Here is a 187329-nt window from a genome sequence, read left to right on the forward strand (position 1 = left end):
ATGGATACCTTGAAGTGGAGACGCCGCTATTGCACTCTGTTGCTGGTGGAGCTGCTGCACGTCCTTTCCTTACTCACCATAATGCTTTGGATATGCCTTTGAATTTAAGGATCGCCATTGAACTGCATCTAAAACGCTTAATTGTTGGCGGATTGGAGAAAGTTTATGAAATTGGCCGGGTTTTCAGAAATGAAGGAGTGTCCACAAGGCACAATCCTGAATTCACTTTGATCGAATTGTACGAAGCTTATGCGGATTACCAAGATATCATGAGTTTAACGGAAAACCTGATTGCCCATATAGCTCAAGAAGTTCTTGGGACGACTACCATCCAGTATGGGGAGTATGAGATAGAGTTAAAACCGGAATGGAAACGACTTCACATGGTTGACGCTGTAAAAGAATATACTGGTGTGGACTTCTGGACTGAAATGAGTAAAGAAGAAGCCCAGCAGCTTGCTAAAGAAAATGGGATTGAAGTTAAGGAATCCATGGAGTTCGGCCATATCGTAAATGAATTCTTTGAACAAAAGGTCGAAGATAAGTTAATTCAGCCTACATTCATCTATGGGCATCCAGTGGAAATCTCTCCTTTAGCAAAGAAAAATCCGGAAGATTCCCGTTTCACAGATCGTTTTGAGTTATTCATTGTAGGCAGGGAGCACGCAAATGCCTTCACTGAACTTAATGATCCTATTGATCAACGTCAACGCTTTGAAGCTCAATTGAAAGAACGAGAGCAAGGTAATGATGAAGCTCATGAAATGGATGAAGATTTCTTGGAGGCGTTAGAATACGGAATGCCGCCGACTGGCGGACTGGGAATTGGTGTTGACCGTTTGGTTATGCTATTGACCAATTCTCCTTCTATACGAGACGTCCTGTTATTCCCTTTAATGAGACATCGCTAATATAAGCAAAATGAGTTTTGATTGCAGGGCCGGATTCGGATGGCTGGGATCAAGGGCGTAGCTCTTGATCCTGGTAAGTCCAATTCGGTTTTTGTTTTTTAATTATAATTTCATGCCTTTCAATAGAGTGGATTCTAGGGTTTAAAAGAAAAACAACATTATCTCAAAAAAACTTTATAAAAGGTATTGCGCAGTTAACGTAATGGTGTTATATTTATATCTGTCGTTACGAACGAGTTGCAAACAGATTACAAACTTTAAAAAGTTTTAAAAAAAGTTGTTGACTTGAAGTGATGAAAGTGTTATTATAAATAAGCTGTTCCGAAAGACATTGCTCTTTGAAAACTGAACAAAACAAAGCGCCAACGTTAAATTTTAAGTGAGCACACACTATCAAAAAAGCAAATGAGCAAGTCAAACATTTCTTCGGAGAGTTTGATCCTGGCTCAGGACGAACGCTGGCGGCGTGCCTAATACATGCAAGTCGAGCGAATCGATGGGAGCTTGCTCCCTGAGATTAGCGGCGGACGGGTGAGTAACACGTGGGCAACCTGCCTATAAGACTGGGATAACTTCGGGAAACCGGAGCTAATACCGGATACGTTCTTTTCTCGCATGAGAGAAGATGGAAAGACGGTTTACGCTGTCACTTATAGATGGGCCCGCGGCGCATTAGCTAGTTGGTGAGGTAATGGCTCACCAAGGCGACGATGCGTAGCCGACCTGAGAGGGTGATCGGCCACACTGGGACTGAGACACGGCCCAGACTCCTACGGGAGGCAGCAGTAGGGAATCTTCCGCAATGGACGAAAGTCTGACGGAGCAACGCCGCGTGAACGAAGAAGGCCTTCGGGTCGTAAAGTTCTGTTGTTAGGGAAGAACAAGTACCAGAGTAACTGCTGGTACCTTGACGGTACCTAACCAGAAAGCCACGGCTAACTACGTGCCAGCAGCCGCGGTAATACGTAGGTGGCAAGCGTTGTCCGGAATTATTGGGCGTAAAGCGCGCGCAGGTGGTTCCTTAAGTCTGATGTGAAAGCCCACGGCTCAACCGTGGAGGGTCATTGGAAACTGGGGAACTTGAGTGCAGAAGAGGAAAGTGGAATTCCAAGTGTAGCGGTGAAATGCGTAGAGATTTGGAGGAACACCAGTGGCGAAGGCGACTTTCTGGTCTGTAACTGACACTGAGGCGCGAAAGCGTGGGGAGCAAACAGGATTAGATACCCTGGTAGTCCACGCCGTAAACGATGAGTGCTAAGTGTTAGAGGGTTTCCGCCCTTTAGTGCTGCAGCTAACGCATTAAGCACTCCGCCTGGGGAGTACGGCCGCAAGGCTGAAACTCAAAGGAATTGACGGGGGCCCGCACAAGCGGTGGAGCATGTGGTTTAATTCGAAGCAACGCGAAGAACCTTACCAGGTCTTGACATCCTCTGACAACCCTAGAGATAGGGCTTTCCCCTTCGGGGGACAGAGTGACAGGTGGTGCATGGTTGTCGTCAGCTCGTGTCGTGAGATGTTGGGTTAAGTCCCGCAACGAGCGCAACCCTTGATCTTAGTTGCCAGCATTCAGTTGGGCACTCTAAGGTGACTGCCGGTGACAAACCGGAGGAAGGTGGGGATGACGTCAAATCATCATGCCCCTTATGACCTGGGCTACACACGTGCTACAATGGATGGTACAAAGGGCTGCAAACCTGCGAAGGTAAGCGAATCCCATAAAGCCATTCTCAGTTCGGATTGCAGGCTGCAACTCGCCTGCATGAAGCCGGAATCGCTAGTAATCGCGGATCAGCATGCCGCGGTGAATACGTTCCCGGGCCTTGTACACACCGCCCGTCACACCACGAGAGTTTGTAACACCCGAAGTCGGTGAGGTAACCTTCATGGAGCCAGCCGCCTAAGGTGGGACAGATGATTGGGGTGAAGTCGTAACAAGGTAGCCGTATCGGAAGGTGCGGCTGGATCACCTCCTTTCTAAGGATAATTACGAGAGCGCTTTTGTTTTGTTCAGTTTTGAATGAGTAATTCATTCAAATAGGAAAGACAGTCATCACGATGTGATGGATTCTTTCTGCTTTGTTCCTTGAAAACTAGATAATAGATAGAAGGCAATTAATTTTTTTCAAAGCATCTGTAAGATCTTTTTTAACGGTTAAGTTAGAAAGGGCGCACGGTGGATGCCTTGGCACTAGGAGCCGATGAAGGACGGGACTAACACCGATATGCTTCGGGGAGCTGTAAGTAAGCTTTGATCCGGAGATTTCCGAATGGGGAAACCCACTGTTCGTAATGGAACAGTATCTTTACCTGAATACATAGGGTACTGAAGGCAGACCCGGGGAACTGAAACATCTAAGTACCCGGAGGAAGAGAAAGCAAACGCGATTTCCTGAGTAGCGGCGAGCGAAACGGAATTAGCCCAAACCAAGAGGCTTGCCTCTTGGGGTTGTAGGACACTCAACATGGAGTTACAAAGGAACGGGGTAAATGAAGCGATCTGGAAAGATCCGTCGAAGAAGGTAAAAACCCTGTAGTTGAAACTTCGTTCCCTCCTGAGTGGATCCTGAGTACGGCGGGACACGAGAAATCCCGTCGGAAGCAGGGAGGACCATCTCCCAAGGCTAAATACTCCCTAGTGACCGATAGTGAACCAGTACCGTGAGGGAAAGGTGAAAAGCACCCCGGAAGGGGAGTGAAATAGATCCTGAAACCGTGTGCCTACAAGTAGTCAAAGCCCGTTAATGGGTAATGGCGTGCCTTTTGTAGAATGAACCGGCGAGTTACGATTTCATGCGAGGTTAAGTTGATGAGACGGAGCCGCAGCGAAAGCGAGTCTGAATAGGGCGAATGAGTATGAGGTCGTAGACCCGAAACCAGGTGATCTACCCATGTCCAGGGTGAAGTTCAGGTAACACTGAATGGAGGCCCGAACCCACGCACGTTGAAAAGTGCGGGGATGAGGTGTGGGTAGCGGAGAAATTCCAATCGAACCTGGAGATAGCTGGTTCTCTCCGAAATAGCTTTAGGGCTAGCCTCAAGATGAGAGTATTGGAGGTAGAGCACTGATTGGACTAGGGGCCCCCAACGGGTTACCGAATTCAGTCAAACTCCGAATGCCAAATACTTATTCTTGGGAGTCAGACTGCGAGTGATAAGATCCGTAGTCGAAAGGGAAACAGCCCAGACCACCAGCTAAGGTCCCAAAGTATACGTTAAGTGGAAAAGGATGTGGAGTTGCTTAGACAACCAGGATGTTGGCTTAGAAGCAGCCACCATTTAAAGAGTGCGTAATAGCTCACTGGTCGAGTGACTCCGCGCCGAAAATGTACCGGGGCTAAACGTATCACCGAAGCTGTGGATTGACACCGTATGGTGTCGATGGTAGGAGAGCGTTCTAAGGGCGTTGAAGTCAGACCGGAAGGACTGGTGGAGCGCTTAGAAGTGAGAATGCCGGTATGAGTAGCGAAAGAAGGGTGAGAATCCCTTCCACCGAATGCCTAAGGTTTCCTGAGGAAGGCTCGTCCGCTCAGGGTTAGTCGGGACCTAAGCCGAGGCCGAAAGGCGTAGGCGATGGACAACAGGTTGATATTCCTGTACCACCTATACATCGTTTGAACGATGGGGGGACGCAGAAGGATAGGGTAAGCGCGCTGTTGGATATGCGCGTCCAAGCAGTTAGGCCGGAAACGAGGCAAATCCCGTTTCCATTAAGGCGGAGCTGTGATGGCGAGGGAAATATAGTACCGAAGTTCCTGATTCCACGCTGCCAAGAAAAGCCTCTAGTGAGATGTAAGGTGCCCGTACCGCAAACCGACACAGGTAGGCGAGGAGAGAATCCTAAGGTGTGCGAGAGAACTCTCGTTAAGGAACTCGGCAAAATGACCCCGTAACTTCGGGAGAAGGGGTGCTTTTTAGGGTGAATAGCCCAGAAAAGCCGCAGTGAATAGGCCCAGGCGACTGTTTAGCAAAAACACAGGTCTCTGCGAAGCCGCAAGGCGAAGTATAGGGGCTGACACCTGCCCGGTGCTGGAAGGTTAAGGGGAGAGGTTAGCGCAAGCGAAGCTTTGAACCGAAGCCCCAGTAAACGGCGGCCGTAACTATAACGGTCCTAAGGTAGCGAAATTCCTTGTCGGGTAAGTTCCGACCCGCACGAAAGGTGTAACGATCTGGGCACTGTCTCAACGAGAGACTCGGTGAAATTATAGTACCTGTGAAGATGCAGGTTACCCGCGACAGGACGGAAAGACCCCGTGGAGCTTTACTGCAGCCTGATATTGAATTTTGGTACAGCTTGTACAGGATAGGTAGGAGCCTGAGAAGCCGGAGCGCCAGCTTCGGTGGAGGCGTTGGTGGGATACTACCCTGGCTGTATTGAAATTCTAACCCGCGCCCCTTATCGGGGTGGGAGACAGTGTCAGGTGGGCAGTTTGACTGGGGCGGTCGCCTCCTAAAGAGTAACGGAGGCGCCCAAAGGTTCCCTCAGAATGGTTGGAAATCATTCGTAGAGTGTAAAGGCACAAGGGAGCTTGACTGCGAGACCTACAAGTCGAGCAGGGACGAAAGTCGGGCTTAGTGATCCGGTGGTTCCGCATGGAAGGGCCATCGCTCAACGGATAAAAGCTACCCCGGGGATAACAGGCTTATCTCCCCCAAGAGTCCACATCGACGGGGAGGTTTGGCACCTCGATGTCGGCTCATCGCATCCTGGGGCTGTAGTCGGTCCCAAGGGTTGGGCTGTTCGCCCATTAAAGCGGTACGCGAGCTGGGTTCAGAACGTCGTGAGACAGTTCGGTCCCTATCCGTCGCGGGCGCAGGAAATTTGAGAGGAGCTGTCCTTAGTACGAGAGGACCGGGATGGACGCACCGCTGGTGTACCAGTTGTCTTGCCAAAGGCATAGCTGGGTAGCTACGTGCGGACGGGATAAGTGCTGAAAGCATCTAAGCATGAAGCCCCCCTCAAGATGAGATTTCCCATGGCGCAAGCTAGTAAGATCCCTGAAAGATGATCAGGTTGATAGGTCAGAGGTGGAAGCGTGGCGACATGTGGAGCTGACTGATACTAATAGATCGAGGACTTAACCAACGCTTTTAAAAAAATGAAATACCTTCTTATTATCTAGTTTTGAAGGAACAACGTTCCTTATATGTTTGGTGGCGATAGCGAAGAGGTCACACCCGTTCCCATTCCGAACACGGCAGTTAAGCTCTTCAGCGCCGATGGTAGTTGGGGGTTTCCCCCTGTGAGAGTAGGACGCCGCCAAGCAGTTATATATGGAGGATTAGCTCAGCTGGGAGAGCATCTGCCTTACAAGCAGAGGGTCGGCGGTTCGATCCCGTCATCCTCCACCATTTTTACACTTGCCGGTGTAGCTCAACTGGTAGAGCAACTGACTTGTAATCAGTAGGTTGGGGGTTCAAGTCCTCTTGCCGGCACCATTTTCATACAAGCTTGATATAGCATATATAAATAGTTTATATGAGCCATTAGCTCAGTTGGTAGAGCATCTGACTTTTAATCAGAGGGTCGAAGGTTCGAATCCTTCATGGCTCACCATTTTATTATGCGGGTGTGGCGGAATTGGCAGACGCACCAGACTTAGGATCTGGCGCCGCAAGGCGTGGGGGTTCAAGTCCCTTCACCCGCATGTTCGCGGAAGTAGTTCAGTGGTAGAATACAACCTTGCCAAGGTTGGGGTCGCGGGTTCGAATCCCGTCTTCCGCTCCACTATTTATTTATGCCGGGGTGGCGGAACTGGCAGACGCACAGGACTTAAAATCCTGCGGTAGGTGACTACCGTACCGGTTCGATTCCGGTCCTCGGCACCATCTTAATATGCGCCCGTAGCTCAATTGGATAGAGCATCTGACTACGAATCAGAAGGTTGTAGGTTCGACTCCCGCCGGGCGCACCATATTTTTTTTCGGGAAGTAGCTCAGCTTGGTAGAGCACTTGGTTTGGGACCAAGGGGTCGCAGGTTCGAATCCTGTCTTCCCGACCATTATTTTTTCGGGGCCTTAGCTCAGCTGGGAGAGCGCCTGCCTTGCACGCAGGAGGTCAGCGGTTCGATCCCGCTAGGCTCCACCAAAAAAACTTGACAAGCCGTTTTGGGTTTGTTATGATATGAAAGTTGATTCTTTAAGAAGAGTCAAATTGCTCTTTGAAAACTGAACAAAACAAAGCGCCAACGTTAAATTTTAAGTGAGCACACACTATCAAAAAAGCAAATGAGCAAGTCAAACATTTCTTCGGAGAGTTTGATCCTGGCTCAGGACGAACGCTGGCGGCGTGCCTAATACATGCAAGTCGAGCGAATCGATGGGAGCTTGCTCCCTGAGATTAGCGGCGGACGGGTGAGTAACACGTGGGCAACCTGCCTATAAGACTGGGATAACTTCGGGAAACCGGAGCTAATACCGGATACGTTCTTTTCTCGCATGAGAGAAGATGGAAAGACGGTTTACGCTGTCACTTATAGATGGGCCCGCGGCGCATTAGCTAGTTGGTGAGGTAATGGCTCACCAAGGCGACGATGCGTAGCCGACCTGAGAGGGTGATCGGCCACACTGGGACTGAGACACGGCCCAGACTCCTACGGGAGGCAGCAGTAGGGAATCTTCCGCAATGGACGAAAGTCTGACGGAGCAACGCCGCGTGAACGAAGAAGGCCTTCGGGTCGTAAAGTTCTGTTGTTAGGGAAGAACAAGTACCAGAGTAACTGCTGGTACCTTGACGGTACCTAACCAGAAAGCCACGGCTAACTACGTGCCAGCAGCCGCGGTAATACGTAGGTGGCAAGCGTTGTCCGGAATTATTGGGCGTAAAGCGCGCGCAGGTGGTTCCTTAAGTCTGATGTGAAAGCCCACGGCTCAACCGTGGAGGGTCATTGGAAACTGGGGAACTTGAGTGCAGAAGAGGAAAGTGGAATTCCAAGTGTAGCGGTGAAATGCGTAGAGATTTGGAGGAACACCAGTGGCGAAGGCGACTTTCTGGTCTGTAACTGACACTGAGGCGCGAAAGCGTGGGGAGCAAACAGGATTAGATACCCTGGTAGTCCACGCCGTAAACGATGAGTGCTAAGTGTTAGAGGGTTTCCGCCCTTTAGTGCTGCAGCTAACGCATTAAGCACTCCGCCTGGGGAGTACGGCCGCAAGGCTGAAACTCAAAGGAATTGACGGGGGCCCGCACAAGCGGTGGAGCATGTGGTTTAATTCGAAGCAACGCGAAGAACCTTACCAGGTCTTGACATCCTCTGACAACCCTAGAGATAGGGCTTTCCCCTTCGGGGGACAGAGTGACAGGTGGTGCATGGTTGTCGTCAGCTCGTGTCGTGAGATGTTGGGTTAAGTCCCGCAACGAGCGCAACCCTTGATCTTAGTTGCCAGCATTCAGTTGGGCACTCTAAGGTGACTGCCGGTGACAAACCGGAGGAAGGTGGGGATGACGTCAAATCATCATGCCCCTTATGACCTGGGCTACACACGTGCTACAATGGATGGTACAAAGGGCTGCAAACCTGCGAAGGTAAGCGAATCCCATAAAGCCATTCTCAGTTCGGATTGCAGGCTGCAACTCGCCTGCATGAAGCCGGAATCGCTAGTAATCGCGGATCAGCATGCCGCGGTGAATACGTTCCCGGGCCTTGTACACACCGCCCGTCACACCACGAGAGTTTGTAACACCCGAAGTCGGTGAGGTAACCTTCATGGAGCCAGCCGCCTAAGGTGGGACAGATGATTGGGGTGAAGTCGTAACAAGGTAGCCGTATCGGAAGGTGCGGCTGGATCACCTCCTTTCTAAGGATAATTACGAGAGCGCTTTTGTTTTGTTCAGTTTTGAATGAGTAATTCATTCAAATAGGAAAGACAGTCATCACGATGTGATGGATTCTTTCTGCTTTGTTCCTTGAAAACTAGATAATAGATAGAAGGCAATTAATTTTTTTCAAAGCATCTGTAAGATCTTTTTTAACGGTTAAGTTAGAAAGGGCGCACGGTGGATGCCTTGGCACTAGGAGCCGATGAAGGACGGGACTAACACCGATATGCTTCGGGGAGCTGTAAGTAAGCTTTGATCCGGAGATTTCCGAATGGGGAAACCCACTGTTCGTAATGGAACAGTATCTTTACCTGAATACATAGGGTACTGAAGGCAGACCCGGGGAACTGAAACATCTAAGTACCCGGAGGAAGAGAAAGCAAACGCGATTTCCTGAGTAGCGGCGAGCGAAACGGAATTAGCCCAAACCAAGAGGCTTGCCTCTTGGGGTTGTAGGACACTCAACATGGAGTTACAAAGGAACGGGGTAAATGAAGCGATCTGGAAAGATCCGTCGAAGAAGGTAAAAACCCTGTAGTTGAAACTTCGTTCCCTCCTGAGTGGATCCTGAGTACGGCGGGACACGAGAAATCCCGTCGGAAGCAGGGAGGACCATCTCCCAAGGCTAAATACTCCCTAGTGACCGATAGTGAACCAGTACCGTGAGGGAAAGGTGAAAAGCACCCCGGAAGGGGAGTGAAATAGATCCTGAAACCGTGTGCCTACAAGTAGTCAAAGCCCGTTAATGGGTAATGGCGTGCCTTTTGTAGAATGAACCGGCGAGTTACGATTTCATGCGAGGTTAAGTTGATGAGACGGAGCCGCAGCGAAAGCGAGTCTGAATAGGGCGAATGAGTATGAGGTCGTAGACCCGAAACCAGGTGATCTACCCATGTCCAGGGTGAAGTTCAGGTAACACTGAATGGAGGCCCGAACCCACGCACGTTGAAAAGTGCGGGGATGAGGTGTGGGTAGCGGAGAAATTCCAATCGAACCTGGAGATAGCTGGTTCTCTCCGAAATAGCTTTAGGGCTAGCCTCAAGATGAGAGTATTGGAGGTAGAGCACTGATTGGACTAGGGGCCCCCAACGGGTTACCGAATTCAGTCAAACTCCGAATGCCAAATACTTATTCTTGGGAGTCAGACTGCGAGTGATAAGATCCGTAGTCGAAAGGGAAACAGCCCAGACCACCAGCTAAGGTCCCAAAGTATACGTTAAGTGGAAAAGGATGTGGAGTTGCTTAGACAACCAGGATGTTGGCTTAGAAGCAGCCACCATTTAAAGAGTGCGTAATAGCTCACTGGTCGAGTGACTCCGCGCCGAAAATGTACCGGGGCTAAACGTATCACCGAAGCTGTGGATTGACACCGTATGGTGTCGATGGTAGGAGAGCGTTCTAAGGGCGTTGAAGTCAGACCGGAAGGACTGGTGGAGCGCTTAGAAGTGAGAATGCCGGTATGAGTAGCGAAAGAAGGGTGAGAATCCCTTCCACCGAATGCCTAAGGTTTCCTGAGGAAGGCTCGTCCGCTCAGGGTTAGTCGGGACCTAAGCCGAGGCCGAAAGGCGTAGGCGATGGACAACAGGTTGATATTCCTGTACCACCTATACATCGTTTGAACGATGGGGGGACGCAGAAGGATAGGGTAAGCGCGCTGTTGGATATGCGCGTCCAAGCAGTTAGGCCGGAAACGAGGCAAATCCCGTTTCCATTAAGGCGGAGCTGTGATGGCGAGGGAAATATAGTACCGAAGTTCCTGATTCCACGCTGCCAAGAAAAGCCTCTAGTGAGATGTAAGGTGCCCGTACCGCAAACCGACACAGGTAGGCGAGGAGAGAATCCTAAGGTGTGCGAGAGAACTCTCGTTAAGGAACTCGGCAAAATGACCCCGTAACTTCGGGAGAAGGGTTGCTTTTTAGGGTGAATAGCCCAGAAAAGCCGCAGTGAATAGGCCCAGGCGACTGTTTAGCAAAAACACAGGTCTCTGCGAAGCCGCAAGGCGAAGTATAGGGGCTGACACCTGCCCGGTGCTGGAAGGTTAAGGGGAGAGGTTAGCGCAAGCGAAGCTTTGAACCGAAGCCCCAGTAAACGGCGGCCGTAACTATAACGGTCCTAAGGTAGCGAAATTCCTTGTCGGGTAAGTTCCGACCCGCACGAAAGGTGTAACGATCTGGGCACTGTCTCAACGAGAGACTCGGTGAAATTATAGTACCTGTGAAGATGCAGGTTACCCGCGACAGGACGGAAAGACCCCGTGGAGCTTTACTGCAGCCTGATATTGAATTTTGGTACAGCTTGTACAGGATAGGTAGGAGCCTGAGAAGCCGGAGCGCCAGCTTCGGTGGAGGCGTTGGTGGGATACTACCCTGGCTGTATTGAAATTCTAACCCGCGCCCCTTATCGGGGTGGGAGACAGTGTCAGGTGGGCAGTTTGACTGGGGCGGTCGCCTCCTAAAGAGTAACGGAGGCGCCCAAAGGTTCCCTCAGAATGGTTGGAAATCATTCGTAGAGTGTAAAGGCACAAGGGAGCTTGACTGCGAGACCTACAAGTCGAGCAGGGACGAAAGTCGGGCTTAGTGATCCGGTGGTTCCGCATGGAAGGGCCATCGCTCAACGGATAAAAGCTACCCCGGGGATAACAGGCTTATCTCCCCCAAGAGTCCACATCGACGGGGAGGTTTGGCACCTCGATGTCGGCTCATCGCATCCTGGGGCTGTAGTCGGTCCCAAGGGTTGGGCTGTTCGCCCATTAAAGCGGTACGCGAGCTGGGTTCAGAACGTCGTGAGACAGTTCGGTCCCTATCCGTCGCGGGCGCAGGAAATTTGAGAGGAGCTGTCCTTAGTACGAGAGGACCGGGATGGACGCACCGCTGGTGTACCAGTTGTCTTGCCAAAGGCATAGCTGGGTAGCTACGTGCGGACGGGATAAGTGCTGAAAGCATCTAAGCATGAAGCCCCCCTCAAGATGAGATTTCCCATGGCGCAAGCTAGTAAGATCCCTGAAAGATGATCAGGTTGATAGGTCAGAGGTGGAAGCATGGTGACATGTGGAGCTGACTGATACTAATAGATCGAGGACTTAACCAACGCTTTTTAAAAAATGAAATACCTTCTTATTATCTAGTTTTGAAGGAACAACGTTCCTCATATGTTTGGTGGCGATAGCGAAGAGGTCACACCCGTTCCCATTCCGAACACGGCAGTTAAGCTCTTCAGCGCCGATGGTAGTTGGGGGTTTCCCCCTGTGAGAGTAGGACGCCGCCAAGCCATTTATTAAGATCAGCCATCCGGCTGGTCTTTTTTGATGTTCGTAATTAAAAAAGTTTTTTATTTCAGTGACAGCATGGGCTGGCCTTATTTTTGGTGAGCTGGGAATTGGGCAGAATTTAAGTTGTGAAACCTTAAGGAGAAGGAAAAAATAGCAGGTTTTGCATTTATCTTTTTAGGGTATTAATGTAAGATATTTCAACTTTAATGTTCAATGGGGTATGTAACTACATATAATTTGGAGAAAATGGATATTACAGAAAGAAAGTGCGTTTAAGTTGCAAAATGCATTTTTCCTTGTATAATAATAGTCAAATATAGTCAAAGTCAGAATGGAGGAGGCTGAGTGAGAAACATATCTGATGTTATCGAAACTTATTTGAAGCAAGTACTTGAAATAAGTCAAAAAGATATCTTGGAGATTAAAAGAAGTGAAATAGCAGATAAATTTCAGTGTGTTCCTTCTCAAATTAATTACGTAATCAATACCAGGTTTACCATCGAGAGAGGTTATGTTGTAGAGAGTAAGCGTGGGGGCGGCGGTTATATACGCATCATGAAGGTGGAATCACAGGATTCCGTGCAACTTATCAACCAATTATTATCGCTTATTGGTTCCAGGGTAACTCAATCGATGGCTGAAGGAGTAATTTCACGGCTGATGAATGAAGACGTCATTAATGAAAGAGAAGCAAAGATAATGATGAGCGTCATAGATAGATCGGTGATTTATATCGACCTACCTGACCGAGATGAACTTAGGGCAAGAATTTTAACTGCGATGCTTACGACTTTAAAATATAAATGAAACTGGCAGAGGTGATGAACGTTGATTTGCCAAGAATGTCATCAAAGGCCTGCTACCCTGCACTTCACCAAAATCATCAATGGAAAAAAGACTGAAGTCATGATTTGTGAGAAATGTGCTCAGGAAAAAGGCGAAATATTCATGGATGCAGGCGGACCTGGTTTTTCAATAAATAATTTATTAGCAGGATTGTTGAATATGGAGTCGAATATTCAACAGACGAAGGCAAATGCATTTCCTAAAACGGAAGAGAGGCGTTGTCCGCATTGTCATCGATCTTATAAAGAATTTGTCCATATTGGCAAGTTTGGCTGTGCCGAATGTTATAAAACGTTCAATGAACAGTTAAATCCCATTTTAAAGAGAGTTCATAGCGGCAATACAGCACATATAGGGAAAATTCCAAAAAGGATCGGTGGCACCATCTATCTTCGAAAGCAAATTTCAGATTTGAAAGAAGTTTTAAAGGCCCACATTGATCAAGAGGAATTCGAGAAAGCGGCAGAGGTAAGAGATAAGGTACGTTCCCTTGAAAAAAGGTATGAAGCCCAAGAGGGAGGCGAGGAATTATGAGCTTGGAAAAGTTTGTAGAAAACGCTTTGAGTTCCTGGATGAGTGCCGAAGGGCCGGAAATCGATATTGTATTGAGTTCGCGGATTCGGCTGGCCAGGAATTTCAAAGACTTTACCTTCCCAACCTCCTTTTCTAACGAAGAAGCTAAAAAAATAATTGAATTGGTCAAAAAAAGAAGTGAAGAGGAAGTGACTCCAGAGATTGGGAAACTGGAACTTTTAGAGATTGACCAATTGCAGCCACTGGAAAAGCGCGTTCTCGTTGAAAAACATTTAATCAGTCCTCATTTAGTCGAAGATTCAGCGAAAAGCGCATGTCTCCTTTCGGAAAATGAAGAAATAAGCATCATGATAAATGAAGAGGATCATCTCCGTATTCAATGTTTAATGTCGGGATTGCAGCTGAAGGAAACCTTAAAGATTGCAAATGTTCTTGACGATTGGATTGAAGAATCCATAGACTATGCATATGATGAAGAAAGAGGATACCTAACTAGTTGTCCGACTAATGTGGGAACAGGATTAAGGGCTTCAGTCATGATGCATCTTCCCGGCCTGGTCCTTACACAGCAGATGAATAATATCATACCGGCTATCAACCAATTGGGGTTGGTGGTTCGAGGGATTTATGGAGAGGGCAGTCAAGCTTTAGGGAATATTTTTCAAATCTCAAATCAAATTACTCTTGGAAAGTCGGAAAGGGATATCGTTGAAGACCTAACAAGTGTAGTGCAACAAATCATAGCCCAGGAACGGTCAGCGAGGGATGCATTAGCGAGGACTTCCCACATACAATTAGAAGATAGAATTTTCCGCTCATATGGAATTTTGTCCAATGCTCGAATCATCGAGACCAAGGAGGCAGCTACCTGTATCTCCGACGTTAGGTTAGGGATAGATCTTGGGTATATAAAAAATATTTCCAAAAGCATTTTAAATGAGTTGATGATTTTGACGCAGTCGGGATTTTTACAAAAGTACGCAGGCGGCCCTTTAAGAACCCATGAAAGGGATATTCGTAGAGCTGCACTCATCCGGGAACGCTTGAATTTCACGGAATCTTCCTCCACTTAGAGGTCATTGACCTCTTTAGGGAGTATCAAATTTCATGTAATAGATATGGAGCAAGAATAAGCTTCTGCCATTACTTAGAGAATTGCCAGCAACTTTATTCAAAACGAAAATTCTTAAGGAGGAATTCCCTATGATGTTTGGTCGTTTTACTGAAAGAGCCCAGAAAGTATTAGCATTAGCCCAAGAAGAGGCAATTCGTTTAGGTCATAATAATATTGGCACGGAACATATTTTACTGGGTCTTGTCCGAGAAGGTGATGGTATTGCAGCCAAAGCGTTATATGCTCTTGGATTGGGTCCGGAAAAGATTCAGAAAGAAGTGGAAAATTTAATTGGCCGTGGACAGGATACGGCTCAAACGATACATTATACCCCGAGAGCCAAGAAAGTCATTGAACTTTCCATGGATGAGGCAAGAAAATTAGGTCACTCATATGTTGGGACAGAGCATGTTCTTCTAGGTCTTATACGAGAAGGGGAAGGTGTAGCTGCTCGCGTATTGAATAATCTCGGTGTAAGTTTAAATAAAGCCAGGCAACAAGTATTACAGCTTTTGGGCAGCAATGAATCAGGTGGTCATCAAGGTTCTGCCGCTTCAAATGCGAGCACACCGACACTGGATGGCTTAGCCCGTGATTTAACGGCGATTGCCAGGGAGGGAAGCCTAGATCCCGTTATCGGAAGAAGTAAGGAAATACAGCGTGTCATTGAGGTATTAAGCCGTCGTACAAAAAATAACCCAGTATTGATCGGTGAACCTGGGGTAGGTAAAACAGCCATTGCTGAAGGGCTTGCCCAACAGATCATCAATAATGAGGTACCTGAAATTTTACGCGATAAACGCGTAATGACACTTGATATGGGTACTGTTGTGGCTGGTACTAAATACCGTGGTGAATTTGAGGACCGGTTGAAGAAAGTCATGGATGAAATACGTCAGGCGGGTAATATCATCCTATTCATCGATGAATTGCATACATTGATTGGTGCAGGTGGTGCAGAAGGTGCCATTGATGCCTCCAATATCCTAAAACCATCATTGGCCCGTGGTGAATTACAATGTATCGGTGCTACAACATTGGATGAATACCGTAAGTATATTGAAAAGGATGCTGCGCTTGAACGTCGCTTCCAGCCAATCCAAGTCGATGAGCCGACTATTTTGGAATCCATCCAAATTCTCAAGGGGCTGCGTGACCGTTATGAGGCACATCACCGCGTATCGATTACTGACGAAGCGATTGATGCCGCAGTCAAATTATCCGACCGTTATATTTCCGATCGCTTTTTACCGGATAAAGCAATTGACTTGATTGATGAAGCTGGCTCCAAGGTTAGACTGCGCTCATACACAACGCCACCTAACTTAAAGGAACTTGAAGTGAAGCTAGATGATGTTCGCAAGGAAAAGGATGCTTCCGTTCAGAGTCAGGAATTTGAAAAAGCTGCTTCGCTTCGCGATACGGAACAACGCTTAAGAGAACAATTGGAAGAAACGAAAAAAACTTGGAAAGAAAAACAAGGGCAGGAGAACAGTGAAGTCACTGTGGATGACATTGCACATGTCGTATCCAGCTGGACGGGAGTGCCAGTCACTAAATTGGCGCAAACAGAGTCAGATAAACTGCTTAATATGGAGTCAATCCTCCATGATCGTGTAATTGGGCAGGAAGAGGCCGTCATTGCGGTTTCTAAAGCAGTACGACGTGCCAGGGCAGGTTTGAAAGATCCTAAACGTCCAATTGGTTCATTCATCTTCTTGGGACCTACAGGGGTCGGTAAAACCGAGCTTGCCCGTGCTTTGGCTGAATCCATATTTGGTGATGAAGATGCCATGATTCGCATCGATATGTCCGAATATATGGAGAAACATTCGACTTCACGTCTTGTTGGATCCCCTCCAGGATATGTTGGATACGAAGAAGGCGGTCAGTTAACGGAAAAAGTGCGGAGGAAACCATACTCCGTCGTTCTGCTTGATGAAATAGAAAAGGCGCATCCGGATGTCTTCAATATCCTTCTTCAAGTATTGGAAGACGGAAGACTGACAGATTCCAAGGGGCGTACTGTCGATTTCAGGAATACCATTCTGATCATGACATCGAATGTAGGTGCGTCGGCCTTGAAAACCGATAAGTATGTCGGCTTTAACATCCAGGATACTGGCCAGGACTATAAAAATATGAAAGGGAAAGTGATGGAAGAACTCAAACGTGCATTCCGTCCGGAATTCCTGAATCGTATTGATGAAACCATCGTGTTCCACTCATTAGAGAAGGATCATTTGAAACAAATCGTTACATTAATGTCAAATCAGCTTACTACCCGTTTGAAAGAACAGGAGATATACTTGGAGCTGACAGATGCGGCTAGAGAAAAAATTGCTACGGAAGGTTTTGATCCGGAATATGGGGCAAGGCCAATCCGTAGGGCGCTTCAGAAGCATGTAGAAGATTATCTATCCGAAGAGTTGCTTAAGGGCAACGTGAAAAAAGGGCAAACGGTCGTAATGGATGTCGTTAATAATGAGTTTGCAATCCGGCAAGGCGAGCCTGTTAATGTAAGTGAATAACCTGATCCTAAACTTCGAGGTACACGCAGATTTTTTTGCAGTGTACCTCTGTTTTTTATCTATAGGTAGATATGAGTATAAACGGGACAAGCAAAGTGAATATTTTTTTAAAAAAACTTAGCCTTAAGAAGGTTTAAATAAAACAGAGATATAATATCCTTAATATAGATATTTTTTCCAAAGGAAGAGGAGTAATTTATGGCTGTAAAAAAGAAAACAAAATTTATGTGTCAGTCTTGTGGATATGAGTCCGCGAAATGGATGGGGAAATGCCCAGGCTGCGGTGAATGGAACAAAATGGTCGAGGAAACCGAAATTGTTAAACCTGCTAGAAAGGGCGCTTTTACCCATTCGGAGGTTAGAGGTTCCGGGGAACGGGAGAAGGCAGCACCCATAACGACCATTCAATCAGAAAAAGAACCACGGATTAAGACGGATTTAATGGAATTGAATCGTGCTCTTGGGGGCGGGATCGTACAGGGGTCACTTGTATTGATCGGAGGGGACCCGGGTATCGGTAAGTCCACCCTGCTTTTACAGGTATCATCCCAATTGGCGCATAAACAGAAAAAAGTGCTATATATATCAGGTGAAGAATCAGTCAAGCAGACCAAATTGAGAGCGGACCGGCTTGGGACCATGTCGGAACATCTATTCGTTTATGCTGAAACCGATATGGACTATATCCAACAGGCCATTACAGAGGTAAAACCGGATTTGGTCATTATTGACTCCATTCAAACGGTATATCATTCGGAGGTTACATCTGCCCCGGGAAGCGTTTCACAAGTGAGGGAATGCACAGCCTCACTCATGCGCATAGCTAAAACGAACGGGATCGCGATTTTTATCGTCGGTCACGTTACAAAGGAAGGGGCCATTGCAGGGCCGCGACTGCTTGAGCACATGGTTGACACCGTTTTATATTTTGAAGGAGAAAGACACCATACATATCGAATTATACGCGCGGTCAAAAATCGCTTTGGTTCGACGAATGAGATGGGTATTTTTGAAATGAAAGAACATGGATTGGAAGAGGTTGCGAATCCATCGGAAATTTTCCTTGAAGAACGGTCGCAAGGAGCTTCGGGTTCCACGGTCGTCGCATCCATGGAGGGCACAAGGCCGGTGCTTGTCGAAATTCAAGCATTGATTTCACCTACGAGTTTTGGAAACCCAAGGCGAATGGCCACGGGAATTGACCACAATCGAGTTTCGCTTTTAATGGCTGTTCTGGAAAAGAGAGTGGGCTTGCTGCTCCAAAACCAGGATGCGTATTTAAAGGTTGCTGGTGGGGTCAAGCTTGATGAACCGGCAATTGACCTCGCTGTCGCAATAAGCATTGCATCAAGCTTCCGTGATAAACCAACAAACCCTGCCGATTGCATCATTGGTGAAGTGGGGCTGACTGGGGAAGTCAGAAGGGTGTCACGGATAGAACAAAGGGTGCAGGAAGCAGCGAAGTTAGGGTTTGAGCGGGTTATCATACCGGCTAATAATATAGGGGGATGGACCGCCCCGAAAGGTATTAAGATCGTTGGTGTTTCATCGGTTTCGGAGGCTCTTAAACAAACGTTAGGGGGTTAAGTATGACAGATAAAAAAGGGTATGAGAAAACAAAATTGGAAATTCTGCAAATTGTAGCACCGGGTACCCCGCTTCGGGAGGGCATTGAAAATGTCCTGAGGGCAAATACAGGTGGTTTGATAGTTGTCGGATATAACGAGAAGGTGCGAACGATCGTGGATGGCGGCTTCGAAATCAACTGCAACTGTACCCCCAGCACATTATATGAGTTGGCGAAGATGGACGGGGCCATCATTTTAAATGAAACGGCCGATAAGATCATTTTTGCAAATGCCCAATTAGTGCCGGATAATAGCACACCTTCCACTGAAACGGGAATGCGGCATAGGACAGCGGAACGTGTGGCAAGGGAGACCAAGTCGTTGGTCGTCGCAATCTCACAACGCCGGAATGTCATCACTTTATATCAGGGCAATTTCCGGTATGCCCTTAAAGATATAGGTGTCATACTCGCCAAGGCTAATTTGGCCATCCAGACCCTGGAAAAATACAAGGTGGTCCTGCAGCAGAGCATATCGGTTTTAGGAGCGCTCGAGTTTGAGGAAATCGTGACCTATGCCGACCTTTTGCAGGAATTTCACCGTTATGTAATGGTGCTCAGAATCAAGGCCGAGCTACTAACGTACCTTAATGAGCTTGGTACGGAAGGAAGATTGATCCGTTTGCAAATGAATGAAATCCTGGCAGATATTGAAACGGAAGGAAAATGGCTTATCAAGGATTATACCTCCAGTAATGATGAAAATCCCGAGGAAATCATTTTTAGGCTTCAAGAGTTGGCCATGCAGGAAAAACTGGATGAAAGCATTCTTCTAAAGGTGCTGGGCTATCATGGATACATACATCTTGATGAGTCAGTACATCCCCGTGGTTACCGTATTCTTCATAAAATCCCACGCCTGCCGGGTTTGATCATCGAAAATTTAGTGAAACAGTTCGGAAGCTTTAGTGAAGTCAATAAAGCAACGGTTGAAAACCTTGACGATGTGGAGGGTATAGGCGAAGTCCGCGCCAATAAAATCAAAGAAGGACTCCGCATTTTAAAAAATCAGCTGGTCACAAATAGAAGGATGTAAGGAGCAGCTGGCCTTTTAACATTCACCTGAACCAGCTTGAAATTGATTGGTGTTTATTTTTGACACTCAAAACTCAGGGTGCTAGGCTAATATTACGAAAAAGAGAAGAAGTCGTATTTGTAAATCCACTAATTCCTTAAGTGAATTTAACGTATATAATGAAAACGAATTTTCGAAGGTTTCATTTTATTTTATTGGTCAATAATGAGTAGAGGGAGGTGAAAGGGATGTTAAAACGCATTATACAAGCATGCTTCTTAATAGTCGGCGGAACACTTGGTATGTTACTAATTCCTGAATTATTAATTGTTTTACATGCAGACGATATTGCTTTATTAAACAATCCTTATGTAAGTGTACTGTTGGGTGCCATTATCTTTTATCTTATAACTTTTTGGGCAGTAGATCATGTGATCTATTTTATGAAGTGGCTGGAGGAACAGCTTGTTAAGATACCGATTACGGATATAATCTTTGGCAGCGTCGGCCTTTTAGTGGGACTGCTTGCGGCGTTCTTGGTTGGCTCCGCCTTCAGTGCCATCAAGGTTCCTATTTTAAATACAGTGGTACCTATCATCCTTACGCTTTTATTTGGTTATCTTGGTTTTCAAGTGGGCTTTAAAAAACGTGATGAGCTATTGAGCTTATTCATGAAAAGCAATAAGAAAAAGAATACTGATGGTGATGCGAGCGAAGAGGATGAAGAGGGGTATAGCAAGCGGCTGAAGATTCTCGATACTAGCGTCATCATTGATGGTAGAATTGCGGATATCTGTCAGACGGGCTTTCTGGAGGGTACCATAGTCATTCCTCAATTCGTATTAAACGAACTGCAGCACATTGCCGATTCATCTGATGCATTGAAAAGGAATCGCGGAAGACGCGGTTTGGATATCTTGAATCGAATTCAAAAAGACCTACCGATTAAAGTGGAGATGTACGAGGGGGATTTTGAAGACATTCAGGAAGTGGACAGTAAACTAGTGAAGCTTGCCAAAATATCGGGCGGAATGGTCGTTACCAATGATTTCAATTTAAACAAAGTATGCGAGTTTCAAAATGTGGCGGTCCTTAATATCAATGACCTGGCCAATGCCGTAAAACCTGTGGTACTTCCTGGGGAAGAGATGAATGTTCAAGTCATCAAGGACGGGAAAGAGCAGAACCAAGGCATCGCTTATTTGGATGATGGCACCATGATTGTAGTCGAGGGTGGCCGTGATCATATCGGGAAACGGATCGATGTACTTGTCACAAGTGTATTGCAAACCTCTGCAGGCCGGATGATATTCGCTAAACCGAAACTATTAGAAAAAGCATTATAAAGAAGAGTAGGAGAAACCGTTATGTTTTATGAAGTAGTGATACCTGCAGCTGGACAAGGCAAAAGAATGAAGGCGGGCAAGAATAAACTTTTTATTGAACTATCGGGTATCCCGATCATTGTTTATACACTGCGTGTCTTCGAAGAAGATCCTGACTGTCGGGGGGTTATCCTTTCGATAAACCCGGCAGAAAAGGATTATTTCAATCAATTGATAGCAGCGTATGGGCTTAAAAAGGTCAAGAAACTGGTCATGGGCGGCAAGGAGCGCCAACAAAGCGTGTATAATGGACTGCAACATGCAGAAGAAGACATCATCCTGGTCCATGACGGTGCCCGCCCTTTTATCAATCTTGGGCAAATCAGTGAATTGACTACTTCCGCCTCCCTGCATGGAGGTGCCGTAATTGCAGTGCCCGTTAAGGATACGATTAAAAAAGCGGCAAACAAAGAGGTAGTGGAAACAGTGGAACGATCAAGCTTGTGGGCGGTACAAACTCCACAAGCTTTTCGTTTATCCATATTAAAAAATGCGTATGAACAGGCAGAAGCTGAAGCATTTTTAGGGACGGATGATGCAAGTTTGCTAGAGCGGATCAATGAACAGGTAGTTATTATTCAGGGCAATTATGATAATATTAAAATTACGACTCAGGAAGACCTTTATTTTGCAGAAGCGATTTTACATAAACAACAACATGGAAAAAGATGATTGGGGAGAATGATATGTTTAGAATAGGACAAGGATATGACGTTCATCAGCTTGTGGAAGGAAGACCTTTGATAATTGGCGGGATTACGATTCCGTATGAGAAAGGTCTGCTAGGTCATTCGGATGCGGATGTCCTTCTGCATACTGTTGCCGATGCTTGCTTGGGGGCAATTGGTGCAGGGGATATCGGTAAGCATTTTCCGGATACCGACCCTGAATTTAAAGATGCCGATTCGGCAAAACTGCTGCAGCATATTTGGGCGATCGTAAAAAAAGAAGGATATTCCCTAGGCAATGCGGACTGTACAATCATTGCACAAAGCCCAAAAATGGCACCGTATATCGAGGAAATGCGAGGCAGGATTGCTGAACTTTTAGATGCGTCGATAGACAGAATTAATGTAAAGGCGACCACTACCGAGAAACTTGGATTTACAGGCAGGAGCGAAGGAATCGCGGCACAGGCTGTAGTCTTATTGGTTAAATCAAACTAAATTCGTTTTTAGGGTGGATGCCTTTATCCCAATGTATTTAAATGATAATATATACAATAGAATTGAACGACTGGGAGGTCTATATATATCATGAGCAGCGATATTCGAGTTCGCTATGCACCGAGTCCGACTGGACATTTACATATTGGTAATGCACGGACTGCTTTATTTAATTATTTATACGCACGAAATAAAGGCGGGAAATTCATCATCCGTATTGAAGATACCGACCAAAAGAGAAATATTGAAGGCGGAGAGGAAAGTCAGCTTAAATATTTGAAATGGCTTGGCATGGATTGGGATGAAGGTGTTGATGTAGGCGGTGAATACGGGCCATATCGTCAATCCGAAAGGAACGACCTTTATCAGGAATTGTATCAAGAGCTTTTGGATAAGGGTTTAGCATATAAATGCTATTGTACGGAAGAAGAGCTTGAAGCAGAGCGTGAAGGACAGGTCGAACGCAATGAAACGCCAAAATATTCTGGGAAGTGCAAGCATTTAACTGAGGAAGAGCAAGCGGAACTAGTGGCACAAGGAAGAAAACCGAGCATTCGCTTTGCCGTTCCAGCTGGGAAGGTCCTTACTTTCAAAGATATGGTCAAGGATGAGGTTTCATTTGAAACAGATGGCTTTGGTGATTTTGTTATCGTTAAAAAAGATGGCATTCCAACTTATAACTTTGCAGTGGCCGTCGATGATCATTTGATGAAGATTTCCCATGTCCTTCGCGGTGATGATCATATCTCCAATACTCCAAAACAATTGATGATTTATGAAGCTTTCGGCTGGGAACCGCCGGTATTCGGACATATGACGCTGATTGTAAACGAAAGCAGGAAGAAACTGAGTAAACGTGATGAGTCGATCATTCAATTCATTGAGCAATATGAAGAGCTAGGTTATGTTCCTGAAGCGTTATTCAATTTCATTACATTACTAGGATGGTCTCCGGTCGGGGAGGAAGAGATTTTCACGAAGGAAGAATTCATTAATAATTTCGATGCTGACCGGCTGTCTAAATCACCTGCACTTTTCGATAAACAAAAGCTTACATGGATGAATAACCAATATGTGAAGCAATTGGACGTCAATCGTGCAGTGGACTTGTCAATGCCTCACTTAATTAAAGCGGGGAAGGTTTCAGAGACACTGACCGCCGAAGAAGAAGAGTGGGTACATGGGCTAGTTTCCCTTTTTCAAGAGCAGATGAGTTATGGAGCGGAAATAGTCGAGCTATCTGAACTGTTTTTCAAGGATGAGGTCGTGTTCGAGGAAGAAGCTAAGGAAGTGCTGGCTGAAGAACAGGTGCCGGAAGTCATGAAAGCTTTCCTTCAGGAGATTGAAGGGCTTGAAGAATTTAACGCGGATGAAATCAAGAAGTCGATTAAAGCCGTACAAAAAGGCACAGGTCATAAAGGGAAAAAATTATTCATGCCGATAAGGGCTGCCGTCACGGGCCAAACACATGGTCCTGACTTGCCTAAGGCGATTTCATTACTGGGCAAGGAAAAAATTAAACAGCGTATTCAGAGTATTTTATATTAACAATTTGTCGAAAATGTAATATAGTATTTAATAATCTTACAAAAGAACGCGTAGATGGGGAGAAGTAAGTAAACGAAGCTTTTTAGAGAGAACCATAACCTGCTGAAAGTGGTTCAAGCCTCTCGTTTTCTGAAATGCACCCTTGAGTCCTTTGCTGAACTAACTTATAGTAGGCACAGGCGGAATTTCCTCCGTTACAGGGATTAAAGTTGGGGATGAAAAAAACAGGAAAAAGCTTTATCTGGTTTTTACATTCCAAACAGAGTGGAACCGCGCTTCAAGCGTCTCTGTCTATTTGGACAGAGACGCTTTTTTATATGCTTTAAAAGCTTCAAAAGGGGATGTTGGAAAAGGACGGCACATAGGGGGGAATCATTTTGTTAAAGATGTTTAAAGAGGATATCGAAGTGGTTTTTGATCAAGATCCTGCTGCGCGCAGCTATTTGGAAGTCATATTGACGTACGCGGGTTTACATGCAATTTGGAGTCATAGGATGGCTCACGCACTATTCAAGAAGAAATTCTTTTTCCTGGCAAGAAGTATATCTCAAATCAGTCGGTTTTTTACCGGAATTGAAATTCATCCAGGGGCTACGATTGGCCGTCGTTTCTTCATTGACCATGGAATGGGGATCGTCATTGGCGAAACTTGTGAAATTGGCGACAATGTATCCGTCTTTCAAGGTGTAACCCTCGGGGGGACAGGAAAGGAAAAGGGAAAACGTCATCCTACGATAAAGGATAATGTCCTGATTGCTACAGGAGCAAAAGTGCTGGGTTCCATCACTGTTGGGGAAAACTCAAAAATCGGTGCAGGATCGGTTGTTTTAAAAGAGGTGCCGCCTAATTCTACAGTGGTTGGCATTCCAGGTAAAGTGGTCATTCAAGATGGTATCAAAATCAACAAAGACCTAAATCATTGTGATCTTCCTGATCCAATCGCTGATCGCTTTAAGGAATTGGATAGTGAACTCAGGGCCTTAAGAGAGAAGTTGGCTGAACAGAAGCAGGAAGAAAGGAGTCTATAATATGGCGATTAAAATATATAACACAGCAACAAGAAAAAAGGAAACCTTCGTCCCGATTGAAGAGGGAAAGGTGAAGATGTATGTATGCGGGCCCACTGTCTATAATTACATTCATATAGGTAATGCAAGACCGGCAATCGTATTCGATACCGTTCGTAGGTATTTGGATTACCGTGGATATGATGTGCAATTCGTTTCGAACTTTACGGATGTGGATGATAAGCTGATTCGCGCGGCAAAAGAATTGGGTGAAGATGTACCGACCATCTCAGAGCGTTTCATCAAGGCTTATTTTGAAGACGTGTCGGCATTGGGCTGCAAAAAAGCGGATGCTCACCCAACCGTAATGGAGAACATGGATGCAATCATTGAATTCATCTCGGCATTAATTGAAAAAGGATTCGCTTATGAATCTGAAGGGGATGTGTATTACCGCACTCGTAAGTTCGAGGGATATGGAAAGCTTTCACATCAGTCCATCGATGAGCTGCGAGTGGGGGCCCGTATTGAAATAGGGGAGAAAAAACAAGATGCCCTTGATTTTGCCCTTTGGAAAACGGCCAAGGATGATGAAATATCTTGGGAGAGCCCATGGGGTAAGGGGCGTCCTGGCTGGCATATAGAATGCTCCGCAATGGTCAAAAAGTATTTGGGCGATACGATCGATATTCATGCAGGGGGTCAAGATCTGGCTTTTCCGCATCATGAAAATGAAATTGCACAATCCGAGGCATTGACGGGTAAGACCTTTGCGAATTATTGGATGCATAACGGGTATATAAATATTGAGAATGAAAAAATGTCTAAGTCCTTAGGCAATTTCGTCCTTGTGCATGACATCATTCAGAAGCATGATCCACAAGTGTTACGCTTCTTCATGTTATCTGTACATTACCGTCATCCCATCAATTATAGCGAAGAAGTGCTTGAAAATGTAAAAGCGTCCCTTGAACGCTTAAGGACATCTTATCAAAACTTAAAGCATCGTCTTCAAGTAAGTGACGGATTGACTGAGAATAATGATGTTTGGTTGGAGAAGCTTAATGAATTACAGGAACAATTCATTAAGGAAATGGACGATGATTTCAACACAGCTAATGCAATATCCATGCTCTTTGAACTTTCCAAACAGGCGAATTATTACTTGATGGAGAAAAACACAGACAAGGAAGTGATTAACGCTTTCCTTGATAAATTCAACATCTTATTTTCTGTCCTGGGGTTATCCCTTGAAGAAGAGGGGCTTTTGGATGAAGAAATTGAAGGGTTGATACAGCAGAGAATTCAAGCGCGGAAAGACCGCAATTTTGGGTTATCTGATGAAATTCGTGATCGCTTGAAAAACATGAATATCATATTAGAGGATACCCCTCAAGGTACAAGATGGAAAAGAGGGTAATTAATGCTTCATTACGATAGTAAGGTAGATGCAAAAATGCTGAACAGTCTTGCTTTAGCATATATAGGTGATGCCGTATTCGAAACATATATACGGCATCACCTCATTCAAAAAGGATCGGTCAAGCCCAATCTACTTCATAAAAAAGCTACATCTTTTGTAGCGGCTAAGGCGCAAAATAAAGTCATCCACTTTTTCCTGGAGTCAGATTGTTTATCGGAAGAGGAATCCGCAGTCGTTAGGCGCGGGCGAAATGCAAAATCCGGTACGGTACCGAAGAATACAGATGTGCAAACGTATCGCTACAGTACAGCCTTCGAGGCACTTATGGGATTTTTGTATTTATCCGGCCGAATAGAAAGAATGGAAGAACTCATCAAAAAATCCATTGAATACATTGAAGAAGAAAAGGGGAGTAACCCATGAGCGAAGAATATATCATTGGCAGAAACCCCGTATTGGAAGCTCTTCGCTCCGAACGGGATATTAATAAAATTTGGATAGCCGAAGGCTCGCAAAAAGGCTCGATGCAACCACTCATCGGTCTGGCGAAGGAAAAGAAGGTATTCGTGCAAATCGTACCGAAGAAAAAAATTGACCAAATGGCAGAAGGCATCCATCAAGGCGTTGTCGCACAAGTTGCTGCATATGAATATGTGGAGCTGGATGATTTATTCGCAAAAGCGGCTGAACGGGACGAAGCACCTTTTTTCATGATTCTTGATGAAGTTGAAGATCCGCATAATTTAGGGTCGATCATGAGGACGGCTGATGCAGTCGGTGCCCATGGAATCATCATTCCAAAAAGGAGAGCGGTGGGCTTGACTGCAACAGTGGCAAAAGCCTCGACGGGTGCAATCGAGTATATTCCGGTAGCTCGCGTTACAAATTTGGCAAGAGCGGTTGAAGAGTTGAAAGAGCGTGGGGTATGGATAGTCGGTACCGATGCGAAAGGCAGCGATGATTACCGTAACATGGATGGAAAGATGCCTATCGGACTTGTTATCGGCAGCGAAGGAAAAGGCATGGCCCGGTTAATGAAGGATAAATGTGATTTTCTCGTCCGTCTCCCTATGGCAGGTCAAGTAACTTCGTTAAATGCATCGGTAGCAGCCGGTTTATTGATGTATGAGGTTTATAGAAAAAGAAATCCTCTAGGGCAATGATGAAATGAATATTCTGTTAGTGGACGGTTATAACATTATTGGAGCTTGGCCGGAACTGAGAGAATTAAAGGAACGGGATCTTGCTGCTGCAAGGGACCGGTTGATAGAAATGATGGCGGAATATCAAGCATTTACCGGATACCGTGTAATTGTCGTATTTGACGCTCAATATGTTCAGGGTATTGCCCGCATATTCAAAAATCACAAAGTTGACGTAATTTTTACAAAAGAAAATGAAACTGCGGATGAAAGAATTGAAAAGATGGCCATTGAACTGAATAATGTCAAAACGCAAATTCAAGTGGCAACCTCTGACTTCACGGAACAGTGGGTGATCTTCGGCCAAGGGGCCCTAAGGATATCCGCTCGTGAACTGCTTATTGAAATGGAAGAAATTCAAGGCGAAATCAAGAAAGATGTAAGAAAAACAACGACGATAAGACCCGTGGCTAAAATTCCTTTAAGTGAAGAAGTGGCAGAAATTTTCGAAAAATGGCGCCGGGGTAAAATATGAACCATTGACGGGTAAAATTTACCTGCTGTATAATATTTCTATCTGAGTCAGGTCAGGGGGATATAATGTGGGTCTCAAATTCGGAATGAAGCTTAACGAAAAGTATCTGCAGTTTGAGGATGATGAATTGATAGGGTTGGTGCACACTGGAGACAGTGAAGCGCTGGATTATTTGATCCAAAAGTATCGTAATTTTGTAAGAGCGAAGGCAAGGACTTATTTCTTGATTGGTGCCGATAAGGAAGACATCGTGCAAGAAGGTATGATTGGTTTATATAAGGCCGTCCGTGATTTTAAAGGGGATAAATTATCTTCTTTTAAAGCATTTGCAGAACTATGCATTACGAGGCAGATCATTACAGCTATCAAAACAGCAACACGTCAAAAACATATTCCGCTCAATTCCTATGTTTCCCTGGACAAGCCCATTTACGATGAGGAATCGGATCGAACTCTAATGGATATTATATCGGGTACGAAAGTTTTGGACCCGGAAGAACTGATCATCAACCAAGAAGAGTTTGACGATATCGAATTAAAGATGGCCGAGCTCCTGAGTGATCTTGAGAGAAAAGTGTTAGCTCTTTACCTGGATGGACAAACCTACCAAGAAATTTCGGAAGAGTTGAACCGGCATGTTAAGTCAATCGACAACGCCCTTCAGCGGGTGAAAAGAAAGCTCGAGCGCTATCTGGAAGTAAGGGAAATCAGTTTATAATCCCTCCGCTTTTTCCGCTTAATTTCATCTGTCCCTTCTCCACATGGAAGTTTATTATTCACAAAGATTTTTAATGGATGTCAAGTAAACCGATATTCTGATTTCCGGTGCCCATAATCGTCGAAACCCGCTTTGATATTGACAATAAAAAACAGCCGTGATAAGGTTTTATGGATATAGTAGATAGGATAGGTGTATCTAATGCGAAAAAAAATAGTTCTTGCCTGCACTGGTTGCGGTACAAGGAATTATAGTTATGAGAGCAAACAATCGACAAGCGGCGAACGACTGGAAATCAAGAAATTTTGCAGTACGTGCAACTCACACTCGATTCATAAGGAAACGAAATAACCGTTCTATAAATAGATTGACAGAAGCTTCTAATGCTTGGAGGTACATTCATGAAACGTTTTACCGAATTTTTCAGCGGAGTCGCCCGCGAAATGCAAAAAGTAAGCTGGCCGAAACGCAAGGAGCTTACCAAATATACAATCGTAGTGGTAACGACTGTAGTATTTATGGCTTTATTCTTTACAGTGGTGGATTTGGGCATTTCCGAATTAATTCGCTTAGTTATTGAATAAGAGATTCGAAAATAAGGTATAATAGTGATAGAATAATATGTGTCAGCAGAAAAGCCCGGAAACGGGTTTTTTAATTTGTCTTTTTTAATAAGTGAAGAAGTTCAAAATCGAGCACTGCTGTAATATGTTCATCACAATATATTCTAGTTAAGTCGGGATGACGCCGTATGGTTTTTTGGCTAAAACGTTCAAAGATAAAGATTAATAAAGAAAATGATTGATTGCAGGGAGGGAAGGACGTTAAAGTCCTAACACATGGAAAAGAATTGGTATGTAGTTCACACCTATTCAGGTTATGAGAACAAAGTTAAGGCTAACTTGGAAAAACGTGTTGAAACTATGGGGATGGAAGACAAGATCTTTCGCGTTGTAGTTCCAGAAGAAGAAGAAACAGAAGTGAAAGATGGCAAAAAGAAAGTGACCAAAAAGAAAGTATTTCCAGGATATGTGTTGGTTGAGATCATCATGACTGATGATTCATGGTATGTTGTCCGGAATACGCCTGGAGTAACAGGTTTCGTAGGTTCATCTGGAGCTGGTTCAAAACCGACTGCATTGCTGCCGGAAGAAATTGAAGTCGTTCTTAAGCGAATGGGCGTAGATGAAAGCAAAATCGAGGTTGATTTTGAAATCGGTGATACGGTTCAAGTTAAGGAAGGACCATTTGCAACATTTGCCGGCCCTATTGAAGAACTTGATAAAGACAAAGGTAAAGTAAGGGTTCTAGTCAATATGTTCGGCCGTGATACACCGGTTGAACTTGATTTTAATCAAGTGGAAAAATTATAAACGGAAAAAAACTTGAAATTGCCTTTTGAAAGTGGTAAAATTTCAAAGGTCAGTATGTTTCAATTTTTAGGCCTCAACGATACAAGCATTCTTTATTAATATATAAAGAATTCAAGATGAGTGGGAGGGTATTACCCTATTACCACATCACGGACTTATAAGGAGGTGTGTCTCGTGGCTAAAAAAGTAATTAAAATGGTTAAATTGCAAATTCCTGCTGGTAAAGCGAATCCGGCACCGCCAGTCGGTCCTGCATTAGGTCAAGCTGGTGTAAACATCATGGGATTCTGTAAGGAGTTCAACGCTCGTACAGCAGATCAAGCTGGTCTAATTATTCCTGTTGAAATCACGGTATTTGAAGACCGTTCATTTACATTCATTACAAAAACTCCACCGGCTGCAGTATTGCTTAAGAAAGTAGCTGGTATCGAGTCTGGTTCTGGTGAACCTAACCGTAATAAAGTTGCTACAGTCAAGCGTGATCAAGTGCGCGAGATTGCTGAAACTAAAATGCCTGACCTAAACGCTGCAAGCGTTGAAGCTGCAATGCGTATGGTTGAAGGTACTGCTCGCAGCATGGGTATTGTCATCGAAGACTAATCCATGTAATTGCTATTTGTTTCTACGGGGTTGCGATTGATACTCGCAACCTTTATTCGTGGGAGGTCATTCCGTTAAAACCACAATTTAGGAGGATTTATATCATGGCTAAAAAAGGTAAAAAGTATCTTGAAGCAGCTAAGCTTGTAGAAGTATCTAAGGCTTATGCTGTAACTGAAGCAATCGAAGTTGCTAAAAAAGCAAACTTCGCAAAATTCGATGCGACTGTTGAAGTTGCTTTCCGTTTAGGCGTAGACCCTAAGAAAGCCGACCAACAAATTCGTGGAGCTGTTGTTCTTCCGAATGGTACTGGTAAAACTCAACGCGTATTAGTATTCGCAAAAGGCGAAAAAGCAAAAGAAGCGGAAGCTGCTGGTGCTGACTACGTTGGCGAATCTGACTACATCAACAAAATCCAACAAGGATGGTTCGAATTCGATGTAATCGTTGCGACTCCAGACATGATGGGTGAAGTTGGTAAACTTGGCCGTGTATTAGGACCTAAAGGTTTAATGCCTAACCCTAAAACTGGCACAGTAACTTTCGATGTAACGAAAGCTGTTAATGAAATCAAAGCTGGTAAAGTTGAATACCGCGTAGATAAAGCTGGTAACATCCACGCTCCAATCGGTAAAGTATCTTTCGAAGATGCTAAACTAGTGGAAAACTTCACTACTATCTATGATACATTATTGAAAGTTAAACCTGCGGCTGCTAAAGGAACTTATATGAAAAACGTTTCTGTAACAACTACAATGGGCCCTGGTGTGAAAGTTGATCCTTCTTCTTTCAAATAAATAATTGACATACCAAAACTATTATTGTTATAATAAGTTTTGTTGTGAATAAATGAATACTATTTGTACCGTAGACAGTAGGTGCTCATTACGAGCTTAATTCCCTGCCGAGGTAATTCGATAATAATAGTCCTGGACTATGACTTTTGAAATTACTGCCTTCATGTCTGCAATAGAGATGAAGGCTTTTTCTTTGAAACGGTATAAATGTTTTCAAGCAAATCTACAGGAGGTGTAAGGATGAACGCAATTATTGAACAAAAGCAAAAAATCGTTGCTGAGATTTCTGAAAAGTTAACTTCAAGCCAATCAACAGTAGTTGTTGACTACCGTGGATTGACTGTTGCTGAAGTAACAGAACTTCGTAAGCAACTTCGTGAAGCTGGCGTTGAGTTTAAAGTTTACAAAAACTCTATGACTCGCCGTGCTGCTGAAAGTGCTGAACTTAGCGCTTTGAACGAATCATTAACAGGTCCAAACGCAATTGCATTCTCAACTGAAGATGTTATTGCGCCAGCAAAAATCCTTAACGATTTTGCGAAAAAACATGAAGCTTTAGAAATCAAAGCTGGAGTTATCGAAGGAAATGTTGCAACTGCTGAAGAAATTAAAGCTCTTGCAGAACTACCTTCACGCGAAGGCCTACTTTCAATGCTACTCAGCGTGCTACAAGCACCTATGCGCGGACTTGCTCTTGCTACAAAAGCTGTTGCAGAGCAAAAAGAAGAACAAGGCGCGTAAGCTGACCGCTTATTTAGCCTGCTGATTCAAAAAAAAACCAACCATTTCGAGGAGGAAATAAAAATGACTAAAGATCAAATCATTGAAGCAGTTAAAAATATGACTGTTTTAGAATTAAACGACCTTGTAAAAGCTATCGAAGAAGAATTCGGCGTAACTGCTGCTGCACCTGTAGCTGTAGCTGCTGCTGGTGGCGCTGCTGCTGAAGAAAAAACTGAGTTTGATGTAATCCTTACATCTGCTGGAGATCAAAAAATCAAAGTTATCAAAGCTGTACGTGAAGTTACAGGTCTTGGACTTAAAGAAGCAAAAGAACTTGTTGACAACACTCCAAAAGCAATCAAAGAAGCTGCTTCTAAAGAAGAAGCTGAAGAAATCAAAGCTAAACTTGAAGAAGTTGGAGCTGGCGTTGAAGTTAAGTAATCTTGCATAAACAAAAAGCTCGCTATCACTGGCGGGCTTTTTTTCTTCATTTTTAAAGAAATGACGGAAATTAGCCGTTAATGGTTTGATAACGAGGATTTCGTTATTACGACATTCCGGCATGCAAGCATCCATTCTTCAATTCTCTTCTCTCATTAAATCTTCAATATTCCTTTCTGATAGGGGGAGATGACTCTGACAGAGCATTACTACTCACAAAAACCGGATGTCGTAAGCAATCCGAAATTTTGGGATTTCACATTAAAGGGACGTACATTTCGCTTCAAAAGTGATAATGGTGTTTTTTCGAAAAAGGAAGTTGATTTCGGATCGCGTCTTTTGGTTGAGAGTTTTAACCTTAATGAGGCTGTGGAAGGAAATATTCTCGATGTTGGTTGCGGTTATGGACCAATTGGAATATCGATTGCGGCAGCTTATCCCAATAGAACGATAGAAATGATTGATATAAATAGCCGGGCAGTTGAATTGTCAAGAGAGAATGCTGCATCTAATGGGATCGCAAACGTGAAGATTTACGAAAGTGATCGTTTTGACAAAGTTGCCTCCAATCAATTCGCAGCGATTCTTACGAACCCTCCCATTCGCGCAGGTAAAAGTGTAGTCCACGAAATTTTAGAAGAAAGCTATCGCAGTTTGGTAGCTGGTGGAGAATTATGGGTTGTCATTCAAAAAAAACAAGGAGCTCCATCCGCAATGGATAAAATGGAGCAATTATTTGGAAATATTGAGGTGCCCGTTAAGAAAAAGGGTTACTATATACTATTATCCAAAAAGGTTTGACTCTAAATTTTCGCTATGTTAGTATTATAAAATGCATATATATAATTCCGTAACTATGCAATTTTTATACCATTGGTGTATAATCAATGGATAATATGGGAAAAATATATAAATAATAGTTCGTTTTATGAGAAATAGTGGTTTTTAAAATAAAAACCATTTTCTTTTTGTCTATGGAAATGATTCCTTTTCCGAGGCAAATGGATCCTTATAACGCTTGATTTAAGGGGTGAATCAGTTGACAGGTCAACTTGTTCAGTATGGACGACACCGCCAACGTAGAAGTTATGCAAGAATCAGTGAGGTTTTGGACCTTCCGAATCTGATTGAAATTCAAACAGCTTCTTATCAATGGTTTCTAGATGTAGGTTTAAAGGAAATGTTCCAGGATATTTCTCCTATTGAGGATTTTACAGGTAATTTATCGTTAGAATTCATCGATTACAGCTTAGCTGAGCCGAAGTATTCTGTGGAAGAAACAAAGGAACGCGATGTTACGTATTCTGCACCACTTCGTGTGAAAGTGCGCCTTGTTAACAAAGAAACAGGGGAAGTGAAAGACCAGGATGTATTTATGGGTGACTTCCCGCTGATGACTGAAACAGGTACATTTGTCATCAATGGTGCTGAACGGGTAATTGTATCCCAATTAGTGCGCTCACCGAGTGTTTACTATAATGGGAAAATGGATAAAAACGGTAAGCTTGGATTCTCTGCGACCGTTATTCCTAATCGTGGCGCATGGCTCGAATATGAAACAGACGCCAAGGATGTTGTGTATGTTCGAATCGACCGCACCAGGAAATTACCGATCACGGTATTAATGCGTGCTCTTGGATTCGGAACAGATCAAGAAATCATCGATTTGATCGGAGACAACGAATACCTTCGCAACACTCTTGAAAAGGATAACACCGAGAGTGTGGAAAAAGCATTACTGGAAATCTATGAGCGTCTACGCCCAGGTGAACCGCCTACTGTCGAAAACGCGAAAAGTCTTTTAGTATCACGCTTTTTTGATCCAAAACGTTATGATTTAGCTAATGTAGGCCGTTATAAAATAAACAAAAAACTGCATATCAAGAACCGTTTATTCGGACAACGTATTGCAGAGACTTTGATTGATCCTGAAACAGGTGAAATCATCGTTGAAAAAGGTACAATGCTTGATCGTCGGACTCTTGATAGGATCCTGCCTCATATCGAAGGTGGAATCGGATTCAAAACATTCCATCCATCAGGTGGTGTAGTGGAAGAAGAAACTCTTCTACAACCTATTAAAGTGTTTGCACCAAACGATGCCGAAGGCGAAAAAGTGATCAATATCATCGGTAATGCATATGTGACCGACCAGGTCAAAAACATTACACCGGCTGATATCATTTCTTCCATCAGTTATTTCTTTAACTTATTGCATGGTGTGGGAATCACGGATGACATTGACCATTTAGGTAACCGTCGTCTGCGTTCCGTTGGTGAATTGCTGCAAAACCAATTTAGAATTGGTTTATCCCGTATGGAGCGTGTTGTTCGTGAAAGAATGTCCATTCAGGATACGAATACAATCACTCCGCAGCAACTAATCAACATTCGCCCGGTCATTGCATCAATTAAAGAGTTCTTTGGAAGCTCACAGCTTTCCCAGTTCATGGATCAAACGAATCCGCTTGCTGAATTGACGCATAAACGTCGTCTATCTGCATTGGGACCTGGTGGTCTGACACGTGAGCGTGCTGGCTTTGAAGTACGTGACGTTCATTATTCCCACTATGGTCGCATGTGTCCGATTGAAACGCCTGAGGGACCGAATATTGGTTTGATTAACTCGTTATCCAGTTTTGCAAAGGTAAACCCATATGGCTTCATTGAAACACCATATCGTCGTGTGGACCCTGAAACAGGTAGAATTACAAGCCAAATCGATTACTTAACAGCTGATGAGGAAGATAATTATGTAGTTGCCCAAGCGAATGTACGACTGTCGGATGACGGCTCATTCCTTGATAATGATGTTGTTGCACGTTTCCGCGGTGAAAATACCGTTGTTCCGCGTGACCGCGTAGATTACATGGATGTATCTCCTAAACAAGTTGTATCTGCTGCGACTGCATGTATTCCTTTCTTGGAAAACGATGACTCCAACCGTGCCCTTATGGGAGCGAACATGCAACGTCAAGCAGTTCCTTTGCTTCAACCGGAAGCCCCTCGAGTCGGAACGGGTATGGAGTATGTTTCAGCGAAAGACTCCGGTGCTGCTGTAATCTGTAAACACCCTGGTATCGTAGAGCACGTTGAATCACGTGAAGTATGGGTACGTAGGGTAAGTGAAGTAGACGGACAGCAAGTAAAAGGAAATCTTGATAAATATCGTCTATTAAAATTCATTCGTTCCAACCAAGGAACGTGCTATAATCAACGCCCTATCGTCAGTGTTGGCGACAACGTCGTAAAAGGTGAAATTCTTGCTGATGGTCCTTCAATGGAAAAAGGTGAGTTGGCACTTGGACGTAACGTATTGGTTGCCTTCATGACATGGGATGGATATAACTATGAAGATGCCATCATCATGAGTGAACGATTGGTTAAAGATGATGTGTACACTTCTATTCATATTGAAGAATATGAATCTGAATCACGCGATACAAAATTAGGGCCTGAAGAAATCACCCGTGATATCCCTAACGTAGGGGAAGATGCGCTTCGTAATCTTGATGAGCGCGGAATTATCCGTGTGGGTGCTGAAGTGAAAGACGGAGACCTTCTCGTTGGTAAAGTAACGCCTAAAGGTGTAACGGAACTGACTGCCGAGGAACGTCTATTACATGCAATCTTCGGTGAAAAAGCACGTGAAGTAAGGGATACATCACTTCGTGTACCTCACGGCGGCGGAGGAATCGTTCTTGATGTTAAAGTATTCAACAGAGAAGACGGCGATGAACTGCCTCCTGGTGTAAACCAACTCGCACGTGTATATATCGTTCAAAAACGTAAAATCCATGAAGGCGATAAAATGGCTGGACGACATGGTAACAAAGGGGTAATCTCCAGGATTCTTCCTGAAGAAGATATGCCTTATTTACCGGATGGCACTCCAGTCGACATCATGTTAAACCCATTGGGTGTACCTTCACGTATGAACATCGGTCAGGTGCTGGAGCTTCACTTAGGTATGGCTGCACGCGCACTTGGCATCCATGTAGCATCTCCTGTATTCGATGGTGCCACAGAGGAAGATGTTTGGGGTACGATTGAAGAAGCCGGGATGTCCCGTGATGCAAAAACTGTCCTTTATGATGGCCGTTCAGGTGAAGCTTTCGATAACCGTGTATCAGTTGGTGTCATGTATATGATCAAACTGGCACATATGGTCGATGATAAACTTCATGCACGTTCAACTGGTCCTTACTCCCTTGTTACGCAGCAACCACTTGGTGGTAAAGCGCAATTTGGTGGACAGCGTTTCGGTGAGATGGAAGTATGGGCACTTGAAGCTTATGGTGCTGCTTATACATTACAAGAAATCCTAACCGTTAAATCAGATGATGTCGTCGGTCGTGTGAAAACGTACGAAGCGATTGTTAAAGGTGAAAATGTCCCTGAACCAGGCGTTCCTGAGTCATTCAAAGTATTGATTAAGGAGCTTCAAAGTTTAGGATTGGATGTTAAAATCCTCAATGCCGAAGATCGTGAAATCGAAATGCGTGATTTGGAAGATGAAGATGAAGCCAACCAAGCAGACAAATTAAGCCTTGATTCAGAAACTAAAGATATGGTTGCTTCCGAAGTAGGGGCACCTGTCAAAGAATAAAATTAAATATAAACATATCTAGTTATATATTACCCGCTCTGACTGGCAGCGAGATGTTCATTGGAAGATCATGCTGCCTTGTTAGAGCCTTATTGATTCAATCAACCATCATCCGGTGTAAGATTGCCTGATATTTGACGGCAATCAAGGGTTAAACCTGGAGATTAAAAGGGAGGTAGGCCCCTTGTTAGACGTTAATAATTTTGAGTATATGAAAATTGGTCTTGCTTCACCAGACAAGATTCGTTCTTGGTCCCATGGAGAAGTTAAAAAACCAGAAACAATCAACTATCGTACGCTAAAGCCAGAAAAAGACGGTTTATTCTGTGAGAGAATTTTTGGACCTCAAAAGGACTGGGAATGTCATTGCGGAAAATATAAACGTGTTCGTTATAAAGGCGTAGTCTGTGACCGTTGTGGCGTTGAAGTCACTCGTGCTAAGGTGCGTCGTGAGCGTATGGGTCATATTGAGCTGGCAGCTCCAGTTTCACACATATGGTATTTTAAAGGTATTCCTAGCCGTATGGGACTTGTACTTGACATGTCTCCACGGGCTTTGGAAGAAGTTATTTACTTTGCATCTTACGTCGTAACTGAAACGGGCGATACAACTTTAGAAAAGAAACAGCTTCTTTCTGAAAAAGAATATCGTACATACCGTGAAAAATACGGTAAGAAATTCCAAGCTGCCATGGGTGCGGAAGCTATTAAAAAACTTTTACAAGATATTGATACGGAAAAGGAAGTAGAGTCGTTGAAAGAGGAGCTTAAAACAGCTCAAGGACAACGCAGAACCCGTGCTATCAAACGCTTGGAAGTGCTTGAGGCATTCCGTAACTCCGGAAATGAGCCTTCATGGATGATCCTTGACGTGCTTCCGGTAATTCCACCGGAACTTCGTCCTATGGTTCAACTTGATGGAGGACGTTTTGCCACATCTGATCTAAATGATTTATATCGCCGTGTTATCAACCGTAATAATCGTTTGAAAAGATTACTGGATCTTGGAGCACCAAGCATTATCGTTCAAAATGAGAAGCGTATGCTGCAAGAAGCTGTCGATGCTCTTATCGATAATGGCCGTCGCGGCCGTCCGGTAACTGGACCTGGTAACCGTCCGTTAAAATCTTTATCTCACATGTTAAAAGGTAAACAAGGTCGTTTCCGTCAAAACCTTCTTGGTAAACGTGTTGATTACTCTGGCCGTTCCGTTATCGTAGTAGGACCAAACTTAAAGATGTACCAATGTGGTCTTCCTAAAGAAATGGCGATTGAATTATTCAAACCATTCGTTATGAAGGAGCTTGTTCAAAGAGGTCTAGCGCATAACATCAAATCCGCTAAGCGTAAAATTGAACGTTTATCTCCTGAAATATGGGATGTGCTTGAAGAAGTTATTAGAGAACACCCAGTACTATTGAACCGTGCACCGACTCTTCATAGACTTGGTATCCAAGCGTTTGAACCAACGTTGGTTGAAGGTCGCGCAATTCGTTTGCATCCGCTTGTATGTACAGCTTACAACGCTGACTTTGACGGTGACCAAATGGCGGTCCACGTTCCTCTATCTTCTGAAGCCCAAGCCGAAGCACGTATGCTTATGCTTGCAGCACAGAACATTTTGAACCCTAAAGATGGTAAACCTGTCGTTACACCTTCTCAAGATATGGTATTAGGTAACTATTACTTAACGTTGGAAAGAGAAGGCGCTATCGGCGAAGGTATGATCTTTAAAGATACAAGTGAAGCATTGCTTGCATACCAAAACGGATATGTACACTTACATTCCCGTTGTGCCGTACATGCATCATCACTGAATAATGAAACATTCACTGAAGAACAAAACCGCCAACTGCTTATTACCACTGTCGGTAAATTGATCTTCAATGAAATTTTACCAAAATCATTCCCGTATATTAACGAGCCGACACGATATAATTTGGAAACCAAAACTCCAGAGAAATATTTTGTGGAAAAAGGCGCTAATATCCCTGAATTGATTAAGGCTCAACCTGCTATCGATCCTTTCAAGAAAAAAATTCTTGGAAATATCATCGCGGAAGTCTTTAAACGCTTTAAAATTACCGAAACATCCAAAATGCTTGACCGGATGAAAGATCTTGGATTCAAATATTCGACAAAAGCCGGTATTACCGTTGGTGTGGCTGATATTGTCGTTTTAAAAGAAAAACAAGAAATCATTACTGAGGCTCAAACCAAAGTGGATAACGTCTTGAAACAGTTCAGACGTGGTCTAATTACAGAGGATGAGCGTTATGATCGCGTCATTTCCATCTGGAGTGCTGCCAAGGATACCATCCAGTCCAAACTTATGGACTCACTGGACCGACGCAACCCGATCTTCATGATGAGTGACTCCGGTGCCCGTGGTAATGCTTCCAACTTTACGCAGCTTGCGGGTATGCGTGGTTTGATGGCCAACCCGGCTGGACGTATCATTGAATTACCGATCAAATCAAGTTTCCGTGAAGGTTTAACAGTGTTGGAGTACTTCATCTCTACACATGGTGCGCGTAAAGGTCTTGCCGATACAGCCCTTAAAACAGCCGATTCCGGTTACCTTACCCGTCGACTTGTTGACGTTGCCCAAGATGTCATCATCCGTGATGACGATTGTGGAACGGACCGCGGCTTGAAAATTTCAGCCTTAAGAGAGGGTACTGAAATAATCGAGCATCTTGAAGAGCGCCTAGTGGGCCGTTATGCAAGAAAAGCGATCAGACATCCTGAAACAAATGAAGTAATCGTGGCTGAAAACGATCTTATTACTGAAGATCTTGCTAATTATATTGAATCACTTGGAATTGAAACAGCATGGATCCGTTCTGCCTTTACATGTAACACCAGCCATGGTGTATGTAAAAAATGTTATGGACGCAACTTGGCTACCGGTCAAGAAGTTGAAGTGGGCGAAGCAGTCGGTATTATTGCCGCTCAATCCATCGGAGAACCTGGTACACAGTTGACGATGCGTACATTCCATACAGGTGGGGTTGCCGGGGACGATATCACTCAAGGTCTTCCTCGTATCCAAGAAATATTTGAAGCGAGAAATCCTAAAGGTCAAGCTGTCATTTCTGAAATCGAAGGAACGATTGTTTCGATCAATGAAATTCGCGATAAACAACAGGAAATCGTCGTTCAGGGTGCTGTTGAATCACGCACGTATACTGCGCCGTACACAGCGCGTCTAAGAGTAACTGTTGATACACCTGTCCGTCGTGGGGAAGAGTTGACAGAGGGTTCCATCGATCCGAAAGAATTGCTGAAGGTTACAGACGTGCTTACTGTTCAGGAATACCTGCTTCATGAAGTTCAAAAAGTATACCGGATGCAAGGTGTTGAAATCGGTGATAAACATATCGAGGTAATGGTTAGACAAATGATGCGTAAAGTCCGTGTGCTTGATGCAGGTGAAACTGAAGTGCTTCCAGGAACATTATTGGATGTTAACCAGTTCACTACTGCAAACACAGATGCATTGCTGACCAACAAATTACCAGCTACAGGCCGCCCTGTATTGCTAGGTATCACAAAAGCATCTCTAGAAACGGATTCCTTCTTGTCCGCAGCGTCATTCCAAGAAACGACTAGAGTCTTGACTGATGCAGCAATAAAAGGAAAACGTGATGAATTGCTTGGTCTTAAAGAAAATGTCATCATCGGTAAACTTGTCCCAGCAGGAACGGGAATGCTTAGATACAGAAAAGCAAACCCTGTCGTCGTTGGTGACGAAAGTGCCGATACAGTAACAGTGGATTAAAGGAAAATGGACCAGCTCAATCATTTATACTGAAAACCGCTCTCCTGGTTACTATTGGAGCTGAAGGATCAGAATTTATTGAGCTGGTCTCTCTTATTACTCATGGCCGGCTGAAATGCCCTATGAGGATTTGATATATTCCGTTTAGGCAAATTAATAATCTTGATAGAATTATGTAAGGAAAACCTTTTGCTAGAATTATTTTTTTGAAAGAAGTTGACAGTATCCGACTAATAATGATACTATAGCAAAGGTGCTCCTATGTTACCCTGTAACTTTGGAGGATATGGACCATGTCTTATGAAAAAGTAATACAGGCAAAGTCAGTGATTATAGGGACGAAGCAAGCAGTTAGAGCTCTTAAAAACAATTTAATTCAAGAAGTTATCATCGCTGATGATGCAGATATATACTTGACTGGGCGTGTCGTTGAGACTGCCAAAGAATTGGATGTTCCTATCACATATGTTGATTCGATGAGAATGCTTGGCAAAGCATGTGGTATTGATGTCGGAGCAGCAACTGTTGCCATCAAAAAGTAAAGATGTTTTTGCAATAATATTTGCAAAGACTTTGTTTTTACCCATTTATGAACCACCTGGATGTGTGGTACTAGAAATGAAAACGTGAAGGGAGGAAAAATGTAATGCCTACTATTAATCAATTAGTGCGTAAAGGACGCGAGTCTAAAGAGGTTAATTCAAAATCTCCAGCACTTAACAAAGGCTACAACAGCTTTAAAAAAGCACAAACTAACGTATCATCTCCGCAAAAACGTGGTGTTTGCACTCGTGTGGGTACTATGACACCGAAAAAACCAAACTCCGCGTTACGTAAATATGCGCGTGTACGTTTAACAAACGGTATCGAGGTAACAGCTTATATCCCAGGTATCGGTCACAACCTACAAGAACACAGCGTGGTTCTTATCCGTGGCGGTCGTGTAAAAGATTTACCAGGGGTACGTTACCATATCGTACGTGGTGCTCTTGATACAGCTGGAGTTAACAATCGTATGCAAGGCCGTTCTAAATACGGTACTAAGCGTCCGAAAGCAGCAAAAAAATAATCTTAAACAAAAATTGAACTTTCTTGAAAGGAGGAAATACAATGCCTCGTAAAGGACCTGTAACGAAAAGAGACGTATTACCAGATCCAATATATAATTCAAAACTTGTGACTCGCTTAATCAACAAATTAATGGTTGATGGACAAAGAGGTAAATCACAAAAAATTCTTTACTCTGCATTTGATTTAATCAAAGAACGTACTGGCAATGAGCCGATCGAAGTTTTCGATCAAGCACTTAAAAACATCATGCCTGTACTAGAAGTAAAAGCACGCCGTGTGGGTGGAGCTAACTACCAAGTACCAGTTGAGGTGCGTCCAGATCGCAAATCGACTCTAGGACTTCGTTGGTTAGTAAACTACTCTCGCCTTCGTGGAGAAAAAACGATGGAAGAGCGTTTAGCTTATGAAATCATGGATGCTGCCAACAATACTGGAGCAGCAGTTAAGAAACGTGAAGATACACACAAAATGGCTGAAGCCAACAAAGCTTTCGCACATTATCGCTGGTAAGATCAATCACTATAAAATCCTTATAGAAGGAAGGAGAAAGACAAATGGCAAGAGAGTTCTCCTTAGCAAACACTCGTAATATCGGTATCATGGCTCACATCGATGCCGGTAAAACGACAACAACAGAACGTGTTCTATATTACACTGGTAAAATCCACAAAATTGGTGAAACGCACGAAGGTGCATCTCAAATGGACTGGATGGAACAGGAACAAGAACGCGGAATCACGATCACTTCTGCTGCAACAACTGCACAGTGGAAAGGTCACCGTGTAAACATCATCGATACACCAGGACACGTAGACTTCACAGTTGAAGTTGAACGCTCTTTGCGCGTACTTGATGGAGCTGTAGCTGTACTTGATGCCCAATCAGGTGTTGAGCCTCAAACTGAAACAGTTTGGCGCCAAGCTACAACTTACGGTGTACCACGTGTTGTATTCGTAAATAAAATGGACAAAATCGGTGCAGATTTCTTGTATTCAGTTGGAACAATCCACGATCGTTTACAAGCTAACGCTCACCCAGTTCAGTTACCAATCGGAGCAGAGGATCAATTCTCTGCAATCATCGACCTTATTGAAATGAAAACTCATTTCTATGGTAATGACCTAGGAACTGACATCACTGTCGGTGAAATTCCTGAAGAACACCGGGAATTAGCTGAAGAATACCGTGAAAAGTTAATTGAAGCAGTAGCGGAAGTAAATGAAGACTTAATGGAAAAATACCTTGGCGGCGAAGAAATCAGCATTGCTGAATTGAAAGCAGCTATTCGTACAGCAACCGTTAATGTTGAGTTCTTCCCTGTTATTTGTGGATCAGCTTTCAAAAACAAAGGTGTTCAATTAATGCTTGATAACGTTATCGACTTCCTTCCATCTCCATTGGATGTACCAGCTATCAAAGGTACATTACCGGATTCAGAAGAAGAAGTGGAACGTCATTCAGATGATTCTGAACCGTTCTCAGCTTTAGCGTTTAAAGTTATGACTGACCCTTACGTTGGTAAACTTACATTCTTCCGTGTGTACTCAGGTACATTAGAATCAGGATCTTATGTAATCAACTCAACTAAAGGAAAACGTGAACGTATTGGACGTATCCTTCAAATGCACGCTAACAGCCGTGAAGAAATCTCTACTGTATACGCAGGGGATATCGCAGCTGCAGTCGGATTGAAAGATACTACAACTGGAGATACTCTATGTGATGACAAGAACCAAGTAATTCTTGAATCCATGGTGTTCCCAGAGCCAGTTATCTCACTATCAGTTGAACCGAAATCAAAAGCAGACCAAGACAAAATGTCTCAAGCTTTACAAAAGCTACAAGATGAAGATCCAACATTCCGTGCGCATACTGACCAAGAAACTGGTCAAACAATCATCGCTGGTATGGGTGAACTTCACTTGGACATCCTTGTTGACCGTATGCGTCGTGAATTCAAAGTGGAAGCAAACGTTGGTGCTCCTCAAGTAGCATACCGTGAAACTTTCCGTGGTTCAGCCAAAGTTGAAGGTAAATTCGTTCGCCAATCTGGTGGTCGTGGACAATTCGGACACGTATGGATCGAATTCGGTCCAAACGAAGAAGGTAAAGGTTTCGAATTTGAAAATGCTATCGTCGGTGGTGTAGTACCACGTGAATACATCCCTGCTGTACAAGCTGGATTAGTTGATTCACTTGACCGTGGTGTACTTGCTGGTTACCCGCTAGTCGACATCAAAGCAAAATTATTCGACGGATCTTACCATGACGTTGACTCCAATGAAATGGCATTTAAAATCGCTGCATCAATGGCACTAAAAAATGCAGCATCTAAATGTAGTCCTGTCATCCTTGAACCTATCATGAAAGTGGAAGTAGTTATTCCAGAAGATTACCTAGGCGACATCATGGGAGATATCACATCTCGTCGTGGTCGTGTAGAAGGTATGGAAGCTCGCGGTAACACGCAAATGGTTAAAGCGATGGTTCCACTATCTGAAATGTTCGGATATGCTACATCCTTACGTTCTAACACTCAAGGACGCGGAACATTCTCTATGCACTTCGATCATTATGAAGAAGTACCTAAGAGCATTTCTGAAGAAATCATCAAAAAAAATAAAGGTGAATAATTGATTTTCATCTCTTATTAAAGTATAACTATCTTATGTAAGCTGTGATGGAAGAATTAGTCTTCTTTCACAGCCCTTATATACTTAATCTTTTATTTATAATTTTAAGGAGGAATTCCTAATGGGAAAAGCTAAATTTGATCGTTCAAAACCGCACGTTAACGTTGGAACAATTGGTCACGTTGACCATGGTAAAACAACTCTAACTGCTGCAATCACAACTGTACTTGCTAAATCTGGTGGCGCAGAAGCTCGCGCTTATGACCAAATCGATGGTGCTCCAGAAGAAAGAGAACGTGGTATCACAATCTCTACTGCACACGTTGAGTACGAAACAGCTACTCGTCACTATGCACACGTTGACTGCCCAGGACATGCTGACTATGTTAAAAACATGATCACTGGTGCTGCACAAATGGACGGCGGAATCTTAGTAGTATCTGCTGCTGATGGCCCAATGCCACAAACTCGTGAGCACATCCTTCTTTCTCGTCAAGTAGGTGTACCATACCTAGTAGTATTCATGAACAAATGCGACATGGTAGATGACGAAGAACTTCTTGAATTAGTAGAAATGGAAATCCGTGATCTTCTATCTGAATACGAATTCCCTGGCGATGACATTCCAGTTATCAAAGGATCTGCACTAAAAGCTCTTCAAGGAGAAGCAGCATGGGAAGAAAAAATTCATGAATTAATGACAGCTGTTGACGAGTATATCCCAGAACCAACTCGTGACACTGACAAACCATTCATGATGCCAGTTGAGGATGTATTCTCAATCACTGGTCGTGGAACAGTTGCTACTGGTCGTGTTGAGCGTGGACAAGTTAAAGTCGGTGACGTTGTTGACATCATCGGATTCAACGAAGAGTCTAAACCAACAACAGTAACTGGTGTTGAGATGTTCCGTAAACTTCTTGACTATGCTGAAGCTGGTGACAACATCGGTGCACTACTTCGTGGTGTATCCCGTGAAGATATCCAACGTGGACAAGTACTTGCTAAACCAAGCACTATCACTCCACACACAAAGTTCAAAGCTGAAGTTTATGTTCTTTCTAAAGAAGAAGGTGGACGTCATACTCCATTCTTTACAAACTACCGTCCTCAGTTCTACTTCCGTACAACTGACGTAACTGGTATTTGTAACCTTCCTGAAGGCGTAGAAATGGTTATGCCTGGAGACAACATTGAAATGACTGTAGAACTTATCGCTCCAATCGCTATCGAAGAAGGTACTAAATTCTCTATCCGTGAGGGTGGACGTACTGTAGGCGCTGGCGTAGTTGCTACAATCCAAGAATAATTGATTCGTAAAACAATATTGGAAGGGACGCCTTCCGGGAGAAGCAGATGGGACGCCATCTGCTTCTTTTCTTTTTCTAAAGAATATTGAATCTTTCTTCTATAATACCTGTAAAAGTGAAGTGTGTTTAATCGGTATCATGAGGATTATCGAATTGAAGAAAATGGATATGAAAGACCATATAGAATGTACTTGTAAATACTTGTGATAGTATGTATAATAATAAAAGTGTGCTGCACAAGAAAAATTCAAGTTTAACTTGCGTTCTGCTTGTGTTTTATGTATAATAGACAATGTTGGTCTTTGACTGCGATGATATGGAAGGTTGCTGACACACCCGGCCGCTTTGCCATGGCGAGTGTGTGGGAAATTTCCATTGAGAAGGTCTATTTCAAAATAGGCGAAAAGGAGGGAAAATTATGGCAAAACAAAAAATTCGTATCCGTTTAAAAGCATATGATCACAGAATTCTTGATCAATCTGCTGAGAAAATTGTTGAAACTGCAAAACGTTCTGGTGCGGCTGTATCTGGTCCAATTCCATTACCTACTGAAAGATCGGTATATACGATCCTACGTGCGGTTCATAAATACAAAGATTCTCGTGAACAATTCGAAATGCGTACGCATAAACGTCTAATCGACATCGTTAATCCAACTCCACAAACAGTTGACTCATTGATGCGTTTAGATTTACCATCAGGCGTTGACATTGAAATCAAATTATAATTCATATAAATATGAACAATTACTCTAGGAGGTGTGACTTATGACCAAAGGAATCTTAGGAAGAAAAATCGGTATGACTCAAGTTTTTGCTGAAAACGGTGAACTTATTCCGGTAACAGTTATCGAAGCTGCTAATAACGTGGTTCTTCAAAAGAAAACTGTTGAAACTGATGGCTATGAAGCAGTTCAAGTTGGTTTTGAAAACAAACGTGAAAAGCTTTCTAACAAACCTGAAAAGGGCCATGTTGAAAAAGCAAATACTACTCCTAAGCGCTTCATTCGCGAATTCCGCGGAACGGATCTTACTGAATATGAGATCGGTCAAGAAGTCAATGTAAGTATTTTCGCTGAAGGCGATTTAGTAGATGTATCAGGAATTTCAAAAGGTAAAGGATTCCAAGGCTCTATCAAGCGTCATGGACAATCTCGCGGACCTATGTCTCATGGTTCTCGTTACCACCGTCGCCCAGGTTCAATGGGTCCTGTAGCTCCAAACCGCGTATTCAAAGGTAAACTTTTACCAGGACGTATGGGTGGAGAGCAAATCACTGTTCAAAACTTAGCTATCGTTAAAGTTGATGTTGAACGTAACCTACTATTGATCAAAGGTAATGTACCTGGTGCTAGAAAAGCATTGATCAAAGTTAAAACTGCTGTTAAAGCAAAGTAATTTCTGAGAAAGGAGGAGCAATAGAATGCCAAAAGTTACATTGTTCAACCAAACAGGTTCACAAGTTGGCGACATCGAACTAAATGAATCCATCTTTGGTATCGAACCTAATAATCACGTATTATTTGAAGCAATCATCATGCAACGAGCTTCCTTACGTCAAGGAACTCATAAAGTTAAAAACCGTTCTGAAGTTGCAGGCGGTGGACGTAAACCTTGGAAACAAAAAGGAACAGGACGTGCGCGTCAAGGTTCTATCCGTTCTCCACAATGGCGTGGCGGTGGCGTTGTTTTTGGACCAACTCCAAGATCTTACGCTTACAAGCTACCTAAAAAGGTACGTCGTTTAGCTATTAAATCTGCATTGTCTGCAAAGGCATTGGAAGAGAACATTTTGGTACTTGAAAGCTTGTCTTTCGAAGCTCCAAAAACAAAAGAGTTTGTAGCTGTACTTAAAAACCTTTCTGTTGATACTAAAACGTTGGTAGTTACTGACGGTTTAGATGAGAAAGTTGCTCTTTCTGCACGTAACATCCCTGGTGTTACTGTAGTTGAAGCTGATGGTCTTAATGTTCTTGATGTTGTTTCACACAACAAATTGATCTTGACTAAATCAGCTGTCGAAAAAGTAGAGGAGGTGCTTGCATAATGGATGCACGCGATATCATTAAGCGCCCCGTAATCACTGAACGCTCTTCAGACATAATGGCTGAAAAGAAATATACTTTTGAAGTTGATGTTAGAGCTAATAAAACTCAAGTTAAAGATGCTGTTCAAGAAATTTTCGGCGTTAAAGTTGAGAAAGTAAACATCATGAACTACAAAGGTAAATTCAAACGCATGGGCAAACATGCAGGCTATACTAACAAGCGCCGTAAAGCTATTGTTAAATTAACTGCTGACAGCAAAGAAATCGAGCTATTCGAGGCTTAATTCATTAGAGAAGGAGGGAAATACAAATGGCGATTAAGAAGTATAAACCTACCTCTAACGGTCGACGTAATATGACAACTTCCGATTTTGCTGAGATCACTACAGACAAACCGGAAAAATCATTACTTGCTCCTTTACACAGCAAAGGCGGCCGTAATAACCAAGGTAAGTTAACAGTTCGTCATCAAGGTGGCGGCCACAAGCGTCAATACCGTATCATCGATTTCAAACGGAATAAAGATGGTATACCAGGACGCGTTGCTACTATTGAGTACGATCCAAATCGTTCTGCAAACATTGCATTAATTAATTACGTTGATGGAGAAAAACGTTATATCCTAGCTCCGAAAAACCTAGAAGTAGGTTTGGAAGTTATGTCAGGTCCAGAAGCTGACATCAAAGTGGGTAACGCACTTCCTCTTATTAACATCCCAGTTGGTACAGTAATTCATAACATCGAACTTAAACCAGGAAAAGGTGGACAATTAGTCCGTTCAGCAGGAACATCTGCTCAAGTACTTGGTAAAGAAGGTCGTTATGTACTTGTACGTTTAAACTCAGGTGAGGTTCGTATGATTCTTGCTACTTGCCGTGCATCAATCGGTCAAGTTGGTAATGAACAACATGAACTTATCAACATTGGTAAAGCTGGCCGTAACCGTTGGTTAGGTAAACGCCCAACAGTTCGTGGATCTGTAATGAACCCGAATGATCACCCACACGGTGGTGGTGAAGGTAAAGCGCCAATCGGACGTAAATCACCAATGTCTCCATGGGGTAAACCTACTCTTGGATTCAAAACTCGTAAGAAGAAAAACAAATCCGATAAATTTATCGTACGTCGTCGTAAAAAATAACGGGATTGAGCTACGGTTCATATATAGAACCGTAGAACAGTCACGAAGGGAGGTACTCGCATGGGTCGTAGCTTAAAAAAAGGGCCTTTTGTTGATGATCATTTATTGGTAAAAGTTGAAAAATTAAATGAAGCTGACAAGAAACAGGTAGTAAAAACTTGGTCTCGTCGCTCAACAATCTTCCCGCAATTCATCGGACACACAATCGCCGTTTATGACGGTCGTAAGCATGTGCCGGTTTATGTAACAGAAGATATGGTAGGTCACAAACTAGGCGAATTCGCGCCTACACGCACTTATAAAGGTCACGCAAGTGATGACAAGAAAACAAGACGTTAATGAGAGGAGGGCATCTCATGCAAGCTAAAGCTGTCGCTAAAACAGTTCGTATTGCTCCTCGTAAAGTGCGTTTAGTCGCAGATTTAATTCGAGGAAAACAAGTAGGTGAAGCAGTAGCGATTCTTCGCTTAACACCAAAATCTGCTTCTCCAGTCGTAGAAAAAATTCTGAAATCTGCTATCGCAAATGCAGAACACAACTACGAAATGGATATTAATAACCTAGTCGTTTCAGAGGCATACGTTAACGAAGGACCAACATTAAAACGTTTCCGTCCTCGCGCTCAAGGTCGTGCGAGTGCAATTAACAAACGTACTAGTCATATTACAATCGTTGTATCAGAAAAGAAGGAGGGGTAATCTGTGGGTCAAAAGGTAAATCCAATCGGTATGCGTATCGGGATAATCCGTGACTGGGAATCCAAATGGTACGCTGATAAAGACTACGCAGTTCTTTTGCATGAAGACATCAAAGTTCGTGAATATATCGCGAAACGTCTAAATGATGCTTCTGTTTCAAAAGTTGAAATCGAGCGTGCAGCTAACCGTATCAATGTATCTGTCCACACTGCTAAACCAGGAATGGTTATCGGTAAAGGCGGTACTGAGGTCGAAGCACTTCGTAAAGCTTTGAACCAGTTGACTGGCAAAAGAGTTCATATCAATATCATCGAAATTAAAAGAGCAGATCTTGATGCAAAATTGGTTGCAGAAAACATCGCTCGTCAATTAGAAAACCGTGTTTCATTCCGTCGCGCTCAAAAGCAAGCTATCCAACGTACTATGCGTTCTGGAGCAAAAGGAATCAAAACACAAGTTTCTGGTCGTCTTGGCGGTGCTGATATTGCTCGTGCTGAACATTACAGCGAAGGAACAGTTCCACTTCACACACTTCGTGCAGACATAGATTATGCTCATGCTGAAGCAGATACTACTTACGGTAAGCTAGGCGTGAAAGTTTGGATCTACCGTGGAGAAGTTCTTCCTACTAAGAAGAAATCTGAGGAAGGAGGAAAATAATATGTTATTGCCAAAACGCGTAAAATACCGTCGTGAACACCGCGGTAAGATGAGAGGGATGGCTAAAGGCGGCACTGAAGTTCATTTCGGAGAATTTGGACTTCAAGCTCAAGAAGCTTCCTGGATCACGAACCGTCAAATCGAAGCAGCTCGTATTGCGATGACTCGTTATATGAAACGTGGAGGGAAAGTTTGGATCAAAATCTTCCCAAGCAAACCTTACACAGCTAAGCCGCTTGAAGTACGGATGGGTTCCGGTAAAGGTGCTCCTGAAGGTTGGGTAGCAGTAGTTAAACCGGGCAAAGTTATGTTTGAAATCTCTGGTGTATCTGAAGAGGTGGCAAGAGAAGCATTGCGCCTTGCAGCACACAAACTTCCAATCAAATGCAAGTTTGTAAAAAGAGAGGAAATTGGTGGTGAAACAAATGAAAGCTAATGAAATCAAAGATCTAACCACTGCTGAAATTGAACAAAAACTAAAATCTCTTAAAGAAGAACTATTTAATCTTCGTTTCCAGTTAGCTACTGGACAACTTGAAAATACAGCTCGCATCCGTGAAGTTCGCAAATCGATTGCTCGTATGAAAACAGTTGTTCGTCAAAGAGAGATCGGTGTCACTAATCGATAATGAATGGAGGTTTGCAGAATGAGCGAACGCAACCAACGCAAAATCTACACTGGACGCGTAGTATCCGACAAAATGGATAAAACAGTTACAGTTGTTGTAGAAACCTATAAAAAGCATTCTTTATACGGTAAACGCGTGAAATACTCTAAAAAGTTTAAAGCTCATGACGAGCTAAACGAAGCTAAAGCAGGCGACGTAGTACGTATCATGGAAACTCGTCCACTTTCAGCTACAAAACGCTTCCGTCTTGTAGAAGTAGTAGAAAAAGCAGTAATCATTTAATATAGTTCGGATTAAGCTAATTCCGAAGGGAGGTACCGTACATGATTCAACAAGAATCTCGTTTAAAAGTCGCTGACAATTCTGGTGCTCGTGAAGTGCTAACAATTAAAGTCCTAGGTGGTTCTGGCCGTAAAACTGCAAACATCGGTGATATCATCGTTTGTACAGTCAACCAGGCAACACCAGGAGGCGTTGTTAAAAAAGGTGAAGTCGTTAAGGCTGTTGTTGTCCGTACAAAACGTGGTATGCGTCGTCCTGACGGTTCTTACATTCGTTTCGATGAAAACGCATGTGTAATTATCCGTGACGATAAGAGCCCACGTGGAACGCGTATTTTTGGACCTGTTGCTCGTGAATTACGTGACAATAGTTTCATGAAAATCGTTTCTCTTGCTCCAGAAGTTCTATAATATGTAAAATTTGTATAAAGCCTTTCAAGGAGGTGCCAAGCTAATGCATGTTAAAAAAGGTGACAAAGTCGTAGTCATCTCTGGTAAGGACAAAGGCAAACAAGGAACAATTCTTTCTGCATATCCGAAACAAAATCGTGTGCTTGTTGAAGGAATTAACATCGTGAAAAAGCATTCCAAGCCATCTCAACTTAATCCACAAGGTGGAATTATAAGCAAAGAAGCTGCTATTCACGTATCCAATGTAATGCCACTTGATCCTAAATCAGGTAAACCGACTCGTGTTGGATATAAGATCGAAAATGGTAAAAAAGTACGCGTAGCTAAAATATCAGGTGAATCTTTAGATAAATAAGTCATAAATGAAGGGAGGTACACTAAGCAATGAGCCGCCTTAAAGAAAAATTCAGAAGTGAAATTACACCGTCATTGATGGGTAAATTCAACTATCAATCAGTAATGCAAGTACCAAACATTGAGAAAATCGTTATTAACATGGGTGTGGGTGACGCAGTTTCTAACTCGAAAGCTTTAGATACAGCTGTTGAAGAACTTACATTGATCACTGGTCAAAAACCAGTTATAACAAAAGCAAAAAAATCAATCGCAGGTTTCCGTTTGCGTGAAGGTATGCCTATCGGAGCGAAAGTTACATTACGTGGAGAGCGTATGTATCAATTCCTTGATAAGCTAGTATCTGTATCTTTACCGCGTGTACGTGATTTCCGCGGCGTTTCAAAGAAATCCTTTGACGGACGTGGGAACTATACATTAGGCGTTAAAGAACAACTTATCTTCCCTGAGATTGATTACGATAAAGTGAGCAAAGTTCGTGGTATGGACATCGTTATCGTAACGACTGCCAACACTGACGAAGAAGCTCGTGAACTACTTACTCAAGTTGGAATGCCGTTCCAAAAGTAATCTCTAAATAAAGGGAGGCGAAATCGTGGCTAAAAAGTCTATGATCGTAAAGCAAAAACGCGAACAGAAGTTTAAAGTACAAGAATATACACGTTGCGAACGTTGCGGACGTCCACATTCAGTACTACGTAAATTTAAACTTTGTCGTATTTGTTTCCGCGAACTTGCATATAAAGGACAAATTCCTGGCGTTAAAAAAGCTAGCTGGTAAAACCCGAGTTTGGGAAGGAGGTAAAATATAATGGTCATGACAGATCCTATTGCAGATATGCTTACTCGCATCCGTAATGCGAATATGGTTCGTCACGAAAAACTGGAAGTTCCTGCTTCAAAGATCAAAAAGGAAATTGCTGAGATCTTAAAAAGTGAAGGCTTCGTACGTGACTTTGAATTAATCGAAGACAACAAACAAGGTATCATCCGTATCTTCTTAAAATACGGTGCAAACAACGAACGTGTTATCACTGGTCTAAAACGTATCAGCAAACCTGGTTTGCGTGTATATGCAAAAACTGGAGAGGTACCACGCGTTCTTAACGGTTTAGGTATCGCAATTGTTTCTACTTCTCACGGAGTTTTAACAGACAAGGAAGCTCGCTCTAAACAAGTTGGCGGAGAAGTTTTAGCATACGTTTGGTAATACATTTTCACAAGAATGGAGGTGCACATTATGTCTCGTATAGGTAAAAAACCTATTGAAATCCCTGCAGGCGTGACAGTTACTATTACTGGAAGTGAAGTAACTGTTAAAGGACCTAAAGGTGAATTAACTAGATCATTCAATCCTGACCTTTCAATCGTTGTTGAAGAGAACGTGTTAACTGTTACACGTCCGTCTGACGAGAAGGCTCACCGTTCTTTACACGGTACTACTCGCGCACTTATCTCTAACATGGTTGAAGGTGTATCAACAGGTTTCGTAAAATCACTTGAACTTATTGGGGTTGGGTACCGTGCACAAAAGCAAGGTAACAAGCTTGTCCTTAACGTAGGATATTCCCACCCTGTAGAAATAGAGCCAGAAGCTGGCGTTGAAGTCGAAGTTCCTTCTAATACAAAAGTAATCATCAAAGGTGCAAGCAAAGAACGTGTAGGAGCTCTAGCAGCTAATATCCGTGATGTTCGCCCGCCTGAGCCGTATAAAGGTAAAGGTATCCGTTACGAAGGCGAATTCGTTCGTCGTAAAGAAGGTAAAACTGGTAAGTAATGCCGCATAAGTAAACGAAAGGAGTGACGTAAATGATTACGAAGCTTGATAAAAATGCTACTCGTCAGAAAAGACATGCGCGTGTACGTGCTAAGCTTTCTGGAACAGAAGCTCGTCCTCGTTTAAATGTGTTTCGTTCAAACAAACACATTTACGCACAATTAATTGACGATGCAAAAGGCGTAACATTGGCAAGTGCTTCAACTCTTGATAAAGAGATCAATATCGAAGCAGGTAGCAATGCTGAAGCAGCTCAAAAAGTTGGCGAACTTATTGCGAAACGTGCTGTTGAAAAAGGTTTCAAAGCTGTGGTGTTTGACCGCGGTGGTTACCTCTTCCATGGTCGTGTAAAAGCATTGGCTGACGCTGCTCGTGAAAACGGCTTAGAATTTTAATGGATAAGGAGGGACATAACAGATGCGTAGCATTGATCCTAATAAATTAGAACTTGAAGAACGCGTAGTTACAGTTAATCGTGTAGCTAAAGTTGTTAAAGGCGGACGTCGTTTCCGTTTCACTGCACTAGTTGTTGTTGGTGATAAAAATGGTCATGTTGGATTTGGTACTGGTAAAGCTCAAGAAGTTCCGGATGCTATCCGTAAAGCTATTGAGGATGCTAAGAAAAATCTAATTACTGTACCGATGGTTGGTACTACTATTCCTCATCTTGTGAACGGTCGCTATGGCGCAGGTCACATTCTATTGAAACCAGCTTCTGAAGGTACAGGAGTAATTGCTGGTGGTCCTGTTCGTGCGGTACTTGAATTAGGCGGAGTTAGCGATATCTTGTCTAAATCACTAGGTACTAATACACCTATTAATATGGTTCGCGCAACAATTGAAGGATTGAAGCAATTGAAACGTGCTGAAGACGTAGCTAAGTTACGTGGAAAATCAGTACAAGAACTGTTAGGATAAGGAGGGAAATCGAATTATGGCTAATAAATTAGAAATCACCCTCACTCGCAGCTTGATTGGTCGTCCTGAAGATCAACGTGTTACAGTTAACACTTTGGGTTTACGCAAAATGCATCAAACGGTTGTTCAAGAAGATAACCCTGCGATTCGCGGTATGATTACCAAAGTTGCTCATCTTGTTACTGTAAAAGAACAATAAAATAATTTTTAACTTAACAAGGAGGTGCCAACATGAAACTTCATGAGTTAAAAGCTGCAGAAGGTTCTCGTAAAGAACGTAAACGTAAAGGTCGCGGTATTGGATCTGGTAACGGTAAAACAGCAGGTAAAGGACACAAAGGACAAAACGCTCGCTCCGGCGGCGGTGTGCGTCTTGGATTTGAAGGGGGTCAAACTCCTCTATTCAGACGTTTACCTAAACGTGGATTTACCAACATCAACCGTAAAGACTATGCTATCGTGAATCTTGATACGTTAAATCTTTTCGAAGACGGTACTGAAGTAACACCAGCTCTTTTACTTGAGACTGGGGTTGTAAGTAAAGAAAAAGCAGGAATCAAAATTCTTGCCAAAGGAAGCATTGAGAAAAAGCTTACTGTTAAAGCTCACAAATTCTCGTCTACTGCTAAAGAAGCTATCGAAGCTGCTGGCGGTAATACAGAGGTGATCTAATGTTTCGCACGATCTCCAATTTTATGCGCGTGGGTGAAATAAGGAATAAGATTATTTTTACCCTTCTAATGTTAATCGTCTATCGCATCGGTACATTTATACCTGTACCGCATGTGAATGCCGATTTTCTCGCTGAACAGGACCAGCTGAGCGTCATCGGTCTTTTAAATACCTTTGGCGGCGGAGCACTGCAAAACTTTTCGATATTAGCGATGGGTATCATGCCTTACATCACGGCATCCATCATCGTTCAGCTGTTACAGATGGATGTTGTTCCTAAGTTCACTGAATGGTCTAAACAAGGGGAAGCAGGGCGCCGTAAATTAGCACAATTCACTCGTTACTTCACTATTATCCTAGGATTTATCCAAGCAGTTGGTATGTCTTATGGGTTCAATAATATGTCAGGTGGACAGTTGATTGAAAATCCTGGAATTGCAACATACTTGCTTATTGCGACTGTCTTAACGGCAGGAACAGCTTTTCTTCTGTGGTTAGGGGAGCTGATCACTGCTAAGGGTGTGGGTAATGGGATCTCCATCATCATCTTTGCTGGTATCGTAGCTAGTTTGCCAACTACGGCAAATCAGATTTACGCCCAACAATTTGAAAATGCCGGTGATCAATTATTCTTACGAATCATAACGATTATCCTCATTGTTTTAGCAGTATTAGCAATCGTGGTTGCTGTTATCTTCATTCAGCAGGCATTACGTAAAATTCCTATTCAGTATGCGAAACGTGCTGCGGTAGGTCGTACACAAATGGGTGGCCAGTCTACTCATTTACCATTGAAAGTAAATGCTGCGGGGGTTATTCCGGTAATCTTTGCAATGGCATTTATCATTACTCCCACTACAATCGCTTCTTTCTTTGGAAAGAACAGCGTGACTAGTTGGATATCAACAAATCTTGATTATACCAAGCCAATTGGTATGATCATATATGTTGCTCTTATCATTGCTTTTGCGTATTTTTATGCATTCATTCAGGTTAACCCTGAACAAATGGCTGAGAATTTGAAAAAGCAAGGTGGCTATGTGCCTGGGATCCGTCCAGGTAAGAGTACACAAGAATATTTAACACGTGTTTTATACCGTCTGACGTTTGTAGGCTCTATATTTTTAGCCATCATTGCCGTTTTACCGGTATTTTTCATTAAGCTTGCTGATCTGCCTCAATCTGCACAGATTGGTGGAACCAGTTTGCTGATCGTAGTGGGGGTTGCCCTTGATACGATGAAGCAGCTGGAATCACAACTTGTGAAGAGACACTATAAAGGCTTTATAAAGTAATGAGTTTTGGGAACGGCTTGTTCCCTTTACCCATTATAGAGTTTGAGGGGGAAGAAAATTGAATCTAGTGTTAATGGGTCTGCCTGGTGCTGGTAAGGGCACTCAAGCTGAACAAATCGTAGAAAAATATAATATCCCTCATATCTCTACTGGAGATATGTTCCGAACAGCTATCAAAGATGGAACAGAATTAGGTCTAAAGGCGAAATCATTCATGGACAAAGGCGAGTTGGTACCTGATGAAGTTACCATTGGCATCGTACGTGAACGGTTAAGCAAGGAAGACTGCCTCAAAGGATTTTTGCTTGATGGATTTCCACGTACTGTGGCACAGGCGGAAGCACTTGAGGGCATTCTTGCTGATTTAGATCGCAAAATGAATTTTGTCATTAATATCGATGTTGATAAAAGCATCTTAATGGAAAGATTGACAGGACGTCGTATTTGCAAATCATGTGGTGCGACATACCATCTTGTTTTCAATCCTCCTGCTAAAGATGATGTATGCGACCGCTGCGGCGGAGAATTATATCAACGTGCCGACGATAATGCAGAAACGGTTCAAAATCGCTTAGATGTGAATTTGAAACAAACCAAGCCACTTCTTGATTTCTACGGAGATAAAGGATACTTGGTCAACATTAACGGACAGCAAGATATTAATAAGGTATTTGAAAATATCGATGTGTTGCTTGGTGCTTTACAAAATTAATCATTCGTATTGATTTATGAAATTCATACCATTTTTATAACTTACTAGTTAAACTTGGTGCATTCCTATAATACAAAGGGTATAATGGATTTCGCGAGAGCATTCGCACATTTATTAATCAGGTTCTTGTACTTGGTATTCCCTGAATTGGGCGATTACTTTTTAAGTGATCTTCATGGACATATCCGGTCGGCAAAATTGATGAAGAAATGCAGTGACTCTATTGGGATTCCTAAAGAGTCGTGATATAGAGGGTTGAAAGAAGCTATGTCAGGCGTGCGCCTTTCAAACATCTCCCATGCTATTCAAACCTATGTCGAGACTAATTGCTTCTCTATTTCGAGAGTATGTCGGTCACGGAATCGGTCAAGACTTACATGAGGGCCCATAAAATCCTCATTTCGGTCCAACTGATAAAGGTCCTCAGTTAAAGCCTGGTTCTACAAAATGGTGAATACTTGATGCAGAATTGTAAGACTTATGAGGATGATTGGACTGTAGTAATGTTGACGGAAAGATGTGTACCTTTAATAGGTTCACGCATAGAGAAGGGAGAATCACTTTAATGGCGAAAGATGATGTAATTGAAGTAGAAGGCACAGTACAAGAGACTTTGCCAAATGCAATGTTTAAGGTAGAATTAGAAAATGGTCATACTGTTTTAGCTCATGTATCCGGTAAAATTCGTATGCACTTTATTCGCATTTTGCCTGGAGATAAAGTTACGGTTGAGCTTTCCCCGTATGATCTAACTCGCGGCAGAATCACATACCGGTTCAAATAATCCGGTTTCGCTCCGATCTGTATAAGGAGGTTAGATAGCAATGAAAGTCAGACCATCAGTCAAACCAATCTGCGAAAAGTGTAAAGTTATCCGCAGAAAAGGTAAAGTTATGGTTATTTGCGAAAACCCTAAACATAAACAAAAACAAGGCTAAATAGAAGGAGGTGCACTCAAGCATGGCACGTATTGCTGGAGTAGATATTCCCCGTGACAAACGTATTGTTATCTCATTAACATATATATATGGTATTGGAAAACAAACAGCGATCAAGATTCTTGCAGAAGCAGGCGTTTCTGAAGAAACTCGCGTTCGTGACTTAACGGAAGACGAATTGAACAAAATTCGTGATATCATTGACAAGCTTAAAGTAGAAGGCGACCTTCGTCGTGAAATCTCCCTAAACATCAAACGTTTAATGGAAATCGGTTCATACCGTGGTTTACGTCACCGTCGTGGTCTTCCTGTTCGCGGTCAAAATACAAAAAACAATGCTCGTACGCGTAAAGGACCTCGTCGTACTGTAGCTAACAAGAAAAAATAATTAGTAAAGGAGGTTACTTTTCATGGCACGTAAAACTAATACACGTAAACGTCGTGTGAAAAAGAATATAGAAACTGGTATTGCACATATTCGTTCAACATTCAATAACACTATCGTTACGATCACTGACTCTCATGGTAATGCTATTTCTTGGTCAAGTGCTGGAGCTCTAGGATTCCGTGGATCTCGTAAATCCACTCCGTTTGCTGCACAAATGGCTGCTGAAACAGCTGCTAAAACATCAATTGAACATGGTATGAAAACTCTTGAAGTTACAGTTAAAGGACCTGGTGCTGGACGTGAGGCTGCTATTCGTGCACTTCAAGCTGCTGGCCTAGAAGTAACTGCAATTAAAGATGTAACTCCAGTTCCACATAACGGATGCCGTCCACCAAAACGTCGCCGTGTTTAATTTTTCTGTATAGATTTTGTATTCCTGTCAATAATGGGATATAATACTGAGTTTGCGTTCTTACAGAGGATTAATTTTCAGTTGTTGCGCACAGCGGGAACGTATACATGGGGAATTTCGGTTTAAGTGAATTCGTTTTACTTGCCGGGGTTTTGACGTTTTGAAGGAGGGTTTATTGATGATCGAAATAGAAAAACCAAAAATCGAAACGGTTGAAATCAACGACGATACCAAATACGGTAAATTCGTCGTAGAGCCACTAGAGCGTGGGTATGGTACTACATTGGGTAACTCCTTACGTCGTATCCTTTTATCCTCACTCCCAGGTGCTGCTGTCACAGCTATACAAATTGATGGAGTGCTACATGAGTTCTCAACAATTGAAGGCGTCGTGGAAGATGTAACATCTATCATTCTTAATGTGAAAAAACTAGCTCTTAAGATTTACTCTGATGAAGAGAAGACGCTGGAAATTGACGTTCAAGGTGACGGAGTCATCACGGCTGCTGATATCACTCATGATAGTGATGTAGAAATTCTTAATCCGGATTTATATATTGCTACAATTGGTAAAAACGGTCATATGCGTATGCGTTTATCTGCACGTCGCGGCCGCGGCTACACTCCTGCTGTTCAAAACAAGAGAGAAGACCAGCCAATTGGTGTAATTCCAATCGATGCTCTTTACACTCCAGTTTCACGCGTATCTTTCCAAGTTGAAAATACACGTGTTGGACAGTTGTCTAACTTTGACAAGTTAACGTTCGATGTTTGGACTGATGGCAGTACTGGTCCGCAAGAAGCGGTAGCACTTGGAGCTAAGATTTTAACAGAGCATTTAAATATCTTTGTTGGTTTAACCGATGAAGCTCAAAATGCTGAAATCATGGTTGAAAAAGAAGAAGATCAAAAAGAAAAAGTTCTTGAGATGACGATCGAAGAATTAGACCTTTCTGTTCGTTCTTACAACTGCTTGAAACGTGCTGGAATCAATACCGTTCAAGAGCTAGCTCATAAAACGGAAGAAGATATGATGAAAGTACGTAATCTAGGACGTAAATCACTTGAAGAAGTGAAAGCGAAACTAGAAGAATTAGGCTTAGGTCTTCGTAAAGACGACTGATAACATGGCGGAATCAATCCATTATGTTGTGAGCCTTGTTATAGACACACAATATAGAACTTCAACAAAGGAGGGAATCTCTAATGGGTTACAGAAAGTTAGGACGCACTAGCGCACAACGTAAAGCATTACTTCGTGATTTAGCTACGGATCTTATTATCCATGAGCGCATTGAAACTACTGAAGCACGTGCAAAGGAATTACGTTCTGTAGTAGATAAAATGATCACTCTTGGTAAACGTGGTGACTTGCATGCACGCCGTCAAGCTGCATCTTTCATCCGTAACGAAATCGCTGACGCTGAGAATGGCACAGATGCCCTTCAAAAACTATTCAGTGACGTGGCTCCACGTTATGAAGAACGTCAAGGTGGATACACTCGTATCATGAAAGTTGGTCCACGCCGCGGTGACGGTGCACCAGTCGTGGTTATTGAATTAGTTTAATAACAACGATGAAAAAGGGCGGGACAAATGAATATACTCACTTGTTCTATGCCCTTTTTCTTTTTTTAAAATAGAAATTCTGTACTTTAGAAATTCGCATTGAGTGTTACGATGGCTGGCGGAACCTGTATCATGCAGGGAGCCTTCACGTCTAGCTCAAGCATCCCTTCCCGCTTTTGATAAGCGATCATAAGATAACCTGTTTTTCGTAACAGGCCCGCTGTTAGCTGCTCTTAATTTACCGAAAATTCTTTCGGTGGAAGGGGTGCAGCGTTTTTTTATATTTTCAGAAGGAAAAACTACTATATTTATATTGAGTGAGCAGAGTTAGTTTAGACGAGTGCAGTCGAGAATGAGGAGGGCCACATGGTGAAGAAGCTGGTTTCTTTAAATAATATTGTTTTTAAATATGAGGGTCAGTCTCGAAACGCCTTGGATGATGTTTCTTTTGATATTCATCAGGGGGAGTGGCTTGCGATTGTCGGACATAATGGCTCTGGCAAGTCGACATTAGCGAAGTTACTGAATGGTCTTCAGTTCGCTAACTCAGGTACCATTACGATTAATGATCAACTTTTGACAGAAGAATCCGTTTGGGATGTACGCCAGAAAATTGGCATGGTTTTTCAAAACCCAGATAATCAATTTGTAGGCACTACAGTTCAGGATGATGTGGCTTTTGGTTTAGAAAACGCCGGTGTTTCTCAGCAGGTTATGGTGGAGCGTGTTCATGGTGCGTTAAATAAGGTTAAAATGAATGCCTTTCTTAATCAAGAGCCGCACCATCTATCCGGCGGTCAAAAGCAAAGAGTGGCCATAGCAGGTGTAATAGCCCTGCAGCCAGACATAATCATCTTAGATGAAGCAACCTCCATGCTTGACCCAAGAGGCCGTGAAGAAGTGCTTGAAACAGTTAGGGAATTAAAGCAGGAAAACGATATTACTGTCATATCAATCACCCATGATCTTGAGGAAGCTGCGAAAGCTGATCGAATGATAGTCATGAACCAAGGTCGGCTATATCGTGAAGGATCGCCTCAGGATATTTTTGAGTTAGAGGAAGAATTGATTGCTCTTGGTCTGGATATTCCCTTTTCAGTGAAACTAACCAAGGAGTTACAAAAAAATGGTGTTCGTGTAGTTGATGGGCATTTGACAGAGGAAGAGTTGGTGAAGGATTTATGCGAATTACACTCGATGATGTAGAATACCGCTATCAGGTGAATACTCCTTTTGAACATCTAGCCCTTCATGATGTCAATATTTCAATGGAGCCGGGAACCTATACCGCAATCATCGGGCATACAGGGTCCGGGAAATCCACGCTACTGCAGCATTTGAATGCTCTTTTAAAACCGACGAAGGGTCGGGTTTTCATTGGGGATCGGACGATTGAAGCCGGAAGAAAAGAAAAGGCTTTGCGGCCAATAAGACAAAAGGTCGGAATTGTTTTTCAGTTTCCGGAACATCAGTTATTTGATGAAACGGTTGAAAAGGATATATGTTTCGGTCCGATGAACTTTGGCGTTTCTGAAATCGATGCTAAGAAACTGGCCAGGAAAGCCATAGTGCAAGTCGGACTGAATGAGGAAGTTCTAGAAAAATCTCCATTCGACTTATCCGGCGGACAAATGCGACGGGTGGCCATCGCTGGGGTACTTGCCATGGAGCCGGAAGTATTGGTGCTTGATGAGCCTACAGCGGGTCTGGATCCGCGAGGACGCAAAGAAATCATGGATATGTTTTATGATCTGCATAAAGCAAGAGGCATTTCAACGATTCTGGTGACTCATAGCATGGAGGATGCAGCCAAGTACGCGGATGACATCATTATCATGCATAAGGGTACGGTGTTCAAAAAAGGAACCCCGCAGGAAATTTTCTCGGAGCCGGAACAATTAATGGAGCTTGGCCTGGATGTTCCTGATACGGTCCGCTTTCAGCTAAAGCTCCAGAAGGAACTTGGTGTTCGATTTGATCATCCATGTCTTAATATCGGTGATTTAGCGATAGAAATAGATAAAGCCATGAAACGGGGGAACCGCTGATGCTGGATAAAATGATTATCGGGCGTTATGTCCCTGCAAATTCACTGATGCACAAGATGGATCCAAGGGCTAAATTGCTCCTCGTGTTCCTGTTTGTTTGTGTCGTCTTTTTGGCGAATAATGTCGTTTCTTACGGTTTGCTTGCTGTATTCACCATCCTTTTGATCATTCTTTCCAAAATACCGCTTCGTTATCTTTATAATGGGTTAAAACCAATCTTTTTCTTGATTGTATTTACATTCCTTCTCCATATATTTTTTACGAAAGAAGGGGATTTGCTTTTTGAATACGGTTGGTTTGAAATCTATGAAGGCGGTCTGATTCAAGGTTTTTTCATATCAGTAAGATTTACTTTATTAATCCTTGTTACGTCACTTTTAACTTTGACGACATCCCCGATATCCATTACAGATGGGATGGAAGAGCTGTTGGGTCCCTTGAAAAAGTGGAAGATGCCTGTACATGAACTGGCATTGATGATGTCCATTGCCCTTCGTTTCATTCCAACGCTAATGGAGGAAACGGAAAAAATCATGAAGGCTCAAACTGCAAGGGGCGTTGACTTTTCATCTGGCCCGATAAAGGACAGGGTTAAATCGATTGTACCGCTGCTTGTTCCTTTATTTGTTAGTTCGTTCAAACGGGCTGAGGAATTGGCAACTGCCATGGAATCAAGAGGATACCGTGGCGGGGAAGGCCGCACGAAATATCGCCAATTGAACTGGAAGATGAGTGATAGTCTTTTGATGGTCTCAATCGGTGTTCTAACGGTCATGTTATTTTTATTACGTTCATAATAAGGAAGAGAACTATGCCAAAATATAAATGTGTGATCGCTTATGACGGCACGGATTTTGCTGGTTATCAGGTGCAGCCTGAGAAGCGCACCATACAAAGTGAATTCGAGGCAGTCTTGGCCCAAATGCATAAAGGCACAATTATAAAAGTGACTGCTTCAGGCAGGACAGATTCAGGGGTCCATGCAAAGGGGCAGGTGCTTCACTTTGAATCGCCCCTTACATTCCCTACGGAAAATTGGGTAAAGGCGTTCAGCGCCCTCCTTCCGACCGATATCATCGTTCTGGAAGTCGACATCGTGCCTGACGATTTTCATGCAAGGTTCCATACGACTGGGAAAGAGTACCGGTATATCATAGCCCGCTCGAAACTGCGGGATCCGTTCCAGCGAAATTACTCTTATCATTATCCCTACCCATTAGATGGGGAGGCGATGAAGGAAGCAATCTCCTACTTGATCGGGACACATGACTTTACAAGTTTTTGTTCGGCTAAAACGGAAGTGGTCGATAAAGTTCGAACGATACAAGTGATGGATTTTGAAGAGAGCGATGGTTTCATGATTTTCCGCTTCGTTGGCGAAGGTTTTTTGTATAACATGGTGCGTATCTTGGTTGGGACGCTCCTGGATGTCGGCAGCGGCAAGATGTCACCCCGTGATATGAGCGGGATTTTGGCCAAAAAGGACCGCAGTTTTGCAGGGAAAACAGCACCAGCCCAAGGCTTATATTTATGGAAAGTTTTTTACAAATAAAATTATTTTCGAAGTGATACCAGTTTTTTTACAACTGGGAAACGAGATGAACTCAGTAATGGAGCGGTTTGACGCTACACTGAACTTTTCATGGAGTTGCAGAGAGTGTTTTATAGACAACTTATCCTAGTGTAACATTCCCTTGACAATGAATCTGGGAGAAGTTAATATAATATGGTATGTATTTTAATCCCACGATAAGCCCCGGAAGTTTATTGTGATTGAAAATAAATATAAAAAATTAAAAAGTTTTTTAGGAGGTTAACCATGCGTACGACATTTATGGCGAAAGCTAATGAAGTAGAACGTAAATGGTATGTGATTGACGCTGAAGGCAAAACTTTGGGTCGCCTTTCTACTGAAGTAGCATCCATCTTACGTGGTAAACATAAACCAACTTTTACACCGAACATTGACACTGGTGATCATGTAATTCTAATCAATGTTGAAAAAATCCACTTGACTGGTAAAAAATTGACTGACAAAATTTATTACCGTCACACTATGCATCCAGGCGGTCTTAAAACTAGAACTGCTCTTGAAATGCGTACAAACTACCCTGAGAGAATGCTTGAACTTGCTATCAAAGGTATGCTTCCAAAGAATTCTCTTGGTCGTCAAATCTACAAAAAATTACACGTATACGCTGGAGCTGAGCACCCACACGCTGCTCAACAACCAGAAGTATACGAATTACGCGGATAATTACTAAGGAGGTTACTATCTTGGCACAAGTTCAATATTATGGTACTGGTCGCCGTAAGAGCTCAGTAGCTCGTGTACGTTTAGTACCAGGCGAAGGTCGCATCGTTATTAACGGTCGTGACATCAATGAATATATTCCTTTCGCAGCATTACGTGAAGTTGTAAACCAACCACTAGTTGCAACAGAAACTACTGGAAATTACGACGTTCTAGTAAACGTTAGCGGTGGTGGATACACTGGTCAAGCTGGAGCAATCCGTCACGGTATCGCTCGTGCATTGCTTCAAGTTGATCCAGAATACCGTCCATCTCTTAAAACTGCTGGTTTACTAACTCGTGACCCACGAATGAAAGAGCGTAAAAAATACGGTCTTAAAGGCGCACGTCGTGCACCTCAGTTCTCAAAACGTTAATTCCATTACCGTTTCAAAGACTCTCAACCATTTTGGTTGGGAGTCTTTTTTATGCCCGGAAAATGTGTGTAACTGAAATATTAAAAAGCATATCCGGGATCTCCCGGATATGCTTTATTTTAAATACTCATTTAATAATTTTAGTTATGAGATTCACCTTGGCTTTTTTTGATTGCGGCTTTTCCCGGCATGAAGCATGCAAAAATTAACGCCACAAAAGATAAGACTAACATGAAAACATAGGCATCACTTGAGCCGAAAATGGAGGCTAATGCCTCTAGTTGTATAGCTGTAATGTTTTCATTTTGCATTGATAGCTCAGAAGCATGTGAAGTTGCCTGCATTGTATATACTGTGATGACAACTGCTGTTCCGATGGCACCTGACAATTGGCGAATGGTATTATTTACAGCTGAACCATGGGAACCCAATTCTCTTGGTAAAGCATTCAACCCTGCTGTATTTAATGGCATGGTAATGAAGCTCAAGCCAATTCGTAATATTATGGTACGAACCATTATATAGCTATAGGTTGTGGATTCGCTTATATCTATGACTCCCCACATCGACACAATGATAAATACCAAACCTGTAATAAAGAGTGGTTTAGCACCATATTTATCAAACATTTTACCTGTGACAGGGGATAAGAAGGCATTAATCACAGCTCCGGGTAATAGCAGTAAACCTGCTTCAAATGCTGTAAAACCTCGTCCATTCTGCAAGTAGATTGGTAAAAGAATTAAATCCGCATACATGATCATCGTAATTAGTACATTGATGAAGGATGTAAGCGTGAAAACTTTATACTTGAATACAGATAAATTTAATAATGGATCGCTGGATTTCATTTGTCGTATACAGAATAGAGTCGACACGATCATTCCGACGAGTATTGCAGTGATGACAACGGGATCATTCCATCCCTTGCTTCCTGCGCTACTAAATCCAAATAATATACAGCCAAAACCAATCGTCGATAAAATGACACTTGTGATATCCAATTTTGCTTTTGTTGTCTCTGCAACATTCATTAAATATTTGAACGCTAGAACGATGACGATTATTAAGAATGGGATTAACCCAATGAATAGCCATCTCCATGAAACATATTCAATGATAAAACCAGATAATGTAGGGGCTATGGCCGGAGCAAAAATTATCGCAAAGCCGATTGTCCCCATAATGCTTCCACGCTTTTCGCTAGGATATAAATATAAAATAACCGTCATCATTAGAGGTATAATAATCCCGGCACCAATTGCTTGTATCATTCTGCCCGTTAACAGCACGCCAAAATTCCCCGCCCATGCACAAAGTACAGATCCGATTAACAAAAAGAACATCGAGCTAATAAAAAGCTGCCTTGTTGTAAACCGTTTCATTAAAAAGGCAGTGATGGGCACTAAAACACCGTTCACTAGCATAAAACCTGTTGATAACCATTGTACAGTTGCAGCCGTTACATGAAATACGTCCATTAAACCACTCAATGCAACATTTAATAAAGTTTGATTTAATGTTGATAAAAAACACCCGGCAATCAGTACAATTAATAAAACTTTTTTATTTCTTTCAGTTATGTCCATTCGTAAACCCCTTCATTTTTGACTTGCTTTATCAACACCGTGTCGATAAAATCGATAGTAACAAAAATATATGTTACTTACCATGAACAGTTTTCTTGAAAATGTTCACTAATCGACATAGAAATATATGCTGTTGAGAAAGTTAAAGAAAATCTATAAAGGAGATTAAAATGTCTATACCTAAAAAAGAAGATCCTCGTACAATTCGGTCAAGGGAAATGTTTGAAAACGCTGTCATTGCTCTCTTATGCGAGGACCCCATAATATCAAATTTAACAGTTCAGAAAATTGCAGCCAAAGCAGGGTTGAATCGGACAACATTTTACTTACATTATCAGGATATTCAAGATTTACTAACGCAAATCACCGATGAGATTTTAAATGAGCTTTCCAATAAAATTTTTGCCTTAATACATGCAAAAGATTTATCAGAAAAACAACAGCTAACACAATTACTTGATTATTTATATATCCATCGGAACTATTTACTTATTTTATTTAAAACGAATCAGTTTGAGGACCAGTTGTTTTCATTATTAAAGCAATTAGTAGAAATAAGAAGGAAGAATACCAAGGAGAATTTACCTGCTGATTATGTTGACATTGACATTAAAACAGCCTCATTGGTAGGCATTATAATATGGTGGATAAGAAAGGGGCTTCATTTTAGTTCAGATTATATTGCCAATCAAATTTATTTAATGTACAGGGTGCAATGATGTTGGGGTTGTTTTTTTAGGAAAAAGATTTGTTCCATTTTCAGCATCAGATCCAAGTGAAACGCCGCGGTGACGTTGGTGACAGGTGTGTTCCATTTGTTTACACATGAGTTTACTTATGTAATACAGAATTTTTTGTAAAATCCATATTTATTAAGTTCCTGTTTAGGAGTATGATAATACTTAAAAAAGAAAGAGGACTTCATATGAATTCAACATACTCACCGATTGAAACAACTAAAACAAAAGCCTTGGTCATCAATGCGCTATTCATTGCATTAACCCTTGTAGCGACAATGTTCATCAACATCAAGCTCCCAATAATGGGTAACGGCGGCCTGATCCATCTGGGTAACGTTCCGCTTTTTATAGCAGCTTTGGTTTATGGCAAAAAAACAGGGGCGATAGCAGGCGCCTTCGGAATGGCCTTCTTCGATCTTTTTTCCGGTTGGGCAGCATGGGCACCGTTTACATTCATCATCGTAGGAGCAATGGGCTTTCTAGCCGGCCTTATATCCGAAAAGGTACCGGGTAAAAGGGAACTTGTTTACACTATGGCCGTTGCCGTTGCTTTGATTATTAAAATCGTCGGCTACTATTTTGTCGAAGTTATTCTTTATGGTAACTGGATACAGCCATTTGGCTCCATCCCCGGAAACGTAATGCAGGTCGTAATAGCCGGTATAATTGTAGTGCCGCTTGCTGGCCGATTAAAGAAGAGAGCTGGACAGGTATAAAGGGAACAAATTAAGGAAACCATTTCAAACATTGCGTTGGGCATGGAAAATTGAACTGCGATCTTAATTTCGAACAGTTAAAAGAAATGTTGCCAAGTAAGCGGGTAATTAAATGACTTTATTATAAAATCATATATAATGTGAGAAAAGGACATCCATGTAAATGGATGTCCTTTTTATCTTAATTGATCTTAAAGCCAAGATTAGAGTTAATCGTTGAGTAAAAGTTAAATGTCCTTTTGTTAAAAACGACTTGTTCCTTTTTGGAAATGTACAGTTTTTGATAATCATTATACCGTACGAATACTTCATAGCTTGATGAGTTCAGCTGATTGAGTGACTCTAAATCAAATTTAGCTGTCGCCCGTCCGCTTTCATTGACCTCCAAGGGGAAAATATACTCCTGCGTTATATTTTTACGGTCTCTAAGGACGATATGTTGTACCTCATGTACATAATCACCATATATATCGAGTGTTAATGTATAACTATCTTGAATGAAAGATCCGCTATGGAAGATCGCCAGCATTGGTACACGGATATGTTTGTTTTTCTCACTTGAAAGTGGGCCACTCATATATGGTAAATTATTGAGAATCACATAATTTTTTATCTTTTCTTTTTTGTCCCATTTATATAATTTCTTTATATCATCATAATGGCCCTTAAGGAAAAGATCATAGGCAACCTTATTGATTGGATGGAAAAAGGATTCTGATATATCATAGTTCAAATCTTTGGTTGTATCGATGACCTCCTGGAATTTATTAAAGTATTCTTCATTATTTTCGCTTTTTAAGAAATGATATCGATTGAATAACCTTGTAATTGAATCAAATTCATAAAGCCTGTTTAAGATCATTTTTTCCTTCTCTGTATCCAGCTTTTTACTCTTTACATATTTGATCACTTTAATATTAGTATCCATTTTTTCCATGACATCAGTCTGTTTTGTTAAAGAAGCGTCATTGTCATCCAATCGGTTTAAATAATAGATGACTTGGGTTGTTGTAGAAATCGATTTACAATGTATAAGTACGTCAATAAAGAACTGCTTGTCCTCTGCAAATTTCATCTCAGGGTACTCAATATTATATTCTTTAAGCAATTTGAGCTTTATCATCCTTGCCCTTGGACCCAAGTGGTGAAAAATATGTGGAATGGAGAAAGGAGATACATTTCTCCTTTCTAAGCATGATTCATATTCGCCGACTATTTTCTTGCCCTTTGATCCCACTTCTATTGTTTTTCCGACTATATAATCATCATTGCTGCGCTTTATTATGGAATATAACGATTTCAAACCTTCCTTATCCAACCAATCATCGGCATCCAAAAAAGTTATATAATCGGATTTTGCCAACTTTATCCCAAGGTTGCGAGGCTGGGCTGGTGTCCCCGTATTATTTTTTAAAAAAACAACAATGATATTTTTATATGCTTCGGCGTATTCCAGCAAAATTTCACGGGAAGAATCAGTAGATCCGTCGTCGACGAGAATATATTCGATATTTTTAAAACCAATAGTTTGATTAATGACTGAATCTATGGTTTTTCTTAAAAACTTTTCTGCATTATATACGGGAGAAACAACTGTTACTTTACTTTTTTTAAAGATAGAGCTTTTATTTTTTATATAATATCCTTCTTCGTTATAAGTAATATTATTTTCAATTTCAAAGGATATTCTCTTATCCAATTGATCAGACATGTAGTTCACTCCATTTATTTTATAAGTTAAAAGATAGGGAAAATGACAGATTGAAATGATGAATCAAGGTGCTATAATAATTGTACTACTAATTCGATATTGATTTACAATATTTTCAAAAATAAATTTATTAGTTAGTCATTTGCTGTCGATTTTTTAGAACCTTATAATTAATAACATCTAGATTCAATCTGCTCCTGTTAGTAGTGGAATTTCTTGTTTACCTAACTCTTCCGGAATTATAACAAATTTTAATTCGCATAATGAAAGAATTTTACTTCCTGATTAACGAAAACACATATGGAAATGAATCCTAAAAAAAATAAAAAAGGATGTACTCCCGTTTGTGATACCACTACTTATCATTATTCGGCTTGTTTCTATCTGCCCTTCTAATCTGCTCTACCCCTTCGTGTCACATGGACGAACAAATCTTAGAGCTTCCTCTAATCCTTTTCTTTTTTCTATTGCTACACATATTTTCAGTTAGTCCTTATTCAGAACCTTAAGCTTTTAATACGTCTATTTACAAGCCTGAATTCTGAAAATCAGTGGATACACTAGCATAACACACTTTCGTGGGCGACTCCTTATTTCTAATACTCTTCCAGAATAAATAATTGAAACATAACCATCATTTTCAAGGATTTAATGAGCATAGTTATATTAACTTAATCAATGAACTTAAATAGCATCAGCTTTAGCAAGCTTGGTGGGATGAATTGTGTAAGAAATAAGGAAATACATAACGATGTTTTTTATTAAGAATGATAATTCCTACAGTCAATTGATAAATTCCTTACACGATTAGCATCCACTGTGTAAACGCGCCAAACGGAAAAGTAAGTCTAGAAAGAGTAATACAGCTTGGCTTAAAATTCAGGTTCAACAGGTCGAAAAACACGACATGGATATTCAGTGTAAGATTAAAGTCCAAAAGAGACATGTGCAGGCCGCTACCCGAGTCGGAAAGATCAGTCTCGGGTAGCGGCCTGAGTGGCAATTTAGGGGGGATAATTCCAATTTTCCCAGACCATTGACTCTTAGGAGAATTTTATCATCCGAGATGGGCAGGATGCATTTTAGCAGGTTTCTTATAGAAGATACCATATCGTATTTCGATATGCCTTTTTCAATTAACTCCGTTCACCCATAAAACCAAATCATCATCCTTCCCTGCCGAACCTATCCTCATTATTTTTTGCCAATGGAATAAATGAATGGTTCAAAATAGAACGCTAAAACTAAATTATGTCTTGGGAAATAATTTTGGGAAATGGGGAATTGCCCCGGAGGTGAAGTATGGCTGTGATATTAGGTTTACAGGAGCTGCAAAGGGAAAGGCAATTGAAGTTCGAACGCAGGCTGCTCAGGGAACTTTCCATTGAGGATATGAAGGGTAGGATTCAGCGTTACTTCGGACAGGATTTGATGGATGTTTTGGAGGAAGGCTATTTCGATGTTGCCATCGAGGCTTATTTATTAGGAGCGAACTATAGTAAGTTTGGCTATTATGGTGAGTCGGAAGAAGATGTAAGGTCCAGGTGCTGGAAGGAAGAGAAGTTTTTGGTCGATACTCTTTTTAACTTCATTTTGTATTGGCGGGAAGTTACAGCGAATAACGCTTTCGATGAAGGTTTGTTTTATTGCTGTGAAGGATTTGTGGGGGATTGGTGGCTGGACGGCTTTAAGACTGGTGAAAAACGATATAAAATGAAACTGCATTAGGAAGGTAAATTCCCATTCCTTGTTCTAATTCCATGGTTTGTCCCATACTTTTTAGTAGAGAGATCATGGAAGGGGAACGGTCATGCGCAGAAAGCTGAAATATACAGGAATCGCAATGGGATTGTTTGTCCTTTTTTTAATTGTGACTTTTAAATTTGTTGAAGATGATTCTTGGGACTCCTGGAACCTTCCGTTGGCAGGTAAGGTCATCATTCTGGATGCAGGTCACGGAGGAATGGACGGCGGGGCAAATGTACAAGAGATTATGGAAAAGGAAATTGCCCTTTCCGTTTCATTAAAGGTCAGGGACTATTTACAGGAACAAGGTGCCCTTGTCATCATGACCCGTGAGAAGGATGAGGATTTGGCACAGGGAAATACAAAGGGGATTCGCCAGCGAAAACAGGAGGACTTACGGAATCGGGTTAAAATGATCAATGATTCGGAAGCGGACTTATTCTTAAGCATTCATTTGAACTCTTTTCCATCAGCGTCATCGAAAGGTGCCCAGACCTTTTATACAAGCAGGTTTGAGGAAAATGAACAGGTGGCAAAATTCATTCAGACTGAAATCATTAGAAACCTTGAAAATACAAAGCGTGATGCAAAAACGATTAATAATGTGTATTTGATGAATTATGCTAAGAAGCCAGGAGCGCTTGTGGAAATTGGCTTTCTTTCCAATTCTGAGGAAAGGGAACGCCTTATCAGTGATAAGTATCAAGAAAAGGTTGCCAGTTCGATTTATATGGGGATTTTACGGTACTTTACAGAGGAAAAGCTATCGGATGAAGAGTGATGTCTGGGTCTTGTAAGGTACAAGGCCTTTTTATTATGGGAAAATAATCTGGATTCGCATGCAAGGTAGATAATAAGTTTTCTTTACGTAATATGTTATACTGAAAAATGGGAAAATAAAATTCAAAGGGGTGCTCGGCTTGTTAACAGAAGAGAAAGTACTGAATTTATTAAAGGATCTTAAAGACCCTTTTCTACATAAAAACCTTGAAGAGACAAATGGAATTATAGAAATCAAAATAAAACCTGAAAAGAATCATGTGAGCGTTAAACTGGCGATTGCGAAAACGGGGACTGCCGAACAAATGCAAATGCAATCGGAAGTTGTGGACTTGCTGAAAACGAACGGAGCGGAATCGGTAGGTATACGTTTTACGGAGCTTTCAGAAGAGGAGTTAGCCAAGCATCGTGAAAGTATTCCTCAGGATGAAGCGGATCAAGGTTTGCTTGGACCTAACAGCAAGACACAATTCATCGCGATCGCCAGTGGTAAAGGCGGGGTGGGAAAATCTACGATTTCAGTGAATTTCGCTACTTCACTTGCTCGTTTGGGTAAAAAGGTCGGACTGGTTGACGCCGATATTTATGGATTCAGCGTACCTGATATGATGGGGATAACAAAAAGACCGGTTGTTCGCGGGGAAAAAATCATTCCTGTAGAAAGGTTTGGCGTTCAAGTTATCTCAATGGGCTTTTTTGTAGAGGATAACGCGCCGATCATCTGGAGAGGACCGATGCTGGGTAAAATGCTTAACAGTTTCTTTAACGAAGTGGAATGGGGAGATTTGGACTATTTGGTCCTTGACTTACCGCCGGGTACAGGCGATGTTGCTTTGGACGTTCATACGATGCTCCCTTCATGTAAAGAAATCATCGTTACGACACCGCATCCGACTGCAGCCTTCGTTGCGGCAAGAGCTGGTGCCATGGCCATCAAGACAGAACACGAAGTCATTGGTGTCATAGAGAACATGTCATTCTTCGAAAGTAAAACGACGGGTGAAAAAGAATATGTCTTCGGAAAAGGCGGCGGAGAGAAGCTTGCAGAAGAGCTTCGTACAGAAGTTTTAGGTCAACTTCCCCTGCAACAGCCGGATTGGAACGAAGAGGACTTTGCTCCATCCATATACGCAGCGGACCATAGGCTTGGAAGAATTTACGAAGATATTGCTAAGAAAGTCATTGAAAAACTACAATAAAAAGAAGGCTGATTCCAATTGGAATCAGCCTTATTTCGTTCTTTTTACTTTTTCTCCTTCTCGGCCGCTTTAGTGGCTGCTTTATCCAATTTCTCTTGCATTTTAGCTTGGACGAGAGGACTCTCCATGGTTTCGATGATCAGCTCTTTATAGACCGACCGCATCTCCTTGGTTTTTAATAACTTATTCATTTCTTTTTCCATATCCGGTTCTTTCATTATTTCCATAAGCATTCCACGATACTGAGGATCAGCAGTTAAGTCCTTCAAAACCTTTTTATGTTCGTCTTCTAATGCTTTAGCATATGCGGAAGCGAATTCGGGATCATTAAATGTCTTTTTCCAAAATTCCTTCCCTTTATCTGAAGTGACCATATCTTCAATGGATTTCTTAATGTCATCCGAATCCATAATAAGTTCAGCTTTCGTTTTATCATCAGTAATGATATCCTGGATGGCTTTTTTTCCATCATCTGTCTTCAGGATATCGACGACCATCTTCTTTGTCTCTTCATATTCCATTTTTTCTGCGCCTGCTCCATTTTGAGCACAACCGGAACAAACGAGTAAGAATGACGTGAAAAGCAAAGCAACTCCCACTCTCATACGCAGGGCCCCTTTCATCCTTCTTACTGTTAATATGGTTCCAATCGGCGATATTATTCCTTGGTGGAATAAGTGGATTTTTCCAAATTTGGTTGGTACAATTAAGGAAATGAAATAGAAATGTATGGAGGAAAACAATGAACAGCCGTAATTTAGTTAAATTGTTTTTAACAACATTGCTTATAGGTGGTGTAACGGGCGGAGTTGTAGGTTTCTTGGCTCGGTGGAATGAGTTTAAGCCTTATTTCTCTTCTTTTGATGTCAGCGCCATCTTATCAACGTTTATTTGGTTATTCGGTGTTGGATTAATTTTCAGTGTCATAAGCCAAGCCGGCTTTTTTGCCTATTTAACGATACATCGTTTTGGTCTGGGAATATTTAAAAGCGCTTCCTTATGGAATGCCGTTCAACTTGTACTCATTCTTTTTGTTGTTTTCGATCTTGTTTACCTGCGATATCTTAGCTTTGGTTCAGGCGAAGGGATCAGTTCCTACATCGTGTTAGCATTGGTTGTATTGGCCTTAGGGCTTGTTACAGCTTATTTCAAAATGAAACAAACGAATAAACAGTCGTTCATACCGGCCTTGTTTTTCATGGTCGTGTTCACGGTTTTGGAGTGGATACCTGTCCTAAGTGCCAATGATGAAAGCTGGCTTTACTTCATGCTGTTTCCATTGCTGGTCTGCAATGCCTATCAATTATTGGTCCTGAGCAAATTGATTGAAATTTCACAAAAGGAATTGGCCAGTAAAAGAGGGCGTAAGCAAACTCCGGCAAAGGGAAAGATGAAAGCCGGTGAACTTGGTAAAGGCAGCTAACCTTTATGTAAGCAGGGGCATACATAAGGAAGTCAAACATAAAAACTGCGTACTAAAGGTTTTTGGAGACCATTAGTACGCATTTTTTTTAGTCAGCGAATTTCCTCACTGCTTGCTGATGAATTGGAAATCATCTCTGAAACGTTCACGAAGTTTAAATTTTTTGATCGAAGTTCACTTATTAACTCCGGTAAAGCCTTGTTCGTTTGTTTTGCTGAGTCTGAAGCATGTAATAAGATGATATCACCCTTTTGGGCCTTGGTGATGTTCTGTACGATTCGATCCACACCCGGATTGGTCCAATCCTTTGAATCGATGCTCCAATGGACAACAGTATATCCGAATTTCTCGCTGATCTTTAAGAGGCGTTTATCAAAGTGACCGGTGGGGGCGCGTAAAAGTTCTATATTCTTTATATTAAGTTTTTTAAATGCTTCCTGCGCTTTAGAAATATCCCGGATGATTTCCTGATCTTCCATTTCGGAATAATCCTTATAATCGTAACCAAGGATGCCAATTTCATATCCTTCTTTCACAATTTCCGCTACTATGTCCGGATGACGTTCAGCCCAGGATCCCGAGAGGAAAAATGTGGCGGATTTAATCTTTTCCCTTTTTAATGTCTCTATTATCGGAGCGGCTTTTTCATCACCCCAGCCGATATTGAACGTGATCGCAACATTCTTTTCCCCTTTATAAACCGCTTTCGGCCCATCTTCTGTAGAAAAAACGGGGGCATGAAGAATGTTTTGTACAAAAAGGAACCAAGCGGTAAAAAGTGCCGTAAGTAATATTAACGAATAATATTTGATCTTCTTGGCTTGAAGCACCATGAAAAATTTCATTAATCCATCCCCTTGTCCAAAGTACTCTTGTCTTCAAATTTATGCGCAAGGATTATTGTTATGCAAAAAAATCAGTTTAAAATTCATAAAAATGCTTGCGATGGGGAATGCTGTCTGGTGGAGGTGTGAACCATGCTCGGTTTATTGATTAATGACAAGGAAAAGATGGAATTGGAGTACCTTTTAAAAAGAGAGATGGATGAAATACTATTCGATCTGCAGGATGACAGAATCGATCACTTAGTCAAAAGGGCAATAAATGAGAAATATAACATCCTTTTCAGACTGTTTAAAAGGGTGAGCACCGAGGAGGAATGCCTAATGTATATGAGGGGAAAAAAGAATTTGTCCAAGTGGAATCAGTCATGAGATTCAAAAGTGAATTATATTAAAAAAATCTATTGACTATTGATTTATACGCTGGTATATTATAAAAGTTGCTGCAACGTAAAAGCTTTTGAAAAAGAATGAAAAAACTTTTTTGAAAAAAGTTATTGACGAAGTAGTAATAAGGTGTTAAGATATTAAAGTCGCTAAGAGATGCGGCAAACAAATTGCTCTTTGAAAACTGAACAAAACAAAGCGCCAACGTTAAATTTTAAGTGAGCACACACTATTAAAAAAGCAAATGAGCAAGTCAAACATTTCTTCGGAGAGTTTGATCCTGGCTCAGGACGAACGCTGGCGGCGTGCCTAATACATGCAAGTCGAGCGAATCGATGGGAGCTTGCTCCCTGAGATTAGCGGCGGACGGGTGAGTAACACGTGGGCAACCTGCCTATAAGACTGGGATAACTTCGGGAAACCGGAGCTAATACCGGATACGTTCTTTTCTCGCATGAGAGAAGATGGAAAGACGGTTTACGCTGTCACTTATAGATGGGCCCGCGGCGCATTAGCTAGTTGGTGAGGTAATGGCTCACCAAGGCGACGATGCGTAGCCGACCTGAGAGGGTGATCGGCCACACTGGGACTGAGACACGGCCCAGACTCCTACGGGAGGCAGCAGTAGGGAATCTTCCGCAATGGACGAAAGTCTGACGGAGCAACGCCGCGTGAACGAAGAAGGCCTTCGGGTCGTAAAGTTCTGTTGTTAGGGAAGAACAAGTACCAGAGTAACTGCTGGTACCTTGACGGTACCTAACCAGAAAGCCACGGCTAACTACGTGCCAGCAGCCGCGGTAATACGTAGGTGGCAAGCGTTGTCCGGAATTATTGGGCGTAAAGCGCGCGCAGGTGGTTCCTTAAGTCTGATGTGAAAGCCCACGGCTCAACCGTGGAGGGTCATTGGAAACTGGGGGACTTGAGTGCAGAAGAGGAAAGTGGAATTCCAAGTGTAGCGGTGAAATGCGTAGAGATTTGGAGGAACACCAGTGGCGAAGGCGACTTTCTGGTCTGTAACTGACACTGAGGCGCGAAAGCGTGGGGAGCAAACAGGATTAGATACCCTGGTAGTCCACGCCGTAAACGATGAGTGCTAAGTGTTAGAGGGTTTCCGCCCTTTAGTGCTGCAGCTAACGCATTAAGCACTCCGCCTGGGGAGTACGGCCGCAAGGCTGAAACTCAAAGGAATTGACGGGGGCCCGCACAAGCGGTGGAGCATGTGGTTTAATTCGAAGCAACGCGAAGAACCTTACCAGGTCTTGACATCCTCTGACAACCCTAGAGATAGGGCTTTCCCCTTCGGGGGACAGAGTGACAGGTGGTGCATGGTTGTCGTCAGCTCGTGTCGTGAGATGTTGGGTTAAGTCCCGCAACGAGCGCAACCCTTGATCTTAGTTGCCAGCATTCAGTTGGGCACTCTAAGGTGACTGCCGGTGACAAACCGGAGGAAGGTGGGGATGACGTCAAATCATCATGCCCCTTATGACCTGGGCTACACACGTGCTACAATGGATGGTACAAAGGGCTGCAAACCTGCGAAGGTAAGCGAATCCCATAAAGCCATTCTCAGTTCGGATTGCAGGCTGCAACTCGCCTGCATGAAGCCGGAATCGCTAGTAATCGCGGATCAGCATGCCGCGGTGAATACGTTCCCGGGCCTTGTACACACCGCCCGTCACACCACGAGAGTTTGTAACACCCGAAGTCGGTGAGGTAACCTTCATGGAGCCAGTCGCCTAAGGTGGGACAGATGATTGGGGTGAAGTCGTAACAAGGTAGCCGTATCGGAAGGTGCGGCTGGATCACCTCCTTTCTAAGGATAATTACGAGAGCGCTTTTGTTTTGTTCAGTTTTGAATGAGTAATTCATTCAAATAGGAAAGACAGTCATCACGATGTGATGGATTCTTTCTGCTTTGTTCCTTGAAAACTAGATAATAGATAGAAGGCAATTAATTTTTTTCAAAGCATCTGTAAGATCTTTTTAACGGTTAAGTTAGAAAGGGCGCACGGTGGATGCCTTGGCACTAGGAGCCGATGAAGGACGGGACTAACACCGATATGCTTCGGGGAGCTGTAAGTAAGCTTTGATCCGGAGATTTCCGAATGGGGAAACCCACTGTTCGTAATGGAACAGTATCTTTACCTGAATACATAGGGTACTGAAGGCAGACCCGGGGAACTGAAACATCTAAGTACCCGGAGGAAGAGAAAGCAAACGCGATTTCCTGAGTAGCGGCGAGCGAAACGGAATTAGCCCAAACCAAGAGGCTTGCCTCTTGGGGTTGTAGGACACTCAACATGGAGTTACAAAGGAACGGGGTAAATGAAGCGATCTGGAAAGATCCGTCGAAGAAGGTAAAAACCCTGTAGTTGAAACTTCGTTCCCTCCTGAGTGGATCCTGAGTACGGCGGGACACGAGAAATCCCGTCGGAAGCAGGGAGGACCATCTCCCAAGGCTAAATACTCCCTAGTGACCGATAGTGAACCAGTACCGTGAGGGAAAGGTGAAAAGCACCCCGGAAGGGGAGTGAAATAGATCCTGAAACCGTGTGCCTACAAGTAGTCAAAGCCCGTTAATGGGTAATGGCGTGCCTTTTGTAGAATGAACCGGCGAGTTACGATTTCATGCAAGGTTAAGTTGATAAGACGGAGCCGCAGCGAAAGCGAGTCTGAATAGGGCGAATGAGTATGAGGTCGTAGACCCGAAACCAGGTGATCTACCCATGTCCAGGGTGAAGTTCAGGTAACACTGAATGGAGGCCCGAACCCACGCACGTTGAAAAGTGCGGGGATGAGGTGTGGGTAGCGGAGAAATTCCAATCGAACCTGGAGATAGCTGGTTCTCTCCGAAATAGCTTTAGGGCTAGCCTCAAGATGAGAGTATTGGAGGTAGAGCACTGATTGGACTAGGGGCCCCCAACGGGTTACCGAATTCAGTCAAACTCCGAATGCCAAATACTTATTCTTGGGAGTCAGACTGCGAGTGATAAGATCCGTAGTCGAAAGGGAAACAGCCCAGACCACCAGCTAAGGTCCCAAAGTATACGTTAAGTGGAAAAGGATGTGGAGTTGCTTAGACAACCAGGATGTTGGCTTAGAAGCAGCCACCATTTAAAGAGTGCGTAATAGCTCACTGGTCGAGTGACTCCGCGCCGAAAATGTACCGGGGCTAAACGTATCACCGAAGCTGTGGATTGACACCGTATGGTGTCGATGGTAGGAGAGCGTTCTAAGGGCGTTGAAGTCAGACCGGAAGGACTGGTGGAGCGCTTAGAAGTGAGAATGCCGGTATGAGTAGCGAAAGAAGGGTGAGAATCCCTTCCACCGAATGCCTAAGGTTTCCTGAGGAAGGCTCGTCCGCTCAGGGTTAGTCGGGACCTAAGCCGAGGCCGAAAGGCGTAGGCGATGGACAACAGGTTGATATTCCTGTACCACCTATACATCGTTTGAACGATGGGGGGACGCAGAAGGATAGGGTAAGCGCGCTGTTGGATATGCGCGTCCAAGCAGTTAGGCCGGAAACGAGGCAAATCCCGTTTCCATTAAGGCGGAGCTGTGATGGCGAGGGAAATATAGTACCGAAGTTCCTGATTCCACGCTGCCAAGAAAAGCCTCTAGTGAGATGTAAGGTGCCCGTACCGCAAACCGACACAGGTAGGCGAGGAGAGAATCCTAAGGTGTGCGAGAGAACTCTCGTTAAGGAACTCGGCAAAATGACCCCGTAACTTCGGGAGAAGGGGTGCTTTTTAGGGTGAATAGCCCAGAAAAGCCGCAGTGAATAGGCCCAGGCGACTGTTTAGCAAAAACACAGGTCTCTGCGAAGCCGCAAGGCGAAGTATAGGGGCTGACACCTGCCCGGTGCTGGAAGGTTAAGGGGAGAGGTTAGCGCAAGCGAAGCTTTGAACCGAAGCCCCAGTAAACGGCGGCCGTAACTATAACGGTCCTAAGGTAGCGAAATTCCTTGTCGGGTAAGTTCCGACCCGCACGAAAGGTGTAACGATCTGGGCACTGTCTCAACGAGAGACTCGGTGAAATTATAGTACCTGTGAAGATGCAGGTTACCCGCGACAGGACGGAAAGACCCCGTGGAGCTTTACTGCAGCCTGATATTGAATTTTGGTACAGCTTGTACAGGATAGGTAGGAGCCTGAGAAGCCGGAGCGCCAGCTTCGGTGGAGGCGTTGGTGGGATACTACCCTGGCTGTATTGAAATTCTAACCCGCGCCCCTTATCGGGGTGGGAGACAGTGTCAGGTGGGCAGTTTGACTGGGGCGGTCGCCTCCTAAAGAGTAACGGAGGCGCCCAAAGGTTCCCTCAGAATGGTTGGAAATCATTCGTAGAGTGTAAAGGCACAAGGGAGCTTGACTGCGAGACCTACAAGTCGAGCAGGGACGAAAGTCGGGCTTAGTGATCCGGTGGTTCCGCATGGAAGGGCCATCGCTCAACGGATAAAAGCTACCCCGGGGATAACAGGCTTATCTCCCCCAAGAGTCCACATCGACGGGGAGGTTTGGCACCTCGATGTCGGCTCATCGCATCCTGGGGCTGTAGTCGGTCCCAAGGGTTGGGCTGTTCGCCCATTAAAGCGGTACGCGAGCTGGGTTCAGAACGTCGTGAGACAGTTCGGTCCCTATCCGTCGCGGGCGCAGGAAATTTGAGAGGAGCTGTCCTTAGTACGAGAGGACCGGGATGGACGCACCGCTGGTGTACCAGTTGTCTTGCCAAAGGCATAGCTGGGTAGCTACGTGCGGACGGGATAAGTGCTGAAAGCATCTAAGCATGAAGCCCCCCTCAAGATGAGATTTCCCATGGCGCAAGCTAGTAAGATCCCTGAAAGATGATCAGGTTGATAGGTCAGAGGTGGAAGCATGGTGACATGTGGAGCTGACTGATACTAATAGATCGAGGACTTAACCAACGCTTTTTAAAAAATGAAATACCTTCTTATTATCTAGTTTTGAAGGAATGAAAATTCTTCAAAAATGAATATAGTCTGGCAATGATGGCGAAGAGGTCACACCCGTACCCATTCCGAACACGGAAGTTAAGTTCTTCAGCGCCGATGGTAGTTGGGGGTTTCCCCCTGTGAGAGTAGGACGTTGCCAGGCTGTTCATTTAAATCTTTAAATGGGTTTTAGGAAACATTATATTATTCCGCAGTAGCTCAGTGGTAGAGCATTCGGCTGTTAACCGAACGGTCGTAGGTTCGAGTCCTACCTGCGGAGCCATATGCTTCCATAGCTCAGTAGGTAGAGCACTTCCATGGTAAGGAAGAGGTCAGCGGTTCGAATCCGCTTGGGAGCTTCCCAATCTATCTATGTACACAAACAGTTCGGCCCGTTGGTCAAGCGGTTAAGACACCGCCCTTTCACGGCGGTAACACGGGTTCGAATCCCGTACGGGTCACCATTTTAAATCATTAATCCGGAGGATTAGCTCAGCTGGGAGAGCATCTGCCTTACAAGCAGAGGGTCGGCGGTTCGATCCCGTCATCCTCCACCATTTTATTCTTTACTTGCCGGTGTAGCTCAACTGGTAGAGCAACTGACTTGTAATCAGTAGGTTGGGGGTTCAAGTCCTCTTGCCGGCACCATCTACAACCATATATTGCGGAGGGGTAGCGAAGTGGCTAAACGCGGCGGACTGTAAATCCGCTCCTTTGGGTTCGGCAGTTCGAATCTGCCCCCCTCCACCATTTTAATAAAATCCTGTGGATCAGTTATATATTCTCTTTATTGGGGAATTATATGATTACCACCTTTTTATTTTGTTGAATATTAATCATTGCATATCATATATTGGGCTATAGCCAAGCGGTAAGGCAACGGATTTTGATTCCGTCATGCGAAGGTTCGATCCCTTCTAGCCCAGCCATTTGCGGAAGTAGTTCAGTGGTAGAATACAACCTTGCCAAGGTTGGGGTCGCGGGTTCGAATCCCGTCTTCCGCTTAATATATTTCATATCCCTTAGGGGCCTTAGCTCAGCTGGGAGAGCGCCTGCCTTGCACGCAGGAGGTCAGCGGTTCGATCCCGCTAGGCTCCACCATCAACTACATACACCAAAACTTACGTCTTAAGCCAAAAATGGTTTAAGACTTTTTTTTGTTTAAGGCATAGTTGGGTATACTATTCGCAAGAAAGATCTTTTTTCACCAAAAACATATGTGATAGGAAAACGTGCATCTTTATACATGGAAATGTCGAGTTGAACCAACCGGCATATACGATATAAAATGGTGGAAAGGGGGAATTGTATGTCTATTCAGAAAATTTCCGTCATCGGGTTGCCTATGGACCTTGGTCAAGCAAGGCGAGGGGTTGATATGGGACCTAGTGCCATTCGCTGCGCAGAGATTGTCGAGCGGCTTGAAAGGTTGAAAATAGAAGTAGAGGATTTAGGGGATATAATTGTGGGGCGTCCTGAAAATGCAGATGAGCCTGGGACAAATCTAAAAAACTTACAGCTTGTAGCAAAGGGTAACACCCTGCTTGCCACAAAAGTTGATGAAATAATAGAAGGAGGCTCCTTTCCGCTTGTATTGGGAGGAGACCATTCGATAGCCATAGGTACATTGGCAGGAGTCGCAAAGCACTATGAAAAATTAGGTGTGATTTGGTACGACGCACACGGGGATTTAAATACGGAAGATACTTCACCATCCGGGAATATACACGGTATGCCCCTGGCTGTCAGTATCGGGCTTGGACATCCGGACCTAATCAATATCCATGGTTTTGCTCCAAAAGTGAAACCGGAAAACATCGTAATAATTGGGGCAAGGTCATTGGATGAAGGGGAAAAAGAACTTATTCGTGAGAAAGGGATTAAGGTATTCACGATGCATGAGATCGACCGTTTGGGAATGACACGGGTCATGGAAGAATGCATTGATTACCTAAGGGAAAGAACGGATGGCGTCCACCTTTCATTGGATTTGGATGGAGTTGACCCAGCAGATGCACCCGGAGTGGGGACACCGGTGATTGGTGGTATAAGCTATCGGGAAAGTCATTTGGCCATGGAAATGCTTGCGGAATCCAACTTGATTACATCAGCTGAATTCGTAGAGGTGAATCCCATTTTAGATGAGCGAAATAAGACGGCGATCGTTGCCGTGGCCCTAATGGGTTCGCTATTTGGAGAAAAATTATTATAACTGGAAAAATAAAAGAAACAGTAACCGGCTTGTAATGGGTTACTGTTTTTTATATGCTAGAAGACGTAGGTTTATTTTCCAGGGTGTATGTAACAGGAACAGAGTTATAGATAGATGGTTGCAATCGTATATCCGTATTCACTTGAGAGCACGTCTGTCTGTAAGATCTCCATTTTTAGTTAAATGGATGTATTGGATGATTAAAGAATCCAGTTTGCTGCTAACTTCAACAACCTCATTATCCACCATCGAAGAATGGGAAGCCAAAAACATCATCTTCTGTCTGTATTGTTCAATATGGTCTAAAATTTGTTCAGCAGTCATATAGAGAATCACTCCCTTGAATTTTACAATTTCTTACTATATAGCCCTGTTTTTTTTTTCTTAAACATAAAATGTAAAACTTTGTTAAAATTAATGTATTAAATTTTTGAAACCTTTTAGCTTACGATTCGTAGTAATCGTATAGCCGCATGAGCGGGGGTAATACCGGAAAATGGATGCACTCATTAAAGAGAGAATTAATCAAGTATTAAAGGGAGACCATAATGCATTTGGGGAAATTGTCGAAATTTACAAGGACAAAGTTTTCCAAATATGTTTCAGGATGCTCGGAAACAGGCAAGAAGCAGAAGATTTGGCACAAGAGGCCTTTGTAAGGGCCTACGTGAATATTCGGAGTTTCAATATAACTATGAAATTTTCTACATGGTTATATCGGATTGCGACCAATCTTTGTATTGACCGGCTTCGCAAGAAAAAACCGGACTACTATCTGGATGCAGAGGTGGCAGGAACAGAGGGATTGAATATGTATTCCCAAATTGCATCGGATATGGCGAAACCCGAGGAAGAAGTGGAATCTTTAGAACTGCAGGAAACGATTCAAGTGGAAATAATGAAATTGCCCGAGAAATACCGATCGGTAATCGTATTGAAGTATATTGAAGAGTTATCATTAAAGGAAATCAGTGAAATACTCGATTTGCCGGTCGGTACGGTTAAGACGAGGATACATCGCGGTCGGGAAGCCTTGCGTAAACAACTGCGCCATTTATAAAAAGAAGGTGAGAAAAATGAACTGCCATGAGGAAATCATTGAATATATGCATGATTATTTAGATGAGGACATCAAACCGGAGCATAAAGAAGTTTTACGGGAGCACTTGCATGACTGTGCTGAATGCCGGGATTACTTTCATGAAATGAAAAAGGCGGTCGCTCTTGTACAAAGCACTTCCCATATAAAGGCCCCGGATGACTTTACAGCAAAGGTTATGGCTCAATTGCCAAAAGAAACGAAAACAACAGGTGCCAAACGTTGGTTCAAAAGCCATCCCTTCATGACAGCGGCAGCGATGTTCATCATATTGATGACAGGATCTGTTTTTTCCACTTATAATCAGGACGAACATTTTTCAGTATCAAAGCAGCCTAACTTAGTGGTCGATGGTGAAACGGTGATTGTGCCTGAGGGTGAGACAATCAAGGGAAATGTGGTAGTTCAAAATGGTAACATTCAAATAGATGGTGAAGTAGAGGGAGATGTAACAGTCATAAATGGGCATAAATATATGTCTAAAGCAGGGAATGTGACTGGGAGCATCCATGTTATTGACCAAGCTTTTGAGTGGATGTGGTATAAAGTAAAGGACACTGCAACCTCGTTGGTTCCTGCTAAAGAGGAGAAAAAGGAATAAGGAATAGAAGCTGGGAGGGGGCACCGTTTTTCATTTACGGTGACTTCGCTCAGCTTTATTTTTTAAAGAAAAGGGGAACCATTTTTCATGATTCGTTTTTCCTATGTAAATTTCTCACACTAGTTTTTAGATGTATCATTTAAAAGATGGTATACTATTAAGGTTATTGTATAAAGATTGTAATTGGTATTTGGAGTAATACTGACTGGAGGAAACAACATGTCTTTAACCAATTTGACTGTTTGGGACTATGTAGTAAATTTCATTGATATTCTCCTTGTATGGTTTGTGATATATAAATTGTTAACTATTATTCGAGGCACGAAGGCTATTCAGCTGCTAAAAGGAATTTTTGTAATTGTCATTGTAAAAAGCTTAAGCAACCTGTTTGGTTTCAATACACTCGGATGGTTAATGGCACAAGTCATGAATTGGGGAGTATTGGCGATTCTCGTCATTTTTCAACCTGAACTGAGAAGGGCACTTGAACAATTAGGACGCGGGAAGCTCTTTGCAAGGGGCACCGTTCCAGAAGAGAATCAGCAAGAGCGTTTAGTTGAAGAAATCCTAAAGGCGTCCACCTATATGGCAAAAAGGCGTATTGGAGCCTTGATTACGATAGAAAAAGGTACGGAGCTTGGGGATTATGTTGAAACGGGGATACCCCTAAAATCATATATTTCTTCAGAATTGCTCATTAATATCTTCATCCCTAATACGCCGCTCCATGATGGCGCAGTTATTTTACAAAATAACCAGGTGGCGGCTGCAGCATGCTATTTGCCATTATCAGAGAGTCCATTTATTTCAAAGGAGCTTGGCACACGGCATAGGGCAGCCATAGGCATGAGTGAAGTTACGGATAGTCTTACGATTGTCGTTTCAGAAGAAACGGGAGGGATATCCGTCACTAAAAACGGGGAACTTTACCGGGATTTGAATCAAGAATCATTTAAGGCCATGCTTACAAGTGAACTGGTAGTGGAAAACATCAAATCAACTTCCTCAAGCATCTTTAACTGGAGGGGGAAAAAGAATGGATAAATTCACCAATAGCGCTTGGTTTATGAGAATCGTAGCTTTTGCATTGGCAGCACTTTTGTTCATTTCCATTAACTTTGAGATGGAGTCGGATAAAAAATCGCTTGGTTTATCGACAGCGCCTGAAATCAGTACGGAGACCATCGAAAATGTACCGGTTGAAGTTTACTATGACCGTGAAAATCTAGTGGTGAGCGGAGTGCCTGAGACGGTTGATGTTACGCTTAAGGGAGCAAAAAGCCTCTTGATAAATGCGAAAAACCAAAGGGACTTTAAAGTGTATGTAGACCTTTCTGATCCTGCAATCTCAATGGGGGACAGAACTGTCACATTTAAAATAAGTGAGTTGAATGAAAAGTTAGTGGCGACGATCGATCCGGAATATGCCGAAGTCAACGTTCAGGAACGGGTGACGAAGGAATTCTCTGTTGAAGCCGAGTATAATAGCTCATTACTTGAAGAGGGATATACTGCTGGTCAGCCAACAGTCAGCCCGAAAACTGTCAAAATAACGGGTGCTAAAGGTGCGATTGAACAAATTTCGTATGTAAAGGCAAACCTTGAAATAAGTAAGGGACTTAGCGAAACGGTGAACGCCAAGGCAACCGTTAAAGCCCTGGACAGGGACTTGAATAAGCTGGATGTCACGATCGAGCCATCTTCAGTTGCCGTTTCTTTAAAAGTGAGCATTCCTTCCAAGACGGTTTCGATAGAACCGAAGCAAACTGGCAAGGCAAAGGATGGCATCAGGATCACAAGTATGAGTGTCGACCCAGAAGAGGTCACCTTATTCGGTTCGGAATCGGACCTGGAGAAAATAGACGAAATAAATCTTCCTGTAAATATCTCGAAAATCGATGGTGATACAGAACTGGAACTCGATCTTAATAAACCGGAAAGTGTACAAAAAATGTCCTTGGGTAAGGCGAAGGTCAAGATTCGCACTGAGAAAGTTGATGTGGATGAAGAGAGTGCAGAGCCAGTCGTAGAAGAGGAAGAACCTGATACTGAACAAAAACAAGAAGAGCAAGTAGTCGAAGAAGAAGCAGAAAAAGAAAAAGATGAAACGGCTGCCATTGAGTCTAAAACTTTCAACAATATACAAATTGTGCCTGTGGGCATACAGGATGACCAAGATGCCGAATTGGAATCCGATGTAACTAGCATCACTTTGCTTGGTGAGGCGGATGATTTGAAGAAAATAACTAAAGACGACATTAATCTTACAGTAGATGTGAGTAATTTAGATGAAGGTACGCATGATGTGGATTTGGCGGTATCAGTGCCTAAGGGAATGGAATGGGAACTGGATTCTGAAACGATTTCGGTCACCATCACACAAAAAGACGAAGAGACATGACCTTGCTTTAACATCATCATTTAATTCAGTAACGATTTGAAGAAGGAGCGATAAAGATGGGTAAATATTTTGGAACAGACGGAGTAAGGGGTATAGCGAATAGCGAATTAACACCGGAGTTGGCATTTAAACTAGGCCGTTTTGGTGGTTATGTCCTTACTAGAAATACAGAAAAACCCAAAGTGCTGATAGGGCGCGATACTCGTATTTCAGGTGAAATGCTGGAAGGTGCGCTTGTTGCCGGTTTTTTATCCATTGGGGCTGAAGTGATGCGCCTTGGGGTCATTTCGACACCGGGAGTTGCCTATTTAACAAAGGCCTTAAGTGCTGAAGCAGGTGTCATGATTTCCGCTTCGCATAATCCGGTAGCGGATAATGGCATTAAATTCTTTGGACCGGATGGGTTTAAGTTATCCGATGATCAAGAAGCGGAAATTGAAGCACTATTAGATATGGAAAAGGATGAACTTCCACGCCCGGTTGGCGGAGATTTAGGCCATTTGAACGATTATTTCGAAGGAGGGCAAAAGTATCTCCAGTACTTGAAACAATCAGTGGATGAAGACTTTACAGGCATTCATGTTGCTCTTGATTGTGCACATGGGGCGACATCTGCCTTGGCCATGCATCTGTTTGCAGATCTTGATGCAGACATCTCTACAATGGGGGCATCACCCAATGGCTTGAACATTAATGATAAGGTAGGTTCCACCCACCCTGAAGCACTTGCTGAATTCTTAAAAGAAAAAGGTGCGGATGTTGGACTTGCTTTCGATGGTGACGGAGACCGTGTCATTGCCATAGATGAAAAAGGAAATATAGTGGACGGCGACCAAATCATGTATATCTGTGCGAAATACTTGAAGGAAAATAACCGTCTGAAACAGGGAACAGTGGTTTCTACGATCATGAGCAACCTTGGTTTTTATAAAGGTCTTGAAGAGCATGGCATACAAAGCGCCCAGACGGCAGTGGGGGACCGCTATGTGGTCGAGGAGATGCGAAAAGGCGGCTATAACCTTGGCGGTGAACAATCCGGACATATCATCTTCCTGGACTATAACACGACAGGTGATGGCTTATTGACGGGCTTACAGCTTGTGAACATCATGAGCGAAACCCAAAAAACCTTATCGGAGCTTGCTGGCGAGATGAAGAAATATCCACAAACGCTGATCAATGTCAGAGTTACCGATAAACACGCTGTAACCGATAATGAAAAGGTACAGGAAGTCATCAAGGCTGTTGAAGGGGAAATGAACGGAAATGGCCGTATTTTGGTGAGACCATCCGGTACTGAACCGCTAGTCCGTGTTATGGCTGAAGCACCGACAGTTGAGGAATGCACTAATTATGTGGATCGGATCGTCGCAGTTGTAAGAGCGGAAATGGGAATAAACGAATAACCAATCCTATGCATAAAAGGAACGAAATTTCCTTTTATGCATATTTTTATAAAGAAGTTCTTTTTCGCAGGTCTTGGTAATAAAGAATTGACCTATGTCCCTTGTTTAAGGTATGATTATCCTGATTTACAACTCATTTTCTAGAAAATGGTTGTTTTAAAAAGGAGGGTAGGCAAGGAGAAACAGATTCACAAAAGCGCCTGAACTAAGTCTGGACGAGAAATGGCTTAGTTGACGAGGAGGAGGTTTATCGAATGATCGGCGGATACCTCCCGGCTGAAGTGCACAGCCGCAATAATTCCAATCTTAAAACAGTAGGGCAACTTACTGCACAAAGGGTTGGAAATGCACAATGGGAAAAAGTGCTCTAGGGCATTTCCTTTATAAAAATATATATCAGAGATGAGGGGGCAGGGATGCCCCCGTGCATTCCTGTTCCCTCGAATCGGTTGGAGGAACAGAAATTATGTGTGGAATTGTTGGATATATTGGACTTAACGATGCAAAGGAAATTTTATTAAAAGGTCTTGAAAAACTTGAATATCGCGGTTATGACTCTTCAGGGATTGCTGTGAGAAATAAAGCAGGCGTGACAATCTTTAAGGAAAAGGGAAGGATCGCGGACTTACGAGCAGCCGTGGATGAAAATACTCTGGCACATACCGGAATTGGACATACGCGCTGGGCCACCCATGGTGTGCCAAGTCGTGAAAATGCCCATCCTCACCAAAGTAATTCAGGTCGATTGACTTTAGTTCATAATGGGGTCATTGAAAACTATGCGATTCTAAAACGTGAATATTTGAAGGATGTTGCCTTTAAAAGTGAAACGGATACGGAAGTCATCGTTCAACTGATAGAAAAGTTCGTGAACGAGGGCACGGAAGTGGAAGAGGCGTTCCGTCAAACACTCACACTATTAGAGGGTTCATATGCAATTGCCCTATTGGATGCTGAAAATGATGAAACCATCTTAGTCGCAAAAAATAAAAGCCCGCTGCTGATCGGCGTCGGAAAAGACTTTAACGTTGTCGCTTCGGATGCAATGGCTATGCTGCAAGTCACAGATCAATTCCTTGAACTGATGGATAAGGAAATGGTTATCGTGACAAATGAAAAGGTAACAATCAAGAACCTTTCCAACGAAGAAGTCATGCGTGCTCCATACACTGCTGAACTGGATGCAAGTGATATTGAAAAAGGTACGTATCCTCACTATATGCTCAAGGAAGTCGACGAGCAGCCAGCTGTCATACGTAAAATCATTCAAGCTTACCAAAATGAAGAAGGTAAACTTGCAATCGATTATAACATTACTGAAGCCGTAAGTGAGGCTGACCGTATTTATATCATTGCTTGCGGAACCAGCTATCATGCAGGGTTGATTGGTAAGCAATTCATCGAAAAAATGACTGAAATTCCGGTTGAGGTACATGTGGCATCGGAATTCACTTACAATATGCCGTTATTATCGAAAAAACCGTTATTCATCTTCATTTCACAAAGTGGTGAAACTGCAGATAGCCGTGCCGTATTAGTGTCCATCAAAGCGCTTGGTCATAAAGCCCTGACCATCACGAACGTACCTGGCTCTACATTGTCACGTGAAGCGGATTATACGCTCTTGCTGCATGCTGGCCCTGAAATTGCCGTTGCCTCTACAAAGGCCTACACAGCTCAAGTGGCAGTCTTATCAATCTTGGCAAATGTAACTGGCCAATTCCGCAACATGGAGTATGGTTTCGACCTTGTAAAAGAGCTTGGAATCGTAGCGACGGCAATGGAAGCCCTATGTGATTCGAAAGAAGAGATGGAAGAAATCGCCCGTGAATATTTGTCCGTTACGAGAAACTGTTTCTTCATCGGCCGTTCCCTTGACTACTATGTAGTGCTTGAAGGGGCCCTTAAGCTGAAGGAAATTTCATACATCCAGGCTGAAGGCTTTGCTGGCGGAGAGCTTAAACATGGAACGATCGCCTTGATTGAAGAAGGTACTCCTGTCATAGCTCTTGCTACGCAAGCAGGCGTCAACCTAAGCATCCGTGGTAATGTGAAGGAAGTGGTTGCCCGAGGCGCCAACCCTTGCATCATTTCCATGAAGGGGCTTGAAGAAGAGGATGACCGTTTCGTCATCCCGGAAGTGAATGAACTATTAACACCCCTTATCTCTGTTATCCCGCTGCAGCTCATTGCTTACTACGCAGCCTTGCATCGCGAATGTGACGTGGATAAACCGCGTAATCTTGCGAAAAGTGTAACGGTTGAGTAAGTTGGAATGAATGCAATGTATGTTGTTGAAAGACAACAAAGTCGGGTACTGAACAACAAAGTTGGGTACCCGATATAAAGATTAAGCACTAGAAGCATAGGGTTATATCCTATGCTTCTTTTTTTATATATAATACTTTTTTATATTAGCGGATAAATAACTAACTCAGCCGAGGACTTCAACAAATATTGATGTTGTGGATTACCTTACAGAGGATGTTGAAGGTGCAAAAGAGTTACAGTTGGATCTCCCTGAAACAGGAGTGTGCAGTATGAATCTAGCTTCTAGTTGCTGCTATTCTGTTACTTCAGCAACTGAATCAAAGGATAGTTCTTCCTGTGGTAGTCCTGTTCTAACGAGATTGGTAATTAAAAATAATTCATGTTACGAATAAACCAAAAGACCAGCCTGGATATTAGGCTGGTCTTTTAAATTTATCCTTTTTATTTCGAGATACAGTATTAATTTACTTTTGGATAAGATTGTTAATCTTATTGTTGGTTTAAAACAAATAGAAGAGACCACCTATTTGAAGTGAACCCAAAAAGTTAGAAGTAGGCATGTAACTTTTATACATAGTTAACGTCTAACAAAAAAAGGTGGGATTAACGTGAAAGTTAAGAAATTATACGCTATATTGATGCTGCTCTTACTTATAGTAGGAGGTTGTTCGAATGAAACCAAAGAAGAACCACCAGAAGTGAAAGTGAAAATAAACGATGTAAATATCGAAACAGCTAGAGGTACTTATCAGTGGGAAAAAAAGAGTTTCCTCTCCAATACGACGGTTATCGCCGATGCTGCTGCACCCTTTCAAATTGCTGAAGATATGAAAGCGGAAATAGTTGAACAAAGTTCAGTTGCAAATGTAGAGTTTAATGATGGCTCCCAACCACAATTACAGGCTTATTTATGGGAAGAAGAAAAGCGTGGCGAAGAATTACCTTTGAATCAACACAACATAACCTTACCGTCGGAAAAAGGAAAGTATGTAATTGAAATGAACGCTAAATGGTCAAATGGAGACTCCTCTTATACTTTTGTCGTAGAGGTACGATAATACAAGATTTTTTCCTCAACGAACGGATGCTAAATATCCAATCAGTACCCGACTTTTTTGTAACTGAACAATGTTAAGTAGATCTAAATAAAGATTAACTGTTTATAAAAAGTTGCGAAGCTTTACCCCTTTGGCTATGATTAGCCAAAGGGGTATTTTTATGTCTAAAATAACGAGAACCTCTCAAGTTGATAAGTGGATTAAAGCAGGCTAAGGAATAGGAAACGATGTGCAGTGACAATAAAGTTGTTTAATGCAATCTATTACATCCATCGGTAGGGAATCACGGCATTCATTAGAGCAAAGTTAAAGATCTTCCTATGGTGCATTGTTGAAAATGAAGACTTCATAAAATTTTTTTAATTTAGGAGAGAATGACATGGAAGTTTTTGCAGAATTTTTAGCGAATATTGATAACCCGCAACATAGGCAACGAACGGAAGAAGTCTTGGCTTGGGTAACTAAGAAATTTCCAAATCTAATGCCGAAAATTGCGTGGAACCAGCCTATGTTTACCGATCATGACTCATATATCATTGGCTTTAGCGTAGCCAAACATCATTTGGCTGTTGCCCCTGAAAAGGCAGGGATCGATCATTTCTCTGATGAAATCGTGCAGGCTGGCTATGATCACACCAAGCAGTTGGTACGTATCAAGTGGGATAATCCGGTTGATTACTCATTACTTGAAAAAATGATCGAGTTTAATATTTTTGATAAGGCAGACTGTTCAACTTTTTGGCGGAAATAATAAAAGCTGATTAAGGGTGAGTTGACCCTCTATTAAAGTGTCCATTATCCGGGGTTTATTCATTTAAGAAGTGAATCGATGTGGCCCTGAGGTTATAAGATCTCATATCTGCCGTCTGATCTAACTCCATAGGCAAAAAGGAGATTCCTCGGTCCTTATGACCTCACCTTTACGGTTGCGATTCCATAAATAGTATAAAGTTCAAAAAAAGCACAAGGAGTTCCAAATTTGGAACTCCTTGTGTTTTTGGTTTTTGATAAAATCGAGATATACAAATATTACAACCAAACTACTTAAAATATTAAAACAAAATTCATAGTGGGTATTTAAGGAAAAAATATTAGGTGGGGTGAAGAAATGAAGAAGTTACTATATATTTTTATATTAATAATTCCTGTATTTTTGTTTGGATTTAATTCATCAACCTTTGCAAGTTCTCCAACTAAAGAAGTTGATTTAAAAGAGGAAAGCCAATCAGGTGAGTTTCTGTCAGAATATACAACTCTATCAGGCACTGATGTACTTTTAGGTCAAGAAATACCTATACATGTAGATGAAAGAACAGGAGAAATAACTAATAATAGAATTGGTATATCTCCAGTGTGTGCTACTTGTAATCGATATACTTGGAAAACAGCCACAGATAAACGACAATCAAGTGTCTTTCACAAAAAAGTGACTGATACTACAAAATGGAGTCTTAACCTTACCTTCAAGGTAGAAATATACGGTAAATTAGTTATTTCTGGTGGAGGAGAAAAGATATATTCGGCAACGAAAAAATGGAATCAATACAAAGAAACATGGAAATTGACTGGAACACTAAAAACATATAGTCCAACTGGGAATTTGATAAAATCAGAACAAAGAAATGAAACCTACATTAAATATAAAAAAGTAGCAACAAAATAAGTTGGCAATAGTGTAAATGTAACCCTTATTCTAAAAAGGTTTTTTAGAATTTGAAAATATCTGTATCACAAAGGGGTAAGAATGGATACTGATATTAAACAAACTCATCGCTTTATATTATATATAACAATACTAATTATGATTATTTTTCCTTTTACACAACTTATATTACAAGAACTTTTTTTGCAAATAAACAAACAATTATTTTTCTTTATAAGTAAACTGGTTATTATCTATATGCTTTTTCTTTTCTTAAAAAAGAAAAAAATAACCTTATCTAGCATTCAGCTTAAAAAGGTACATGTAAAATATATTCTTCTTGGTATTTTAATGGGTAGTATAACTCACATGCTAACTGTGTTTTTTGGTAGGACCCAATATTATCTACTAACGGGCGAATGGCTTACTGCTGATAAAATTGTTGGTACACTTATGGAGAGTAGTAAAAACATAAGTTTTTGCAGCATTATCATGATTGGCTTTTCAGTGGCGATTAGTGAAGAAATTCTTTTTAGGGGTATATTATTAAAACAATATCAGAGAATGAACATAAAATCGGCCATAATTTTAAGTGCTCTTATTTTTAGCATTTATCATATGACGGTGGGAAATTTGGTTTTTGCATTTGTAATGGGTATTTCTCTTGCACTATTAACCATCTATACTGGAAGTATCGTTCCGGCTATCTTTTTTCACTTTTTAGTGAATGAAATAATGAGGATCATCATGCATTTCCCGGAAAAGGTTACTGTAACCTATTTTAAGGTAATGGTGTCTCCAATTACCACCATAACTGGTTTAATACTTTTTCTATCTATATTAACTTTCTTATTTATAAAAGTAAGAAAAAATAATCAATTTCAAAGTGAAAAAGTTAAATTCTTTGATAGATATATTATTTTGTTGTTTTTGATGTATGTTCTTTTCCTGACAATATATATTATAAAGGTTAAATATGCTGCCAATCCCTGAGGACTACTTTCATAAATAAATCTCTTTTATAGCTCAAAAGTAGCACAAGAAGTTCCGAAATTGGAACTCCTTATGCTATTGATTTTTGATAAAATCGAGATATACAAATCTTACAATCAAACTACTTTAAGATATTTATTAAAGGGCTGTGAACCTTTATACAAAAACATCAAGTTCAACTACCATACCTGTAAAAACTTCAACTGTATCAGGAAGTAATTTTATCCCAAAAATTAGTGCGAATTTAAAGGGTCTGTCTGTATCATCAAATCATGGAATTGTTAATAATTCTTTTGGTGGTTATGTAACGACAACAGTTACCAAAGGAACTCCTACAAAAATCACTACAAAAATTAGACATACTGCCTATGGATTAGTTGGATCTGGTGGTGTTGGTAAGGTGCAAGATAAAACCTTAACAGCGTCATGCACTTCTGGAAAGTATTGTACACTTAAACAAACATATCCATATACAGCCTCTGTAGCATATTCGACAACTTATGCTGAAGCGACTATTAGTCATAGTGGCGGGGCACTCGGAGTTACTGCTAAATAATTTTTTATATATAAAGAAGGTGATTAAAGTTTTAAACAATTTTAGTTTGGTTGGAACAATTATTCTGTTATTGGCGATTGCAGGAATAGGGTTTATTATCAGACGGATTTATTTAAAAATATCAAAATAATCATCTCTAATATTGAAAAAGAAAAAAAGAGGTAACATATTGCACATAACTCTTTCAAGTAAAATTTCTATCTACTGCCTTTTCTAAGTAGTCTACCGGAATATTTGTTAAGAAATGAAGCAGAACGGCCCATTATGGATGGAAAGGAGACGGAGCCTTCATTGGTGATGATCGGTTTTGGCGGACTTTCAGAAGAAGAGATAGAAAAAGGAATTGCCGTACTTTGAAATGCTTGGTTTTCTGAAATGTAAATTAATGAAAGTTTGGCCTCGAACTCATCTTAAAACAAAGTGGAAAGTAACGTTCAAATTTTAATTCCTCAAAAAGCTATCCAGGATAGGTGATTTTATTTAGCTTTCATTTTAATTCTGCGGAAGGCCAAAAATGTGGTCGGATATTAATCTGAAGAAACAATAACTACAAATAGATTTAAACCAGCTGACAAGTCAGCTGGTTTTTATGAAATAGGAAGCAGGATCGTAAAAGTAGTTCCCTTTTCGAGTTCACTTTTCACGGATATGGTCCCTTCATGCATCTCTATAATTCTTTTCACGATGGATAGGCCTAGACCGCTGCCGCTTTTTGAGCGTTCCCTTGCCAGGTCGGCTTTATAGAATCGCTCGAATATATGGAACTGGTCGGGTTCGGAAATGCCGATTCCATTGTCGGATATCGTTATGGATGCCAGGCTATCAATCTGTTGTAATCGAATCGTGATCTTTCCGCGATGGCGGGTGAACTTGATACTATTGTGTATTAAATTCGTCCATACTTGGCTCATTAAGTCCTGGTCTGCAACTATTGGAACCTTTTCTAAGGATATATCCAATTCGAGTTCTTTTTCCAACCAAGCGGGTTCACAAGCCAAAATAATGGTTCGTATTTGCTGATCGAGCCGGAAATCTGTCCTTTCAAAAGGATGATGCTCGGATTCTAGGGATGTAAGCTTTAGAAGGTTATCACTTAATTTAGATAATCTTCGGCTCTCTGTCTCAATTATATTAAGATAATGATTTCGTTCTTCGGTTGTCAGCTTATTAAATTGAAGAGCCTGGGCAAATCCTACAATGGAGGTAAGGGGCGACTGTATTTCGTGTGAGACGTTAGAAATGAATTCCTGCCGCATTTCCTCCATTTGCTTCAATTGCTTGGCCATGTGATTGAAGTGGTTAATGATATCCGTCATTTCGTTTCTCTTTCCCATTTTAAAATCCAATTGTACATTATAATCGCCATTTGCTATTTTCCTTAAGGCATCTATGATCTCGAGGTAAATATTTACCCGTTTATTGTGATGGATAGCACGGATAAGGTAACCGATGGATATCATGATTGCGATGCTTGTCATGATAGTGGCCAGAAACCGAACATAATCGGTTAACCTTAAGGGCAATAGTTCAATGATATAATAACCGGCGGAAAAGCAAATTGAAATAAACGTAACAAAAAACAGCGTGCCAAACATTTGTTTGAAAAATCGATTGCTTCTCATCTCGTTATCTCCAAACGGTAGCCCAATCCCCAAATCGTTTTAATCCGGAAGGGGAATTCGGATTCAGGAAACCGTTCCCTCACTCTTTTAATATGAACATCGACAGTTCGTTCATCACCTTCATAATCATAGCCCCAAATGTCTTCGATAAGACCTTCCCTGGAAAAAGTTTTTCCAGGATAGCTTGCTAATTTAAACAACAATTCGAATTCTTTTAATGGAATCGTATATTCCTGTTCTTTGAATGACATTTCATGAGTATTGCGATTCATCTTTAATTCGCCGATATTTAATGTTTGTGAAATAGTGATTTTATAGCGTTTTAGTAATGCCTTTATTCTCAGAACCAATTCGATCGGTTCAAATGGCTTTACAAGATAATCATCTGCCCCAAGCCCGAAACCTTTTACTTTCTGTGTTGTTTCCCCTTTTGCAGTCAGCATTAAAATGGGAATATCACTAAATTCCCGTAACTCCTTGCATAATTGCCATCCATCCATGTTAGGCATCATAATGTCGATGACTGCCAAATCGATTTTCACTTTTTCCATTACTTTCAATGCCTGCAGTCCATCTGAGGCCTCATATAGATTGAATCCTTCTTTTCTTAACAACAGGTTTATAAGTTCGCGAATATGTGCATCATCATCGACTATCAATATTTTTGTCATCCTTCTTCTTTCCTTTCGGTGAATTAGGCCAGTTCAAGTTTGTGCAGCTGCTGTTGGGCAAACTCGCGGTATAATGAATGCGTATTATACAGCTCTTTATGTGTTCCGCTGCCTGTTATTTTCCCTTTTTCAAGGAAGATGATTTGATCTGAACCGATAACGGTCGATAGGCGGTGGGCGATGACTATTGTTGTTCTGCCTTTCATTAAATCATTCAATGCCTGTTGAACCACTTTTTCTGATTTGCTGTCTAGGCTGGAGGTAGCTTCATCAAGCATTAATATTTTGGGGTTTCTTAAAAATGCACGGGCGATTGCGATTCTTTGTCTTTGACCGCCTGATAATTTCATGCCCCTTTCACCAACCTCTGTATCATATCCGTTCGGAAGCTCAGAAATGAACTGATCTGCATACGCCATTTTAGCCACTTGATTTAATTCCTCATCCGTTATATCCCGTTCGATGCCATAACAAATATTATCTCGAATTGTACCTGATACAATCGGGCTTTCTTGTGAAACATATCCAATCTGGCTTCTCCATGAAAGCAGTGTGAAATCATTGATGGATTTCCCGCCTATGGAAATGGACCCTTGCTGTGGTTTGTAAAAACGCTCGAATAATGAAAAAAGGGTCGTTTTTCCGCTGCCGCTTGGGCCGACAATTGCAGTGACCTTTCCGGCTTCAACGTTAAAGCTTATATCTTTAAGTACCTGTTCTCCATTATTATAACTATAGTTCAGGTTCTCCACGCTGATAGATTGACTCATATTTTGAACGGGCTGCTTCGCATCTTCTTCCTCCACTGAATCCAGAATGGAAATGATGCGCTCTGTTGCACCCGTTGCTTTTTGAAATTGTGTAAAGAAACTGGCTAATTGAGCCATTGGCATGATTATTTGGAAAAGATACATGATGAATGCAACTAGAGCTCCAGCTGTCAGGGCTCCTGAAGAAACGCGCATTCCACCATAACCTAAAATCAGCACGAGTAATGCCATCATCACAAAACTCATTAGCGGCGCAATCAACGCTTGGATTTTAGCCTCTTTTAATCCGAATTGAAATAATTTATGGATGCCTTTTTTTCCATTTTGATATTCCAAAGCTTCTGCATTCGAAGCTTTAACAAGGCGTATTTCCGTTAGCACCTGCTGAAGGACTGCGGTGAAGCTTGCTGTTTCGTCCTGCATCCCTTTTGAAATTTTATGCATTTTTTTCCCTAATGGCATTAATATCAAAACAGAGAGTGGAATTGCAGTGAACATCAATAATGTCATTTTCCAATCCAGTACGAATAACACGATCATGGAGCCTACGATGGAAATGATTCCAGTAACGAAATTTGAGAGGTGTTCAGAGATTAATCCCTTCACTACAGTCGTATCATTTGTCATTCGGCTGACTGTTTCTCCCGATGGATGTTCATCAAAATAACTCACGGGTAATACGAGTAATTTTTTCCATAGTTGATCGCGGATACCCGCCACTACAGATTGACCGATCCGATTTAATAAATAGATGGAAAATCCACTGGCCAACGCTTGAACAATGATGGCAAGAACGAGAAGTGAGATCCGTTCAGTGCTTAGTGAACTGATTGAAAAATCATTAATTAGATTTTTTGTGAATAAAGGGACCAATAAACCTACACCTGTTGTACCTAGGCTTAATGCTAATGCAATCCCTATCATTAGTTTAGAAGGCTTCGTCTGTTGAACCAACCGAATGAACTGGCGCCATCCTTTTTGATTTTTTACTTCTGACATATGTAAATACATCCTTTCTTGGTTTTCATTACAGAGAAGTATATAAAGAAGTTATGAATTGAATATGAACTAGTCTTAGTTATTCCACGAAAATTCTGGTGAACCTTTTCTGAATGGTAAAGTTGAAAAAATATGGCGGACACTTAAAATAGTGTCGGCTTTTTTTAATGAAAAGAAAAGAAAATTAAATATTCGATGGTTAACGGTAAGGGAGATGTATAAGGATCTCAAGACTAGGTTGGGTAGGTAAAAAGATATAGTGATATTTTGATTTTTAATTCATTTTTAATAATAAATACCTATATAAGCTAAAAACTTACCTGTTTTAACCGATTAAATATGGAGATACAAAAAACAGTATAAGTTAGGTGGAAAAAATGATTATTTTGAATGAGTCCATTGTGTCGCCAATTCTTCTAAAGGTGTTAGAGGAAAAGCAAATTCCAGTGCTGGAACAAGGGCGATGGGGAGACAGATTAACATCAGAAAAGCTAAACATTCAAAAGGATACAGAATTTTTCAAGTCCATGGAAATGGACAAAAGGATTCTTACAAACTCTGAAAATGGCATAACATTATTAGGTCATTTTCAACCGAATAGTAATGAATACATTTGGTCAAAGTTATTGAAGGATAAGAGTCAGGTACGAAATTTGACGAAATCTTTATATCCTGATTTCTATTTCCAAGATATTGATTTATCCATTATAAGTGACTTGGGTAAAAATCAAATACCGTTTCCGGTAGTTATCAAACCCAATATTGGCTATTCAAGTGTAGGGGTGCACAAAGTCAAGAATGAGCAGGATTGGGATATTGCCGTGAACCAGCTTAAAGCGGATTTACTTCATTCTGATGGATTATATGATTCAGAGGTGATCGGTTCCCAGACCGTTTTAATAGAAGAGTGGATTCAGGGTGAAGAGTATGCCATTGATGGTTATTACAATCAAGATGGTGAACCGGTCATTTTGAATGTCTTTAAACGACTATTCAAGGATGATTACGATACTTCCGATCGAATTTATTATACTTCGAAGTTGGCCATTAATGAAATCTATCATGATGCACTAAAGTTCATGAGGAATATTCAAACGGTCCTTCCCCTTAGGAATTACCCGGTACACTTTGAAATTCGCAAAAAAGGAAACCGGGTGATACCCATCGAAATCAATCCCTTGCGTTTTGCCGGGGCGGGTACAACGGATCTAGGTTACCATGCCTATGGAATGAATATGTATGAACACTATTTTTCAGGAACGAAACCGGATTGGAATCGGATATTGGAAGAGATGGACGATCATATATATAGTTTTTTCTTTGCAGAGGTTCCACTGGAAATAAATCTGGAAGATGTTGCACGTATTGATCATGAAGGACTTCGTCATGAATTCGAACATGTTTTGGAATATAGGCAGCTTCCTTTCCAAAATGACCGGAGCATGGCCATCATCTTTTATAGAAGTGAGGATTTGAATAAAAATCTCCAATTGCTTCATTTGGATTTAATACCATATTTGACTATAAAACACCTGGTTTTCAACTAAGGGGGGCATGGAAATGAGATTTTCAAAGCTGAATCCTAAAAAATCTCTATTGGCAAAACTATTCTTGTTTTATATTATTCCTTTCGTACTTTTCGCAGGGGCCATGGGCCTTTGCTTTTCCTATATTACTAATAAAATGATCAATGAGAATGTCCTTCCACAATTCGATGATCGTCTTTCTGAAAATGCCCACAGTTTGGCAGCAAGCCTCAATCCCACTTTGATAAACAAGGCTTCGGATCGGGGAGAAGAGATTAAGCGGGAGTTGGATGCTTTTGTTAAAGATAAAAAGGGAATCGAATATGTTTATGTTTTGAAGCGGGAGAACGATGCCGACATGATTGTAGCCTTGAACGGAAGCGAGGACTACATGGTGGAATCCCCCTTCACGCCGGAACAGGCAAAATCGATAAATGGAAAAGAAGATGTATTAAGTGAAATATATAAAGATAAGTGGGGTACACACAAGTCATACTTTACGCCAATCGATGGAACGGATGCGATTGTCGGAATCGATATGGATGCAAAATTCATTGATGAATTGAAAAGCACAATGATATTCTATAATATCTTATTTCTGGCAAGTGCCATTATATTGGGTGTGTTATGCGCCGTTGTCATCGGGAAAAAGATTTCGGGACCCGTCAATGAACTTGTTGGTTACACGAATGAAATGGCAAAAGGGGACTTAAGTAAATCGATTCCAGTTGGTAGACAGGATGAGATTGGCGATCTGTCAAATGGATTTGAAGATATGAGATTAAGTTTGGCGCATATTATCCAGAATGTCCGTGAACATGCTCAAACGATGAATCAAACGACAGTGTACATTCAGCAATCTTTTGAAGAGATGGTGGAATCCTATGGCCAGATAGTGACGGGGACAACGGAAGAAGCAAAAGCTTCGGAAGAACGTGCACATCATATTGACCGAATTTCCAATATGATCAGTGACTTATCTGATACAATCCGTTTGATGAACGAGCAAACGAATGAAATGAATGAATTTACGATGCATACGAATACACTTGCTGAACAAGGAAGTAAGCAAGTGCAAGATGTAACGAGCCAGATGGATAAAATCATGGAAAATGGCCAAGCGAACAAAGCCAATTTGGTGAGCCTGGAAGAGGATGTAGTGAAGATAAATGAAGTGATTGGTCTAATTAGAGTGATTGCTTCTCAAACGAACCTGCTATCCCTGAATGCTTCCATTGAAGCGGCACGGGCGGGGGATGCGGGCAGAGGTTTTGCCGTAGTCGCTCAAGAGGTGCAAAAATTGGCTGTGCAAACAGATGAATCCATCGATATCATTTCAGAATCCATTATGCGGATTAATGAACAAACAGCCAAAGTCATCCAAAATAATGATGAGAGTTTTCAGGATATATTAAATGGTGTTTCCTTAGTGGAAAACAATGGCGAGATTTTCAATAAGATATTTGAATCCGTAGAGAAATTGCTGAAAGGAACAGAACAATTAGCCGCCCATTCGAAAAAAATCAATGAGTCTTCGGATGAAAGCCTGGCATCCATTCAGGAAATTGCGGCGATTTCAGAAGAAGGAGTCGCAACGACGGAGCAAATCTCGGCCGCTGCCATTCAACAAAGTACCATAATGACTGGATTGAAGGAACAAAATCAAGATTTAGCAAATGAATCGGCAATTTTAGAAGAAATGGTCGAAAAGTTCATTACCGAAAAATAAATATTTGATGTAAACATCTACAAAAACCTTTCGTTATAACGAGAGGTTTTTGTTTGGAGTAATGCATGTAAGAGTTCATGTGTAATAGATAGAGTCACTTTCATTACAGCTTATTTTTTCATCGAATTGAGAGAGTATTAAAAATTGCAGGAAAAAAGTTTATCCAAACCATTTGCAATCGCTACCATTTAATGTTATGCTTAGTCTTAATTATTTTTGTTCGGTACTAAGGATACTAAAAGTACTACTTTTCGTTTTCGATGATGACTTAGAGCAAGGATAGTAATACATTGTGCTTAGATGCACTAGGAGGCAACAACAATGGAACAAGGTAAAGTAAAATGGTTTAACGCAGAAAAAGGTTTTGGATTCATCGAACGCGAAAACGGAGACGACGTATTCGTACATTTCTCAGCTATCCAAAGCGAAGGTTTCAAATCTTTAGACGAAGGTCAAGAAGTTACTTTTGAAGTAGAACAAGGTCAACGCGGACCTCAAGCTTCTAACGTTCAAAAAGCATAATTTCAATAACAAAAAAAGACGGATCCTTGTTATAGGGTCTGTCTTTTTTTTTGCTTTGTGAAAATACATAACAAAAAACCCTGCTAAACGATAAGCAGGGTAAATGGTACAAGTAAAGTAAAACGCTTAAAAAGGTTTGACTAAGTATATCATAGTTTTTCTAAAAAATACTAAATTAAATATATTATACTTTTCATGGTATCGATAGGTAATTACTGAAATCATTGAATTGAAGGGACATGAAGGAATTCATGTCCCTTCTTTTTTTCGCCTGAAGATAGGCAAGAGGACATCTTAGCAAAATTCCAGGGGAGCAACTCCGAAGTGAAACAAAAAAACGATGGCCCACATATAAAGACATATAGGGCACTTTCACTAACTTGGTGGAAGGAGGAAAGATTCCAATACATTCAAATATAGATTTGAATATTCAGGGAATTGTGTTATATTATAATCAAACGAAGATTTGAATGAGAGGTGTGAGAAGATGACGGAACTAAAAGATATATGTGATGTTCATCTGCATGATGAAGTGAAGGTTAATCGCATTCAAGTAGAAATGGGCCAGGTGGATATATCCAGCATGTCGAAGCTGTTTAAAGTTATAGGCGATGAAAATAGGGCGAAGATAGCTTATGCGCTCTGTACGGACGAGGAATTGTGTGTGTGCGATCTGGCCAATATCATTGGTGCTTCGATGGCAACAACGTCACATCATCTTCGGACCCTTTATAAACACGCAATCGTAAAATACCGAAAAGAAGGAAAGTTGGCTTTTTATTCTTTGGATGATCACCATATAAAGCAATTGATTCTCATTGCGTTAGAACATCAGCAGGAGGTAAGGGTCGATGGCTGAGTCCCCGATGAAAACATATCGTATCCAGGGTCTATCCTGCACGAATTGTGCGGCTAAATTTGAGAACAATGTCCGTGAACTAGAGGGTGTGAATGATGCCAAAATCAACTTTGGTGCGTCGAAGATTGCGGTACAGGGCAGCGCGACCATTGAAGAGATTGAAAAGGCGGGAGCCTTTGATAATCTGAAGATCCGCGGTGAACAGGAACAGGTAACGCAAAAGGAACCATTTTGGAAGCAAAAAGAAAATATTAAAGTGGTGTCTTCGGTTATCCTATTGCTGGTCAGCTGGATATTGGATAATCGATATGCTGATGGAAGCATCATGCCGGTAATCGGTTATGCGGCTGCAATTATAGTTGGAGGATATTCATTATTTGTCAATGGTTTGAAAAACCTTGTAAGGCTTCGCTTTGATATGCACACCCTTATGACGGTTGCCATCATCGGGGCGGCAGTGCTTGGTGAATGGGGCGAGGGCGCTACCGTCGTCATTCTATTTGCGATAAGTGAAGCATTGGAAAAATATTCGATGGATAAAGCCCGTAATTCCATCGAATCATTAATGAACATCGCACCTAAAGAAGCCTTGATCCTGAGAGGGCATCACGAAATGATGGTTGCTGTTGATGAGATTGAAGTGGGCGACATCATGATCGTTAAACCGGGTCAAAAGCTAGCAATGGATGGCCGGATCATGAAAGGGGCCTCGACACTTAATCAAGCAGCCATTACTGGGGAATCCGAGCCGGTTTTTAAAACGGTTGAGGGTGAAGTGTTTGCCGGAACCTTAAATGGTGAAGGGCTGCTCGAAGTGGAGGTCACGAAGCGGGTCGAGGATACGACGATTGCAAAAATCATCCACCTTGTTGAAGAAGCACAGGCCGAAAAGGCCCCTTCCCAAGCCTTCGTGGATAAATTCGCAAAATTCTATACGCCGGCCATCATGCTCATTGCCTTGGCCATTGCCGTATTACCCCCGATTGTGATGAACGGGGATTGGAGTGATTGGATTTACCGGGGATTGGCTGTACTGGTTGTCGGCTGTCCTTGTGCTTTGGTCATTTCTACGCCCATCGCCATCGTGACAGCTATCGGAAATGCTGCGAAACATGGTGTGCTGATTAAAGGCGGGGTCCATTTGGAGGAAGCGGGAGCCTTAAAGGCGATCGCGTTTGACAAAACGGGTACTTTAACAAAGGGCGTACCTGAAGTGACTGATTTCAAGGTGTTATCTGATGTGTTGAATGAACAGGACGTGCTGGCTATCGCTGCTGCTTTAGAAAGCAGATCACAGCACCCCCTTGCGACGGCCATTCTTCAAAAGGCGGAAAACCACCATGTGGACTATCATTCTTTATTGGTAGAGGATTTTACTGCGATCACCGGTAAAGGCATAAAAGGGAAAATCAATCAAGAAATCTATTACATTGGTAAACCCCATCTTTTTGTAGAAGAGCCAGGTATAGTTTTCTCTGATGATGTGCTTAAATTAATCAGCGGCTTTCAAAATACAGGGAAAACGGTGATGGTGCTTGGTGATCAAGTGAAGCCCCTGGCACTGATCGCAGTGTCAGATGAAATAAGGGAAAGCAGTAAGGAAGCGATTCGGAAACTGCATGAATTGGGCATTGAAAAAACGATCATGCTGACTGGCGATAATATTGGAACGGCAAAAGCAATTGGAGCGGCAGCTGGCGTTCATGAGATTGAGGCGGAGCTATTGCCGCAGGATAAATTGACCATGATCAAACGATGGAAACAAAAATATGATCGAGTGGCCATGGTAGGCGATGGTGTCAATGATGCTCCGGCCTTGGCAGCTTCCACGGTAGGAATCGCAATGGGCGGGGCGGGCACGGATACGGCCCTTGAAACTGCCGATATCGCCTTAATGGGTGATGACTTATCGAAGCTTCCTTATACAATCCGCTTAAGCCGCAAAACATTAAAAATCATAAAGCAGAACATCACGTTTTCATTGGTGATTAAAATCCTGGCCTTATTATTGATAGCCCCGGGGTGGTTAACACTTTGGATGGCGATTTTTGCCGACATGGGTGCGACGTTATTAGTTACATTGAACAGCCTTAGGTTGTTGAGAATAAAAGAATAGAATAATATGGGCTCCCTGGCGCATCTTAAGGTGCACCAGGGAGCTTTTATTTATGAACTTTCCAATTGTTTCATGTGAAACTTTGAAAAAAAGTAGTCGGTCCTCTTATTTTTTTGTTGAAAGTAAAAGGAGGTCCAATGAAAACACTTTGCTAAGGGCAGCAATCGTTATGCAAGCGATGTCGGGTATGCTACAATGTGGCTGGCTTTTAGGCAGCATGAAAGGTTTGTTTAAGTATAATATAGGGAGTAAGGTAAGTACGGAAGGGATTTGAAATGATGGAATTACAGCAAAGGGCAATCTTGGTTGGAGTTAATCTCAACGGTTCAAAGGATTTTGAGTATTCGATGGAGGAATTGGCCAATTTAACGGAAGCATGTGAGGTAGAAGTTGCCGGGACCATCACACAAAATTTGCATCGGGTGAACTCATCACATTTTATCGGTATCGGGAAGATCGAGGAAGTAAAAAATCTCGTTGAGTATAAAGAAGCTAATGTCGTCATTTTTAATGATCAGCTCTCCCCTTCGCAACTTCGTAATCTGGAGAGGGACATGGATTGCAAGGTGATTGACCGGACAATCTTGATTCTGGACATCTTCGCGCATCGGGCGAAAACGAAGGAAGCACAGCTTCAGGTGGAAGTGGCGAAGCTGCAGTATATGCTCCCGCGTCTTGTAGGTTTGAGGGAGTCATTAGGGCGTCAGAGTGGCGGGGTCGGTACAAACAAAGGTGCAGGTGAAAAGCAGTTAGAGCTTGACCGCAGGAGAATCGAGGAAAATATAAGTGTTTTGAATAAGGAACTGGAAGACCTTGTTGCACACCGGCAAACGCAGAGGAAACAGCGGAAAAAGAATGCCATCCCTGTCGTATCCTTAGTCGGTTATACAAATGCAGGTAAATCTTCGATCATGAATGCTTTGATCGAGATGTTCCATCCAACAGCAGAGAAGCAGGTGTTTGAGAGGGATATGCTGTTCGCTACGCTTGAAACATCCGTCCGAAACATTCCGCTGCCGGATAATAAGGAATTTTTATTGACTGATACGGTGGGATTTGTGTCTAAATTGCCCCATCATCTCGTGAAAGCATTCCGATCAACATTAGAAGAAGTGGTAGAAGCGGATCTGTTGATCCATGTTGTCGATTTTTCCAATCCAAATCATGAGCAGCAAATGGAGATAACGGATAAGACTTTAAATGAGATAGGCATTAAAGGGATTCCGACGATTTTTGCCTATAATAAAGCGGACCTTACCGATTTGGAAATCCCTAAGGTGAATCGTGACTCTGTATATATGTCAGCAAAAAACAAAGTCGGCATCGAGGAATTGATCGATCAAATTCGCCAGCATATTTTTGTCGACTATACTCACTGTGAAATGCTGATTCCATATGATCAAGGGCAGCTTGTTTCCTATTTCAATGAAAGTGGTCACATAACGGAAACTGAATATGAGGCAAATGGATATCGAATAAAGCTTGAGTGCAAGAAAACGGATTATGAGAAATATAAACGATACGTTATTCATCCGGAATGAGCCTGCCTGTTGATAAATTGTTAACGGTTTGTTGATAAGTGGAAAAGTTGATTTCTTAATGTGGATAACTTTTGTTAAAATGCTTCTGTTCCGCAAAAACAAAGAGAATATTGCCATATAATATGTGAATAAGTTGTGGATAAAAGTGAAAAGACCCAGGAAACCCTGAATTGAGTTTCTGGGCTTTTTTTATGTGGACAAAGTGTTGATAAGTAGGTTTTGGAACAAATCATCCAAATAATATCAGTAAGTATGATGAAAAGTAAGTTTGAATGTAGAAAAATGACGATGTTTATCATTTATTGTTAGGAAATATAACATGAATATTACATATTGCATATCTAGCATCTGGGAATACTTTACACTTTGTATAATGTAACTTGCTTTTCAACATTATAAAATAAAGAATACTCAATTCTCTGAGGTTTTGAGTTTTTAAGATTAGTAGGGGGGGCTTTTTGTGTTAGAAGGAAGCAGGGATAGAGGCGTGACCAGTGAGAGAATGATAGAAAATAATAAACAAAACGAGAGAATTTTGGCTGGGAAATCGCCATGACTTGTTAGTTGAATAAATTGACAGAAACCATGTTGGCAATGATTTCAATCGTTTAAATATGAGGACAGTAGAGAGAAATGCATGCAATTCCTCCCTTTTTATTTTTCAAAATAAATGTTTGGAAGGAGAAATAGTAGATGAGTATGACGAGCCCGTTAAAAGGTGGTCTAGAGATTAACTTTCAGGAAGCGGAGAGGGGTTTATCCCCAAGGGAAGCTTTGGAAGAATCGAATCGATGTTTATACTGCTATGATGCCCCATGTATCCAAGCCTGTCCGACCGGAATAGATATTCCAGGTTTTATTAAGAAGATAGCTTCAGGTAATTTTAAAGGGTCGGCCAAGACGATCATGACGGCCAATCCTGTCGGTGCCAGCTGTGCGCGGGTATGTCCGACTGAAGAGTTATGTGAGGGAGCATGTGTCCTGAACCATTCTACAAAGCCAATCATGATTGGCAATCTCCAGCGTTATTCCACAGATTGGGCCATCCAAAATAAACAAGCCCTATTCAAGGCCGGGAAAAAGAATGGCAAAAAAGTTGCCATTGTAGGAAGCGGTCCGGCGGGTTTGTCTGCAGCAAGGGAGTTAGCCTTGCTTGGCTACAGTGTAACCATTTTCGAAGCTGAAAAGAATCCAGGAGGATTAAATACTTACGGGATTGTATCGTTCCGTTTGCCTCAGAGCATTTCTTATTGGGAAGTTGAACAAGTAAAGAGTTTGGATGTTGATATTAAAACGAATACACGGGTCGGAGTGGATGTTTCCGCAAATCAGCTGACTGCCGACTATGATGCGGTCATTTTAGCTATCGGCATGTCCGATGTCCCTAAGCTTGGAATTGAAGGGGAGGATTTGGCTGAAGTTTATGATGCAATCGATTTCGTTAAAGCAACGAAAACAGGGGCAATCACTGATAAATTCATTGGGAAGAAGATGGCGGTAATTGGAGCTGGAAACACGGCGATCGATGCCGCGACCTGTTCTGTACGCCTGGGCGCCGAACAGGTGAGCATTATTTATCGTCGTACCCAAAAGGAAATGACAGCCTATGATTTTGAATATGAGTTTGCCAAACAAGAAGGTGTCGGGTTTCACTGGCTGACTGCCCCCTCCAGGATCCTCGCGGATGAAAGCGGTCAGGTTACGGGCATCGAGTGCGTGAAGATGGTGCTTAGCGAGGCAGGGGAAGATGGGCGGCGCCGTCCAGTCCAAATTCCCGGATCGGAGTTCGTCATACCGGTCGATGGGGTCATTCGTGCTATAGGCCAATCCAGGTATGTAGAATTGATTGAACAGTTCGGCATTAAACATGATGATGGTGTCGTTACATTGGATGGTGATTCCTATAAGACATCGCATGAAAAGATCTTTGCGTGCGGTGACGTGATCTTCGGAAAAGGCCAAGGTGAGGCAATGGTTGTTTCAGCTGCCCAGCAAGGGAAAAAGACAGCCTATGAAATTGACTCGATTTTGAATTGCGAAGCGGTGGATATTGCTTAATAACTATAAAAAATAGGAGGCTTATCATGGCTGATTTATCAATTGATCTTGCAGGTATTAAATCTCCCAATCCCTTTTGGCTTGCTTCAGCACCACCTACTAATTCGGGTTATCAAGTCCAGCGCGCATTTGAAGCTGGCTGGGGAGGAGCTGTTTGGAAGACATTGGGTGATCCCATCCTGAATGTCTCATCACGTTTTGCAGCGGTCAGCTTTAATGGACAGAGAGTTGCCGGGTTCAACAATATAGAATTGATTACGGATCGACCGCTTGAAGTGAATCTTAAAGAAATATATGAAACGAAGAAAAGGTTCCCTGATCATGCAATCATTGCATCGGTGATGGTGGAGCCGCAACAGGAAAAGTGGCATGAGATCATCAAGCGCATAGAAGATGTAGGGGTAGATGGTTACGAATTGAACTTTGGCTGCCCGCACGGTATGGCAGAGCGCGGGATGGGAGCTGCTTCGGGACAGGTTCCCGAACTTGTGGAAAAGCAAACATACTGGGCGAAAGAAGCTGCTTCCAAACCTGTCATCGTCAAGCTTACACCGAATATAACCGACATTACGGTTACGGCTGAAGCGGCGGTGCGCGGCGGTGCGGATGCAATAAGCATGATCAATACGATCAACAGCTTGGCAGGAGTGGATATCCATTCATGGAATACGATTCCCCATGTTGGCGGCAAGGGGGCTCACGGAGGGTATTGCGGTCCCGCTGTGAAACCGATCGCTTTGAACATGGTGGCAGAGTGTGCAAGGAATAATAGGATCAATGTTCCCATTTCCGGAATAGGAGGCATTTCAAATTGGCAGGATACGGTGGAATTTTTATTGATGGGTTCCACTGGAGTGCAAATTTGTACGGCTGCCATGCATCACGGTTTTAGAATAGTAGAAGACTTGATTGATGGACTTTCCAATTACCTTGATGAAAAAGGGATATCCTCCGTGATGGATATTGTCGGTAAGTCCGTACCGCGCTATTCCGACTGGGGGAATTTAGATCTTAATTATAAGGTCGTTGCGCGCATTAATAATGATGTGTGCATTAACTGCAATAAATGCCATATTGCGTGTGAAGATACTTCTCATCAATGTATAGATATGTTAAAGGACACGTCAGGCGGCTCCTTTTTGAGAGTGCGCGAAGAAGATTGCGTAGGCTGTAATCTATGCTCGATCGTCTGTCCGGCCGATGGGGCGATCGATATGATCGAATTGACAAATGAATTACCGCCAATGACGTGGAATGAACGACAATCGTTCCTTGGGGGCATAAGCAGTGAAAGTGTTGATTTCGTAAAATGATGGAGGGGTCTAATATGAAGAAAATCATTAAAAATGGAACGATTGCAACGGCTGCAGATACGTATCAAGCCGATATATTGATTGAAAATGAGAAGATTGCAATGATTGGCAAGGACCTCCCGGCTGAGGGGGCTGAAATCATTGATGCAAAAGGAGCTTATATTTTTCCGGGGGGCATTGATCCGCATACACATCTCGATATGCCGTTTGGCGGGACAACGACAAAGGATGATTATGAAACGGGAACGATTGCCGCTGCATATGGAGGCACGACAACGATCATCGACTTTTGTTTGACCGAAAAAGGGGTGCCGTTAAAGAAAGCGATAGAAACATGGCATGAAAAGGCCAATGGAAAAGCGGCCATAGATTACGGTTTCCATTTAATGATCAGTGAGATTAATGATGATGTATTGGCTGAGCTGCCGAGTATCATCGATAATGAAGGGATTTCTTCCTTTAAAGTGTTCATGGCTTACAAGAATGTTTTTCAGGCTGATGATGCCACGCTATACCGCACTCTGTTGCAAGCAAAGGAACTTGGCGCACTTGTCATGGTTCATGCTGAAAATGGCGATGTCATCGATTATCTTACGAAGCAGGCGCTGGCTGAAGGTAACACGGATCCAATTTATCATGCATTAACAAGGCCTCCGGAGCTTGAAGGGGAAGCAACTGGACGGGCTGCCAAACTGACGGAAATGGCAAATGGCCAGCTCTATGTCGTTCATGTCACCTGTGAAGATGCGGTTGAAAAGATCACTGAGGCAAGAAATAAAGGGGTGGATATTTGGGGGGAGACTTGTCCGCAATATCTGGTTCTTGACCAATCTTATCTTGAAAAGCCCCATTTCGAGGGATCTAAGTATGTATGGTCCCCGCCGTTAAGGGAGAAGAAAAACCAGGAAGTGCTATGGAATGCTTTGAAAATGGGCCAGCTGCAAACGATCGGCTCCGATCAATGCTCTTTTGATTTTAAGGGACAGAAGGAACTTGGACGTGAAGATTTCACGAAAATACCGAACGGCGGGCCAACGATTGAGGATCGCATGAGTATCCTCTTTTCTGAAGGGGTCATGAAAGAGCGCATTACCTTGAATCAATTCGTCGACATGACATCTACGCGTGCCGCCAAGCTATTTGGATTATTTCCGAAGAAAGGGACGATAGCGGTAGGTTCGGATGCTGATATTGTCATTTTTGACCCGAAAGTTGAAAGGGCCATTTCTGCAGAAACCCATCACATGGCGGTGGATTATAATGCGTTTGAAGGTATGGAAATTACAGGTGAACCGGTGTCCGTTTTATCGAGAGGTCAATTCGTCATTAAAGACAAACAATTTGTGGGCGAAGTTGGAAAAGGGCAATTCCTGAAACGGGCAAAATATAATGCGTCGCTGAAGCCGGATACCGGGAAAAAGCTTACAGTCTAACTTTGGTAAGGAATCTTGCAAATTAAATTAGGGGGATTTTTATGAGTGAGAAGAAAGATTATTTAAAGTCTCCCGATTTGCTGCCTATACCTCATAGTGAGAAAAACATAAGTGCAGCCGGATTTGGTTTCATTTGGGTGGGCATGGCTGTAGTATTGGCTGCCTTCGCAATCGGTGGGAACGGTGTCCAAAGTTTATCCTTAGGCTGGGTCGTTCTTGCAACGGTCATTGCCTGTGTGGTTCTCGGCTTTTTGATGACAATGACAGGGGATATTGGTGTTGAACATGGAATATCATTCCCCGTTTATATGAGGGCGCCGTTCGGTACGATTGGCACCCACATCCCTTCGGTTGTACGGGGGTTTGTAGCGTCATGCTGGTTCGGCCTCAATACTTACTTTGGAGCTACTGCAATGAACGCTATTTTCACAACCCTTTTTGATTTTGATAATTGGTTTATCTGCTTCCTCATTTTTGCCGTTTTACAATTAGTGAATACGGCAATGGGAATAAAGTCGATAGAACGATTCGCCGACTTGGCGGCGCCCGTCATCATTTTAATTTCCGGCTGGATGTATTTCACTCTATCCGATCAGGCTATAGCCCAAGGAAGAGATGTATGGTCCTGGATTGAAAGTCCGGTCACTGGCGGGGCCGCCGCAACGGCTTTCATGGTCGTCATTATGGCAAATATGGGATTTTGGGGCACGTTGACTGCAGATATGCCTACGCTTTCCCGCTATATAAAGGCACCAAAAAATGAAAAAAATTGGTTCAAGCGCAATAAGGGGCAAATAATTGGGAATATTATCACCTATCCCATCACCCAGACTTTCATGGTGATTATCGGTGCGGTTTCTTATATGGCCGTTTCCAATTATGATCCTGTAGTTGCCATACAGGGATCAGCAAGTGGAATTGCCCTCGGCGTCCTTTTGATCATGATCGTATTTGCTCAATGGTCGACGAATACTACAGCCAATGTCATTCCCGCAGCTACCATTTTCTCCAATGTCATGGGTCCTAAAATGCCATTTTGGGCAGGGGTCGTTGTAGCGGGGGTTATTGGGATAGTAGTTCAGCCATGGAGCCTGTTCGGCATCATCATAGAAGTTTTATTAATAATAGGTGGAATCCTGGCATCCATTGTCGGCATCCTGGTATCGGATTACTATTTCCTTCGTAAACGGAGAGTGAATGTACAAGAACTCTATGAAAGTGAAGGCCAGTATAAGTACTTGAATGGAGTGAATTGGGCAGGAATCATTTCTTGGGTGATTGGAGGAATTGGTGCCACGATTTTTTCAAATTATTCGTTTATTATTGGCTTTCTTCTCGGCGGTGCAAGTTATTTTATATTAGCCAAGTATTGGTGGTTCAAGCGATATGAACAAGCTGAAATCATTGATCCGAGCGATGAGAAATATTTAGGCATTTCCGTCGGAAGGGATTGGATAATCGGAAATGGCCCAGAACTTGAGGAAGAGATGGTTTTTACGGCTACGACCACCGGCAAGGAGAACGTTTGAAAAAGGGGGGAATGGAAATGTCCGAATATCAAGAGTATCGCTTAGAAAGGGAACAAATCGATTTTTTACTTGAAAGAGGATATCGAATCACCCGGGTTTCCGAAAGTTTAAGTGGAGCCTTTCTCGATTTTGAACTGATTGAAGGAACGAAGCAGGAATGGAAGCAATTGAACATCAAAACCCCGGAAGGAAGGAAATACTTCTCTACATTGCTTTTCAAAAAAAAATTGAATTGAAATCGTTTTGGACCGGGCCTATTCCTCACGAATGGGCCCTTTTTGTTCGAGTTTTTTGTAGAATTTTGACGTTAGATTTTCTGACAAGTGTCTGGAGATTTAAGGTTTGTCCGTTTATAATAGATTTTAAAGCAGTTTTATAAAAGGATGTGGCTGGATGAATACATCGATTACAATCGAGGAAATTCTAACACGCAAGCATTTTAATCTGACGGATATAATTGCAGGTAGAAGTGGGATAAAGCGTCAAGTGAAGTGGGTCCACTGCATGGAAGTCACCCAAATCAGCCATTTGTTAAATGGAAACGAACTGATACTGACTACCGGTTTAGGGTGGAAAGACTGCGATGACACATTTCTATCCTACTTAAGACAGTTAATAGAATGCGATGCAGCTGGACTCTGTATAGAGATTGGCGCCAACACCATGGCAGTGCCGCAATGTGCCATCGATCTCGCAAATGAACGGCAATTCCCTATCATCCTATTTCATGAAGAAGTCCCTTTCGTAGAAATCACGCAGGATATACATTCCCTTATCATCAATAAACAATATGAGATGATCTCCAACTTAGAAAACTACTCACAGCAGTTAAATAAAAATCTCCTCGAAATTGACCATTATGAACCAATTCTAAAATTTCTCCACAGCTATTTAAATGTACAGGTTATTCTTATCTTTAATGAAAATGATATAGCCAGCATTCCAAAAATAAAGAAAAAAACAACCTATCAAATGGTGGCGGACATATACGAAGAGAAGCGGAAATTGGATAAAACCGTTCTTGGACAGCCGATTCAAGTGCTCGGTGAAAATTATGCGGAACTGCTCATCTGCAGCAACGACAGAGAGTTGACTGATTTTGATTCACTGATCTTGGATCGAACGGCTACCGCATTGGCACAGCATCTATTAAGGGAGATATATATAGAAGAAAAGAAAATGTCGGAAGAAAGTAAATGGCTTACAAATTGGATTGAAGGTGAATATAGTGACGAAGCAATCCGGGAGAGGCTATCCTATATTGATCCGAAAATGCAGTTGGATGGGGGTATTGTTTGCATTTGCAAACAACACCCAAAGTATGATAAAAGTTCCGCAAAGTTAGATGGAACCTATTTTAAGATTATGTTTCGAACAATTTTTGAACAGTACGGCTTTCAGATATTTTCCATGGAAGTGCATCAGCATCTTGTTTTTATTTTGGGTGATAATCGTCCATCTGAAGATTGGAAATCAAGGGTTACAAGCGCGGTGGATCGAATCATGAAAATGGATGTAAGCGGGCGAAATCGTATGGGTCTGCTTTCCATTGGTTTTGGAAAGCATGTTCAAAGGTTAAGTGAGATTTATAAAAGTTATGAAACGGCCCGTGAAACTTTGCTGCTTCAGGATACGTTACCAGAGGATAACAGGAGCATCTTTTATCAGGACTTACATATGCATCGCATGATTTCGCTCATAAATAAGCATGGTAATCTGGAGGAAACGGTGTACGAATATTTAGGTCCTGTCATTGAATATGACAAGCAAAACAATGGTGAGTTAATGCCAACATTAAAGACCTACCTTGCCTGTAACGGTTCTAAACAGGAAACATCGAAACAACTATTCATTGTCCGGCAAACGCTATATCATAGGCTTGAAAAATTGGAGAAACTGCTAGGTTCTGATTTTATGCGTTCAGATAAGCGTCTGGGCCTTGAATTCATGATTTTTGCATTGGACTTCTTGCAATACAGCAGCAGGAAAATCAGTGGAAAATATGTAGACAAATATATTGGAAGATAAAAATAAGTAAGACTGAAGGGTGTCCCGGGGACATCCTTTTTTGAATGCAAGGAAAGGGAGGCAGATAACAAGGTTAATGCTGACATCAAAATGGCCTATATAGCTCCTTGATGTCAGCATCTTTTATTAATATTCATCTTTTTTGGAAAGGCAGCGGTCACATTCCAAGAGGTAGGATTCAGCTTGTTCAATGATATGGGTCCCGCATTCCGTACATTGTTTAGGCGGCAGTGTCCTGAAGAATTCCAAAGGGTTTTTAGTTTGCATGATGATTCCTCCTCATGATTTGGTTTAATCAGTCTTCGTGTTTGGAAAGGCAGTGATCACATTCCATCAAGTAGGATTCAGCTTGTTCAGTGATATGGGTTCCGCACTCCGTACATTGTTTAGGCGGCAGTGTCCTGAAGAATTCCAAAGGGTTTTTGGTTTGCATGATGATTCCTCCTTTTTGATTTGGTTTAATCAGTCTTCACGTTTGGAAAGGCAGTAGTCACATTCCATTAAGTAGGATTCAGCTTGTTCAGTGATATGGGTTCCGCATTCCGTACATTGTTTAGGCGGCAGTGTCCTGAAGAATTCCAGTGGATTTATAGTTTGCATGATGGTTCCTCCTTTTTGATTTGGTTTAATCAGTCTTCGCGTCTGGAAAGGCAGCGGTCACATTCCATTAAGTAGGATTCAGCATGCTCGTTAATATGTTCACCGCACTCGGGGCAATGTTTTGCAGGGATATTGTTAAAAAACTCAATGGATTTTTTCATTTGCATGATGATTTCCTCCTTTTAATGTTAGATATATTTTCCGATCGCTTTATTCTTCACGTTTGGAAAGGCAGCGATCGCATTCCATCAGATAGGAATCTGAGTGGTCCACATGTGTTTCACCACATTCCGGGCAATGTTTAAATGAATCGATTATGAGTAAATCTGATTGATTTGCTTGCATGTCTCGCTCCCCCTCTTTATAGTACAGTTTTTGTTGTTTGCTTGTTGTTATAATACAGTATATACCCGAATTTGGAAAATGTATAGGTATTTTACAGAAAATTTGAAATTTTTTTCTCTGATTGTCTAAAAACCCTATAGGTAAGGGAATCATCATCTGTTTATTTTTGGATTTTTCTTCACGGCAAGTAGGAAATGGAAGAAATAACGCTTTTTATAAAACGAAAAAACAAAGAGGGAGCGAAACGGACAGACAATTTTCAATGTGTTGTGATAGGCATTAATGTAACAGATGAGAAACAGGAAGATCAGTGATCAATGAATGCCTGTTTCACAGTCGATGTAACATATAAGAGAGCTCGTTCTAAAATGTCAGCAAAATTCAAGCGGCAGCGATTATGTGTAAGTTCCTGTCTGTGTGGTTTTAATACATCAGTAAAGAGGTAACTTGCTAGTAGAAGTACAATAATGGGGGGGAGCATATGTCGAAAGCAATGATTATCGTCAATCCATCTTCAGGCAAGGAAAAGGCAGGGAAGATTTTACCGAAAGCGGAAAAGGCACTTGGTGAAATTTTTGATGAGGTATGCGTTCGTAAAACGGAAGGAGAGGGGGATGCTACGGGTTTTGCTAAGGAGGCCTGTGCAGAAAGGTTCGATGCTGTCATTTCCATGGGTGGGGATGGAACGGTGAACGAGATAGTGAATGGTTTGGGCGAGCAGCAGCATCGGCCTACGTTCGGAATCATTCCACTAGGAACCATCAATGATTTCGCTAGATCTTTGGGAATACCACTGAATCCCAATGCTGCCATCGAGATATTGAAGGATATGCATATTAAGGAATCGGATATAGGGAAGATCAATGACCGTTACTTCATGAATGTGTTGGCAGTAGGGGCAATCGCCGAAGCCACCTATAATGTTACCGTTGAACAAAAAACCCGTCTTGGGTCTTTTGCATATTTCATTGAAGGAGCAAAAGCGATCATTAAAAAAACTCCGTTTCCTTTAACGGTTGAACATGATCAGGGAAAGTGGATGGGCGAGGCTCATTTACTAATTGCAACAATGACTAACTCTGTCGGCGGTTTCGAACAACTTGCACCAGAGGCGGAAGTGAATGATGGAAAGCTGCACACATTCATCATTAAGGATTTATCTCTTCCTCTCATCGTCAAGATCATTCCCAGTTTGATCAGGGGGGAGATCATGGGGAATGACGAAGTTGAATATATTAAAACTTCCAAGCTCCATTTAACTACATCAGAGGAACTTGCAGTCAATATCGATGGAGATGAAGGCATTCTTCTTCCTTTCCAGGCAAATGTACTGCACAAACATCTTCGTCTCTTTGTCCCGGGAACTAAATAACTTGTTATATGGTTCATTGTCATTCATCATGTGGTAAAGCTGATTATGGGTTAGCCAATCAGCTTTTTTTCTATGCGGTTACCCAAGGTTTATTGATGGATTTGATTTGTGATGTTCATCGTGCACAACGTAAGCTCCTTCGCTTTTATAAAAGGTATTATTATTCAGGAGGATTCCAGGTTAGAATAGTTAATGCATGAATGACTGGGTATAAATATGTTACGCTTATAGTTATGATTATAGATGAGAGAGGAAGTTTGATGTTTGTATGGAGTTTTTTCTTGTTATATTAGCGCTTCTTATATTGATTGGAGTGTCTAATGTAATTAACCATTTTATACCCTTTATACCTGTACCATTAATACAAATAGCACTGGGTGTCATATTGGCACTTTTACCCCTGGGTATGCATGTTGAGATGGAGACGGAATTATTTTTGCTATTATTCATCGCACCCCTATTATTCAATGATGGTAAAAATGTACCACGAACAGCACTTTGGAAGTTGAGAGCACCCATTCTGATGCTTGCACTAGGCCTGGTATTCATTACGGTTTGGGCAGGCGGGTATTTAATTAATTGGATGATCCCTTCGATACCATTGCCGGCAGCGTTCGCTTTAGCGGCCATTTTGTCACCTACGGATGTAGTGGCAGTAAGCGCTTTGGCTAGTCGGGTCAAGTTACCGAAGAGCATCATGCACCTTCTCGAAGGCGAAGGGCTAATGAATGATGCCTCAGGTTTAGTTGCCTTTAAGTTTGCCGTTGCAGCTACAGTCACTGGTGTTTTCTCCTTAGTGGACGCAACCTTCAGTTTCATATGGATTGCAATTGGTGGGTTTGTAGGTGGAGCGATACTAGCTTTCATCATTATCAGGCTTCGTGTATTTCTTCGCCGTTTAGGGATGGAAGATGTCACGATGCATATGCTGATCCAAATCCTAACTCCTTTTATTATTTTCCTCGCTGTGGAACATTTCCACCTTTCTGGGATTTTGGCAGTCGTGGCTGGGGGAATTGTCCATGCCATTGAACGAGATCGGGAAATATCACCAACTGTGGAACTTCAAGTCGTTTCAAAGAGTACATGGTCCGTCATTTTATATGTATTGAATGGTCTTGTATTCGTTTTGCTTGGCTTGCAAATCCCAAGCGTTGCGAAAACTATCTTTCAAGATCCAGCCTTCAATAATGGACAAGTGATCCTTTATATCGTGATCATTACACTTTTCCTCTTCGCTTTACGATTCATTTGGCTTACGGCTGCCTGGTCGATTGGCTGGATGACGAAAAAAGCGGGAGCCCAAAAACCAGACTTAAAAGCTGCTGGAATCATTACCATTTCCGGTGTTCGCGGAGCTGTAACGTTAGCGGGTTCGTTCTCGATTCCATATGTGTTGGCAGATGGAAGTCCTTTTCCTGAGCGTTCGTTAATCATTTTCATTGCAGCGGGTGTCATATTGCTGACACTGATTGTTGCGAGTGTATTTCTGCCAATCGTGGCACGGTCAGAAGAAGAGGAAGTGGTGGACAAGCAGGCTGACAAAACGAAAGCTGCTGCCATTCACTCACATCAAGCCGCTATTCGGGTGATTGAGTCCCAAATGACAGATGAAAACCGGGAAGCGGCTTTATCGATCATTTCCAGGTACTGTACCAAGATCAATGAACTGTCCTATGTAGAACAGGATAAAGAACCGGCTGCATTAAGGGAAGAAGAGAAGGACCTTCGCTTCAAGGCCCTTGAAGCAGAGCAAAGATTCCTGGATAAACTTATTAAGGATGAAAAAGTGGACCGGGAAACGGCGTATATATGCAAGGAATACATCCAGCGTATGGAAGGCGCCGTAACAAATCGACTGAAGTTCCGTTTTTTCAGGTCAGTAACGCTTTTCAGAAGAAGTATGCTAAGGGTTTTAAAATTATTTTTCCCTAATAAAAGTGAAATAAGAAAAATCAATCTTGAGAGATTGGAAAAGGTCAGGGATCTTAAAATCAGGATGTATAAAGCTGCCATCCAAGAGATACAAGCCGGAATTACAGCCGATAATCATAAGACATCCTCGATGATCATAGACGAGTATAAAGTGTTGATTTTAAAATGCAAACGTGAAAATAGAGGCCGTACCCCGAGTAAAATGGTCGAATATGAAAGAGAGCTGTTCTATAAAGCGATCCAGGCAGAACGGGACGAAGTGCAGGATATGTTTGAAAAACGACAAATCTCCCGTGATGTTGCCAACATACTCCGCCAGCAAATCAATTTACGGGAAGCACTGACAATCAATGAAAATACACACTGATTAACAGAAGGAGCACTGCCGATATATTCGGCAGTGCTCCTTCCGGTTTGTGAAGGGAATATCGGACCGGGTATCGAATATTTAATGTATCCAATAATTGATGAAAGAGGCTGTACTTAATGGAAAAGGAAATCGGGACCATCACCTTAACACCTTATTTACCGGAACATCTTCACCAGCTTTCCCAGTTTTATTTACCGGGTACACAAACCCCTTTTTCAGCTTTGCCGGAAGAGTCACTGAAATATTGCCGGGAAGATTGCGACAGGCACCCTATCGTAATATTGGCCGATGGTATCCCTGTTGGCTTTTTCGTTTTACACATTGGCGAAAACATCGCCCCTTTCACCAGCGATAAAAAAGCGATATTACTCCGTGGATTTCTTATTGATCAAAAACATCAGGGCAAAGGGATTGCGAACAAAGCGTTGCAAATCCTTCCGGAATTCGCAAAAGGGATTTTTCCAAACAAGGATTCGATCATTCTGGCAGTGGACGTCATGAACGTGATTGCAAAAATTCTTTATGCAAAATCGGGGTTTCAGGATACAGGGATTCAGAAGGAAGGCAGAAGCGGGGTGATGGAGATAATGGAATACAGATTAGATACGCTGAACAAGGATATGGAATAAGGGATGAATTACAAATATTGTTGGCATGTAGACTTTTCCAAAAGGGGAGGTCTTTTTTTTGTCCAATTTGTTACAGGTTTCATTATTAAACCAGTGATTTAGAAGGGCTGCTTTTAATAATGCCGCTGCCTTATGGTACACTTTACTTAATGTAAAATTCGTTAATCGAGGTGTAGTCCTAATGAAAACAGTCGTAGTCGTAGGTGGGGGCATTACCGGTTTATCAACCATGTATTATTTACAAAAAACAGTTAAAGCGAGAAGTCTCTCGGTACGATTGATATTAATAGAAGGAAATGAGGAACTTGGCGGTAAAATAAGGACTGTACACGAAGGTCCTTTTAAAATTGAAGCGGGTGCCGATTCGATTGTCGCCAGGAAACAAAATATACAACCATTTCTTAAGGAATTGAACCTGGAGGATCAAGTTGTCTTTAATGCGACGGGAAAGTCATTCATCCATACAGACGGGATGCTGAAGGGAATCCCCGAAGATGCCCTATTCGGAATACCAATGAGCCTGGAGTCGCTGGCGAAAAGTGATCTGGTTTCTGCCCAAGGGAAGGTCGACGCTTTAAAGGATTATTATACAAAAAATGAGACCTTTACGAAAAATGACTCTATCGGTTTATTTCTTGAAAGCTTCTTAGGCAAGGAATTGGTGCAAAAGCAGATATCGCCTGTCCTTTCGGGTGTTTACTCAGGAAAATTAAATGAATTGACCATTGCCAAAACACTGCCAGAGATGCTGGATTATAAAAATCAATATGGCAGTATAATACGCGGTCTATCGGAAAATAAGCATAAATACCAAAGCAAGGGAAATAAGAAGTTCCTTTCGTTTAAAAATGGCTTATCAACATTGGTTGAACGAATTGAGGAAAGCCTCGATATGGTCGAGATTTTAAAAGGGGTCCGTGTAGCTGAAATTGGAAGAAATGATGAGGGGTATATCATTTCATTGGCAAACGGTGAAACGCTCGAAACGGACTTTATCGTGTTGAGTACACCGCATACTGTTGCCCAGAAATTATTGGGAGATCGGGAGTTGGATGAGGACTTCGACGGTTTGATCAATAGTTCGATGATTAGCGTTTATCTTGGATTCGATATCCCGGACAGCATGCTTCCTAAAGACGGGACAGGTTTCATTGCAGGTGATAATAGTGATTTGATCTGCAATGCATGTACCTGGACAAGCCGGAAATGGGAGCATACTTCTGAAAACAGTCAGCTTTTGGTAAGGCTTTTTTATAAAAGCTCAAGTCCGGACTATGAACGATTACGGTCACTTACAAACCAGGAATTAATCTCCGTGGCTTTACGCGACATTGAAAACAGTCTAAGTATTTCTGGGAATCCAATTACGAGTGAAGTGACGAAATGGCATGAAAATATGCCAAACTACCATATTAAACATCCTCAAATCGTTCAATCGCTGGAGGCGAAAATCTCCGAGAATTATCCGAATGTTTTACTTGCGGGCTGTTCATACAATGGTGTCGGAATCCCGGACTGTATTGCTGATGGGGAAAAGAAAGCAAAAGAAATATGTCTGAAGTTGTAAAAGGGGGACTGCCAGGTGGCGGTCCTTTTTTTATGCATGCCGGAAATTCCGTTTGAAGTTTCCGGCATTTCCTGTATAATGATATTCGTAAAATTAAACTGAAAGTTTACTTATATAAAACTTTATCTACTGTGGGTTTACTATAAGTAAATTGTTGAGGGTAAATATGATGCAAATTGGAAAAAAAATAAAGAACCTTCGCTTGAAAAAAGGATTGACCCAGGAAGAATTGGGGGAAAGAACGGATTTAAGCAAAGGATATATTTCACAGTTGGAAAGGGATCTTAGTTCCCCATCAATTGAAACTCTTTTCAATATTTTAGAAGTGCTTGGCTGCACGCCGAAGCAGTTCTTCGATGAAGAGGATCAAGTCCAAAAGGTAGTGTATGAAGAAGAGGCACAAACGTTTTTCATCGATGAAGAACGCGGGTATCAAATCCAGTGGCTCGTGCCTGAATCGAATGAGAAGGAAATGGAACCTATTCGACTGACTCTCCAGGAAAAGGGGGAGTTCAAACAATTTGAACCATCCTTGTCGGAAACATTCGGCTATGTATTAAACGGAAGAGTCATTGTAAAGCTTGGTAAACATACGTATTTCGTCAAGGCAGGGGAGTCGATTTATTTTCATGCTTCAGATGAACATCAAATCATCAATGATTTTGAAGGTCCTTCCGATTTATTACTCGTGGTGACGGAATCATACTTATAGAATTCAAATCAAATGCAATCGCTGAAAATTGATGAGTAAGGTAATGGAGAGAGGGAAGAGCTATGGCAAACGGGAATATAATACGCTTCGATCAGGTTACGAAGCAATTCGATGATGATACGGTAGTTCTCGATAATGTTAGTTTTGAAATCGAGAGAGGGAAGTTCTATACGCTCTTGGGTCCTTCCGGATGCGGGAAGACTACGATCCTTCGTTTGATTGCCGGATTTACGGAAGCCTCCAAAGGTGATATTTACTTTGAAGGAAAAAGGATCAATGATGTGCCAGCCAATAAAAGGCAAGTGAATACGGTATTTCAAGATTATGCACTTTTTCCGCATTTAAATGTGTTTGAAAATGTAGCATTTGGTCTTCGGATTAAAAAAATGAAAAACTCGGAAGTGGAAATAAAGGTGAAGGAAGCCCTCAGCTTTGTTAATTTGGAGGGTTATGAAAAACGGGAGATCAGGGAAATGTCCGGCGGTCAGCGGCAACGGGTGGCGATTGCCAGGGCGATCGTTAATGAACCGGAAGTCATCCTTCTCGATGAACCGCTATCTGCCCTCGATTTGAAATTGCGTACAGAAATGCAATATGAATTGCGGGAGCTGCAACAGAGGCTTGGAATCACGTTTATCTTCGTCACTCATGACCAAGAGGAAGCATTAGCGATGTCAGATGAGATTTTTGTCCTTAACAAAGGGAAAATCCAGCAAAGCGGGACCCCTACGGATATTTATGATGAACCGCTGAATCGATTCGTTGCCGATTTCATCGGCGAGTCCAATATTGTAAAAGGAAAAATGATTGAAGATTACCTCGTGGAATTCGTCGGCAGACAGTTCGAATGTGTCGACCAAGGATTGAACAGTAATGAGGCTGTCGATATTGTCATCCGCCCGGAAGATTTAGAGATTACTTCCATCAATCGCGGGAAACTGCAAGTTCGTGTGGACTCCCAGCTATTTCGCGGAGTTCATTATGAAATCAGCTGCTATGACCATGATGGAAATGAATGGCTTGTCCAATCAACGAGAAAAGTGGCAGTTGGGGATGAAATAGGTCTGTATTTCGATCCGGAATCCATCCATGTCATGAGATTGGGTGAAACTGAAGAGGAATTCGATAAGCGTCTGGAAGCGTATCATGATGGGGAAAGTCATGAAGAATAAAATATCCCGTAATATTTACTTCATACCATATGTCTTATGGATTGCTTTATTCGTTATCGCACCCATTTTGTTGATCCTTTACTACTCCTTCTTTGATATTGAAGGCAATTTATCTTTGATTAACTATCAAAAGTTCTTTACGCCAGTATATTTAAAAATGACTTTAAGCTCATTCTGGTATGCGTTCCTGATTACGGGGATATCCCTTTTAGTCGCCTATCCGACAGCATATTTGTTAACGAAAACCAAGCATAAGCAGTTATGGCTTTTGCTGATTATCGTGCCTTCCTGGATCAATTTACTTTTGAAGGCTTATGCCTTCATTGGTATCTTTGGCACGTATGGTGTGGCAAATGGTTTTCTGGAGGCGGTAGGAATCGGAAAGCAGCAGATTCTCTTTACCGATTTCAGCTTCATATTCGTTTCGGTTTATATTTTCATCCCGTTCATGATCTTACCGATATTCAATGCGCTTGATAAAATGAATCCAACCCTTCTGGATGCGGCCAATGACTTGGGTGCGTCCAGATGGATGACATTCCGCCGAGTCATTTTTCCATTGACGATAGATGGTGTAAAGACGGGATGCCAGGTAGTCTTCATCCCGGCACTTTCATTGTTCATGCTTACAAGACTGATTGCCGGTAACCGCGTCATTACGCTAGGTACGGCTATCGAGCAGCACTTCCTTGTAACACAGGATTGGGGAATGGGTTCCACAATTGCGGTATTTTTGATTATTATAATGTTCCTGATTATGTTTGTAACGGGTAACCGAAAGCAGGGTGTGTAAATTGGGCAATAAATTATCACCAATATCAAAAGCGTTTCTCGTTTTGATTTTTCTCATACTCTATGCACCGATTTTCTTTTTAGTCTTTTACTCTTTTAACAGCGGTGGAACGATGTATGACTTTAAAGGGTTCACGATGGAGTGGTACAAGGAGCTGTTCCAAGATACAAGGCTGTTGATCATTGTATTGAATACACTTGTGATTGCTTTATTATCTGCACTGATCGCAACGATCATCGGGGTGATAGGGGCAATTGGAATTCGGTCCTTTACGAGCAGCAAAGCTAAGAATACGGTATTGTCATTGAATAATGTATTGATTGTCAGTCCCGATGTGATCATCGGTGCTTCCTTCCTGATTTTATTCACGATGGCCGGGATCAAGCTTGGATTCTACTCGGTACTGTTGTCGCATATCGCCTTCAGTATCCCGATCGTTGTGCTTCTGGTCCTTCCGAAACTTCAGGAAATGAGCCCTACTTTAATTGATGCGGCACGGGATTTAGGGGCAAGCCGGTGGGATGTATTGACGAAGGTCATCCTTCCATACATCCTACCTGGTATTTTTGCTGGTTTTTTTATGGCATTGACTTATTCACTTGATGATTTTGCGGTTACGTTCTTTGTTACCGGTAATGGCTTCTCCACTCTTTCTGTGGAAATCTATTCATTGGCACGCCGTGGAATTTCATTGAATATCAATGCACTGTCGACACTGCTGTTCGTCGTGACACTGCTGTTGGTTGTCGTTTATTACTTTATAACTCAACGTGTAAGGCAAACGGGAATGGGGGGGAAACGATGAAAAGGCTTGTCCAAATGTTTTTGATCATCTCCCTCGTATCGGCTTTGCTTCTATATGCGATTTCAAGATTGAATTCATCGCAGGGATTTACGAGCAGCAATACGCTTACCATCTATAATTGGGGAGATTACATCGATACCGATCTAATCGAACGTTTTGAAGAAGAGACGGGCATAAAGGTCATTTATGAGACATTTGATTCGAATGAGGCCATGATGACAAAGATCGAACAGGGCGGTACGACTTATGATATTGCCATTCCGTCTGAGTATATGATCGATAAGATGAGGCAAGAAGACTTGCTCGTTCCCTTGGATCATTCCAAGCTTCCGAATTTGAAAAATATCGATGAGCGATTCATCGATCTGCCATTCGATCCGGAGAATAAATATTCCGTGCCGTATTTCTGGGGAACGGTTGGAATTGTTTACAATTCCAAGATGCTCGGTGGAAAGGAAATAACGGCCTGGGCGGATTTATGGGATAAAGATTTAAAAAATGAAATCCTTTTGACGGATGGAGCTAGAGAAGTGATGGGCATGGGCCTGAACTCTTTGAATTATTCATTGAATGATATAGATGAAGAACACCTTCAAGAGGCAAAATCCAAGCTAGATGCCCTCACCCCGAATATTAAAGCGATCGTCGGAGATGAAAGCCGCATGCTATTGGAAGCCCAGGAAGCGGCGATTGGCCTTGTTTGGTCGGGAGTTGCTTCTGAAATCATGGCTGAAAACGAAGATCTCGAATACGTTGTTCCAAAAGAGGGGTCCAATTTATGGTTTGATAATATGGTCATCCCGAAAACAACCAAAAATGTCGATGCTGCTCACCAGTTCATCAACTTCATGCTGGACCCGAAAGTTGCAGCACAGAACGCGGAATATGTAAGTTACTCGACACCTAATAAAGAAGCACTGAAATATATGCCTGAAGAAGTGGTGAAGGATGAACGTTTCTATCCATCGCCGGAACTGACGAAGAAACTGGAAGTGTACGAAAACCTGGGGAAGAAAAACTTAGCCCATTACAACGAACTCTTCCTTGAATTCAAGATGCATCGTAAATAACACACAAAAAAAAGCATGGTGTAGGAATTCCCTCCGTACACCATGCTTTTTCGTTGTAAGTTCGTCACACCTGTTTGATTAGATCCTAATCTTTGAGTGATTTTATCATCAGCTTCTTTTACTTTCCTGAACGGTTTCGAATCAATCTGCCAAATTGAGATGGAATATTACCTTTAGGATGGAATGGCCTTTACCCAGCTTTACCTTTTTCTTCGTTTTTTGATACCCTTTTGAACGAACGATCAGGATATACTTTCCTTGCGGCAGATCTTTAAAATGGCAGATTCCTTTTTTGTTTGTTTTTTTGGAACTGATTCGCATTCCGTTACTCGTGAGCAGCTCGACTTTAGCTCCCTTAATCGGCTTCTTCGTTGTCTCATCATATACTTTACCTGTAATAACCCTTTTGGAAAAGCTAAGCGGTACTAACTGGAAATCAAGGATAAGTTTTTCCCCTGATACAAGGGCAGATGTTTGTGAATGGTATTCGGGTGCAGATGCATGAACAGCGAGTCGGCCCTCCGGCAAGTTTTTGATTTTATATTTTCCTTTGCTATCAGTATATGTTGACGCGATTTTTTCTCCGGATTCATTAAATACTTCAATCAGCGCGTGGCTAATCTTGCTTTTATTTTTAGCGTCTTTTACTTTTCCTTTAATGGTTCCGAAATAATCCGCCGCATTGAGATAGAAGTTTACCTCTAGAATGGAATGACCATTACACAGATTCACCTTTTTCTTTTCTTTTTGATAGCCTTTTGAGCGAACGATCAGGATATACTTTCCTTGCGGCAGATTCTTATAATGGTAGATGCCTTTTTGGTTAGTTTTTTGGGAAGTGATTCGCTTTCCGTTACATGTGAGCAGTTCGACTTTAGCTCCCTTAATCGGCTTCTTCGTTGAATTATCATATACTTTTCCTATGATGACCCCTTTGGAGATGTTCAGCGGTTTCAGCTGGAAATCAAGGACAAGGTTTTCCCCTGGTTCAAGGGTGACGGTAACTGTCTCGGTAAGGTATCCTTTAGCACTTACGCGAACGGAATACGTTCCTGGGACGAGTGCCGTGATGACATATTTTCCATTTTCATCGGTTTTGCCGAATACGTTCAATTTAACAGCTTGATTGAATGCAGAAATCAAAGCGCAAGGAATCGGCTTTCCATTCTTTTCATCTGTTACTGTGCCGCTTAAGCTTGCTAGATCCATTGTGAGAAGGAGTGTTACATTCGTCGTTTCCCCGGCTTTTACAACGGCTTCCGTACTGCCGGTAATATATAATGAAGCCGAGGCCCTAACTGTATATCTGCCAGGTAACAGGCCCTGAACCTCAAAGAATCCCGAGGAATCCGTGGAAACTGCTGCAACAAGGACACCTTGACTATTCAGGATTTCAACTCGTGCACCTGCAATTGGCAGGTTGTTTTTAGCATTCCTTACCTGGCCTCGGATTGATCCCAGTCCAGAAGCTCTGATCAGCGAGATGTTTGCATTTAAATCGGACTCGCCAGCTTCAAGTGTCAGTGTTAGCTGAGCTTCGAGGTAGCCTTCTGCACTTGCGGAAATGTTATAAGTGTCTGGCTCCAGTCCTTCGAAGTAATATTGTCCATTACTGTCTGTAAAGGTAAATCCGACAAGCTCACCGCGACTATTATTCAGGTCAATTCTAGCGCCTGTAATAGGTGCTCCGGAAATGCTGTCCGTGACCGTTCCCGCAATCACGCTTGAGGACTCTGGCACGCGTCTAAGCTCAAAGTTAAGAACGTTTTCTCCAGCGCCAAGGTCTGCAGACGCTGTCTCAGAGAGGTATCCAGGTGCTGACGCACGAACCGTAAAGATTCCCTGAGGCAGGCCTTGAATGAGATATTCCCCGTTTTGATCAGTGAGTCCAAAGGCGATGGATACTCCGAATTCATCAAATACTTCAACTAATGCACCCACAATCGGCTGCCTTGTTTCTTCATCAATTACCGTCCCGGTTAAGTCAGCAGGGTTTGCCAATAAAGCAAAGTTAACAGCAGCAATGTCGCTCGGATTTAGAGAAATGGTTTGGGTCTGTGCCTGGAAGTTTGGATTCAAGGCAACCACTTGGTACGTTCCGGGTACAAGATTAGGAACGATGTAGCGACCAATATCGTCCGTTTGCGTCGTAACGACCACTACCCCTGAGGAGTTAATAACCCGTATTCTTGTGTCGGGCAGCGGTGCCCCCGTTGCCAGGCTGGTAATCGATCCCTGAATGGACGCTGTCTGCTGCAGAAGCAGGAAGTTAAACGAGACGGTCTGACCTGAAAAGACGATTGCGCTAAGTCCTTGTGCCCCGTAACCTGCTGCATTTGCAACAATGGATACTTCGCCTTGAGTGACTCCCTGAATGTTAAAACGTCCGTTGTTATCGGTTAGGACGGTTGCGAAAATGGGCCCAGATGGACTTTGATAGCGTAAGGTAACGGCTGCACCCTGTATTGGTGATCGTGTTTGTGCATTAAAAACGGTTCCGTTCACAACACCAAACGCATCATCCAACTGAACATTCAGTTGAGTGGTTTGACCGGCGGTTATGACTGCTCCGGCGGTCAGCCTTTCAAATCCGGAAGCATTGAAATCAGCACGATAAGTTCCTGGTGTCAGTCCTTCAATCCTGTATTGGCCGAAACTGTCCGTCAGGACACTTGCTGTAAGTCCATTGGTAAGATCATAGATTTGAACGGCCGAACCAGGTATTGGAATCAAGTTTCGGTCTGTCACGGTCCCTGTCAGGAATCCAGGGTTCGGACTAAGGGCAAGTGTTGTTTGTGTCGCAGTATTCGCTTGAAGTAAAACGGCCTTAGAATCGTTTCCGAAATTTGGCGCGGTTGCTGATACGATCACTGTGCCAGGCAGCAGGTTGGAAATTGTGAACGAACCATCCGCTCCGCTGGCTGCAATGGCCAGAACCTGACCATCGGTCGTGGATGCAATAACAATTGCACCTTGAACTGGACCGTCAGTCACATTATTCGTGACAACCCCCGTAATCGTTGCTGGTCCAGTCTGTAATAGAATGGTTACGTTTGTTGTAGTGTCAGCAGTAACGACCGCCCCAATCACCCCTGCTACAAATCCATTTGCAGATGCTGTGATGACATAGCTTCCAGGAGGAACCTGCGGGAAGGCAAAACTGCCATCTGAATGGGCGATTGCGGTAAAGATGAGTATTCCATTTTCGTCAAATAGAGATACTGCTACGGCAGTACCTACAAAAGGCTGCGCGAGATTATCAAGGACCACTCCTGCAATTGAGCCGAAGATACCTGTAAGGGAAACATTTGCTGTGGTCGTTGTGTCGGACTGAACTATAGCTCCAACTGTTCGTACTGCAAATCCTTGAGCCGTCACTGTAACGGTGTAGGATCCAGGAGGCAGATTTCCAATTGTGTACTGACCGTCAGGATCGGTTACAGCTGTCGCAATGATGATATCTCCCGCGCCTGCTATCCGAACAGTAACGACTCCACCTGTCACAGGATTTCCAAAAGCACCCGTTACGCTGCCTGTAATGGATCCAGGGTTTGCTGCCAAGGCAAAGTTGACTTCGGTCCTTTGTTCTCCAGTTGCAAGCGTTACTCCTGAAAGAACCGATTGGAAATTTTCTGCCGAAACTACCAGGGTAAAGTTCCCAGATGGAAGGTTGCCGATAAAATAAGTCCCATCCGGTCCTGTTTCTGCAAATCCAATAACCGTTTCATTCTGATCCAGCGCTTTGACGGAGGCATTGTTTATAGGCGTACCGAAAGCATCTGTCACAATCCCTGAAAGAGATGCAGGATTTGGCTGGAGGAATAGTGCGGCCTGTGTCTGCTGATTGGAAACAACCGTAGCGCCGGCTGATGCACTTGAGTAATTGAATTCTGCAGCAGTTACGAGATAGCTACCTGGCTCGAGCCCATTAAACGTATATGATCCCTGTTGATCCGTAACAGCAAACGCAATTGGTACCAAGCTCTGGCTAGGGTAAAGCTGGACCACTGCTCCAGGCACAGGCTGAGTTGTAACTGCATCACGGACAACCCCGCTGATGGACCCCGGACTTGCAAGCAGGGTAAAGTTTACCTCCGTTGATTGCCCTGGCTGAACGGCAAAGCCAGCTGTTGCTGACTGGAAATTTTGCTGAATGACAGAGAGAATATAGCTTCCTGCTGTAAAGCCTGTAATCAAGTAATTTCCGTTAACATCTGTCTGAACCCTTCTGACAAGAGCGCCTTGTAAGTCAAATAACTGAACTAATGCGCCCGGTATGCCAGCCCCTGCTTCGTCAGTCAATTGACCTTGAACAGCACCAGGGAGAGCGGCGAGCGTTGCATTGACTGCTTCCGTTTCGCCCGGATCAAGTCCAACCGTTGCTATTTCAGAACCAAAGGAAGGGGCACCGCTGAAAATGACACTATAGGATCCTGGAGCCAGGCCTGTTACTTGATAAAAACCATTGCTGTCTGTCAATGTTGTGGCAATGATTGGACCTGCAGGACTCAAAGCGCGGATAATCACACTTGCGCTTGGAATTGGTGCGCTGCCTTCTGGATTCGTTACACGGCCTTGAATAACTCCTGGATTGGGTGCTAAATCAACAGCTAAAACCGTGTCAGCATTAGGATTGATTTTAAATCCCCTAAGCTCGCTGCCGAAATTATTGGCATTGATGATTGCGGTATATTGGCCTGGTGCAAGATTTGGGAACGAGAAGTTTCCTTGAACATCCGTTACAATCGTTGTAATCAGTGTTCGATTTTCATCAAAAACCTGGAGAATTGCCCCTGCAATTGGAGCTTCATTTGCAGCGTTTTTCACTTGGCCCAGAACGCGGCCTGTAATTTGCTCTAAGGATAGAATCGTGTTCGTGACTTCTCCCGCATTTAAAATGACAGATAAAGCTTCATTGCCGAAACCTTGAGCCTGTGCAGAGAGTGTATATGTTCCAGGAGGCAAAGAAGGGAAGGAGAACGCCCCTTGTTCGCCGCTGAAGCTTGTTGCAATAATAACGCCGTTTGTTCTTGTTACAGTCAGGAAGGCGCCTGGAATTCCTGCTCCTGTTACAGTATTAACGACTGAACCGGATAACGTGGCAGGAGAGCTGGCCAAATTGACAGTTGTTGCTGTTTCCTGGCCTGCAAAAACGATTGAACTGACCGTATTCGCTCCATATCCAGGTGCTGAGGCGTTAACAAGATACGTTCCTGGAAGTAGGCCCGATACAAGGAATGTGCCGTCAGCCTGTGCAGTTAAAGCTTCAATTAAAACAAGATTTTCATTAAAGATTTTCACAAGAATATTCTGTCCGGTAATTTGCTGCCCCTGTTCGTCAAGAACAATTCCACTGATGCTTCCGGTTAGCGGAGAAAGAGCTGCATTCAATTGGATCGTTGTATCCGATACAATTTGCGCACCAATAATGGTAATGCCATATCCTTCTGCAGTGAAGACTGTACTGTACTGGCCTGGTGCAAGATTTTGGATGGTGTAGCTTCCATCTGTGTTTGTATAGCTGGAAGCCACAATGATCCCAGACGTATTTCGAACGACAACACTTGCTCCAGCTAGAGGGTTGCCTGTAGTTACTTCCGTTACAGTGCCGGTAAGTGAACCGGGATTTGCAGCAAGTGAAAAGTCTATGCCTGTTTGAACCTCCCCTGGTGAAAGGGTGATGGCTGCAATGAAAGTGCTGAATCCGCTAGCCGTAACAATGATATTGAGCGTAAAAGGCGGTAGTCCAGAAATGGTGTAAGTTCCATCTTCACTAGTGATACCAGTTCCAAGAACCGTTTCATTTCCATTCAACAATCTGACTGTCGCATTTGCAATCGGTGTACCATTAAGATCAGTTACAGTTCCCGAAACCGTTGCTGGATTTGGGGTAAGAGCCAGGTTGGAAGTTGCTTGTGCGTTTGCAAAAACCGTTGCCCCTACCGTGCTTCTGCCAAAGTTTGATAAATCAGCCGTAACTGTGTAGATGCCCGGTTTTATCCCGATAAACGTGTATTGACCCAGAGAATCAGTCATCGCACTCGCTATTGGCTGAAGCCCTTGAGACGGGAAGAGCTGAACAAAAGATCCTGCAAGAGGAAGACCCGTTTGGTTGCTCGTGACAATTCCCGTAATGGACCCCGGATTTGGCTGCAGCTGAATATTCAGTGTTGCTGTCTGACCGGAAACGATGGCTGCCCCCACCGTTTGCTGCTGATATTCCGTGTTTATGGCTGTAATCGTATAGGAGCCTGGCGGCAGGTTTTGGACACTGTACCTGCCGTCTGAATCGGTTTGACCTACAGATGTCAGCACACCATTTACATCAACGACTCGGATCAGTGTATTAACTAAAGGAAGCTGAGTCGCAGCATTTGTGACAATTCCTTGGATTGTTCCCGGGTTTGGAGGCAATGCAAGCTGAATAACAGATGTCTCTCCTGACGAAACGGTTGTAGAGCCCGCCTGTGTTCCAAAACCCGGATAACTTGCAAGTACGGTATAAGACCCAGGTGCAAGGTTCGGAATGGTAAAAGCACCATTTCCATCTGTCGCAGAGCTTGCCGCAATAGGGCCCGTCGGTGAGAACTGCCTTATCGTGATGCTTACTCCGCTAAGCGGCAGTCCTGTTTGCTGATTGATGATGGTTCCAGAAATCCTTCCTGGGTTCGGAATGAGATCAAAGTCCAGTAAGGTTTGAACATTGGCTGCGATTACTGTTTCCTGGACCACTGTTCCTAAATCGGAAGCGGATGCCACAACTCTGACGTTACCAGGTGCAAGATTATTCACTAAATACCGGCCATTTTGATCGGTTACAACAGTTGCTGCAAGTGCTCTTGTAAAATCAAATACCTGAACCGTCGCTCCAGATACAGTGTCTCCTGTCAGTGCATTTCTTACGGTTCCGGTTAAGGAACCTGCAACAGGGGAAAGAGCAAGTGTGACACTATTGACCGCTCCAGGTCCAAGCTGAACAGATACCGATGTTGAACCGAAGCCAGGCTTTGTCGCTGCTGCCGATACATTAACCGTATTCGGAGGCAGGTTCTGGATGGTGAATTGCCCGTTTTGATCGCTTATCGCATTTCCTGCGATGAGACCATTCAGGTCAGATACGGTTATAATGACACCTGAAAGGGGTGCCGACGTATCCTTGTTTATTACCAGACCAGTGATAGTGGCCGGATTTGGTGTAAGGACAATAGGAAGTGAAGTTGTCTGGTTAGCTGTAATATTCACACTGGCAACTGAGGTCGCATAGTTAGGAGCCGTAATTTGAACAAGGTATGTTCCAGGGGCAAGATCGATAATGGTAAAAGTGCCGTCAAAATCTGCAAGCAGCGTTTTTATAAGAATGCCGTTAATATCGAATACTTGAACAGCAATGTTTGATCCTGTGACAGGATTGCCTGCAGCATCTGTCAGAGTGCCGGCAACCATTCCTGTTTCCGGGGGCAAAGCAATATTAGCTGTGGCCGTCTCATTTGCAGAGACAATGGCGCCAACTGTGATGGCTCCAAAACCTGAAGCTGTTCCGACAATGGAATAGGAGCCAGGTGCAAGGCCTCTGATCAAATAGTTGCCGGCAGCATCAGTTGTATCGGAAGTAATGATGACGCTTGTGCCGCCTACTGTTCGGACAACTGCAATTGCCCCTACAATCGGATCTCCTGTGTTTGCATTTGTGATCTGGCCGCTGATGGTTCCAAATAGCGGAGTGAGTTCAATATTAACGTTTGGTATTAACTGTCCCGGTGTGACAGTAACGGCGGTAAGAGTCGCAGCGAAATCAGGAGCGGATGCGATAATCGTTAGCGTTCCAGCAGACAGGTTACCAATCGCATAAATACCTTTTTCATCTGTGATTGCTGTTCCGAGAACCGTCTCATTTTGATCAAGAACTCTTACCGTTGCATTTGTCAGCGGAGTGCCGCCTGGTCCGGTAATGGTTCCAGTGATCGTGGCAGGATTAGGAGCAAGCTGGATGATGATATTCGTTGTTTGATCAGCGAATATGACCGCACCGGCTCCTCGTCTTGAATAATTGGATGCTGAGGCCACGATGTTATACTCCCCAGGAGCAAGCCCAGTCACTGAAAATTGCCCGTTTTGGTCAGTCACTGTTTGCGTTATTGCCGTTACTCCCTGAGAAGGAAACACAAGCACAACAGCTTCAGCAATCGGCCCGCCGGAGAACAGATCCGTTACAGTACCTGTTAAAACTCCGGGATTTGGAGAAAGGAACACATCCAATTCCGTAACTTGTGCAGGTAAAATATCAAAGCCGATTGCCAGATTTTGATAGCTTTCATTCAAGACGAAGAGCGTATAGGAGTCCGCAGGCAGCCCTTCAATCACGTAAAAGCCTGATCCATCTGTTAGTGCCTCATCCACAAGCGTGCCGTCACGGCGAATGACCCGCACAGTTGATCCGGGAAGCGGGACATTTCCATCTGTGCTTCGTACGGTTCCCTGAATTGTACCAGGTGTCGGGGTAAGGCCAATCATCACATCGGACACTTCGTTGGCAAAAACGACAGAAGATGCTGCCTGTGTTCCAAAAGCCGCGGCCTGTGCAACAACTGTATATGAACCCGGCGGCAATCCGGTAACAAGAAATGTCCCTTGGGCATCCGTCACAGCCGTTCCCGCCACTGGACCGGCAGGGGAGAACTGGCGGATGGTGATAGCGGCACCAGAAATAGGATCGGATGTCTGCTGATTGATGATCGTCCCTGATATCGCTCCTGGCAAAGTGGCAAGGGATACCGTTATTTGTTCTGTTTCTCCAGGATTCAGATTAACGGTTTGGACATCCAGAGCAAATCCAGGCTGGGAAACAGCAATTTCAACATTGCCAGGAGGCAAATTAGTGAGCTGGAAATTTCCGTTTACGTCTGTAACAGTAGAGGCAATAAGCTGACCATTTACAGATGACGTCACGACAGCCCCTTGAAGAGGTGTATTCATTCCCTGGATCAGCACTTGCCCGATCACCGAGGCCGGGTTAGGGGCGAGCTGAATATCAAGTGCTGTTGTCTGATTGGCTTCTACCACTGTTGTAACGGTACTAGCTGAATAGTTTGGCGCTTCTGCAACAAGATTGTACGTTCCAGGTGCAAGGTCCAGAATTCCGTATGTTCCATCAGACTGCGCTGTCACGGATTTGATCAGTACGCCATTACTATCAAACACTCGAATAAACACATTTCCGCCTGTGATTGGATTGCCGTTCCCATCCCGGATGTTTCCTGAAATGCTTCCTGTGTCTGGTAGCAGGGCGAAATTGGCCGCTGCTGACTGGTTGCTTGCTACAGTAACCGTTTGTGTTTGTTGAGCAAAACCTGATTTCGTTACTGTGACTGAATAAACTCCAGGAGCAAGATTTTGCGCCAGGTACTTCCCGAATTGATCTGTATTTACCGACTGAACAACAGCACCGCTGTTTCCCTGAAGACTTCTGATGGCCACTGTCGCTCCGGCAATCGGTGCTGCAGTCGAGGAGTTCGTGACCTGGCCGGTGATTGAACCTGGATTTGCCTGCAGGGCAAGATTGATTCCTGTCAATTCCTGAGCAGCCACAACCGTAACTCCTTGAAGAGCTGTGCCGAAATTAGGAGCAGATGCAACAACCGTGAAGGTTCCGGGCGCAAGATTTCCAATCGAATAATTTCCATTTAAATCTGTAGCACCGGTGCCGACCACATTTTGATTTTGATCCAAAACACGTACAGTGGCATTTGGGATTTTATTTCCGGATAAATCCGTGACTTGCCCGGAAATGACTGCCGGAAGAGGCGTCAACTGGATGGCAACGGATGTCGTACCGTCAGCGATTACTACTGCCCCGACTGTGACAGACCCAAAATTGGATGCAGTGGCCACCACGCTGTAGTCACCCGGTTCAAGACCAACAATTGTAAATGTTCCGTTTTGGCCTGTAACAGCTTCTGCGACAGGGATAATGCTTTCTGACGGGAAAAGCTGAACGGCTGCACCCGAGATTGGCAGTCCTTGCTGGATGTTGGAAACTGTACCTACAATAAATCCAGGATTGGGGCTCAGCGATGCATTTAATATCACCGTCTGATTAGATTCAACAGTAAATCCAAGTGTTTGGCGCTGAAACCTTTCATTTATGACCACAAGTGAATATGTTCCAGTATCCAGCCCTTCTATGCGATAAACCCCGCTTACATCTGTTTGGGAGACTGCCAAAATGCTGCCGAACGAATCAATGACCCTGATAATGGTGTCAGGAAGGGCTGTGCCTGTTTGTGTGCTCGTAATCGTCCCTTGAACAATTCCGGGATCAGGCGGGAGATTCAACAGCACGGAAGTTGTTTGGTTTGATTGCACAAAAGCAGAAGCTGCCTGAGTTCCAAAGTCATTCTGTGATGCGATGACTGAATACGTTCCAGGTGCAAGATTAAAAACAGTAAAATCGCCTTGTGCATTTGTTGCCGTTGTTGCAAAGACTGGTCCCGCAGGTGAAAATTTCCTGATGACGATGCTTGCACCTTGTATAGGTGCACCTGTCTGCTGGTTATAAATCGTTCCTGTAATGACACCGGGATTTGGCGGCAGGGTAAATTCTAGAGTTGTGACGGCATTCGAGCTGACAATCGCATCTTGGGTAACGAAGCCGAAACTTTCCGCTGCAGCGATTACACGGTATAAGCCAGGCGATAGATTCTGAACTTGATACTCCCCATTCTGATCTGTCAGCACTGTTGCAACGAGAGCTCTCGTAAAATCAAATACTTGCAGAACAGCACCTGCAATCAGGTCGCCTGTTAAAGCGTTTGTTGCCGTTCCGGACAGAGTGCCCGGGTTTGGAGTAAGAGACAATGTTGTTGCTTCTTCTTCTCCAGGAGAAAGCAAAATCGCTTTTGAATCAGCTCCGAAATTTTGTGCAGAAGCTGAAATCAACAGAGTAGCCGGCGGAAGATTCGGAATGGAAAAGCTTCCATCGATTCCGCTTGTTGCAGATGCTATTATAATGCCATTTATATCTGTCACCGTTACCACTGCCCCGCTGATGACATTCCCAGTTCCCGCATTCAGCACCTGTCCTGTAACTGCTGCGGGATTAGGTGACAGTGAAATGTTCGTTTGTGTGGTCTGATCCGAAACAACGACGGCGCTTGCCATTGCTGCGGCAAAGTTTGGTGCTGTGATGATAAGGGTGTAGCTGCCAGGCAGCAGATCTAATACAGAATAAGTACCATCCGATTGAGCAAGTAGGGTTTTGACAAGCGATCCGTTTTGGTCATAAACCTGCACCTGGGTGTTCATTCCAAGAATCGGACTTCCCTGAAGATCTGTCAAAACACCAGAAATGGAACCGGTATTTGCCCGCAGCTGCAGATTCGCAGCTGTTGTCGTGCCGCTAAACACGATTCCGCCTACAGAAACTGTTCCAAAGCCGGTTTTTGAAACGGTGACTGTATAGGTACCGGGTGCAAGGCCTGTAATGAAGTAAAATCCATTTGCATCCGTTACATCATTTGCCGCAATCACCCCTGTGCCGCCAGTCAGCCGGACTACGGAAATGGCTCCGGCAACCGGATCCCCTGTTTGAGCATTTGTCACACGCCCTGTAAGACTTCCAGGATTCGGAGTCAGAACAAAATTGATATTTTCAAGGAAATCTCCAGGTATTAACGTAATACCGCTTAGCCGACCGGCAAACGTATCCGCCGAAATGATGATCGTATGTGAGCCCGGAGGAAGGTTTCCAATCACATAGCTGCCGTTTTGATCGGTAAGGGCACTGCCAAGAACGACTTCATTTAGATCAATGACCCTAATGCTTGCATTAGGAATGGGGGTTTCGCCTGTGCTTGTGACGGTTCCGCTGATTGTCGCTGGATTAGCTATCAGACCAATATTGGCAACTGTTGACTGGTCAGCGAAGACGATGGCCCCGACAGCGCCCCGTGCATAGTTGCTTGCGTTTGCTGCAACAATGTATTCGCCTGGAGCAAGCCCTATAATTGTATAGTTTCCATTTTGATCGGTAAGAGCATTTGCAATTGGAAATAGACCTTGTGATGGGAATAGCTGAACAGAAGCACCTGCTAAAGCTTCACCAGTCTGCTGGTCTGATATCCTTCCTGTAATCGCACCAGGGTTGGGCGACAGAGCCAGATTGACTGTTGTTGTTGTATTGGTTGCAGCATTGAACCCGATAGTATCTCGCTGGAAGCTTGGCGTAATTCCGATCAGCGAGTAATTTCCCGGTGCCAGGCCGTCTGCAAAATAGATTCCATTCTCGTTTGTCTGAACCTCGCGGATGATCGTTCCATTGTTATCCTGTATTCTTATTAATGCTCCTGCGAGAGGCTCGCCTGTTTGGGAGTTCGTCAATGTACCCTGTACTGCCCCGGGGCTTGGAGTCAGTGAAAGCGTAATGCTTGATTCGGTGTTGGATGAAACAAAAACCGAGCCTGATTGTGTGCCGAAGTTCGAATCTGATGCAATAACAGTGTAAGCCCCCGGTGCCAGATTATCGACAGTGAATTGCCCGTTTTGATCGGTGGAGGCTGAAGCAATGACCGGTCCTGTCGGAGAGAACTGACGGATCGTGACAGATGCTCCAGAAACGGGATCTCCAGTCTGCTGGTTGAAAATCGTCCCTTGAATTGATCCAGGATTAGGCGGTAGGAAGATATTGAGAACCGTTTGCTGATTGGCTGCTATGGTTGATTCCTGTACGGTAGAGCCGTAATTTTGAACAGAAGCAATGAAACGGTACACACCCGCTGACAGATTTTGAACTTGGAAGTTTCCAAAAGCATCCGTTACTGCTGTAGTAATCAATCCCCTAGTAAAATCAAACACCTCTACCGTCGCACCTGCAATCGGTCTTTGTGTATTGGCATCAAAGATAGTTCCAGACAATGTGCCTATTTGAGATTCCAGAGAGACTGACGTGTTTATTGTTTGGCCAGGCACAAGATTAATAGCTTGGGAGAAGCTTGAAAAATTGTCCGCTGAAACAGAAAGATTCAAGGATTGAGCTGGCAGGTTTTCTATAGAAACAAAGCCGTTCACATCCGTTACCCCAACCCCTGTAACTGAACCGTTAGGGAGTGCCGCTGTCACAACAGCACCTGCAAGCGGCAAACCTGTGTCCTGACTTGTTACAGTCACATTCACTGTTGCCGGATTTGGCAGAAGAACAGGATTCAGTGAAGTGGTCTGTTCAGAAATGACCGTGCTGCTGAACGAACCTGTCGCAAAGTTTGGTGCTGTTACCGTAACCTGATAGTTTCCGGGAGCAAGCCCGTTAATAATAAATGTGCCATCTGAATTGGCAAGAACCGTTTTGATTAATTGCCCGTTTTGATTTAAAACTTGAAGCTGGAGGTTATTGCCGGTAATCGGATTTTCCTGGGGATCTGTGATTGTACCCGCAATTGTTCCTGAAAGAGGCGTCAAGTTAATTGGAGCTGACGCTGTGGCATCACTGACAATGGTCACTCCCACTGCTGCCGTTCCATACCCATCTCGAATGGCTGTCACGGTATAAGATCCAGGAGTAAGATTAAATAGGTTCCTGCCGCATCAGTTGTTGCAATAGCAACAACGATCGAGATAGCACCTGTTTTCCGGACGACAATATTCGCTCCAGCTATTGGCAGGTCTGTCTGCTGATCTGTTACGGTTCCGCTCACAGAACCTGGATTTGTCGTGAGCAGGGCATTCAGGACAGCCGTTTGTCCGGAAGCCAGGTTAATGCCGATGATTTGCGTTCCAAATCCCGATGCTGTAAGGATGGCTGTTTGAGAGCCTTGAGGCAAATTCCCGATCGTATAATTACCGTTCTGATCGGTTACTCCTGTGCCAAGGACCGTCTCGTTTTGATCGACAATTCTAATAGTCGCTCCCCCAACAGGATCGCCGCCATCTTGTGTAATCGTTCCTGATATGGTCGCAGGATTAGGTGTCAGTAGCAGGTTCGTGACTGTCCCAGTATTCGGGAACACTGTTGAACCGGCATTTCCTCGCGCATAGTCTTCTGCATTTGCCGCGACAATATATTCCCCTGGTCCGATACCGCCGAAAGAATATTGGCCATTCTCATTCGTCACGGCGTTTGTAATCGGAAGCAGGCTTTGAGCGGGGAAGAGCTGAACAACCGCTCCTTGAAGCGGCGTACCCCTGAGAGCATCTGCAATGGTTCCTGAAACGCTTCCCGGATTCGGTTCAAGCACACTGTTAACTGTAGCCGTTTCACCAGCCCCCACAACCACACCTATGGTACGGCTTTGGAAATCGTCATTTATAAAGACAATCGTATACGCTCCTGGTGTTAAACCGGGAGCAAGATAAGCTCCGCTGATATCTGTCTGAACAACTGCGGTTAAAATTCCATTGTCATCAATTACGCGAACCTCCGTATTGACAAGCTGATCCCCGGTTTGGGCAGAAGTAACCGTTCCTGTGACTGCACCGGGATTTGGCGGAAGAGCAAGAGCTGCATTAGTCACCAAGCTGGACTGAATGCTCACCGTTGCAGTTTGAGCGCCAAAATTCGGATTTGCTGCAGTGACCGCATAGGTTCCCGGATGCAGATTCAAAACGGTAAATTGTCCGCTGCTGTCGGTTGCTGTTGTTTGAACGACTGGACCAGTTGAAGAGAAGAGGCGGACAACGATTGCCGCACCAACGATGAATGTTCCATTCTGCTGATTGACGACAGTCCCGAAAATAGAACCGGGATTAGGTGTTAACTCGAAACTTGAATTTATTGTTTGAGCGGAGAACACTTCTACATCCTGAACTTCAGAACCGAAATTTGCTGCGGTAGCAGTGATTCGGTACATGCCGGGGGAGACATTATTAAATTGATAGAAACCAGAACTGTCTGTGGTAAGGGTGCCAACAAGTGCACGCGTACTGTCGAATACTTGAAGAACTGCCCCTGCAATCGGATTCCCTGTTAACTGATCTGTAACAAATCCACTTAGTATGCCAGGATTAGGTGTTAAGCTTAGTGTAGTGGAAAATTTCCCGCCAGGTGTTAAAATGACCGATCGCGAATCTGTTCCGAAAGCAGGTGCGACTGCTGAAACCACAAGTGACGTAGGCGGCAAACCAGGAATGATAAAGCTGCCGTTAGCATCGGTAATGGTATTTCCGATTGGGAGTCCGTATAGATCCGTAACCGTAACAATCGCACCGGCAATTGGCGGCCCTGTTTCAGCATTGATAACCTTGCCAACTGCGGTACCTGGATTCGGTGTAAGCGGAACGGAGAGTGTGGTTGTTTCATTTGCACTTACGGTTGCTCCAGCCAAAAGTGCTGCATAGCCTTCTGCAAGAATGGTTAATTGATAGGATCCGGGTTCCAGGTTGTTAATAAGAAAGGTTCCGTCCGACTGGGCATTAAACGTCACCAATAAGCTGCCGCTTTGGTCAAAAATGCGGACCTGGATTGGAATATTTAGTAAAGCATTTCCCTGTATATCCGTTACCATGCCAAAAATGGAACCAACAAGACGAGGCAGGCTAATATCCGCCTGTGTTGTCTGATCGCTTAAAACAATGGCTCCAATAGTGGCCAGGCCAAATCCTTCGGCTGATTCTGTGATTGTGTAAGAACCAGGCTGGAGGCCACTGACGAAATAGTTGCCCAGCACATCCGTTGACGTTGAAGATACAGCAACGGGAACACCCGCTATTGTACGAACTACTGCGATGGCTCCTGTTATAGGCTGACCGGTGTCGGATGCTGTTATTCTTCCCGCGATGCTGCCTGGATTGGCTGCAAGCACAAAGTTAACATTTTCCACAAGCTGCCCCGGGGATAAAATAACGCCGCCAAGCTGGGTAGCAAAACCAGGTGCAGTCACAATAATCTGCTGATTGCCCTGCGGGATGTTTGTAATGGAAAACACCCCAAATTCATCTGTCACGGTTGTTCCGAGGACCGTTTCATTCTGATCCAGAATCCGGATCGTTGCGTTGATAATCGCTTGACCCAGCTCTGAAGTGACAGTACCTGATATTGTCGCAGGATTCGGATTGAGTACAATGTTCGAAGCGGCAGAAGCATTAGGACGAACCGTTATACCTGTGGAAGAGGATGAATAATTTTCATAGGAAGCGACCAGTATATACGTCCCTGGTGCAAGCCCGTCTAATGCATAGCGCCCGGTCCCGTCTGTTACAAGCGAAGCAATTGGATTCAGGCCAAGTGCAGGGTAAACAAGAACGGAAGCACCAGCGAGCGGAGTAAATGTTTCAGAATCAAATACAAGCCCTGAAATTTCCCCGGGATTCGCAATAAGGGATGCATTAATGACCGTGGTCTGGTTTGGCTCGGCAGTAAAACTATACGATTGTGACTGAAACTCATTATTTGTAAATAATATCGTGTAATTTCCCGCAGTAAATCCGCTGATCTGATAAAAACCGTTAATACCCGTTTGAGTCTGAGTCACTAAGATTCCAGTTTCATCGATGAGCTGTACAAGTGTATTGGCCAGAGGAGTACCAGTGTCTGTGTCGGTAACTGTTCCCTGTACTGTTGAAGGGAGCTGAGTCAGTGCAAAATTCAATGTCGCCGTTTCACTTGGAACAAGTGTCACGGATGAAGCCTGGGAACCGAATTCAGGATCAAGCACTATGACGGTAAAAGTACCCTGCGGCAGATTCGGTACAACATAAAACCCATTTGAATCTGAAGCGGTTGTCGCAATAATTGGGCCTGCGGATGTGAACTGGCGGACAATTACGCTTACACCTGGAAGCGATTCGCCCGTACCCGCATCTGTTATTTGCCCCTGTATTTGAGACGGGTTTGGCTGAAGGGCAAAGCTCGCTGTTGATTGTGTACCAGTTAATATAGTGAAGCTGATCGTTTGACTGGTGAAACCTTGAGCATTTGTTATTGCTGTATATTGACCGGGTGCAAGGCTTGGTGCAGTAAATTCGCCTTGTGCATTCGTTACGACTGTTACAACATTGGCACCTGTCTGATCAAAAATCTGCACACTCGCCCCAGGAATTGCATCGCCATTTTCCCTGTTCACTACAAAACCGGAAACATTGCCTGGGTTTGGAGTCAGGGAAAGGGCTGTATTAACCGTTGCACCTGCGGTCAATTGAACGGCTACAGAAGCTGTTCCGAAGTTTTGTGCATCGGCAGCTGCAATAAAGGAGCCGGCCGGAAGATTTTCAATGATGAACATGCCGTCAAGATTTGAGGTTCCCCGGCCTACCAATATTCCAGTGTTCGGATTGATTACGGATACTTGAACACCAGAAATTCCAGCGCCAGATTGCTGGTTTAGCACTTGCCCTGTCAATGTTGCAGGAGACGGCAGCAATGAAATAATCGACTGAGTTGTTTGATCTGCCAGAACTTGAACGCCAACTGCGGCTGATTGAAAACCCGGTGCCGTTGCATTAAGAATATAGCTTCCGGGGCGTAAGTCAAAGAAGGCAGAAGTGCCATCAGGCTGTGCAACTACGGTTTGAATCAGAACACCATTCAGGTCGAACAGTCTGACCTGCAGGTTTTCTCCTGTTATAGGATTCCCGTTTTGGTCAGTCAGCAGACCGCTAATCGAGCCTCTTAATTGCGCAAGAGCAATATTCGCTGTGGTAGTTGTATCACTGACGACGGTGGCGCCGACGGTTCTTGTTCCATAATCATCAAGAAACGCTGTGATGGTATAACTTCCAGGAGCTAGACCCAGAACAAGGAAATTGCCATCCGGACCGGATGTGACAGTTGCTGCAAGAATGCCTGAACCAGTTGCCTGACGAATGACAACAGCAGCACCTGCCAGCGGCGAATTATCAGTTTCATTTGAAACCAGTCCGCTTAATGCTCCTGGATTTGGCGTAAGAATGAGGTTGACATTAGGCACATCTCCTCCTGCTTGAAGTGTGATGCCCGTCACGGCAGTTCCGAAGTTTGGAGCTGATGCAATCAAAGTAAAAGAACCAGGCGGAAGGTTTCCGATTGAAAAAGCGCCAAATGAATCCGTACCAGCCGTTCCAAATACTGTTTCATTGGCATCCAAAACACGTACGACTGCATTAGAGACCGGTTCCCCATTTGTGTCGAGAATAGAACCGCTGACCACAGCAGGATTTGGATTAATCGTCAGATCAATTGTTGTGGCTTCATTTGAAACCACAACGGCTCCTGCTGATTCTGTCGTATAATTTGGAGCTGAAGCAGTCACAATATAGCTTCCAGGAGCCAGGTTCAAATATTGATAGTTTCCAATATCATCAGTAAATGTGCTTTGGATGAAAACACCCTGACTTGTATAAAGCTGGACAACTGTATTTTGCAGGGTAGGGGAGATTGTTCCTATAATCGAACCTGGATTCGGAACAAGGCTTACATTAACGACCGTTGTGGTATCAGCTGAAACTATGGCTCCCGCAATATTGGACTGAAAGTTTGCTGCACTGACAACGACATTGTAATTTCCTGGAGGCAGTCCTTCAACGGTGTAATTGCCCTGACTGTCTGTAAAAACAGATCTAATCTGAATATTGTATTGGTCAACGACGCTGACCAAAGCACCTGAAATCGGATCGGTCCCGCTGTCAACTGTGCCGGAAATAAATCCGGGATTAGGTTCAAGCGATATGCTAAGATTCGTCTGACCGCCCGGCGGAACAGTAACGGAAGCAAGATTTGTCCTATAACCTGAAGCAGAGGCTACAATGGTATAGGTTCCGGGAGCGAGCTGATCGGCTTGGAAGTTCCCTTGCAAATCAGTGAATAACGTTGAAACTACAGCACCATTTGCATCCAATATACGCACTTGAATCTGCGCCCCGGAAATCGGGACGCCAGTCTGCTGGTTGATAATCGATCCTGTAATCGTGACTGGATTGAACGCGAGGAGGAAATTCAAAGTTGTTGTTTGATTGGAAACGATTAAAGCACCTTGGCCCTGTGTTTGACGATCCATGCTGGAAGCCGTGACAAAATAGCTTCCAGGAGCTAATCCCGAGACAGTATAAATCCCATTTTGATCCGTGACAGAGCTTGCTATAACAGCACCGCCATTTGAAGTCCGGACACTTATGAAGGCGCCTGGTATAGGGGCTGTGCTTGCATCAGTGACCGTTCCCGTTAAAGTACCCGGTTCTGGTGCAAGAGAGAAGGTGGCTGTCGTCGTTTGGAATTCAATTATCTGAGCTCCTTGAACCTGGGATTGAAAGTTTTCCGCAGTAGCTGTGATCGTATAATTTCCGGGTGCCAAGTTAGAGATGGTATAATCCCCGGACTGATCTGTGCTGACAGAAGCAACTAAATTGTTATTTAGAAAGACATTTACAACTGCTCCGGCAATAGGACCGCCCTGATTATCCGTAACTGTACCGCTGTTTGCCCCGACAATGCGGTCCAGTGCTGTGTTCAATGTTGTCGTTGTATTTGGCTGAATGGATGAGCCGACTGTCTGACTGGCGTAACCTTGCTGGCCAAATGTAATGGTATAGGTTCCCGGGGATAAATTCGCTACAACATATTGTCCTTGTCCGTCAGTGATGGTCGAAGCAACTGCTGTTCCGCCTTGATTAACCAAGTTGACAGATGTTCCTGCCAGCGGAGCCCCTGCTGAATCAGTGACCGTTCCGCTGATTGTTCCGGGCGAAGGCTGCAAGACGACATTTTGAGTAGATGTCATTCCTGCTGCAACAGTAAAACCAAGGATTCCCGATTGGAAATTCTGAGCGGTAACTCTGAGCTGATACGTTCCAGGTGCAAGCTGATTAACGGTATATATCCCCTGTGCATTAGCAGTTGTTGTGGCAATCAAGTTATTTCCAAGGTCCAAGACTTCCACAAGTGCACCCTGGACTGGTGTACCCCCATCTGCCGCAATGGTGCCTGTAACGGTACCGGGCGAAGGAGCGAGGGTGAAGTTTTTCAATGTGGTCTGCCCCGAGACAACCGTTACACCATGTGCCTGGGATTGAAAGTTTGGTGCACTTGCTGTTAACGAATATTGACCGGGAATGACATTTGGAATGGTGAATTGACCTTGAGCATTACTTGTGACGGTTGCAATGACGGTGTTGAATTGATCCATTAAATTCAGCACTGCACCTGAAATAGGCACACCGCCTTGGGCGGTCACATTTCCAGAAAGGGCTCCTGGGACCGGCTGCAAAATAGCATTCACGGTTTGTGTCTGACCGGCTGCAACTGTCACGGTTTGAGTTAATGATGCAAAACTTGCTGCCGTAAATGTCAGGTTGTATGTGCCTGCAGTGATCTGGGTAAAACTGTAATTTCCTTGTGCGTTCGTCGTCGCTGTACCGACAAGGACACCGTTTAAATCACGCAATTGCACAGTGACACTGCCGAGCGGCAGCCCCGTTTGGCCGGAAGTTACTTGCCCTGTAATAGCTGAGGCTGCCGTTACGTTGATATTATTGAATGCAGTAGCATTTGCAAGCTGCCCCCCAGTCTGGTCATCGATACCGGATGCTGAAACAGTATTGAGTCTTCTCGTTCCGGATGAAGTAAATGCCCCGTTTACGCTATAGGTTAACGTAACCGCTTGACCAGCGGGGAGATTTCCAATATTCCAAGAAAGCGTCCGCTCTGCTGCATTAAAAACAGCTTTGCCTGAAGAAACAGCGATGTTTGTTACAGCAGACAGCTGATCGATGCCGAAAACATCTGTTAAACTAACCGATCTGGCAAGTGAGAGTCCTGTATTTGTAACGGTGACCGTCTGATTCCATGATGACTGCCCGCCAGTTAAGACAGATACGGGTCCGCTAGTAATTGTCTTTGATGCAGCCAGTTCAGCCCGGATATCCACCTCATCAGGTTTCACAGAATTCGTCAGCGTATTAACAAACTGAAATCCTTCTGATGTCCGCAGTGAATCTTTATTATAGTTGTTCGCATTCGCAGACGAGAAAATAATGAAACGAAGCGATGACAGTGTTGTAATGCCCAATGTCTGAAAAAATTGATCTGCCGGAAACTGATAATCAATAAAATAATCCGGATTCCCGCCGAAATTCGACCCGTCATCCGACAGGGTCACTCTGGCTACATCAAAATTGACAATGGGTATCCTTAAATTTGGTGCACCGCGGCCATTCGTTCCTTCAGCCGGATCATTCCATGAGTTGAATTGTTGTTGAGTGTTTTGGATCAAGTTAATCGAGCTATCAGAGACCATTTAGGCCGGCAAGCCAATCATAAACCCCGGAAGTGCCAGTCGTATTAATCAAAAACCCCCATGCGAAAGTTGAAAATCCCGTTTTCTGTGAATTCCTCGGATCGCCATTCACACGGATGCGAAAATAAATTACGTTCCCATCGTACGCCATATAAGCCGCTGGAAACTGAGTATTCCCTACTATATCGGTCGAAACTGGAGATTCATCCCCGACCACATCAAAAATGGGCTGACTGCCCAATAATATCGGCTGAAACTGTGTATTGGCAGGAAAGGCCATTCATGTTACCTCCTTGAAAAAACATCATCACTCTAGAGTATCGGGTAGACAAAATGTTTATGATTAATATATTTGAGTCGAATAAAGGGGAGGAGTGTAAAGCCGCTGCGGCTTTTACAGGCTATAGAGCATTTCTGGAATGATGCAATCTTAAAAGCCTATGACTTCATTGGCATTTTTGATACATATGGTATAGCTGATGTTTTATCGAAGGCCCATATAACGGTATAATTTCGTTTTTTGTATTGATCAACCAAATCTCAATGTAAAATGGTAGCAGAATGAAGTACTCTAAAATATCTGTAGGGATATAAGTATGTTAGTATAATGATTGAGTTAGTGCATATTGAAGGTGGAACTAAAATCTTAAGGATTAATTAATATTTCCAAGCTATCATAATAGAAAACTTAAGGGAGAGTATTCATGAAACTATTAAGAAGCACGAAGGCATATATTTGGGCAGGGAGCATTTTAATCATTGCCGGGATCATGGCATTTGCGATGATTTCGTCCATGGATAAGACAATTGCGAGTATCGATGGCGAGAAAATCAATGAGGATGAGCTGTATGACGCGCTTGTTGCGGGATACGGAGCAGATACTTTAGACCTGTTAATTACGAATGAATTGGTTGAATTGGAAGCGGAAAAAGCAGGAATTAAAATTAAGGATGAAGAAATCCAGAAAGAAATCGATGTTATGGTAGAGTCCTATGGTGATGAAAAGTCGCTAAAAGATCAATTGGAAGCAAGCGGTTCTTCAATGGAAGCCTTAAAAAAGGACATCGTGGTTTATCTGCAAACGAAAAAACTGGTAGAACCGAGAATTACCGTGACGGACGAAGAAATCAGTACGTATTTTGAAGATAACAAAGATACATTTGCTCAAGCGGAACAAGTGGAAGCCAGTCATATTTTAGTCGAAGATGAAAAAACGGCTAAAAAGGTTGCGAAAGAAATCGAAGATGGCGGTGATTTCGCTAAATTGGCAGCTGAATATTCTACTGATACCGAAACGGCGGATAACGGTGGAAGCCTAGGGTATTTTGGGAAAGGTGATATGGTGGAAGAGTTTGAAAATGTTGCCTTTGATCTTGATATAAATAAAGTCAGTGATCCAGTTAAATCCGAATATGGGTACCATATCATAAAAGTAACCGGTAAGAAGGAAGCAAAAAAAGCTAATTTAGAAGACAGTAAAGATGTAATTAAAGAAACGCTTCTTTCTGAAAGATTACAAGAGGAATATCCCGTTTGGTTAGCAAAAGTGAAAAAAGACCATGAGATAACGAATAAATTGGAGGGCTCTAACTAAGGTTATCAAGTGAAGGATATAACGAACAAAGAAGCTGAGGCAAAATGCCTCAGCTTTTATTATGGCTTCTACGATTTGGATGTTGATTTCCGCATCAGGCACTCGCTTTCCGCGGGCGGTCGTGAAGCCTCCTCGGCTTGCGCCTGCGGGGGTCTCCCCTAGACGCGCTTTTCCCGCAGGAGTCTCGTACCTTTCACTCCAATCAACTCTGTTATAAACTTAAATCGAACCATACCTATGGAGTAGAGGTGTTGCTTTGGGTCATATGTTGGGCCCATTTTCTCTATAAAAAAAAGCTGAGGCATAACGCTTCAGCTTTTTTATATATTAGAAGTTGGATGAAATTGATTTTTGATTGGATAATCCAGATTTTTTAACGATTTCATCACTCTCTTTTTCACCTTTATCATTATCGGATTTCAATGATTGTGATGGCGTTTCTTTCAGCTGTTTACCGGCAACGACCACCTTTGAACTGATGTCTTTTAATTCACTTGTTGCTTCCTTCGCTGTACCAAGGGCATCAGTGGAGATATCCTTTACTTCCGATACTTTACCAACCACGTCTTCATTGACGGTTTCATATAATGTTTCGACGTCACTGATTGCTTCTTTAATCGTTTCGGTTGCCCCTTTGACTCCTGATACCATCTGTTCCTTCATTTCGCCAGGGTTTTCCTTGACCTGTTCAAACATATTCATGGAGTTGTCTTTTAAAAGGACGGCTGAACGCTTTACTTTATTTCTTGTGTTGGAGTCAAGTAAGGTCAACGCACCACCAACAAGCCCCCCGATTAGAATCCCTTTTAAAAGTTTGCTATTCGTTTGAGTTTCGGTAGTTGATTGAGTCATTTATATTTCCTCCTTTAGAATAGTAGATTATTTGCTTACTTTGGGTTTTCCCTTATTTACCATAAGTTAAACTGGAAATAATAAACTGTCATGGGATTGACATAATAAATAAAACAATAGTAATCTACATATAGTTAAATGGCTGAACTACTTTTTGGGAGGTGCAACGATGACTAATGAAAAAGTTACTGGATTGATTGATCGATATATGAAGGTGTCTTTCAATGTCAATAAGATGGGGGAGCTTCTAATAAAAGATCAGATTTGTGATGTGCTGACGAACGAACAATACTATACTTTACGGTTCATTCAACAACAGCGGTTGTGTACATCGACGGAAATCAGTGATGCCTTTTATATTAATAAGAGTGCCGTCACATCCAACATCAATAGGCTGGAAGGCAAAGGATTGATAGAACGGGAACAGGACCTGGTTGACCGAAGGGTCTTTCACTTGAAGCTTTCAAAAGTGGGGGAAGCATTGTTACAGGAAACGGAAAATAAGATTCATAAGTTGGTAGAGAGCATCATGACGAAATTCGATTATGAAGAGATCGTAGGATTCCTTGATACATATGAGAAGCTTTCACAAATTTTCATTCAAATGAAGAATGAGGAATGGGAGGGAATATAATGAGGGGGATCATAAAGGGAAGATGGCTGGTCATTATCGCTTGGGTTGCAATTACGGCAGGTTTATTGTTTGCTGCACCGAATATGGCGGACCTTGTCCGGAATAAGGGACAGCTGGATGTACCGGCAGAGTACTCCTCTGGGATGGCCAATGAGCTAATGAAAGAGATCCAAGATAAGGATGAGTCACAAGTGGCCCTCGTATTTCATGGTGATAAGAAGCTGTCTTCCTCGGAATTGAAAGAGATTGAGATAGCGATCCAAAACCTTGAAAAGAATAAAGCAGAGCTTGGCATCAAAGAGGTCATGACCCATTTTAAAGAGCCCTCGCTAAAAGGTCAGTTGGTCTCGAAGAATGAAACAACGGTTTTGACATCCATCACGATGGTCAAGGGGGACCGAGAAGCTAAGGAAGTGATAGATGCCCTTTATAAAGAACTGGAGCAAGTGGATGTCGAGCATTATTACACAAGCAGCTGGATGATCGATGAAGATCTTAATGCCAATTCCCAAGAAGGGCTGAAGAAAACTGAAGGCATCACGGTTGTCTTCATTCTGGCTGTATTGCTGATAGTCTTCCGTTCAGTGGTGGCACCGATCATTCCGTTGGTAACGGTAGGTTTCACTTATTTATGTTCACAATCCATCGTCTCATTCCTGGTGGATAAATGGGACTTTCCGATTTCGTCTTACACCCAAATATTCCTGGTAGGTATTTTATTTGGAATCGGGACTGATTATTGCATCCTGCTGCTTAGCCGTTTCAAGGAAGAGCTATCGTCACAGGAGTCCTTGCCTGAAGCGATCGTCGAGACATACCGAACTGCGGGTAAGACGGTCTTCTTCAGTGGGCTGACTGTAATGATTGGCTTTGCGGCAATCGGTTTTTCAACTTTTAAGCTCTATCAATCTGCGGCGGCCGTTGCCATAGGGGTTTTCATTTTAATGATCGCCCTTTATACGATCGTTCCATTTTTCATGGCGGTTCTTGGCAAAAAGCTATTCTGGCCGGCAAAAGGGAAACTTGCGCATAGTGAAAGTAAACTATGGGGAATTCTCGGTAACTTCTCCATGAACCGCCCATTGTTGGCGTTGATGATCGTTGCAATCGTCTGTGTTCCATTTTTGTTTATGTATGATGGGAAGATTTCATATAACTCCCTTGAAGAAGCGGGTGATGATGTTCCTTCCATCATGGCATTTAATATCATTTCCGATGAATTCGGACCGGGACAATCCATGCCAACACAGATTGTCATAAAGAATGACGAACGCATGGATTCGGAAGAATACGTCGCGCTTGCTGAAAAAATCAGCCAGGAAGTCGTCAAGGTGGATGAAGTCGATGTAGTTCGATCCATGACCCGCCCGACAGGTGAACCGATTAAGGACTTATTTGTAGCGAACCAGGCCGAAACTTTGGAAAAGGGAATCGGGGAAGGAAATGAAGGCATTAAACAAATCAGTGATGGATTAAAAACGGCAGGCAGTGAGCTTTCAGATTCAGGACCGCGGTTGAAGCAAGCGACGGACGGAATAGGTGGTCTCATTACCGGGACCAATGAATTAAAGAGCGGCGTAGGCCAGGTGGAGAAGGCGTTAACAAGCATTGAAGCAGGCATTCGCGATGGTTCTTCAGGTACTGGGGATATAAAAAACGGACTGAATGAGGTCAAGGCAAACTTGGAGAAGCTCGCCACCGGAAGCGGACAGCTCCTCGAAGGCTATAAACAATCAGCTGATGGGTTAAGTGAGCTCACAGGTGGATACAAAGAGATTCAAACTAATCTTACGGGCGTATCAAAAAGCCTTGCCGGTTTAAATCCTTCCTTTGAGCAAATGGAAGCCACTCATCCAGAATTACAGGCGGATCAGTCCTATCAAACGATCAAGCAAACAGTGCAAGGGGCACAGGGTGGCTTGGAGCCCATGGCAGCAGGCCTTTCCGAGCTCAATAGGAATCTTGGTTCAGTGTCCGGCGGTTTGAATACGGCGAACGAAAATATGGCCCAAATCGTAAATGGTCAAACATCTCTCGGAGAGGGCCTGAACCAATTGATTTCAGGTGTTGACACTTTACAAAAAGGTCTAAGCACGATGGCCAATGGTCAGGGGGAAGTCATAAATAATCTGTCAGGATTTAAAGGAGGGCTTACCAGCTTAAGTAATGGGCAGCAAGAACTCCTAAATGGTTTTTCAAGCCTCGGCGGGCAACTTACTGATTTGACGGATGGCTTAAATGAAAGTGCGAATGGTCTGAATGAAGTCCATGATGGACTATCGTCCGCACAGGGTTATTTATCAGGGCTGGCAAAAACTGATAAAACGGTAACAGGCATGTACATTTCCAAAGAAGTAGTCGAAAGCGAAGAATTCGGGGAAGCATTGAATGCGTATTTATCTGAAGACGGTAAAACCATGACCATGGATGTGGTGTTCAAGGCGAATCCATATTCCAATGAAGCGATCGAGCAAATCGATTCGATTGAGGCAACCGTTGAAAGAGTAACGAAAGATACAAAGCTAGAAAATGCGCAAGTGGCGATAGGGGGAATCACAAGTACACATCATGACTTGGGCATGATGTCTGGGGAGGATTTCTCACGGACGGTTGTTTTGATGCTGTCGGGTATCGCAATCATTCTCTTTTTCATGCTGCGATCCCTGGTCATGCCGGTCTATTTGATTGTGTCGCTCGTTTTGACTTATTATACAGCGGCAGCCATTTCCGAGTTGATTTTTGTTAATATTCTCGGTTACGCCGGCATCGGCTGGGCAGTTCCTTTCTTTGCTTTCGTCATCTTGATTGCTCTTGGCATTGACTATAGCATTTTCTTGATGGATCGCTTTAACGAATGGAAAGATAAACCGGTCAAGGAAGCGATGTTACTGTCCATGAGAAAAATGGGAACGGTGATCATCTCGGCGGCTGTCATTCTGGGCGGAACCTTTGCTGCCATGATGCCAGCAGGAGTTTTATCGCTCTTGGAGATAGCCACTTTAATATTGGTGGGGCTTGCTTTATATGCGTTTGTCATATTGCCATTGTTTATCCCAGTTATGGTTGCGACGTTCGGAAACGCGAATTGGTGGCCGTTTTTGAAAAATAAGGAATAAACTTAGATTAAAGAAGGCATCCGTATGGATGCCTTCAGTTTTTCGACTGAATGGGGGTTCTTGTATGGATGGAACCTCCCTAGACCGAATAAAGTGCGTGGTAGGTCGAATAAAACCGTGAACGGTCGAATAAAGTGCGTGGCAGGTCGAATAAAACCGTGAACGGTCGAATAAAGTGCGTGGTAGGTCGAATAAAATCGTGAACGGTCGAATAAAGTGCGTGGCAGGTCGAATAAAATCGTGAACGGTCGAATAAAGTGCGTGGCAGGTCGAATAAAACCGTGAACGGTCGAATAAAATGCGGGGCAGGTCGAATAAAACCGTGAACGGTCGAAAAAAAGCTCCGATGACGAATAACTGGGCTCCGGCTGAAATCAACTAAACATATTCAAATAAAAAAACTGCAGACAAACTCGCTTTTCCTCGAGTTTGTCTGCAGTAAGAAGGCATCCGAATGGATGCCTTCTTTAATTATGTATTCCTTTTTGGCTAAATCGATTCATAATTGGGGGATTCTTGTTTTATATTTCGCGATGATCTTTTGATTGTGTTCATCTGCCCCTTCGATATTACTGCTTAGGAATACGGGAGGGGTCTCTCCTGATTCAATAATCGTTTGGATGACTTGCGTGAAAATCATATTGAGGAGAACGGCCCCGACCACAGTCGATCCAGAACCAAAAGGTATATTATTTGATTTCAGTAATGTGTCACCTTTGGCAATATGATTGTCTATGACCAAATCAACGACATCGTGGAGATAATGCTTCTGTTTATGCCGTGAAGAACAACTTTTTGCATATTCCGGTGATGTTAGTCCAATGACGAAGGCCCCTTTTTCTTTGGCGATAGTGGCGACATCTATGGGAACGGGATTTACGCCGGATGATGAAATGACGATACAGACATCACCAGGACGGATATCCTCAGCATGCATGAATTTTTCTGATAGGTCATTTTGCCGTTCAAGTTGGGATGATCTTGATGCACCCTTAAAAAGCATCAAATCTTCAACGAAAATAGGACGAATTGCGGCTAACCCACCTGCCCGGTAGAATACCTCTTCGGTCAAAATATGAGAGTGTCCGCTTCCGAATAGATGGATGATTCCATCTGACATCACTGCTTTTGTGATATGTTCCACAGATTCCTTAATTGATTGCTTTTCCTGTTCTTCCACAATTGTGAGTAAAGCCTGTACTTCTTCAAAGTATGAGTTCATATATGTGACACCCTCCGGTTGAAAATATTCAATTTTATCTGCTTATATTGATACTGAACTTGTACCTGTCCGCACGATAAGCCGATTTAACATATTCAAGGGGAGTTCCATCTATTAGGAACGTATGCCTTTGAATGAATAATATGGGTGAGTGCTTTGGAATCGCTAAATGGGTGACTTCTAATTCAGAAGCAATCGATGATTCCAACGTTTGTGTAGCATAGTCTATTTTAAGTTTAACGTAGTTCTCCACATATTGGTAAAGAGAAAGGTTAATGATTTCTTCCGTTAATCCTTTAATTAAATTGGCAGACATGTACACGGTCTCGAGCGCCATTGGAACATCATCAGCCAACCGAATGCGTTTTATTTCATAAACGGGAGCATAAAGGGAAATGTGCAATTCACTGGCAATCTTCTTATCAGCCGGAATGATTTCAAAGCTCAGCAGCTTACTGCTTGGATTCAATCCCCTGGCTTTCATGTCCTCGGTAAAACTGGTCAACCCATTGAGCTGCTGCTCCAACTTCTTATCGGCGACAAAGGTTCCCCTTCCTTTTTGACGGTATAAGTATCCGTCATTCACCAAATTATTTATGGCTTGCCGGACTGTCATCCGGCTAATTCCGAATTGCTCGGCATATTCACGTTCAGATGGAAGGGCATCGTGCGCTTGGAACTCACCGTTTTCTATTTGTTTTTTTATTTGTTCTTCGATTTGAAAATAAATCGGAAGAGGTGAGTTTTTATCAATCATCGACTTTCGCTCCTTTAGGGTATTATCACACCGGATAATGCTTTTTGGTCTGCGATAATTGTAACATTATTATGTTTTTTTAGGATAGAAGCAGGGAATTCCTCTGAAATGTCACCGTGTATCAATTTCTTCAGTGTTTCGGCTTTTTCTTCACCAGATATCAGCAACAGAATTTCTTTGCTTTTCATGATTGTTGAAATGCCCATCGTAACGGCATGTGTAGGAACTTCGTCTATGGAATCGAAATAACGTGCATTCGCTTGACGCGTGGATTCTTCGAGTGTCACGACATGTGTACCGGATGTGAAGGAAGTTCCGGGTTCATTAAAACCAATATGGCCATTTTGCCCAATGCCAAGTATCTGAAGATCAATCCCTCCCGCGGAATCAATCATTTCATCATATCGTTTACATTCTCCGTTGGTGTCATCTGCTGTGCCGTTTGGCAGGTGAGTGCTCTCTTTATTTATATTGATGTGATTGAATAAGGAGTCATCCATATAATAATGGTAGCTGTTTGGATCATTTGGTTTTAAGCCGATATACTCGTCAAGATTAAAAGACGTTACATTTTCGTAAGAAGTATGATTACGCACGTGATCTTCAATCAAATTATCGTACATTCCTTTAGGGGTACCGCCTGTTGCAAGGCCCAATTTGATATTTGGATTTCCTTTCACTTTTCCGATCACTATTTCTGCGGCTGTCCGGCTCATTTCCATGTAGTCCTGCACTTGTATGATATTCATTATACATTCTCCTTTTTAAAAGCTAAATTTCCTCTGCAGAACGTCATTTCAACGTCCAAGCGGTCATTCAATATTACAAGATCGGCGTCTTTGCCGACCTGGATGCTTCCTTTTCTGTCAAAAATCCGAAGCTGTTTGGCAGGGTTTTCCGCCGTCATTTTTATTATGTCAGTCATGGAACAATCGGTATATTCCATTGTGTTCTTGATGGCATCGTTCATTTTCAAGATACTGCCGGCTAGTGTACCATCTGAAAGCGTTGCTCTCGTTTCGTCAACATTAACAGGCTGACCACCTAAATCATAGGTTCCCTTTTCAAGCCATTTGGCACGAAGTGAGTCCGTTATCAAGATCATGCGTTCGCTGGTAATTTGGTTATATGCCAGTTTGATCATTTCCGGCCTGCAGTGAATGCCGTCAGCGATAAGTTCAACATATAGCTCGTCTCGAAGATAAGCAGCTCCCAAAACACCAGGTTCACGGTGATGGAGTCCCCGCATCCCATTATAAAGATGTGTAACGTGGGTAGTCCCTGCTTGGATTGCTTCATCGATTTGGTCATATGTTGCATCTGAATGTCCAATGGAAGCGACGACGCCAGTTGCCTTTAAGTGAGCGGCAAGATCTAATCCGTTTGGTTGTTCAGGAGCAAGCGTTACAAGCCTGATTTGATTTTCTGACATTTTCTGCCACATTTTAAATAGAGTGACATCAGGGTCAACGATATGCTCTTCAGGCTGTGCTCCTTTACGGACCGGTGAAATGAAAGGACCTTCTAAATGGATTCCAATTATTTCAGCGTGTTCTTGAGATTGATTTTCGATATATTTACCAGCATTAAGAAGTGCTGATTCAATGGCTTCGGTAGATTGAGTCATTGTAGTGGCCAGAAAGCTGGTGGTTCCTTCTTTGGGAAGAGTCTCTGCCATTGTGGATAATGCTTCATGTGTGGCATCCATTGCATCAGAATTGGATGCTCCGTGAATGTGGATGTCGATTGCACCGGGAATTACCTGATAATCCGGTGAAAGAGTAATTACCTTGGCATCATCGTCCTGTTTGTATTGGCTGACTGGACCAACTTCGGCAATTTTTCCATCCACGACTTTAATATACCCATTTTTGTATGTTTCCTTTTCGCTATGAACTATTAGATTATTAATAATGAATGTTTTCATACATAATCTCCTTTATGAAAGTAAAACTTAATGAATGAGTCTCATATATTTTGCCCTCATTTTATCGTTTTTATTAAAAGTTGTCTAGACCAGTTAGGGTGTATCAGGAATAAAAAAGCATTTTTCGCTTTATTTTCGAAGAATATAGTATATTTTTAAGTGAATTGGTATAGACATCTATATATTTTCTGTGCTAGTATAAGCCAAAGAAAAGTTATTATATTGATAAAATGAAAACGCTTTATACGTCTTTTCGTTCTGCTGAATCAAAAGAAGTTAGGAACAAGGGAGATGAGTTCGATGTTAAATTTTTTACAAAAGATAGGTAAGGCTTTAATGTTACCGATTGCTGTTTTGCCAGCAGCGGCTTTATTGCTTCGTTTAGGGCAACCGGATTTACTTAATATTCCTTTTATGGCTGCCTCGGGACAAGCTATTTTTGATAATCTTGCCATATTGTTCGCTTTAGGTATAGCGATTGGATTATCCAAAGATGGAAGCGGTGCAGCGGCATTGGCAGGTCTTGTTGGTTACTTTGTTTTAACGAATGGTACACAAGCGATTAATAAAGATATCAACATGGCTGTTTTAGGCGGTATTATATCCGGTATAGTTGCCGCTCTTCTATATAATAGATACTCCGACATAAGACTCCCTGAATGGCTTGGATTCTTTTCAGGGAAACGATTCGTCCCGATCATCACTTCGCTTGCGATGATTATACTTGCGGCAATATTCGGTTTTGTTTGGCCGCCGATTCAAGACGTAATCAATAGTGTTGGAGACTGGATTACAGGTGCAGGGGCATTGGGTGCCGGCGTATTCGGCGTATTGAATCGCTTATTGCTTCCAGTAGGACTGCATCATGTCTTGAATAGTATGGTTTGGTTCGTCTTTGGTGAGTACAATGGAGCGACAGGTGATATAAATCGTTTCTTCGCAGGGGACCCGACTGCTGGGCCCTTCATGACCGGCTTTTTCCCGATCATGATGTTCGGTCTTCCAGCTGCGGCATTAGCGATGATAGCAGCTGCTAAGAAAGAGAAACGTAAATTGGTGACGGGGATGCTTGTTGGGTTAGCTTTCACTTCTTTCCTTACAGGAATCACTGAACCGATTGAATTTCTGTTCATGTTCATCGCACCGGTGCTATATGTAATACATGCCCTTTTAACAGGGGTCTCGCTGGCACTTGCTGTTATATTGGATATCCATCATGGTTTTGGATTCTCCGCAGGAGCGATTGATTATTTCTTGAACTTTGGTATTGCGCAAAAACCGCTATGGTTAATACCGATTGGATTGGTATACGCGGCAGTTTACTTCGTGATTTTCTATTTTGTCATCAAGATCATGGATTTAAAAACACCTGGCCGTGAAGACGATGAGGAAGAAGTGGAAGAAGAAACTATTGTGAAAACAGGGGATAAATATACCGATATGGGATCGCTTTTCATTCAAGATCTTGGCGGTAAAGAGAATATAAAGCTAATTGATAACTGTGCAACACGCTTGCGTTTACAAGTGGCCGATTCAGGTAATGTGAATGAAGCAGCCTTAAAACGGCATGGTGCGCGCGGTGTCATGAAGTTGAATAAATCGAGTGTGCAGGTCATTGTTGGAACGAATGTTGAATTCGTTGCAAATGCAATGAAACAACTTGTCAAGAATGGCGTCGACCCAAGCCAAGTGAAAGCAGCTCCATCTGCACAAGTGGCAGAGGATATAGTAGAGGAAAACCAAGCTTTGGGTGCAAATGACTTTGTCCTTCCAATTGAAGGAACCGTTTTACCGATAGAACAAGTTCCCGATCAAGTGTTTGCCATGAAAATGATGGGGGATGGCTTTGCTATCGAGCCAGTCAACGGAAAACTAGTATCTCCAATCGATGGGGAAGTGCTAAGTATCTTCCCGACAAATCATGCACTGGGATTGAAAATGGATAATGGTCTGGAAATTCTGATCCATGTTGGTTTAGATACAGTTAAATTAAATGGAGAAGGGTTTACATCTCTTGTGCAAGAAGGTCAAAGAATAACAAAAGGAACACCTCTTTTGGAAATTGATTTAGATTTCATAAAACGGAATGCCCCATCAACGGTCACTCCTATTATATTCACTAACTTACCTGAAGGAACGGCAGTGAAATTGCAAAAGTCAGGGATCCAGAAACAAAATACACCAGATATCATCCAGTTGGAAAAACTATAAAACGTGTCAAAAAAGGGATGTCGACAATGTCGACATCCCTTTTTTATGCTGCATCTTTATTTGGATAAAACGGCTTCTTTATATACTTCTTGCTGTGATAAATTGTCATAACCAAAACAAACGGGTGCCCCATTGGCAGGATCTATCATAACCCTTGCATGAATACGAAAGACTTCTTCTAAAACGGCAGGTGTAATGATTTCGCTGGGGGTACCGATTTTAACGATTTCTCCTTCCTTCATCGTTATGATTTCATGTGAAAACCGGGACGCATGGTTAATATCATGCAGCACCATGACAGTCGTTATTTTTTGTTCTTTATTAAGTTTATCAACTATTTGCAAAACCTCTAGTTGATGAGCCATATCAAGGTAGGTGGTCGGCTCATCCAATAATAAAATCTCCGTTTTCTGTGCTAAAGCCATTGCTAGCCAAACTTTTTGTCTTTGACCACCGGAAAGATTTGTGATCTCCCGGTTTCTAAATGAAAGGGTTTTGGTGATATCCATGGCCCATTCAATCGTTTCTTTATCTTCTTTCGTTAATTTATTTACATTATTGCGGTGCGGATACCTTCCATATGAAATAAGCTCCTCTACCTTCAATTGGGCTGGTGCAACCGGGTTTTGGGGAAGTAGTGCCAAGTGCTTGGCAATTTGCTTCGTATGGATCTTATGTAAATCCTGACCTTGTAAAAAAACGCTTCCGCTCTTTTGTTTTAGAATGCGGCCTATCGTTTTCAGTAATGTGGATTTACCACAGCCATTAGGACCAATGATGGTAGTGACCAGGCCTTCTTTTATTTCCAAGTTCAAGTCTTTGAACACCGTGAATTTCTCGTAATTCGTTTCTAGATTTTCCATACGGAGAATACTCACTGATCATCTCTCCTTCTACGCTTTAGCTTTAATTAGTAAATAAAGAAAATATGGGACACCAATAATTGAGATGACGATCCCGACTGGCAATTCAGCGGGTGCAAAAACGGTTTTTGCGATAAAATCGGATGCAATCACCAGCAGTGCACCAATTGCTCCCGATACTGGGATGACCTGATTGTGATGGATACCTACAAGGTGCTTCGCTATGTGGGGAGCCATTAAACCTACGAATCCGATATTTCCTGATACGGAAACGGAGGCGCCCACCAATCCGATGCTGCAGAGTAAAAGGATGATCGTTTCCTTTTCTACAGAAACCCCCAAACTTTTAACACTCGATTCTTCCAACTGATACAAATCCAGTAAATACGCCTTTTTCTTAATAATCGGAATCAGGACCATCATCCATGGTAACATGGATGCGATGTATTTCCAGTTCGCATCATATATCGTTCCTGAGAGCCAAACCGTTGCCATTTCAAAATCGGTTGATTTCATTTTTAATGATAAATATAAGGAAAGGGCACCAAATGCTGAGCCTATGGCGATTCCGGTCAGTAAAAGGCGGCCCATGTCCAGGGTGCCGTTCTTCCAAGAGAAAAGGAAAATCAATAGGGCTGCCAAAAGCCCGCCCACCAAACCGAATAGCGGAAAACTCATAATGGAGAACCAGTCCGAGCCGCTGTTTTGACCTTGATAGAAAAACATGAAAATGACAATGGCTGTCCCAGCACCGGCATTAATACCGAGAATACCGGAATCGGCCAAGCCATTTTTCGTAACCCCTTGAGTGACAGTCCCAGCAATTCCTAAGCTCACTCCCACCAAACCGGCGATCACAATGCGGGGGAGCCTGAAATCGAAGATGACCAAATCAAAATCGGAAACTGGATTCACCCTGAATAAGGTCTGAAGGACAGCTTTGACGGTCATGTCGAATGTACCGGATATCAAACTAAAATAACTTGTAATAACGATTAAACATAAAATGATGGTCATCGTGATGGTGAAGCGCCACCGAGTATTCTTATCCATTCTTTTCTCCTCCTCTCGTTCTTATTAAGTACAGGAAGAAAGGAATGCCGATCAGGGAAGTAACGACTCCTATGGGGGTTTCGAATGGATAATTAACAAACCGGCTCAAGACATCGCACAAAGCTAGAAAAACCGCACCGATTACCCCTGCAGATGGAACGATCCATTTATAATCGATCCCAATTAAAAACCGGGTGATGTGGGGGATGATAAGTCCAACAAAACCGATTTTCCCTACAAGCGCCACTGCGATTCCCGTTAAGCAAATGACGGAAAGGAGGGCCACAGCTTTTACTATTTTTGTGCGCTGACCTAAATTGATGGAAATTTCTTCGCCTAAAGATAATATCGTAATGGATTTTGCGATGAATAGGGCGAGGATGATTCCCACCATTCCACACGGTATCACCAATTTTAGTAAATTGGGATCGATTTGGTGCAACCTTGAGTTGTACCAAAAACTTACATTCTGGGAAATTTGGAAATAGGATGCTATGGCAGCAGAAATACTGCTTAAAAATGTCCCGATCACAGTTCCGATTATGGCTAATCGAACGGGCGATAATCCATTAGGAAGCAGCGACCCAAAACCAAAGACAATTCCGGCTCCCAATGCAGAACCTAACATTGAAAAGAGGATCATTTGGAATGAAGACATACCTGGAGCAAATACCATACAAAGTGTAATCACGAACGCAGAGCCATCCGTCACTCCCATGATTGAAGGGGATGCAAGATAATTTCTTGTCATCCCCTGCATGAGTGCTCCTGATATGGCTAAAAATGCCCCGACGAGAAGGGCACCCAAAACTCTAGGCAAGCGAGAAGCCATAATGATCGTATGGTCAACGTTACTAGAGTCATAGTGGAAAATGGCATTCCATACCGTTATGGAATCTATATTTTTGGCACCATATAAAATCGATAATACGATGGAGAAGCAAATCAATAAAGGTGCCATACAAAGAATTATTATTGGTAATGAATTTGTTTTTGCCATATCAATCAACGCACCTTACTGTTTATTTAGCTAATTCTTCCGTTGCAGCCTTCAGGAAAGCTGTTTTACTCCAAGCCGTTCCACCTTGAGCTAGAGGATCAACCGAGTTTACAAACACTTTATTGTCTTTTACTGCCGTGATGCTCTTCCAAATGGAGTTGTTTTCCAAATCTTTTAACGCTTCCGGTTTTTGTGCATTTTCACTTTCCGAGAACTGCAAGAAGACATAATCTGGGTCAAGTTCTGCAAATTTTTCTAATGAAATCATTTCTTGTGCTTTAATTGGCTTGATTTCTTCAGGGACGGTCAAGCCTAGATCTTTATAAATTACTGGGTTGAAATATACATCCTCAGGATATAGGAATAGGCTGCCGTTCCGGATTCTCACCACTAATACCTTTTTATCCTTCAGCTTTTCACCGAGTTCCAGTTTTGCTTTTGCGGCGTCATCATTATAGGTTGTGATGATTTTTTCGGCTTCATCTTTTTTACCTGTAAGGCTGGCCATTAACCGCAGGTTGTCTTCCCAATTGGTCGAAATATGTGAATAAGGGAATGTTGGCGCCACTTTTTCCAACTTTTCCGTCACATTAGCTGGAGATTTAGAAGACCACATGATGACATCAGGTTTCATCCCAAGAAGAGTTTCATAGTTCGGCTGCATTTTTTCACCGATTGACTTAGCACCTTCGAGGTCTTTAGCTAAATATTCTGGTATTTCCCCACCTACAGTAACAACACCCGAAGGCTTAATCCCCAATATGGCTGCATCCTCCATTGATTCCAAACTAGCAGTGGCGATACTGGTAACTTTAGCTGGGATTGTATACTCCTTATCCAGATATATGACGGTTTGGGTCTTTGTTTCTTTTTTAGCCGAATCCGTCACTTTGCTTTTTTCTGAAGCATCGCTTGAAGTCTTTTCGGCATTGCCGCAAGCGCCAAGTCCTAAACTGAATACTGTTGCCATTCCAAGTACGAATAATTGCTTTTTCATTAGTCGATTCCCCTTTTGGATATATAGTATATAAATTTATCGCTGCTTCATGGTCTCCACAGACAAATCTTTATTTGTTTTAAATGCTTTTTCACTTCCTTCACCAAATAGCATAGCCACCAAAAAAGATATGCTTTTCTACATGTCATTTGATAACGATTATCATTATCAATTTAACATGCTATTAAATATATAATTAATTTCCTATTAGTTCAAGAATAATTTTCCAAAGTTGTATTTTTGGTGAACTAACATTCATCCAAAAATGCTTTGGAAATCAGGGCAGAAAGGGGAGGGAAAGCTCTTTTCTGTAAAATGATAGGGGGAAATTATTGATGTATGGTTGATATATCCATTGAGAAAGATTATCATTATCGATATCAAGGTAATCTTTCTCAATTATATTCTTTTGATATTAAAAGAGCTTAAATTATTTGAGAAGTAAACAATGAATAAGATTACGAGTATTAGAGGTTGGGGGAATTCATTTAGATGATGCATAAAAAAATGGACAAAAGCGTAATGGACAAAACTGTTGCCAGTACAGAGGTTACGATCAAAGGAACTCAACACTTTCTCATGCATTCGAGTACCGGGGAACGTGAATACCAAATCTTTGTATCAAAGCCTTTGGAAGAGCCGCCACCTACGGGATATCCGGTCATTTATTTGCTGGATGCCAATTCTGTATTTGGAACGATGGTCGAGGCGGAACGATTGCAATCACGCCGGCCGGAAAAGTCAGGAGTGGTACCGGTTATCATTGTAGGTATTGGATATGCCACCAATGAACCATTTTCTTCTGAACGTTATTATGATTTCACTCTGCCCGTTGAGGTTAGCGAGTTACCTGTAAGACCGGACGGAAGTCCATGGCCTTCACATGGAGGGGCGGAAAACTTTCTGAAATTCATAGAAGACGATTTAAAACCGGAAATCGGTAAAAGGTATAAGGTCGATTACAATAGCCAAACGCTTTTCGGGCATTCCCTTGGCGGTCTTTTCGCTTTATATGTTCTTTTTGAAAATCCGTATGCTTTCCAAACATACATAGCTGGGAGCCCATCTCTCCATTGGAACAAAAAGTGGTTCCGCGAGGAGGAGGATAGGTTTCTTTCCCGATTAAATCAAGGAAATGGTGATATTTCCTTATTGCTTGGCGTGGGGGAGCTGGAGGGCACCCATAAAAGTGGCATGAATGAAAATGCATTAGAATTATCAAAACGTTTATCCATGATTGATAGTGGAGTGAACGTTCAATTCAAGGAGTTTGAAGGGGAAGGGCATCTTTCCGTTTTGCCGCCTTTGATTAACAGGGCCTTACGTTTTGCTTTGAAGAGAAATGTTTCTGGTAAGAAATAGGTCTTTCTCAGTAAATACGTGGAGGGCACTTGACCATTAAGTTATAAGTATATATCATTACCTGCAGATTCCATTTGATAATGATTATCATTATTAGTTTGAAAGTGCAGCGTGCTGAAATTGGCCAGGAGATTGCTAACAAACATCCACTATCTAGAATTTGAAAAAATTATTAAGGAGGACAATAACTGATGACCAACCTTTTCGTGAATGAAACTGGCATCTACAATGGATTTATAAATGAAGAAGGTCGGCATTCCCTTTGGCCCGCCTTTTTGGTTATTCCAGAAGGCTGGTCATTGATATATCGAGAGGACTGCTGGAAATACAAAAAACTAGTTGCTAGCATTGATGGAACAAAATGAAAACAAGGATACAAATGGACCCTAAATTAGTAGTGAGCATCGTTTATGTCATAGCGATGTTCATGGTTTCGATGGACGGGACGATTGTCAATGTGATCCTGCCCACGATCAGTAATGAATTCAACCTTGATCCCTCTTCAGCCGGTGGCATTAATGTTGGATATTTAGTAAGCCTGGCTGTATTCCTTCCGGTAGCTGGTTGGCTTGGAGATCGTTTTGGAACCAAGAAAATCTTCTTGATGGCATTGGGTGTCTTTACGGCAGCCTCCTTTTTATGCGGATTCGCTAATAATCTTCAAACCTTGAACTTGTTCAGGGTTTTGCAGGGGGCAGGAGGTGGGATCCTGACACCAGTTGGAATGGCCATATTATTTAGAACGTTCTCTGCTGAAGAACGACCAAAGGTTTCCCGTTCCCTTGTGCTCCCCATTGCATTCGCACCAGCTGTTGGTCCGATCGTTGGCGGATTCCTTGCGGAGCAGCTGTCTTGGCGTTGGGCATTTTATATAAATGTGCCTTTCGGAATTATGGTCCTGTTATTCGGTGTATGGTTTTTAAAAGAACATAAAGAGCCTACTGCTGGCAGGTTAGACCTCCCAGGATTCTTAATGTCAGCTGCAGGCTTTTCCATGCTGATGTATGCAATGAGCTTAGGACCATCTAAAGGATGGGACTCCCCAGTGATTATGTATACAGGTTGTATCGGTTCAATTCTTGTTTGCTCATTTATTCTATTGGAGCTGCGTGTGAACGAACCGATGCTTGATTTGCGTTTATTATCCGATCGATTGTTTCGGACATTGGGCATCATTTCATTATTTTCAATGGCGGGCTTATTGGGGATGCTCTTCGTGTTCCCGTTAATGTATCAAAGTTCGCTTCATGCTTCAGCTTTAGAAAGCGGGCTGACCACTTTCCCGGAAGCTATAGGTTTGATGGTGGCATCCCGGATGATGCCTTGGACTACGAAGAAATTGGGCATACATCAGGTGATCCGGATAGGGCTGCTTGGTACAATTATCATTTATACATTGATTAGCATTGTCGGGCCGACAGCCAACCCCTGGTTCCTTCGTGCCTTATTATTTAGCGTCGGTATATGTTTGGGACATACTGTTGTGGCCGTACAGTTTTCCACTTTCACCAATATCAACTCTGCTTCGATGGGAATGGCAGCCACATTGTTCAATGTCCAAAACCGGATTGGCTCTGCCATTGGTGTAGCCATCCTAGCCAGCATTCTGGGGGAGGTGGGCACTAGCTCGATAGGAACGAATGGGGAGCAGCATGTTAATTTAACATCCTATCAATTTGCTCTCCTCGGTTCTGTGGCTTTGCTCGTCATAGCCCTATTATTTGCGATGCGTTTGAAAAAGGATGATTTTAAGGCCAAGATACCGAAACAGCATATGGCTAAATCCCTTGATGTAAAGCAGGTCAGAAGCGGATAAGTAACCCATTCGGTTAGGTTTCTGGTAAAGGAAGGCCACTGTGATTTTGCAGTGACCTCCCTATCATTTTGCTAGCAGTAAAGGGACTGTCTACATAAAATTTTAATTAAAGATTGGCTTTGCGGCTCACTACCATATATGAAAAAAAGAGCCTGTTCGATTGGAAACAGGACTCTACATAATATATTAGGTCTTAAGTCTCAGCGGAAAAGAGTGTTATGCATTCGAGCATATGCTGGTTATTTCTGCTGCATCAACGATACGCTGAACTTCAGATCCCTCAAGTGTCTCTTTTTTCAATAACTCTTCAACAAGCTCTTCATACTGTAGGCGATTCGAGTCAATCAACATTTCCGTTTCAGAAATCGCTTTCGTGAATAATTCCTGCATCTTTTGCTCCTTCTCGCCTTTATTAAAGGTGAGAGTGAATCCATCTTGAAGCATTCCGGTATCGACCATTTGTTCAAGTAGATGTTTCGCCTGCTGCACATCTCCGCCTACACCGATGCTGTGTTCACCTAAATACATTCTTTCCGCCACGCCGCCTGCTAAAATCATTTTGACTTGATCAAGCAATTCACTGGCTGTTGCCAGATGGAGTTCTTTAGGTATTGGCGCTACATACCCAAGGGCTTCCCCACGCGGAATGATGGTCGCCTTTCGAACGGAACCGGGCTTTGTCAAAGCCGCAATCAGGGCATGTCCACTTTCATGGATGGCCACGCGCCGTTTCGTATCCACATCATTCAAGGTACGTGATGTCGCTCCAAGTATCGTGCGGTCAATGGCGTAATCAAGATCCTGTTTACGAATCATATCCTGTTCATTCCTCAGGGCATGACGTGATGCAGTATCGAACAGGGAGCTTAAGTCAGCACCGGAGAAACCGGATGTACTTTCAGCCAACTCATCCAGGGAAGCAAGGACATCTGTCGCCAGACGCTTACCCTTCGTATGGATATTGATGATTTCCTTTCTTCCTTGTGTATCCGGAAGTGGAACTTGGAAAGAGAAATCGATCCTGCCCGGACGTAGAAATGCCTCATCGAGCATATCTTTCCGGTTGGTCGCTGCAATGAATAAAATCCCTTCATTTGGATGGCCTCCATCCAATTGCACAAGCAGTTCAGTTAACGTTTTTTCGCCTTCTTCCCCTCCATGAGCTTTCCTTTTACCAGCCAACGCGTCGACTTCATCGATAAAAATGACAGCTGGCGATTGCTTACGTGCATTTTGGAAAAGACTGCGGACACGGGCTGCACCGACTCCAACAAACATTTCGTTGAAGGCTGAACCGCTCGTTGAGAAGAAGTTTGCACCAAGCTCTTTTGCGATTGCCTGTGCAAGCAAGGTTTTCCCCGTTCCAGGGGGGCCGTATAATAAAATGCCTTGAGGCGGCTTAATTCCAATTTTAGCTGAACGTTCAGGTTCCTTTAGTGTAGTGAGTGTCTGTAGGATTTCCTGTTTGATTTCGGATTGCAAACCGCCTACATCATCCAAAGTTATCTCTGGCAGGGGCTTTGGGGTGGAAAGGCTTTGTTTTTTACTGCCGATCCGCAATCCGCCTTTTGATTTTTTCTGTATAATGACAGCGGTTGTGACGAGAGCCGCCATTAATCCGCCTAAAATCCATAATGCTGATTTATTAGTTGATGAAAAAGAATATTGAACGTTATAAGTTTCGACAAGTTTATTGATCATTTGACTGTTGGGAGGAATACTGGAAACGTATTCTCCATCGGGCGTGGAGATGTGAAGAGTGCCATTTCTTTTTTCTTCAATGGTGACAAGGGCTCCATTTTGGGCTTTAATCGTCTTTTCCACCGAGGAAAAAGGAATGACCATATCCTTTGACTGAGTAACAACATACCAACTGATTCCAACAATTATCACAATGAGAGCCGTCAGGAACGGCAGCAATTTCGAAACTAATTTAGAGTTCGAGTTCAATTTTTCATCTCCTTTAAGAATATATATTCAGTATAAAATTTTTAAACATGTAATCTATAGGTCTTTATGCCTTAAATTAAAGGTAAATAATGTTAAAGTCAAGAAATAATGTTTATTACAAAAGTTTAAAGGGCCCGGAATTTAGAAACATTTAATCTAACCGGCATATTAGACTTTTTAAATGCGAAATGCTAAAGTGAAATGGTCTAAGTCATGAAAAAATAAAATGGTAGAAGAGTGTGAAGTTCTATGAGTAAATTTATAAAAGACTATATGATTACGATGAAGGATATCGTTAGAGAAGGTGATCCCATTCTGCGTCAGGTAACGGATGAAGTTAGCCTGCCGATTTCGGATGAAGATCGTGAAACGTTGGAATGCATGATGCAATACCTGAAAAACAGCCAGGACCCAAAACTCCAAAAGAAGTACAACTTACGTGAAGGAGTTGGGTTGTCTGCCAATCAGATAGGCTTGAATAAACGCATGTTCGTCATGTATTTTCCCGACGAAAAAGGGAAGCTGTTTGAATATGCCCTTGTGAATCCGAAAATCATCAGCCATTCTGCCACAATGATCTATTTACCGCAAAGTGAAGGCTGCCTTTCCGTCGACCGTGACATTAAAGGGTATGTACCGCGTTATGAACGGGTTAAAATCAAAGCTTTGGACGGTAATGGTGAGGAAATAGAGATGCGGCTGAAGGGATTTGCTGCAATCGTGTTTCAACATGAGTTAGATCATTTAAACGGGATGATGTTTTATGACCGGATCAACACCGAAAATCCTTTCAAGCTTCCGGAAAACGTGGAAGTGAAAAGTCTGTAAGGCAAAAAGGCAAAGCGACATGCTTTGCCTTTTTACTGTTTTATGGCTGCAAAAGCATATCCTTTTCCATATGCTTTTGCAAATCACTGAGTATGGCCAGGTTCTGTTAGCTTAGCTAAGAGTTCGGATAATCTTCCCTAATATAAGAAGTGCCTCTGATTTAACTGTCTCCAAAACATACGTCCTTCAAACTTGTAACCTCGGTATGATCTTTCGGCAATCTTCACTTCCTATATAGAAGGGAGATGAAAATAATAAAAAGCGCTGCAAATGCAGCGCTTTTTATTTATTGTAAGTATTCCTTTTTTGAAGGTGTTTCCACTCTTGTTTTTCCCATGAAGAATACAGTGATTGCTGCAAGACCGATCGGAATGAGAGCCAAGGTGAATATCAATGAAATCGAATCGGACATCGCATGAACGATTTTATCCAGGATAAAGTCCGGAATCTTGGCACGTGCGTCCGATTGGAAAAGCTGCCGTGGGTCCTCCATCAACCCGGCTGTATCCGGACTTCCTTGCATTCCCTTAAACGCGTCCTTCATTTTACTTGTGAATACATTGTTCTGAATCGCTCCATAAATCGTTACTCCGAGTGTCATCCCAAAAGAACGGAGGAATGAGTTTGTTGAGTTGGCCGACCCCCGGAATCTAGGTTCCAAGTTGTGAATGGATGCTATAGGCAAAAGGGAGAAGGAAAAGCCCATGCCAAATCCAGTCAAAATCATGTACAAAGTTAATAAAGTCCTGCTGGTATCAGGGGTGATGGTTCCTAATAGAAGCATCCCTGCAAAATAACAGATGACAGAAACCGTCATTAAGTTGCGAAAACTTGTCTTTGTATTGAATATCCCGCCAACTGCACTGCCGAATACAGAACCAAGCATCATGGGAGTTAGGATCAATCCGGCATTTGTTGCGGAACCACCGTAAACTGCCTGCACGAAAATCGGGATATAGACGGTTAATATAATGAATGTACCGCCATAAAGAATGGCTAAGATCTGAGAAGTGGCAAATAATCGCCTTTTAAACAGCCATAATGAAATGATTGGATCTTTTGCCCTTTTTTCGAAAAAGAAAAATGAAACGAAGAAAACCACAAAACTGGCAAACAGTCCTATGATGGGAGAAGAACTCCAGCCATACTCCCCGCCCAGTTCGAGAGCGAACATTAAGCTGATAACGGCAATCACGAGTGTTGCTGCGCCACCCCAATCAATTTTTTGCTCTTGGGAGTTGGGTGACTCCTTGTAGTAATTCCAGATGAAAAATAAAGAAATGATCCCAATCGGAACATTGACGTAGAAAATCCAGTGCCAGCTGGAGTATTCAGTAATATAAGCGCCTAAAAGTGGTCCCAATACGCATGATGCCCCAAACACAGCACCGAAAAGGCCAGTTAATTTTCCCCGTTTTTCAGGTGGGAAAATATCAAAAATGATCGTAAAGGCTATAGGCATCAAAGCGCCTCCGCCGATCCCTTGGATTGCACGGAAGATACTTAACTGCACTATGCTCTGGGCCATGCCGCATAATGCGGAGCCGATTAAAAAGACTATAAGTCCAAAAATAAAAAACCTCTTTCTTCCATACATATCGGAAAGCTTACCGAATATCGGCATACTTGCCATCGTGGCGACCATATAGGCAGATGTCACCCATACGAACTTATCGAATCCGCCTAAATCAGAAACGATCGTTCCCATTGCAGTCGCAACAATCGTATTATCCATTGCTGACATCAAGATACCCAATAGTAATCCGGCAACAATGAATTTTTGTTTTTTTTGAGCGTTCATTTATTTTCCTCCTTCGTATCAACCAGCTCATGAATTTCCTTTACATGGTTGAAGGGTAAACGTTAAGATGAAACAAAACATTTATCTTGAAAATCAAGATAAATTTAAGTGTAAAAGGGGTGGCATTTTATGTCAAGCAACAATAGGGTGAATGCAGCTCTGTTAGAGAGTTTAACACACAGGTTGCAGCGGTATGGAATGAGATCGGTATTATTTCAACAAAATATGGCCCAAAAAATAGGGGTATCCCATACGGACTTAAAGAGTGCTGAAATATTGAATGAAACAGGAACGATTACTGCCGGTGAATTATCCAAAATTACAGGATTGAGCACGGGATCGGTTACGGCACTGATCAATCGCCTTGAGAAATCCGGTTATGTTAAAAGAGAACGAGATCAATTGGACGGAAGACGGGTAATGATTGCACCGATACCCGAAAGGCAGGAACAGATTAAATCGCATTATCAATCACTTTCTATGTCCACCAAGGAGTTATGTTCATCTTATAATGAGCAAGAGCTAATATTGATCAATCAATTTGTTGAGGATATCACAAAAATTATGGACAAAGAAAATGACAAATTAATGAGTGAGCGGGAAAGGTAGCCGGTATGCAGGCTGCCTTTTTTATTGTTAGCCAGCTGTGAACTTCTTATCAATAGTAAAAGGGATAGAGTGAAATTTTTTTAAAAGAGAATGAACAATGTCACGTTTCCAGTAAAATATATATTGATAATGATTTTCATTATCTGCTAATATGAATCTACAAATCATTTCAAAGGGAGAATACACTATGAAAAAAGCAAAGGCGTCATTAGCGGTCTTACTATCAACCAGCCTATTATTTGGCTGTGCGCAGGAAAAGGAAGAAGCCAAGCCGGCAGATGATAATGCCAAAGAAGCAAGTGCGAGTAAGCTTGATGATGTATCTAGCGAGTACCGGGAATATGCCATCGGTGAAATAGAAGAGTTCGTAAACGCAACGGAAGAATTCACTGAGGCCGTATCTGCCGGTGATATTGAAAAGGCGAAGGAATTATACGCACCAGCCCGTATGCATTATGAGAGAGCGGAACCGATCGCTGAAGTATTTGGGGATCTTGATCCCAAAATCGATGCGCGTGAAGGGGATGTCAAAGATGAAGACTGGGGCGGTTACCATAGGATTGAAATGGGGCTATGGCAAGAAAATACAACGAAGGGCTACGAAAAGTATGCAGAACAATTAATGAGCGACGTCAATTTGCTTCGAGCCAAAGTTGAAACGGTTGAGGTAACACCTGATTTGTTGATCACGGGTGCGGTGGATTTATTGAATGAAGTTTCCACGAGCAAAGTGACAGGAGAAGAAGACCGATACTCCCATACCGACCTGTATGATTTCGTTGCAAATGTTGAAGGTGCAGAAAAGATCTATGAACTGCTTACTCCAGCGCTGAAAGAAAAGGACGCGAAGCTTGCTGAGGAAATCCAACAACGTTTTGACGATGTATACGGCTTGCTTGAAAAGCATAAAGAAGGGGATGGCTACATCTCATATACGGATTTAAAGAAATCTGAAGTCAAGGAGTTAAGTCAAGCAATTGATGCATTGGCTGAACCACTTTCGCAAATAGGGATTGTAACGGAGGAATCTTAATTGAAAGAACATACGCCTAAAGATGAAACCGGACTATTTACAAAAAAAGTGAGTCGTCGAAATATGTTGAAAACGGCAGGAGTTGGTGGAATCGGAGTCGTGATAGGGGCTTCTGGATTTGGCGGGCTGCTGACACTTTCTGAACAAAGGGCAAAGGGACAAACTAAGGATATCGTTCCTTTTTATGGAGCACATCAAGCCGGTATCACCACTGAGGCGCAAGATAACCTTTACTTCGCATCATTGGAAGTAACCACAGATAAAAGGTCAGACCTAATCCAGTTATTTAAGGATTGGACAGAGGCTGCGGCTCAGATGACTGAGGGGAATTTGATTGGTGAAGCATCACTTAATACGAATATGCCCCCAAAGGATACGGGGGAAGCGAAAGAATTATCACCCTCCAATTTAACGATCACTTTTGGAGTGGGTCCGACCCTGTTTTCGAAGGATGGCAAAGATCGGTTTGGTTTGAAATCGAAAAGGCCTGCAGAATTAAAGGATCTGCCTCAATTCCCTTTAGATGCTTTAGAAGAAGAATGGAGCGGTGGGGATATTTGTATTCAAGCATGTGCAGATGATCTCCAAGTGGCTTTTCATGCCGTCCGGAACTTAGTGAGGATCGGAAGAGGGAAAACGATCATTCATTGGGCACAAACAGGTTTTCAACGGACTAAGCAAGCCGATTCACAAAAAACGACACCTCGTAACCTTTTCGGGTTTAAGGATGGGACTGTCAATCCGGATACGAATAATGACAATGAAATGAATGAGCATGTTTGGGTGAAGGGTGAGGACGGTCCTGACTGGCTTGTTGGAGGCAGTTATATGGTGGTGCGCCGAATCCAGATGTACATTGAAGTTTGGGACCGGACAATATTGAAAGAACAGGAAAATACGTTTGGCCGTCATCGTGACAGTGGAGCTCCATTAGGAATGAAGAATGAGTTCGATACCGTGGACCTTGAAGCTAAAGATCCAAATGGAAATCGGGTCATTCCGGAAGATTCGCATATGAGTCTCTCCAGGGGGGACGGAAAAGCAAAGATATTGAGGCGTCCATATTCATATGCAGATGGAATGGATCCTAAAACAGGGAGCTTCAATGCAGGCTTGCTATTCATTTGTTTTCAGCGAAATCCAAGTAAACAATTCATTCCCATACAAGAGCGACTGGCGAAAAATGATAAGCTCAACGAATATATCGTTCACAAGGGCAGTGCTTTGTTCGCTTGTTTACCAGGTGTGAAAAAGGGTGGCTATATTGGGGATTCCCTTTTTGGATAAATATAATCTCAAATGAGGACGTGAAAATCGCCAGCATGGAAATTATCCAGTTGGCGATTTTAGTTCATGAATAAGGAGGGACCAGTATGACCGTTTCTAAATGGAAGAGTGGTATATTGGTTTTAATCGTCAGCCTTTTATTTCTTTCGACGGCTGTAAGGGTTGTTTCGGCGGGTGAAAACCATGATCAGCTTTTTGTTTATATTGGCGATAGTTTAATGAAGGTAAAATCCGGAGACCGTGAGGAAGTATTGAAAAATATCGATCTTTTCGAGAAAGATTGGCAAACGATAAAAACGGACAGCAAGAGTGCGAGGGAAGTCGACGAGAGGCTGTCTGCGGTAAAAAGTGCTGTGAGAGACGAAGCCTCCACAGATGAAATCAAGAAGCGATTATCGGCATTATCCAGTACTCTTGTTATTTATGATACCAACGAAAACCCTGTTGACAAGACGGACTATGAAGAACGGTTAGAAGCAATACTTCCTTTAATAGATAAGTTGGAAGCTTCGATAACTGAAGGTGACTTTGATCAAGCTAAAGTTCAATATACCAGCCTTCTGAGTCAATGGACCGACGCAGAGGTCATTGTCAGGGAGAAAAGTGTTGCTGCATATGGTGAGTTTGAAACGAAAATGGCCTTTGTGCGGATAGCGATTACTCAAGACCCTCCTGATTCGGAAAAAGCCCAAAAAAATCTAACTGAATTGAAGGGCCTAATCGAGGATTTCCTTGCTGGTAAAGTTGAAGAGGGAAGCCAGGAGAATACCTATTCCCTTGGGGATGTAACGCAACTTTTACAAGGAAGTGCAACGGATATTGAAAAGGGTGACATCGATTCTGCCGTTGATCAGCTAAATGAGATCTTGGCAATTTGGCCTAATGTCGAAGGGGAGGTCTCCACAAGGGACAGCAAGCTTTACAGCGATATGGAAACGAAAGTCCCGACCGCAATCAGCCTATTGCAATCGAAAAAGGTAAAGGCGGAGGAAGCGAAGGGAATCGTTTCCGATTTAAACACAAGGTTACTGCCTTTAATTAATGATACGGGTTATACGACATGGGATGCCGCTTTGATCCTTTTGCGGGAAGGGTTGGAAGCACTCTTGATTGTAGCTACATTACTGTCTTTCCTAAAGAAAATCGGGCAAGCGGACAAACAAAAATGGATTTGGACAGGGGTTGGTGCGGGTTTAGTTGCCAGTTCCATATTGGCGGTCATAATCAATATCGTTTTCTCTCAGATCAAGGCCGCGTCAAGCCGGGAATATATTGAGGGAATCACTGGGATAGTAGCCGTATCGATGATGTTGACAATTGGTCTTTGGCTTCATGGTAAATCGAATGTTCATGCATGGAACCGGTATATCGACAAGCAAATGAACCAAGCCATTGCAACGGGAAGCATCGTCTCTTTCGCTTTAATCAGTTTTCTATCCATATTCCGTGAAGGGGCCGAGACGATTATCTTTTATGCCGGTATGGCTCCTTATATGGAATTGAAACAGCTGCTGAGCGGGATTTTCCTTGCCTTCCTCATTTTAGTGGTAATTGGTTTCATTATGCTGCGCTATAGTGTGAAATTACCGATGACCCTATTCTTTAAAGTGGCAACGGTACTCATATATGCCTTGGCTTTCAAGATTCTTGGAGTCTCCATTCATTCACTTCAGGTTTCACAGGTAATACAGACAAATACGATCAGTTCCTTTCCGTTTGTAGAAACGATAGGTCTTTATCCAACAATGGAAACGCTGGTGCCGCAAGCTGTATTAATTTTGCTGATTGTATTGGCAACCATTTGGGTCAAAAAGAGTAATTCCTTACGTACAACCGAGTAATATAAAGGGACTGACGCATGTCAGTCCCTTTTGTGTATGGTATTAGCGAATAGATCGGCGATAGGAATATTGCTTCCATTGATAAAGGATAAAGCAGCCGATGCAGAATCCAAGGATCGCTATGAGAGAAGCCAAGCCGACCATCAAGGTGAATATATAACCGGTAACATTCCAGCCCAGCAAGAAAGATATGAATCCAAGTCCTAAGCAAACGACAGCTATGGCCTGGTTGAACTGTTGCTGTGAATGATCTTCAGGAATATAATCGGAGGGTTTCTTTTTAAGAAAGAGCTTGGCGAGACGCATCACTGGATTGAAATTAAAGAGAAGACCTAAAAGTCCTGCAGTTAAAGGAATCACTAATATCCACATTTGTCCCGTTAATAAGGCGGTGGATACGCTTAACAAAATGACCCATTGATTCGTTCGTACTAAAGGACGGGGAATGGAACGAATTTCACTCGTCATACTAATACCAACCTTCCTGATGTGTTTTATTTTTATTTTATCTTTAATTTAATCATATGTGAAGTCTAACAAAATTAAGTCAAAACCTTATTTATAATAATTTTAATTTAGTATTGATTATCATCATAAAAGTAGTATAATATGTATAACAAGCTAATAAAGTGAGGAGGACAGTATAAATGGTAGCAAAAGTTTGTGAAACATGCGGAACACCAATAAAAAAGCTGAAGCATTCTGCCCTTTGCCAATGCGGTCCTAAGATATTGAGCAATCAATTCTCAGTTAAAACAAAAAAATAAATCCGTGGATTAAATTATAAATTAAGCCGATTATTCAATTAATCGGTTTTTGTTTTTAGACAAAAGGGGTTTTACCTAAAATTTCAAAACAAAGTTGATTGAACGGAAGGTGTGAGACTCCTGCGGGAAAATCGTGTCGATGGGAGACCCCGCAGGCGCAAGGCGCCGAGGAGGCTCCCGGACCGCCCGCGGAAAGCGAGTGCCTGGAGTGGAAATCGACGACGTTCGAGGTTTTATAAACCCTCATAAAATTGAGAAAAACTTGATTTTCATCGAGTTTTTCTACAGTTTAATCAATTTAATCGGTTTTTGTTTTTCCAATGAAGGGTAAAGAGGATAATAAATATTTTTCATTTCAATTAAAATAATGTACGATTATGGAATAGAATAAAACGTCATGAAGAATAGACATATTTTAAATTTGTCTAAACCATAACGTGACGGTTAGGAGGGGTTATGTTGGGAACGAGACTTTAAAAATTGGCGAGTTGGCGGAAATGGCGAATGTTACGAAACGAACTGTAGATTATTATACGAACCTAGGCTTGCTTAAAGCAGAACGTTCCGCCTCTAATTACCGTTATTATTCAGTCGGTGAACTTGAAAGGCTTCGCCGTATCGAGGGATACAAAAGAGAAAACCTTTCATTGGAAGATATTAAAGAATTACTTAAGAAGGATAAGGAAGCCGCATCAGCAATTGAGGAAAAAGGTCTTCAACTCAAGAATAAAATGGATGGCCTGAACGAGGAACTTCAGGAATTCATCAGCTTGATTGAAAAGGACGGAAAAAGTGAGCTTCTTTTAAAAAAACAGATATCCCGCGAAAGCATGGCCTTGATCCAATCATTGCTAGTGTTGCTGGCATGATTAATATTTATCCCTATAGTTTTATGCACAAAGGTGCATATTAACGATATAGGCTAAATGGTTTTGATAAGGCAAAAATCGCTTTTTGAAACGAAAATAACCATTTATACAGGAGGTGCTTGGGATTTTGCCGTACGTGTCTAATCCGCAGGTCAGAAGGATGGGCACAATATGGCTAACCCGCACATATTGGAGATATTTATAAAATTATTAGCAGTAGCTGTATTAATAGCATTAACCGCATTTTTCGTTGCATCGGAATTTGCAATCGTGAAAGTCAGAAGTTCCCGAATCAATCAGTTGATTGAGGAAGGGCATAGAAATGCTCTTGCAGCCAAGAAAGTGACATCACATATCGATGAGTACTTATCTGCCTGTCAATTGGGGATTACGGTAACCGCCCTAGGTTTAGGGGTATTGGGTGAACCGACGGTCGAGGCGATCTTAAAACCATTGTTCACTAAATGGGGATTAGAGGAGTCCGTAAGTCACATCATCTCGTTCCTGATAGCCTTCGGTTCTGTAACATTCCTTCATGTTGTTGTCGGCGAACTCGCACCGAAAACGGTTGCGATTCAAAAGGCAGAAGAGGTAACCTTGCTATTTGCAAAGCCGTTAATTCTCTTTTACCGCATTTTGTACCCATTCATTTGGTTACTGAATGGTTCTGCACGTCTCCTGACGGGCATGTTCGGTTTAAAGCCTGCATCCGAGTCCGAAATGGCCCATTCCGAAGAAGAGCTGCGCATCATTTTATCGGAAAGCTATAAAAGCGGTGAGATCAACCAATCGGAATACAAATATGTCAACCAGATATTTGAATTCGATGAGCGCATTGCCAATGAAATCATGGTTCCGCGTACGGAAATGACCGTTATCGAAAAGGGCATGCCATTATTGGAAGTTGTTGAACTGATTCAGGAAGAACAATACACAAGGTATCCGGTAATAGACGGTGATAAAGATAATGTCGTGGGAATGGTCAATATCAAGCGACTTTATACAGCGACGATTACAGAAGATAATGTAACGGCTTTGACGGTGGATTCCTTTGTGACACCCATTATCCGTGTTCTTGAAACGATCGCCATTCATGACCTGCTGCTGAAAATGCAGAAGGAACGGATCCATATGGCTGTTTTGACTGATGAATATGGCGGAACTGCCGGTCTTGTTACGGTTGAAGACATACTTGAAGAAATCGTCGGGGAAATCCGTGATGAATTTGACCAGGATGAACGTCCGCTCATTCAAAAGATTGATGAAGGGCATTATGTATTCGACGCAAAAACATTGGTTGAAGATGTCAATGATACCCTTGCGATCGATTTGCCGGAAGAAGATATCGATACATTGGGAGGATGGTTCCTGACAGGCAGATTCGAGATTGCTGTCGGGGATAAAATCGAATACGCCGGATATGAGTTTACTGTAAAGGAAATGGACGGCCACCATGTTTTATATGTTGAAGTGAAGAAGATTAAATAAAACAGGATTACAACTAGAGCCGAAAGTGGAAACTTTCGGCTTTTATTATGTACGAAGATGTCTGTTTAGAACAATGGTCAAGGCAGACTGTTACTTAATTGGAAAATGAATTCATTAAAAATAACACTGTAGGTAACTATTTTAGCTTGGAAAATGTTAAAATTGACTTTGGGCAATGAATCTATCTATATATCATTTTAAGTTTCAAAGAATATAAGGAAATTCTTCAAAAGTAATACTAATGATAGTATTAAGATTTATTTTGCAATGCCGTTTATTTATGGCTGGTATAAATAAGTATTGAAGGAGGGCGGGAAAATGGGTTTTAAGAAGAAGCAAATGTTGGGATTTGGTTTGATCTTGCTTTTCTTGGCTATTTTACTTTCTTTCATGATGGTCACGCTTAACAATTTAAAGAGCAGCATGACTGAAATAGTTGAAAATCGCTATGAAAAAGTTTCAGCTTCAATGGAAATCCGTCAGCTGTTTTCCAGGTCGGACCGTGAGATCCTGTTTGCAGCTAATGATGCAAACAAAAAAGAAAGAGCAGAGAGCCTCGAAATCATCAATGAGAATCATAATTTGATTGAATCAAAAATTGCTGGGTTATCAGGTACGTTAAATAAGGTCAAAGCGAAGCAATTATTGAAAGAGTTCGAGACTCAATATGCTTCTTACTCCATAACGGAGGCTGAAATCATCCAGAATATAAAATCTGGAAACTCTTCGGGTAATCTTTCAAGCCTGATGGACGACCAAAGGGAAAAACGAACGAAAGTCATCAGTACGATGGATGAATTTAAGGATTACCAAGAAGGTGTCATGAAAGATACTTTAAGTAATTCGAAACAAACCTATGAAGATATGATTGGTTTTGTAATTTTTGCGGTTATTCTCAGCATTTTGGTTATTTCCGTAACGGTTGTTTGGATGATCCGCAGTACATCGAAAGATCTGCAATCGATTACGAAGGTCATCAAAAATATCGATTATAAAAACTTATCGGTCATACCAAGAGTTCCGGTTCGGACTACTGATGAAATTGGTGATATAGCGAGATCGTTCAACGAAATGGCGGGATCGCTTGAAATCTATAATCAAAAAGAGAAAGATTTCACCGAAAAGATCAGTGAACAGAACTGGATCCAGACCCGTGTTGCAGATATAGCTACGATGTATCAGCGCATTGTTGATGTAGAGGTGCTGGCTGACCGGTTCATTACAAGACTTGCACCGATGATGGGAGCTTCAATTGGAGCTTTTTACGTCAAACGGGGCGAGGGCGTGGATATGCGTTTTGTGAAGCTTGCAAGCTTTGCGGGAGATGGCGAAGATTCAGGCAGACGTGAATTCCGTCTTGGCGAAGGTTTGATCGGACAATGCGCCCTTGAAAAGGAATCGAAAGTCATTGAAGATATTCCTGAAGATTTTCAATGGGTTACGACAGGATTAGGGGAAGTAAACCCGAAAAGCATTGTCATTGCGCCGGTCGTTTTTGAGGATGAAGTGGTGGCGATGGTCGAACTGGCGAGTTTGGAGAGCTTTACGAAGCTGCAAAAAACTTTCCTGAACCAGGTTCTTGATACTCTGGGCATCACGATTAATAATGTTGAGGGCCGGATGGAAATAGAGCGTTTATTAAAAGAATCACAAGCACAGACCGAAGAGTTACAGGCTCAATCGGAAGAATTGCAATCACAATCAGAGGAAATGCAAGCCCAATCGGAGGAACTGCAAACACAGGCTGAAGAATTGCGAATGATCAATGAACAATTAGAAGAAAGAAATCGTGAAACTGAAGAAAAGTCGAAAGAGCTTCAAGTCGCAAAACTGAATCTTGAAAAACAAGCGGAAGAATTAAAGTTAAGTTCCAAATATAAATCCGAGTTCATGGCAAATATGTCCCATGAATTGCGGACACCGCTCAATAGTATCCTGATTTTATCAGAAATGCTTTCAGATCCGAATGATAGTAAATTAAATGAAGAGCAACAGGAATTCGCTCGTGTCATTAACTCATCAGGTCAAGATTTATTAACGTTGATCAATGACATTTTGGATTTATCGAAAGTCGAAGTCGGAAAGCTTGAAGTGGTCTTTGACGAAATGAATTTAAGTGAACTTCCTGAGTTATTGCACCGTAACTTCGATCATGTAGCGAAGAAAAAGAACATTGACTTTATAATAGAAAAAAGTAAAAACGTCCCGGACATTTTCTTTACGGATGAACAGCGCTTCCAGCAAATTTTGAAAAACCTATTATCCAATGCATTTAAATTCACGGAAAAAGGTTCTGTGTCTGTCCGAATCCAAAAAGCTGATGAAGAAGATGTAGCACAATGGATACAGACAAAAGGAGCCAGCAACTGGGTTGAAATTAAGGTGACGGATACGGGCATCGGAATTTCAAAAGAGAAGCAAAAACTTATCTTTGAAGCGTTCCAGCAAGGTGACGGAGCTACAATGAGAAAATATGGCGGTACAGGACTAGGGCTATCGATTTGCCGGGAGTTTGCCAAACTTCTAGGAGGCTGGGTCATTGTAGATAGTGAGGAAGGGCAAGGCAGTACCTTTACTTTCTTTATTCCAAGCATGCCAGAGGGCTTCAAAAATGTCGGCGAAGCAATGGCTGCTTCTCCAGAAGTGGCAGCAGCTAATCACGATGATTCTACCGCGCCTTTTGGCGGTCAGGGAGAACCGGATGTAGTTATAATGGATGAAGAAGATCGGGATAAGGCCAAACCATTCTGCAATAAAACAGTATTGGTCGTCGATGATGATCACCGTAATATATTTGCGCTGAAAAATGCGCTGAAGCATGAGGGGATGGAAATCCTTACAGCGGAAAACGGCTACGAATGTTTGGAACTCCTTGAAAAAGGGAACGATATAGATGTTATTTTGATGGATATCATGATGCCAGGCATGGACGGTTACGAAACGATGACCAGAATTCGCGAGCAAAGTAAGTTCGAGGATCTTCCAATCATCGCGCTAACTGCGAAAGCCATGAAAGGCGATAGGGAAAAATGCCTGAAGGCCGGCGCTTCCGATTATGTTAGCAAGCCGTTAAAATTGGATCAGTTGCTATCCGTCCTAAGAGTATGGCTGACTAATTGATTGATAGTACGGGTAAGGAAGGTTTTGCATGAAGGATACTTTAACGATTGAAGAAAGAGAAGAGCTAGAAATCGAATTATTGTTAGAGGCCATTTATTCCGTATCTGGCTTTGACTTTCGCAAATATATGCGCTCTTCAATAAAAAGAAGAGTTGAAAATAGAATGAGACTGGACCATGTTCGCAGGATTAGCGGAATGATTGAAATGGTTTTATATGAAAAAGGGTATGTCGAGAAGCTATTGAGAGATTTTTCAATAAATGTCACTGAAATGTTTCGCGATCCGGATTTCTTTAAAGCCTTTCGTTTAAATATTGTACCGCTCCTGAAAAAACTTCCTGAAATCAGAATTTGGCATGCGGGATGTTCAACCGGTGAAGAAGCCTTTTCCATGGCGATCATCCTAAAGGAGGAAGGACTTTATGATAAGGCGAGGATTTATGCCACTGATATGAATGATGAAGTCCTCCGTCATGCGGAAAAGGGAATATTGCCTTTAAATAGAATGCAGTCTTATACGAAAAACTATTTGCAAGCTGGAGGCAACCAGGAATTTTCGGAGTATTATACAACCGATTATCAAAATGCTTATCTTGACTCGAATCTCCTTAAAAACATTGTGTTTTTCCAGCATAATTTAGTTACAGATGGTTCGTTCAATGAGTTTCATATCATCATGTGCCGGAATGTGATGATTTACTTTACCGGTGAATTGCAGACCTATGTTAATCAGTTGTTTTATGACAGCCTTTGTAAAGACGGCTTCCTTGCGGTTGGCAGCAAGGAAACACTTCATACATCATCCTTTTCGGAAGATTATGAGGACTTTGACTCAAAGGAACGAATTTATCGGAAACTGTAAAAAGAAAGAGTTCGCATATAAGCGGACTCTTTCTTTTTAATTTAGTGCATTATTTTTTAATTTTTTTTGATTTATATGTTTAATGCATCGGAAGAAGGGGTATAAATAATGAGTTGGTCTCCATGTAGAATTACTGCCGTGGTTTATTATTATTAAAAGAGACTGAACTTCGTTATAATATAATAGGAAAATCCCTATTAAGGGAGCTTTACGAAAGTGCTGGTCCATATAAAAAAGATAAATGTTGCCGCTCGATATAAGCCAAAAGGGGAATGAAAGAATGACGATTTTAATCGTAGATGATAACCAGGTTAACCTTTTCGTTATAGAGAAAATTCTAAAACGAGCTGGCTATACGGATTTTCTATCATTAACTTCAGCTGTTGAGATGTTTGAATATTTACAGGTGGATAGTCCGCAACCTAAAGAGACTTCAGTTGATATCATTCTGCTCGATATCATGATGCCGGAGATCGATGGGATAGAGGCGTGCCGGAGACTTCAAAGCATTCCTCACCTTAGAGATATACCCGTAATTTTTGTGACCGCCCTTGAAGATTCAAACAAGGTTGCCGAGGCACTTGATGTTGGCGGAATTGATTATATAATGAAGCCTATCAATAAAATAGATTTACTTGCGAGGATTCGCGTGGGGTTAAGACTTAAATATGAAAAAGATTGGCATAAAATGCAGGATGAAAAAATCCGCAATGAATTGGATCTTTCCATGCAGGTTCAAAGCGGTTTATTAAGTGAACCCATTATAAATGACCACTTAACCATAAGGGCATCATACTTACCTGCGAATAAATTGGCAGGGGATATGTACTATTGGCACCGCATCGATGAAAATCGGTATGGGATCATCCTGCTGGATATGATGGGGCATGGCATATCCGCCTCACTTGTGTGCATGTTCATTTCCTCCGTATTGAGGGATGCCATCAGGATACATACGGATCCGGTGGCAGTAATAAACGAAATGAATCGCTGGATGAGTACCCTTAATAAAGAAGATAATCCAGTGCATTATTATTTTACCGCGATTTATATGGTCATTGATACAGAGCAAAAGACTGTGGAATATGTGAATGCCGGACATCCTCCGGGCTTTGCTTTAATGGACGATGGAAAAGTGGTCTCACTTTCAAAAGGGACATGTCCTGTTGGGTTCTTCACCGAAATGAAAATAGAGAAGTCCGTCATTCATTATGAAGAGAAGATTCAGCTCATGCTATTTACGGATGGAGTCATGGAAGCGATAGATCGAGAAGGGACGGAAGGGCTCGAACAAATAAAAGAAGCGGTCTCGACGAGATGGTTCGATTGTAAGGAATCTCCCCCTATCGATTTTTTGATGTCCCCGGAAATGCAGCAAGATCAACCTGATGATATGTGTGTTGTTGTTATTCAAGCAAATTGAACAAGGAAGAGGCGGCAGATTATCTGCCGCCTCTTCTCTATAATAGGGGGGTCACTTTTATAAGAATGAGAATGTGTTAAGAGAGTGAATCATGTATTCGGCTATTTGCATTAACGGTCATTTTTTAATTTACCAATGCCATCTTGGAGATTGCCTTTTAATTTATCGACTTTACCTTCTGCTTGTAAGTGAGGATCATTTTTCGCGTTTCCGACTTGGTCTTTCGTTTCACCTTTAACTTTATTTACAGCACCTTTTACTTTGTCTGATAAACCGCTCATTATGTTACCTCCTTTTTCTTTATATACTGTATATACCCATGAAGTGTACGGATAAACCTGATTTATATGAAGAAAGGAGTTTAAGAAGCGATTATAGCCCTTTTACTTAACCTTTGAATGAACTGATATGACCGTTCAATGATATGATCTTTGTCATGATCCAACGAGGCCACATGATATGAATTTTCAAGGGATGCCATCTCCTTATCCCCGGACATGACTGTATCGTAAATCTGATAGGAACAAGAGTCTGGTACAACGTGATCTTCTGGAGAATGGAAGATAAGTATCGGGCACGAAACGTCTATTAGTTTTTGACTGGCATGTTCCATTATATCAAGCAATTGATTAATCGCTGTTAACGGAACCTGGTCATATGTGATTTCTTTAGTTGTATCGTCTTTTATGTCAGGTTTGCCCTCAGGAATGAAGCGTGGAACCGATTGGTTACGGTATATTTCATATTCAGGAACTTGGAGAGCGGCATTGATGGTGAGAATTCCATCACAAGCCACTTTTGTCGCTAAATCGAGAACAAGGGCGCCTCCCATTGATTGTCCGATGGCGAATACATGGGTGCAGGTTCTTTTTAATTTTGCATAAGCCATTTCAACATCTTGTA

General features: G+C 42.7%; 154 protein-coding genes, 18 tRNA genes, 9 rRNA genes and 2 other annotated features (2 of these 183 running past the window's edge). Of the genes, 151 read left to right on the forward strand and 30 right to left on the reverse strand.

Annotated features, from left to right (window positions below; all coding sequences use genetic code 11):
- The 82 genes from lysS to rpsI form a co-directional block, all read left to right on the forward strand.
- Positions 1 to 911 carry the 3' portion of a lysine--tRNA ligase gene (lysS, locus tag ABC374_RS26020; RefSeq protein ID WP_413020440.1) on the forward strand. It extends 583 nt beyond the left edge of the window, so 911 of the gene's 1494 nt are visible here — the last part of the coding sequence; the start codon falls outside the window, past its left edge; its stop codon occupies positions 909 to 911.
- A 423-nt stretch (positions 912 to 1334) separates the two neighbouring features.
- Positions 1335 to 2885 (forward strand): 16S ribosomal RNA (locus ABC374_RS26025).
- A 176-nt stretch (positions 2886 to 3061) separates the two neighbouring features.
- Positions 3062 to 5994: ribosomal RNA gene (locus ABC374_RS26030) — 23S ribosomal RNA — on the forward strand.
- A gap of 64 nt (positions 5995 to 6058) precedes the next feature.
- Positions 6059 to 6174 (forward strand): 5S ribosomal RNA (gene rrf / locus ABC374_RS26035).
- 10 nt (positions 6175 to 6184) lie between these two features.
- Positions 6185 to 6260: transfer RNA gene (locus tag ABC374_RS26040), tRNA-Val, on the forward strand.
- Positions 6261 to 6271: 11 nt separating this feature from the next.
- Positions 6272 to 6347: transfer RNA gene (locus tag ABC374_RS26045), tRNA-Thr, on the forward strand.
- A gap of 42 nt (positions 6348 to 6389) precedes the next feature.
- Positions 6390 to 6465, forward strand: a tRNA-Lys gene (locus ABC374_RS26050).
- Between the two features lie 9 nt (positions 6466 to 6474).
- Positions 6475 to 6556 (forward strand) — tRNA-Leu (locus tag ABC374_RS26055).
- A gap of 5 nt (positions 6557 to 6561) precedes the next feature.
- Positions 6562 to 6636, forward strand: a tRNA-Gly gene (locus ABC374_RS26060).
- A 12-nt stretch (positions 6637 to 6648) separates the two neighbouring features.
- A tRNA-Leu gene (locus ABC374_RS26065) sits at positions 6649 to 6737 on the forward strand.
- A gap of 9 nt (positions 6738 to 6746) precedes the next feature.
- Positions 6747 to 6823, forward strand: a tRNA-Arg gene (locus tag ABC374_RS26070).
- Positions 6824 to 6833: 10 nt separating this feature from the next.
- Positions 6834 to 6910, forward strand: a tRNA-Pro gene (locus tag ABC374_RS26075).
- 10 nt (positions 6911 to 6920) lie between these two features.
- Positions 6921 to 6996: transfer RNA gene (locus tag ABC374_RS26080), tRNA-Ala, on the forward strand.
- 158 nt (positions 6997 to 7154) lie between these two features.
- A 16S ribosomal RNA gene (locus ABC374_RS26085) occupies positions 7155 to 8705 on the forward strand.
- A 176-nt stretch (positions 8706 to 8881) separates the two neighbouring features.
- Positions 8882 to 11814: ribosomal RNA gene (locus ABC374_RS26090) — 23S ribosomal RNA — on the forward strand.
- Between the two features lie 64 nt (positions 11815 to 11878).
- A 5S ribosomal RNA gene (rrf, locus tag ABC374_RS26095) occupies positions 11879 to 11994 on the forward strand.
- Together the 16S, 23S and 5S rRNA genes with 9 tRNA genes alongside form the textbook arrangement of a ribosomal RNA operon.
- A gap of 346 nt (positions 11995 to 12340) precedes the next feature.
- A complete protein-coding gene (locus tag ABC374_RS26100) occupies positions 12341 to 12802 on the forward strand; it encodes a CtsR family transcriptional regulator (RefSeq protein WP_048677843.1) in 462 nt (153 codons plus the stop codon).
- A 21-nt stretch (positions 12803 to 12823) separates the two neighbouring features.
- Complete coding sequence (mcsA, locus tag ABC374_RS26105; RefSeq protein ID WP_350300864.1) at positions 12824 to 13375, forward strand: protein-arginine kinase activator protein McsA; 552 nt, start codon at positions 12824 to 12826, stop codon at positions 13373 to 13375.
- Entirely contained in the window at positions 13372 to 14448 is a 1077-nt protein-coding gene (gene mcsB, locus ABC374_RS26110; RefSeq protein ID WP_413020134.1) for a protein-arginine kinase McsB, read from the forward strand. Before mcsA ends, mcsB begins: the two co-directional genes overlap by 4 nt.
- Positions 14449 to 14578: 130 nt before the next feature.
- The gene (clpC, locus tag ABC374_RS26115; protein ID WP_305161971.1) at positions 14579 to 17020 is read left to right on the forward strand and encodes an ATP-dependent protease ATP-binding subunit ClpC; all 2442 of its coding nucleotides are present in this window, start codon (positions 14579 to 14581) and stop codon (positions 17018 to 17020) included.
- A gap of 198 nt (positions 17021 to 17218) precedes the next feature.
- A complete protein-coding gene (gene radA / locus ABC374_RS26120; RefSeq protein ID WP_350300866.1) occupies positions 17219 to 18607 on the forward strand; it encodes a DNA repair protein RadA in 1389 nt (462 codons plus the stop codon).
- A 2-nt stretch (positions 18608 to 18609) separates the two neighbouring features.
- A complete protein-coding gene (gene disA / locus ABC374_RS26125; protein ID WP_413020135.1) occupies positions 18610 to 19683 on the forward strand; it encodes a DNA integrity scanning diadenylate cyclase DisA in 1074 nt (357 codons plus the stop codon).
- Positions 19684 to 19910: 227 nt separating this feature from the next.
- Positions 19911 to 21008 carry a PIN/TRAM domain-containing protein gene (locus tag ABC374_RS26130; protein ID WP_413020136.1) on the forward strand — a complete coding sequence of 366 codons (1098 nt, stop codon included), beginning with the start codon at positions 19911 to 19913 and terminating at the stop codon, positions 21006 to 21008.
- Positions 21009 to 21029: 21 nt separating this feature from the next.
- A complete protein-coding gene (gene ispD / locus ABC374_RS26135; protein ID WP_413020137.1) occupies positions 21030 to 21719 on the forward strand; it encodes a 2-C-methyl-D-erythritol 4-phosphate cytidylyltransferase in 690 nt (229 codons plus the stop codon).
- A 14-nt stretch (positions 21720 to 21733) separates the two neighbouring features.
- The gene (gene ispF, locus ABC374_RS26140; protein WP_283916485.1) at positions 21734 to 22213 is read left to right on the forward strand and encodes a 2-C-methyl-D-erythritol 2,4-cyclodiphosphate synthase; all 480 of its coding nucleotides are present in this window, start codon (positions 21734 to 21736) and stop codon (positions 22211 to 22213) included.
- Between the two features lie 90 nt (positions 22214 to 22303).
- Positions 22304 to 23761 carry a glutamate--tRNA ligase gene (gene gltX / locus ABC374_RS26145; RefSeq protein WP_350300868.1) on the forward strand — a complete coding sequence of 486 codons (1458 nt, stop codon included), beginning with the start codon at positions 22304 to 22306 and terminating at the stop codon, positions 23759 to 23761.
- Between the two features lie 42 nt (positions 23762 to 23803).
- Positions 23804 to 24053 (forward strand) — a binding site (T-box leader).
- Between the two features lie 85 nt (positions 24054 to 24138).
- Positions 24139 to 24789, forward strand: a complete 651-nt coding sequence (gene cysE / locus ABC374_RS26150; protein WP_101225864.1) for a serine O-acetyltransferase — start codon at positions 24139 to 24141, stop codon at positions 24787 to 24789.
- 1 nt (position 24790) lies between these two features.
- Entirely contained in the window at positions 24791 to 26188 is a 1398-nt protein-coding gene (gene cysS / locus ABC374_RS26155) for a cysteine--tRNA ligase (protein ID WP_350300869.1), read from the forward strand.
- 3 nt (positions 26189 to 26191) lie between these two features.
- Entirely contained in the window at positions 26192 to 26614 is a 423-nt protein-coding gene (locus ABC374_RS26160; protein WP_350300870.1) for a Mini-ribonuclease 3, read from the forward strand.
- Positions 26611 to 27354 (forward strand): 23S rRNA (guanosine(2251)-2'-O)-methyltransferase RlmB, encoded by a 744-nt coding sequence (gene rlmB / locus ABC374_RS26165; RefSeq protein ID WP_350300871.1) that lies wholly within the window; start codon positions 26611 to 26613, stop codon positions 27352 to 27354. The genes ABC374_RS26160 and rlmB overlap by 4 nt, the downstream gene beginning before the upstream one ends.
- A gap of 4 nt (positions 27355 to 27358) precedes the next feature.
- Positions 27359 to 27868: an NYN domain-containing protein gene (locus ABC374_RS26170; RefSeq protein WP_413020138.1), complete on the forward strand. Its 510-nt coding sequence runs from the start codon at positions 27359 to 27361 to the stop codon at positions 27866 to 27868.
- Positions 27869 to 27953: 85 nt separating this feature from the next.
- The gene (gene sigH, locus ABC374_RS26175; RefSeq protein ID WP_094246690.1) at positions 27954 to 28586 is read left to right on the forward strand and encodes an RNA polymerase sporulation sigma factor SigH; all 633 of its coding nucleotides are present in this window, start codon (positions 27954 to 27956) and stop codon (positions 28584 to 28586) included.
- Positions 28587 to 28787: 201 nt separating this feature from the next.
- On the forward strand, positions 28788 to 28937 hold the full coding sequence (gene rpmG / locus ABC374_RS26180) for a 50S ribosomal protein L33 (protein ID WP_413020139.1): 150 nt from the start codon (positions 28788 to 28790) through the stop codon (positions 28935 to 28937).
- A gap of 50 nt (positions 28938 to 28987) precedes the next feature.
- Positions 28988 to 29170, forward strand: coding sequence for a preprotein translocase subunit SecE (gene secE, locus ABC374_RS26185; RefSeq protein WP_034305062.1), 183 nt, complete (start codon positions 28988 to 28990; stop codon positions 29168 to 29170).
- A 255-nt stretch (positions 29171 to 29425) separates the two neighbouring features.
- The gene (nusG, locus tag ABC374_RS26190) at positions 29426 to 29959 is read left to right on the forward strand and encodes a transcription termination/antitermination protein NusG (RefSeq protein WP_048677866.1); all 534 of its coding nucleotides are present in this window, start codon (positions 29426 to 29428) and stop codon (positions 29957 to 29959) included.
- A gap of 174 nt (positions 29960 to 30133) precedes the next feature.
- Entirely contained in the window at positions 30134 to 30559 is a 426-nt protein-coding gene (rplK, locus tag ABC374_RS26195; RefSeq protein ID WP_034305057.1) for a 50S ribosomal protein L11, read from the forward strand.
- A gap of 104 nt (positions 30560 to 30663) precedes the next feature.
- The gene (gene rplA / locus ABC374_RS26200) at positions 30664 to 31356 is read left to right on the forward strand and encodes a 50S ribosomal protein L1 (RefSeq protein WP_048677868.1); all 693 of its coding nucleotides are present in this window, start codon (positions 30664 to 30666) and stop codon (positions 31354 to 31356) included.
- A 50-nt stretch (positions 31357 to 31406) separates the two neighbouring features.
- Positions 31407 to 31557 (forward strand) — a sequence feature (ribosomal protein L10 leader region).
- A gap of 39 nt (positions 31558 to 31596) precedes the next feature.
- A complete protein-coding gene (rplJ, locus tag ABC374_RS26205) occupies positions 31597 to 32097 on the forward strand; it encodes a 50S ribosomal protein L10 (protein ID WP_048677870.1) in 501 nt (166 codons plus the stop codon).
- 63 nt (positions 32098 to 32160) lie between these two features.
- Positions 32161 to 32520 (forward strand): 50S ribosomal protein L7/L12, encoded by a 360-nt coding sequence (gene rplL / locus ABC374_RS26210; protein WP_034305050.1) that lies wholly within the window; start codon positions 32161 to 32163, stop codon positions 32518 to 32520.
- Positions 32521 to 32715: 195 nt separating this feature from the next.
- Positions 32716 to 33321 carry a class I SAM-dependent methyltransferase gene (locus ABC374_RS26215; protein ID WP_413020442.1) on the forward strand — a complete coding sequence of 202 codons (606 nt, stop codon included), beginning with the start codon at positions 32716 to 32718 and terminating at the stop codon, positions 33319 to 33321.
- A 238-nt stretch (positions 33322 to 33559) separates the two neighbouring features.
- On the forward strand, positions 33560 to 37129 hold the full coding sequence (gene rpoB / locus ABC374_RS26220; protein WP_241593943.1) for a DNA-directed RNA polymerase subunit beta: 3570 nt from the start codon (positions 33560 to 33562) through the stop codon (positions 37127 to 37129).
- 184 nt (positions 37130 to 37313) lie between these two features.
- The gene (gene rpoC, locus ABC374_RS26225) at positions 37314 to 40913 is read left to right on the forward strand and encodes a DNA-directed RNA polymerase subunit beta' (RefSeq protein ID WP_241593944.1); all 3600 of its coding nucleotides are present in this window, start codon (positions 37314 to 37316) and stop codon (positions 40911 to 40913) included.
- Positions 40914 to 41206: 293 nt separating this feature from the next.
- On the forward strand, positions 41207 to 41455 hold the full coding sequence (locus ABC374_RS26230) for a 50S ribosomal protein L7ae-like protein (protein WP_034305040.1): 249 nt from the start codon (positions 41207 to 41209) through the stop codon (positions 41453 to 41455).
- 104 nt (positions 41456 to 41559) lie between these two features.
- Positions 41560 to 41982: a 30S ribosomal protein S12 gene (gene rpsL, locus ABC374_RS26235; protein ID WP_034305038.1), complete on the forward strand. Its 423-nt coding sequence runs from the start codon at positions 41560 to 41562 to the stop codon at positions 41980 to 41982.
- A gap of 41 nt (positions 41983 to 42023) precedes the next feature.
- Positions 42024 to 42494 (forward strand): 30S ribosomal protein S7, encoded by a 471-nt coding sequence (gene rpsG / locus ABC374_RS26240; RefSeq protein ID WP_048677878.1) that lies wholly within the window; start codon positions 42024 to 42026, stop codon positions 42492 to 42494.
- 44 nt (positions 42495 to 42538) lie between these two features.
- The gene (gene fusA, locus ABC374_RS26245; protein WP_053537044.1) at positions 42539 to 44617 is read left to right on the forward strand and encodes an elongation factor G; all 2079 of its coding nucleotides are present in this window, start codon (positions 42539 to 42541) and stop codon (positions 44615 to 44617) included.
- Positions 44618 to 44738: 121 nt separating this feature from the next.
- Positions 44739 to 45926 (forward strand): elongation factor Tu, encoded by a 1188-nt coding sequence (tuf, locus tag ABC374_RS26250; RefSeq protein ID WP_054398381.1) that lies wholly within the window; start codon positions 44739 to 44741, stop codon positions 45924 to 45926.
- A 419-nt stretch (positions 45927 to 46345) separates the two neighbouring features.
- The gene (gene rpsJ / locus ABC374_RS26255; RefSeq protein WP_019244375.1) at positions 46346 to 46654 is read left to right on the forward strand and encodes a 30S ribosomal protein S10; all 309 of its coding nucleotides are present in this window, start codon (positions 46346 to 46348) and stop codon (positions 46652 to 46654) included.
- 40 nt (positions 46655 to 46694) lie between these two features.
- Positions 46695 to 47324: a 50S ribosomal protein L3 gene (gene rplC, locus ABC374_RS26260; RefSeq protein ID WP_034305028.1), complete on the forward strand. Its 630-nt coding sequence runs from the start codon at positions 46695 to 46697 to the stop codon at positions 47322 to 47324.
- Positions 47325 to 47349: 25 nt separating this feature from the next.
- Complete coding sequence (gene rplD / locus ABC374_RS26265; protein WP_034305025.1) at positions 47350 to 47973, forward strand: 50S ribosomal protein L4; 624 nt, start codon at positions 47350 to 47352, stop codon at positions 47971 to 47973.
- Complete coding sequence (gene rplW, locus ABC374_RS26270; RefSeq protein WP_034305023.1) at positions 47973 to 48257, forward strand: 50S ribosomal protein L23; 285 nt, start codon at positions 47973 to 47975, stop codon at positions 48255 to 48257. Before rplD ends, rplW begins: the two co-directional genes overlap by 1 nt.
- Before the next feature lie 26 nt (positions 48258 to 48283).
- Positions 48284 to 49114, forward strand: coding sequence for a 50S ribosomal protein L2 (gene rplB / locus ABC374_RS26275; RefSeq protein WP_034305021.1), 831 nt, complete (start codon positions 48284 to 48286; stop codon positions 49112 to 49114).
- A gap of 60 nt (positions 49115 to 49174) precedes the next feature.
- Entirely contained in the window at positions 49175 to 49453 is a 279-nt protein-coding gene (gene rpsS, locus ABC374_RS26280) for a 30S ribosomal protein S19 (protein WP_034305018.1), read from the forward strand.
- A gap of 17 nt (positions 49454 to 49470) precedes the next feature.
- Positions 49471 to 49812, forward strand: coding sequence for a 50S ribosomal protein L22 (rplV, locus tag ABC374_RS26285; protein ID WP_034305017.1), 342 nt, complete (start codon positions 49471 to 49473; stop codon positions 49810 to 49812).
- A 3-nt stretch (positions 49813 to 49815) separates the two neighbouring features.
- Positions 49816 to 50472 carry a 30S ribosomal protein S3 gene (gene rpsC / locus ABC374_RS26290; protein ID WP_034305014.1) on the forward strand — a complete coding sequence of 219 codons (657 nt, stop codon included), beginning with the start codon at positions 49816 to 49818 and terminating at the stop codon, positions 50470 to 50472.
- 1 nt (position 50473) lies between these two features.
- Entirely contained in the window at positions 50474 to 50908 is a 435-nt protein-coding gene (gene rplP, locus ABC374_RS26295; protein ID WP_034305012.1) for a 50S ribosomal protein L16, read from the forward strand.
- Positions 50898 to 51101: a 50S ribosomal protein L29 gene (gene rpmC / locus ABC374_RS26300; protein WP_034305010.1), complete on the forward strand. Its 204-nt coding sequence runs from the start codon at positions 50898 to 50900 to the stop codon at positions 51099 to 51101. The genes rplP and rpmC overlap by 11 nt, the downstream gene beginning before the upstream one ends.
- 18 nt (positions 51102 to 51119) lie before the next feature.
- Positions 51120 to 51383, forward strand: coding sequence for a 30S ribosomal protein S17 (rpsQ, locus tag ABC374_RS26305; RefSeq protein WP_048677887.1), 264 nt, complete (start codon positions 51120 to 51122; stop codon positions 51381 to 51383).
- Between the two features lie 41 nt (positions 51384 to 51424).
- Complete coding sequence (rplN, locus tag ABC374_RS26310) at positions 51425 to 51793, forward strand: 50S ribosomal protein L14 (RefSeq protein WP_413020140.1); 369 nt, start codon at positions 51425 to 51427, stop codon at positions 51791 to 51793.
- Between the two features lie 43 nt (positions 51794 to 51836).
- Positions 51837 to 52148 (forward strand): 50S ribosomal protein L24, encoded by a 312-nt coding sequence (gene rplX, locus ABC374_RS26315; protein WP_034305002.1) that lies wholly within the window; start codon positions 51837 to 51839, stop codon positions 52146 to 52148.
- A gap of 29 nt (positions 52149 to 52177) precedes the next feature.
- The gene (gene rplE, locus ABC374_RS26320) at positions 52178 to 52717 is read left to right on the forward strand and encodes a 50S ribosomal protein L5 (RefSeq protein WP_034305000.1); all 540 of its coding nucleotides are present in this window, start codon (positions 52178 to 52180) and stop codon (positions 52715 to 52717) included.
- 25 nt (positions 52718 to 52742) lie between these two features.
- Positions 52743 to 52928 (forward strand): type Z 30S ribosomal protein S14, encoded by a 186-nt coding sequence (locus tag ABC374_RS26325; RefSeq protein ID WP_034304998.1) that lies wholly within the window; start codon positions 52743 to 52745, stop codon positions 52926 to 52928.
- Positions 52929 to 52958: 30 nt separating this feature from the next.
- Positions 52959 to 53357: a 30S ribosomal protein S8 gene (rpsH, locus tag ABC374_RS26330; protein ID WP_034304995.1), complete on the forward strand. Its 399-nt coding sequence runs from the start codon at positions 52959 to 52961 to the stop codon at positions 53355 to 53357.
- A 30-nt stretch (positions 53358 to 53387) separates the two neighbouring features.
- Positions 53388 to 53924 (forward strand): 50S ribosomal protein L6, encoded by a 537-nt coding sequence (gene rplF, locus ABC374_RS26335; RefSeq protein ID WP_192207445.1) that lies wholly within the window; start codon positions 53388 to 53390, stop codon positions 53922 to 53924.
- A gap of 32 nt (positions 53925 to 53956) precedes the next feature.
- The gene (gene rplR / locus ABC374_RS26340) at positions 53957 to 54319 is read left to right on the forward strand and encodes a 50S ribosomal protein L18 (protein WP_101225873.1); all 363 of its coding nucleotides are present in this window, start codon (positions 53957 to 53959) and stop codon (positions 54317 to 54319) included.
- Positions 54320 to 54341: 22 nt separating this feature from the next.
- Positions 54342 to 54842: a 30S ribosomal protein S5 gene (gene rpsE / locus ABC374_RS26345; RefSeq protein WP_034304987.1), complete on the forward strand. Its 501-nt coding sequence runs from the start codon at positions 54342 to 54344 to the stop codon at positions 54840 to 54842.
- A 16-nt stretch (positions 54843 to 54858) separates the two neighbouring features.
- Positions 54859 to 55041 carry a 50S ribosomal protein L30 gene (rpmD, locus tag ABC374_RS26350; protein ID WP_034304984.1) on the forward strand — a complete coding sequence of 61 codons (183 nt, stop codon included), beginning with the start codon at positions 54859 to 54861 and terminating at the stop codon, positions 55039 to 55041.
- A gap of 32 nt (positions 55042 to 55073) precedes the next feature.
- Positions 55074 to 55514 (forward strand): 50S ribosomal protein L15, encoded by a 441-nt coding sequence (rplO, locus tag ABC374_RS26355; RefSeq protein WP_034304982.1) that lies wholly within the window; start codon positions 55074 to 55076, stop codon positions 55512 to 55514.
- Positions 55514 to 56809 (forward strand): preprotein translocase subunit SecY, encoded by a 1296-nt coding sequence (gene secY, locus ABC374_RS26360; protein ID WP_034304981.1) that lies wholly within the window; start codon positions 55514 to 55516, stop codon positions 56807 to 56809. The genes rplO and secY overlap by 1 nt, the downstream gene beginning before the upstream one ends.
- Positions 56810 to 56867: 58 nt before the next feature.
- Positions 56868 to 57521 (forward strand): adenylate kinase, encoded by a 654-nt coding sequence (locus tag ABC374_RS26365; RefSeq protein WP_350300872.1) that lies wholly within the window; start codon positions 56868 to 56870, stop codon positions 57519 to 57521.
- Between the two features lie 565 nt (positions 57522 to 58086).
- Positions 58087 to 58305, forward strand: a complete 219-nt coding sequence (gene infA, locus ABC374_RS26370; protein WP_028390440.1) for a translation initiation factor IF-1 — start codon at positions 58087 to 58089, stop codon at positions 58303 to 58305.
- Between the two features lie 40 nt (positions 58306 to 58345).
- The gene (gene rpmJ / locus ABC374_RS26375) at positions 58346 to 58459 is read left to right on the forward strand and encodes a 50S ribosomal protein L36 (RefSeq protein ID WP_003156543.1); all 114 of its coding nucleotides are present in this window, start codon (positions 58346 to 58348) and stop codon (positions 58457 to 58459) included.
- A 22-nt stretch (positions 58460 to 58481) separates the two neighbouring features.
- Entirely contained in the window at positions 58482 to 58847 is a 366-nt protein-coding gene (gene rpsM / locus ABC374_RS26380) for a 30S ribosomal protein S13 (protein WP_034304978.1), read from the forward strand.
- 22 nt (positions 58848 to 58869) lie between these two features.
- Positions 58870 to 59259, forward strand: a complete 390-nt coding sequence (rpsK, locus tag ABC374_RS26385; protein WP_028390438.1) for a 30S ribosomal protein S11 — start codon at positions 58870 to 58872, stop codon at positions 59257 to 59259.
- Positions 59260 to 59437: 178 nt separating this feature from the next.
- Entirely contained in the window at positions 59438 to 60382 is a 945-nt protein-coding gene (locus tag ABC374_RS26390) for a DNA-directed RNA polymerase subunit alpha (RefSeq protein ID WP_034304976.1), read from the forward strand.
- A gap of 83 nt (positions 60383 to 60465) precedes the next feature.
- Positions 60466 to 60828, forward strand: coding sequence for a 50S ribosomal protein L17 (gene rplQ, locus ABC374_RS26395; RefSeq protein WP_034304973.1), 363 nt, complete (start codon positions 60466 to 60468; stop codon positions 60826 to 60828).
- Positions 60829 to 61194: 366 nt separating this feature from the next.
- On the forward strand, positions 61195 to 62034 hold the full coding sequence (locus tag ABC374_RS26400) for an energy-coupling factor ABC transporter ATP-binding protein (RefSeq protein WP_101225875.1): 840 nt from the start codon (positions 61195 to 61197) through the stop codon (positions 62032 to 62034).
- Positions 62010 to 62876 (forward strand): energy-coupling factor ABC transporter ATP-binding protein, encoded by an 867-nt coding sequence (locus tag ABC374_RS26405; protein WP_413020142.1) that lies wholly within the window; start codon positions 62010 to 62012, stop codon positions 62874 to 62876. Before ABC374_RS26400 ends, ABC374_RS26405 begins: the two co-directional genes overlap by 25 nt.
- On the forward strand, positions 62876 to 63673 hold the full coding sequence (locus ABC374_RS26410; RefSeq protein WP_137024085.1) for an energy-coupling factor transporter transmembrane component T family protein: 798 nt from the start codon (positions 62876 to 62878) through the stop codon (positions 63671 to 63673). Before ABC374_RS26405 ends, ABC374_RS26410 begins: the two co-directional genes overlap by 1 nt.
- Positions 63674 to 63687: 14 nt before the next feature.
- Positions 63688 to 64428: a tRNA pseudouridine(38-40) synthase TruA gene (gene truA / locus ABC374_RS26415; RefSeq protein WP_413020144.1), complete on the forward strand. Its 741-nt coding sequence runs from the start codon at positions 63688 to 63690 to the stop codon at positions 64426 to 64428.
- A 267-nt stretch (positions 64429 to 64695) separates the two neighbouring features.
- Entirely contained in the window at positions 64696 to 65133 is a 438-nt protein-coding gene (gene rplM / locus ABC374_RS26420) for a 50S ribosomal protein L13 (protein ID WP_034304960.1), read from the forward strand.
- A 20-nt stretch (positions 65134 to 65153) separates the two neighbouring features.
- A complete protein-coding gene (gene rpsI, locus ABC374_RS26425; RefSeq protein WP_034304957.1) occupies positions 65154 to 65546 on the forward strand; it encodes a 30S ribosomal protein S9 in 393 nt (130 codons plus the stop codon).
- A 140-nt stretch (positions 65547 to 65686) separates the two neighbouring features.
- Here the strand turns inward: rpsI and ABC374_RS26430 are convergent, their stop codons facing one another.
- The gene (locus ABC374_RS26430; protein ID WP_350300874.1) at positions 65687 to 67135 is read right to left on the reverse strand and encodes a DHA2 family efflux MFS transporter permease subunit; all 1449 of its coding nucleotides are present in this window, start codon (positions 67133 to 67135) and stop codon (positions 65687 to 65689) included.
- Positions 67136 to 67305: 170 nt separating this feature from the next.
- Here ABC374_RS26430 and ABC374_RS26435 point away from each other — a divergent pair, with 170 nt between their 5' ends.
- Complete coding sequence (locus ABC374_RS26435) at positions 67306 to 67854, forward strand: TetR/AcrR family transcriptional regulator (protein ID WP_350300875.1); 549 nt, start codon at positions 67306 to 67308, stop codon at positions 67852 to 67854.
- 206 nt (positions 67855 to 68060) lie between these two features.
- Complete coding sequence (locus ABC374_RS26440; protein ID WP_350300876.1) at positions 68061 to 68591, forward strand: ECF transporter S component; 531 nt, start codon at positions 68061 to 68063, stop codon at positions 68589 to 68591.
- 181 nt (positions 68592 to 68772) lie between these two features.
- Here ABC374_RS26440 and ABC374_RS26445 read toward each other — a convergent pair whose 3' ends face one another.
- Complete coding sequence (locus tag ABC374_RS26445; RefSeq protein ID WP_413020145.1) at positions 68773 to 70302, reverse strand: glycosyltransferase family 2 protein; 1530 nt, start codon at positions 70300 to 70302, stop codon at positions 68773 to 68775.
- Between the two features lie 1302 nt (positions 70303 to 71604).
- Between ABC374_RS26445 and ABC374_RS26450 the strand changes: the two genes are divergently transcribed.
- The 3 genes from ABC374_RS26450 (at position 71605) to ABC374_RS26460 (ending at position 74027) form a co-directional block, all read left to right on the forward strand.
- Positions 71605 to 72030 (forward strand): DUF2521 family protein, encoded by a 426-nt coding sequence (locus ABC374_RS26450; RefSeq protein ID WP_350300878.1) that lies wholly within the window; start codon positions 71605 to 71607, stop codon positions 72028 to 72030.
- An 82-nt stretch (positions 72031 to 72112) separates the two neighbouring features.
- Positions 72113 to 72829, forward strand: a complete 717-nt coding sequence (gene cwlD, locus ABC374_RS26455; RefSeq protein WP_350300879.1) for an N-acetylmuramoyl-L-alanine amidase CwlD — start codon at positions 72113 to 72115, stop codon at positions 72827 to 72829.
- 139 nt (positions 72830 to 72968) lie between these two features.
- The gene (locus ABC374_RS26460; RefSeq protein WP_098373554.1) at positions 72969 to 74027 is read left to right on the forward strand and encodes an Mrp/NBP35 family ATP-binding protein; all 1059 of its coding nucleotides are present in this window, start codon (positions 72969 to 72971) and stop codon (positions 74025 to 74027) included.
- Between the two features lie 44 nt (positions 74028 to 74071).
- Here the strand turns inward: ABC374_RS26460 and gerD are convergent, their stop codons facing one another.
- Positions 74072 to 74632, reverse strand: coding sequence for a spore germination lipoprotein GerD (gerD, locus tag ABC374_RS26465; RefSeq protein ID WP_101225885.1), 561 nt, complete (start codon positions 74630 to 74632; stop codon positions 74072 to 74074).
- Positions 74633 to 74769: 137 nt separating this feature from the next.
- Between gerD and ABC374_RS26470 the strand changes: the two genes are divergently transcribed.
- Positions 74770 to 75450, forward strand: coding sequence for a KinB-signaling pathway activation protein (locus tag ABC374_RS26470; RefSeq protein ID WP_413020146.1), 681 nt, complete (start codon positions 74770 to 74772; stop codon positions 75448 to 75450).
- Between the two features lie 92 nt (positions 75451 to 75542).
- Here ABC374_RS26470 and pdaB read toward each other — a convergent pair whose 3' ends face one another.
- Complete coding sequence (pdaB, locus tag ABC374_RS26475; protein WP_413020147.1) at positions 75543 to 76295, reverse strand: polysaccharide deacetylase family sporulation protein PdaB; 753 nt, start codon at positions 76293 to 76295, stop codon at positions 75543 to 75545.
- Positions 76296 to 76427: 132 nt separating this feature from the next.
- On the opposite strand from pdaB, the gene ABC374_RS26480 reads away from it, so the two are divergent.
- From ABC374_RS26480 to rocF, 14 genes are all read left to right on the forward strand, one after another.
- On the forward strand, positions 76428 to 76664 hold the full coding sequence (locus ABC374_RS26480) for a hypothetical protein (protein ID WP_137016870.1): 237 nt from the start codon (positions 76428 to 76430) through the stop codon (positions 76662 to 76664).
- Positions 76665 to 76941: 277 nt separating this feature from the next.
- A 16S ribosomal RNA gene (locus ABC374_RS26485) occupies positions 76942 to 78492 on the forward strand.
- 175 nt (positions 78493 to 78667) lie between these two features.
- Positions 78668 to 81600: ribosomal RNA gene (locus ABC374_RS26490) — 23S ribosomal RNA — on the forward strand.
- Between the two features lie 74 nt (positions 81601 to 81674).
- A 5S ribosomal RNA gene (gene rrf, locus ABC374_RS26495) occupies positions 81675 to 81790 on the forward strand.
- 45 nt (positions 81791 to 81835) lie between these two features.
- Positions 81836 to 81910, forward strand: a tRNA-Asn gene (locus ABC374_RS26500).
- Positions 81911 to 81913: 3 nt separating this feature from the next.
- A tRNA-Thr gene (locus ABC374_RS26505) sits at positions 81914 to 81986 on the forward strand.
- A 30-nt stretch (positions 81987 to 82016) separates the two neighbouring features.
- Positions 82017 to 82091, forward strand: a tRNA-Glu gene (locus tag ABC374_RS26510).
- A gap of 17 nt (positions 82092 to 82108) precedes the next feature.
- Positions 82109 to 82184, forward strand: a tRNA-Val gene (locus ABC374_RS26515).
- Positions 82185 to 82199: 15 nt separating this feature from the next.
- Positions 82200 to 82275 (forward strand) — tRNA-Thr (locus ABC374_RS26520).
- 18 nt (positions 82276 to 82293) lie between these two features.
- A tRNA-Tyr gene (locus ABC374_RS26525) sits at positions 82294 to 82377 on the forward strand.
- 104 nt (positions 82378 to 82481) lie between these two features.
- Positions 82482 to 82556, forward strand: a tRNA-Gln gene (locus tag ABC374_RS26530).
- A gap of 3 nt (positions 82557 to 82559) precedes the next feature.
- Positions 82560 to 82631 (forward strand) — tRNA-Gly (locus ABC374_RS26535).
- Positions 82632 to 82652: 21 nt separating this feature from the next.
- Positions 82653 to 82728, forward strand: a tRNA-Ala gene (locus ABC374_RS26540).
- A 208-nt stretch (positions 82729 to 82936) separates the two neighbouring features.
- Positions 82937 to 83839 (forward strand): arginase, encoded by a 903-nt coding sequence (rocF, locus tag ABC374_RS26545; RefSeq protein WP_413020149.1) that lies wholly within the window; start codon positions 82937 to 82939, stop codon positions 83837 to 83839.
- Between the two features lie 138 nt (positions 83840 to 83977).
- Here rocF and ABC374_RS26550 read toward each other — a convergent pair whose 3' ends face one another.
- Positions 83978 to 84163 (reverse strand): Spo0E family sporulation regulatory protein-aspartic acid phosphatase, encoded by a 186-nt coding sequence (locus ABC374_RS26550; RefSeq protein WP_350300884.1) that lies wholly within the window; start codon positions 84161 to 84163, stop codon positions 83978 to 83980.
- Positions 84164 to 84335: 172 nt separating this feature from the next.
- Between ABC374_RS26550 and sigW the strand changes: the two genes are divergently transcribed.
- The 11 genes from sigW (at position 84336) to ABC374_RS26605 (ending at position 95866) form a co-directional block, all read left to right on the forward strand.
- Positions 84336 to 84899, forward strand: coding sequence for an RNA polymerase sigma factor SigW (gene sigW, locus ABC374_RS26555; RefSeq protein WP_048685727.1), 564 nt, complete (start codon positions 84336 to 84338; stop codon positions 84897 to 84899).
- A 16-nt stretch (positions 84900 to 84915) separates the two neighbouring features.
- Positions 84916 to 85539 (forward strand): anti-sigma factor family protein, encoded by a 624-nt coding sequence (locus tag ABC374_RS26560; RefSeq protein ID WP_350300885.1) that lies wholly within the window; start codon positions 84916 to 84918, stop codon positions 85537 to 85539.
- A gap of 219 nt (positions 85540 to 85758) precedes the next feature.
- Positions 85759 to 86583, forward strand: a complete 825-nt coding sequence (gene cdaA / locus ABC374_RS26565; RefSeq protein WP_137020543.1) for a diadenylate cyclase CdaA — start codon at positions 85759 to 85761, stop codon at positions 86581 to 86583.
- Positions 86576 to 87940 carry a CdaR family protein gene (locus ABC374_RS26570; RefSeq protein WP_350300886.1) on the forward strand — a complete coding sequence of 455 codons (1365 nt, stop codon included), beginning with the start codon at positions 86576 to 86578 and terminating at the stop codon, positions 87938 to 87940. The genes cdaA and ABC374_RS26570 overlap by 8 nt, the downstream gene beginning before the upstream one ends.
- 56 nt (positions 87941 to 87996) lie before the next feature.
- Complete coding sequence (glmM, locus tag ABC374_RS26575) at positions 87997 to 89346, forward strand: phosphoglucosamine mutase (protein WP_413020150.1); 1350 nt, start codon at positions 87997 to 87999, stop codon at positions 89344 to 89346.
- A 466-nt stretch (positions 89347 to 89812) separates the two neighbouring features.
- Positions 89813 to 91615: a glutamine--fructose-6-phosphate transaminase (isomerizing) gene (glmS, locus tag ABC374_RS26580; RefSeq protein WP_413020151.1), complete on the forward strand. Its 1803-nt coding sequence runs from the start codon at positions 89813 to 89815 to the stop codon at positions 91613 to 91615.
- Positions 91616 to 92225: 610 nt separating this feature from the next.
- The gene (locus ABC374_RS26585; RefSeq protein ID WP_350300889.1) at positions 92226 to 92675 is read left to right on the forward strand and encodes a hypothetical protein; all 450 of its coding nucleotides are present in this window, start codon (positions 92226 to 92228) and stop codon (positions 92673 to 92675) included.
- Positions 92676 to 93054: 379 nt separating this feature from the next.
- On the forward strand, positions 93055 to 93426 hold the full coding sequence (locus tag ABC374_RS26590) for an iron chaperone (RefSeq protein ID WP_413020152.1): 372 nt from the start codon (positions 93055 to 93057) through the stop codon (positions 93424 to 93426).
- Between the two features lie 357 nt (positions 93427 to 93783).
- The gene (locus ABC374_RS26595; protein ID WP_413020153.1) at positions 93784 to 94338 is read left to right on the forward strand and encodes a hypothetical protein; all 555 of its coding nucleotides are present in this window, start codon (positions 93784 to 93786) and stop codon (positions 94336 to 94338) included.
- 81 nt (positions 94339 to 94419) lie between these two features.
- A complete protein-coding gene (locus ABC374_RS26600) occupies positions 94420 to 95310 on the forward strand; it encodes a CPBP family intramembrane glutamic endopeptidase (protein ID WP_413020154.1) in 891 nt (296 codons plus the stop codon).
- A gap of 148 nt (positions 95311 to 95458) precedes the next feature.
- A complete protein-coding gene (locus ABC374_RS26605) occupies positions 95459 to 95866 on the forward strand; it encodes a hypothetical protein (RefSeq protein ID WP_413020156.1) in 408 nt (135 codons plus the stop codon).
- A 587-nt stretch (positions 95867 to 96453) separates the two neighbouring features.
- On the opposite strand, the gene ABC374_RS26610 is transcribed toward ABC374_RS26605, so the two are convergent.
- The 3 genes from ABC374_RS26610 to ABC374_RS26620 are packed head-to-tail and all read right to left on the reverse strand — an operon-like array spanning position 96454 to position 99940.
- Positions 96454 to 97488, reverse strand: coding sequence for a sensor histidine kinase (locus tag ABC374_RS26610; protein WP_413020157.1), 1035 nt, complete (start codon positions 97486 to 97488; stop codon positions 96454 to 96456).
- Positions 97485 to 98159: a response regulator gene (locus tag ABC374_RS26615; RefSeq protein ID WP_413020158.1), complete on the reverse strand. Its 675-nt coding sequence runs from the start codon at positions 98157 to 98159 to the stop codon at positions 97485 to 97487. The genes ABC374_RS26610 and ABC374_RS26615 overlap by 4 nt, the downstream gene beginning before the upstream one ends.
- A 23-nt stretch (positions 98160 to 98182) precedes the next feature.
- Positions 98183 to 99940: an ABC transporter ATP-binding protein gene (locus tag ABC374_RS26620; RefSeq protein ID WP_413020159.1), complete on the reverse strand. Its 1758-nt coding sequence runs from the start codon at positions 99938 to 99940 to the stop codon at positions 98183 to 98185.
- Positions 99941 to 100305: 365 nt separating this feature from the next.
- On the opposite strand from ABC374_RS26620, the gene ABC374_RS26625 reads away from it, so the two are divergent.
- The 12 genes from ABC374_RS26625 (at position 100306) to ABC374_RS26680 (ending at position 116582) form a co-directional block, all read left to right on the forward strand.
- The gene (locus ABC374_RS26625) at positions 100306 to 101475 is read left to right on the forward strand and encodes an ATP-grasp domain-containing protein (RefSeq protein WP_413020160.1); all 1170 of its coding nucleotides are present in this window, start codon (positions 100306 to 100308) and stop codon (positions 101473 to 101475) included.
- Positions 101476 to 101488: 13 nt separating this feature from the next.
- Complete coding sequence (locus ABC374_RS26630; protein WP_413020161.1) at positions 101489 to 103183, forward strand: methyl-accepting chemotaxis protein; 1695 nt, start codon at positions 101489 to 101491, stop codon at positions 103181 to 103183.
- 321 nt (positions 103184 to 103504) lie between these two features.
- Complete coding sequence (locus ABC374_RS26635; protein ID WP_034304915.1) at positions 103505 to 103705, forward strand: cold-shock protein; 201 nt, start codon at positions 103505 to 103507, stop codon at positions 103703 to 103705.
- A 487-nt stretch (positions 103706 to 104192) separates the two neighbouring features.
- Complete coding sequence (locus ABC374_RS26640) at positions 104193 to 104564, forward strand: ArsR/SmtB family transcription factor (protein ID WP_101225672.1); 372 nt, start codon at positions 104193 to 104195, stop codon at positions 104562 to 104564.
- Positions 104557 to 106680, forward strand: coding sequence for a heavy metal translocating P-type ATPase (locus ABC374_RS26645; RefSeq protein WP_413020162.1), 2124 nt, complete (start codon positions 104557 to 104559; stop codon positions 106678 to 106680). Before ABC374_RS26640 ends, ABC374_RS26645 begins: the two co-directional genes overlap by 8 nt.
- 275 nt (positions 106681 to 106955) lie before the next feature.
- Entirely contained in the window at positions 106956 to 108221 is a 1266-nt protein-coding gene (gene hflX / locus ABC374_RS26650) for a GTPase HflX (protein WP_413020164.1), read from the forward strand.
- Positions 108222 to 108920: 699 nt separating this feature from the next.
- Entirely contained in the window at positions 108921 to 110279 is a 1359-nt protein-coding gene (locus ABC374_RS26655; RefSeq protein ID WP_413020443.1) for an NAD(P)-dependent oxidoreductase, read from the forward strand.
- A 26-nt stretch (positions 110280 to 110305) separates the two neighbouring features.
- Positions 110306 to 111592, forward strand: coding sequence for an NAD-dependent dihydropyrimidine dehydrogenase subunit PreA (gene preA, locus ABC374_RS26660; RefSeq protein WP_350300901.1), 1287 nt, complete (start codon positions 110306 to 110308; stop codon positions 111590 to 111592).
- A 14-nt stretch (positions 111593 to 111606) separates the two neighbouring features.
- Entirely contained in the window at positions 111607 to 113025 is a 1419-nt protein-coding gene (gene hydA, locus ABC374_RS26665) for a dihydropyrimidinase (protein WP_413020165.1), read from the forward strand.
- A gap of 41 nt (positions 113026 to 113066) precedes the next feature.
- The gene (locus tag ABC374_RS26670; protein ID WP_350300903.1) at positions 113067 to 114554 is read left to right on the forward strand and encodes an NCS1 family transporter; all 1488 of its coding nucleotides are present in this window, start codon (positions 113067 to 113069) and stop codon (positions 114552 to 114554) included.
- A 17-nt stretch (positions 114555 to 114571) separates the two neighbouring features.
- Entirely contained in the window at positions 114572 to 114790 is a 219-nt protein-coding gene (locus ABC374_RS26675; RefSeq protein WP_034304894.1) for a hypothetical protein, read from the forward strand.
- A 157-nt stretch (positions 114791 to 114947) separates the two neighbouring features.
- Positions 114948 to 116582, forward strand: coding sequence for a PucR family transcriptional regulator (locus tag ABC374_RS26680; RefSeq protein ID WP_413020166.1), 1635 nt, complete (start codon positions 114948 to 114950; stop codon positions 116580 to 116582).
- Between the two features lie 126 nt (positions 116583 to 116708).
- On the opposite strand, the gene yhfH (ABC374_RS26685) is transcribed toward ABC374_RS26680, so the two are convergent.
- The 5 genes from yhfH (ABC374_RS26685) to yhfH (ABC374_RS26705) are packed head-to-tail and all read right to left on the reverse strand — an operon-like array spanning position 116709 to position 117527.
- The gene (yhfH, locus tag ABC374_RS26685) at positions 116709 to 116849 is read right to left on the reverse strand and encodes a protein YhfH (protein ID WP_072274044.1); all 141 of its coding nucleotides are present in this window, start codon (positions 116847 to 116849) and stop codon (positions 116709 to 116711) included.
- Between the two features lie 28 nt (positions 116850 to 116877).
- Positions 116878 to 117015, reverse strand: a complete 138-nt coding sequence (gene yhfH, locus ABC374_RS26690; RefSeq protein WP_101225681.1) for a protein YhfH — start codon at positions 117013 to 117015, stop codon at positions 116878 to 116880.
- Positions 117016 to 117044: 29 nt separating this feature from the next.
- A complete protein-coding gene (yhfH, locus tag ABC374_RS26695) occupies positions 117045 to 117182 on the reverse strand; it encodes a protein YhfH (RefSeq protein WP_096340823.1) in 138 nt (45 codons plus the stop codon).
- 29 nt (positions 117183 to 117211) lie between these two features.
- Entirely contained in the window at positions 117212 to 117349 is a 138-nt protein-coding gene (gene yhfH, locus ABC374_RS26700; protein ID WP_350300905.1) for a protein YhfH, read from the reverse strand.
- A 43-nt stretch (positions 117350 to 117392) separates the two neighbouring features.
- Positions 117393 to 117527, reverse strand: a complete 135-nt coding sequence (gene yhfH, locus ABC374_RS26705; protein ID WP_137017534.1) for a protein YhfH — start codon at positions 117525 to 117527, stop codon at positions 117393 to 117395.
- A gap of 481 nt (positions 117528 to 118008) precedes the next feature.
- Here yhfH (ABC374_RS26705) and ABC374_RS26710 point away from each other — a divergent pair, with 481 nt between their 5' ends.
- The 9 genes from ABC374_RS26710 (at position 118009) to ABC374_RS26750 (ending at position 127952) form a co-directional block, all read left to right on the forward strand.
- Positions 118009 to 118899, forward strand: coding sequence for a diacylglycerol/lipid kinase family protein (locus tag ABC374_RS26710; protein WP_413020167.1), 891 nt, complete (start codon positions 118009 to 118011; stop codon positions 118897 to 118899).
- Between the two features lie 268 nt (positions 118900 to 119167).
- On the forward strand, positions 119168 to 121201 hold the full coding sequence (locus ABC374_RS26715; protein ID WP_413020168.1) for a Na+/H+ antiporter: 2034 nt from the start codon (positions 119168 to 119170) through the stop codon (positions 121199 to 121201).
- A gap of 119 nt (positions 121202 to 121320) precedes the next feature.
- Positions 121321 to 121833 (forward strand): GNAT family N-acetyltransferase, encoded by a 513-nt coding sequence (locus ABC374_RS26720; protein WP_350300908.1) that lies wholly within the window; start codon positions 121321 to 121323, stop codon positions 121831 to 121833.
- 181 nt (positions 121834 to 122014) lie between these two features.
- Entirely contained in the window at positions 122015 to 123400 is a 1386-nt protein-coding gene (locus tag ABC374_RS26725; RefSeq protein WP_413020170.1) for a protoporphyrinogen oxidase, read from the forward strand.
- 169 nt (positions 123401 to 123569) lie between these two features.
- Entirely contained in the window at positions 123570 to 124112 is a 543-nt protein-coding gene (locus ABC374_RS26730; protein ID WP_230178743.1) for a helix-turn-helix domain-containing protein, read from the forward strand.
- Between the two features lie 62 nt (positions 124113 to 124174).
- A complete protein-coding gene (locus ABC374_RS26735) occupies positions 124175 to 125284 on the forward strand; it encodes an ABC transporter ATP-binding protein (protein WP_101225687.1) in 1110 nt (369 codons plus the stop codon).
- On the forward strand, positions 125274 to 126077 hold the full coding sequence (locus tag ABC374_RS26740) for an ABC transporter permease (RefSeq protein WP_101225717.1): 804 nt from the start codon (positions 125274 to 125276) through the stop codon (positions 126075 to 126077). Before ABC374_RS26735 ends, ABC374_RS26740 begins: the two co-directional genes overlap by 11 nt.
- 1 nt (position 126078) lies before the next feature.
- Positions 126079 to 126882 (forward strand): ABC transporter permease, encoded by an 804-nt coding sequence (locus ABC374_RS26745; RefSeq protein ID WP_034304873.1) that lies wholly within the window; start codon positions 126079 to 126081, stop codon positions 126880 to 126882.
- Positions 126879 to 127952 (forward strand): ABC transporter substrate-binding protein, encoded by a 1074-nt coding sequence (locus ABC374_RS26750; RefSeq protein WP_144480945.1) that lies wholly within the window; start codon positions 126879 to 126881, stop codon positions 127950 to 127952. Before ABC374_RS26745 ends, ABC374_RS26750 begins: the two co-directional genes overlap by 4 nt.
- A 141-nt stretch (positions 127953 to 128093) precedes the next feature.
- On the opposite strand, the gene ABC374_RS26755 is transcribed toward ABC374_RS26750, so the two are convergent.
- The 3 genes from ABC374_RS26755 to ABC374_RS26765 are packed head-to-tail and all read right to left on the reverse strand — an operon-like array spanning position 128094 to position 149423.
- The gene (locus ABC374_RS26755) at positions 128094 to 141485 is read right to left on the reverse strand and encodes a carboxypeptidase regulatory-like domain-containing protein (protein ID WP_413020171.1); all 13392 of its coding nucleotides are present in this window, start codon (positions 141483 to 141485) and stop codon (positions 128094 to 128096) included.
- Positions 141482 to 149143, reverse strand: coding sequence for a carboxypeptidase regulatory-like domain-containing protein (locus tag ABC374_RS26760; RefSeq protein ID WP_413020172.1), 7662 nt, complete (start codon positions 149141 to 149143; stop codon positions 141482 to 141484). The genes ABC374_RS26755 and ABC374_RS26760 overlap by 4 nt, the downstream gene beginning before the upstream one ends.
- A complete protein-coding gene (locus tag ABC374_RS26765; protein WP_413020173.1) occupies positions 149133 to 149423 on the reverse strand; it encodes a hypothetical protein in 291 nt (96 codons plus the stop codon). The genes ABC374_RS26760 and ABC374_RS26765 overlap by 11 nt, the downstream gene beginning before the upstream one ends.
- A 424-nt stretch (positions 149424 to 149847) precedes the next feature.
- On the opposite strand from ABC374_RS26765, the gene ABC374_RS26770 reads away from it, so the two are divergent.
- Positions 149848 to 150738 carry a peptidylprolyl isomerase gene (locus ABC374_RS26770; RefSeq protein ID WP_413020175.1) on the forward strand — a complete coding sequence of 297 codons (891 nt, stop codon included), beginning with the start codon at positions 149848 to 149850 and terminating at the stop codon, positions 150736 to 150738.
- 327 nt (positions 150739 to 151065) lie between these two features.
- Here ABC374_RS26770 and ABC374_RS26775 read toward each other — a convergent pair whose 3' ends face one another.
- Positions 151066 to 151590, reverse strand: coding sequence for a YtxH domain-containing protein (locus ABC374_RS26775; protein ID WP_413020176.1), 525 nt, complete (start codon positions 151588 to 151590; stop codon positions 151066 to 151068).
- A gap of 169 nt (positions 151591 to 151759) precedes the next feature.
- Here ABC374_RS26775 and ABC374_RS26780 point away from each other — a divergent pair, with 169 nt between their 5' ends.
- Together ABC374_RS26780 and ABC374_RS26785 are read left to right on the forward strand one after the other, a co-directional pair.
- The gene (locus tag ABC374_RS26780; protein WP_350300914.1) at positions 151760 to 152224 is read left to right on the forward strand and encodes a MarR family winged helix-turn-helix transcriptional regulator; all 465 of its coding nucleotides are present in this window, start codon (positions 151760 to 151762) and stop codon (positions 152222 to 152224) included.
- Positions 152224 to 155340 (forward strand): MMPL family transporter, encoded by a 3117-nt coding sequence (locus tag ABC374_RS26785; protein WP_413020178.1) that lies wholly within the window; start codon positions 152224 to 152226, stop codon positions 155338 to 155340. The genes ABC374_RS26780 and ABC374_RS26785 overlap by 1 nt, the downstream gene beginning before the upstream one ends.
- Before the next feature lie 499 nt (positions 155341 to 155839).
- Here ABC374_RS26785 and ABC374_RS26790 read toward each other — a convergent pair whose 3' ends face one another.
- Genes ABC374_RS26790 through nagA form a run of 4 tightly spaced genes read right to left on the reverse strand, consistent with a single transcriptional unit; the run spans position 155840 to position 159246 of the window.
- The gene (locus tag ABC374_RS26790; RefSeq protein ID WP_413020179.1) at positions 155840 to 156562 is read right to left on the reverse strand and encodes an SIS domain-containing protein; all 723 of its coding nucleotides are present in this window, start codon (positions 156560 to 156562) and stop codon (positions 155840 to 155842) included.
- 34 nt (positions 156563 to 156596) lie between these two features.
- Positions 156597 to 157319, reverse strand: coding sequence for a GntR family transcriptional regulator (locus tag ABC374_RS26795; RefSeq protein ID WP_350300917.1), 723 nt, complete (start codon positions 157317 to 157319; stop codon positions 156597 to 156599).
- A 14-nt stretch (positions 157320 to 157333) separates the two neighbouring features.
- Positions 157334 to 158068, reverse strand: a complete 735-nt coding sequence (gene nagB, locus ABC374_RS26800) for a glucosamine-6-phosphate deaminase (protein ID WP_413020180.1) — start codon at positions 158066 to 158068, stop codon at positions 157334 to 157336.
- Positions 158068 to 159246, reverse strand: a complete 1179-nt coding sequence (nagA, locus tag ABC374_RS26805) for an N-acetylglucosamine-6-phosphate deacetylase (RefSeq protein ID WP_413020181.1) — start codon at positions 159244 to 159246, stop codon at positions 158068 to 158070. The genes nagB and nagA overlap by 1 nt, the downstream gene beginning before the upstream one ends.
- Before the next feature lie 300 nt (positions 159247 to 159546).
- On the opposite strand from nagA, the gene nagE reads away from it, so the two are divergent.
- The gene (nagE, locus tag ABC374_RS26810) at positions 159547 to 161457 is read left to right on the forward strand and encodes an N-acetylglucosamine-specific PTS transporter subunit IIBC (protein ID WP_413020182.1); all 1911 of its coding nucleotides are present in this window, start codon (positions 159547 to 159549) and stop codon (positions 161455 to 161457) included.
- Positions 161458 to 161513: 56 nt separating this feature from the next.
- Here the strand turns inward: nagE and ABC374_RS26815 are convergent, their stop codons facing one another.
- From ABC374_RS26815 to ABC374_RS26830, 4 genes are read right to left on the reverse strand one after another with little or no spacing between them, the layout of a single operon-like run.
- On the reverse strand, positions 161514 to 162335 hold the full coding sequence (locus ABC374_RS26815; RefSeq protein ID WP_413020183.1) for an ABC transporter ATP-binding protein: 822 nt from the start codon (positions 162333 to 162335) through the stop codon (positions 161514 to 161516).
- 15 nt (positions 162336 to 162350) lie between these two features.
- Entirely contained in the window at positions 162351 to 163373 is a 1023-nt protein-coding gene (locus tag ABC374_RS26820; RefSeq protein WP_413020185.1) for a FecCD family ABC transporter permease, read from the reverse strand.
- Complete coding sequence (locus ABC374_RS26825; RefSeq protein ID WP_413020186.1) at positions 163366 to 164373, reverse strand: FecCD family ABC transporter permease; 1008 nt, start codon at positions 164371 to 164373, stop codon at positions 163366 to 163368. Before ABC374_RS26825 ends, ABC374_RS26820 begins: the two co-directional genes overlap by 8 nt.
- 22 nt (positions 164374 to 164395) lie before the next feature.
- Complete coding sequence (locus ABC374_RS26830) at positions 164396 to 165370, reverse strand: iron-hydroxamate ABC transporter substrate-binding protein (RefSeq protein WP_413020187.1); 975 nt, start codon at positions 165368 to 165370, stop codon at positions 164396 to 164398.
- A gap of 492 nt (positions 165371 to 165862) precedes the next feature.
- Here ABC374_RS26830 and ABC374_RS26835 point away from each other — a divergent pair, with 492 nt between their 5' ends.
- The 3 genes from ABC374_RS26835 to ABC374_RS26845 all read left to right on the forward strand — a co-directional run bounded on the left by ABC374_RS26835 (position 165863) and on the right by ABC374_RS26845 (position 168548).
- Complete coding sequence (locus tag ABC374_RS26835) at positions 165863 to 166732, forward strand: alpha/beta hydrolase (RefSeq protein ID WP_413020188.1); 870 nt, start codon at positions 165863 to 165865, stop codon at positions 166730 to 166732.
- Between the two features lie 191 nt (positions 166733 to 166923).
- Positions 166924 to 167097 (forward strand): MbtH family NRPS accessory protein, encoded by a 174-nt coding sequence (locus ABC374_RS26840; protein ID WP_413020189.1) that lies wholly within the window; start codon positions 166924 to 166926, stop codon positions 167095 to 167097.
- On the forward strand, positions 167094 to 168548 hold the full coding sequence (locus ABC374_RS26845) for an MDR family MFS transporter (protein ID WP_413020191.1): 1455 nt from the start codon (positions 167094 to 167096) through the stop codon (positions 168546 to 168548). Before ABC374_RS26840 ends, ABC374_RS26845 begins: the two co-directional genes overlap by 4 nt.
- Positions 168549 to 168764: 216 nt before the next feature.
- On the opposite strand, the gene ABC374_RS26850 is transcribed toward ABC374_RS26845, so the two are convergent.
- Positions 168765 to 170498 (reverse strand): AAA family ATPase, encoded by a 1734-nt coding sequence (locus tag ABC374_RS26850; protein WP_413020192.1) that lies wholly within the window; start codon positions 170496 to 170498, stop codon positions 168765 to 168767.
- Between the two features lie 249 nt (positions 170499 to 170747).
- Between ABC374_RS26850 and def the strand changes: the two genes are divergently transcribed.
- Positions 170748 to 171326, forward strand: coding sequence for a peptide deformylase (gene def / locus ABC374_RS26855; protein ID WP_101225705.1), 579 nt, complete (start codon positions 170748 to 170750; stop codon positions 171324 to 171326).
- Positions 171327 to 171612: 286 nt separating this feature from the next.
- Here the strand turns inward: def and ABC374_RS26860 are convergent, their stop codons facing one another.
- Positions 171613 to 173127, reverse strand: a complete 1515-nt coding sequence (locus ABC374_RS26860; protein ID WP_413020193.1) for an MDR family MFS transporter — start codon at positions 173125 to 173127, stop codon at positions 171613 to 171615.
- Positions 173128 to 173256: 129 nt separating this feature from the next.
- Here ABC374_RS26860 and ABC374_RS26865 point away from each other — a divergent pair, with 129 nt between their 5' ends.
- The 4 genes from ABC374_RS26865 (at position 173257) to ABC374_RS26880 (ending at position 177897) form a co-directional block, all read left to right on the forward strand.
- Entirely contained in the window at positions 173257 to 173736 is a 480-nt protein-coding gene (locus tag ABC374_RS26865) for a MarR family winged helix-turn-helix transcriptional regulator (protein WP_413020194.1), read from the forward strand.
- A 187-nt stretch (positions 173737 to 173923) separates the two neighbouring features.
- Positions 173924 to 174769 (forward strand): iron uptake system protein EfeO, encoded by an 846-nt coding sequence (gene efeO, locus ABC374_RS26870; RefSeq protein ID WP_101225708.1) that lies wholly within the window; start codon positions 173924 to 173926, stop codon positions 174767 to 174769.
- Positions 174770 to 176056, forward strand: a complete 1287-nt coding sequence (gene efeB / locus ABC374_RS26875) for an iron uptake transporter deferrochelatase/peroxidase subunit (protein WP_413020195.1) — start codon at positions 174770 to 174772, stop codon at positions 176054 to 176056.
- An 86-nt stretch (positions 176057 to 176142) separates the two neighbouring features.
- On the forward strand, positions 176143 to 177897 hold the full coding sequence (locus ABC374_RS26880) for an FTR1 family iron permease (RefSeq protein WP_413020196.1): 1755 nt from the start codon (positions 176143 to 176145) through the stop codon (positions 177895 to 177897).
- Between the two features lie 42 nt (positions 177898 to 177939).
- Here ABC374_RS26880 and ABC374_RS26885 read toward each other — a convergent pair whose 3' ends face one another.
- On the reverse strand, positions 177940 to 178365 hold the full coding sequence (locus tag ABC374_RS26885) for a DUF4395 domain-containing protein (protein ID WP_413020197.1): 426 nt from the start codon (positions 178363 to 178365) through the stop codon (positions 177940 to 177942).
- A gap of 736 nt (positions 178366 to 179101) precedes the next feature.
- Here ABC374_RS26885 and ABC374_RS26890 point away from each other — a divergent pair.
- The 5 genes from ABC374_RS26890 to ABC374_RS26910 all read left to right on the forward strand — a co-directional run bounded on the left by ABC374_RS26890 (position 179102) and on the right by ABC374_RS26910 (position 186426).
- Positions 179102 to 179533, forward strand: coding sequence for a MerR family transcriptional regulator (locus tag ABC374_RS26890; RefSeq protein WP_413020198.1), 432 nt, complete (start codon positions 179102 to 179104; stop codon positions 179531 to 179533).
- Positions 179534 to 179722: 189 nt separating this feature from the next.
- Complete coding sequence (locus tag ABC374_RS26895; RefSeq protein WP_137019314.1) at positions 179723 to 181021, forward strand: hemolysin family protein; 1299 nt, start codon at positions 179723 to 179725, stop codon at positions 181019 to 181021.
- A 318-nt stretch (positions 181022 to 181339) separates the two neighbouring features.
- Entirely contained in the window at positions 181340 to 184141 is a 2802-nt protein-coding gene (locus tag ABC374_RS26900; RefSeq protein WP_413020199.1) for a response regulator, read from the forward strand.
- Positions 184142 to 184169: 28 nt separating this feature from the next.
- Positions 184170 to 185003, forward strand: coding sequence for a CheR family methyltransferase (locus tag ABC374_RS26905; protein WP_413020200.1), 834 nt, complete (start codon positions 184170 to 184172; stop codon positions 185001 to 185003).
- Positions 185004 to 185283: 280 nt separating this feature from the next.
- Positions 185284 to 186426, forward strand: a complete 1143-nt coding sequence (locus ABC374_RS26910) for a PP2C family protein-serine/threonine phosphatase (RefSeq protein WP_350300940.1) — start codon at positions 185284 to 185286, stop codon at positions 186424 to 186426.
- Positions 186427 to 186536: 110 nt separating this feature from the next.
- On the opposite strand, the gene ABC374_RS26915 is transcribed toward ABC374_RS26910, so the two are convergent.
- Positions 186537 to 186707, reverse strand: coding sequence for a CsbD family protein (locus tag ABC374_RS26915; RefSeq protein WP_098866101.1), 171 nt, complete (start codon positions 186705 to 186707; stop codon positions 186537 to 186539).
- Between the two features lie 80 nt (positions 186708 to 186787).
- On the reverse strand, positions 186788 to 187329 hold the 3' portion of the coding sequence (locus tag ABC374_RS26920) for an alpha/beta hydrolase (RefSeq protein ID WP_350300941.1). It continues 217 nt past the right edge of the window; the window shows 542 of its 759 coding nt (coding positions 218–759); the start codon falls outside the window, past its right edge; its stop codon occupies positions 186788 to 186790.

Origin of the sequence: Peribacillus phoenicis, assembly GCF_047238085.1 — a bacterium.
Taxonomy (GTDB): domain Bacteria; phylum Bacillota; class Bacilli; order Bacillales; family DSM-1321; genus Peribacillus.

Excerpts from the sequence above, each read along its gene's own strand:
- ABC374_RS26595 (WP_413020153.1), top strand. The coding sequence starts at position 93,784 with ATGAAGAAGTTACTATATATTTTTATATTAATAATTCCTGTATTTTTG.
- rplJ (WP_048677870.1), top strand. The coding sequence starts at position 31,597 with ATGAACGCAATTATTGAACAAAAGCAAAAAATCGTTGCTGAGATTTCT.
- mcsB (WP_413020134.1), top strand. The coding sequence starts at position 13,372 with ATGAGCTTGGAAAAGTTTGTAGAAAACGCTTTGAGTTCCTGGATGAGT.
- ABC374_RS26825 (WP_413020186.1), bottom strand. The coding sequence starts at position 164,373 with ATGGCAAAAACAAATTCATTACCAATAATAATTCTTTGTATGGCACCT.
- truA (WP_413020144.1), top strand. The coding sequence starts at position 63,688 with ATGCCAAAATATAAATGTGTGATCGCTTATGACGGCACGGATTTTGCT.
- ABC374_RS26640 (WP_101225672.1), top strand. The coding sequence starts at position 104,193 with ATGACGGAACTAAAAGATATATGTGATGTTCATCTGCATGATGAAGTG.
- radA (WP_350300866.1), top strand. The coding sequence starts at position 17,219 with ATGGCTGTAAAAAAGAAAACAAAATTTATGTGTCAGTCTTGTGGATAT.
- rpsK (WP_028390438.1), top strand. The coding sequence starts at position 58,870 with ATGGCACGTAAAACTAATACACGTAAACGTCGTGTGAAAAAGAATATA.
- rpsJ (WP_019244375.1), top strand. The coding sequence starts at position 46,346 with ATGGCAAAACAAAAAATTCGTATCCGTTTAAAAGCATATGATCACAGA.
- ABC374_RS26625 (WP_413020160.1), top strand. The coding sequence starts at position 100,306 with ATGATTATTTTGAATGAGTCCATTGTGTCGCCAATTCTTCTAAAGGTG.
- rpmC (WP_034305010.1), top strand. The coding sequence starts at position 50,898 with ATGAAAGCTAATGAAATCAAAGATCTAACCACTGCTGAAATTGAACAA.
- sigW (WP_048685727.1), top strand. The coding sequence starts at position 84,336 with ATGGATGCACTCATTAAAGAGAGAATTAATCAAGTATTAAAGGGAGAC.
- rpsM (WP_034304978.1), top strand. The coding sequence starts at position 58,482 with ATGGCACGTATTGCTGGAGTAGATATTCCCCGTGACAAACGTATTGTT.
- rplL (WP_034305050.1), top strand. The coding sequence starts at position 32,161 with ATGACTAAAGATCAAATCATTGAAGCAGTTAAAAATATGACTGTTTTA.
- ABC374_RS26790 (WP_413020179.1), bottom strand. The coding sequence starts at position 156,562 with ATGAACTCATACTTTGAAGAAGTACAGGCTTTACTCACAATTGTGGAA.
- tuf (WP_054398381.1), top strand. The coding sequence starts at position 44,739 with ATGGGAAAAGCTAAATTTGATCGTTCAAAACCGCACGTTAACGTTGGA.
- ABC374_RS26900 (WP_413020199.1), top strand. The coding sequence starts at position 181,340 with ATGGGTTTTAAGAAGAAGCAAATGTTGGGATTTGGTTTGATCTTGCTT.
- rplF (WP_192207445.1), top strand. The coding sequence starts at position 53,388 with ATGTCTCGTATAGGTAAAAAACCTATTGAAATCCCTGCAGGCGTGACA.
- ABC374_RS26430 (WP_350300874.1), bottom strand. The coding sequence starts at position 67,135 with ATGGACATAACTGAAAGAAATAAAAAAGTTTTATTAATTGTACTGATT.
- ABC374_RS26480 (WP_137016870.1), top strand. The coding sequence starts at position 76,428 with ATGCTCGGTTTATTGATTAATGACAAGGAAAAGATGGAATTGGAGTAC.
- rpmJ (WP_003156543.1), top strand. The coding sequence starts at position 58,346 with ATGAAAGTCAGACCATCAGTCAAACCAATCTGCGAAAAGTGTAAAGTT.
- ABC374_RS26410 (WP_137024085.1), top strand. The coding sequence starts at position 62,876 with ATGCTGGATAAAATGATTATCGGGCGTTATGTCCCTGCAAATTCACTG.
- ABC374_RS26550 (WP_350300884.1), bottom strand. The coding sequence starts at position 84,163 with ATGACTGCTGAACAAATTTTAGACCATATTGAACAATACAGACAGAAG.
- ABC374_RS26600 (WP_413020154.1), top strand. The coding sequence starts at position 94,420 with ATGGATACTGATATTAAACAAACTCATCGCTTTATATTATATATAACA.
- rplO (WP_034304982.1), top strand. The coding sequence starts at position 55,074 with ATGAAACTTCATGAGTTAAAAGCTGCAGAAGGTTCTCGTAAAGAACGT.
- rplA (WP_048677868.1), top strand. The coding sequence starts at position 30,664 with ATGGCTAAAAAAGGTAAAAAGTATCTTGAAGCAGCTAAGCTTGTAGAA.
- nagE (WP_413020182.1), top strand. The coding sequence starts at position 159,547 with ATGTTAAATTTTTTACAAAAGATAGGTAAGGCTTTAATGTTACCGATT.
- ABC374_RS26720 (WP_350300908.1), top strand. The coding sequence starts at position 121,321 with ATGGAAAAGGAAATCGGGACCATCACCTTAACACCTTATTTACCGGAA.
- rplC (WP_034305028.1), top strand. The coding sequence starts at position 46,695 with ATGACCAAAGGAATCTTAGGAAGAAAAATCGGTATGACTCAAGTTTTT.
- rocF (WP_413020149.1), top strand. The coding sequence starts at position 82,937 with ATGTCTATTCAGAAAATTTCCGTCATCGGGTTGCCTATGGACCTTGGT.
- cwlD (WP_350300879.1), top strand. The coding sequence starts at position 72,113 with ATGCGCAGAAAGCTGAAATATACAGGAATCGCAATGGGATTGTTTGTC.
- secY (WP_034304981.1), top strand. The coding sequence starts at position 55,514 with ATGTTTCGCACGATCTCCAATTTTATGCGCGTGGGTGAAATAAGGAAT.
- ABC374_RS26715 (WP_413020168.1), top strand. The coding sequence starts at position 119,168 with ATGGAGTTTTTTCTTGTTATATTAGCGCTTCTTATATTGATTGGAGTG.
- gerD (WP_101225885.1), bottom strand. The coding sequence starts at position 74,632 with ATGAGAGTGGGAGTTGCTTTGCTTTTCACGTCATTCTTACTCGTTTGT.
- clpC (WP_305161971.1), top strand. The coding sequence starts at position 14,579 with ATGATGTTTGGTCGTTTTACTGAAAGAGCCCAGAAAGTATTAGCATTA.
- ABC374_RS26725 (WP_413020170.1), top strand. The coding sequence starts at position 122,015 with ATGAAAACAGTCGTAGTCGTAGGTGGGGGCATTACCGGTTTATCAACC.
- hflX (WP_413020164.1), top strand. The coding sequence starts at position 106,956 with ATGATGGAATTACAGCAAAGGGCAATCTTGGTTGGAGTTAATCTCAAC.
- ABC374_RS26735 (WP_101225687.1), top strand. The coding sequence starts at position 124,175 with ATGGCAAACGGGAATATAATACGCTTCGATCAGGTTACGAAGCAATTC.
- ABC374_RS26860 (WP_413020193.1), bottom strand. The coding sequence starts at position 173,127 with ATGAACGCTCAAAAAAAACAAAAATTCATTGTTGCCGGATTACTATTG.
- ABC374_RS26570 (WP_350300886.1), top strand. The coding sequence starts at position 86,576 with ATGGATAAATTCACCAATAGCGCTTGGTTTATGAGAATCGTAGCTTTT.
- secE (WP_034305062.1), top strand. The coding sequence starts at position 28,988 with ATGAAACGTTTTACCGAATTTTTCAGCGGAGTCGCCCGCGAAATGCAA.
- ABC374_RS26405 (WP_413020142.1), top strand. The coding sequence starts at position 62,010 with ATGCGAATTACACTCGATGATGTAGAATACCGCTATCAGGTGAATACT.
- def (WP_101225705.1), top strand. The coding sequence starts at position 170,748 with ATGAGTAAATTTATAAAAGACTATATGATTACGATGAAGGATATCGTT.
- rpsQ (WP_048677887.1), top strand. The coding sequence starts at position 51,120 with ATGAGCGAACGCAACCAACGCAAAATCTACACTGGACGCGTAGTATCC.
- glmS (WP_413020151.1), top strand. The coding sequence starts at position 89,813 with ATGTGTGGAATTGTTGGATATATTGGACTTAACGATGCAAAGGAAATT.
- ABC374_RS26865 (WP_413020194.1), top strand. The coding sequence starts at position 173,257 with ATGTCAAGCAACAATAGGGTGAATGCAGCTCTGTTAGAGAGTTTAACA.
- rplV (WP_034305017.1), top strand. The coding sequence starts at position 49,471 with ATGCAAGCTAAAGCTGTCGCTAAAACAGTTCGTATTGCTCCTCGTAAA.
- glmM (WP_413020150.1), top strand. The coding sequence starts at position 87,997 with ATGGGTAAATATTTTGGAACAGACGGAGTAAGGGGTATAGCGAATAGC.
- ABC374_RS26450 (WP_350300878.1), top strand. The coding sequence starts at position 71,605 with ATGGCTGTGATATTAGGTTTACAGGAGCTGCAAAGGGAAAGGCAATTG.
- ABC374_RS26635 (WP_034304915.1), top strand. The coding sequence starts at position 103,505 with ATGGAACAAGGTAAAGTAAAATGGTTTAACGCAGAAAAAGGTTTTGGA.
- ABC374_RS26760 (WP_413020172.1), bottom strand. The coding sequence starts at position 149,143 with ATGGTCTCTGATAGCTCGATTAACTTGATCCAAAACACTCAACAACAA.
- rplP (WP_034305012.1), top strand. The coding sequence starts at position 50,474 with ATGTTATTGCCAAAACGCGTAAAATACCGTCGTGAACACCGCGGTAAG.
- ABC374_RS26230 (WP_034305040.1), top strand. The coding sequence starts at position 41,207 with ATGTCTTATGAAAAAGTAATACAGGCAAAGTCAGTGATTATAGGGACG.
- infA (WP_028390440.1), top strand. The coding sequence starts at position 58,087 with ATGGCGAAAGATGATGTAATTGAAGTAGAAGGCACAGTACAAGAGACT.
- rplW (WP_034305023.1), top strand. The coding sequence starts at position 47,973 with ATGGATGCACGCGATATCATTAAGCGCCCCGTAATCACTGAACGCTCT.
- ABC374_RS26835 (WP_413020188.1), top strand. The coding sequence starts at position 165,863 with ATGATGCATAAAAAAATGGACAAAAGCGTAATGGACAAAACTGTTGCC.
- rplQ (WP_034304973.1), top strand. The coding sequence starts at position 60,466 with ATGGGTTACAGAAAGTTAGGACGCACTAGCGCACAACGTAAAGCATTA.
- ABC374_RS26780 (WP_350300914.1), top strand. The coding sequence starts at position 151,760 with ATGACTAATGAAAAAGTTACTGGATTGATTGATCGATATATGAAGGTG.
- ABC374_RS26130 (WP_413020136.1), top strand. The coding sequence starts at position 19,911 with ATGTTAAAACGCATTATACAAGCATGCTTCTTAATAGTCGGCGGAACA.
- nagB (WP_413020180.1), bottom strand. The coding sequence starts at position 158,068 with ATGAATATCATACAAGTGCAGGACTACATGGAAATGAGCCGGACAGCC.
- ABC374_RS26675 (WP_034304894.1), top strand. The coding sequence starts at position 114,572 with ATGTCCGAATATCAAGAGTATCGCTTAGAAAGGGAACAAATCGATTTT.
- fusA (WP_053537044.1), top strand. The coding sequence starts at position 42,539 with ATGGCAAGAGAGTTCTCCTTAGCAAACACTCGTAATATCGGTATCATG.
- ABC374_RS26750 (WP_144480945.1), top strand. The coding sequence starts at position 126,879 with ATGAAAAGGCTTGTCCAAATGTTTTTGATCATCTCCCTCGTATCGGCT.
- pdaB (WP_413020147.1), bottom strand. The coding sequence starts at position 76,295 with ATGAAATTTTTCATGGTGCTTCAAGCCAAGAAGATCAAATATTATTCG.
- cysS (WP_350300869.1), top strand. The coding sequence starts at position 24,791 with ATGGCGATTAAAATATATAACACAGCAACAAGAAAAAAGGAAACCTTC.
- rpsG (WP_048677878.1), top strand. The coding sequence starts at position 42,024 with ATGCCTCGTAAAGGACCTGTAACGAAAAGAGACGTATTACCAGATCCA.
- ABC374_RS26880 (WP_413020196.1), top strand. The coding sequence starts at position 176,143 with ATGACCGTTTCTAAATGGAAGAGTGGTATATTGGTTTTAATCGTCAGC.
- cdaA (WP_137020543.1), top strand. The coding sequence starts at position 85,759 with ATGTCTTTAACCAATTTGACTGTTTGGGACTATGTAGTAAATTTCATT.
- ABC374_RS26820 (WP_413020185.1), bottom strand. The coding sequence starts at position 163,373 with ATGGATAAGAATACTCGGTGGCGCTTCACCATCACGATGACCATCATT.
- ABC374_RS26610 (WP_413020157.1), bottom strand. The coding sequence starts at position 97,488 with ATGAGAAGCAATCGATTTTTCAAACAAATGTTTGGCACGCTGTTTTTT.
- ABC374_RS26775 (WP_413020176.1), bottom strand. The coding sequence starts at position 151,590 with ATGACTCAATCAACTACCGAAACTCAAACGAATAGCAAACTTTTAAAA.
- ABC374_RS26620 (WP_413020159.1), bottom strand. The coding sequence starts at position 99,940 with ATGTATTTACATATGTCAGAAGTAAAAAATCAAAAAGGATGGCGCCAG.
- yhfH (WP_096340823.1), bottom strand. The coding sequence starts at position 117,182 with ATGCAAACTATAAATCCACTGGAATTCTTCAGGACACTGCCGCCTAAA.
- preA (WP_350300901.1), top strand. The coding sequence starts at position 110,306 with ATGGCTGATTTATCAATTGATCTTGCAGGTATTAAATCTCCCAATCCC.
- rplR (WP_101225873.1), top strand. The coding sequence starts at position 53,957 with ATGATTACGAAGCTTGATAAAAATGCTACTCGTCAGAAAAGACATGCG.
- rplX (WP_034305002.1), top strand. The coding sequence starts at position 51,837 with ATGCATGTTAAAAAAGGTGACAAAGTCGTAGTCATCTCTGGTAAGGAC.
- ABC374_RS26590 (WP_413020152.1), top strand. The coding sequence starts at position 93,055 with ATGGAAGTTTTTGCAGAATTTTTAGCGAATATTGATAACCCGCAACAT.
- rpsS (WP_034305018.1), top strand. The coding sequence starts at position 49,175 with ATGGGTCGTAGCTTAAAAAAAGGGCCTTTTGTTGATGATCATTTATTG.
- ABC374_RS26615 (WP_413020158.1), bottom strand. The coding sequence starts at position 98,159 with ATGACAAAAATATTGATAGTCGATGATGATGCACATATTCGCGAACTT.
- yhfH (WP_350300905.1), bottom strand. The coding sequence starts at position 117,349 with ATGCAAATGAAAAAATCCATTGAGTTTTTTAACAATATCCCTGCAAAA.
- ABC374_RS26765 (WP_413020173.1), bottom strand. The coding sequence starts at position 149,423 with ATGGCCTTTCCTGCCAATACACAGTTTCAGCCGATATTATTGGGCAGT.
- ABC374_RS26400 (WP_101225875.1), top strand. The coding sequence starts at position 61,195 with ATGGTGAAGAAGCTGGTTTCTTTAAATAATATTGTTTTTAAATATGAG.
- rplD (WP_034305025.1), top strand. The coding sequence starts at position 47,350 with ATGCCAAAAGTTACATTGTTCAACCAAACAGGTTCACAAGTTGGCGAC.
- ABC374_RS26710 (WP_413020167.1), top strand. The coding sequence starts at position 118,009 with ATGTCGAAAGCAATGATTATCGTCAATCCATCTTCAGGCAAGGAAAAG.
- ABC374_RS26795 (WP_350300917.1), bottom strand. The coding sequence starts at position 157,319 with ATGATTGATAAAAACTCACCTCTTCCGATTTATTTTCAAATCGAAGAA.
- rplE (WP_034305000.1), top strand. The coding sequence starts at position 52,178 with ATGAGCCGCCTTAAAGAAAAATTCAGAAGTGAAATTACACCGTCATTG.
- ABC374_RS26560 (WP_350300885.1), top strand. The coding sequence starts at position 84,916 with ATGAACTGCCATGAGGAAATCATTGAATATATGCATGATTATTTAGAT.
- gltX (WP_350300868.1), top strand. The coding sequence starts at position 22,304 with ATGAGCAGCGATATTCGAGTTCGCTATGCACCGAGTCCGACTGGACAT.
- ABC374_RS26645 (WP_413020162.1), top strand. The coding sequence starts at position 104,557 with ATGGCTGAGTCCCCGATGAAAACATATCGTATCCAGGGTCTATCCTGC.
- disA (WP_413020135.1), top strand. The coding sequence starts at position 18,610 with ATGACAGATAAAAAAGGGTATGAGAAAACAAAATTGGAAATTCTGCAA.
- rpmD (WP_034304984.1), top strand. The coding sequence starts at position 54,859 with ATGGCTAATAAATTAGAAATCACCCTCACTCGCAGCTTGATTGGTCGT.
- rplM (WP_034304960.1), top strand. The coding sequence starts at position 64,696 with ATGCGTACGACATTTATGGCGAAAGCTAATGAAGTAGAACGTAAATGG.
- hydA (WP_413020165.1), top strand. The coding sequence starts at position 111,607 with ATGAAGAAAATCATTAAAAATGGAACGATTGCAACGGCTGCAGATACG.
- ABC374_RS26655 (WP_413020443.1), top strand. The coding sequence starts at position 108,921 with ATGACGAGCCCGTTAAAAGGTGGTCTAGAGATTAACTTTCAGGAAGCG.
- ABC374_RS26170 (WP_413020138.1), top strand. The coding sequence starts at position 27,359 with ATGAATATTCTGTTAGTGGACGGTTATAACATTATTGGAGCTTGGCCG.
- ABC374_RS26445 (WP_413020145.1), bottom strand. The coding sequence starts at position 70,302 with ATGTCTGATCAATTGGATAAGAGAATATCCTTTGAAATTGAAAATAAT.
- rpsH (WP_034304995.1), top strand. The coding sequence starts at position 52,959 with ATGGTCATGACAGATCCTATTGCAGATATGCTTACTCGCATCCGTAAT.
- rpmG (WP_413020139.1), top strand. The coding sequence starts at position 28,788 with ATGCGAAAAAAAATAGTTCTTGCCTGCACTGGTTGCGGTACAAGGAAT.
- ABC374_RS26770 (WP_413020175.1), top strand. The coding sequence starts at position 149,848 with ATGAAACTATTAAGAAGCACGAAGGCATATATTTGGGCAGGGAGCATT.
- rlmB (WP_350300871.1), top strand. The coding sequence starts at position 26,611 with ATGAGCGAAGAATATATCATTGGCAGAAACCCCGTATTGGAAGCTCTT.
- ABC374_RS26885 (WP_413020197.1), bottom strand. The coding sequence starts at position 178,365 with ATGACGAGTGAAATTCGTTCCATTCCCCGTCCTTTAGTACGAACGAAT.
- nusG (WP_048677866.1), top strand. The coding sequence starts at position 29,426 with ATGGAAAAGAATTGGTATGTAGTTCACACCTATTCAGGTTATGAGAAC.
- ispF (WP_283916485.1), top strand. The coding sequence starts at position 21,734 with ATGTTTAGAATAGGACAAGGATATGACGTTCATCAGCTTGTGGAAGGA.
- yhfH (WP_137017534.1), bottom strand. The coding sequence starts at position 117,527 with ATGCAAGCAAATCAATCAGATTTACTCATAATCGATTCATTTAAACAT.
- ABC374_RS26840 (WP_413020189.1), top strand. The coding sequence starts at position 166,924 with ATGACCAACCTTTTCGTGAATGAAACTGGCATCTACAATGGATTTATA.
- ABC374_RS26630 (WP_413020161.1), top strand. The coding sequence starts at position 101,489 with ATGAGATTTTCAAAGCTGAATCCTAAAAAATCTCTATTGGCAAAACTA.
- ABC374_RS26470 (WP_413020146.1), top strand. The coding sequence starts at position 74,770 with ATGAACAGCCGTAATTTAGTTAAATTGTTTTTAACAACATTGCTTATA.
- efeO (WP_101225708.1), top strand. The coding sequence starts at position 173,924 with ATGAAAAAAGCAAAGGCGTCATTAGCGGTCTTACTATCAACCAGCCTA.
- nagA (WP_413020181.1), bottom strand. The coding sequence starts at position 159,246 with ATGAAAACATTCATTATTAATAATCTAATAGTTCATAGCGAAAAGGAA.
- ABC374_RS26160 (WP_350300870.1), top strand. The coding sequence starts at position 26,192 with ATGCTTCATTACGATAGTAAGGTAGATGCAAAAATGCTGAACAGTCTT.
- ABC374_RS26910 (WP_350300940.1), top strand. The coding sequence starts at position 185,284 with ATGACGATTTTAATCGTAGATGATAACCAGGTTAACCTTTTCGTTATA.
- yhfH (WP_101225681.1), bottom strand. The coding sequence starts at position 117,015 with ATGCAAACCAAAAACCCTTTGGAATTCTTCAGGACACTGCCGCCTAAA.
- rpsL (WP_034305038.1), top strand. The coding sequence starts at position 41,560 with ATGCCTACTATTAATCAATTAGTGCGTAAAGGACGCGAGTCTAAAGAG.
- ABC374_RS26440 (WP_350300876.1), top strand. The coding sequence starts at position 68,061 with ATGAATTCAACATACTCACCGATTGAAACAACTAAAACAAAAGCCTTG.
- sigH (WP_094246690.1), top strand. The coding sequence starts at position 27,954 with ATGAAGCTTAACGAAAAGTATCTGCAGTTTGAGGATGATGAATTGATA.
- ABC374_RS26830 (WP_413020187.1), bottom strand. The coding sequence starts at position 165,370 with ATGAAAAAGCAATTATTCGTACTTGGAATGGCAACAGTATTCAGTTTA.
- ABC374_RS26680 (WP_413020166.1), top strand. The coding sequence starts at position 114,948 with ATGAATACATCGATTACAATCGAGGAAATTCTAACACGCAAGCATTTT.
- ABC374_RS26670 (WP_350300903.1), top strand. The coding sequence starts at position 113,067 with ATGAGTGAGAAGAAAGATTATTTAAAGTCTCCCGATTTGCTGCCTATA.
- ABC374_RS26785 (WP_413020178.1), top strand. The coding sequence starts at position 152,224 with ATGAGGGGGATCATAAAGGGAAGATGGCTGGTCATTATCGCTTGGGTT.
- yhfH (WP_072274044.1), bottom strand. The coding sequence starts at position 116,849 with ATGCAAACTAAAAACCCTTTGGAATTCTTCAGGACACTGCCGCCTAAA.
- ABC374_RS26730 (WP_230178743.1), top strand. The coding sequence starts at position 123,570 with ATGCAAATTGGAAAAAAAATAAAGAACCTTCGCTTGAAAAAAGGATTG.
- rpsE (WP_034304987.1), top strand. The coding sequence starts at position 54,342 with ATGCGTAGCATTGATCCTAATAAATTAGAACTTGAAGAACGCGTAGTT.
- ABC374_RS26435 (WP_350300875.1), top strand. The coding sequence starts at position 67,306 with ATGTCTATACCTAAAAAAGAAGATCCTCGTACAATTCGGTCAAGGGAA.
- ABC374_RS26915 (WP_098866101.1), bottom strand. The coding sequence starts at position 186,707 with ATGAGCGGTTTATCAGACAAAGTAAAAGGTGCTGTAAATAAAGTTAAA.
- ABC374_RS26390 (WP_034304976.1), top strand. The coding sequence starts at position 59,438 with ATGATCGAAATAGAAAAACCAAAAATCGAAACGGTTGAAATCAACGAC.
- rplB (WP_034305021.1), top strand. The coding sequence starts at position 48,284 with ATGGCGATTAAGAAGTATAAACCTACCTCTAACGGTCGACGTAATATG.
- ABC374_RS26905 (WP_413020200.1), top strand. The coding sequence starts at position 184,170 with ATGAAGGATACTTTAACGATTGAAGAAAGAGAAGAGCTAGAAATCGAA.
- rplN (WP_413020140.1), top strand. The coding sequence starts at position 51,425 with ATGATTCAACAAGAATCTCGTTTAAAAGTCGCTGACAATTCTGGTGCT.
- ABC374_RS26740 (WP_101225717.1), top strand. The coding sequence starts at position 125,274 with ATGAAGAATAAAATATCCCGTAATATTTACTTCATACCATATGTCTTA.
- ABC374_RS26845 (WP_413020191.1), top strand. The coding sequence starts at position 167,094 with ATGAAAACAAGGATACAAATGGACCCTAAATTAGTAGTGAGCATCGTT.
- ispD (WP_413020137.1), top strand. The coding sequence starts at position 21,030 with ATGTTTTATGAAGTAGTGATACCTGCAGCTGGACAAGGCAAAAGAATG.